This is a genomic window from Xanthobacter dioxanivorans (assembly GCF_016807805.1).
GTDB classification, from domain to species: domain Bacteria; phylum Pseudomonadota; class Alphaproteobacteria; order Rhizobiales; family Xanthobacteraceae; genus Xanthobacter; species Xanthobacter dioxanivorans.
In genome coordinates this window covers 5,780,197-6,005,578 of sequence record NZ_CP063362.1, presented here as the reverse complement: position 1 = coordinate 6,005,578, position 225,382 = coordinate 5,780,197, and the positions used below count along the sequence as shown (strand labels likewise).

202 protein-coding genes, 1 tRNA gene and 16 pseudogenes (2 of these 219 running past the window's edge) are annotated in these 225,382 nt (G+C 69.0%); 110 read left to right on the top strand and 109 right to left on the bottom strand.

Annotation, left to right across the window (positions count from 1 at the left end; genetic code table 11):
* From EZH22_RS27990 to EZH22_RS27965, 6 genes are all read right to left on the bottom strand, one after another.
* Window positions 1–385, bottom strand: the 5' portion of a protein-coding gene (locus EZH22_RS27990) for an ABC transporter ATP-binding protein (protein ID WP_203193595.1). Its footprint begins 335 nt before the window's first position; only the first 385 of its 720 coding nucleotides appear in the window; it begins with the start codon at window positions 383–385; the stop codon falls past the left edge of the window.
* A gap of 1 nt (window position 386) precedes the next feature.
* Window positions 387–1,166 (bottom strand): ABC transporter ATP-binding protein, encoded by a 780-nt coding sequence (locus EZH22_RS27985; RefSeq protein WP_203193594.1) that lies wholly within the window; start codon window positions 1,164–1,166, stop codon window positions 387–389.
* 27 nt (window positions 1,167–1,193) lie between these two features.
* Entirely contained in the window at window positions 1,194–2,399 is a 1,206-nt protein-coding gene (pcaF, locus tag EZH22_RS27980; protein WP_203193593.1) for a 3-oxoadipyl-CoA thiolase, read from the bottom strand.
* A gap of 281 nt (window positions 2,400–2,680) precedes the next feature.
* Window positions 2,681–4,414 (bottom strand): FAD-dependent oxidoreductase, encoded by a 1,734-nt coding sequence (locus EZH22_RS27975; RefSeq protein ID WP_203193592.1) that lies wholly within the window; start codon window positions 4,412–4,414, stop codon window positions 2,681–2,683.
* 90 nt (window positions 4,415–4,504) lie between these two features.
* A complete protein-coding gene (locus EZH22_RS27970; protein ID WP_203193591.1) occupies window positions 4,505–6,610 on the bottom strand; it encodes a 3-hydroxyacyl-CoA dehydrogenase NAD-binding domain-containing protein in 2,106 nt (701 codons plus the stop codon).
* A complete protein-coding gene (locus EZH22_RS27965; protein ID WP_203193590.1) occupies window positions 6,607–8,724 on the bottom strand; it encodes an acetate--CoA ligase family protein in 2,118 nt (705 codons plus the stop codon). Before EZH22_RS27965 ends, EZH22_RS27970 begins: the two co-directional genes overlap by 4 nt.
* A 229-nt stretch (window positions 8,725–8,953) precedes the next feature.
* Between EZH22_RS27965 and gcvA the strand changes: the two genes are divergently transcribed.
* The 10 genes and pseudogenes from gcvA (at window position 8,954) to EZH22_RS27920 (ending at window position 20,798) form a co-directional block, all read left to right on the top strand.
* Window positions 8,954–9,847: a transcriptional regulator GcvA gene (gene gcvA / locus EZH22_RS27960; protein ID WP_203193589.1), complete on the top strand. Its 894-nt coding sequence runs from the start codon at window positions 8,954–8,956 to the stop codon at window positions 9,845–9,847.
* A 491-nt stretch (window positions 9,848–10,338) separates the two neighbouring features.
* Window positions 10,339–10,628: pseudogene (locus EZH22_RS33030) on the top strand (acyl-CoA dehydrogenase family protein); the annotation flags it as partial.
* A 39-nt stretch (window positions 10,629–10,667) separates the two neighbouring features.
* Window positions 10,668–11,507 carry an acyl-CoA dehydrogenase gene (locus EZH22_RS27955; protein ID WP_408647753.1) on the top strand — a complete coding sequence of 280 codons (840 nt, stop codon included), beginning with the start codon at window positions 10,668–10,670 and terminating at the stop codon, window positions 11,505–11,507.
* A gap of 106 nt (window positions 11,508–11,613) precedes the next feature.
* Window positions 11,614–12,834, top strand: a complete 1,221-nt coding sequence (locus tag EZH22_RS27950) for an ABC transporter substrate-binding protein (protein ID WP_203193588.1) — start codon at window positions 11,614–11,616, stop codon at window positions 12,832–12,834.
* Between the two features lie 410 nt (window positions 12,835–13,244).
* On the top strand, window positions 13,245–14,135 hold the full coding sequence (locus EZH22_RS27945) for an NAD(P)-dependent oxidoreductase (RefSeq protein WP_203193587.1): 891 nt from the start codon (window positions 13,245–13,247) through the stop codon (window positions 14,133–14,135).
* A gap of 29 nt (window positions 14,136–14,164) precedes the next feature.
* Complete coding sequence (locus EZH22_RS27940) at window positions 14,165–15,547, top strand: MmgE/PrpD family protein (RefSeq protein WP_203193586.1); 1,383 nt, start codon at window positions 14,165–14,167, stop codon at window positions 15,545–15,547.
* Between the two features lie 184 nt (window positions 15,548–15,731).
* A complete protein-coding gene (locus EZH22_RS27935) occupies window positions 15,732–17,183 on the top strand; it encodes an NAD-dependent succinate-semialdehyde dehydrogenase (RefSeq protein ID WP_203193585.1) in 1,452 nt (483 codons plus the stop codon).
* Window positions 17,184–17,236: 53 nt separating this feature from the next.
* The gene (locus EZH22_RS27930; RefSeq protein ID WP_203193584.1) at window positions 17,237–19,012 is read left to right on the top strand and encodes a flavin-containing monooxygenase; all 1,776 of its coding nucleotides are present in this window, start codon (window positions 17,237–17,239) and stop codon (window positions 19,010–19,012) included.
* A gap of 243 nt (window positions 19,013–19,255) precedes the next feature.
* Window positions 19,256–20,191 carry an SMP-30/gluconolactonase/LRE family protein gene (locus EZH22_RS27925; RefSeq protein WP_203193583.1) on the top strand — a complete coding sequence of 312 codons (936 nt, stop codon included), beginning with the start codon at window positions 19,256–19,258 and terminating at the stop codon, window positions 20,189–20,191.
* A gap of 145 nt (window positions 20,192–20,336) precedes the next feature.
* Window positions 20,337–20,798, top strand: a complete 462-nt coding sequence (locus EZH22_RS27920) for a DUF3237 domain-containing protein (protein WP_203193582.1) — start codon at window positions 20,337–20,339, stop codon at window positions 20,796–20,798.
* A 215-nt stretch (window positions 20,799–21,013) separates the two neighbouring features.
* On the opposite strand, the pseudogene EZH22_RS32115 reads toward EZH22_RS27920, so the two are convergent.
* Window positions 21,014–21,301 (bottom strand): annotated as a pseudogene (locus tag EZH22_RS32115) (IS110 family transposase); the annotation flags it as partial.
* Window positions 21,302–21,313: 12 nt separating this feature from the next.
* Window positions 21,314–21,448: pseudogene (locus tag EZH22_RS33175) on the bottom strand (transposase domain-containing protein); the annotation flags it as partial.
* A gap of 106 nt (window positions 21,449–21,554) precedes the next feature.
* Here EZH22_RS33175 and tnpA (EZH22_RS27910) point away from each other — a divergent pair.
* The 4 genes from tnpA (EZH22_RS27910) (at window position 21,555) to EZH22_RS27895 (ending at window position 24,145) form a co-directional block, all read left to right on the top strand.
* Window positions 21,555–21,944 carry an IS66-like element accessory protein TnpA gene (gene tnpA, locus EZH22_RS27910; protein ID WP_203193581.1) on the top strand — a complete coding sequence of 130 codons (390 nt, stop codon included), beginning with the start codon at window positions 21,555–21,557 and terminating at the stop codon, window positions 21,942–21,944.
* On the top strand, window positions 21,941–22,288 hold the full coding sequence (tnpB, locus tag EZH22_RS27905) for an IS66 family insertion sequence element accessory protein TnpB (RefSeq protein ID WP_054207034.1): 348 nt from the start codon (window positions 21,941–21,943) through the stop codon (window positions 22,286–22,288). Before tnpA (EZH22_RS27910) ends, tnpB (EZH22_RS27905) begins: the two co-directional genes overlap by 4 nt.
* 27 nt (window positions 22,289–22,315) lie before the next feature.
* A protein-coding gene (gene tnpC, locus EZH22_RS27900; RefSeq protein WP_203193580.1) for an IS66 family transposase occupies window positions 22,316–23,984 on the top strand; the annotation gives its coding sequence in 2 pieces (ribosomal slippage) (window positions 22,316–22,533 and window positions 22,532–23,984; 1,671 coding nt in all).
* Window positions 23,942–24,145, top strand: a complete 204-nt coding sequence (locus EZH22_RS27895) for a hypothetical protein (RefSeq protein WP_203193579.1) — start codon at window positions 23,942–23,944, stop codon at window positions 24,143–24,145. The genes tnpC (EZH22_RS27900) and EZH22_RS27895 overlap by 43 nt, the downstream gene beginning before the upstream one ends.
* A gap of 42 nt (window positions 24,146–24,187) precedes the next feature.
* Here EZH22_RS27895 and tnpC (EZH22_RS27890) read toward each other — a convergent pair whose 3' ends face one another.
* The 3 genes from tnpC (EZH22_RS27890) to tnpA (EZH22_RS27880) are packed head-to-tail and all read right to left on the bottom strand — an operon-like array spanning window position 24,188 to window position 26,592.
* Window positions 24,188–25,804: an IS66 family transposase gene (gene tnpC / locus EZH22_RS27890; protein ID WP_203193578.1), complete on the bottom strand. Its 1,617-nt coding sequence runs from the start codon at window positions 25,802–25,804 to the stop codon at window positions 24,188–24,190.
* A 45-nt stretch (window positions 25,805–25,849) separates the two neighbouring features.
* Window positions 25,850–26,197 carry an IS66 family insertion sequence element accessory protein TnpB gene (tnpB, locus tag EZH22_RS27885; RefSeq protein WP_173295666.1) on the bottom strand — a complete coding sequence of 116 codons (348 nt, stop codon included), beginning with the start codon at window positions 26,195–26,197 and terminating at the stop codon, window positions 25,850–25,852.
* On the bottom strand, window positions 26,194–26,592 hold the full coding sequence (tnpA, locus tag EZH22_RS27880; RefSeq protein ID WP_203193577.1) for an IS66-like element accessory protein TnpA: 399 nt from the start codon (window positions 26,590–26,592) through the stop codon (window positions 26,194–26,196). Before tnpA (EZH22_RS27880) ends, tnpB (EZH22_RS27885) begins: the two co-directional genes overlap by 4 nt.
* 407 nt (window positions 26,593–26,999) lie before the next feature.
* Between tnpA (EZH22_RS27880) and EZH22_RS27875 the strand changes: the two genes are divergently transcribed.
* From EZH22_RS27875 to EZH22_RS27860, 4 genes and pseudogenes are all read left to right on the top strand, one after another.
* Window positions 27,000–27,365 (top strand): type II toxin-antitoxin system RelE/ParE family toxin, encoded by a 366-nt coding sequence (locus tag EZH22_RS27875; protein ID WP_203193576.1) that lies wholly within the window; start codon window positions 27,000–27,002, stop codon window positions 27,363–27,365.
* On the top strand, window positions 27,355–27,687 hold the full coding sequence (locus EZH22_RS27870) for an XRE family transcriptional regulator (protein WP_203193575.1): 333 nt from the start codon (window positions 27,355–27,357) through the stop codon (window positions 27,685–27,687). Before EZH22_RS27875 ends, EZH22_RS27870 begins: the two co-directional genes overlap by 11 nt.
* Before the next feature lie 130 nt (window positions 27,688–27,817).
* Window positions 27,818–28,048 (top strand): hypothetical protein, encoded by a 231-nt coding sequence (locus tag EZH22_RS27865; RefSeq protein ID WP_203193574.1) that lies wholly within the window; start codon window positions 27,818–27,820, stop codon window positions 28,046–28,048.
* 13 nt (window positions 28,049–28,061) lie between these two features.
* Window positions 28,062–28,365, top strand: a pseudogene (locus EZH22_RS27860) (recombinase family protein); the annotation flags it as partial.
* A 225-nt stretch (window positions 28,366–28,590) separates the two neighbouring features.
* On the opposite strand, the pseudogene tnpC (EZH22_RS27855) reads toward EZH22_RS27860, so the two are convergent.
* The 5 genes and pseudogenes from tnpC (EZH22_RS27855) to EZH22_RS27840 all read right to left on the bottom strand — a co-directional run.
* Window positions 28,591–29,346, bottom strand: a pseudogene (tnpC, locus tag EZH22_RS27855) (IS66 family transposase); the annotation flags it as partial.
* A 29-nt stretch (window positions 29,347–29,375) separates the two neighbouring features.
* Window positions 29,376–29,462 (bottom strand): annotated as a pseudogene (locus EZH22_RS33025) (IS66 family transposase); the annotation flags it as partial.
* A 159-nt stretch (window positions 29,463–29,621) separates the two neighbouring features.
* On the bottom strand, window positions 29,622–29,969 hold the full coding sequence (tnpB, locus tag EZH22_RS27850) for an IS66 family insertion sequence element accessory protein TnpB (RefSeq protein WP_173295666.1): 348 nt from the start codon (window positions 29,967–29,969) through the stop codon (window positions 29,622–29,624).
* Window positions 29,966–30,364, bottom strand: a complete 399-nt coding sequence (gene tnpA / locus EZH22_RS27845) for an IS66-like element accessory protein TnpA (protein ID WP_203193573.1) — start codon at window positions 30,362–30,364, stop codon at window positions 29,966–29,968. The genes tnpB (EZH22_RS27850) and tnpA (EZH22_RS27845) overlap by 4 nt, the downstream gene beginning before the upstream one ends.
* Window positions 30,365–30,414: 50 nt before the next feature.
* Window positions 30,415–30,685, bottom strand: a pseudogene (locus EZH22_RS27840) (transposase); the annotation flags it as partial.
* An 11-nt stretch (window positions 30,686–30,696) separates the two neighbouring features.
* On the opposite strand from EZH22_RS27840, the gene EZH22_RS32105 reads away from it, so the two are divergent.
* Genes EZH22_RS32105 through EZH22_RS27830 form a run of 3 tightly spaced genes read left to right on the top strand, consistent with a single transcriptional unit; the run spans window position 30,697 to window position 33,435 of the window.
* Window positions 30,697–30,852 (top strand): hypothetical protein, encoded by a 156-nt coding sequence (locus EZH22_RS32105; protein ID WP_231711186.1) that lies wholly within the window; start codon window positions 30,697–30,699, stop codon window positions 30,850–30,852.
* Window positions 30,804–30,989, top strand: a complete 186-nt coding sequence (locus tag EZH22_RS32705; RefSeq protein WP_333473741.1) for a hypothetical protein — start codon at window positions 30,804–30,806, stop codon at window positions 30,987–30,989. The genes EZH22_RS32105 and EZH22_RS32705 overlap by 49 nt, the downstream gene beginning before the upstream one ends.
* 49 nt (window positions 30,990–31,038) lie before the next feature.
* Complete coding sequence (locus EZH22_RS27830; protein ID WP_269902896.1) at window positions 31,039–33,435, top strand: copper-transporting P-type ATPase; 2,397 nt, start codon at window positions 31,039–31,041, stop codon at window positions 33,433–33,435.
* Between the two features lie 334 nt (window positions 33,436–33,769).
* Here EZH22_RS27830 and EZH22_RS27825 read toward each other — a convergent pair.
* The 4 genes and pseudogenes from EZH22_RS27825 to EZH22_RS27810 form a co-directional block, all read right to left on the bottom strand.
* Window positions 33,770–35,028 (bottom strand): annotated as a pseudogene (locus tag EZH22_RS27825) (MFS transporter).
* A 43-nt stretch (window positions 35,029–35,071) separates the two neighbouring features.
* Window positions 35,072–35,410 carry a multicopper oxidase domain-containing protein gene (locus EZH22_RS27820; RefSeq protein WP_203193572.1) on the bottom strand — a complete coding sequence of 113 codons (339 nt, stop codon included), beginning with the start codon at window positions 35,408–35,410 and terminating at the stop codon, window positions 35,072–35,074.
* Window positions 35,411–35,517: 107 nt separating this feature from the next.
* Entirely contained in the window at window positions 35,518–36,438 is a 921-nt protein-coding gene (locus tag EZH22_RS27815; protein WP_203193571.1) for a sulfurtransferase, read from the bottom strand.
* A gap of 47 nt (window positions 36,439–36,485) precedes the next feature.
* A complete protein-coding gene (locus tag EZH22_RS27810) occupies window positions 36,486–37,151 on the bottom strand; it encodes an ArsR/SmtB family transcription factor (protein ID WP_203193570.1) in 666 nt (221 codons plus the stop codon).
* Window positions 37,152–37,244: 93 nt separating this feature from the next.
* Here EZH22_RS27810 and EZH22_RS27805 point away from each other — a divergent pair, with 93 nt between their 5' ends.
* Both EZH22_RS27805 and EZH22_RS27800 read left to right on the top strand, forming a co-directional pair.
* The gene (locus EZH22_RS27805; protein WP_203193569.1) at window positions 37,245–37,598 is read left to right on the top strand and encodes a DsrE/DsrF/TusD sulfur relay family protein; all 354 of its coding nucleotides are present in this window, start codon (window positions 37,245–37,247) and stop codon (window positions 37,596–37,598) included.
* A 41-nt stretch (window positions 37,599–37,639) separates the two neighbouring features.
* Complete coding sequence (locus tag EZH22_RS27800) at window positions 37,640–38,719, top strand: MFS transporter (RefSeq protein ID WP_231711185.1); 1,080 nt, start codon at window positions 37,640–37,642, stop codon at window positions 38,717–38,719.
* An 80-nt stretch (window positions 38,720–38,799) separates the two neighbouring features.
* Here EZH22_RS27800 and EZH22_RS27795 read toward each other — a convergent pair whose 3' ends face one another.
* Window positions 38,800–39,282: a sensor histidine kinase gene (locus tag EZH22_RS27795; RefSeq protein ID WP_231711184.1), complete on the bottom strand. Its 483-nt coding sequence runs from the start codon at window positions 39,280–39,282 to the stop codon at window positions 38,800–38,802.
* 644 nt (window positions 39,283–39,926) lie between these two features.
* Here EZH22_RS27795 and EZH22_RS27790 point away from each other — a divergent pair.
* Together EZH22_RS27790 and EZH22_RS33020 are read left to right on the top strand one after the other, a co-directional pair.
* Window positions 39,927–40,730: a PDC sensor domain-containing protein gene (locus EZH22_RS27790; protein ID WP_203193567.1), complete on the top strand. Its 804-nt coding sequence runs from the start codon at window positions 39,927–39,929 to the stop codon at window positions 40,728–40,730.
* A gap of 15 nt (window positions 40,731–40,745) precedes the next feature.
* A complete protein-coding gene (locus tag EZH22_RS33020; protein WP_408647752.1) occupies window positions 40,746–41,243 on the top strand; it encodes a diguanylate cyclase in 498 nt (165 codons plus the stop codon).
* On the opposite strand, the pseudogene EZH22_RS27780 reads toward EZH22_RS33020, so the two are convergent.
* Together EZH22_RS27780 and alr (EZH22_RS27775) are read right to left on the bottom strand one after the other, a co-directional pair.
* A pseudogene (locus EZH22_RS27780) lies at window positions 41,161–41,906 on the bottom strand (FAD-dependent oxidoreductase); the annotation flags it as partial. The gene EZH22_RS33020 and the pseudogene EZH22_RS27780 overlap by 83 nt on opposite strands.
* Window positions 41,907–41,918: 12 nt before the next feature.
* Window positions 41,919–43,044: pseudogene (gene alr, locus EZH22_RS27775) on the bottom strand (alanine racemase).
* A gap of 205 nt (window positions 43,045–43,249) precedes the next feature.
* Between alr (EZH22_RS27775) and EZH22_RS27770 the strand changes: the two are divergent.
* The gene (locus EZH22_RS27770) at window positions 43,250–43,651 is read left to right on the top strand and encodes an Lrp/AsnC family transcriptional regulator (RefSeq protein ID WP_231711591.1); all 402 of its coding nucleotides are present in this window, start codon (window positions 43,250–43,252) and stop codon (window positions 43,649–43,651) included.
* A 123-nt stretch (window positions 43,652–43,774) separates the two neighbouring features.
* On the opposite strand, the gene EZH22_RS27765 is transcribed toward EZH22_RS27770, so the two are convergent.
* Entirely contained in the window at window positions 43,775–44,062 is a 288-nt protein-coding gene (locus EZH22_RS27765) for a hypothetical protein (protein WP_203193564.1), read from the bottom strand.
* Between the two features lie 199 nt (window positions 44,063–44,261).
* Complete coding sequence (locus EZH22_RS27760) at window positions 44,262–44,687, bottom strand: OsmC family protein (protein ID WP_269902895.1); 426 nt, start codon at window positions 44,685–44,687, stop codon at window positions 44,262–44,264.
* 279 nt (window positions 44,688–44,966) lie between these two features.
* Here EZH22_RS27760 and EZH22_RS27755 point away from each other — a divergent pair, with 279 nt between their 5' ends.
* The 4 genes from EZH22_RS27755 (at window position 44,967) to EZH22_RS27740 (ending at window position 49,962) form a co-directional block, all read left to right on the top strand.
* The gene (locus tag EZH22_RS27755; RefSeq protein WP_203193563.1) at window positions 44,967–46,088 is read left to right on the top strand and encodes an alkene reductase; all 1,122 of its coding nucleotides are present in this window, start codon (window positions 44,967–44,969) and stop codon (window positions 46,086–46,088) included.
* A 240-nt stretch (window positions 46,089–46,328) separates the two neighbouring features.
* Window positions 46,329–47,093, top strand: a complete 765-nt coding sequence (locus EZH22_RS27750) for an SDR family NAD(P)-dependent oxidoreductase (RefSeq protein ID WP_203193562.1) — start codon at window positions 46,329–46,331, stop codon at window positions 47,091–47,093.
* Between the two features lie 85 nt (window positions 47,094–47,178).
* Window positions 47,179–48,735, top strand: a complete 1,557-nt coding sequence (locus EZH22_RS27745; protein ID WP_203193561.1) for a class I adenylate-forming enzyme family protein — start codon at window positions 47,179–47,181, stop codon at window positions 48,733–48,735.
* Between the two features lie 213 nt (window positions 48,736–48,948).
* Window positions 48,949–49,962 carry an LLM class flavin-dependent oxidoreductase gene (locus tag EZH22_RS27740; protein WP_203193560.1) on the top strand — a complete coding sequence of 338 codons (1,014 nt, stop codon included), beginning with the start codon at window positions 48,949–48,951 and terminating at the stop codon, window positions 49,960–49,962.
* Window positions 49,963–49,983: 21 nt separating this feature from the next.
* Here EZH22_RS27740 and EZH22_RS27735 read toward each other — a convergent pair whose 3' ends face one another.
* Genes EZH22_RS27735 through EZH22_RS27725 form a run of 3 tightly spaced genes read right to left on the bottom strand, consistent with a single transcriptional unit; the run spans window position 49,984 to window position 52,801 of the window.
* Window positions 49,984–51,003: a peptidoglycan -binding protein gene (locus EZH22_RS27735; protein WP_203193559.1), complete on the bottom strand. Its 1,020-nt coding sequence runs from the start codon at window positions 51,001–51,003 to the stop codon at window positions 49,984–49,986.
* Between the two features lie 15 nt (window positions 51,004–51,018).
* Window positions 51,019–52,095, bottom strand: coding sequence for a flagellar motor protein MotA (locus EZH22_RS27730; RefSeq protein ID WP_203193558.1), 1,077 nt, complete (start codon window positions 52,093–52,095; stop codon window positions 51,019–51,021).
* A gap of 58 nt (window positions 52,096–52,153) precedes the next feature.
* Window positions 52,154–52,801, bottom strand: a complete 648-nt coding sequence (locus tag EZH22_RS27725; RefSeq protein ID WP_231711182.1) for a DUF938 domain-containing protein — start codon at window positions 52,799–52,801, stop codon at window positions 52,154–52,156.
* 476 nt (window positions 52,802–53,277) lie between these two features.
* Between EZH22_RS27725 and EZH22_RS27720 the strand changes: the two genes are divergently transcribed.
* From EZH22_RS27720 to EZH22_RS27690, 7 genes are all read left to right on the top strand, one after another.
* Entirely contained in the window at window positions 53,278–54,198 is a 921-nt protein-coding gene (locus EZH22_RS27720; RefSeq protein WP_203196808.1) for an AAA family ATPase, read from the top strand.
* Between the two features lie 14 nt (window positions 54,199–54,212).
* On the top strand, window positions 54,213–55,151 hold the full coding sequence (locus EZH22_RS27715; protein ID WP_203193556.1) for a DUF58 domain-containing protein: 939 nt from the start codon (window positions 54,213–54,215) through the stop codon (window positions 55,149–55,151).
* Window positions 55,148–55,663 (top strand): DUF4381 family protein, encoded by a 516-nt coding sequence (locus EZH22_RS27710; protein WP_203193555.1) that lies wholly within the window; start codon window positions 55,148–55,150, stop codon window positions 55,661–55,663. Before EZH22_RS27715 ends, EZH22_RS27710 begins: the two co-directional genes overlap by 4 nt.
* Window positions 55,660–56,691 carry a VWA domain-containing protein gene (locus tag EZH22_RS27705; protein ID WP_203193554.1) on the top strand — a complete coding sequence of 344 codons (1,032 nt, stop codon included), beginning with the start codon at window positions 55,660–55,662 and terminating at the stop codon, window positions 56,689–56,691. Before EZH22_RS27710 ends, EZH22_RS27705 begins: the two co-directional genes overlap by 4 nt.
* Window positions 56,688–58,562 (top strand): VWA domain-containing protein, encoded by a 1,875-nt coding sequence (locus EZH22_RS27700; protein ID WP_203193553.1) that lies wholly within the window; start codon window positions 56,688–56,690, stop codon window positions 58,560–58,562. The genes EZH22_RS27705 and EZH22_RS27700 overlap by 4 nt, the downstream gene beginning before the upstream one ends.
* 4 nt (window positions 58,563–58,566) lie before the next feature.
* Window positions 58,567–60,435 carry a BatD family protein gene (locus EZH22_RS27695; protein WP_203193552.1) on the top strand — a complete coding sequence of 623 codons (1,869 nt, stop codon included), beginning with the start codon at window positions 58,567–58,569 and terminating at the stop codon, window positions 60,433–60,435.
* Window positions 60,436–60,503: 68 nt separating this feature from the next.
* Entirely contained in the window at window positions 60,504–62,048 is a 1,545-nt protein-coding gene (locus EZH22_RS27690; RefSeq protein ID WP_203193551.1) for a PAS domain-containing sensor histidine kinase, read from the top strand.
* A gap of 57 nt (window positions 62,049–62,105) precedes the next feature.
* Here EZH22_RS27690 and EZH22_RS27685 read toward each other — a convergent pair whose 3' ends face one another.
* The 13 genes and pseudogenes from EZH22_RS27685 to EZH22_RS27625 all read right to left on the bottom strand — a co-directional run.
* Entirely contained in the window at window positions 62,106–62,669 is a 564-nt protein-coding gene (locus tag EZH22_RS27685) for an NADPH-dependent FMN reductase (protein WP_203193550.1), read from the bottom strand.
* Between the two features lie 50 nt (window positions 62,670–62,719).
* Window positions 62,720–63,007: a YciI family protein gene (locus tag EZH22_RS27680; RefSeq protein ID WP_203193549.1), complete on the bottom strand. Its 288-nt coding sequence runs from the start codon at window positions 63,005–63,007 to the stop codon at window positions 62,720–62,722.
* Between the two features lie 9 nt (window positions 63,008–63,016).
* The gene (locus tag EZH22_RS27675; RefSeq protein ID WP_231711590.1) at window positions 63,017–63,583 is read right to left on the bottom strand and encodes a VOC family protein; all 567 of its coding nucleotides are present in this window, start codon (window positions 63,581–63,583) and stop codon (window positions 63,017–63,019) included.
* A gap of 18 nt (window positions 63,584–63,601) precedes the next feature.
* On the bottom strand, window positions 63,602–64,591 hold the full coding sequence (locus EZH22_RS27670; RefSeq protein ID WP_203193547.1) for a sugar ABC transporter substrate-binding protein: 990 nt from the start codon (window positions 64,589–64,591) through the stop codon (window positions 63,602–63,604).
* Between the two features lie 47 nt (window positions 64,592–64,638).
* Window positions 64,639–65,613 (bottom strand): ABC transporter permease, encoded by a 975-nt coding sequence (locus tag EZH22_RS27665; RefSeq protein ID WP_203193546.1) that lies wholly within the window; start codon window positions 65,611–65,613, stop codon window positions 64,639–64,641.
* A complete protein-coding gene (locus EZH22_RS27660) occupies window positions 65,610–66,569 on the bottom strand; it encodes an ABC transporter permease (RefSeq protein WP_203193545.1) in 960 nt (319 codons plus the stop codon). The genes EZH22_RS27665 and EZH22_RS27660 overlap by 4 nt, the downstream gene beginning before the upstream one ends.
* Window positions 66,562–68,109 (bottom strand): sugar ABC transporter ATP-binding protein, encoded by a 1,548-nt coding sequence (locus EZH22_RS27655; protein ID WP_408647653.1) that lies wholly within the window; start codon window positions 68,107–68,109, stop codon window positions 66,562–66,564. Before EZH22_RS27655 ends, EZH22_RS27660 begins: the two co-directional genes overlap by 8 nt.
* On the bottom strand, window positions 68,106–69,545 hold the full coding sequence (locus EZH22_RS27650) for an FAD-linked oxidase C-terminal domain-containing protein (protein WP_203193544.1): 1,440 nt from the start codon (window positions 69,543–69,545) through the stop codon (window positions 68,106–68,108). The genes EZH22_RS27655 and EZH22_RS27650 overlap by 4 nt, the downstream gene beginning before the upstream one ends.
* Before the next feature lie 62 nt (window positions 69,546–69,607).
* Window positions 69,608–70,495, bottom strand: a complete 888-nt coding sequence (locus EZH22_RS27645; protein WP_203193543.1) for an intradiol ring-cleavage dioxygenase — start codon at window positions 70,493–70,495, stop codon at window positions 69,608–69,610.
* On the bottom strand, window positions 70,492–71,409 hold the full coding sequence (locus EZH22_RS27640) for an NAD(P)-dependent oxidoreductase (protein WP_203193542.1): 918 nt from the start codon (window positions 71,407–71,409) through the stop codon (window positions 70,492–70,494). The genes EZH22_RS27645 and EZH22_RS27640 overlap by 4 nt, the downstream gene beginning before the upstream one ends.
* Window positions 71,410–71,419: 10 nt before the next feature.
* Entirely contained in the window at window positions 71,420–72,784 is a 1,365-nt protein-coding gene (locus EZH22_RS27635) for an amidohydrolase family protein (RefSeq protein ID WP_203193541.1), read from the bottom strand.
* A 3-nt stretch (window positions 72,785–72,787) separates the two neighbouring features.
* Window positions 72,788–73,876, bottom strand: coding sequence for a maleylacetate reductase (locus EZH22_RS27630; protein ID WP_203193540.1), 1,089 nt, complete (start codon window positions 73,874–73,876; stop codon window positions 72,788–72,790).
* A gap of 111 nt (window positions 73,877–73,987) precedes the next feature.
* Window positions 73,988–74,302, bottom strand: a pseudogene (locus EZH22_RS27625) (Dabb family protein); the annotation flags it as partial.
* A gap of 108 nt (window positions 74,303–74,410) precedes the next feature.
* Between EZH22_RS27625 and EZH22_RS27620 the strand changes: the two are divergent.
* Window positions 74,411–75,325, top strand: coding sequence for a LysR family transcriptional regulator (locus EZH22_RS27620; protein ID WP_203193538.1), 915 nt, complete (start codon window positions 74,411–74,413; stop codon window positions 75,323–75,325).
* Between the two features lie 88 nt (window positions 75,326–75,413).
* Here EZH22_RS27620 and EZH22_RS27615 read toward each other — a convergent pair whose 3' ends face one another.
* Entirely contained in the window at window positions 75,414–76,397 is a 984-nt protein-coding gene (locus EZH22_RS27615; RefSeq protein WP_203193537.1) for a DUF3592 domain-containing protein, read from the bottom strand.
* A 288-nt stretch (window positions 76,398–76,685) separates the two neighbouring features.
* On the opposite strand from EZH22_RS27615, the gene EZH22_RS27610 reads away from it, so the two are divergent.
* The 8 genes from EZH22_RS27610 (at window position 76,686) to EZH22_RS27575 (ending at window position 84,324) form a co-directional block, all read left to right on the top strand.
* Window positions 76,686–77,186 carry a Na+/H+ antiporter subunit E gene (locus EZH22_RS27610; RefSeq protein ID WP_203193536.1) on the top strand — a complete coding sequence of 167 codons (501 nt, stop codon included), beginning with the start codon at window positions 76,686–76,688 and terminating at the stop codon, window positions 77,184–77,186.
* Window positions 77,179–77,487: a monovalent cation/H+ antiporter complex subunit F gene (locus tag EZH22_RS27605; RefSeq protein ID WP_203193535.1), complete on the top strand. Its 309-nt coding sequence runs from the start codon at window positions 77,179–77,181 to the stop codon at window positions 77,485–77,487. The genes EZH22_RS27610 and EZH22_RS27605 overlap by 8 nt, the downstream gene beginning before the upstream one ends.
* The gene (locus EZH22_RS27600) at window positions 77,484–77,825 is read left to right on the top strand and encodes a monovalent cation/H(+) antiporter subunit G (protein ID WP_203193534.1); all 342 of its coding nucleotides are present in this window, start codon (window positions 77,484–77,486) and stop codon (window positions 77,823–77,825) included. The genes EZH22_RS27605 and EZH22_RS27600 overlap by 4 nt, the downstream gene beginning before the upstream one ends.
* Window positions 77,822–78,739 carry an MnhB domain-containing protein gene (locus EZH22_RS27595; protein ID WP_203193533.1) on the top strand — a complete coding sequence of 306 codons (918 nt, stop codon included), beginning with the start codon at window positions 77,822–77,824 and terminating at the stop codon, window positions 78,737–78,739. Before EZH22_RS27600 ends, EZH22_RS27595 begins: the two co-directional genes overlap by 4 nt.
* A complete protein-coding gene (locus tag EZH22_RS27590) occupies window positions 78,736–79,059 on the top strand; it encodes an NADH-quinone oxidoreductase subunit K (protein ID WP_203193532.1) in 324 nt (107 codons plus the stop codon). Before EZH22_RS27595 ends, EZH22_RS27590 begins: the two co-directional genes overlap by 4 nt.
* Window positions 79,056–80,549, top strand: coding sequence for a complex I subunit 5 family protein (locus EZH22_RS27585; RefSeq protein ID WP_203193531.1), 1,494 nt, complete (start codon window positions 79,056–79,058; stop codon window positions 80,547–80,549). Before EZH22_RS27590 ends, EZH22_RS27585 begins: the two co-directional genes overlap by 4 nt.
* Window positions 80,546–82,228 (top strand): complex I subunit 5 family protein, encoded by a 1,683-nt coding sequence (locus tag EZH22_RS27580; protein WP_203193530.1) that lies wholly within the window; start codon window positions 80,546–80,548, stop codon window positions 82,226–82,228. The genes EZH22_RS27585 and EZH22_RS27580 overlap by 4 nt, the downstream gene beginning before the upstream one ends.
* 137 nt (window positions 82,229–82,365) lie before the next feature.
* Window positions 82,366–84,324: a CHASE2 domain-containing protein gene (locus EZH22_RS27575; RefSeq protein WP_203193529.1), complete on the top strand. Its 1,959-nt coding sequence runs from the start codon at window positions 82,366–82,368 to the stop codon at window positions 84,322–84,324.
* A 9-nt stretch (window positions 84,325–84,333) separates the two neighbouring features.
* On the opposite strand, the gene EZH22_RS27570 is transcribed toward EZH22_RS27575, so the two are convergent.
* From EZH22_RS27570 to EZH22_RS27545, 7 genes and pseudogenes are all read right to left on the bottom strand, one after another.
* Window positions 84,334–84,933: a FecR family protein gene (locus EZH22_RS27570; RefSeq protein ID WP_203193528.1), complete on the bottom strand. Its 600-nt coding sequence runs from the start codon at window positions 84,931–84,933 to the stop codon at window positions 84,334–84,336.
* Window positions 84,934–85,016: 83 nt separating this feature from the next.
* Window positions 85,017–86,555 carry a diguanylate cyclase gene (locus EZH22_RS27565; protein WP_203193527.1) on the bottom strand — a complete coding sequence of 513 codons (1,539 nt, stop codon included), beginning with the start codon at window positions 86,553–86,555 and terminating at the stop codon, window positions 85,017–85,019.
* A gap of 898 nt (window positions 86,556–87,453) precedes the next feature.
* Window positions 87,454–88,524, bottom strand: coding sequence for a class I adenylate-forming enzyme family protein (locus tag EZH22_RS27560; RefSeq protein WP_203193526.1), 1,071 nt, complete (start codon window positions 88,522–88,524; stop codon window positions 87,454–87,456).
* 92 nt (window positions 88,525–88,616) lie between these two features.
* Window positions 88,617–88,847, bottom strand: a pseudogene (locus EZH22_RS33015) (AMP-binding protein); the annotation flags it as partial.
* 19 nt (window positions 88,848–88,866) lie between these two features.
* Complete coding sequence (locus EZH22_RS27555) at window positions 88,867–89,688, bottom strand: enoyl-CoA hydratase/isomerase family protein (protein WP_203193525.1); 822 nt, start codon at window positions 89,686–89,688, stop codon at window positions 88,867–88,869.
* Between the two features lie 20 nt (window positions 89,689–89,708).
* The gene (locus EZH22_RS27550; RefSeq protein ID WP_231711181.1) at window positions 89,709–90,941 is read right to left on the bottom strand and encodes an MFS transporter; all 1,233 of its coding nucleotides are present in this window, start codon (window positions 90,939–90,941) and stop codon (window positions 89,709–89,711) included.
* 1 nt (window position 90,942) lies between these two features.
* Window positions 90,943–92,154 carry an ABC transporter substrate-binding protein gene (locus EZH22_RS27545; RefSeq protein WP_203193524.1) on the bottom strand — a complete coding sequence of 404 codons (1,212 nt, stop codon included), beginning with the start codon at window positions 92,152–92,154 and terminating at the stop codon, window positions 90,943–90,945.
* Window positions 92,155–92,282: 128 nt separating this feature from the next.
* Between EZH22_RS27545 and EZH22_RS27540 the strand changes: the two genes are divergently transcribed.
* The 6 genes from EZH22_RS27540 (at window position 92,283) to EZH22_RS27520 (ending at window position 96,797) form a co-directional block, all read left to right on the top strand.
* The gene (locus EZH22_RS27540; RefSeq protein ID WP_231711180.1) at window positions 92,283–93,053 is read left to right on the top strand and encodes a FadR/GntR family transcriptional regulator; all 771 of its coding nucleotides are present in this window, start codon (window positions 92,283–92,285) and stop codon (window positions 93,051–93,053) included.
* Between the two features lie 123 nt (window positions 93,054–93,176).
* Window positions 93,177–94,166, top strand: coding sequence for an acrylyl-CoA reductase (NADPH) (gene acuI / locus EZH22_RS27535; protein WP_203193523.1), 990 nt, complete (start codon window positions 93,177–93,179; stop codon window positions 94,164–94,166).
* 221 nt (window positions 94,167–94,387) lie between these two features.
* Entirely contained in the window at window positions 94,388–94,918 is a 531-nt protein-coding gene (locus EZH22_RS27530) for a hypothetical protein (protein WP_333473638.1), read from the top strand.
* A 15-nt stretch (window positions 94,919–94,933) separates the two neighbouring features.
* Complete coding sequence (locus EZH22_RS32700) at window positions 94,934–95,107, top strand: hypothetical protein (protein WP_333473637.1); 174 nt, start codon at window positions 94,934–94,936, stop codon at window positions 95,105–95,107.
* A gap of 153 nt (window positions 95,108–95,260) precedes the next feature.
* Entirely contained in the window at window positions 95,261–96,292 is a 1,032-nt protein-coding gene (locus tag EZH22_RS27525; RefSeq protein WP_203193522.1) for a zinc-binding alcohol dehydrogenase family protein, read from the top strand.
* 91 nt (window positions 96,293–96,383) lie between these two features.
* Complete coding sequence (locus EZH22_RS27520; protein ID WP_231711179.1) at window positions 96,384–96,797, top strand: DUF302 domain-containing protein; 414 nt, start codon at window positions 96,384–96,386, stop codon at window positions 96,795–96,797.
* Here the strand turns inward: EZH22_RS27520 and EZH22_RS27515 are convergent.
* Both EZH22_RS27515 and EZH22_RS27510 read right to left on the bottom strand, forming a co-directional pair.
* Window positions 96,794–96,961: pseudogene (locus tag EZH22_RS27515) on the bottom strand (helix-turn-helix domain-containing protein); the annotation flags it as partial. The gene EZH22_RS27520 and the pseudogene EZH22_RS27515 sit on opposite strands and share 4 nt — an antisense overlap.
* Before the next feature lie 568 nt (window positions 96,962–97,529).
* A tRNA-Ala gene (locus EZH22_RS27510) sits at window positions 97,530–97,605 on the bottom strand.
* 372 nt (window positions 97,606–97,977) lie between these two features.
* On the opposite strand from EZH22_RS27510, the gene EZH22_RS27505 reads away from it, so the two are divergent.
* Complete coding sequence (locus EZH22_RS27505) at window positions 97,978–98,271, top strand: ArsR/SmtB family transcription factor (protein ID WP_231711178.1); 294 nt, start codon at window positions 97,978–97,980, stop codon at window positions 98,269–98,271.
* Window positions 98,272–98,345: 74 nt separating this feature from the next.
* Here the strand turns inward: EZH22_RS27505 and EZH22_RS27500 are convergent, their stop codons facing one another.
* The 3 genes from EZH22_RS27500 to acnA all read right to left on the bottom strand — a co-directional run bounded on the left by EZH22_RS27500 (window position 98,346) and on the right by acnA (window position 102,910).
* Complete coding sequence (locus EZH22_RS27500) at window positions 98,346–98,717, bottom strand: DUF2794 domain-containing protein (protein ID WP_203193520.1); 372 nt, start codon at window positions 98,715–98,717, stop codon at window positions 98,346–98,348.
* A gap of 565 nt (window positions 98,718–99,282) precedes the next feature.
* Complete coding sequence (locus tag EZH22_RS27495; protein WP_231711177.1) at window positions 99,283–100,017, bottom strand: DUF1223 domain-containing protein; 735 nt, start codon at window positions 100,015–100,017, stop codon at window positions 99,283–99,285.
* A 196-nt stretch (window positions 100,018–100,213) separates the two neighbouring features.
* Window positions 100,214–102,910 carry an aconitate hydratase AcnA gene (acnA, locus tag EZH22_RS27490; RefSeq protein ID WP_203193519.1) on the bottom strand — a complete coding sequence of 899 codons (2,697 nt, stop codon included), beginning with the start codon at window positions 102,908–102,910 and terminating at the stop codon, window positions 100,214–100,216.
* A gap of 177 nt (window positions 102,911–103,087) precedes the next feature.
* Here acnA and ccmA point away from each other — a divergent pair, with 177 nt between their 5' ends.
* Together ccmA and ccmB are read left to right on the top strand one after the other, a co-directional pair.
* On the top strand, window positions 103,088–103,708 hold the full coding sequence (gene ccmA, locus EZH22_RS27485) for a heme ABC exporter ATP-binding protein CcmA (RefSeq protein WP_203193518.1): 621 nt from the start codon (window positions 103,088–103,090) through the stop codon (window positions 103,706–103,708).
* A complete protein-coding gene (ccmB, locus tag EZH22_RS27480) occupies window positions 103,705–104,370 on the top strand; it encodes a heme exporter protein CcmB (RefSeq protein ID WP_408647652.1) in 666 nt (221 codons plus the stop codon). Before ccmA ends, ccmB begins: the two co-directional genes overlap by 4 nt.
* A gap of 2 nt (window positions 104,371–104,372) precedes the next feature.
* Here ccmB and EZH22_RS27475 read toward each other — a convergent pair whose 3' ends face one another.
* A complete protein-coding gene (locus EZH22_RS27475; protein WP_203193517.1) occupies window positions 104,373–104,729 on the bottom strand; it encodes a winged helix-turn-helix domain-containing protein in 357 nt (118 codons plus the stop codon).
* A 279-nt stretch (window positions 104,730–105,008) separates the two neighbouring features.
* Entirely contained in the window at window positions 105,009–105,404 is a 396-nt protein-coding gene (locus tag EZH22_RS27470; protein WP_203193516.1) for a hypothetical protein, read from the bottom strand.
* A 197-nt stretch (window positions 105,405–105,601) separates the two neighbouring features.
* Between EZH22_RS27470 and EZH22_RS27465 the strand changes: the two genes are divergently transcribed.
* The 4 genes from EZH22_RS27465 to EZH22_RS27450 are packed head-to-tail and all read left to right on the top strand — an operon-like array spanning window position 105,602 to window position 108,050.
* Window positions 105,602–106,333: a heme ABC transporter permease gene (locus EZH22_RS27465; RefSeq protein WP_203193515.1), complete on the top strand. Its 732-nt coding sequence runs from the start codon at window positions 105,602–105,604 to the stop codon at window positions 106,331–106,333.
* Between the two features lie 15 nt (window positions 106,334–106,348).
* Window positions 106,349–106,519 (top strand): heme exporter protein CcmD, encoded by a 171-nt coding sequence (gene ccmD, locus EZH22_RS27460; protein ID WP_203193514.1) that lies wholly within the window; start codon window positions 106,349–106,351, stop codon window positions 106,517–106,519.
* On the top strand, window positions 106,516–107,175 hold the full coding sequence (locus EZH22_RS27455; RefSeq protein ID WP_203193513.1) for a DsbE family thiol:disulfide interchange protein: 660 nt from the start codon (window positions 106,516–106,518) through the stop codon (window positions 107,173–107,175). The genes ccmD and EZH22_RS27455 overlap by 4 nt, the downstream gene beginning before the upstream one ends.
* A gap of 56 nt (window positions 107,176–107,231) precedes the next feature.
* A complete protein-coding gene (locus EZH22_RS27450; protein WP_203193512.1) occupies window positions 107,232–108,050 on the top strand; it encodes a HesA/MoeB/ThiF family protein in 819 nt (272 codons plus the stop codon).
* Between the two features lie 148 nt (window positions 108,051–108,198).
* On the opposite strand, the gene EZH22_RS27445 is transcribed toward EZH22_RS27450, so the two are convergent.
* Window positions 108,199–109,200: a 2-hydroxyacid dehydrogenase gene (locus EZH22_RS27445; protein ID WP_203193511.1), complete on the bottom strand. Its 1,002-nt coding sequence runs from the start codon at window positions 109,198–109,200 to the stop codon at window positions 108,199–108,201.
* Between the two features lie 251 nt (window positions 109,201–109,451).
* On the opposite strand from EZH22_RS27445, the gene EZH22_RS27440 reads away from it, so the two are divergent.
* Window positions 109,452–110,003 (top strand): SH3 domain-containing protein, encoded by a 552-nt coding sequence (locus EZH22_RS27440; RefSeq protein ID WP_203193510.1) that lies wholly within the window; start codon window positions 109,452–109,454, stop codon window positions 110,001–110,003.
* Window positions 110,004–110,047: 44 nt separating this feature from the next.
* On the opposite strand, the gene EZH22_RS27435 is transcribed toward EZH22_RS27440, so the two are convergent.
* Both EZH22_RS27435 and EZH22_RS27430 read right to left on the bottom strand, forming a co-directional pair.
* Window positions 110,048–110,869, bottom strand: coding sequence for an alkaline phosphatase family protein (locus EZH22_RS27435; protein WP_203193509.1), 822 nt, complete (start codon window positions 110,867–110,869; stop codon window positions 110,048–110,050).
* A 60-nt stretch (window positions 110,870–110,929) separates the two neighbouring features.
* Window positions 110,930–111,349, bottom strand: a complete 420-nt coding sequence (locus tag EZH22_RS27430) for a hypothetical protein (RefSeq protein ID WP_203193508.1) — start codon at window positions 111,347–111,349, stop codon at window positions 110,930–110,932.
* A gap of 216 nt (window positions 111,350–111,565) precedes the next feature.
* Here EZH22_RS27430 and EZH22_RS27425 point away from each other — a divergent pair, with 216 nt between their 5' ends.
* A complete protein-coding gene (locus EZH22_RS27425) occupies window positions 111,566–113,047 on the top strand; it encodes a replicative DNA helicase (RefSeq protein WP_203196802.1) in 1,482 nt (493 codons plus the stop codon).
* Window positions 113,048–113,115: 68 nt separating this feature from the next.
* On the top strand, window positions 113,116–114,210 hold the full coding sequence (gene alr / locus EZH22_RS27420; RefSeq protein WP_203196801.1) for an alanine racemase: 1,095 nt from the start codon (window positions 113,116–113,118) through the stop codon (window positions 114,208–114,210).
* On the opposite strand, the gene EZH22_RS27415 is transcribed toward alr (EZH22_RS27420), so the two are convergent.
* On the bottom strand, window positions 114,180–115,388 hold the full coding sequence (locus EZH22_RS27415; RefSeq protein WP_203193507.1) for a Rieske 2Fe-2S domain-containing protein: 1,209 nt from the start codon (window positions 115,386–115,388) through the stop codon (window positions 114,180–114,182). The genes alr (EZH22_RS27420) and EZH22_RS27415 overlap by 31 nt on opposite strands.
* A gap of 299 nt (window positions 115,389–115,687) precedes the next feature.
* Between EZH22_RS27415 and radA the strand changes: the two genes are divergently transcribed.
* The 3 genes and pseudogenes from radA (at window position 115,688) to purF (ending at window position 119,492) form a co-directional block, all read left to right on the top strand.
* Window positions 115,688–117,157, top strand: a complete 1,470-nt coding sequence (gene radA / locus EZH22_RS27410) for a DNA repair protein RadA (RefSeq protein WP_203193506.1) — start codon at window positions 115,688–115,690, stop codon at window positions 117,155–117,157.
* Window positions 117,126–117,659 (top strand): annotated as a pseudogene (locus EZH22_RS32695) (CvpA family protein); the annotation flags it as partial. The gene radA and the pseudogene EZH22_RS32695, both read left to right, overlap by 32 nt.
* Window positions 117,660–117,998: 339 nt before the next feature.
* The gene (gene purF, locus EZH22_RS27405) at window positions 117,999–119,492 is read left to right on the top strand and encodes an amidophosphoribosyltransferase (RefSeq protein ID WP_408647750.1); all 1,494 of its coding nucleotides are present in this window, start codon (window positions 117,999–118,001) and stop codon (window positions 119,490–119,492) included.
* A gap of 62 nt (window positions 119,493–119,554) precedes the next feature.
* On the opposite strand, the gene thrS is transcribed toward purF, so the two are convergent.
* Window positions 119,555–121,537, bottom strand: coding sequence for a threonine--tRNA ligase (gene thrS, locus EZH22_RS27400; RefSeq protein WP_203193504.1), 1,983 nt, complete (start codon window positions 121,535–121,537; stop codon window positions 119,555–119,557).
* A gap of 434 nt (window positions 121,538–121,971) precedes the next feature.
* Between thrS and EZH22_RS27395 the strand changes: the two genes are divergently transcribed.
* The 3 genes from EZH22_RS27395 (at window position 121,972) to EZH22_RS27385 (ending at window position 124,953) form a co-directional block, all read left to right on the top strand.
* Window positions 121,972–122,604 (top strand): L,D-transpeptidase, encoded by a 633-nt coding sequence (locus EZH22_RS27395; RefSeq protein ID WP_203193503.1) that lies wholly within the window; start codon window positions 121,972–121,974, stop codon window positions 122,602–122,604.
* A gap of 40 nt (window positions 122,605–122,644) precedes the next feature.
* Window positions 122,645–123,658 carry an amino acid ABC transporter substrate-binding protein gene (locus EZH22_RS27390; RefSeq protein ID WP_203193502.1) on the top strand — a complete coding sequence of 338 codons (1,014 nt, stop codon included), beginning with the start codon at window positions 122,645–122,647 and terminating at the stop codon, window positions 123,656–123,658.
* Window positions 123,659–123,933: 275 nt separating this feature from the next.
* Complete coding sequence (locus EZH22_RS27385; RefSeq protein ID WP_408647749.1) at window positions 123,934–124,953, top strand: MBL fold metallo-hydrolase; 1,020 nt, start codon at window positions 123,934–123,936, stop codon at window positions 124,951–124,953.
* A gap of 4 nt (window positions 124,954–124,957) precedes the next feature.
* On the opposite strand, the gene cutA is transcribed toward EZH22_RS27385, so the two are convergent.
* Complete coding sequence (gene cutA / locus EZH22_RS27380) at window positions 124,958–125,287, bottom strand: divalent-cation tolerance protein CutA (RefSeq protein WP_203193501.1); 330 nt, start codon at window positions 125,285–125,287, stop codon at window positions 124,958–124,960.
* 217 nt (window positions 125,288–125,504) lie between these two features.
* On the opposite strand from cutA, the gene EZH22_RS27375 reads away from it, so the two are divergent.
* The 3 genes from EZH22_RS27375 to EZH22_RS27365 are packed head-to-tail and all read left to right on the top strand — an operon-like array spanning window position 125,505 to window position 128,889.
* Complete coding sequence (locus tag EZH22_RS27375) at window positions 125,505–126,287, top strand: NAD kinase (protein WP_203193500.1); 783 nt, start codon at window positions 125,505–125,507, stop codon at window positions 126,285–126,287.
* Window positions 126,288–126,338: 51 nt separating this feature from the next.
* Entirely contained in the window at window positions 126,339–127,757 is a 1,419-nt protein-coding gene (locus tag EZH22_RS27370; RefSeq protein WP_203193499.1) for an MBOAT family O-acyltransferase, read from the top strand.
* A 10-nt stretch (window positions 127,758–127,767) separates the two neighbouring features.
* Window positions 127,768–128,889, top strand: a complete 1,122-nt coding sequence (locus tag EZH22_RS27365; protein ID WP_203193498.1) for an alginate O-acetyltransferase AlgX-related protein — start codon at window positions 127,768–127,770, stop codon at window positions 128,887–128,889.
* Between the two features lie 19 nt (window positions 128,890–128,908).
* Here the strand turns inward: EZH22_RS27365 and EZH22_RS27360 are convergent, their stop codons facing one another.
* From EZH22_RS27360 to folE, 4 genes are all read right to left on the bottom strand, one after another.
* Window positions 128,909–129,547, bottom strand: a complete 639-nt coding sequence (locus EZH22_RS27360) for a flavin reductase family protein (RefSeq protein ID WP_203193497.1) — start codon at window positions 129,545–129,547, stop codon at window positions 128,909–128,911.
* Between the two features lie 78 nt (window positions 129,548–129,625).
* Window positions 129,626–130,699, bottom strand: coding sequence for a patatin-like phospholipase family protein (locus EZH22_RS27355; protein WP_203193496.1), 1,074 nt, complete (start codon window positions 130,697–130,699; stop codon window positions 129,626–129,628).
* 215 nt (window positions 130,700–130,914) lie between these two features.
* Window positions 130,915–131,397 carry a phosphoribosyl-AMP cyclohydrolase gene (hisI, locus tag EZH22_RS27350; protein ID WP_203193495.1) on the bottom strand — a complete coding sequence of 161 codons (483 nt, stop codon included), beginning with the start codon at window positions 131,395–131,397 and terminating at the stop codon, window positions 130,915–130,917.
* 81 nt (window positions 131,398–131,478) lie between these two features.
* Window positions 131,479–132,270: a GTP cyclohydrolase I FolE gene (folE, locus tag EZH22_RS27345; protein ID WP_203193494.1), complete on the bottom strand. Its 792-nt coding sequence runs from the start codon at window positions 132,268–132,270 to the stop codon at window positions 131,479–131,481.
* A 438-nt stretch (window positions 132,271–132,708) separates the two neighbouring features.
* Here folE and EZH22_RS27340 point away from each other — a divergent pair, with 438 nt between their 5' ends.
* A complete protein-coding gene (locus EZH22_RS27340) occupies window positions 132,709–133,182 on the top strand; it encodes an iron-sulfur cluster assembly scaffold protein (protein WP_203193493.1) in 474 nt (157 codons plus the stop codon).
* A gap of 10 nt (window positions 133,183–133,192) precedes the next feature.
* Here EZH22_RS27340 and EZH22_RS27335 read toward each other — a convergent pair whose 3' ends face one another.
* Window positions 133,193–133,801 carry an HD domain-containing protein gene (locus tag EZH22_RS27335; protein ID WP_203193492.1) on the bottom strand — a complete coding sequence of 203 codons (609 nt, stop codon included), beginning with the start codon at window positions 133,799–133,801 and terminating at the stop codon, window positions 133,193–133,195.
* 133 nt (window positions 133,802–133,934) lie between these two features.
* On the opposite strand from EZH22_RS27335, the gene yidD reads away from it, so the two are divergent.
* The 3 genes from yidD (at window position 133,935) to trpS (ending at window position 137,232) form a co-directional block, all read left to right on the top strand.
* Window positions 133,935–134,330, top strand: coding sequence for a membrane protein insertion efficiency factor YidD (yidD, locus tag EZH22_RS32690; protein ID WP_203193491.1), 396 nt, complete (start codon window positions 133,935–133,937; stop codon window positions 134,328–134,330).
* Window positions 134,331–134,457: 127 nt separating this feature from the next.
* Entirely contained in the window at window positions 134,458–135,987 is a 1,530-nt protein-coding gene (murJ, locus tag EZH22_RS27325) for a murein biosynthesis integral membrane protein MurJ (protein ID WP_203193490.1), read from the top strand.
* A 207-nt stretch (window positions 135,988–136,194) separates the two neighbouring features.
* Entirely contained in the window at window positions 136,195–137,232 is a 1,038-nt protein-coding gene (trpS, locus tag EZH22_RS27320) for a tryptophan--tRNA ligase (protein WP_203193489.1), read from the top strand.
* A gap of 329 nt (window positions 137,233–137,561) precedes the next feature.
* Here the strand turns inward: trpS and EZH22_RS27315 are convergent, their stop codons facing one another.
* Window positions 137,562–137,837 (bottom strand): metal-sensitive transcriptional regulator, encoded by a 276-nt coding sequence (locus EZH22_RS27315; RefSeq protein WP_203193488.1) that lies wholly within the window; start codon window positions 137,835–137,837, stop codon window positions 137,562–137,564.
* Between the two features lie 142 nt (window positions 137,838–137,979).
* Here EZH22_RS27315 and EZH22_RS27310 point away from each other — a divergent pair, with 142 nt between their 5' ends.
* From EZH22_RS27310 to EZH22_RS27290, 5 genes are all read left to right on the top strand, one after another.
* Window positions 137,980–140,541: a heavy metal translocating P-type ATPase gene (locus tag EZH22_RS27310; protein WP_203193487.1), complete on the top strand. Its 2,562-nt coding sequence runs from the start codon at window positions 137,980–137,982 to the stop codon at window positions 140,539–140,541.
* Window positions 140,542–140,633: 92 nt separating this feature from the next.
* Window positions 140,634–141,401: a ComF family protein gene (locus tag EZH22_RS27305; protein WP_203193486.1), complete on the top strand. Its 768-nt coding sequence runs from the start codon at window positions 140,634–140,636 to the stop codon at window positions 141,399–141,401.
* Window positions 141,402–141,466: 65 nt separating this feature from the next.
* Window positions 141,467–141,721, top strand: a complete 255-nt coding sequence (gene grxC / locus EZH22_RS27300; RefSeq protein WP_203193485.1) for a glutaredoxin 3 — start codon at window positions 141,467–141,469, stop codon at window positions 141,719–141,721.
* Window positions 141,722–141,848: 127 nt separating this feature from the next.
* Window positions 141,849–142,733: a carbon-nitrogen hydrolase family protein gene (locus tag EZH22_RS27295; protein WP_203193484.1), complete on the top strand. Its 885-nt coding sequence runs from the start codon at window positions 141,849–141,851 to the stop codon at window positions 142,731–142,733.
* Window positions 142,730–143,203 carry a DUF1178 family protein gene (locus EZH22_RS27290; RefSeq protein WP_203193483.1) on the top strand — a complete coding sequence of 158 codons (474 nt, stop codon included), beginning with the start codon at window positions 142,730–142,732 and terminating at the stop codon, window positions 143,201–143,203. Before EZH22_RS27295 ends, EZH22_RS27290 begins: the two co-directional genes overlap by 4 nt.
* 40 nt (window positions 143,204–143,243) lie before the next feature.
* On the opposite strand, the gene EZH22_RS27285 is transcribed toward EZH22_RS27290, so the two are convergent.
* The 8 genes and pseudogenes from EZH22_RS27285 to EZH22_RS27245 all read right to left on the bottom strand — a co-directional run bounded on the left by EZH22_RS27285 (window position 143,244) and on the right by EZH22_RS27245 (window position 151,361).
* Window positions 143,244–143,885, bottom strand: coding sequence for a UbiX family flavin prenyltransferase (locus EZH22_RS27285; RefSeq protein ID WP_203193482.1), 642 nt, complete (start codon window positions 143,883–143,885; stop codon window positions 143,244–143,246).
* Window positions 143,886–143,937: 52 nt separating this feature from the next.
* Window positions 143,938–144,498 carry a TIGR02444 family protein gene (locus tag EZH22_RS27280; protein ID WP_203193481.1) on the bottom strand — a complete coding sequence of 187 codons (561 nt, stop codon included), beginning with the start codon at window positions 144,496–144,498 and terminating at the stop codon, window positions 143,938–143,940.
* A 31-nt stretch (window positions 144,499–144,529) separates the two neighbouring features.
* Entirely contained in the window at window positions 144,530–146,014 is a 1,485-nt protein-coding gene (locus EZH22_RS27275; RefSeq protein WP_203193480.1) for a UbiD family decarboxylase, read from the bottom strand.
* Between the two features lie 53 nt (window positions 146,015–146,067).
* Window positions 146,068–146,835, bottom strand: coding sequence for an ABC transporter permease (locus tag EZH22_RS27270; RefSeq protein WP_203193479.1), 768 nt, complete (start codon window positions 146,833–146,835; stop codon window positions 146,068–146,070).
* A complete protein-coding gene (locus EZH22_RS27265; RefSeq protein WP_203196799.1) occupies window positions 146,835–147,626 on the bottom strand; it encodes an ABC transporter ATP-binding protein in 792 nt (263 codons plus the stop codon). The genes EZH22_RS27270 and EZH22_RS27265 overlap by 1 nt, the downstream gene beginning before the upstream one ends.
* Window positions 147,627–147,720: 94 nt before the next feature.
* The gene (locus EZH22_RS27260; protein ID WP_203193478.1) at window positions 147,721–148,770 is read right to left on the bottom strand and encodes an ABC transporter substrate-binding protein; all 1,050 of its coding nucleotides are present in this window, start codon (window positions 148,768–148,770) and stop codon (window positions 147,721–147,723) included.
* Between the two features lie 352 nt (window positions 148,771–149,122).
* A pseudogene (locus tag EZH22_RS27250) lies at window positions 149,123–150,233 on the bottom strand (NADH:flavin oxidoreductase/NADH oxidase).
* A 186-nt stretch (window positions 150,234–150,419) separates the two neighbouring features.
* Entirely contained in the window at window positions 150,420–151,361 is a 942-nt protein-coding gene (locus EZH22_RS27245; RefSeq protein WP_203193476.1) for a LysR family transcriptional regulator, read from the bottom strand.
* A gap of 158 nt (window positions 151,362–151,519) precedes the next feature.
* Here EZH22_RS27245 and EZH22_RS27240 point away from each other — a divergent pair, with 158 nt between their 5' ends.
* The 9 genes from EZH22_RS27240 (at window position 151,520) to atzD (ending at window position 161,047) form a co-directional block, all read left to right on the top strand.
* Window positions 151,520–152,287: a cysteine hydrolase family protein gene (locus EZH22_RS27240; RefSeq protein WP_203193475.1), complete on the top strand. Its 768-nt coding sequence runs from the start codon at window positions 151,520–151,522 to the stop codon at window positions 152,285–152,287.
* Window positions 152,288–152,308: 21 nt separating this feature from the next.
* Window positions 152,309–153,349, top strand: a complete 1,041-nt coding sequence (locus tag EZH22_RS27235) for an ABC transporter substrate-binding protein (RefSeq protein WP_203193474.1) — start codon at window positions 152,309–152,311, stop codon at window positions 153,347–153,349.
* Window positions 153,350–153,523: 174 nt separating this feature from the next.
* Complete coding sequence (locus EZH22_RS27230; RefSeq protein WP_203193473.1) at window positions 153,524–154,315, top strand: SDR family NAD(P)-dependent oxidoreductase; 792 nt, start codon at window positions 153,524–153,526, stop codon at window positions 154,313–154,315.
* A 10-nt stretch (window positions 154,316–154,325) separates the two neighbouring features.
* Window positions 154,326–155,780: an allantoinase AllB gene (gene allB / locus EZH22_RS27225; RefSeq protein ID WP_203193472.1), complete on the top strand. Its 1,455-nt coding sequence runs from the start codon at window positions 154,326–154,328 to the stop codon at window positions 155,778–155,780.
* Complete coding sequence (locus tag EZH22_RS27220) at window positions 155,777–156,595, top strand: ABC transporter ATP-binding protein (RefSeq protein WP_203193471.1); 819 nt, start codon at window positions 155,777–155,779, stop codon at window positions 156,593–156,595. Before allB ends, EZH22_RS27220 begins: the two co-directional genes overlap by 4 nt.
* Window positions 156,592–157,395: an ABC transporter permease gene (locus EZH22_RS27215; protein WP_231711175.1), complete on the top strand. Its 804-nt coding sequence runs from the start codon at window positions 156,592–156,594 to the stop codon at window positions 157,393–157,395. Before EZH22_RS27220 ends, EZH22_RS27215 begins: the two co-directional genes overlap by 4 nt.
* A gap of 54 nt (window positions 157,396–157,449) precedes the next feature.
* Entirely contained in the window at window positions 157,450–158,490 is a 1,041-nt protein-coding gene (locus tag EZH22_RS27210) for an ABC transporter substrate-binding protein (RefSeq protein WP_203193470.1), read from the top strand.
* Window positions 158,487–159,938 carry an amidohydrolase family protein gene (locus EZH22_RS27205; protein ID WP_203193469.1) on the top strand — a complete coding sequence of 484 codons (1,452 nt, stop codon included), beginning with the start codon at window positions 158,487–158,489 and terminating at the stop codon, window positions 159,936–159,938. The genes EZH22_RS27210 and EZH22_RS27205 overlap by 4 nt, the downstream gene beginning before the upstream one ends.
* Before the next feature lie 2 nt (window positions 159,939–159,940).
* Window positions 159,941–161,047 carry a cyanuric acid amidohydrolase gene (gene atzD, locus EZH22_RS27200; RefSeq protein ID WP_203196797.1) on the top strand — a complete coding sequence of 369 codons (1,107 nt, stop codon included), beginning with the start codon at window positions 159,941–159,943 and terminating at the stop codon, window positions 161,045–161,047.
* A gap of 19 nt (window positions 161,048–161,066) precedes the next feature.
* Here the strand turns inward: atzD and EZH22_RS27195 are convergent, their stop codons facing one another.
* The gene (locus tag EZH22_RS27195) at window positions 161,067–162,713 is read right to left on the bottom strand and encodes a dihydroxyacetone kinase subunit DhaK (protein ID WP_203193468.1); all 1,647 of its coding nucleotides are present in this window, start codon (window positions 162,711–162,713) and stop codon (window positions 161,067–161,069) included.
* 205 nt (window positions 162,714–162,918) lie between these two features.
* On the opposite strand from EZH22_RS27195, the gene EZH22_RS27190 reads away from it, so the two are divergent.
* From EZH22_RS27190 to serA, 11 genes are all read left to right on the top strand, one after another.
* Window positions 162,919–163,740, top strand: a complete 822-nt coding sequence (locus tag EZH22_RS27190) for a GntR family transcriptional regulator (protein ID WP_203193467.1) — start codon at window positions 162,919–162,921, stop codon at window positions 163,738–163,740.
* A gap of 100 nt (window positions 163,741–163,840) precedes the next feature.
* Window positions 163,841–165,019 (top strand): ABC transporter substrate-binding protein, encoded by a 1,179-nt coding sequence (locus tag EZH22_RS27185; protein WP_203193466.1) that lies wholly within the window; start codon window positions 163,841–163,843, stop codon window positions 165,017–165,019.
* Window positions 165,020–165,046: 27 nt separating this feature from the next.
* On the top strand, window positions 165,047–166,000 hold the full coding sequence (locus EZH22_RS27180) for a ferritin-like domain-containing protein (RefSeq protein WP_203193465.1): 954 nt from the start codon (window positions 165,047–165,049) through the stop codon (window positions 165,998–166,000).
* 1 nt (window position 166,001) lies between these two features.
* Window positions 166,002–166,937: a hypothetical protein gene (locus tag EZH22_RS27175; RefSeq protein WP_203193464.1), complete on the top strand. Its 936-nt coding sequence runs from the start codon at window positions 166,002–166,004 to the stop codon at window positions 166,935–166,937.
* Window positions 166,938–167,148: 211 nt separating this feature from the next.
* A complete protein-coding gene (locus EZH22_RS27170) occupies window positions 167,149–168,030 on the top strand; it encodes a branched-chain amino acid ABC transporter permease (protein WP_203193463.1) in 882 nt (293 codons plus the stop codon).
* Between the two features lie 4 nt (window positions 168,031–168,034).
* On the top strand, window positions 168,035–169,033 hold the full coding sequence (locus EZH22_RS27165) for a branched-chain amino acid ABC transporter permease (protein ID WP_203193462.1): 999 nt from the start codon (window positions 168,035–168,037) through the stop codon (window positions 169,031–169,033).
* Entirely contained in the window at window positions 169,030–169,806 is a 777-nt protein-coding gene (locus EZH22_RS27160) for an ABC transporter ATP-binding protein (RefSeq protein ID WP_203193461.1), read from the top strand. The genes EZH22_RS27165 and EZH22_RS27160 overlap by 4 nt, the downstream gene beginning before the upstream one ends.
* A complete protein-coding gene (locus tag EZH22_RS27155) occupies window positions 169,799–170,512 on the top strand; it encodes an ABC transporter ATP-binding protein (RefSeq protein WP_203193460.1) in 714 nt (237 codons plus the stop codon). Before EZH22_RS27160 ends, EZH22_RS27155 begins: the two co-directional genes overlap by 8 nt.
* Window positions 170,513–170,521: 9 nt before the next feature.
* Window positions 170,522–171,421 (top strand): alpha/beta hydrolase, encoded by a 900-nt coding sequence (locus tag EZH22_RS27150; protein ID WP_203193459.1) that lies wholly within the window; start codon window positions 170,522–170,524, stop codon window positions 171,419–171,421.
* Window positions 171,372–171,761 (top strand): RidA family protein, encoded by a 390-nt coding sequence (locus tag EZH22_RS27145; protein WP_203193458.1) that lies wholly within the window; start codon window positions 171,372–171,374, stop codon window positions 171,759–171,761. Before EZH22_RS27150 ends, EZH22_RS27145 begins: the two co-directional genes overlap by 50 nt.
* 285 nt (window positions 171,762–172,046) lie before the next feature.
* Complete coding sequence (serA, locus tag EZH22_RS27140; protein WP_231711174.1) at window positions 172,047–173,324, top strand: phosphoglycerate dehydrogenase; 1,278 nt, start codon at window positions 172,047–172,049, stop codon at window positions 173,322–173,324.
* 63 nt (window positions 173,325–173,387) lie between these two features.
* Here serA and EZH22_RS27135 read toward each other — a convergent pair whose 3' ends face one another.
* Window positions 173,388–173,579 (bottom strand): hypothetical protein, encoded by a 192-nt coding sequence (locus tag EZH22_RS27135; protein ID WP_203193457.1) that lies wholly within the window; start codon window positions 173,577–173,579, stop codon window positions 173,388–173,390.
* Between the two features lie 169 nt (window positions 173,580–173,748).
* The gene (locus EZH22_RS27130) at window positions 173,749–178,893 is read right to left on the bottom strand and encodes a trifunctional serine/threonine-protein kinase/ATP-binding protein/sensor histidine kinase (RefSeq protein ID WP_203193456.1); all 5,145 of its coding nucleotides are present in this window, start codon (window positions 178,891–178,893) and stop codon (window positions 173,749–173,751) included.
* Between the two features lie 396 nt (window positions 178,894–179,289).
* Between EZH22_RS27130 and EZH22_RS27125 the strand changes: the two genes are divergently transcribed.
* The gene (locus tag EZH22_RS27125; protein ID WP_203193455.1) at window positions 179,290–180,183 is read left to right on the top strand and encodes a LysR family transcriptional regulator; all 894 of its coding nucleotides are present in this window, start codon (window positions 179,290–179,292) and stop codon (window positions 180,181–180,183) included.
* A 67-nt stretch (window positions 180,184–180,250) separates the two neighbouring features.
* Here the strand turns inward: EZH22_RS27125 and EZH22_RS27120 are convergent, their stop codons facing one another.
* The 6 genes from EZH22_RS27120 to EZH22_RS27095 all read right to left on the bottom strand — a co-directional run bounded on the left by EZH22_RS27120 (window position 180,251) and on the right by EZH22_RS27095 (window position 189,073).
* A complete protein-coding gene (locus tag EZH22_RS27120; RefSeq protein ID WP_203193454.1) occupies window positions 180,251–181,303 on the bottom strand; it encodes a cytochrome d ubiquinol oxidase subunit II in 1,053 nt (350 codons plus the stop codon).
* 3 nt (window positions 181,304–181,306) lie between these two features.
* Window positions 181,307–182,704 carry a cytochrome ubiquinol oxidase subunit I gene (locus EZH22_RS27115; RefSeq protein ID WP_203193453.1) on the bottom strand — a complete coding sequence of 466 codons (1,398 nt, stop codon included), beginning with the start codon at window positions 182,702–182,704 and terminating at the stop codon, window positions 181,307–181,309.
* Window position 182,705: 1 nt separating this feature from the next.
* Entirely contained in the window at window positions 182,706–185,006 is a 2,301-nt protein-coding gene (locus EZH22_RS27110; RefSeq protein ID WP_203193452.1) for an FdhF/YdeP family oxidoreductase, read from the bottom strand.
* A 48-nt stretch (window positions 185,007–185,054) separates the two neighbouring features.
* Window positions 185,055–185,942, bottom strand: a complete 888-nt coding sequence (locus tag EZH22_RS27105) for an AraC family transcriptional regulator (RefSeq protein WP_203193451.1) — start codon at window positions 185,940–185,942, stop codon at window positions 185,055–185,057.
* Between the two features lie 411 nt (window positions 185,943–186,353).
* Window positions 186,354–187,940, bottom strand: coding sequence for an MFS transporter (locus tag EZH22_RS27100; protein ID WP_203193450.1), 1,587 nt, complete (start codon window positions 187,938–187,940; stop codon window positions 186,354–186,356).
* A complete protein-coding gene (locus EZH22_RS27095; protein ID WP_203193449.1) occupies window positions 187,940–189,073 on the bottom strand; it encodes an HlyD family secretion protein in 1,134 nt (377 codons plus the stop codon). The genes EZH22_RS27100 and EZH22_RS27095 overlap by 1 nt, the downstream gene beginning before the upstream one ends.
* 371 nt (window positions 189,074–189,444) lie before the next feature.
* Here EZH22_RS27095 and EZH22_RS27090 point away from each other — a divergent pair, with 371 nt between their 5' ends.
* Window positions 189,445–190,287 (top strand): alpha/beta fold hydrolase, encoded by an 843-nt coding sequence (locus tag EZH22_RS27090; RefSeq protein ID WP_203193448.1) that lies wholly within the window; start codon window positions 189,445–189,447, stop codon window positions 190,285–190,287.
* 716 nt (window positions 190,288–191,003) lie between these two features.
* Here EZH22_RS27090 and EZH22_RS27085 read toward each other — a convergent pair.
* From EZH22_RS27085 to EZH22_RS27065, 5 genes are all read right to left on the bottom strand, one after another.
* A complete protein-coding gene (locus tag EZH22_RS27085) occupies window positions 191,004–191,534 on the bottom strand; it encodes a DsbA family protein (RefSeq protein WP_203193447.1) in 531 nt (176 codons plus the stop codon).
* Window positions 191,531–192,049, bottom strand: coding sequence for a redoxin domain-containing protein (locus tag EZH22_RS27080; protein ID WP_231711173.1), 519 nt, complete (start codon window positions 192,047–192,049; stop codon window positions 191,531–191,533). The genes EZH22_RS27085 and EZH22_RS27080 overlap by 4 nt, the downstream gene beginning before the upstream one ends.
* A 62-nt stretch (window positions 192,050–192,111) precedes the next feature.
* A complete protein-coding gene (locus EZH22_RS27075) occupies window positions 192,112–192,630 on the bottom strand; it encodes a Dps family protein (RefSeq protein WP_203193446.1) in 519 nt (172 codons plus the stop codon).
* Window positions 192,631–192,920: 290 nt separating this feature from the next.
* Window positions 192,921–193,280 carry a response regulator transcription factor gene (locus EZH22_RS27070; RefSeq protein WP_203193445.1) on the bottom strand — a complete coding sequence of 120 codons (360 nt, stop codon included), beginning with the start codon at window positions 193,278–193,280 and terminating at the stop codon, window positions 192,921–192,923.
* 173 nt (window positions 193,281–193,453) lie between these two features.
* Entirely contained in the window at window positions 193,454–195,109 is a 1,656-nt protein-coding gene (locus EZH22_RS27065) for a Na+/H+ antiporter (protein ID WP_203193444.1), read from the bottom strand.
* 444 nt (window positions 195,110–195,553) lie between these two features.
* On the opposite strand from EZH22_RS27065, the gene EZH22_RS27060 reads away from it, so the two are divergent.
* A complete protein-coding gene (locus EZH22_RS27060; RefSeq protein ID WP_203193443.1) occupies window positions 195,554–196,660 on the top strand; it encodes an FAD binding domain-containing protein in 1,107 nt (368 codons plus the stop codon).
* Between the two features lie 21 nt (window positions 196,661–196,681).
* Here the strand turns inward: EZH22_RS27060 and EZH22_RS27055 are convergent, their stop codons facing one another.
* Complete coding sequence (locus EZH22_RS27055) at window positions 196,682–198,883, bottom strand: amylo-alpha-1,6-glucosidase (protein WP_203193442.1); 2,202 nt, start codon at window positions 198,881–198,883, stop codon at window positions 196,682–196,684.
* Complete coding sequence (locus EZH22_RS27050; RefSeq protein WP_203193441.1) at window positions 198,870–199,952, bottom strand: glycosyltransferase family 4 protein; 1,083 nt, start codon at window positions 199,950–199,952, stop codon at window positions 198,870–198,872. The genes EZH22_RS27055 and EZH22_RS27050 overlap by 14 nt, the downstream gene beginning before the upstream one ends.
* Before the next feature lie 322 nt (window positions 199,953–200,274).
* On the opposite strand from EZH22_RS27050, the gene EZH22_RS27045 reads away from it, so the two are divergent.
* Both EZH22_RS27045 and EZH22_RS27040 read left to right on the top strand, forming a co-directional pair.
* Window positions 200,275–200,562 carry an acyl carrier protein gene (locus tag EZH22_RS27045; RefSeq protein ID WP_203193440.1) on the top strand — a complete coding sequence of 96 codons (288 nt, stop codon included), beginning with the start codon at window positions 200,275–200,277 and terminating at the stop codon, window positions 200,560–200,562.
* Window positions 200,559–201,767 (top strand): beta-ketoacyl-[acyl-carrier-protein] synthase family protein, encoded by a 1,209-nt coding sequence (locus tag EZH22_RS27040; protein ID WP_203193439.1) that lies wholly within the window; start codon window positions 200,559–200,561, stop codon window positions 201,765–201,767. Before EZH22_RS27045 ends, EZH22_RS27040 begins: the two co-directional genes overlap by 4 nt.
* Window positions 201,768–201,788: 21 nt before the next feature.
* On the opposite strand, the gene EZH22_RS27035 is transcribed toward EZH22_RS27040, so the two are convergent.
* From EZH22_RS27035 to EZH22_RS27025, 3 genes are all read right to left on the bottom strand, one after another.
* On the bottom strand, window positions 201,789–202,478 hold the full coding sequence (locus EZH22_RS27035) for a fumarylacetoacetate hydrolase family protein (protein ID WP_203193438.1): 690 nt from the start codon (window positions 202,476–202,478) through the stop codon (window positions 201,789–201,791).
* Window positions 202,479–202,666: 188 nt separating this feature from the next.
* Window positions 202,667–203,323 (bottom strand): peptide-methionine (S)-S-oxide reductase MsrA, encoded by a 657-nt coding sequence (msrA, locus tag EZH22_RS27030; protein WP_203193437.1) that lies wholly within the window; start codon window positions 203,321–203,323, stop codon window positions 202,667–202,669.
* A 137-nt stretch (window positions 203,324–203,460) separates the two neighbouring features.
* The gene (locus tag EZH22_RS27025; RefSeq protein ID WP_203193436.1) at window positions 203,461–203,775 is read right to left on the bottom strand and encodes a hypothetical protein; all 315 of its coding nucleotides are present in this window, start codon (window positions 203,773–203,775) and stop codon (window positions 203,461–203,463) included.
* 162 nt (window positions 203,776–203,937) lie between these two features.
* Here EZH22_RS27025 and EZH22_RS27020 point away from each other — a divergent pair, with 162 nt between their 5' ends.
* Complete coding sequence (locus EZH22_RS27020; protein WP_203193435.1) at window positions 203,938–204,447, top strand: GNAT family N-acetyltransferase; 510 nt, start codon at window positions 203,938–203,940, stop codon at window positions 204,445–204,447.
* Window positions 204,448–204,545: 98 nt separating this feature from the next.
* On the top strand, window positions 204,546–205,088 hold the full coding sequence (gene ppa / locus EZH22_RS27015; protein WP_203193434.1) for an inorganic diphosphatase: 543 nt from the start codon (window positions 204,546–204,548) through the stop codon (window positions 205,086–205,088).
* Window positions 205,089–205,271: 183 nt separating this feature from the next.
* Here ppa and EZH22_RS27010 read toward each other — a convergent pair whose 3' ends face one another.
* From EZH22_RS27010 to EZH22_RS26965, 10 genes and pseudogenes are all read right to left on the bottom strand, one after another.
* On the bottom strand, window positions 205,272–207,947 hold the full coding sequence (locus EZH22_RS27010) for a nitrate reductase (protein ID WP_203193433.1): 2,676 nt from the start codon (window positions 207,945–207,947) through the stop codon (window positions 205,272–205,274).
* Between the two features lie 41 nt (window positions 207,948–207,988).
* Window positions 207,989–209,614, bottom strand: a complete 1,626-nt coding sequence (locus EZH22_RS27005) for a sulfite reductase subunit alpha (RefSeq protein WP_203193432.1) — start codon at window positions 209,612–209,614, stop codon at window positions 207,989–207,991.
* A gap of 206 nt (window positions 209,615–209,820) precedes the next feature.
* A pseudogene (locus tag EZH22_RS27000) lies at window positions 209,821–211,595 on the bottom strand (NirA family protein).
* An 11-nt stretch (window positions 211,596–211,606) separates the two neighbouring features.
* Window positions 211,607–212,824, bottom strand: a complete 1,218-nt coding sequence (locus tag EZH22_RS26995; RefSeq protein ID WP_203193431.1) for an NAD(P)/FAD-dependent oxidoreductase — start codon at window positions 212,822–212,824, stop codon at window positions 211,607–211,609.
* 11 nt (window positions 212,825–212,835) lie between these two features.
* Window positions 212,836–213,258: a globin family protein gene (locus EZH22_RS26990; RefSeq protein ID WP_203193430.1), complete on the bottom strand. Its 423-nt coding sequence runs from the start codon at window positions 213,256–213,258 to the stop codon at window positions 212,836–212,838.
* Between the two features lie 67 nt (window positions 213,259–213,325).
* A complete protein-coding gene (locus tag EZH22_RS26985) occupies window positions 213,326–214,120 on the bottom strand; it encodes an ABC transporter ATP-binding protein (protein ID WP_203193429.1) in 795 nt (264 codons plus the stop codon).
* A gap of 22 nt (window positions 214,121–214,142) precedes the next feature.
* Window positions 214,143–215,033, bottom strand: coding sequence for a nitrate ABC transporter permease (ntrB, locus tag EZH22_RS26980; protein ID WP_203193428.1), 891 nt, complete (start codon window positions 215,031–215,033; stop codon window positions 214,143–214,145).
* A gap of 79 nt (window positions 215,034–215,112) precedes the next feature.
* Window positions 215,113–216,483 carry a CmpA/NrtA family ABC transporter substrate-binding protein gene (locus EZH22_RS26975; RefSeq protein ID WP_231711172.1) on the bottom strand — a complete coding sequence of 457 codons (1,371 nt, stop codon included), beginning with the start codon at window positions 216,481–216,483 and terminating at the stop codon, window positions 215,113–215,115.
* 456 nt (window positions 216,484–216,939) lie between these two features.
* On the bottom strand, window positions 216,940–218,079 hold the full coding sequence (locus tag EZH22_RS26970) for a CmpA/NrtA family ABC transporter substrate-binding protein (RefSeq protein WP_203193427.1): 1,140 nt from the start codon (window positions 218,077–218,079) through the stop codon (window positions 216,940–216,942).
* On the bottom strand, window positions 218,076–218,666 hold the full coding sequence (locus EZH22_RS26965) for an ANTAR domain-containing response regulator (RefSeq protein ID WP_203193426.1): 591 nt from the start codon (window positions 218,664–218,666) through the stop codon (window positions 218,076–218,078). Before EZH22_RS26965 ends, EZH22_RS26970 begins: the two co-directional genes overlap by 4 nt.
* 179 nt (window positions 218,667–218,845) lie before the next feature.
* Here EZH22_RS26965 and EZH22_RS26960 point away from each other — a divergent pair, with 179 nt between their 5' ends.
* Window positions 218,846–220,429: a hypothetical protein gene (locus tag EZH22_RS26960; protein ID WP_203193425.1), complete on the top strand. Its 1,584-nt coding sequence runs from the start codon at window positions 218,846–218,848 to the stop codon at window positions 220,427–220,429.
* 8 nt (window positions 220,430–220,437) lie between these two features.
* Window positions 220,438–221,337, top strand: coding sequence for a hypothetical protein (locus tag EZH22_RS26955; protein ID WP_203193424.1), 900 nt, complete (start codon window positions 220,438–220,440; stop codon window positions 221,335–221,337).
* 37 nt (window positions 221,338–221,374) lie between these two features.
* On the opposite strand, the gene nth is transcribed toward EZH22_RS26955, so the two are convergent.
* Window positions 221,375–222,148 (bottom strand): endonuclease III, encoded by a 774-nt coding sequence (gene nth / locus EZH22_RS26950; protein ID WP_408647651.1) that lies wholly within the window; start codon window positions 222,146–222,148, stop codon window positions 221,375–221,377.
* Window positions 222,149–222,395: 247 nt separating this feature from the next.
* On the opposite strand from nth, the gene EZH22_RS26945 reads away from it, so the two are divergent.
* A complete protein-coding gene (locus EZH22_RS26945; RefSeq protein WP_231711171.1) occupies window positions 222,396–222,872 on the top strand; it encodes a DUF2244 domain-containing protein in 477 nt (158 codons plus the stop codon).
* Window positions 222,873–222,882: 10 nt separating this feature from the next.
* On the opposite strand, the gene EZH22_RS26940 is transcribed toward EZH22_RS26945, so the two are convergent.
* The 3 genes from EZH22_RS26940 to aroB all read right to left on the bottom strand — a co-directional run.
* Window positions 222,883–223,545, bottom strand: a complete 663-nt coding sequence (locus tag EZH22_RS26940; protein ID WP_203193421.1) for a ChrR family anti-sigma-E factor — start codon at window positions 223,543–223,545, stop codon at window positions 222,883–222,885.
* Window positions 223,542–224,120 (bottom strand): sigma-70 family RNA polymerase sigma factor, encoded by a 579-nt coding sequence (locus EZH22_RS26935; RefSeq protein ID WP_231711170.1) that lies wholly within the window; start codon window positions 224,118–224,120, stop codon window positions 223,542–223,544. The genes EZH22_RS26940 and EZH22_RS26935 overlap by 4 nt, the downstream gene beginning before the upstream one ends.
* Window positions 224,121–224,320: 200 nt before the next feature.
* Window positions 224,321–225,382, bottom strand: the 3' portion of a protein-coding gene (gene aroB, locus EZH22_RS26930; protein ID WP_203196792.1) for a 3-dehydroquinate synthase. 645 nt of this gene lie beyond the right edge of the window; 1,062 of the gene's 1,707 nt are visible here — the last part of the coding sequence; its start codon lies off the right edge, out of view; it ends in the stop codon at window positions 224,321–224,323.

Below are 225,382 nucleotides of genomic sequence, written 5' to 3'. Positions count from 1 at the left end.
GCCGTGGAAACAGCTCGTGCACCTCGTCCACGCTGAGGCCGCCGGGCAGCACCACCGGCGGCAGCAGCAGGTTCTCGCGCACCGAGAGCGAGGCGAAGATGCCGCGCTCTTCGGGGCAGATGGCGATGCCGAGCCGGGCGATCTTGTTGGGCGCGAGCCCGACCGTCTCGGTCCCCTCGTAGCGGATCGAGCCGGCGCGCTTGCGCAAAAGGCCCATGATGGCGCGCATGGTGGTGGTCTTGCCGGCGCCGTTGCGGCCGAGCAAGGTCACCACCTCGCCGGGATGGACGTCGAAGGTCATGCCGTGCAGCGCATGGCTTTCGCCATAGTGGCCGTGCAGGTCCTTCACCGACAGAAGAGGCGCGGTCCCGTTCAATGCGGCCATCTCAATGTGCTCCACCGGTGCCCATATAGGCCTCGATCACCTGCGGGTTCTTCGACACGTCCGAATAGGGCCCCTCGGTGAGGATCTCGCCCCGCGCCAGCACGGTGATCGTGTCTGAGAGGTCGGCCACCACGGACAGGTTGTGCTCCACCATCAGGATGGTGCGATTGGCCGATACCCGGCGGATCAGGTCGGCGGTGCGGGCGATGTCCTCGCGGCCCATGCCGGAGGTGGGCTCGTCGAGCAGCAGCATCTCCGGCTCGAGCGCCAGGGTGGTGGCGATCTCCAGGGCGCGCTTGCGACCGTAGGGCAGCTCGACCGCCAGATGCCGGGCGTAGGATGTGAGATCAACGTCGGCGAGCAATTGCATGGCGCGGTCGTTGAGGACGTCGAGCGACGTCTCCGCGCTCCAGAAATGGAACGAATTGCCCACCGGACGCTGCAGGGCGATGCGCACGTTCTCAAGCACCGTGAGATGGGGGAACGTCGCCGAAATCTGGAACGATCTCACCATCCCGAGGCGGGCGACGTCGGCCGGCTTGGTGCGGGTGATGTCGTGCCCGTTCAGGTGGATCGAGCCGCGTGTGGGCTCCAGAAACTTGGTGATGAGGTTGAAACATGTGGTCTTGCCGGCACCGTTCGGCCCGATCAGGGCGTGGATCGTGTGCCGGCGAATCCTCAGATCCACGTCCTTGACCGCAGCAAACCCCTTGAATTCCTTCGTAAGGCCGCGGGCGTCGACAATGTCGTCGCCTTTGGTCTGACTTGGTGGAGCGTTCATCAATTCCTCCCCGGATCTCTTCTTGCTTCACACGCGTTCGATGATTGTAGCGATGCCCTGGCCGACGCCGATGCACATAGTGGCGAGGGCGTAGCGGCCACCGGTCTCCTCCAGCTGGTTGAGCGCGGTGGTGATGAGCCGGGCGCCGGACATGCCGAGGGGATGGCCGAGCGCGATGGCGCCGCCGTTGGGGTTCACGTGGTCGGCATCGTCCGGCAGGCCGAGCTCGCGCAGCACGGCGAGCCCCTGCGAGGCGAACGCCTCGTTGAGCTCGATCACGTCCATGTCGGCGAGGCTGAGGCCGGTGAGGCCCAGCACCTTGCGGGTGGCGGGCGCGGGGCCCATGCCCATGATGCGCGGCGGCACGCCAGCCGTGGCCATGCCAATGACCCGCGCCCGGGGCGTGAGGCCATAGGCGCGGGCCGCGGTTTCCGAGGCGATGAGCAGCGCGCAGGCGCCGTCATTGACGCCCGAGGCGTTGCCGGCGGTCACGGTGCCGTCGGGGCGCACCACGCCCTTCAGCTTCGCCAGCTGTTCCAGGGTGGTTTCGGGACGCAGATGCTCGTCCGCCGAGACAATCTTCGGGTCGCCCTTCTTCTGGGCGATGGAGACGGGCACGATCTCGCGGACGAAGCGGCCCTCCGCCTGGGCGCGACCGGCGCGCTGCTGGCTGCGCAGGGCGAAGGCGTCCTGGTCGGCGCGCGAGACCTGGAAGTCGTCGGCCACGTTCTCCGCCGTCTCCGGCATGGAATCGACACCGTGCGTCGCCTTCATGGCCGGGTTCACGAAGCGCCAGCCGATGGTGGTGTCCTCGATCTTCGCGGCGCGGGAGAAGGCGCTGTCCGCCTTGCCCATCACGAAGGGGGCGCGAGACATGCTTTCCACGCCGCCTGCGATCATGAGCTGGGTCGCGCCGGCCTTGATGGCGCGGGCGGCGGTGCCGATGGCGTCCATGCCCGAGCCGCAGAGGCGGTTGACGGTCGAGCCCGGCACCTCCACCGGCAGCTTGGCGAGCAGCGCCGCCATGCGGGCGACGTTGCGGTTGTCCTCGCCGGCCTGGTTGGCGCAGCCGAAGATCACGTCGTCGATGGCGGCCCAGTCCACCGAGGGGTTGCGGGCCATCAGGGCCGTGATCGGCACGGCGGCGAGGTCGTCCGCACGGACGGAGGACAAGGCGCCGGCATAGCGCCCCACGGGGGTGCGGACGGCATCGCAGATGAAGGCTTCAGTCATGGCATCAGGCCGCGCGCGGCCCCTCCTTGTCGACCTGGAGGCCGAGATCAGTGTGCGGGCGCCCTGGCGTCCGTCTGGGCGAGCGCCTGTCCCAACGCAACACACCGCGGCGTAGCAGATGGGACGCGCGGTAGCGGTCATCGCCCAAAAGCCGACCGAAGGGCGTTCAGGGCGGCGACCATAGGAAGCCTTCGAGAGCCAGCTTTGAAAGCTGACGGGATCATCCCCCATGAGCCGATTAAGCCTTGCGTTGGCGGTTGGCGGTGAGACGTCGAGGGCGTTTAATGCGCGTTAGGCGCATTGTCGGCAATATGACGCGCGGCGATAAAACCAAACGTCATGGCTGGTCCGATCAGTGCTCCGCCGCCTGGGTAGCGGCCGCAGAAGATGCTGGCCCTGTCGTTGCCGACGGCATAGAGCCCGGACACCACGCAGCCGTCCGGCGTCAGGACACGTGAATACTGATCGGCCTTCAGGCCGGCAAAGTTTCCGATGTCGCCAGCATAAACCCACACCGCGTAGAAAGGCGCTTTGGTGAGGGGCGCCACATTCGGATTGTAGGGATTGCTCGCATCGCCGAGGTAATATCCGTAGGTCGTCGTGCCTTTGCCGCACTCCGGATCCTTCCCGCTCATGGCGTTCTGGTTGTAGTTTGCGACCGTTTTGCCGAGTTCGTCCGGATCAACCCCGATCTGCGATGCGATCGCTGCAATCGACTCCGCCTTGTAGAGGTAGCCGGCGTCGATCAATGCTTTGGTCGACAGGAAGGGCTTCGCATAGCCGAGGCCATATTTCGAGAAGGCATTGTGGTCGCAGATCAGGAAGGCACCGGTGGGGCGGCCGCTCTCCGGAGAGGCAATCATGTGCGCGACCAGATCATGGTAAGACATGCTCTCGTCGGCAAACCGGCGTCCATTCCGTAGCACGGCGATTACTCCGGGCTTGCCCTGATTGACCGAGTGGATGATAGCTCCGACCGTCCCATCCGGGTGGGGAACGCGGGAAATCGGCATCCAAGCGCCGGCATTTGGAATGTCCGATGTGACATAGCCCCCCGCCGACTCCGCCATGCGCGCGCCGTCGCCCACATTGCCGGGCGCGGTCAGCGAGATGTGCTCATCCTCCAGCGCAGGATGGGAATAGATCTTCGACCGGCGTTCCGTATTCTGGGCGAAGCCGCCACTGGAAAGCACCACGGCCCGCCGCGTCCTGACCCGGACAAGGCGTCCGTTGCGATTGACGATCGCCCCCGTGACCCGGCCGTTTTCGAGAATGAGCTCGGTGGCGGGTGCGAACGTCCACAGGGGCGTGCGCAGGCGAAACAGGGCGCTGGCAAGGCGGGCCACCAGGGCATTGCCGTTGACGAGCGTTTGCCCCCTGCCGTAGCGAACGGTGTCGTAACCGTATTTGAGCAGCAGGCTTGCGACCCGGATGGTCGAGCGAACCGATCGGCCAACCTTGTAGAAGTGGCTCAGGTCCGATCCTGACGAGATACCCATGCCGAAGAGGGAGAGCTCGCGTGGCAGTGGCCGCAGGCGCCGCAGCTCGGCACCGAGGATCCGAGCATTGACCGGCTCGACTTGCAGCGAGCGCCCATATGTCAAGGCACCCGGTTGATTCGAATGGTAGTCTGGCATTTTTGTGCTGATAAAGGGGATGCCGACCTCGTTCATGAAGAAGTCGATCATCTCCGGTCCGCGCGCGAGATATGTCTCGATCAACGCCTCATCATAGGCATTGCCCAGCTCGGCTTGCAGATAGCGACGGCAATTGTCGATATCATCTTCAACACCCGCCTTCGCCGCCAATGAGTTGCCCGGAACCCAGACATAGCCGCCCGAGACGGCCGTCGTGCCGCCAAAGACCGGCGCCTTCTCCACCACGAGGACATCCAGGCCGGCCATCCGTGCGGTGATGGCTGTGGCCAGTCCGCCGGCACCGGAACCGACAATCAGGACATCGCACCAATGGTCGTCGCCACAGTCAACGCGGTCGTTGGCGTGTTTATTGATCATGGGACGTTTCTCTCGCTCTGAAGATATGATTTTTCTTGAGATATCGTTGCAGCAGCCGCGCGGCGGGGCCTCGCTTCGAATGGCGGCCCCCTAGCCTCTGGCCCGGACGTGCCCCCGGCCAGAGGGCGGCCTGAGGAGAAGGGACAGGTCCCCGCGACGGGTGCCGGGGCCGGCGAGGGTCACGAGCGAATCGCAGTCGCTGATGAGCTGCCCGGGGTCCTCGTTCCGCGCCCAATGAACCGGGCCACCCGCCCAGCGCGGAAAGCCGTAGCCGTTCACCAGAACCACGTCGATGTCGTCTGCATTCATCGCGGCGCCATCGGCAAGGACAACGGCCGCCTCGTTGGCCAGAGCGAGCAGCGCCCGGCGAACGATTTCCTCGGCGGTGAAGGAATGGCGCGTGCGCCCAGCGTCCGCCGAGGCGGCCAGAATGATGGCTTCCACCTCCGGATCGGGCGCACCGCGCGCGGGGCCATCCTTATAGCGATAATAGCCGGCTCCGGTCTTGCGACCGAGCCGTCCCATTTCGCACAGCCGGTCGGGGATGGTGACGTAACGCGCGGCCGGGTCGCGGGTGGAGGCCTGCTGTAGGCGCATGCGCCAGGCAATGTCGAGGCCGGAGAGATCGGCCACGGCGAACGGCCCCATGGCGAAGCCGAAGGCTTCCAGGGCCTTGTCCACGTCCTGCGGAAGGGTCCCCTCCTCGAGCATGAACTCGCAGTGGAGACGATAGGCGGCATAAAGGCGGTTGCCGATGAAGCCGAACCGATTGCCGGCCACCACCGGTTGCTTGCCGAGCCGGTTCGCCAGGGCAAGACCCGTGGCGAGGGCGTCTTCGGCGCTGTCCTTGCCGCGCACTACTTCCAGCAGACGCATCACATGGGCGGGGCTGAAGAAATGCAGGCCGATCACGTCCTGCGGCCGACCCGTCGCGGCGGCGATGGCGTCCAGATTGAGATAGGAGGTGTTGGAGGCCAAGACCGCGCCGGGCCTGGCGAGGCCATCAAGGGTGCGGAACACCGCTGTCTTCACGGCGAGGTCTTCGACCACGGCCTCTGCGATGAGGTCACAGTCTGCAAGGGCGCCGAGGTCGAGGCCCGCCGTCAGGCGGACGCTCATAGCGTTCACATCCGCTTCGGTTAGGCGTCCGGTTTCCACCCGCCGGGCGATTTGGGCTTTGATGGTGGTAAGACCCCGTTGGAGCGCCGCCGGGTCTCGCTCGACCAGCACCACGGATAGATCCGTCTGGAGGGCGGCCAGCGCGATGCCCGCGCCCATGGTGCCCGCGCCCACCACACCGAAACGGGCGAGGGGACGCGGCGGCACTTTGTTGAGGCCACCGCCGCGGGCGGCTTCGCGCTCTGCGAAGAAGAGGTGGCGGATCGCCTTTGCCTCGGGTGAAACCCTCAAGCGTTGAAAGTCGGCCCGCTCGTCGGCCAATGCCCGTGCGGCTGGCACGCTGCGGGCGGCGCGCACGTGCCGGATCGCAGCAGCAATGTGGGGACGGTTGCGGCCGGCCTTAAGGGCCGCTGCGGCGGCCACCTCCTCGTCGGCGCCGTCGTCGGGTACGGCACGCTCAATCACCAGGCTCTTGCGACCGGCGAGGGTAAGTGCAAGGGCCGTGGCGGCCGCGCGCAGGTTGCCCTTCGCCACCTGATCGATCATGCCGTAGCGCAAAGCCTCTTCGGCTTCAACGCGGCGGCCGGAGCACACGAGATCGATGGCGAGGGTGGTGCCGACCATGCGGGGCAGGCGCTGGGTGCCGCCAGCGCCGGGGATCATGCCCAGCGTTGCCTCGGGCAGGGCCACCACCGTGGCGGTGGTGGCGATGCGAGCGTCGCAGCCGAGGGCTAGCTCGAAACCACCGCCTAGCGCTGCACCGTGCAACGCTGCCACCACCGTCTTCGGGCAGTCCTCGACGGCGCGGATTACCGCCGGCAACTGAGGCTCGGCCAGTGGCAGGTCGAACTCCTTTAGATCGGAGCCGGAAATGAAGGAGCGGCCGTCACCCATGATCACAACGGCCGCAACCGAGGGGTCAGACGCTGCCGCGGTCAAGGCTGCAAGTAGCCCTTCACGCACCGCCAGGGAGCCGGCATTCACCGGTGGATTGTCGATGAGAATGACGGCGACGGCCCCCTCCCGCTCGGTGCGGACCGCGGGGCGGGGCTCGGCGGCAGGCGCTGAAGAGGTCATCGGGCGTACTCCGCGACACGCACGAGTGCGTCCACGGCGACCACGCCCTCGCCCTCAGGCAGTATGAGGACGGGGTTGATCTCGGCGTCCAGTACCACTTGGTCCCTCAGAGCGGCAAGGCGGGAGACCGCGACAATGGCGTCCGTCAGAGCGTCCAGGTCACCCCTGGGCTTGCCTCGATAGCCCGCGAAGATCTTCATCGCCCGCACCTCCTGGATCATGGCGCGAGCACCGTCACGATCCACCGGGGCGAGCCGGAGGGCGCGGTCGTGGTAGAGTTCGGTGAAGACACCGCCCGCTGCGAGAATCACGATCGGCCCCACCTGCGGGTCCCGCCGCAGGCCGATCAACGCCTCACCTAGGCCTCGCTGCATGGGCTGCACCAGGATGCGCGAAACGCTCGTGTCGGGGCGGCGTGCCTCCACCGTTCGGCGGATGTCTTCGATGGCGCGGGCAAGGGCCGCCTGGTCCTGGATGCCGAGCACGACACCGCCGACGTCTGTCTTGTGCGCAATGTTGGCGTCGAGCACCTTCGCCACGACGGGATAGGGGAAGGGCAGCTCCGGAATGTCGGTGCCCGGTGCCACGAGCGCGACCGGCGCGTGGGTGATGCCGACGGAACGAAAGAGATCGTAGGCCTCCGCCTCATCGAGCATGCGCGCGGGACCAGAAGTGGCGTAAGACGGCTCCAGCAAAGGCAGGTCCGGCCGAGGAGGGCGGCGGGAGAAGGCGGCGGCGATGACATCCCCGCAGGTTTCCGGCGACCGGAAATTCGGGATGCCGGCCGCGGCGAGGTGCAGGAGGGCATTCGGCGCGTCGGGTACGACGAAGGCGGCGAAGGGGCGTTCGTGCGTGCGAGCGGTATCCACCAGTGGCTTGACCGCCAGATCTGGCTGAAAGCGGGCGGAGGAGCCCACCGTCGCCAGCACCAGGTCGAACTCCGGCGCCTTGAGCATCACGTCAAGGGTCGCTTTCATGACGTCGTAACGGGTGCCCGCGAGAGTCAAGTCGACGATGCGGCCGTGCCCGCCATCCACGCCCGCCGCAGCGAGCCGCTCCCGGGTCGCGTCCGAAGGTGCGACCACGGACACGCCACGGATTGCAAGCTGGTCCACGACCATGGCGGCGCCTCCGCCTGTGGTGGTCACCACCCCGACGGTCGGCGCGCGGTGGCGAGGGCTGGACGGTAATCGCTGGAGCAGGGGCAAGATGTCGATGAGCCCCTCGAAGGACTCGACCCGGGCGATGCCGCATTCGCGCAGGAAGGTGTCGGCAATGTCGTCTGCACCGGCGAGGGCGCCGGTGTGGGACACGGCAAGTTCCGCCGCCTCTGGCGAACGACCTAGCTTGTACGCGGCGACCGGCTTGCCCCGCTGCGCCGCCTGGAGAGCAAAGGCCTGCAACGTGTCAGCATGGCGCATGGTCTCGATGAAAAGCAGGTAGCCGGTAATCTCGGGATCATCGAGGGTCGCGGCGCAGATCTCGCCCATGGAGAGGTCGCTTTCCGCCCCAACCGAGACCAATCCCGCGAAGCCAACACCGCGTGCCTTGCCACGCGAGAGGAGCGCGCCGATGAGGCTGCCGGAGTGTGACCCGACAAAGACGGAGCCCACGGGCAGGTCGGGTTCGGAGAAGGCAGCGTTGGCGGTGAGAATCAGCTTTTCCTTCAGGTTGGCGACGCCGATGCTGGAGGGGCCGAGTACCCGCACGCCGTGGCGCCGCGCCACCTCCTTCAGCCACATCTCGTTGACAGCGCCTTCCGGCCCCGCTTCCGAGAAACCGCCGGCCAGGATCGTCGCCACCGGAATTCCGAGCCGCCCGCATTCCTCTACGGTGGTTATGGCCGCCTGCGTGCCGGTGAGGATGAAGGCGTGGTCCGGCACCTCCGGCAATGCCGACAATGAGGGAAAGGCGGGTTCGCCCTGCACCGTTGCGCGAGAGGGGTTCACCGGATAGATGCGGCCGGCGAAACCCGCCCGGCGCAGAAAGGCGAGCGGGCGCGCCGCCGTCTTCGTCATATCGTCCGAGATGCCGACGAGGGCGACGGAGCGCGGATGCAGAAGGGCCTGGGCCCAATGGGGCGCTGAAGTGGAGATGGCGGGCAGGGAGATCATGATACACACTGCTTGGGTGACGGATGCGGGGGCGCCCGAGACCGGGTTTTATGGAAAGCGGCCAAGCCGCCGGTTCTTCTGCCTTGGCGACCCTGCCGAAGGCGTCATGTTCGCAGAAGGTGACGGGCATGCCGATGCCAGCTTGAGTGTTCCCGTCTTTTTTCGGTCTTGCCGGGCGAGAGCAACTTCCTACTTGTCGGCCCATCATGAGATTTAGTAATGTAGTTACATGAGCGCCCGTTTACCGCCCTTGAATCCGCTGCATGTATTTGTGTGTGCGGCGCGGCATTGCAGTTTCACCCGGGCGGCAGAGGAACTCAGCGTCAGCCAATCCGCCGTGAGCCGGCAGGTTGCTGTCTTGGAGCATTTTCTGGGGTTGCGCCTTTTTTTGCGCGAGCGCCCGGGTTTGAGGCTCACTCCGGACGGGGTGCAGTATCTGGCCGAGGTGGGACCTGCTTTCCAGGCCATCGTGGACGCCACCGACCGACTCACCCAAACCTCCGAGCGCGAACCGCTGCGTCTCCAAGTTTACCAGACCTTCATGGCCAAGTGGCTGATGCGCCGCCTCCCAGAGTTCCAGGCGCTCCATCCCGAGGTGCAGATCCGAATCAATTCCAGCGTGGTTCCGGTGGACTTCACCCGCCACCGGGTGGATGCCGCCATCCAATTGGGCAACGGTGACTGGCCAGGTACGCAAGTAACGCTCCTGTTCGGAGATTCATTCGAGCCCGTGTGCAGCCCGAAGCTCCTGGAAACCGGGCCGCCCATCGAGAGACCGCTGGATCTCCTGCGGTATCCGGTCCTGCATTCCCATTATCGCCGCCGCGACTGGGATCATTGGTTCGCCTCCCTCGGCCTCGTCATTCCGAAGGAGGAGCAGCCGACGATCTTCCCGAGTTCGCTGCTCACCTATCAGGCGGCCGTGGACGGGCTCGGCATTGCCATGGGCCAGCCAACCATGCTGAAGACGGAACTCGACAACCGCAGCCTTGTTTGCCCCTATCCCCACTCGGTCAAGCGAGACCTCGCCTATTATTTCGTGATCCCGGAGGCCATGGGCAACCGCCGTCGCCTGCGCAATTTCCGCAACTGGCTGGTCAAGGAGGCCGGCAAGGATCGCTGATGTCCGCTCCAAAGAGGGCTGGCCGGCGCACTCGCGAAAAGTTTTGTTCAACCCGGAGACCTGCCTGAGCGGGCGATAGACGCAATTGCCCTCCGGTGATGGACCTCAGCCGCAGCTCTACCGATTTGGAAAGCTCTGCTGCAAACATGATAAAAAGTCATGCTTCTATGATATCTTTGAAGTGTTAAGTCCTTTCACTGCGGGGCAACCTTCCCCGTGACGCAGCCCGGCGAGCCCCAGCAACACGCTGATCCGGAGCGGGTCGCAGGGAGGATTGAGCTAAGCCGCAACGGTGGAGTGCTTTCGCGCCGTTCCAAGCTTATCAGTGCACCGACTCCATTCCGCGCTGGCGACCCGGCATCCCCGCCGGAACGCCCCCGGCAACGTTGGCGGCAACGGGAATGTTGCGTGATCGATCCGTCGTGCGTTGTTGGTGCGGCAAACCCTCCGCGGAATGTTCCTGGACAGATTGAGACATTGGATACACCTAGATGAAATTCGCAATGACCGAAGAGCAGCAGTTGTTTGCCGATTCTGTGCGGCGGTTCGCGGAAAACAACCTGCGTGAGGGGGCTCTCAAGCGTGCCCATGACCCGCGCTTTCCCTTGGATGTGGCTCGGGAACTGGCTGGACTGGGCTTGCTCGGTATCACCATTCCGCAGGGGGACGGCGGCCAGGGGGTACCCTCATGGACGCGGTCATCGCCATTGAGCAGATCGCAGCCGTATGCCCGCGCAGCGCCGACGTGGTGCAGGCTGGAAATTTCGGCCCGATCCGCACCTTCGCAGAATATGCCAGCGCTGAGCAGAAGCGCCGCTTCATGCCCGATCTCTTGGAGGGGCGCAAGGTCATCAGCCTCGGCATGACGGAGCCAGACGCCGGCTCCGCCCTGACTGAGTTGCGCACCACGGCGCGCGAGGATGGCGACAGCTATATCGTCAACGGCACGAAGGTGTTCTCCACTCACAGCCCCGATGCCGACCTGTTCCTCGTGTATGTGCGCTTCGGGCCCGGCGTGAAGGGCATTGGCTCGGTTCTCCTGGAGCGCGGCATGCCGGGCTTCTCCATCGGCCAGCCCTCGCCCTTCATGAGCGGGGAGGAGTGGTGTCAGCTCTATCTCGAGGACTGCCGCGTCCCCAAAGCCAATCTGCTGCTCGGCCCCGGTGGGTTCAAGAAGCAAATCTCTGGCTTCAATGTGGAGCGCCTCGGCAATTCCTCTCGTGCCCTCGCCCTTGGTCGCTACGCCTTCAACCTCGCCCGTGACCATGCGATGACGCGGCGCCAGTTCGGTCGCGCCCTGTGTGAATTCCAGGGGCTCCAGTGGAAGTTCGCGGACATGGCGTTGAAGCTCGAGAGTGCACAACTTCTGCTTTATCGCGCCGCTACCAATGCAGGAGAGGATGGCCTTCCGGACCCATACGAGACCGCCATCGCCAAGGCAGCCTGCAATCTTGCCGGCTTCGATGTGGCGAACGAGGCGGTGCAGATCATGGGCGGAATCGGTTACAGCCAGGAGGCTTTGGCCGAATACTGCATGCGCCGCACCCGTGGCTGGATGATTGCCGGCGGCTCGGTCGAGATCCTGAAAAACCGTATCGCGGAGCATGTCTTCGACCGCCGCTTCGACCAGCGGGCGCAACAGGCAGTGGCTGCCGAATAGCAAATGCCGCGCATTCACGCGCCTTTCAAACTCATGTAATCATAACTTTGGTCTAGCGTTGCATTGAGATATGTCCTGTACAAAATCATAAACTCCGGAGGAAAGAATGCGTAAGATGCATTGCGTTGTCGCCATATCAGCTCTGTTCATGGCATCACCACTTAGGGCGGCAGAGCAAGATACAAAGCCAATTCGCATTGCTGTGCTGAACGATCAGAGCGGCATCTACTCTGAAGTCGGAGGGCTAGGCTCCGTTGTCGCGGCTCGTCTCGCCGTTGAGGAGTTCGGAGGAGAGATCAACGGCCGCAAGATCGAAGTGGTTGGCATCGATCATCAGAACAAGCCCGACATTGCCGCGGCAGCAGCCCGCAAGGGCATCGCGGTGGACGGGTTCAATGTCATCGCCGATGGAGCCTCGTCCGCAGCGGGCCTTGCGATCAACGAAGTGACCAAAGCCAATGACACGATCTTCATAGCGTCCGGTGTTGCGTCGACCGAGCTCACCGGAAAGGGTTGTGGCCTGACAACCTTCCAATTTACCTACGACACCTACGCGCTGGCAAACGGAACGGCAAACGCTGTCGTAAAACAGGGAGGTGATACATGGTTCTTTATCACTGCTGACTACGTCTTCGGCCATGCCCTTCAGAAGGAGGCGACCAAGTTCATCGAGAAGGCTGGAGGCAAGGTGGTTGGCTCGGTCAAGCATCCGACGGGAACGCAGGACTTTTCCTCGTTCCTTCTGCAGGCGCAAGCCTCACGGGCAAAGATCATCGGCCTTGCAAATGCAGGCGCGGATACCGTCAATGCCGTGAAGCAGGGCCAGGAGTTCGGCCTCCTTGTTGGGGGGCAAAATTTTGCTGGCCTTCTTATCTTCCTGTCTGATGTGCATGCGATGGGTCTGGAAAATGCCAAGGGCCTCCTGCTGACGACGTCATTCTATTGGGACCTGACGGATGAGACCCGCAAGTTCTCGTCGCGGTTTGGTGCGCAAATGAGCGGACGGATGCCCACCATGATTCATGCAGGCGTCTATAGCGGCGTGAAGCACTATCTGAATGCAGTGAAGGCGAGCGGATCCGTCGATCCACGCGTGGTGGCCCGCAAGATGCGGCAGACGCCAGTCAACGACGCATACAATGCCAATGTGGAAATTCGGCCCGATGGTCGCGTTTTGCATGACATGTATCTCATGCGGGTGAAGTCGCCGGCCGAATCCAAGGGGCCTTACGATTACTACAAGGTGGTCGAGAAGATTCCCGGCACGGATGCCTTCAGACCGCTGTCCGAAAGCGAGTGCCCGCTGGTCCAGCATACCCAGAATTGACGGACTATCTCCCGGTGCCGAGCTTGGGCTCTCTTGTTCCATCCATGGGAACGTACTCCCGATGGAACAAGAAGGATGATGCATCGGGATGCGGGACGAAGACCGGGCATCGCCATTCTTCGAACCTCGGAGCGGGGCCAGAGCGCCACGGCGCGGGCGTCGTTGAATTTCGGGGTGTTTCCCGACAGGGCGTTGATGAAGCGCTTTTAGATCGACGGGATGGCGGTTCGTGGCTTTTTGGCCCGAGCATTCAGCAGAACTCAGTATTGGTCGGCGGTCTAGCTAATGTTCAACAATAATGTTGAATAAGGTGGTTTGCTCGAGTGGCGGCCTCTCGGAGGCGTGGCCCGTGGATTTCGCCGCATTGATCGATCGCCAGGGTCCCAATAATTTGCCAAGGAGTACGTGATATGAAGGCGATCGGGAGCCTCGGCTTCATCGGCCTCGGCGTCATGGGTGAGCCCATGTGCGCCAACCTCGTCCGCAAGAGCCCACTGCCCGTCACCGGCACTGATTTGAAGCGCGAACCGATGGAGCGCTTGACTGCCATCGGTCTCAAACCGGCCGACACCATCGCTGGCGTGGCGCGGGCGGCGGACGTGATTTTTCTTTCCCTGCCCAGCGGCGCGCAGGTGGAGGAGGTGTGTTTCGGCCTCGGCGGCATCGTCGCCGCCAAGGGCCGGGTGCACACCGTGGTAGACATGAGCACCAGCCCGGTGAAGCTGACCCGCGAGCTCGCCGAGCGCATGGCAGCCCATGGCATTACTTTCGTGGATGCTCCCGTCGCCCGTATGCGGCAGGCGGCGAAGGACGGCACGCTCTCCATCATGGTCGGCGGCACGCCGGAGGTATTCGGGGCGGTGCGCCCGTTCCTCGCCACCATGGGCACGGACATCACCCATTGCGGCGGTATCGGCAGCGGTCAAGTGGTGAAGGTTCTCAACAATATGGTGGTCTTCATGACCGTCAACGCGCTGGCCGAGGCCCTCGCCATAGGCCGCGCCGCCGGGGTCGATGGCGCGCTGTTGTTCGACGTGATGTCCAAGGGCTCCGCCGACAGCTTCGCCCTGCGTACGCCGGGCCTCAAATCGCTGGTACCTGATACGTTCCCAGAGCAGACATTCCCGACCGACTACGCCATCAAGGACATAAAGCTGGCCCTCGAGCTGGCGAGCGAGGGAAGTATCGATGCACAGGCGGCGAAGCACACCCGGGAGATGCTGGAGGCCACCAGCAAGGCCGGGTACGGGCGTGCCTACTATCCCGCCATGATCCGTCTCATCGAAGCCACCAAGGTCTGAACCGCGCCATGGTGGATGCTGCCCCCACGATGCCTCCCACTGGTGAGACGCGCGCCCTTCTCTCCTTTGTCGCCGGCCTGTCGTGGCACGACCTCGACGACGAGGTGAGACACGCAGCGTGCCGGCACCTGCTCGATACCGTCGGCGTCATGGTGGCGGGCTGCGCCGGCGACGTGGCGGCACGGCTCGACGGCGTGCTGGCTGCGGTGAGGCCGGCTGGTGCTGTTCCCGTCCCCGGCCGAACGCGTCGGGTAGATGCACTTGACGCGGCTCATCTGGGCGGCACGGGTGCCCATGGCATCGAACTTGATGACGGCTATCGCCAGGGCTCAGTGCATCCTGGCGTTGCCGTGGTGCCTGCGTTGCTCGTCCAGGCCCATGGCCGGCAAGTATCCGGCGTGCGCCTGCTGGAAGCGCTGGTGGCTGGCTACGAGACGGTGACGGCGGTGGCCCGGACCTGCCATCCGGACCTCCGGCAGCGCGGCTTCCACCCGACCGGCTGTGTAGGGCCGCTGGGAGCCGCGATGGCTGTCGGCCGCCTCGCAGGCCTGGACGAGGCTGGTCTCGGCCACGCCCTCGGTCTCGCCGCCAGCGGCGCCGGCGGCCTGTTTGCCTTTCTCGGCGGGGGTGGGGACGTGAAGCGCCTGCACGCTGGCCACGCCGCCCGCGAGGGGCTGATCGCGACACTGCTCGCGGCCGGGGGCGTTGGCGGGCCACCGGATGTGCTCGAGGCAGCGGACGGCTTTTTCCAGGCCTTCGCCTTCGGTCGCGACGCGCGGGCGCCGCGGCTCACGCTTCCTCCCGCCGCGCCATTCGGTATCACCGACTGCTACATCAAGCCCTACGCCTGCTGCCGTCATATCCAGCCGGCCGTGGAGGCACTGATGGGCCTCGTCGCCGAGCACGGCTTGAATGCGGATATAGTGGAGGCCATTGAGGTCGAGACCTACGCCATCGCCGCCAAGCACGGCGATACCGGCTGGAGCGATTTCGCCAGCGCCCAGCTCTCCTTTCCCTTCATCATGGCGCTGGGCCTCGCCCGCGGTGCTATCACCTTGTCCGATTTCACGCCGCAGGTGCGGCAGAGCCCGGCGCTGGCCGCAATCGGCGCGAGGGTCTCTGTCCGGGTCGATCCGGATCTTGACAGGCTTTATCCCGACTTCCGTCCGGCCCGGGTGACGGTGCGCGCGCTGGGCGGTACCTTCGTGCGAGAGGCAAAAGAAGCGCTCGGCTCGCGCCTCGTGCCCTTCGATGATGCGGGGCTGCACGGCAAGTTCCGCAGTCTCGTCGCGCCCGTGCTCGGGACGGAGGCGGCGGAGCGCCTCCTTGCGGAACTGCTTGCCGTGGAGGAGAGCGCGGATGTCTCTTCTCTTTTGGAACTGGCCGCGCTACCAGCGGACGCGGTTCAGTGAGCCCGTCTGCCCATGAGGTTCCGGCCCTGCGCCACGCCTCCCTCCACTGGCGCAAAGTGCATTACCTGCTGCTCGTGGTCTGCACTCGGCGGGTACGTGCGCTCCGTCACCCCGCCTGTGCCGATATCGCCAACGTGCTTCTGCCGCCTGCGGCTTTCCTCGACTGTGACTAGGACGTCTCGCCATGGCTTTCGCCTATCCCGAACTGCATCTCGTTGTCGCCGGCCGCCAAGTCAAAGGAGGCGGGCGGACGACCGAGCCGGTGCTGAACCCGGCCACGGGTGCGCGCCTCGCGGACTTGCCTCTCGCGACCGAAGCCGACCTGGACGAGGCGCTGGCCGCTGCCGACGTGGGCTTTTCCGTCTGGCGGCGGGTTTCCGCAGTGGATCGGGCCAAGGTGCTGAAGTGCACCGCCGACCTCATGCGCGAACGGCGAGAGTACCTTGCCTTTCTCGTCACCAGCGAGTTGGGCAAGCCCCTCGCTCAAGCGCGTCTTGAGGTGGAACAGGCCGCCGGCATGTTCGAGTGGTATGCAGAAGAGGGCAAGCGCTCTTACGGGCGGATCATCCCGTCGCGGGCGGAGGGCTCGCGCCAGATGAGCCTGCGGGAGCCCGTCGGTCCCATTGCCGCCTTCTCCCCCTGGAACGCACCCGCCATCACTCCGTCGCGCAAGATCGGCGGGGCGCTGGCGGCGGGCTGTTCGGTCATCGTCAAACCCTCGGAGGAGACCCCCGCCACCGCGCTCGCCATCGCGGGCATGCTGGAGGAGGCGGGCCTGCCGGCGGGCGTGCTCAGCATGGTGTTCGGCCATCCCGCCATGATCTCCGGCAAGCTCCTGTCGTCGCCGGTGATTCGCGGCATCACATTCACCGGTTCCACCGCCATCGGCAAGCTGCTCGCCAGTCAGGCGGTGCAGAGCATGAAGCGCATGACCCTGGAGCTTGGCGGCCACGCACCAGTGATCGTGTTCGACGACGTGGACGCGGAGAAGGTCGGCGTAGCCGCCGCAACCGCCAAGTACCGCAATGCCGGACAGGTCTGTACCTCGCCCACCCGATTCTACGTGCAGGCCGGCATCTATGAGCGCTTCGCCCGCGCATTCGAGGAAACGGCGAAGGCCATCACGGTGGGCGATGGTTTCGATCCGGCAACGGGTATGGGGCCGCTCGCCAATGCGCGCCGCGTGGAAGCTATGGAGGAGTTCGTGGCGGATGCGCGCCACCGCGGAATCCGCCTTTCCGCCGGAGGTGAGCGTTGCTGCAATGCCGGCTTCTTCTACCGGCCGACCTTGCTCACCGATTTCAGCGACGACTGCATGGCCGCGAATGTGGAGCCCTTCGGCCCGCTCGCCATCGCCCGGCCGTTCGAGACCTTCGACGAAGCAATTTTGAGCGCCAACCGCCTGCCGTTCGGCCTCGCCGCCTATGCGATGACAAACGATGTGCGCCGCGCTCATGCGGTCGCTGAAGCGATAGAGGCCGGAAACGTGATCCTCAACCACTGGACGGTCTCCTTGCCCGAAACGCCATTCGGCGGTGTGAAGGAGAGCGGCTTCGGTAGCGAGGGCGGGCTGGAGGGGCTCCAGGCATTCCAGAACACAAAATTTATCAGCACCCTTACGCTGCAAGGATTCTGATGTTCATCAGAATCCAGGCTTCCTGGCCACGCAGCTAAAAGAACGGAGGAAACATGAATAACCTCTACACGCCGTCATTGGACCGAGCACCAGAGCAGATCGTTCAGGCCTGGCTCACCGGGCTGAACTCAGCGCTGCGATCCGGCGATCTCGACGCGGTACGGATACTGTTCCGTCACGATGCTCATTGGCGTGATATCGTAGCGTTGCGATGGACCCTGGGCACGATCAGCGAGAAAGATGCGATCGCGCCTGCTTTGCTCGATGCTGCCCGCGAAAGTGGTGCCCGGGATTTCCGGATCGACGAGGAGCGTGCGGCCCCGACATTTGCCGAGCGGGCGGGTGACGCGGTGGTCGAAGCGATCTTGCGTTTCGAGACGGCTGTGGGGCACGGTGAGGGGGTGGTGCGCATCAAGCGCGCCGACGCGGTGGATTCCGTCCCCCGGGCCTGGACCCTGCTGACTGCGCTGCAGAGCATCGGTGGGCATGATGAGGAAACCGTTCGCCTGAGTCGGGAGGAACCGCCTTTCGAGCGGGATTGGCATGGTCCGAACTGGCTTGACAGACGAGAGGAGGAACGGCGGTTTGCCGACCGCGATCCCGTTGTCCTGATCGTTGGAGGAGGGCACTCCGGCCTGAGCGCAGCTGCCGCACTCAAGGCGCAGGGGATTGATGCGCTGGTGGTGGATCGCATGGCGCGCATAGGCGACAACTGGCGCAATCGCTACCACTCGCTGAAGCTGCACAACAAGACGCCCAGCAATCATCTGGCATATCTGCCGTTTCCTTCGACCTGGCCGAACTACATCGCCAAAGACAAGATCGCCAATTGGCTGGAACTTTACGTCGAAGCGTTGGACATAAATTTTTGGACGCGCACCCAGTTCGAAGGCGCGACCTATGACGAGGCGGCCGCCCACTGGTCGGCTCGCTTGCGTCTGGATGACGGCTCGCAGAGGGTGATGCGCCCGCGCCACATCATCATGGCCACCAGCGTCAGCGGCACGCCCAACATTCCAAAAATTCCGACGCTAGAGAATTTCAGCGGGGCCGTCGTGCATTCCAGCGCCTTTAGGAATGGGGCTGAGTACAAAGACAGGAATGTCTTCGTCTTTGGCACAGGCACCAGCGCGCACGACATTACGCAGGATCTGCACGGCCATGGCGCCTATGTCACCATGGTGCAGCGCAGCCCGACGGAAGTCATCAATATTGAGCCGAGCGCTCAGCTGTATGACGGCATCTTTTACGGCAAGGGGCCTTCGATCATCGACCGGGATCTGCTCAGCGCCTCCATTCCGCTGGAAGTAATGAAGCAGTCACACCGGCTATTGACGGTGAAGGCGCGCGAGTACGATGCGCCTCTGCACAAGAGATTGCAGGAGGCAGGCTTCCGACTGGACTTTGACGAGTTCGGTTGGCCGCTGAAATTCCGGACCCGTGGTGGCGGTTATTACTTCAACGTGGGCGGCTCCGACCTCATCGCCAACAAGGAGGTTGGGCTGCTGCAGTACTACGACATCGAGGGGTTTGAAGCCTCCGGTGTGCGCATGCGGGATGGAGGGCTCGTACCAGGCGAGCTTGTGGTTCTGGCGACCGGCTACAAAGGGTTGGATCACGTCGTGCGCACGCTGTTCGGGGAGGATGTATCCAAGCGCGTCGGCAGCATCTGGGGATTCGACGAATCCCAGGAGCTCCGCAGCATGTGGATGCGGACTGGCCAGCCTGGCCTGTGGTTCACAGGCGGCGCATTCTCCCAGTGCCGCATCTATTCAAAGTATCTCGCTCTGCAGATCAAGGCTGCCGAGTTGGGGCTTCTCCCGGCCTAGGCCAAATCCGTCGTATCGGCGGCAGACATCGTTAGGTCCTCCGGGGCATGACTCAACGGCACGGAAGCTATTGGATTCGAGAGCATTTCCCGATGCCTGAATCTTCGGAGAATGTTTTTCATCTCGGTTGGATGGTCTAGTGTTGAGTTTTGGCTTTGGTGGCCGCATCGCTCTAGGACCAAATGCGATGTCGTCGGCCATGCGGCGTTTCATTCCGACTTCGGAGGTTGTGAAGGAATCGTGATGGATTCTCCTGAACTACACATCCTTGCCCATGGACTGCTCTTCCCGGAGGGCCCGGTATTTTGTGCAGACGGCTCCATCGTGCTGGTGGAGATCGCGCGCGCCACTGTCACCCGCATCTACCCTGACGGTACTGTCGCCGTTGTAGCCGAGACGGGCGGCGGGCCAAACGGAGCAGCGCTTGGTCCGGACGGCGCTCTTTATGTCTGCAATAATGGTGGCTTTGAGTGGCTGGAGACGCAGGATTTGCTCCGGCCGACGCTGCAAGCGTCCAATTATTCCGGTGGACGCATCGAGAGACTCGATCTCGTCACGGGAGCAATCCGGGTCCTCTATACGTCCTGTGAGGGGCAACCGCTGCGCGGGCCCAACGATATCGTGTTCGATACCCACGGGGGCTTCTATTTTTCGGATATGGGCAAGGTCCGAATGCATGAACGTGACCATGGCGCATTGTACTATGCGTCCATTGATGGCACCCACATCACAACCGTTGCAGCACCGTTGCTGGCGCCAAACGGGGTTGGCCTGTCTCCCGATGGCCGGATCCTGTATGTAGCGGAAACAGATACGGCACGGCTTTGGGCGTTTGATATCCAGGCTCCGGGGGTGGTGCGCAAGCTGCCGTGGCCTTCACCGCACGGCGGCCGGCTTGTGGCCGGGCTGGGAGGCTACCAGCGGTTCGACAGCCTTGCCGTGGATGAGGCCGGCGTGATCTGTGTCGCCACCCTCGTATCGGGTGTCATCAGCGAGATCAGTCCCGAGGGGACGTTGTTACGGCAATTGTCAATGCCCGATCCGTACCCCACCAACATCTGCTTTGGGGGAGATGACCTGCGCACCGCCTATATTACGCTGTCCGGCAGCGGCAAGCTTGCCGCCATGCGCTGGCCTTCAGCGGGGTTGCCGTTGAATTTTGCTGGGCGCGCGGTGTGAGCTTGTCTTCTGATTCAGGCCGACCCGGGGATAATGGCCGTTAATGTTCCTGACTATACCGTCTCGCGCGAGCGCAGCAATTTTGAGAACGAAATATCCGATGCAATCTGCAAAGCTCGCGCTGTCAGTCCCAATGGAGGTCACCTTGAGCAGTGCAATTTCCTTGAAACCTCTGTTCGACCTTAAGCTTCGTGTTGGTGCGCATCATGATGTTGGCGCGACTCCACGGGGTTATCGACGAGTTGCCCCCGTTTCCGGCGGTCGATTCGAAGGGCGCATGTCGGGGGAGGTTCTCCCGGGTGGAACCGACTGGATCACGCTCAATGAAGATCAGTCCTGCATGTACATTGATGTACGCTTGCCACTCAAGACCGATGAGGGCAGCTTTGTCATCCTGCACTACGCCGGCATACGTGCTGGACATCCCGAGATACTGGCGCGCGTCACAAGGGGGGAAGACGTTGAGCCTCACAGCTATTATTACTATGTATCAGGAAGTTTTGAGGCATCAGAGCCAAATATGGATTGGCTAAACAGGTTAGTTTGCATCGGAAAAGGCTCAAGAAGTGCAACAGGGCCAGAATACAGCTTCTGGGAGGTCGCGTAAGCTGTCAAGAGATTCGGCGAGGCTGAGCGAGTCCGTGTCCTGCGGAGAGATATCGATGCCGTCAACAACACCATCGAACTGCCCTGGAGCAGTGATGTGATCGACAAGAGCTTTCTATTCCGATCTGCGATATTCTCCTCTCGCGTGCGGGTGACCGCGTGGTGAAGAGCAGGGCGTGGGAGCCCTGCCGCGCAGCCTCTATCGCCGCACCTCGTTGCGGCGCCCGTGCGCACCCTTTTCGGTCCTCGCGGGTTCCAGCCGGCCACGAAGCGCGCGTAGGCCAGCTCGGCTTGCTCGACCCAGCGCCGCTCCTCCTCGCGGTGGCTCTTGATATTGTAGGCATGCGCGGCGCCATTCTGACCGCGTGCCGCCTTGTGCCCGGCTTTGAGCTCGAGATCGCGCAGCTTCTTGGCGTGCAGCGAGGGTCGCGCCCAGACGTAGCTCTCGCCTTTGGCTAGCAGGTGCCAGATCACGACGGCGAGCTTGCGCGCAGTCGTAAGCGCCTCGCCGATCGCCTACGGATTTGGGCTTGACGTTTTCCGGAATCGCCAGGGCATGAGTTCCTCGATCCGGCTCTGCGGATAGCCGTTGATGATGGCGTCGAGGGTTTCGGCGAGGTAGGCAACTGGATTGACCTCGTTGAGCTTGCAGGGTAAGCATGCGCCGTAGGCCGCCTTGTTGAGAAGCATTTCGGCGTTCAGCTTTTCCCGCTCCTGGTCCGGCAGCAGTGCCGGCAGTGTTGCTGGAGAGCTTTGCATGGATGATGAGACGTATGTCCGGCGCCGCCGCTGGAGCGTGGAGGAGAAGCGCGCAGTCGTGAGCGAGGCGCTGTCGAGCGGGAACGTGATCGCGACGGCGAAGCGGCATGGCATTCAGGCGCAGCAGATCTACCGATGGCGCGAGCGGCTCGATGAGCGGCAAAGTCCTGCGGCGTTTCTGCCGGTGTCGATTGCGCCGGATTCCGTGCTTCTCAATCCGACACCGGTGCTGGATCAGGGCAGCCAGGATCATAATCCAGCAGCGATGCTTGATCGCTCGCTGCGGGTCGAGATCGTGTTGTCCGCTGGTCGGCGCGTCATTGCCGAGGGCGGCGTCGATATCGATGCGATGCTCAAGCTGGCGCGGGGCCTCGAGGCACTTCGGTGATCCCGGTTCCGGTGGGCGTGAAGGTGTGGCTGGCGACCGGCCACACGGATATGAGGAAGGGGTTCGCCTCGCTGGCGCTGGTGGCGCAGGAGGTCTTGAAGCGTGATCCGCTCGGTGGCCACATCTTCTGCTTCCGCGGGCGTCGCGGTGATCTTTTGAAGGTGATCTGGCACGACGGGCAGGCGGCGAGCCTCTACGTACGGCGACTGGAGAAGGGCCGCTTCCTGTGGCCGTCGCCGGCCGACGGCGTCGTCGCGATCACACCCGCGCAGATGGGCTACCTGCTCTCCGGCATCGACTGGCGCAACCCGGTAGAGACCTGGCGTCCCACGGCGATCGGATAGAGCTTCGAGCCTTGTTTTTGCCGGCGGATGTGGTTCCCTTTCGTTGTGAACACGCCCGCTGAATCGCCCCTGTCGCCGACCCTGCCGACCGATCTGGCGGCGGCGCATGCGATGATCTTGGCGGAGCGCCAGGCGAGGGTAGAGGCGCAAGCCGAAGCCCTCGCCGCGAAGGCTGCAGCCTCATCGACCGAGGTGACGATCGCGCATCTGAAGCTGATGATCGAGAAGCTCAAGCGCGAGCTCTAGTCAGCGTTCCGAGCGCACGGCGCGGTTTATCGACCAGATGGAGCTCCAGCTCGCGGAGTTGGAGGAAGCTGCTACGGAAGACGAGATCGCGGCGGAGGCAACGGCGCGCCAGGCGTCGCTGCCCGCTCCGGCCCTGCGCCGCCGTCCCGTGCGCAAGCCCTTCCCGGAGCATCTGCCGCGCGAGCGTGTCGTGATTGCAGTGCCGACGTCGTGCCCCTGCTGCGGGTCCATGAAGCTGTCAAAGCTCGGCGAGGACGTGACAGAGACCTTGGAGGTTGTGCCTCGGTCCTGGAAGGTGATCCAGACTGTGCGGGAGAAGTTCACGTGCCGCGCTTGCGAGGCGATCACGCAGCCGCCGGCGCCCTTCCACGTCACCCCGCGCGGCTTTGCCGGTCCGAACCTGCTGGCGACGATCCTCTATGAGAAGTTCGGCCAACATCAGCCCTTGAACCGGCAGAGCGAGCGCTACGCGAGGGAAGGGATCGACCTCTCCGTGTCCACGCTCGCCGACCAGGTTGGCGCGGCGACTGTGGCGCTTGCGCCGTTGCACGAGTTGATCGCCCGGCACGTCATGACGGCCGAGAGACTGCACGCCGACGACACGACTGTGCCTATCCTGGCCAAAGGCAAGACCGACACGGGCCGGATCTGGACCTATGTCCGCGACGACCGGCCCTTTGGCGGCGCCGATCCGCCGGCGGCGCTCTACTTCGCTTCGCGCGACCGCCGGCAGGAGCATCCAGACGCGCACCTCGCTGCTTGGCGCGGCATCCTGCAGGCCGACGCCTATGGCGGCTACAACGGGCTATATGATCCCGCACGTCCGGGCGGCCCGGTCACGTCGGCGCTCTGTTGGTCCCATGCCCGTCGCGGCTTCTTTGAACTCGCCGACATTGCCGCGAGCGCACGGCGCGGGCCCGGCGCCGCGCCCGTGTCGCCGATCGCCTTGGAGGCGGTGAAGCGCATTGACGCGCTCTTTTCTATCGAGCGCGAGATCAACAGTCTGAGCGCCGATGAGCGCCGCCAGGTCCGGCAGGAGCGCAGCCGCCCGCTGGTCGACGACTTGCGCTCTTGGCTCGGCGAGCAGCGCGTCAAGCTCTCGCGCTCGGCGACCGTCGCCAAGCCAATCGACTACATGCTCAGACGCTGGGACAGCTTTGCCTCGTTCGTCGACGACGGGCGAGCCTGCCTGTCGAACAATGCCGCCGAGCGAGCGCTCAGAGGTTTTGCCCTCGGTCGAAAAGCGTGGCTGTTTGCGGGCTCTAGCCGCGGCGCCGAGCGGGCCGCCGCCATGGCGACGCTGATCCAGACCGCGAAGATGAACGACGTCGATCCACAGGCTTGGGTAGCCGATGTTCTGGCCCGCATCGCAGGATTACCCCAGGGCCGGCTCGACGAACTACTGCCGTGGAACTGGCGCCCCCTGCCAACCACCGCAATCGCGGCCTGACGATGCAGGTCAACAAGGTCCATTCCGTCCGGACCTTGGCGCTCGTTGCACGGGATCTCGGCGAGGACGCGGACTGGCTCGCCGATATTGCCATCGACATGGAGCCGGAGGACGGCCTGATCTGGGTCCACGGTACGCATACGACGATGGCCGCGGGATAGGTGCCCGCGCGAGCGATGTTGGCGCTATGATAATGTTTGGGGTCAGGCGGCCTGCTGATCGGCGGGCTTGTCGGCCTCTTGCAGATGCTTCCATTCCCAGGGCAGCAGTTCGTGCAGACGCGATGCGGGAAGATCGGCGATGCGGGCCAGGACATCGGCGAGCCAGGCTTTCGGATCGACGTCGTTGAGGCGAGCCGTGGCGGTGGCGATGAGGGTGAGGATGACGGCGGCGCGATCGGCGCCACGCTGGGAGCCGGCGAAGGTCCAGTTCCGCCGTCCCAGAGCGATGCCCCGCAGCGCTCTTTCGGCGGCGTTGTTGCTGAGGCAGATCCTGCCATCCTCGAGGAAGCGGGCGAAGTCGGCCCAGCGCCTGAGCATGTAGTTGATCGGCTTCAGGACCTCGGCGGAGCGCGAGAGGGTTTCGCGTTCGCGGAGCAACCAGGCCTGCATGTCGTCGAGAAGCGGTTTGCTCTTCTCCTGGCGCAGAGCCCTCCGCTCGTCGGCACTGCGCCCGTTGATGGCGCGCTCGATCTCGAACAGCGCGTCGAGACGCCTGACCGCCTCCAGGGCGATCGGGGAGACCGGCTTGCCCTTCTTGCCGTCACGGGTCTTTTTCGCGATGTCGGCCAGCTCGAAGAAGCCGCGCCGCGCATGAGCGAAGCAAAAGGCCGGCGTGATAGGCTGTTCCTTCCGCTGCGGGTCGAACAACGGCTCGAAGCCACCGTAACAGTCGCACTGAAGGATGCCGGCGAACCCGGCCAGGTGCTTCTGCGGGTGTTCGCCACGCCGGTCGCCCGAGGCGTAATAGACCGCCGCCGGCGGTGCGGGCCCGGCGAAGGGGCCGTCATCGCGCACATAGGTCCATATGCGCCCGGTCGCGCATTTGCCCTTCGCCAGGATCGGGACCGTCGTGTCGTCGCCATGCAGGCGCTCGGCGGCGAGCACATGGCTCTCGATCAGGTCGAAGACCGGCTTCAGGGCGAAGGTTCCATGGCCGACCTGGTCGGCCAGCGTTGTAACCGGCATGTCGATGCCCTCGGCCTTGAAGCGCGTGCTCTGGCGGTTGAGCGGAGCGTGCATGCCGAACTTGTCGAACAGGATCGTCGCCAGCAGCGTTGGGCCGATGAAGCCGCGCGGCGTGGCGTGGAACGGCGCCGGCGACTGGGAGATCGTCCCGCAATCGCGGCAGGTGAACTTCTCTCTCACCGTCTCGATCAGCTTGAACCGGCGCGGGATTTCCTCAAGCGTCCCGGTCACGTCCTCGCCCAGCTTCGACAGCCGCGCCCCGCCGCAACAGGTGCAGGTGGTGGGAGGATCAATGACGACCCGCTCGCGCTCGATATCCTCCGGCCAGGGCTTGCGCACCGGTCGCTTGCGCGTGAAGGCGCGCGCGTTCCCGCTTTCCGTGGCCGCGACGGCTGCGGCAAGCTCGTCCTCGCTCGCCGCGGTCACGAGTTCATCGAGCTGAAGTTCCATCTGCTCGATCAGCCGTGCCGTGCGTTCGGAACGCTGGCCATATTTCTCGCGCTTCAGCTTCTCGATCATCAGCTGCAGATGAGCGATCAACGCCTCGGCTTGCAGCCGCGCCTCACGCTCAGCCCGCAGCGCCGCCAAGGCACTTGCAAGGTCCGAAGGAAGATCGTCCGGTGTCAACGTCACGAAGCCAGTGAATCAGATTTTGCCCGCAATTTCAAAAGGTAAATGCTATCCGACCCGGGTCGGCCGCCACGTTTCCTGAGGATTGCGCCAGTCGATTCCGGACAGAAGATAGCCGAGCTGTGCCGTCGAGATCGTGACCGCCCCGTCCGCCGGGCTCGGCCACAGGAACCGGCCCCGTTCCAGCCGCTTCGTGAACAGGCAGGCACCCTGGCCGTCATGCCAGATCACCTTCAAAAGATCGCCACGGCGCCCCCGAAAGCAGAACAGATGCCCGCTCAGCGGATCCCGGCGAAGCACTTCCTGCACCTGCAGGGACAGGCCCGGGAAGCCTCGGCGCATATCCGTGTAGCCCGTCGCAAGCCAGACCCGCACGCCTGTCGGGACCGGGATCACGTAAGCCGCTCCAGTGCCTGCACGACCCGGATCAGAGCCTCGACGTCGACATCGCGATCTACAAGCACCCGCCGCCCGTTCGCCGTCACGATCTCGATCCGGCCGCTGCCGTTCGCCATCAGCGGGCCGGTTGCCGCCGCGACCTCCGGCACGATCACAGCCGGAACAAATCCTGCTCTCGAAGCCGGACCAAACCGCCCGGCCCGCGCCGCATCACGCCACTCGTTCAATTGCGAGCGCGTGATCCCGTACTTGCGCGCCGTCGCCGAGCCCAGGCGCCGACCCGAATAGCTCTCCTCGACGATCCGCAGCTTCGCTTCATCGCTGAAGCGCCGCCGGCCGCCGCTCTCAACGATCTCAAGCCGACTGATCGGTGTGTCTGTATAGACGTCCATACAGACGAATTCTCACCACCAGGCCTCAATTCGCAAGACGGCCGCCGTCGGAGGGATACGGTCCACGATCCACAGCACGAAGAGGGGATTATCGACGACGATGATCTGCTCGTCCGGCAAGCCGTAGGCGACAGCACGCCCACGAAGCGCACCTCGCCGCCTTGCTCGCCATCCGTCACGGCGATGGCGTTCCGCAACTTCGATCGATGCCCACGAATATCTCGCTACAATACTCCATAGCTCGTCCTCCTGCGGTGCGGATCGGCTCCGGCAAGGGCTCATCAAGCAGACAAGGCAGGATGGGAGCACAGGCGCTCCACTCCTGACGAAGGCCGAGCGCGGCCGACGCTGTCTCGCGGCGTTCAAAGCTCTTGCAGGAATTCACTATAAGGAATAGTATCGCCAAAATGGAATGGCCGGTCGAATACACCGACGAGTTCGGCGACTGGTGGGACACCCTCACCGAAGCCGAGCAGATCAGCCTCGACGCCCATGTCCGCAAGCTGGAGCAGCGCGGCCCCGACCTGCCATTCCCCTATTCGAGCGGCATCAGTGGATCGCGCCATGCCCATATGCGGGAATTGCGCGTGCAGAGCGGGGGCAAGCCCTTGCGGGTGTTCTATGCCTTCGATCCGCGCCGCATGGCGATCCTGCTGATCGGCGGCGACAAGACCGGCGACAAGAGGTTCTACGACCGGATGACCCCGATCGCCGACAGGCTTTACGACGAGCATCTGGCCGAGTTGGAGAAGGAGAAGAACGATGGCCGGTAGGCGTTCCTTCGCGGAGCTCCGCGCCCGCATGTCGCCCGAGGCACAGACCAAGGCAGCGGCCGAGGCGCAGCGGCTCGGCGAGGAGATGGACCTTGCGGAGGTGCGCCGTGCCTTGAAGTTGTCGCAGGAGGAGATCGGGCAGACACTCCAGATCAACCAGGGATCGGTCGCCAAGATCGAAAAGCGGGCGGATATGTATGTCAGCACGCTTCGTCGCTTCATCGAAGCAATGGGCGGCGAGTTGGAGATCGTCGCGCGATTCCCCGATCACGTCGTCAAGATCAAGAATTTTTCTGAGCTCAACGAGAAGGAAGGTGTCTGACGCCTACGCCAGAGCCGCCGTTCGCAAGTATTTTTACGCCACAGTACGATGAAGGGATTTTCCGTCTTCTCATCCTGATTTTGCCGTCGCTTGATGCCTGTTTGACCTTGGCAAGACAGCGAGCAACGGCATGGCGGATGACACGAATTCCGGGTCGGATGACATCACTCCGGCCAATGACAATCAAGGCCCGGAGGACGGACCGGAACGCGAAGCACCGGAGCAAGTGGACCGCGTGGCGATCAGGCTGGCCCGCATCGGCCGTCGCATGGCGCGGGAAGATTTCGAGCGGCTGACCGCCGCAAACGACAACCGGCCCAGGACCGCCGACAGCGCGGACGACGAGGCCGACAGCGACTGAAAGAAAGCCGTCCATGACCCGCGTTGCGCTCTATGCCCGCTATTCGTCCGACAACCAGCGCGACGCTTCGATCGAAGACCAGTTGCGCCAGCCCTCGCGGGCGTGCCGCCCGCGAGGGCTGGACCATCGTGGAGAGCTATTCCGACCGCGCCATCTCCGGCGCTTCGCTCATCTGTTCGGGCATCCAGTCGCTGCTGGCCGATGCGCAGGCCGGTCGCTTCGACATGGTGCTGTCCAAAGCGCTGGATTGCCTCAGCCGCGATCAGGAGGATGTTGCCGGCGTTTTCAAGCGCCCGCGCTTCGCGGGCGTCAGCATACGGCATCCTCAATTGCGAGCTCTATATCGGTGTTATCCGCTGGAACCGGCAGAAGAAACTCAAGAACCCCGACACCGGCCGCTCCGTCTATCGGCTAAGAGCACCTAACAAAACCTGCTGGTGGTTCTGAAGCATATGATTGCTGCGGCGAGGAGTACGCATACGACGATGGCCGCGGGATAGGTGCCCGCGCGAGCGATGTTGGCGCTATGATAATGTTTGGGGTCAGGCGGCCTGCTGATCGGCGGGCTTGTCGGCCTCTTGCAGATGCTTCCATTCCCAGGGCAGCAGTTCGTGCAGACGCGATGCGGGAAGATCGGCGATGCGGGCCAGGACATCGGCGAGCCAGGCTTTCGGATCGACGTCGTTGAGGCGAGCCGTGGCGGTGGCGATGAGGGTGAGGATGACGGCGGCGCGATCGGCGCCACGCTGGGAGCCGGCGAAGGTCCAGTTCCGCCGTCCCAGAGCGATGCCCCGCAGCGCTCTTTCGGCGGCGTTGTTGCTGAGGCAGATCCTGCCATCCTCGAGGAAGCGGGCGAAGTCGGCCCAGCGCCTGAGCATGTAGTTGATCGGCTTCAGGACCTCGGCGGAGCGCGAGAGGGTTTCGCGTTCGCGGAGCAACCAGGCCTGCATGTCGTCGAGAAGCGGTTTGCTCTTCTCCTGGCGCAGAGCCCTCCGCTCGTCGGCACTGCGCCCGTTGATGGCGCGCTCGATCTCGAACAGCGCGTCGAGACGCCTGACCGCCTCCAGGGCGATCGGGGAGACCGGCTTGCCCTTCTTGCCGTCACGGGTCTTTTTCGCGATGTCGGCCAGCTCGAAGAAGCCGCGCCGCGCATGAGCGAAGCAAAAGGCCGGCGTGATAGGCTGTTCCTTCCGCTGCGGGTCGAACAACGGCTCGAAGCCACCGTAACAGTCGCACTGAAGGATGCCGGCGAACCCGGCCAGGTGCTTCTGCGGGTGGCCGCGACGGCTGCGGCAAGCTCGTCCTCGCTCGCCGCGGTCACGAGTTCGTCGAGCTGAAGTTCCATCTGCTCGATCAGCCGTGCCGTGCGTTCGGAACGCTGGCCATATTTCTCGCGCTTCAGCTTCTCGATCATCAGCTGCAGATGAGCGATCAACGCCTCGGCTTGCAGCCGCGCCTCACGCTCAGCCCGCAGCGCCGCCAAGGCACTTGCAAGGTCCGAAGGAAGATCGTCCGGTGTCAACGTCACGAAGCCAGTGAATCAGATTTTGCCCGCAATTTCAAAAGGTAAATGCTATCCGACCCGGGTCGGCCGCCACGTTTCCTGAGGATTGCGCCAGTCGATTCCGGACAGAAGATAGCCGAGCTGTGCCGTCGAGATCGTGACCGCCCCGTCCGCCGGGCTCGGCCACAGGAACCGGCCCCGTTCCAGCCGCTTCGTGAACAGGCAGGCACCCTGGCCGTCATGCCAGATCACCTTCAAAAGATCGCCACGGCGCCCCCGAAAGCAGAACAGATGCCCGCTCAGCGGATCCCGGCGAAGCACTTCCTGCACCTGCAGGGACAGGCCCGGGAAGCCTCGGCGCATATCCGTGTAGCCCGTCGCAAGCCAGACCCGCACGCCTGTCGGGACCGGGATCACGTAAGCCGCTCCAGTGCCTGCACGACCCGGATCAGAGCCTCGACGTCGACATCGCGATCTACAAGCACCCGCCGCCCGTTCGCCGTCACGATCTCGATCCGGCCGCTGCCGTTCGCCATCAGCGGGCCGGTTGCCGCCGCGACCTCCGGCACGATCACAGCCGGAACAAATCCTGCTCTCGAAGCCGGACCAAACCGCCCGGCCCGCGCCGCATCACGCCACTCGTTCAATTGCGAGCGCGTGATCCCGTACTTGCGCGCCGTCGCCGAGCCCAGGCGCCGACCCGAATAGCTCTCCTCGACGATCCGCAGCTTCGCTTCATCGCTGAAGCGCCGCCGGCCGCCGCTCTCAACGATCTCAAGCCGACTGATCGGTGTGCCTGTATAGACGTCCATACAGACGAATTCTCACCATCAGGCCTCAATTCGCAAGACGGCCGCCGTCGGAGGGATACGGCGAGGACGAGGAAGGCGCGGTAGAGGTCGGCGTGGCGCTCGTAACGGATGGCGAGGCGCCGGAACTGGTTGATCCAGGCGAAGGTGCGTTCCACCCAGCGGTGCTTGCCCAGATGCGCGCTGCTGTCGATGCCGCGACGGGCGATGCGGGGCGTGATGGAGCGCTTGCGCAGGTCCTTGCGGCAACGGTCGAAGTCGTAGGAGCTTGTCGGGCCGTCTACGGGGACGACCGCGTCGCTGGCGGACGGGCTGGACGGCATCGGATCAGTACCGTGGCGCTGCCGGCGCTGCCGTTCGGCGGGCCGGTGATCTCCTCCACCGAGGCGCTCGCCCTCGATGCCCTGCCGGCCCGGCTCGCCGTGGTGGGGGCGCGGGCTATATCGGCCTGGAGCTGGGCATCGCCTTCCGAAAGCTGGGCGTGGAGGTGACGGTGTGGAGGCGCGTGAGCGCATCCTGCCGCTCTATTACGGCAAGCTCACCGATCCGGTGCGCCGCCGGCTGGGCGAGCTCGGCATCGCGCTCCATCTCGGCGCCAGGGCGGAGGGCTATGCCGGCGGCGCCCTGAAGGTGCGGACGCAGGACGGCGGCGCCCTCTCTTTGCTCGCCGATGCGGTGTGCCGGTCACCGTGGGCCGTCGGCCTCGCCTCGACGGCTTCGGCCTTGAGAATCTGGCGTTGGACGTCCACGCCGGCGCCGTGGTGGTGGACGGGCATTGCCGCACCGCCATGCGCCATGTCTTCGCCCTCGGCGACCTGGTGGGCGAGCCCATGCTGGCCCACAAGACCACCGCCCAGGGCGAGATGGTGGCGGAGATCATCGACAAGTTCAAGGCGAATCCCTCGGCCTATGTGGCCACCGATGCCACGGCGCCTGTTCCCGCGAAGGCGCAGCCCGAAGGCGTCATATACACCTGCCCCATGCACCCGCAGATCCGGCAGGTCGGGCCCGGCAACTGCCCGATCTGCGGCATGACGCTCGAACCGGAGGTGACGACAGGCGAGACCGGCCCCAGCGCCGAGCTTCTCGACATGACGCGGCGCTTCTGGGTCGGCCTCGTCCTTGCCGTGCCGGTCCTGGCTCTGGAGATGGGCGGGCACCTCACCAACCTCCACATGCTGCTCGGGGCGCAGGCGTCCAACTGGATCCAGTTCCTGCTGGCAACGCCGGTGGTGCTCTGGGCGGGATGGCCGTTCTTCACCCGCGCGTGGCAATCTCTGGTCACGCGCCGCCTCAACATGTTCACGCTGATCGCCATGGGCACGGGCGTCGCCTGGGCCTACAGCGTGGTGGCGACCTTCGCGCCGCAGATCTTCCCCGCCACCTTCCGCGCCACCGACGGCTCGGTGGCCATCTATTTCGAGGCCGCCGCCGTCATCACCGTGCTGGTGCTGCTGGGGCAGGTGCTGGAACTGCGCGCCCGCGAGCAGACCGGCGGCGCCATCCGCGCGCTGCTCGACCTCGCGCCCAAGACGGCGCGGCGCATGCGCAGCGACGGCACGGACGAGGACGTGGCGCTGGAACAGGTCGTGGTCGGCGACCGCCTGCGGGTGCGCCCCGGCGAGAAGGTGCCGGTGGACGGCGAGCTGGTCGAGGGGCGCTCCTCGGTGGACGAATCCATGATCACCGGCGAGTCCATGCCGGTCACCAAGGACGTCGGCGCGAAGGTCATCGGCGGCACGCTCAACCAGAGCGGCGGCTTCGTCATGCGCGCCGGCAAGGTGGGGCGGGACACCATGCTGGCGCAGATCGTCCACATGGTGGCGGAGGCACAACGCTCGCGCGCGCCGATCCAGCGCCTCGCCGACGAGGTCTCCGGCTGGTTCGTGCCGGTGGTGATCGCCATCGCGGTCCTCGCCTTCGCGGCGTGGGGCGTCTTCGGACCGGAGCCGCGCTTCGCCCACGGGCTGATCGCCGCCGTGGCGGTGCTCATCATCGCCTGTCCCTGCGCGCTCGGGCTGGCGACGCCCATGTCCATCATGGTGGGCGTCGGCCGGGGCGCATCCATGGGCGTGCTCATCAAGAATGCCGAGGCGCTGGAGCGGTTCGAGAAGGTGGACACGCTGGTGGTGGACAAGACCGGCACCCTCACCGAAGGCAAGCCGAAGGTCACGGCCCTGAAGGCCGTGGACGGCCTGGGCGAGACCGAGCTGTTACGGCTCGCCGCGAGCCTGGAGCGGGCGAGCGAGCATCCGCTCGCCGCCGCCTTCGTCGCCGCGGCGGCGGAACGGGGCCTTTCGCTCGACGAGGCGCAGGATTTCAACAGCCCGGTGGGCAAGGGTGTCACCGGAACGGTGGACGGCCGCAAGCTCGTCATCGGCAGCCACCGCATCATGGCGGAGGAAGGCGTGGACCTCTCCGCCCTCGTGGGGGAAGCGGAGGCCCTGCGCGGGGAAGGCGCCACCGTGATCTTCGTCGCCATCGACGGGCGCCTCGACGGCCTCATCGCCATCGCCGACCCGATCAAGGCCACCACCCCCGCCGCGGTTCAGACGCTCAAGGCGGCAGGCGTCCGCGTCGTCATGCTCACCGGCGACAACAAGACCACCGCGCAGGCGGTCGCGCGCAGGCTCGGCCTCGACGAGATGGAGGCCGAGATCCTGCCCGAAGACAAGGCGAAGGTGGTGGCCCGGCTGCGGAAGGAAGGACGCATCGTCGCCATGGCCGGCGACGGCGTGAACGATGCGCCCGCGCTCGCCGCGGCCGACGTGGGCGTCGCCATGGGAACGGGCACGGACGTCGCCATCGAGAGCGCGGGCGTGACCCTGCTCAAGGGCGATCTCCAGGGAATCGTGCGGGCGCGCCAGCTGAGCCACGCCACCATGAGCAACATCCGCCAGAACCTCTTCTTCGCTTTCATCTACAATGCGGCCGGCGTGCCGATCGCCGCGGGTGTGCTCTATCCGGCGTTCGGCCTCCTGCTATCGCCGATCATCGCCGCTACCGCCATGGCGCTCTCCTCGGTGAGCGTCATCGCCAATGCCCTGCGCCTGCGCAGCGCATCGCTCGGATGAGGAGGACACGATGATGAACTACGATGGCATGATGGACGGCGGCATGTGGGGGATGGGGCTGGCCGGGCTCCTGATCCTCGTCCTTGTCGTGCTCGGGATCGCCGCGCTCATCAAATACCTGTGGCGTTAGCCCTGTGGTTGCATGGCCATCCTGTGAAAGACCGGCTGTTCCCGGCTGGGGGCATCACGCGTGCTGACGCCATCAGGCCAAGTCGGCTGGTATCGGTGAGACGGTCGGAATGATGCAAACAGGTATCCTCCTCGCCTTGGCCTCGGCGGGCCTGTTCGGCGCAAGCACGCCGTTCGCCAAACGCCTTCCGGGCGCCGGGGCGTCTCAGGGGAGGCGCATGCCGCCAGGAGAAGGGTCGTCGCGCCCGGCCCGGCGCGTCAGGGCGGACACCGTCACCAGCAGGGCTGCGAGGACCGCGAAACCAGCCCCTGCGGCAAAGGTCGCCGCAGAGCCGATCCGCTCCCACAGCACCCCCGCGACGACGCTCGCCACCAGCATGGCGATGCCGGTGGCGAGATTGAACAGGCCGAAGGCGGAGCCCCGCAGCGTCGCGGGCGCGTGCTGGGCAACCAGCTTGGCGAGCAGGCCCTGCGTGAGCGCCATATGCGCGCCCCACAAGGCGATGCCGAGAAAGGCGCCCCACAGCCCCGGCGCGAAGGCCAGCATCAGGTCCGCGCCGATGAGGACCGCCAGCCCCACCAGCAGCAGGCGCGTGGGCGAGGCCTGGTCGGACCAGGCACCGGCGGGATAGGCGCCGAGCGAATAGACGACGTTCATGGCCACGAGAACAAGCGGCGCGAAGGCCAGCGGCAGGCCCTCGTCGTGCGCCTTCAGCACGAGGAAGGCTTCGCTGAATCGCGCAAGGGTGAACACCACGCCGATGGCGACGACGCCCCAGAATGCGCCGTCGAACTGCCGGAGATCGGCGAGGCGCACCGGCGGCGGACGGCCGATGGCGCCCTCCTCCCCGATGGCGCGATCCTCGACCCCCAGATCCTCGACCCCCAGGATGACGCACGCCACCGCGAGCGCGCCGGGGATGAGGGCGAACCAGAACACCGTTCGCATGTCGTCGGCGAACAGCGCCATCAGCGCGATGGCGAGGAGCGGGCCGAGGAACCCCCGACCGTATCGAGCGCCTGGCGTACCCCGTAGGCGCGCCCGCGGATGGAAGGCGGCGTGACATCCGCCACCAGCGCGTCCCGCGGCGCGCCGCGGATCCCCTTGCCGATGCGGTCGGCGAAGCGCGCGGCGAACACCATGGCCGGCGCGCCGGCGAGGGCGAAGAACGGCTTCGACGCGGCGCCCAATCCATAGCCGATGAGGATCAGCGGCTTGCGCCGGCCGATGCGGTCGGACAGGTAGCCGGAAAAGACCTTCACGATGGCGGCGGTGGATTCGCCCGCCCCCTCGATGAGGCCCACCACGGCCACGCTGGCCCCAAGCGTGGCCGTGAGAAAGAGGGGCAGCAGCGCATGGATCATCTCCGAGGAGATATCCATGAACATGCTCACGAACCCGAGCGCCCAGACGGTTCTCGGGATCGACGGGCGCTTATCGGTGTCCTGAGCACGAGCATGCATCATGGCTCTCACCTTGACGAACCCGACCGGCGCCCACAAGGGCTCATGCGCCCTCGCCCCGATACGCTGCGCGCCCCAGCGTCATATGGCAGAGGTGGCAGTGGAGGAACCACGGCCTTTTCTGGCCCGCGTCGAAGGCGATGGTCACCGGCGCATGGGCGGGGACGATCACCGTATCGCCCACAGGCCCGGAAAAGCGCTGTCCGCCGATGCCCACCACCTGGAAATGATGCCCGTGCAGGTGCATCGGGTGCATCATGGATGTGGGGTTCATGAAGGTCATCTCCGCCCGCTCACCCTGGCGCACGTCGAAGGGCCGGTGCCCGCCGCGGATATGGCCGTCAATGACCCAGCGAGAGCCGGGCTCTTCGCCGAACATCATCGTATAGCGCGTGTCAGATTGCCGTGGCGCGACGGGCTTTGCACCGGGTCGCTTCAGTTCGAGGGTGAGGTCGGCAAGCTCCAGGGGTATCGGCTCCGTCCGCCTTGTTATCTGAGCTGCGTCTCGACCGGCAGGCCGTGCTTGCTCCAGGCCAGCATGGAGCCGTCATAGAGCATGACGTCCCTGTAGCCGAGCAGTTCGTGCATCACGAACCACGAGATGGCGGAGACATGGGCCGTATTGCAATAGGCCGCCACCGCCTGCTGCGGGCCAAGGCCGACGGCGGCATAGGCGCGGGCGAGTTCCTCCTTCGGGCGATAGGTGCCGTTGGCGGCGAAGTTCGCATCGAAGGGAAACAGGGTCGCGCCGGGAATGTGGCCCGCCTTCGCGATGTTCGGGCGCTTCTCCAGGCCCACATAGAAGCTGAAGAACCGGGCGTCGAGGATGCCCGCATCCTTGCGCGTCTGGAGCGCCTCCATCTGGGCCGTGTCGGCAAGGAATTCACGCCGCGCGGGCCGGGCCTTGAAATTCCCCATCTGCGCCGCCTCGTCCTCGCCCCACACTTCGCGGTTCTCGGCCACCCATTTCGTCGTGCCGCCGTCCAAGATGGCCACCTTGTCGTGGCCATAATATTTGAGCTGCCAATAGACGTAGGCGGCATAACCCGCATCGTCCGGTCCCCGTCCGCGGTGGGTGAGCACGACCGCGGTGTCGTCGTTCACCCCGGCCGATCGCATGAGCGCCGAGAACGCCTCGGGCGGGAGGTTCATGTCGGTGATTTCCACGCCGCGTTCGGTGGTGGTGCCACGGACCTTGCGGAAGTCGAGAGGCACCGCGCCGATGAGGTGGCCGCCTTCCTTGTAGCTGGTGTCGTCATTGCGCACGTCGAGGACGAGAACCTCGTCCTGGTGGGCTGCGAGCCATTCGCTCGACACCAGCGGGCCGGGAAGGTCCAGGGCGGCTGCCGGCGCCGCAGGCACGGCCGCGAGGAGCCCCAAGGCAAGCACGCCCGATAGCATTTTGAACATTGGCGTTTCTCCCATTTTTGGTTTGGACTTCGGGCGATGGCGTCGCGTCAGCCCGCCGCGACCGGCAGTCCCGCGGCGCGCCATTCCGGCATGCCGTCTTCCATGCGGCGGGCCGAGAAGCCTTTGGCGCGCAGGCGTGCGACAGCCTCCACCGCGAGCAGGCAATAGGCGCCGCGACAATAAGCGACGATCTCCGTCGCCGGATCGAGCTCGGCGAGACGCGCGTCCAGCTCCTCAAGCGGGACGCTGAGGGCTCCGGGCACGTGACCGAGGTCGAACTCCTCGCGAGGCCGCACGTCGACCACCGTGACGAGGCCCGCCTGCGCGCGTTCCACAAGGTCGGCGCGGCCGATGGGCTCAAGCCCGTCCCGCCCGTCGAAATAACGCGCAAGCAAAGCGCCGACCGTCGCGATGTTGCGTTCCGCCGTCTGCCGCAGCACCGACATGAGCTGGACGATCCCGTCGTCCGCCAGCCGGTAGAGGACGAACTTGCCGTCGCGGCGGGCCTCCAGCAGGCCCGCGCGGCGCAGCTGCTGCAGGTGCTGGGAGGCATTGGCCATGGAGAGCCCGGTCAGCCGCGCCAGCGCCTCCACGCTGCGCTCGCCCTGGGCGAGGTGCTCCAGCAATTCCACGCGGTGCTCGTGGCCGAGGGCGCGCGCTACCGCGGCCAACTCAGCGAACAGAGCGCGTTTGGGGTCCGTTGACTTGCACATGGCGGTAACGATACATCATTCAAGAGATAACTTGAACGTATAATGATCCTGCCCATGCCGCAAGGGCATCGTGGGGAACCGCCGGAGTCGGACATGCACGTGCTGTTCATTCTCAACGATCCGCCCTACGGCACGGAACGCGTCTATAACGGCCTGCGCCTCGCCGCCGGCATTCTCAAGCAGGATGCGGAAAACCGGGTCACCGTGTTCCTCATGGCGGATGCCGTCGCCGCCGCGAAGGCGGGCCAGAAGACGCCGGACGGCTATTACAATGCGGAGCGCATGCTGAAGCGGGTCCTCGCCGGCAAGGGCGAGGTGCTTTTGTGCGGCACCTGCATGGACGCCCGGGGCCTCTGCGATGCTGATGTGACGCCGGGCTCCCGGCGCAGCACCATGGATGAACTCTCGGCCGTCACCGTCTCTGCCGACAAGGTTCTGGTGTTCTGATGACGGCACCCGCCATTGCGCAGGCGATGCCGCGAAGCCGCATGATCCGGCAGGTCGCGCTGCTATCCGCCGCCCAGGCGCTGTTCCAGACGGCGTCCGTCATGGTGATGACGGTCGCCGGCCTCGCCGGGGCCGCCATCACCCCCGCGCCGGAACTCGCCACGCTGCCGGTTGCGGCCATGTTCCTCGGGACGGCGATCGGCATCGCCCCGGCATCCCTGTGGATGGCCCGCGTGGGGCGAAGGATCGGCTTCGTGGCGGGCGCCGTTCTGGGAACCCTCGGCGGCCTCCTGGGGGCGCTCGGGATCTTTTATGCGTCGCTGCCGCTGCTCTGCCTCGGGACCGGCCTCGTCGGCGCCTATCAGGCCTTCGCGCAATTCTATCGCTTCGCCGCGGCGGAGGTGGCCACCGACGCCTTCCGCCCCCGCGCCATCTCCTTCGTTCTTGCGGGCGGGGTGGTGGCCGCCATTGCCGGACCGATCCTCGGGCGCTTCGGCGGCCCCTTGCTGTCGGCGGGCTATGCCGGCTCGTTCCTGATCCTCGCCGTCATTTCGCTGCTGGCGGCGGGTCTCCTGCAGGGCGTGGACGTACCGCGGCCCGCGCGGAGCGCATCGGGCGGCGGGCGCCCCTTAGGCGCGATCATCCGGCAGCCCGCTTATCTCGTCGCCTTGTTCGGCGCGGCCACGGGCTATGGCGTGATGATCCTCGCCATGACGGCGACCCCGCTCGCCATGCTGCACCATCAGCACGACCTCTCGGCCGCGGCGACGGTGATCCAGCTGCATGTGCTGGGCATGTTCCTGCCGTCCTTCTTCACCGGCGCTCTGATCTCCCGCTTCGGGGTGCTCAAGGTGATGCTGGCCGGGGCGTTCCTGCTGGCGGGTCATGTTCTGATCGCCCTGTCGGGCACGCAATTCCTCGCCTTCGCCTCTGCGCTCGTTCTGCTGGGCGTGGGCTGGAACTTCCTGTTCATCGGCGGCACCACGCTGCTCACGCGATGCTACGCGCCGGAAGAGCGCGCGCAGGCGCAGGCGGCCAACGACCTCGTGATCTTCATCGTCGGGTGGCGACCTCGCTCGGCGCCGGCGCCATGCTGCACCTGCTCGGCTGGCAGATCATGAACGCGGTGCTCCTGCCCTGGCTCGCCCTCGCGGTCCTCGCCCTCGTTTGGCTTGGCTGGCGCGAGCGGCGGGGCTAGACCTTACGCGACGCGTTCACCCGAGCTTTTGGCCCCTTGGTTCGCTGCCGGCAGGCGGACCGTTGCCCGCAGCCCGCCTTCCGGTCGGTTGGACAGGCTCACCTCGCCCCCATGGGCGCGCAGGATGGCGCGGGCGATGGGAAGGCCGAGGCCTGCGCCGCCGGTCTCGCGCGAGCGGGAGGTCTCCAGCCGCTCGAAGGGGTCGAACACCCGCTCCAGATCCGCCTCCGGGATGCCCGGTCCGGCATCGTCGATGATGATGAAGGTCTCTGTCCCGGCAGGGCTGATCCCGACCGTCGCGCCCGCTCCATAGCGCTGGGCGTTCTCCAGGAGGTTGCGCAGCGCGCGGTGCAGCGCCATCCGGCGGAGCGGGAGGATGTGCGGCGGCGACACAATGAGGGTGACGGGTGGGCCCGATGCGGAAAGCTCCGCCGCAAGATCGGCCAGCAGGCCGTTCAGGTTCACCGGCTCCAGGGGCTCCGCCACCGACTGAGCGCCGACGTGATGCGCTTTCCCGGCCAGATGATGGTGCGGATGCAGGCGTGGAGCGCCTGGCACCAAGCTGGGGAACTGATCCGGAGCCGGGGGCGGCCCAGCGCCGCGGGGCGCCGACGCGGGAAGGCAATGAGATGACCGTCGCCAACTGCATATCCACGGCAGAAGATGTCGACGGCTGAGGCCTACTTGCGGCGATCCTGCAGATGTGGCGTGGATCATGCCATCGAAGTCAAGAGGAGGGCGGGGTGATCCTGACGGTCGTCGTTATTCCATTACGACGCGGCGCTGGAGGCAGAGTGAACAAGCCGGACGCCGCTGATGACAGTGGCGCCCGGCTCTTGTCCGCCCCGGTCAGGGCTTCGGGTGGACAACCTCATTATAGGCCATGACGCAGAGGCGAGGCTGATGCGGAAGCACAAAAACGGAAAAACGAGGATAGGCATTTCGGTCGCAGCTGCAGGATCCACAACATCAAATAATGAAATGGACGCGATTTATTTTCTATAGGCCATCCAGTTGCCAAGTCAAAATTTTAGGATGCATGATCGTTGCAGTCAAGGCACAGCTGAAGCCGGAAGGTGGGGTGGAAGGATATGCGGCGGCTTGTTACGGGTCGATACGTGCCTTTGGTCGTGGCAACGCTCATTGTCATCATCATCACTGTACAGGGGCTGACGCTCTGGCGCTCCTATCAGGAAACATGGCTGTTGGCGCTTCGCTCGGCCGAGAACGTGCTAAACACGATTTCATCGAGCATCAGTCGAAACCTCAGCGTGCTCGACCTCTCCCTGCGTGGGGCGCAGGAGGCTGTCGCAACATCTGGTTTGAGCGACCTCAGTCCTGAGCTTCGCCAAATGGTCCTCTTTGATCGGGCAACTGGCGCGCAGTTCCTCGGGTCCATGCTCGTGCTCGATCGAGAGGGAGCATCGATCGTTTACGATTCTGGGTCGGTGCAGCCACGGAAGGGCAATTTTTCCGATCGGGACTATTTTGAAGCGCAGGTCCGAGGCCGGGGCGATACGTATGTCAGTGCTCCCTTCGAAAGCAGGCTGCGGGCGGGTGACCCGAGCATTGCCCTGAGCCGGAGGTTAACCGGCCCAAATGGACGGTTCGAAGGTGTGGTCATCGCAGCGCTGCGTATCGCCTTCTTCCAGTCGCTGCTGGACCATGTGGATCTCGGCCCAAGGAGTGTCGTCGCTCTGACACGCATCGATGGCACGGTCATTTTTCGACATCCATCGACGGACGGAAAGGGCAACACGGGTGTGAGCCTTGCCACATCGCCCGTGTTCCAACGCATGGTAAGATGGGCCCGAGAAGCCTTTGCTGACCGCTCCGTCTTCGATGGGGTGAGCCGATATTACCTTCACACCAGAATTGAGGGATACCCCCTCATCCTGTCGGTCGGGATTTCCACCGAAGCGGCCTTGAGCTAATGGATCGTGAGCGCGATGATCTTGTCGGCGCTCACCATCGCCGTGTGCGTGCTTCTCATTCTGCTGATCCGGACCCTACATCTCGCGTTGTTGCACAGCCAGGAAGTGGAGGAGCAACTCGAAGTGCTCGCCGTCACGGATCAATTGACCGGTTTGCCCAATCGCCGCGCCTTCGACCTTGCTCTCGCCTCCGAGATGCAGCGGGCGGCGCGGCACCGGACGCCTCTCGCGGTCCTGCTGATCGACGTGGATCACTTCAAGCGCATCAATGATCGGCATGGGCACGGTGTCGGCGATGTGGTGCTAACCCGGGTCGCTAGGCAGCTCGCTCGCTCGATTCGCCGACCCGGTGACTTTGCCGCTCGATATGGTGGAGAGGAGTTTGTTGCCATCTGCCTGCCACCGATGTGGCCGGGGCCACCTTCATCGCTGAGTCGGCGCTCACCACCTCGCCGCCCTTCAGCGCCACGCCGGAGATGCGGCCGGCCTCGTGGTGGAGCGCCTCCACCGTGACCCCGTAGCGGAAGGTGACGCCCTGCCTCGCGCAGATCTGCGCGAGGCGCCGGGTGAAGATGTGGGCATCGCCGGTCTCGTCGCCGGGCAGGCGCAGGCCGCCCGCGATCTTCTCCCGCACGGGGCCAGAGCCGGCTCGGCGCGGATGCAGCCGGCCGGGTCCAGCACCTCGTAGCGCACGCCGTGGGTGTCAAGCACCTCGGTGTCGGAATGCACATGGTCGAGCTGCTTCTGGGTGCGGAACAGCTGCAGGGTGCCGAGGGTGCGCTCGTCATAGGCGATGCCGGTCTCGGTGCGCAGCGAATCGAGGGCGTCGCGGCTGTACTCGGCGAGACGCACCATGCGCGCCTTGTTGCGGCGATAGGCGTCCTCGGTGCAGTTGGCCAGCATGCGGGCGAGCCAGAGATAGAGCTTGGGATCGAGGCTCGGCCACAGCACCAGCGGACGGTGGTGCATGAGCAGCCACTTGATGGCCTTCACCGGGATGCCGGGCCCGGCCCACGGAGCGGAATAGCCGGGGGACACCTGCCCGGCATTGGCGAAGGAGGTTTCCATGCCGGCGGCATCCTGGCGGTCCAGCACGGTCACCTCGTGGCCGGCCTTCGACAGGTAATAGGCCGACGTCGTGCCGACGACCCCGCTGCCAAGAATGAGGATGCGCATGGGCTTGCTCCGTCAATGGCCGATGTAGCGGCGCAGGTAGCGCGCGCCGACGCTGGCAAGGATCTCATAGGCGATGGTACCGGCGGCGCCGGCGAGCGCGTCGAGGTCCTGGTCCGGGCCGATGAGGTCCACGCCGTCGCCGGGGCGAGCGCGCCGTCCGGGAGCGCGCTCACGTCGAGGACGACGCTGTCCATGGAGATGCGGCCGACGATGGGCAGCCGCACGCCGTCGCGCCACGCGGCGCCGGCATTGGAGAGGCTGCGCAGGAAGCCGTCCGCATAGCCCACGCCCACGGTGGCGAGGCGGGTCCGCGCTCCCGTCCGCGCCGTATGGCCATAGCCGATGGCGGTGGCGGCGGGAACCTCGCGCAGCTGCACCACCCGGCCTTCGAGGCGCACCGCGAGACGCAGGGGATTGGGCGCGCCGGCCTGCGGCGCGATGCCGTAGAGAGCCGCGCCCGGCCGCACGAGATCGAAATGATAGTCGGGCCGAGAAAGATGCCCGACGAGGCGGAAAGGCTCGCCGGCACGCCGGGCAGGCGGGCGCAGGCCGCCAGGAAGGCCGTCCGCTGCGCGCTGTTGGCCGGGTGGGCGGGCTCGTCCGCGCAGGCGAGATGGCTCATGTGGAGCACGAGGTCGATGCCGGCGAGGGCGCCCGTGTGCAGGAGACGGTCGAGGTCCGGCCGGGACAGGCCGAACCGCGACATGCCGGTGTCGCTCTGCACGATCGCCGGGTATCGCCGGCCCGCAGCCGCCGCGAGGCGCGCGAAGCCCTCCACCTGCTCGGCGCTGTTCAGCACGGGCAGCAGCCGGTGCGCCGGGAATTCCGCTTCCGTGCCGGGCATGGGCCCGTGCAGCACGCCGATGCGCGCGCCATCGGGCAGGATGCGCCGCAGCGCGATGCCTTCCTCAAGATGGGCGACGAAAAAGGTTCGGCATCCGGCCGCCGCCAGGGCGGGCGCGACCCGGTCCATGCCGAGGCCGTAGGCGTCCGCCTTGAGCACGGCGGCGCATTCGGCCGCACCGGAACGCCGCGCCAGCGCCCGCCAGTTTCCGGTGATGGCGCGCAGGTCGATGGTAAGGACCGCGCCGGCCCGGGCGAATGCGGGATCCTCGCGGGCCGGGGGAAAAATCGGCATGACCGTCATGGAGGCACTTCGGGTGGCGGCAATAGGCAATATCCTAGGCGCATAACATGCGAAATGTCCTGTGATTTGCTATTAGGGTATGCGGTTTGGAAAGAGTTGGTTGAAATAATCTGCAAACCATTCGCACAAGGTTCGAACGGTGACCCTGGACGACATCGACGCCCATATCGTCAGGCTGCTGCGCGCCGACGGCCGCATGTCCAATGCGGACCTGGCCGAGGCGGTGGGGCTTTCCGCTTCCGCCTGCCTGCGGCGCGTGCGGCTGCTGGAGCGCGGCGGCGTGATCCGGGGCTATACCGCCATCGTCGAGACGCCGGGGCCGGCGGAACGCCTCGTGGTGCTGACGCAGATCACCCTCGATCGCCAGACGGAGGAGTTCCTCAACCGCTTCGAGGCGGCGGTGCGCCGGTGCCCGGAGATCATCGACTGCTATTTGATGACGGGCCTCTCCGACTATGTGCTCAAGATCGAGGTCCGCAATGCCGCCGAGTATGAGCGCCTGCACAAGGAAGTGCTCTCGCGCCTGCCCGGGGTGGCGCGCATCCAGTCGTCCTTTGCCATCCGCACGGTGGTGAGCGGCCGGCCCGGCCCTCTCTGATCTCGCTCTCGCGCGGCGGCGGGGCTGAGCCGGCGATGCGGCGGCCGCCGGGCGGGACAAGGAAAACGGGGCCGCGCCGCGACCCCGCTTCTTTCAAACTCTATCTGTCTCGATGTGCCGGGATCAGTTGTCGTCCGCATCCCGGGCGGCGCCCCAGTGGGGATCGGCCGAGCTGAACGGGCCTTCGTTGGTGTAGTACGGCCCCGGCGTGCCAAAGGCGCTGGGCCGGCCGAGCCTGGCGGCTTCACGGGCGGCCGCGGCGCTGGAGGTGGGCACCAGCGATTCCTGCGCGGAGACAGCGTACTGCTCGCGATTCTCGGGACCGATCATCGGATCGGCGAAGGCCGCGCCGGCGGCGGAGAGCACGGTGGAGGCAAGGCCGATGGCAAGGATGGTGGACTTGATGGACATGGCAAACACTCCTTTCTGAGTGAAGCCATCCTAGCGCCCGACCCGCCTGAGCCTCAATTTTACTGTTGTCTATCAATAGCCTATGAAGATATGGCCTGCTCATACGGAAGTATCGAGCCCGCGCCGCGCCATCGCGCGGCGCCGCGAGCCGCCTCAGGTCCGGCAAGGAACCCGAGGCGCGTTCGCGACCCGCGTCGCGTCACGCCTCCAGCGTGGCGTCGAGGGTGATCGTCGCCTTGAGCAGCTTCGAGACCGGGCAATTGGCCTTCGCCTTCGCCGCCAGCTCCTCGAATGTCGCCTTGTCGGCGCCGGGAATGCGCGCCTTGAGGGTGAGGTGAACGGCGGTGATCGAAAATCCGTCGGCGAGCTTCTCGAGCGTCACGTCCGCCCGCGTCTCCATCTTCTCGGCCACCAGCTTCGCCTCGCCGAGAATGAGCGACAGGGCCATGGTGAAGCAGCCGGCGTGGGCGGCGCCGACCAGCTCCTCCGGATTGGTGCCCGGCTGCCCTTCGAAGCGGCTGGCGAAGCCATACGGATAGTCCGAAAGTGCTCCGCTCTCGGTGGAGATGGCACCCTTGCCGTCCTTGATCCCGCCCTGCCAGACGGCCTTTCCGAACTTGTTCATGTGCAGGCTCCTATGGTGACACGGATTGCGATCGACCGCGGCGGAGTAAACTCGGCCGGGGCCGTTGGTGTTCCCTCCGGCGCGAGCGTGAACCATCGTTCGCGGGCGGGGCACCGGCATGCGCCGTCCCGGACCATGCTCCGTCCCCTCACCTCATCCGGCTTCTGCGGGCCGTCGCGGTTCTCGGTGCTCTCCGGGCTCCCGAGCATGCATCGCCTTTGCGCGGCCCGCCCGCGGGACGGTAAGATGGGACTTCCGGTTCAACGAGGAGAATTGCCGATGACGACTGCTCTTTTCGAGCCCCTGCAGGTGGGGGCGATCAGCCTTGAGCATCGGGTCGTGATGGCGCCGCTGACCCGCTCGCGTGCGGTGGTGCCCGGCCACGTGCCCGGCCCGCTCACCGTGGACTATTACGCGCAGCGCGCCACCCGAGGCGGCCTGATCGTCTCGGAGGCCTCGCCCATCTCGGCCACCGCGCAGGGCTTCCCGACCACGCCGGGCATCTATTCCGGCGCGCAGGTCGCCGGCTGGCGCGAGGTGGTGCGCGCGGTCCACGACAAGGGGGGGCGGATCGTGCTCCAGCTCTGGCATGTGGGCCGCATCTCCCACCGCCTGCTCCAGCCGGAGGGGCAACTGCCGGTGGCGCCCTCGGCGATCGCGCCGCAGGGCAACGCCCTGGGTCCCGATTTCACCCCGGTGCCCTATGAGACGCCGCGCGCGCTCAAGACCGAGGAGATTTCGGGCATCATCGACGATTACGTGCAGGCGACGCGCAATGCGCGGGAAGCCGGGTTCGACGGGGTCGAGATCCACGGCGCCAACGGCTACCTGCTGGAGCAGTTCCTTCAGTCCCGCACCAACCACCGCGCCGACCGTTACGGCGGCTCCATGGAGAACCGCGCGCGGCTGATGCTGGAGGTGGCGCAGGCCGTGGTGGCCGCCTGGAGCGCGGAACGGGTCGGCATCCGGCTGTCCCCGTTCGGCGTGGCCAATGACAGCGGCGAGGCCGAGCCGCTGCCGCTCTACACCTATGTCGTCGGCGAGCTGGCCCGGCTGGGACTTGCCTACCTGCATCTCATCGAGCCCCGCGCCAGCGGCGCCGGGCGGGCGGATGTGGACCACAAGGGCGTCCCCGCGGCGGCGGAACTGTTCCGTCCGCTCTGGCCCGGCGTGCTGATCACAGCGGGCAACTTCCGTCCCGAGACCGCGGAAGCCTGCGTCGCGGCCGGCCATGCCGACGCCATCGCCTTCGGCCGCTACTTCATCTCCAATCCGGATCTGGTGGAGCGCATCCGCCGCGGCGCGCCGCTGACCCCCTATGACCGGGCGACCTTCTATGGCGGCGGGGCGAAGGGCTACACCGACTATCCGAAGCTGGCGGACGACCGCAGCGCGGCATGACCGAAGCGGGGAGGCGGGGCGGGCCGAAGCCGGCGGAGCCGGCCCGTCCCACTGCCGTGGCCATGGGAGCATGGTCCGGGAACACGGCCCGGGAACATGGCCCCGCCCGCGAGACTCTGCCTGTCGCTGGCCAATCGGCGCGCCCCCTGTTGAATTTGGCGCCGGTTTCCCCGATCAGGGCACGAGCCGAGCGCGCCGGTGAACGGGTCGCGCGGGACACCACGGGGAGGGTGCGGGCAGATGGCGGCGGATCTCGATCTTTCGGGCAAGGTGGCGCTGGTGACCGGCGCGGCGAGCGGCATCGGCCTGGCGGTGTGTCGCTCCCTTGCGGCCAAGGGCGCGCATGTGGTGCTCGCCGATCGCGACGGGACGGCGGCCCAAGCGGCGGCGCTGGCCCTGTCGGAGGCCGGCGGCAGCGCCTCCCCCCTCACGCTCGACGTGACCGACGAGGCCGGCGTGGCCGATGGTATCGCCTCGGCGGCGGCGGCGCAGGGCCGGCTCGACATCCTCGTCAACAATGCCGGCCTGTCCATCCGCAAGGGGGTGAGCGAGCTGTCCCTGGGCGAATGGGAACGCGTGTTCGCCGTCAACGTCACCGGTGCCTTCCTGTGCACCCGCGCGGCGGTGCCGGCGCTGAAGGCGCAGGGCGGCGCCATCGTGAACATCTCGTCGATCATGGGCCTGTCCGGCGGCGGGCCCTATCCCAACCCCGCCTACCAGGCGAGCAAGGGCGCGGTGGTGAACTTCACCCGCGCCCTCGCGGTGGAGCTCGCGCCGGCGCGGATCCGGGTGAACGCGGTGGCGCCCACCTGGGTGCGCACCCCCTTCATCGCGCCGCTGATGCAGGATCCCGAGCGCCTTGCCCAGATCGAGGCGCTGATGCCCCTCGGCCGCATCGCCGAGCCGGAGGAGGTGGCGGACGCGGTCCTGTTCCTCGCGAGCGGCATGGCGTCCATGATCACCGGCCATATCCTGCCGGTGGACGGCGGCTTCCTCTGCCGGTGACCAAGGACCCCCGCCGGGCGGCGCCGCGCGCTTTTTCCCCGCCGCCGTCTGGTGCGGGACGCCGGCGCCGGTCCATGATCGCCCCATGACCGACGCGCGCCCTTCCGCCCCCGCCCCGGCCGAAGCCGGGGTCCGCCCCGCCGTGCCTTTCAATCTCGCCCGCTACTGCCTCGCCGGCGGCGCCGATCCCCGGAAGCCGGCGCTGCTCGTGGCGGAAGGGCCGGACGGCCGCATCGTCGAAACCTGGACCTATGGCGAGATCATCGACGCGGTCGCGCGGGTGGCCGGCGGCTTCGGCGGCTACGGCCTTGCGCGGGGCGAACGGGTGCTGCTGCGGGTGGGCAACACTTCCACCTTTCCGCTGCTGTTCTTCGGAGCGATCGCGGCGGGCCTCGCCCCCATCCCCACCTCCACCATGCTCACCGACCGCGAGGTGGATCTCATCCTCGCCGATTCGGGCGCGCGCCTGGTGGTGGGCGACGGCTCCTGCGCCATGCCGACCGAGGCCGGGGAGGCCATCGTCCTCGGTCCGGTGGAGATCGGACGCCTGCGCGCCGCCTCGCCGGCGGACTTCGCCCATACGGATGCGGACGACCTCGCCTTCCTGGTCTACACCTCCGGCACCAGCGGCCGGCCGAAGGGGGTGGCCCACGCCCAGCGCGTCGCCCTCGGCCGCAGGCCCATGCGCGAGGGCTGGTACGGCCTTCGCCCGGACGACCGCCTGTTCCATGCCGGCGCCTTCAACTGGACCTATACCCTCGGCGCCGGCCTGATGGACCCCTGGTCCGTGGGCGCCACCAGCATCGTCCATCTCGGCGAGCGCCCGCCACAGGCCTGGCCCGACCTGCTGGAGGTGACCGGCGCCACCTTGTTCGCGGCGGTGCCGAGCCTCTATCGCCGCATCCTGAAATACGGGCAGGTCGCGCCCGGCCGCTTTCCGGCCCTGCGCCACGGCCTCACCGCCGGGGAGGCGCTCAAGCCGGCGCTCCATCGCGAATGGGTGGAGGCCACCGGCCGGCCCCTCTACGAGGCGCTCGGCATGAGCGAGATCTCCACCTATGTCTCCTCCGGCCCCCATGTGCCGACCCGCCCGGGAAGTCCCGGCCGGCCGCAGGCGGGCCGGCGCATCGCGGTGCTGCCGGTGGCGGGGGAGGGCCCCGATGCCGGCCAGCCGCTGCCGGCCGGGGAGAGCGGCGTCATCGCGGTCCACCGTTCCGACCCCGGCCTGATGCTCGGCTATTGGCGCCTGCCGCAGGAGACCGCCGCCGTCCTGCGCGGGGACTGGTTCCTCACCGGCGACGTGGCGCATTTCGATGCCGACGGCTACCTCTGGTACGAGGGCCGCGCCGACGACCAGATGAACGCCTTCGGCTATCGCGTCGCACCGGAGGAAGTGGAGCGCGCCATCGCCGAGCACGCCTCGGTGGCCGAGGTGGCCGTGAAGGAAGCCGTCTCGGGGGATGTCAGCGTGGTCACCGCCTTCGTCGTGCTCAATGCAGGGGCGGTGGCCGACGTGCCCGCTCTGGAGCAGCATGCGGCGGCCCACCTCGCCGACTACAAGCGTCCGCGCGCCTGGGTCTTCGTCGAGGCCCTGCCCCATACCGGCTCGGGCAAGGTGCTGCGCCGCGCGCTCCGGCCCTGAGAGGCCGATGGGGAGCGGAACGCTGCCCTGTCGGGCCGCCCGCCGCCAGCGTCCTGGTCGCGCCCGCCTGCGGCGTCTGCGCCGGCAAGATGGACGATGCCCCGCCGATGATGGGAGGCGGGGTGGTTTCCATCGGCCACCCGCATACCTATCTCCATGGCCTGATCCGCCCGGGCTCGTCGGCCGCGGGCCCCGTCCAGCTGAAGGCCCGTCATGGCATTTCGTTCCATCCTCGATCTCGTCCGCGTGCGGCAGGGTGCCGATGCGCGCCAAGCCCTCGACCAGGCCCGCGACCTCGCCGCCCATGCGGAAGACTGGGGCTATCGCCGCATCTGGGTCGCCGAGCACCACAACATGCAGGGCATCGCCAGCGCCGCGACCGCGGTGGTGGTGGCGCACATCGCCGCCGGCTCGCAGCGCATCCGGGTGGGGGCGGGGGGCATCATGCTGCCCAACCACGCGCCCATGGTGATCGCCGAGCAGTTCGGCACCCTGGCGCATCTTTTTCCCGGCCGCATCGACCTCGGCCTCGGGCGGGCGCCGGGCACCGACCAGACCACCATGCGGGCGCTGCGCCGCTCGCTCGCCAACGCCGACAATTTCCCCAACGACGTGCTGGAGCTGCAGGCCTATTTCCGGCCCGCGGGCGAGGGCCAGACGCTGCACGCCGTGCCGGCCACGGGGACGCAGGTGCCCCTGTGGATCCTCGGCTCCAGCACCTACGGCGCGCAGCTGGCGGCGGCCCTCGGCCTGCCCTACGCCTTCGCCTCGCACTTCGCGCCGGAGCAGCTGCTGCCGGCCCTCGACGTCTATCGCAGCCGCTTCCAGCCGTCGGAGCAGCTGGACCGGCCCTATGCCATGGCCGGCATCAACGTGGTCGCCGCCGACACGGACGCGCAGGCGCGCCGCCTCGCCACCACGCAGCAGATGTCGGTGACCGGCATCTTCCGCGGCGAGCGCGGCCTGAGCCAGCCGCCCGTCGACGACATCGACACCTACTGGTCGCCCCTGGAGAAGGCGCAGGCCCAGCGCTTCCTCGCCCGCTCGGTGGTGGGCGGGCCGCAGGCGGTGAAGGCGGGCCTGGAGGCCTTCATCGCCGAGACCGGCGTGGACGAGGTGATGATCGTCTCCGACGTGTTCGACCACGCCGCCCGCCTGCGCTCCTACGAGATCATCGCCGAGGTGATGCCCGTGGGCGAGGTGCCGCTCGACCGTTCGGCGCCGTGACGCCGGGGGCGGGCGGCACCGTCAGCGCTCGGTGAGCTTCAGCTCGATGCGGCGGTTGCGGGCGCGGGCCTCGTCGGTGCTGGCGGTGTCGATGGGCTGGTACTCGCCGAAGCCCGCGGCGATGAGATGCTGCGGGCTCACCCCCTTGCCGATGAGATATTGCACCACCGCGATGGCGCGCGCCGCCGACAGTTCCCAGTTGGTGGGAAACTGCGCCGTGGCGATGGGCCGGTTGTCCGTATGCCCGTCGATGCGCAGGGCCCAGGAAACGTCGGACGGGATGCTCTTCTCGAGCTCGAGGATGGCGCCGGCGAGCTTGTCCAGCTCCGCCCGCGCCTCGGGGCGCGGGGTGGCCGAGCCGGGATCGAAGAACACCTCCGACTGGAACACGAAGCGATCCCCCACCACCCGCACGTCCGGCCGGTTGCCGAGGATCTCGCGCAGGCGGCCGAAGAACTCCGAGCGGAACCGCGTCAGCTCCTGCACCCTTTGGGCGAGGGCCACGTTGAGCCTGCGGCCGAGGTCGGAAATCTTGGTCTGGCTTTCCACGTCGCGCTTCTCGGCGACGTTGAGCGCTTCCTCCAGCGCCGCCATCTGCCGGCGCAGCGCCGAGATCTGCTGGTTGAGCAGCTCGATCTGGGCGGCGGCGCGGGCGGCCACGTCCTTCTGCAGGTCGACCTCGCGGGAGAGGGCCCGGGCGCGGCCTTCGTCCGGCGCGGCGGGGACGGAGGAGAGCTGGCCGCGCAGGTGGTCGCGCTCGGCGTCGCTCGCCTCCAGCGACGCGCGCACGCCGGCGAGCTCGGTTTCCGTCGTCTGGCTGGCGGAGCGCTCGAGCGAGAGCAGCTCGGTCAGCTGGCGGATCTGCGACTGCAGGCGCTGGAGCACGTCGTCCTTGCCCGACATTTCCTGCGTCAGGAAGAACTGGGTGAGCATGAACACCGACAGCAGGAAGGTGAAGACCAGCAGCAGCGTGGACAGGGCATCCACGAATCCCGGCCAATAGTCGATGTGACGGTCGCGGCTGCGTCTGCCGAGGGCCATGGCTCAGCTCCCCCTTCAGCCCTTGCCCGGACCACGGGCGCCGGCGTCGGAAGGACCCTGCTCCAGGCGCCGGACGAGACGGTTCAATTCTTCCTGCTGGGCGCCCTGGGCGTCGATCATCTGCTTGAGCAGCGCCTGTTCCGACCGCATGTGGGTGACGAGGCCCTGAAGGCTCTCGGCCAGTTGCGCCATCGCGGTGGTGACGCGCTGCGAGCCGGCTTCCGCCACCGATTTCTCCAGCCGGCCGATGGCGGTGACGAGAGGGTCGATATCGATGACGGGCGGCGGCAAAGCGAGGGCCGGCGCCGCGGGTGCGGCGGCCACCGCCGAGGCGTAGCGCGGGGGCGGCGCGTCGCGCTCCCGCGCCGGCTCGTCGAGGTCGCGCACGGTGGTGGAAAGCCAGTCCTCGAGGTCGGTGTAGAAGCGGGTCTGGGCCTGCCCGGCCTGGAGGTCGAGGAAGCCCAGCACGAGGGACCCCGAAAGGCCGAACAGCGAGGACGAGAAGGCCGTGCCCATGCCGCCCAGGGGGGCGGAGAGGCCGGTCTTCATGTCCTCGAAGGTGGAGGCGGCGTCGGGCCCCACCTGCAGCGCGCCGATGACCGAGCCGATGGAGGAGACCGTCTCCAGGAGGCCCCAGAAGGTGCCGAGCAGGCCGAGGAAAACCAGGAGGCCGGTGAGGTAGCGCCCCATGTCGCGGCTCTCGTCGAGCCGGGTGCCGATGGAATCGAGGATGGAGCGCATGGTCGACTGGGAGATGGCCATGCGGCCGATCCGGTCCCCGAGCAGCGCCGCCATGGGCGCCAGCAGCGTCGGCGGGCGCGCCACGGCCAGGCCCGGATCGGAGAGGCGGAAGGAATTCACCCAGTCCACCTCCGGAAACAGCCGGGCCGCCTGCCGGATGGAGAGGATGATGCCCACCGCGAGCACGCCGAAGATGACGCCGTTGAGCCCCGGATTGTTGAGGAAGGCGCTGAAGATCTGCCGGTGCAGCACCGCCGCGAGTGCCACGCACAAGGCGAGGAAGACGATCATCCGCACCAGGAAGATACGGGGGGACGATACCTTGATGAAGGGATCGACGACGCGCGCCATGTTCGCTCCTGAGGCGGTGCTTCCGCTGTCCGTTCCGGCTTCCGTGCTGTCGCCGGGACTATGGCACAGCGCCGGTATCCGGCGAAACCGTCATGCCCTTGCGGAAGATGAGAGAAAGATTGTTGGCCGGCATCTGTTCCACCCGCACGAGCGTCAGGCCCTGGCCGGCGGCGCAGGCCTCCACGTCGGCGAGGTGGCGCAGGCCCCAGCGCGAATCGTTGCGCTTGAGGTCCTGGTCGAAGGCCTCGTTGCTGGCGGCCGTGGGCACCCCGGTCTGGCGGAAGGCACCGTAGATGAAGAGCAGTCCGCCCGGCGGCAGGCGCCGGCCGGCGCCGTGCATCAGGCCCTGCGTGGCCTCCCACGGGCTGATGTGCAGCATGTTGACGCATACGATCGCATCCACCGGACCCACCGGCCAGTCGCCCGCGGCGGCGTCGAGGGCGAGGGGCGGGCGGAGGTTGGGCAACCTCTCCGAGGCGAGCCAGGCGGCGATCGATTCGCGCGCCTGCGGCGAGGGGTCGGATGGCTGCCAGGTCAGGTGCGGCAGCCGCCGGGCGAAATGGACCGCGTGCTCGCCGGTGCCGCTGGCGATCTCCAGCACCACGCCGGACGGGGGCAGGAGCGGCAGCAGCAGGTCGCCGATGGGGCCGCGGTTGCGGGCGACGGCGGGCGCGGAGCGCCGGGCGTCGGAAGGTGCGGAAGACACGAAGGGGACCTTTCCGGCAGGGGAGGGCGATCCTGCACCCGCCATGGCGCGGGCTCAACCGGTCCCCGGTTGCCGCCCGGCCGATGTCTCATCCGGACAGGCGGTGGCCACGGCCGGACGCGGCGGACATTCCCGCTCCCGCGAGCGGGAATGATGATTTCCGCAGTGCCTTTCTGTCAAATAAGCCCGCGCACCGGACCCGGTTGCCGCTCCGCGCGGCTTGACAGCGCGAAAAATCGGCGCAGGCACAAGTTTGGCTTGCTGCAGTGCGACGTTCGCACCGCTATAAGGAGCCGGTACAGCCGAGACCGGACAAGGCCTTCATGACATCGAAACGCGACGCCGCCTTCGCCCCCGGGGTCCTTGCCACGGGCGCCCCCGCACCAGGCGCCTTTGCGCCGGGCGCCTTCGCGAAGGCGCGGCCGGCGTTGGACCGCGTGAGCCTCCACCAGGCCTTCGACGAGCTCGCGGCCTATATGAATGCGTGCATCCTCGGCCAGCCCGCCTTCGTGGAGCTGCTGCTGATCGCGGTGCTGGCGGACGGGCACCTCCTGGCGGAAGGCGCGCCGGGGCTGGCCAAGACCAAGGCCATCAAGGCCCTCGCCCGGGCCATCGACTGCACCGACCAGCGCATCCAGTTCACGCCGGATCTCCTGCCCTCCGACCTCACCGGCACCGACATCTACCGGCCGGAGGACGGCTCGTTCCGCTTCCAGCGCGGGCCGGTGTTCAACAATTTCGTCCTCGCCGACGAGATCAACCGCGCGCCGGCCAAGGTCCAGTCGGCGCTGCTGGAGGCCATGGCGGAGCGGCAGGTCACCGTGGGCGGGGTCACCTATCCGCTGCCCGACCTGTTCCTGGTGATGGCGACGCAGAACCCCATCGAGCAGGAGGGCACCTATCCGCTGCCCGAGGCCCAGCTCGACCGCTTCCTCCTGCATGTGAAGATCGACTTCCCCGACGTGGCCGCCGAGCGGGAGATCCTCCGGCTGGTGCGCGGCGAGGCGCAGGGGGAGGCCATCGAGTTCGGCGACCCGCTGGCGCAGGAGGTGGTGTTCGCCGCCCGGCGGGAGGTGCTCGCCACCCACATGGCCGAGCCGGTGGAGGAATACCTGCTGCAGCTGGTGCAGGCGACCCGCCGCCCCGAGCTCTACGGCGAGGACCTCATCGGCCTCGTCACCTATGGCGCGAGCCCGCGCGGCACCATCGCCCTCGACCGCTGCGCCCGCGCCCATGCCTGGCGGCGCAAGCGCGCCTATGTGGTGCCGGAGGACGTGCAGGTGATCGCCAGGTCGGTGCTCCGACACCGGGTGGTCATGACCTTCGAGGCGGAGGCGGACGGGGTGACCAGCGACGACTTCATCGAGACGCTGCTCGCCCGGGTGCCGGTGGGCTGAGCGGGGCACAGGTCATGGCCGTCCCCGATCCCCTCTTCGGCGTCGTCGCGTCCCTCGGCGAGCTGGTGGCGACGCGCCCGCGCGTATCGGGTGGATTTGCCTCGGGTGGAAAGGTGCGGGCCTACCAGTATGGCGGCCATCGCTCCGCCTATCGCGGCCGCGGCATGGAGTTCGAGGAGGTCCGTGCCTACCACCCCGGCGACGATATCCGCACCATCGACTGGCGCGTGACCGCCCGCACCGGGCGCACCCATACCAAGCTGTTCCAGGAGGAGCGCGAGCGGCCGGTGCTGATCCTGGTGGATGCGCGCGGCGCCATGCGCTTCGGCACGCGCGCCTGCTTCAAGTCGGTGCTGGCGGCGCGGGCGGCGGCGCTGCTCGCCTGGGTGGGCATCGCCGGCGGCGACCGGGTCGGCGGGCTGGTGCTGGCGCCGTCCGGAATCACCGCCTTCAAGCCGGAGCGCAGCCGGCGGCGCATCCTCGGCTTCGTGAAGCGGGTGGCCGAGGCCACCGCCGAGCCGGCGGGCGGGGCGGAGCCGCGCTTCTCCGAAGCGCTCCTGCGCCTGCGCCCCATGGTGCGGCCGGGGACGCTGGTGTTCCTCATCAGCGATTTCTCGGACCTCGACGCCGCCGCCGTGCGCGAGGTCGAGCACCTGTCCCTGCGGGGGGAGGTGAAGGCGCTTCTCGTCTTCGACACCTTGGAGACGTCGCTGCCGACATCGGGTGTCTACCCGGTGTCGGACGGCGTGTCGGTCGCCCGTCTGGAGGTGGGGCGGCCCCGGGCGCGCGCCGCCTACGCCGCGCTGTTCGCCCAGCGCCGGGAGAAGGTGGAGAGCCTGTGCCGCGAGCGCGGCATGGCCTTCCTCGCCCTCGATACCGCCGAGGACCCGGCCGATATCCTCCACCCCGGCCGGCTGCGGGCGCGGGCGGCCGGGACGCGGCCGGCGGCATGACCTCTCCCGTTCCATCCGCGCCGGTTCCGGCGCCATCCGCGACCCCCGCCGCCACCGGGGCCTTGCCGGGCCTGCGGGACATCCATCCCCCGCCCGACGTGCCGTTCTGGCCGCCGGCGCCGGGATGGATCGGCCTTGCGGCCCTTCTGGTCCTGGTGCTGCTGGTGCTCGCCGTGCGGGAATGGCGGTTTCGCCGGACGCTCGCCTACCAGGCCCTCAGGGAGTTCGACGCCCGCGCCGGCTCGGCCCCGGCGGGGGACGCGCGCGCGCTCGCCGCTGCCGCCTCCGGCGTGATGAAGCGCCTCGCCCAGGCGGGGGAGGGCAAGGCGATGGTGCAGACCGGCGACGACTGGGCCGCGTATCTGTGCGCCGGCAAGGCCGGTTTCGATGCCGAGACCGCCGCCTTCCTGGCGCTGGCCCCCTACCTGCCGCCCGATGCCGGCGCCGCGCCGCCCATCGATCCGGCGCGCCTGTCCTCCGCCGTGCGGCGCTGGATCCGGGCGCGCGCATGATTTCCCTGCAATGGCCCTGGATGCTGGCGCTGCTGCCGCTGCCGCTGCTCGCGCGCCTCCTGCTGCCGCGCGCGCCGCTGCGCCGCGACGGGGCCCTGCGGGTGCCCTTCTTCGCGGCGCTGGCCGGAGCGGGCGTCGCCGATGCGGGGAGCGGGGCCTGGCGCGGCGTGCGCCTCGCCGTGCTGGCGCTCATCTTTGGGCTGCTCGTGGTCGCTGCCGCGCGTCCGGTGGTGCTCGGCGCGCCGGTCCCCCTCGAGACGGACGGGCGCGACGTGATGCTCGTGCTCGATGTCTCCCTCGCCATGGGGGCCAACGATCTTCCGCGCGACGGCCTGCCGAGGGAGCGGCTGCGCGTGGCTAAGGCCGCGCTCGAGACCTTCATCGCCGCGCGCGGCGGCGACCGCATCGGCCTCGTGGTGTTCGGCAACCGCGCCGCGCTCCAGGCGCCGCTCACGCTCGACCATGGCGCCCTGCGTGACCTCGTCAACGAGGCGACGGTGGGCATGGCGAACGATCCGAGCGTGCCCGGCACCAGCGCGCTGGGCGACGGGGTCGGCCTTGCCGTCAGGCGGCTCCAGGGGCACCAGGCCGAGGAGCGGATCCTGGTGGTGCTGTCGGGCAGCCCCGGCGATGCCGGCTCGCTCTCGCCTCTGCTGGCGGCGGAGATCGCCCGTTCCGAGGGCATGAGGATCCACGCCGTCGGGATCGCATCCGACGCCCTCATGCCGGGCGCCTCGCCGCCTCAGATGATCCCGGTCTACCTCGACGAAAAGCTGCTGGAGGGCGTGGCGACCTCGTCCGGCGGTCGGTACTTCCGCGCCCGCTCGGCCGAGGATGCCACCAACGCCCTGGCGGAGATCGACAAGCTGGAGCCGGTGAAGGGCGCGTCGCAGTATTTCACCCCCGTCACCTCGCTCTATTATTGGCCGCTGGGCGCGGCCATCGGGCTCAGCCTGCTGTTCGCCTTCGTCCTGCTGCTGCCCGGCCTGGGCCGCAGGCCGCTCGCGGCGGCCGGAGGCGAACCATGAGCGGCGCGGATTTTCACTTCCTGCGCCCGCTGTGGCTGATCGCGCTCGTGCCGGCGGCGCTTCTGGCGGTGTTGGTCTGGCGGCGCATGAGCGCGGGGCGATCGGACTGGGCGCGCGTCGTCGATGCCCATCTCCTCGTGCATCTGGGCGCCGAGGGCGCGGGGGCCATGGCCCGCTGGCCGGTGCTCCTGCTTCTCGCCGGCTGGGCGGCCGCGATCCTCGCGGCGGCGGGGCCGGCCTGGGAGCGGGTGCCGGCCCCCGCCCCGGACCGCATCGAGCCCCTGGTCCTGGCCATCAGCCTGTCCTCCACCATGAAGACGGCGGACGAGAGCCCCACGCGCCTCGGCGCGGCCCGCTACAAGGCCGTCGACGCGGTGGGCCGCATGCGCGGGGGCGAGGTGGGGCTCATCGCCTATGCGGACGTCCCGTTCGTGGCGGCGCCGCTCACGGTGGACCTCAAGACGGTGACGAGCCTGCTCCCGGATCTCGACGCCAGCGCCATCCGGGCCCTGTCGGTGCGCCCCGACCGGGCCATCGAGAAGGCGGTGGCGCTGCTGAAGGGGGCGGGGGCCCGCGGCGGCCGCATCCTCCTGTTCGCCGACACGGCCGGGGACGAGCCAGACAAGACCCTTGCCGCGGCCCGCGCCGCCGCGGCGGGCGGCTACGAGGTGAGCGCGATCGGCCTCGGAGCGGGGCAGGGGGCGTCCGGCGCCCTGTCGCCGGCCGGCGAGGGCCTTGCCGCCGTGGCCACCGCCGGCGGTGGCCTGTTCTCGCCGCTCACGGTGGACGATCGGGACCTCGACGCGCTGCTCGGGGCCGATGGTCCCACGGTGCCGAGCCTTGCGGGCTCCGGGGCGCAGGGCGGCGATGCCTGGGTGGAAATGGGGCCGTTCCTGCTGCTGCTCGCTCTGCTTTTCGCACCGTTCGCCTTCCGCCGCGGGTGGGTCGCGGTGGTGCTCCTGGCGCTGCTGCCGGCGCTTTTCGCACCCCGGGCCGAGGCTGCTCCCCTCGATGCGCCGCAGAGCTGGGACGACCTGTGGTCGCGCCGGGACCAGCAGGCGGCCGCCGCGTATGGCCGGCAGGACTATGGCGAGGCTGCGCGCCTCTCCACCGATCCGGCCCTGCGCGGCGCCGCGCTCTACAAAGCGGGCGACTATGAAGGGGCGGCCGCCGCCTTCGCCGAAGTGCCCGGCGGCAGTTATAATCGCGGCAACGCGCTGGCCCGCGCCGGCCGCCTCGCAGAGGCGGTGGCCGCCTATGATGCGGCCCTGGCCGCCGATCCCGCCAATGCCGACGCCCGGACCAACCGGGAGGTGGTGGAAAAGGAGATCGAGCTGCGCAAGCCCCTGCCGCCCCCGCCGGAGCCGCCGCCGGAGAAGGGCAACGGCAAGGGCGGTTCGCCGCCGTCCGGCGGCGGTGCCGATGGCGGGGACCCGCAGCAGGACAAGCCGGCGGATGGCCAGCCGCCGCCGCGCGCGCAGGCTCCGCCCGACGCTCCGCTGCCGCCGCCGGCGCCCCTTCCGCCGCGCCGTCCGCCCGAGCTCGCGAGGGGCGCCCCACCCGCTCCTCCGCCGGCGGCTCCCCCGCCGCCGGCCGCGCCCGCTTCCGCCCCGCCGCCCGCGGACCGGCCGCCGGAACCGTCTTCCGAGCAGAAGGACACGACGTCCGCGCAGGTCGCGCCCACGTCGGACGGGCGCCAGACGGTGGTGCGGCCGCCGGACCCGCTGAAGCCGCCGGCGTCCCTTGCGGAAGACCGGATGCTGCGCGAGCAATTGCTGCGCATAATCTCCGACGATCCCGGCCAACTGCTGTCGGCGCGGATCAAGTCACATTATTCGGGGGTCCCGCTCCGCATGTATGATGGGAAGTGAGGCCGTGCGCCGCCCGCCCCGCCGCGCCATGGTCCAGGCGCTCCTGCTGCTGCCCCTGCTGCTGCTGGCGGCCCCGTGCGCCGCGGCCGCTGCCCTGAAGGCCGAGGTGATCAACCCGCCGGTCAATCTCGGCGATACGTTCGAGCTTCTGGTCAGCCTGCTGGGGAGGGACAGCCTGGAGCCCCCCAACACGGCGCCGCTCGCCCGGGATTTCGACATCCTCGACCGGGTCAAGGCCGGGCGCAGCGCCATGGTGGACGGACGGGAGACGCCGGTCACGCTCTGGCTCATGACGCTGGCGCCCAAGCGCGCGGGCCGCCTGACCATTCCCGCCCTCAGCGTGGGGAGCGAGACCACCGCGCCGATCCAGATCGTGGTCGCCCCCGGCCCCGTCGCCGGGCCGCCGGACGACGGGCCGGTCTCCATCCGGGTGGATGTGGCCGGCACGCCTCCCTATTTCGCGCTGAGCGACATCCCGGTCCGCGTGCGGGTGTTCGATCGCGTGGGCGCGGCGACCTCCGAGCCGCCGCCGCCGCCGATCGCGGATGGCATGCCGCTCGCCTTCGAGGGGGCATGGCGCAGCTATTCCCGCACCTTCGGCAGCCAGCGCTACCGGATCATTGAGCGCCGCTACGTGCTGCGCCCACAGCGCGAGGGCGTCGTCACCATCCTGCCGGTGCCCATCGTCGTGTCGCTCCCGCCCGCATCGGCGACGGATGCCCCGCGACGGGTGGAGCTGCGCTCCAGTCCCGTGGAGGTCACGGTCGAGCCGCGCCCGGACGGCGTCGCCGGATGGTTCCTCCCCGCCCGCGCGGTGATGCTCACGCGGGTCTGGTCGAGCCCCCTGGCCCAGGCCAGGGTGGGGGGCGCGCTCACCTCCACCATCACGCTGGCGGCCCTCGGGGCGAGCGCCAACCAGCTGCCGTCCCTCGCCATCCCCGAGGTGGAGGATGTGCGCCAGTATGCGGAGGAAACGAAGCGCGAGCCGGCCATGGTCGACGGCGCGCCCGGCGCGATGATGGAGATGCGGGTGTCCGTGGTGCCGACGCAGGCGGGCACGGTGACGCTTCCCGCCCTCTCGGTGCCCTGGTGGAACACGCAGGCCGGCCGGGTGGAGATGGCGGTGCTGCCCGAGCAGACCTTCACCGTGGCGCCTTCCGCCGCCCGCCCGGGCCCGGCCGCCGCGAGCCGCTTCGCGGGGTCCGCCGCGACACGCGCGGTTCCCCCCATGGCCGCCGCGCCGGCCGCCGGGGGCCCGCCCGTCCGCGCCGGCTCGGACACCGGGGCCGTCGCCGCGGAAGCCCCGGACATGGGGACCGGCATCGGGCTGCGGGCCTCGCGGTTCCTGCAGTCGCTGGTCGCCGGCGGCATGCGCGAGGGGCTGATGGCGGCCGGCGGCGCCGTCGTGATCGCCATGGGCGTGTTCATCGCGCTCCGGCTCCGCCGTCCTGGCACCGGCCCGGCGGCGGCGCCCGCCGTCGCCGCCCGTGGGCGGCCGGAGCGGCGCCCGGCGGCGCGTCCGGTGGTTCGTTCGGGCGGCGGCCTTTCACCGGGCGCAACGGCGGTGCCGGGCGATGCCGCCGTGCGCGCGCTCGAGGCGGCCTGCCGCGCGGGGGACGCGGCCGGCGCGCATCGCGCCTATCTCGCGTGGCGGCGGAGCCTGTCCGGGGCGGCCCCCGGCGCGGCGCCGCTCACGCCGGAGATGACGCGCGCGCTCCAGGAGGTCAGCCGGCACCTTTACGGCAGCGCCGCCGGCGGCTGGGAGGCGCGCGACTTCCGCAAGGCCTTCGCCGTCGAGCGGCGCGCAGCGCGCCGGGGCCACGCGCGCGCATCCGCCCCGCGCCTCGCTCCGCTCTATCCCGGAGCGCGCTGAGGCGGGGCGTGGGCGGAACGCATTTCCTTCCGCAGCGTTTTCTGCTGTTGACAGCCGCGGAGGTGGACGTGAACGCACATATGGGTTCGTGGCTCGACGAGAACGAGCGCTACCGGATCCTGATCGACGCGATCACCGACTACGCCATCTACATGCTGGACCGCGACGGCCACGTCGCCAGCTGGAACGCCGGCGCCGAGCGGTTCAAGGGCTATCGCAGCGAGGAGATCATCGGCCAGCACTTCTCCCGCTTCTACACGCCGGAGGACCAGGCCGCGCAGCTGCCGCTCCGCGCGCTCACCCTCGCCACCACCGAGGGGCGGTTCGAGAACGAGGGCTGGCGCGTGCGCAAGGACGGCAGCCGCTTCTGGGCGCAGGTGGTGATCGACCCCATCCGCGCCGCCGATGGCGAACTCCTCGGCTTTGCCAAGGTCACGCGGGACCTCACCGAGCGCATGGAGGCCCAGGCGGCGCTCGAGCACGCCCGCGACGCCCTCTTCCAGTCGCAGAAGATCGAGGCCATCGGCCAGCTCACCGGCGGCATCGCCCACGATTTCAACAACCTCCTGATGGTGGTGCTGAATTCCATGGAGCTTCTGGCCCGGCGCATTCCGTTCGATCCGCGGGTGACGCCGCTCATCGAGAATGCCCGGCAGGCGGCCCTGCGCGGGTCGTCCCTCACCCAGCGCCTGCTCGCGTTCGCGCGGCGTCAGGAGCTGAAGCTTGAGGCCATCGATCCGGCCGAGACGGTCCACGGCATGCTCCAGCTGCTCCAGCATTCGCTGGACCCGCGGATCCAGATCAGGCTGGATCTGGCCTCGCCGCTGCCCTTCGTGAAGTCGGACGCCAATCAGCTGGAGACGGCGCTGCTCAATCTCGCGGTGAACGCCCGCGATGCCATGCCCGACGGCGGCACGCTCCTCATCCGGGCGCACACGATGCATCTGCCGTCCGCCCCGGAGCAAAGCCTGCCCGTGGCGGAATATGTGTGCATCACCGTGGCCGACACCGGCATCGGCATGGACCCGGCGACCCTGTCCCGGGCGCGGGAGCCCTTCTTCACCACCAAGGGCATCGGCAAGGGCACCGGGCTCGGCCTTTCCATGGTGCAGGGCCTGATCGGGCAGTCCGGAGGGGAACTGAAGATCGCCAGCACGCCCGGGGTGGGCACGCAGGTGACGTTGTGGCTCCCCTCCACCACCGAGGCCCGGACCGACGCCGACAGGTTCGACCATGTGGCCGCCGAACACGGGACGAGGACCTCGGCCCGCGTCCTCCTCGTCGACGACGACGAGCTGGTGCTGGTGACGGCGAAGGCCATGCTCGAAGACCTTGGGCACGTGGTCTGCGCCGTGGGCTCGGCGGCGCAGGCGCTCGAGCTGCTGCGGCGGGGCGAGACCTTCGACCTCGTCATCTCGGACCATGCCATGCCCGAGATGACCGGCTTGCAGCTGGCGCGTGAAGTCCATGCCGCCTGGCCCCGCCAGCCGTTCGTGCTGGCCACGGGCTACGCCGAATTCGCCAGGGACGACACGAGGAACCTGCGCACCCTGATGAAGCCGTTCAACCTGGCCGGCCTGCGCGCCCTCGTCGCGGAGGTGCGCGGCGGCTGAGGCCGGCGCGTCGCGGCATGGCGCGCCGTTTGGTCCGCCACCCCCGCCGGACCAGTCTCAGCGCAGCCGAGCGGTCCAGGCGGCCAGGGACTTCAGCAGCTCGCGGATGAAGTCCTTCGTCGGCTCGTCGGTGAGGACGCCGGCGGCGTCGAACTTGGTCTGGGCGGCGCCGATCATGACCTCCGGCTTGTTGACCGGGAAGGCGTTGAGGAAGACCAGCATCTGTCGCAGCTGATATTGCGCCCGGGCGGTGCCCAGCACCCCCATGCTGGCGCCCATGATCGCCACCGGCTTGTTGTCGAACGGCGGGCTCGGCGGGCGGGAGGCCCAGTCGATGGCGTTCTTGAGCACGCCGGGGATGGAATAATTGTATTCCGGCGTCACGAACAAAATCGCGTCGGCGGCCGAGAGCTGGTCGCGGAAGCGCTGCACCTGCGGCGGATAGCCGGCGAGGCGGACATCGTCGTTATAGTGCGGCAGGTCGCCGATCTCGGCGGTTTCGATGGTCATGCCCTCGGGGGCGAGGGCGATGGCCGCCTTCAGCGCGGCGGTGTTGTAGGAGGCGGCCCTGAGGCTGCCGGAAATTCCGACGACGCGCACCGGGCGTATTTCGCTGGTCATGGGTCTTGAGATCCGCGGATGTGAGGGAAGGCGAAGGTGTCAGGACGGCGTCAGCCCTGGCGCCGGAGGAAGCCGGTGATGGTCACGCGGTCCCAGATTCCGGCCTTGTGGAACGGGTCGGCGGCGTTGAACCGCTCCACGGCGGCGCGGTCAGGGGCCTCCACGAGGAAGAGGCTGCCGATCATGGTCGCGCCGTCGTCGGCCACCAGCGGGCCGGACATGACGATGGCGATGCCGAAGGTCGAGGTATCGGACAGGAAGGCCTTGTGCGCCTCGTAGTGGGCGAGGCGTGTGTCGAGCGCGCCGTCGCGGTCGAGGGCGTGGATGGCGAACAGCATGTGTCTTCCTCAGGCTGGTTCTGGATGCGGTGCGGGGTGCGGGTCCGCCGGACGCGCGACGAAGACCGGCGGCTCGGTCATGCCGGGCTGGGGCCAGTTGGCGAAGATCTCGGCGTAGCTGTGCGAGATGATCTCGATGACATTGCCCCAGGGGTCCTCGCAATAGACGAGCTGCCAGGGGCGGCCCGGAACGAACACGGTGGGGGCGATGCGCTGGCGCCCCCCGGCCGCGACGATGCGCTCCGCCATGAATGGCACGTCGGGATGGGTGAAGCACAGATGCCAGGGCCCCGGCCGCCAGTACGCCATTTCGCCATCGCGATCGGCCACCGGCGGCTCGATGAACTGGAACAGCTCGATGCCGGTGCCGTTGGCGGTGAGCAGATGCGCCTGGTAGGCCCGCGCGAAGCGCGGGCCGAAGATGGAGGGCGTCTCGTGCGTCGCCGCCGAATGCGCCTCCAGCAGGCGCGGCCCCATGATGTGGGTGAGGCCGAGCACGCCGCCATACCAGTCGATGGCGGCGAAGATGTCGGGCACCGTGACACCCGCATGGTTGAAGGCGAGGGGTGCGAGCATCACGGCGGTCCCGTCCGGTCAGTTGGTCTTGGTGGGGGTCTTGGTGGCCATGGCGGCGGCCTCCTCCCAGGTGGGGCAGGTGCGGGCGTCCAGCGGCACGTCGTAGGGCTTGTAGTTGGAGGCGTTGACCACGGTGGGCTTCAGCACCACCTCGCCGACGATGGCCTCGTTGCGCAGCGCCCGGATGGCCACCATGGTGCCGATGCAGCCCTGCACGAAGCCGTTGTAGTCGCCCGAGGCGAGCAGCTTGCCGGACTTGATGGCGTCCACCGCCTCCTTGGTGCCGTTGATGCCGATGACCTGCGCCTTGCGGTTGGCGCCGTCCAGCGCCTCGATGGCGCCGATGGCCATGGCGTCGTTGGCCGCCAGCACGCCGTCGATCTGCGGGTGCGACTGCATCAGGTTCTCCATCACCTGCAGGCCCTGCAGGCGCTGGTAGTTGCCCGGCTGGCTGGCGAGCAGCTTCACGTCCTTGAATTCCTTGATGGCGTCGTTGAAGCCGCGCACCCGGTCGATGTTGGTGAGCGAGCCCTTGACGCCCTCGAGGATCACCACATTGCCCTTTCCGCCCATGGTCTTCAGCAGATAGCGGGCGGTCTCCAGGCCGAGGCTGTAGTCGTCGGCGCCGACGAAGGCGAGGAACTTGCCGCCGGCGCTGCGGTCGGTGACGTTGACGACGGGGATCTTCGCATCGTTGATCTGCTCGACGCCCGGCACCATCGCCTTGTAGTCCACCGGCACGAAGACGATGGCGCTCGGCTTCTTGACGATCACGTCCTCGATCTGGCTGAGCTGCTCGGGAATGGAGTCCGGCTTGGTGGGAATGTAGTGCACCACCTTGGCGCCGAGGGACTTGGCGGCCACGTCGGCGCCCACGCGCACGGTCTGGAAATAGGGGTTGGTCTGGTTCTTGGTGAAGACTGCGATGGTCTCGCCGTCGGCGAGGGCGGCGGTGGACAAGAGGGCGGCCGGCAGGGCCGTCGCGAGCATCTTCGTCAGCTTGAGCATGTGTTTTCTCCCGGGTTGTCGATTTTTATGCTTCAGATGCCTTTGTCTCAGCTTCGCCTGCGCCCGACCATGTCGAGCCACACGGCGAAGATGACGATCACGCCCGTCACCAGCGGTTGCCAGCTCGCATTGACCGCGAGCAGGTTCATGCCGTTCAGCACCAGAGTGAGGATCAGCGCGCCGACGAAGGTGCCGAACACGCTGCCCACCCCGCCGAACAGGGAGGCGCCGCCGATGAGCACCGCCGCGATGGCCGGCAGCGTCATGGCCTCGCCGATGTCGCCTTCCGCCGAGTTCAGCCGGGCGAGGAAGACGATGGAGGCCACCCCGGCCATGGCGCCCGAGAAGGCGTAGACGAGGATCAGGCGGCGATCGACCGGGATGCCGGTGAGCCGCGCCGCCACGGGGTTGGCGCCGATGGCGTAGATCTGCTGCCCCCACACCGTGCGCTGGGCGAAGAGGGTGCCGGCCACGAGGAAGCCGACCATCAGGTAGACCGGGATCGGGATGCCGAGGAAATAGCCCGAGCCGATCTGCCGGAAGCCGGGGGGGAAGCCGTGGATGGTCTCCCCCGCCATGTAGTAATAGGTGATGCCGTGCAGCACCCAGAGCATGCCGTAGGTGGCGATGAAGGAGGGGATCCTCAGCTTCGCCACCATGAGGCCGTTGCAGATGCCCACGGCGCAGCCCGCGGTGAGGCCGGTGAGCGTGCCGAGCACCGGCGAGCCGGTGGCCTTGATGACGGTGGCGGCGAGGCAGGCGGACAGCCCGATATTGGCGCCCACCGACAGGTCCAGCCCGCCGGTGAGGATCACCAGCGTCAGCCCCGAGGCGAGGAAGAACAGGAGGCTCGCCTGCCTGAGCACGTTGAGGATGTTGTTGGTGGTGAAGAAGGCATCGGTGGCGATGCTCAGCGCCACGCACAGAAGGCCCGCCGCCAGCAGCCGGTAGAGGAGCTGCTGCATGTCCTGCGAGAGGTGGAGGCGCGGCGCGCCCGTGGAGATGTCGCCGGCGACGCTCATGACTTGTGGCTCCTCATGCCGTCGAGGAAGAGGGCGAAGATGACGAGGGCGCCGATGCAGGCCACCTGCACCGAGGAGGGCACGGCCAAGAGGTTGAGGCCGTTGCGCAGCACGCCCACCGTCAGCACCCCCATGAGGGTGCCGAAGATCCAGCCGTTGCCCTTCTCGAAGGAGGTTCCGCCCAGCGCCACGGCGGCGATGGCGTCGAACTCCATGCCGATGGCGGCGGTGGGGTGGCCGGAATTCATGCGGGCGGTCATCAGCAGGGCAGCGACCCCGGCCATGGCCCCGCCCAGCATGTAGGCGGCGATGAGCAGGCGCTTCCACTTCACCCCGGCCAGCGTCAGCGCGTCCCGGTTGCCGCCCAGCGCGCAGATGTAGGTGCCGAAGCGGGTGTGGTAGAGCAGCACGTGGAACAGGGCATAGAAGCCGGCGCCGATGAGGATGGGGGTCGGTATGCCCGCCACCTCGCCCGAATAGACCTGCCGGATGAAGCGCGGGATACCCACCACGCTCTGCCCGTCGGAGACGATGAGCGCCAGCCCCTGCGCCGCCCCCATGGTCCCGAGCGTGGCGACGAAGGGCGGGATGGAGAGGACGGAGACCAGCCAGCCGTTCACCAGCCCGAAGGCGAGGCCGACGCCGAGCGCCCCGGCAAGGCCCAGCACCAGCGACTGGGTGGAGACCACGATCAGCGCCAGCACCAGCGAGGCCAGGGTGAGCACCGCCCCCATGGAGAGGTCGAGGCCCTCGGTCATGATGATCAGCGTCATCGGCAGGGCGAGGAGCAGCAGGATCACCGACTGCACCAGGATGTTGGAGAGGTTGCCGGCGGTGAGGAAGCCGGGGCTCAGGGCCGAGAACAGCACGGCGAGGCCGGCGAGCGCCACGGCGACGCCCGGCACCGCCGGGATGCGCAGCCGCGCCGGCGCGGAGGAAAGGGCCTGGTCACTCATCGTGCATCCCCATTCGAACGATGTTTTCCTCGGACAGGTCGGCGCGGCCGAGCTCGCCGACGATGCGCTTGGCGCGCATCACGTAGGCGCGGTCGCAGACATGGACGATCTCCGCCTGCTCGGAGGAGATCATGAGCACCGCCGCCCCATCCGCGACCAGCTGGTCGATGAGGGCGAAGATCTCGGACTTGGCGCCCACATCGATGCCGCGGGTGGGCTCGTCGAAGATGAACAGGCGGGTGCCGGCGGCGAGCCACTTGCCGATCACCACCTTCTGCTGGTTGCCGCCGGACAGGACGGCGACGCTCTGGTTCGGCGAGGGCGTGGCGATGCGCAGGCGCTTGATCAGCTCCTCCGCCGAGCGCCGTGCCTTGCCGGGCGAGAACATCATGTTGGGGAACAGCTTCGGCAGGCCGGCGACGGCGAGGTTGTCGCTCACCGTGCGGATGAGGGCGAGGCCCTCCGTCTTGCGGCTTTCCGGGATGAGGCCGACGCCGGCGAAGGCGGCCACGTCCGGGCCGCCGGTCTTCGGCTTGCCGAACAGCCGGATCTCGCCGGCGGTCACCTCGTCGGCGCCGAAGATGGCGCGGGCCACCTCGGTGCGGCCGGAGCCCACGAGGCCGCACAGCCCCACGATCTCCCCCGCGCGCAGCTTGAGGGTGATGTCGGCGATGCCGTTCTTGGCGCAAAGGCCCGTCACCTCCAGCACCACCTCGCCGGGTTCGGTGGCGAAGCGGCGCGGGTAGGTCATGTCCACGTTGCGGCCGACCATCATCCGCACCAGTTCGTCCGGCGTGGTCTCGCCGGGCAAGGCGCGGCCCACCAGCTTGCCGTCGCGCAGCACGGTGATGCGGTCGCCCAAAGCGAACACCTCGGCCATGCGGTGGGAGATGTAGACGATGGCGACGCCCTTCGCCTGAAGCTGGCGCATCACCTCGAACAGGCGCTCGGTCTCACGGTCGGACAGCGCGGCGGTGGGCTCGTCCATGACCAGGATGCGGGCGTCCTGGGACAGGGCCTTGGCGATCTCCACCATCTGCTGCTGGGCGACGCCCAGCGTGTGCACCTTGGTGCGCGGGTCCACGTCGAGGCCGATGCGATCGAGCACCGCCTTGGCCTCGCGGTAGAGGCGGCGGCGGTCCACGAGGCCGGGGATCTTCGAGGGGAATTCCCGGCCGAGGAAGATGTTCTGCGCCACGTCCAGATACGGGACGAGGGAGAATTCCTGGAAGATCACCGCGATGCCGAGGCGGCGCGCATCGGCCGGCGAGCGGATCTCCACCGGCGCGCCCGCGTGGAAGTATTCGCCGGCGTCCGCCTGGTAGGCGCCGCAAAGGACCTTCATGAGCGAGGACTTGCCGGCGCCGTTCTCGCCCAGCAGCATGTGCACCTCGCCCGGCCAGACGGCGAAGGACACGTCGTCCAGCGCCTTCACCCCGGGAAAGGTCTTCGAGATGCCCTTCAGCTCCAGCAGCGGCGTGCCCGGTATGGCCGGGGCCGCCAGTTCGAGGCGTGGCGTCTTCGCCATCACCGCCCTCATGGCTGTTCTCCGTGGTTGGGGCCGGCGGGCCGGAAGATCTTGCCGGGGTTCATGATGCCGAGCGGGTCGAGGGCGCCCTTCACGAGGCGCATGGCGTCCACCGCCTCGCCCAGCTCCAGTTCGAGGAAATCCATCTTCCCGAGGCCGATGCCGTGCTCGCCGGTGCAGGTGCCGTCGAGCGCGATGGCGCGGCGCACGAGGCGCTCGTTGAACGCCTTGGCGCGGGACAGTTCCGCCGGGCTCTCCGGATCGAGCAGCACGAGCAGGTGGAAGTTGCCGTCGCCCACATGGCCGACCACGGGCGCGATGATGCCGCTCTCCGCGATGTCCTTAGCGGTGGCGACCAGGCACTCGGCGAGGCGCGATATGGGCACGCACACGTCGGTGATCATGGCCCGGGCGCCAGGGCGCAAAGCGAGGCCGGCATAAAGCGTGTTGTCGCGGGCCTGCCAGAGGCGGCTGCGCTCCTCCGGTGTCGTCGCCCACTGGAAGCCGAGGCCGCCGAACTCGCCGGCCAGCGCCGCGGCCGTCCCGGCCTGCTCGGCCACATAGGCCTTGGAGCCGTGGAACTCGAAGAACAGGTGCGGCACCTCGGGCAGGCCGAGCTTCGCATGCAGGTTCATGCCGCGCATCATCACGTCGTCGAGCAGCTCGATGCGTGCCACCGGCACGCCGGACTGGATGACGGCGATGGCCGTGTCCACCGCCGCCTTCAGGTCGGGGAAGGCACAGACGGCGGAGGAGATGGCCTCCGGCTGGGGATGCAGCTTCAGGGTCACCTCGGTGATGACGCCGAGCGTGCCTTCCGCTCCCACGAACAGGCGGGTGAGATCGTATCCGGCGGCCGACTTGCGCGCCCTCTGCGCGGTGCGGATGAGGCGGCCGTCGGGCAGGACGACCTCCAAGGCAAGCACGTTGTCCTTCATGGTGCCGTAGCGCACCGCCATGGTGCCCGAGGCGCGGGTGGAGGCCATGCCGCCGATGGAGGCATCCGCCCCCGGATCGATGGGGAAGAACAGGCCGGAGTCGCGCAGCTGCGCGTTCAGCTGCTTGCGGGTGATGCCGGGCTGGACGCGCACGTCCATGTCCTCCGCATGCACCGCGAGCACCTGGTTCATGCGTCCCATGTCCAGGCAGACCCCGCCCTGGAGCGCGGCGGTGTTGCCCTCCAAGGAGGTGCCGGCGCCGAAGGGCACGAGAGGCACGCGCAGGTCGCGGCACGCGCCGACGATGGCCTGCACTTCCTCCCGCGTCTCGGGGAAGACCACCACGTCCGGTGGGCGCGCGGCGTGGTAGGCCTCGCTGTGGCCGTGGCCGGCGCGGATGCCGGCGGCCACGGTGGCACGCGGCCCGACGATCTCGACGAGCCGCGCCAGGATCGGCGGGACCTGTTCGCCGGCGATCGGCAGGCCGCCTGTGGGTTGGTGGGCAGACATCTGTTCCTCCCTCCGCGCCGGGCCCGTTTTTCGGGTTCTCCGTCTCGCGAAAATCTGTGTGCTCAGGCCGCCTGCGATGCTGCTTCCGACACCGGGTTGAGGCGGAAATCGTAGGTGAGCGCGCAATAGGGGCGATCCATCGCCCGCCCGTCCGGCGCCGTGCCGGCGGGATGGGCGGTGAAGTCGCGGATGAGCGAATCCTTCACGCCGAACACCGCGTCCGAGTCGAGGTAGCGGTCGCCGGCAACGAAGACGTGGGTGACGAGCTTTTCGTGTCCCGGCGCCGCGATCATGAAATGCACGTGGGCGGGCCGCCACGGATGGCGCCCCTGCGCCTCCAGCATCTTGCCCACCGGCCCGTCATGCGGGATCGGATAGGCCGCCGGCCGGATGGACCAGAAATGGAACCGGCCCTGGTCGTCGCTGCGCAGGCGGGCGCGGGCCACGAGGCCGGCCTCCTCGCCGGTGTGCTGCACGTCGTAATAGCCGTCCTCGTCGGAGTGCCACACGTCGACGATGGCATTGGCCAGCGGCGTGCCGTCGGCGGTGGCGACGGTGCCCGAGACGTACATGGGCTCGCCGGCGAGATCGCCGGAGATGTCGGTGCCGCAGGCGACTTCCGGCGGCCCTTCCACATAGAAGGGGCCGAGCACGGTGCTCTCGGTGACGGCGGTCTGGTGGTCGTGATTGATGGCGTCCACCAGCATGGACACGCCGAGCGTATCCGAGAGCAGGATGAATTCCTGCCGCGTGTCCGAGCACATGTGGCCGGTGTCGGTGAGGAAGGCGATGCCCTTTTCCCATTCGGCCTGGGTGGGGCGCACCTCGCGGATGAAGTCGTGCAGGTGGCGCACCAGCGCCTCGCTGATCTGGCGCACGCGCGGGTCGCTCGCGCCGGCGACGCGTTCCAGCACGGCCTGCGTGATGGAGTTCTGGTCGAAATTCCTCATGCGAGCCTCCCGTCGTTGGTGTCGAGGTCCGGCTCGCCGAGGCCGGCGAGCCATTCGGCGAGGCGGACCGTGGCGATGAAGTCCGTCTCGCCTTCGCCGCGCCCGATGAGCGCGCCGTAGATCTCCCGCGTGAGCGTGGCGAGGGGCAGGGCCATTTCGGCGGCGTGGCCGGCCCCGACGATGAGGTCGAGGTCCTTGGCCATCTGCCGGCAGGAGAAAGTGGAGTTGAAGTCGCGCGTCTCCAGGCTCTTGGCCTTGTAGTGGACCATGGGCGAGCCCACCGCGCTGTTGGTCAGGACGTCGAGGATGTCCTGCCAGCCCAGGTTGCCCTTGCGGGCCAGCACGATGCTCTCGCCCATCATGGCGGCGCTGACCGCGATCATCAGGTTGACCGAAAGCTTGGCGTAGCGGGCTTCCTCGGCCTCGCCGAGATACTTCTGGGCGCGGGTGAAATCCTGCGCCACCGGCAGCAGCGTCTCGAAGGCGGCGCGCGGGCCGGAGACGAAGCAGGTGAGGTTGCCGGTGTGGGCGATGGCCGCGTTGCCGGAGACCGGGGCCCGCAGGTAGGCGACTCCGTGGCCGTCCGCCGCCCGGGCCACCTCGGCGGAGATGCCGGGGCTCACGGTGGAGGTCTCCACCAGGATCGCGCCCTTGCGCATGGCGGCGAACAGGTCGCCATCGAGGGCGACGGCCTTGAGCGCCCTGTCGTCCGGCAGGGAGGTGAAGACCATGTCGCGCCCGGCGGCTTCCGCCAGGGTCGCCGCCGGCTTCACGCCGCCGCTCGCGGCTTGCGCGATGCGCTCCTGGTCGCGGTCGTAACCGGCGATGTCGCGGCCGACGGCGGCGATGCGGCTGGAGATGGGGAGCCCCATCTTGCCGAGCCCGATCCAGCCGATGGTGGGTGTTTCAGCCATCCGTCTCTCCCTAGGCCGCCGACCGGTTGAGGCCGAGCTCGTCCACGATGCGCGCCCCGGAGGCCGCGAGCCGCGCCAGCTTCGTCTCGATCCCCGGCGCGTCGAGCGTCTTGTTCTGCTTGCGGAACCGACCGGCGATCATCACCGCCTCCACGTCGCCGCGGCCGGCCTGCATGACCACGGTGGCCACCGGATCATGCACCGGCTGGAGGTGGAGCGCGCGGGCGTCGATGAGGGTGAGGTCGGCCTGCTTGCCGGGGGCGAGCGAGCCGATGCGGTGGTCGAGCCCCAGCATCCGCGCCCCCTCGATGGTGATCCACGCCAGCGCCTGCCGCACCCGCACGGTGGAGGTGGCCGGAATCGCGCCGCTCTCCCGCCGGCTCTCGGCATTGTCGAGGGCGCGCTGCATGCCGAGGGCGATGCGGGCGACGCCCATCATGTCGCCGGCCAGCACGGATTCGAGGTCCACGCCCACGCAGGGGGCCGCGCCGCGCTTCAGCAGCCGGCCGGTGACCGGGAAGCCGTGGCCCTGCGTCATCTCGTTCTCCGGCGTCACGCAGAAGGAGGCGCCGAGGTCCACGAGGCGGGAGAACAGCTCGTCGGAAAGATCATTGCCGTGCACCACGTTGATGCCGGGGCCGACGAGGCCGTCCTCGATCAGCCGTTCCCAGCCACCCGGCGTCTTCGGCGCGCCGCCGCCCTGGTGCATGGAGGCGACGAGGCCGAACTCGCGGGCGAGCCGGAAGTCGGCGCGTGCCACCTCCAGGGTGGAATAATGCGGGCCGAGGATGGCGAGGCCCAGGGTCATCAGCCCGTCAGTGCTGGAAAAACGGCCGCGCCGCAGCCGATCCACCTCGGCGCGCGGGTGCGGCACCTCGGAGAAGTGCGGCTGGCCCGGCTGGGGATCGGGCTTGGGCGAGCCATGGAAGAAGGCGGCGCGGATGCCGCTCTCGGCGAGCGCCTCCACCGCCGCGTCGGTGTGGGCGGGGGTGGGATTGTTGTGGCACCAGTCCACCAGGGTGGTGGTGCCCGCATCGATCTGGCCGAGGGCGCCCACCAGGGTGGCGATGGCGATGTCGTCGGGGGTGAAGCGGGTGGCGAGGCCCGCATGCACCCAGCGGAAATATTCCAGCAGCGTCCAGTCGGCGGCGAGGCTGCGCAGCCCGGTCTGCCAGGTGTGCATGTGGGCGTTGACGAAGCCGGGCACGCAGATGCGCCCCGTGGCGTCCACCACCTCCGCATCGTCCGCCGCGAGGGCAGGGGCGATGGCGGCGATGCGATCGCCCTCCACCAGGATGTCGCCGGTGGGAAGGTCGCCCACCGCCTCGTCCATGGAGAGGAGGGTCGCGCCACGAATGAGGATGCGCCGGGCCATGGCTCAGGCCGCCTCTTCGGCGCGGCTGGCCGCGCTCGGCCGCTCGCCGGCATAGGCGCGGGCGATGAGGTCGCGGATGCCGTCGCGGGTCACCGGGCGGGGGTTCCAGTAGGGGTTCTCCACCGCGATGTCCGCCGCCGCCTCGATGCCGGAGGCCGGCATGCCGATCTCCGACAGGGCGCGCGGCACCCGCAGCGCCCGCACCAGGTCGAACAGGCCCTGCGCCGCGTCCGGCGCGCCCAGGGCGCGGGTGATCGCCGCCATGGCCTCCGGTGCCGCCGGCGCGTTGTAGGCCACCGCGTGCGGCAGCACGATGGTGTGGGTCTCGGCGTGGGGCAGGTTGAAGGTGCCGCCGAGGGTGTGGCAGAGCTTGTGGTGCAGCGCCATGCCCACCGCCCCGAGGCAGCAGCCGCAGAGCCATGCGCCGTAGAGCGCCTTGGTGCGGGCCTCCATGTTGGCCGGCTCGTGGATGAGGATGGGCAGGGCCGAGGACAGGGTGCGGATGCCGTCCTCCGCCATCAGCGAGATCACCGGGTTGCGGTCCCGCGCATAGAGCGCCTCCACCGCGTGGGCGATGGCGTTGACCCCCGATGTGGCGGAAAGGGCCGGGGGCAGGCCCACCGTGAGGTCCACGTCGTAGATCACCGCCTCGGGCAGCACGTCGAGGGAGCGGATGGTGGTCTTGCGCCCCTCCCGCGTCTCGCCGAGGATCGGCGTCATCTCCGAGCCGGCATAGGTGGTGGGGATGACGAGCTGCGGCAGTCCGGTGCGCAGGGCCAGCGCCTTGCCGAGGCCGGTGGTGGAGCCGCCGCCGAGGGCGACGATGCAGTCGGCGCCGGCGTCCTTCAGGGCCGAAAGAGCCGCTTCCGTCACCTCCACCGGCGTGTGCATGGTGGCGCCGGGGAACAGCCCGGAGAAGGCCGGGCCGAGAAGGGCGCGCAGGCGCTCGCCCTCGGCCGCCTGCTGCGGCGTGGTGAGGACGAGGGCACGCCCGGCGCCGAGCCGCGCCACCTCGGCGCCGGCCTCGGCGATGGTGCCGCGGCCGAAGCGGACGCGGATGGGCAGGGCCTCGTAGGTGAAGGTCTCGATCATGGCGCGGTGTCCCTTGAGGGGGCCGAATAGGGCGGTCGCGGGCTATTCGCCGGCGAGGGCGTCGCTGTGCAGGCGCGGCGCGGCGATCTCGGCGGTTGCGGTTTCGCCCGCGCTCTCGTCGGGCGCGTAGTCCACCTGGAACCGGGCGATGCGCAGGTCTGCGAGCTCGCGCCGCACCCGCAGGTGCTCGGGGTGGCTCGCATAGGCCTCGAGGTCGGCGGGGGTGGCGAATTCGGTGACGAGGACCACGTCGCAGGCATAGTCCACGGCGCTGACGTCGAGGCCGATCTCGATGTGGGTCATGCCCTCGATGCGGCCGCGCAGGCCCTCGAACGCCGCTTTCACCTTCAGCCGGGCCGCGGTGCGTTCCTGCGGCGTGTCCCCGCTCACGCGCCACATCACGATGTGTCGGATCGGACCGATCATTTGGCGTTTCCTCGACCGTATTGGTCTTTCGTTGGATATGAGTTTTGACTTGCGCAGCGCGGAAATAAACCCGAATTTTCGGAACGGTCTTTTGCGGAGAGCGGAAATATGGATCGCCTCACCCAGATCGAGGTGTTCGTGAAGACGGCGGAGCTGCACAGCCTGTCGCGGGCGGCGGAAGTGCTCGGCATGTCCAATGCGGCGGCGAGCCGCCACCTGAGCGCGCTGGAGGAGCGCCTCTCGGCCCGGCTGATCGAGCGCAACACCCGCCGGCTGTGGCTGACCGAGGCGGGGCAGGAGTTCTTCCAGCGCAGCGGCATCCTGCTCAGCGAGCTGGCCGAGGCCGAGGAGGCGGTCAACGAGCACACGCTCTCGCCCCAGGGCCTGCTGCGGGTGACCAGCTCCCTGTCGTTCGCGACGATCTATCTGGCGCCCATGCTGCCGGAGTTCCGCCGGCTCTACCCCAAGCTCAACGTCCATATCGCCGTGGCGAACCGCTACCTGGACTTCATCGAGGCCGGCATCGACGTCGCCGTCCGCACCCGCCTGCACGAGCCCGACACCAACATCATCGTGCGTCGGCTCGGGCGCATGCGGCGGGTGCTGGCGGCCGCGCCCGGCTATCTGGAGGGGCGCGGCCGGCCCAAGGAGCCCGCCGACCTCACCCACCACGACATGCTGGTCTACAATCTCGCCGCCGATCCCTTCTCCCTGCGCCTGACGAAGGGCGACGTGGAGCGGACCGTGCGCATCACCGGCGCGCTCGATTGCAATGACGGGCAGGTGATCCGCCAGGCGGCGCTGGCGGGCCTCGGCATCCTCATCCAGCCGCTCTACATCGTCCAGGACGACATCAAGGCCGGGCGCCTCGTGCCCGTGCTGCTCGACTGGCAACTGCCGACCCTCACCATGAACATCGCCTACCAAAACCGCGAGCGCCTGCCGGCCAAGATCCGGGTCTTCGCCGATTTCCTGGTGAATTACGTGCGCAAGGCCTCCAACAGCGAGATCTGGTCCGTCTGATCCCCACCCCTCCGGGGCGGCGGCCTCGCCGCAAATCGGCGCCGCCACCGATCGCGGAGCGCCGCATGAAAAGGATCGCGGCCCGGGTTCAGACCAGGCCGGCCAGCCCCGCCGCGATGGCGAACAGCCCGGCCGCGGCCAGCCAGACCACGAACAGTCCCGGCGCGCCGCGGATCAGCACCGCCTGCTCCGGCCTGGCGGGATCATAGAACACCGCGACCGGCTGGCCCGGCTCGAAGCGGGCGGCGCCGCGATCGGCGAGCAGGCGGAAACTGGCATAGCTCTGCGCGCCGAAGCTGGTCCGGTCGCTTTCATACGCCACCCCGGCCACGCGGTAGGTGTAGATGGTGCGCGGCCGGAACACCCGTCCCGCGCCGAAATATCGGAACGGGTTGAAGGTGAAGCGGATCCTGACGCCCTCGACGGCGGAGGACATGATTTCGCCGGTTGTTGCCGGCCATGCGCGGGTCGCCGCGCCGCGGCGATGGAGAGCGAAGCCGATCCAGGCGGCGCACAGGCCGAGCGCGGCGGCGAAGAGGGCTGCGGGGGCGTGGTCCCTCTTCGGCGCAAGCCGGCCCGGGCCCGAGACCACACCGCCGCTGACGAGGGCGAACAGCACGCCGCAAATGCCGACGAGGACGCCGGCGAGGATGGCGACCTCGAACGCGCGCCCCGGCATGTCGCGTTCGAGCACGCAGGCATCCGGCCGGTCGCGGTCATGGAACACGGTGACGCTGGCCCCGACCGGATAGCGGCGCAGCTTCTCGGCGACCTGATGGTTCCCGAGGTCGTCGGCGAGACTGATCCGGCTGCCGCTGAACGTGCGGCCGTTGGCGCGGAATTCGTAGCGCACGGCGGCAAAGTTCCGGATCTCGCTGTCCTCGATGACCGGCCGGCCGCTTCCCGATGCGCGCTTGACCCGCCGTGCCTGCGACGCCGACGCCTTTATGGTGCCGGGGGTCGCGATCCAAAGGCGTGCGCGCCGGGTTTCGCGATATTTGGCGATGACCGCCGCGAGGAACAGTCCGTCGAAGGCCAACAGGATGGCGAGCAGAAACCACTTCAACGGCATGATCTTTGGTCCCCGTGCCGGCGCCGCGGGCGATCACGGACGGTTCCGGACCAGGGACGGGCATGGCGCACCGGCGCCGCCAGATCTACGCCCATTCCCGTGGGCTGTGCAGGCGCGCCCGAAGGGAATCGACCGGGCCGCCATCTGCCGTCCGCAGGCCCGGTCACCAGCTCGGGCGGCGCCTTGCCGCGATGGCCGTCCCTTTCGTGCGCTCCGCCCGCGGGCTATCATTCCGTCCATTGTTCGAAGCAGCATCCACGGCGGGTGTCGCGGGCGGGGAAGGCGGGGATGGGGGAAGTCTTCAGCGGGCGCGGCCTGGCACGATGGCTGGCGTTTTTCGCCGGCTGGGTCGTGCTCGGCCCGGTTCATGCGGCGGACCTCGCGGCCGGCGTGATCGTGTCCGGGCTTGCGGCGGCGGCGAGCCTGCGCCTCCTGCCGCAGGGACCGGGGCGCCTGCGCCTGTCGAACCTTCTCTCCTTTGCCGCCGGTTTCATGACGGGGTCGTTCCGCGCGGGCTGGGACGTGGCGCGGCGCGTCGCGGTGGTTCCGCCGCGGGTCCGCCCCGGGATCGTGACCGTGCCATGCGCCGTGCCCGAGGGCCTGGCGCGGGACACCTTCCGGGCCATCACGAGCCTCCAGCCGGGCATGCTCCCCTTGTCCGGCCATGGCCCGGAGCTGAGGGTCCACTGCCTTGACCTCACCTCCCCGGTCGCCGCCTCGCTCTCGGCGGATGCGGCGGCGTTTCTCGCGCTCGCCGATGCGCCGGGCCATGGCACGCCGCATGGCTGATCTTCTCTTCGCGGCGGGAACGGTGCTGCTGCTCGTGACCGCCGCCGGTCTCGCGGCGCTGTGGCGGGCCGGGGGCCGGGACGCGGATCGCATGCTCGCCATCCAGCTGCTGGGTTCCGCCGGCATCGCGGTGCTGCTGCTGCTTGCCCCGGCCATGGGGGACGCGGCGATCCTCGATGCCGCGCTGCTGCTCGCGCTGCTCGCGGCGCTCGCCGCCTGCGCCTATCGCGCATCCCTCGGCGCATCCGCCGGGGCGGCGCGCCCGGCCCGCGGCGCGCCGCCGGAGCTGCGGCGGCCATGAGCGCTCTCGTCAACGCCTTCACCCTGCTCTGCGTCGCCGCCGGCATCGCCTTCTACGCCGCCGGAACGCTCGGCCTGGTGCGGCTGTCCGATACGTTGTCGCGCATCCACGCGCTCACCAAGGCGGACAATCTCGGCCTCGCCCTCATCGTGCTCGGCCTGCTGCCGCAGGCGGCCAGCCTGCTCGACGGCGCGAAGATGGTGGCGGTCTGGCTGCTGGCCCAGCTCGCGTCCGGCGCGGTGGCGCAAGTGATGGCTGAGGCTGTGATGGCTGAGGCTGTGATGGCCGAGGCGGTGGAGGTGGGGGAGGCGTCCGCGCCCGGGGACGGACCGACGTGAGCCTGCTGTTCGACGCCGCCCTCTGCCTGCTCCTCGTCGCCGGCGCGCTCGGCGTGGTCACCGCCCGCGGGGCGCGGCGGGCGGTGCTCGCCTTCATCGGCTACGGCCTGCTGCTGGGCCTCGCCTGGGTGCGCCTCGACGGGCTGGACGTGGCCCTGACCGAGATCGCCATCGGCAGCGGGATTTCGGGCGTGGTGCTCCTGCGCGCCGTCCGCGCCGTGCCCGAGGCGCCCCGCCCGGGCGCCAGGCCGCTCACCGCACTCCTCTCGGTCGGGGTGGCGGCGGCCCTCTCGGTCATGGTGCTGGCCCTGCCGGAGCCGGCGCCGACGCGCGCCCACGATGTGGCGGCGGCGCTGCCCGCCACCGATCTCGGCAATCCGGTCACCGGAGTGCTCCTGGTGTTTCGCGCCCTCGATACCCTGCTGGAGAAGGTGGTGCTGCTGCTGGCGCTGGTCGGCGTCTGGGCCCTGTCGCGCGATCCCTCCTGGAGCGGACGCCCGGCGCCCCTGTCGTCCGAACCCGCCTCCGCGCCCTCCGCCTTCCTCGCCCGCGTGCTGGCACCCATCGGGCTGCTCGTGGGCCTCTATCTGCTGTGGGTGGGGGCCGACGCGCCCGGCGGCGCCTTCCAGAGCGGCGCGGTGCTCGCGGCCATGGGGCTTCTGCTGCTCATGGGCGGCCAGATCCGGCCACCGCGGACCTCCAGCCCGCGCCTGCGCCTGCTGCTGCTCGCCGGGCCGTTGGGCTTCCTCGCGGTGGGCTTTTCCGGCTGGGCGACGGCGGGCGTCTTCCTGGGCTATCCGCCGGGCTGGGAGAAGCCGGTGATCATCGCCGTCGAGGTGGCGATCACCATCTCCATCGCCGTCACGCTCTGCCTCATCGTGCTCGGGCCGCCCTCGGCGGAGGAGGGGACATGACCGGGGCCACCCTCTTTGGTCTCGCCGGGGCGATCCTTGCCGGGTGCGGCGTCTACGGGCTGCTCACGGCGGGCGGCGGGCTCGGCCGCATTCTCGGCTTCAACGTGCTGGGCGGCGGGGTCTTCCTGATCTTCGGCGCCGTGGCGCGGCGCGGCGCGGCGGCGGGGTTTCACGCCGATCCGGTGCCGCAGGCCCTGGTGATCACCGGCATCGTCGTCGCCTTCTGCGCCACGGCCCTCGCCCTGGCCCTGCTGGTGCGGCTGCGCGAGGTCGAGGCGGGCCCGGCGCCCGACGACGGCAAGCGGGAAACCGAAAGGTGAGCGCGCTACTGGTCCTTGCGGTGACCGTGCCCCTGCTCGGGCTCGCTCCCCTTTTCCTCCTCCGCCCCGGCGCCGGCGCGCGCATCGCCGTCGCGGTTCTCGGCCTCGGCTGCGCCATCACCGGCGCCATCGCCGTCCAGGTGGTGCGGACCGGGCAGGCGCTGCACTATTTCGTCGGCGGCTTTCCCCCGCCTCTGGGGGTGGCGCTGCGGGCCGACGGGTTCTCGGCCGCCATGCTGTGCATGTCCGCCATGGTCCTCCTGCTCACCGGCCTGTTCGCCATCGCGGGAGGAGGAGGGAAGGCGCCGCGCATGCCGGCCGCCTTCTTCACGCTGCTCCTGGCGCTTTCGAGCGCGCTCAACCTCGCTTTCCTGGCGCAGGACCTGTTCACCCTCTACGTGGCGCTGGAGCTCCTCACCTTCGCCGCGGTGCCCCTCGTCTGCCTGGAGGGCAAGGCGGGGCAACTCTCCGCGGCGCTCACCTACCTGCTCTTCGCCCTGTTCGGCTCGGTGCTCTATCTGCTCGGCGTCGTGCTGGTGTACGGCCTGTTCGGTACCCTCGACCTCGCGCTGCTGGCGCGACGGCTCGCCCAGGCGCCGCCGTCGGGAACCTTCATCGCGGCGCTGGCGCTGATGAGCGCGGGCCTGATGGCCAAGGCGGCCCTGTTTCCCCTGCACCTGTGGCTGCCGCCGGCGCACTCGGGGGCGCCCCCGGCCGCCAGCGCGGTGCTCTCGGCGGTGGTCATCAAGGCGCCGCTCTTCCTCCTGGTGCGCCTGTGGTCGGACCTCGCGCCCCTGCCGCTGGCCCAGGCGGGCGCGCCGGTGCTCGCCGCCTTCGGCGCGCTGGCCATCCTGTTCTGCGGGGTGGTGGCGCTGGCGCAGGACCGGCTGAAGCTCCTCATCGCCTATTCCACGGCGGCGCAGATCGGCTACCTCTGCCTCATGTTCCCCCTCGCCGCCGCGGCCGACGGGCAATGGAGCGCGCTGGCCTGGACCGGCGGCACGCTGCACCTCGTCTCGCACGCCTTCTCCAAGGCCGCCATGTTCCTGGCCGCGGGCCTCATCGCCGAGGCCATGGGCCATGACCGCCTGTCCGGCCTCGCCGGCGCCGGGCGGGTGGCGCCAGTGAGCGTCGCGGCGTTCGGCATCGGCGGCCTCTCGCTGATGGGGCTGCCGCCGTCCGGCGGCTTCATCGCCAAGGTGATGCTGCTCACGTCCGCCATCCACCAGGACGCGTGGTGGATCGCCCTGGTGATTCTGGCCGGCGGCCTGCTGGCCGGCGCCTACGTGCTGCGGGTGGTGGTGATCGCCCTCCAGCGGCCGGAGCCGGCGGGGGCCGGACGCGTGCCGCCGGCGCGGGAATGCGGCGCGCGGGCCGGCATCGCCCTGGCGCTGGCGTTCGCGGCGGTGCTGCTGGGCTTCCTCCCGCTCGCGCCGTTCGCGTTCCTGTCCATCGGCCGTCCCCTGTCCTGGACGGGGCTGCTGCCATGACCGGCGCGCCGCTTCTGCTTCCCCTCCGGCTCGTGTCCGATGTGGCGGGCTTTCCTGAGGCGCTGCTGGTGACGGCCATCGCCCTGCCGGTCGTCCTCGCGCTGGCGCTGCTGGTGCCGGCCTTGCGCCGGGCGGCACCCCGCCTCCTGTTCCTGGCGCCGCTGCCGGCGCTGGTCGCCGCCCTCGTGGTCCCGCGCGGCGTGACGCTCCTCGTCGCGCCCTATCCCTTCCGTTTCACCCTCGCGCTCGACGCGCCGGGGGCGCTGCTGCTCGGCGGGGCGGCCCTCCTGTGGATGACGGCGGGCGCCTTCGCCACCGCCTACCTGCGGAAGGACCCGGCGCGCCTCGCCTTCGCTGTCTGGTGGCTGTGCACCATGGCGGGCTCGTTCGCGGTGTTCCTGGTGGCGGACGTGGCGAGCTTCTATCTGGCTTATGCCCTCGTCAGCTTTTCCGCCTTCGGCCTCGCCGTGCACGACGACACGCCGCAGGCACGGCGGGCGGGCACGCTTTACCTCGCCTTGACCGTGGTCGGCGAGGGCTGCCTGATCGCCGCCTTCGTGATGCTGGCCTCCGGCGCGCCTGAGGCCAACCCGCTGATCCGCGATGCGGTGGCGGCGCTGCCTTCCTCGCCATGGAAGACACCGATCATCGCTTTGCTGCTCCTGGGCTTCACCATGAAGATGGGCGTGTTCCCGCTCCATGTGTGGATGCCGCTCGCCCATTCGGTGGCGCCGGTGCCGGGGTCGGCGGCGCTCTCGGGGGTGGTGGTGAAGGCGGGCGTCATCGGCCTGCTGCGCTTCCTGCCGGAAGGCGTGCCGCTGCCCGGCTGGGGCATGGCGCTGTGCGGCGCGGGTCTGTTCACCGCCTATTACGGTGTCGCCGTGGGCGTCACCCAGCGCCATCCCAAGCGTGCGCTCGCCTATTCCACGGTGAGCCAGATGGGGGTGGTCGCCGCCGTGCTCGGGGCGGGGATCGCCTCGGGGACGGCCGGCGCCTTCACCCTCGCCGCCTTCTATGCGGTGAACCACATGCTGCTGAAGGGCGCCATGTTCCTCGCCGTCGGCGTCGCCATGGCCTCGACACCGGGACGGGCGCGGAGCGTGGCGGTGGTGGCCGGGCTCCTCGGCCTCAGCCTCGCCGGGCTGCCGCTGACCGGCGGCGCGCTGGCGAAATACGCCATCAAGATCGTGGTGCCCGACGGCATCACGGGGGGGCTGCTCACCCTCTCGGCGGCGGGCAGCACGCTGCTCATGGCGCGCTACGCCCTGCTCGTGGCCCGCTGCGGCACGCCGGGAGCGCGGCCGCGCGGCCTCCTGTTCCCCGCCATCGCGCTTGCCGTGCTGGCGCTCGCGGCGCCATTCGTCCTGTTCACGCCGGTCACCGGCCTGCCGGTCTCGGTGGCCTTCGCGCCCGCCGCCGTGGCGCAGGGGCTTTGGCCGGTGGCGCTCGGCCTGGGAGCGGCGGCGCTCCTGGCCCGGCTGGCCCCGTCCCTTCCGGAGGTGCCGGCCGGCGATATCCTGTTCGCCTTCGCGCGGCTGGGAGGAGCGGGCAGGGCGGTCCTGGCGCGGGCGGTCACGGCCGATGAGTGGCTGCGCCGCTGGCCGGTCGCCACGGTCGCCCTGCTTGGGGTTGCCCTGGTGCTCGCGGCTGCGTTGCAGTCCTCCGCCGCCTTCAGGTGACGCCTCCCCGCCGCGCGCGGCCATGAGCCGGTGCCGGGGGGCAAGCCGATGCGCGAAGCCATGCGCGTCCGATCCATGCTATCCAGCGCGAGGTGCCGGACCCGACACGTCCGGACCAGGGCGCAGGGGTGATCGCAATGGCCATGCCGGCGGCGGTCGGTTCGTTGCAGGTCCGCGTCGGCGCGGCGGTGCTCCTCGCGGCCCTGGCCGTCTGGGCGTGGGATGGCTTCGGCTTGCGCGGCGCCCTGCGCGAGACCGCCATCGATGCCGTGCTCGCCCTTGCCCCGCCCAAGCCCGCGCCGCTGCTCACGGTGGTGGACATCGACAGCGACACCCTCGCCCGATACGGCGACTGGCCATGGAACCGCGCCCAGATGGCCCGGCTGGTGGCGCAGGTGGCCGGCGGCGAGCCCGCCGCCGTCGCCATCGACATTCTCTTTGCCGGGCCGGACCGTCATTCGCCCGCCGCGGCGGCGCGCCGGATCGCCGCCGAGACCGGCCGCGCCGACATCGCCGACCTCGTGCCATCCCTGCCGGATGGCGACGCATTGCTCGCCGTGGCCCTCGCCCGTCGCCCCGTCGCCCTGGGCGCGGTGCTGGAGACGGTGCCCACGCCGGATTTCGAGCCCCTGACCCCGGTGCTGGCCAGCACCGCGCCGGCCCCGACCGAACTCTGGCGCACCGCCGGCGCGTCGGGACCGCCGCCGATGCTGCGGAATGCGGCGCAGGGCCTCGGCATCATCGCCATCGCGCCCGACGGCGACGGCGTGGTGCGGCGGGTGCCGTTGCTGGCGCTGGCGGGCGATGCGCCCGTGCCCGGCCTTGCGGTGGAGGCGGTGCGGCTGGCGGAGGGCGCCGGCGCCCTCATCCTCGACGGGGCGCAGAACGTCCTGCGCATCGGCGGGCGCGTGGTTCCGCTCGGCACCGATGGGCAGCTTCGCCTCGGCCCCGCCTTGCCCGCGGCGTGGGCGGCGCGGACGGTGCCGGCGCATCGGCTTCTCTCCGGGTCCGCCGATGCCGCGTCCCTGTCCGGGCGCGTGGTGCTCATCGGCAGCAGCGCGGTGGAGGTGGGGGCGCTGCGGCGCACCGCGGGCAACCCGGCGGCTCCGTCGCTGCAGATCCAGGCCGACGCGGCCGCGGCGCTTCTGGCAGGTGATGTTGCGCACCGCCCCGGCTGGCTCGCGCAGGGGGAGACGGCGGGCGCGCTCCTCCTCGGCCTCGCGGCCCTCGCCGCCGTCGCCGCGCTGCGGCCGCTGGGCGGCCTTTGCGCCGGGCTCGGCGCCGGGCTGCTCTGGATGGCGGCCGCCGTGGCGCTCGTGCTCGCCCGCGGGCTCCTGGTGGATCCGCTGGGGCCGCCCGTCGTCGGCGCCGTCACCCTCGCCGTGGCGCTGGCGATGGGCTTCATCGAGACCGAGTGGCGCGAGCGCCGGCTCCGCAGCCGCTTCGAGCAGCATCTGGCGCCGGCCGTGGTCGCACGCATCGCCGCCGATCCGTCGGCCCTCAAGCTCCGCGGCGAGCTGCGGGTGATCACCGCCTTGTTCACCGATGTGGAGGGCTTCACCTCCATGACCGAGCGGGCACAGCCGGAGGCGCTGGTGGCGGTGCTGGATCGCTATTTCGACCGGCTCAGCGAGGTGGTCGTCGCCCATGGCGGCATGGCCGACAGGTTCGTCGGCGATGCCATGCTCGCCTTCTTCAACATGCCGCTCGATCTGCCCGACCACGCCGGCCGCGCGCTCGCCTGCGCCCTGGCGTTGCGCGCCGAGACGGAGAAGCTGCGCCGGGAGCCGGCCTTCGCCGCCCTCGGCTTCGGGCGCACCCGCATCGGCATGGAGACCGGTCCCGCCGTGGTGGGCGACGTGGGCGGGCGCCGCAAGCTCGACTATACCGCCCACGGCATGGCGGTGAGCATGGCGGCGCGGCTCGAGGCCGCCAACAAGGACCTCGGCACCTCCATCTGCATCGGCCCCGGCGCCGCGGCGCTGCTGCCGCCGGGCGCGGCGCGCAGCATCGGCCCCATCGCCGTGCGCGGGCGCGCCGCGAAGCTGGAGGTGTTCATCCCCGCCGGGGATCGCGAGCCGCCGGGGCCGGGCTGAGCCGCTCGGCTATTCCACCAGGGCCAGAGCTGTGCGGATGCGCGCCTCGCCCCAGCGCCGCGGGGGCGTCGGCGGCGCCCCGGCGGCCTCGAAGTCCGTGCCCTCGCCGGGGCCGAGATCGACGATGGCGTCGCCGGCGGAAACCCGCACCGCGCCGCGGGCGACGAAAACGGAGAAGCGGCTGTCGCTGGGGCCGGCAAAGAAGCGGGTGCCGCGCACGGCGAGGCGGCCGAAGGGCGTCGTCACCTCGCCGCCCGGTCCGCCTTGCGGCCCGTCGAAGAGCATGGCGCCGTCCCCGAGCGCGAACACGCCGCCCTGGCTCACCAGGAAGCGATCGATGCGCAGGCGCGTCCGGCTGCCGAGGAGGATGCGCGCGGCGCCGAAGCGCATGGCCAGCCTGGCTTCCGCCGCCGTGGACACCGCATCGCCGACGAGGACGGCATCGCCCACTGCAAGGTCGAGGCTCCGGCCGCCGCGCTCGGCCCGGCTCTCGCCCGAGACGGCGATCACCGCGCCGGCGTCCCCGGCGGCGCCGGCGTGGCGCGGCAGCAACGATGGCATGACGGCGGCGGCGGCAAGCGAAAGCATGGAACGGCGCGAGACGGTCATGGCGGCAGGCTCCGACCCGAAGGGCATCCGCGGCGAGGATAGCCCGGCGCGCCGCATTCGGCCATCTCGCGCTCCGCCGATGCCTACCGCGCCGCTTCCGTCGCCGGGCGCAGCACGACGCGATTTCGGCCTTCCGCCTTGGCCTGGTAAAGGGCCTTGTCGGCATCCTCCTGGAACTGCCGCAGGGACCCGTCCGGCTTCGGGTGGATGGTCGCCACGCCGATGCTCACGGTGAAGGGCGGGAGGCCGGTATCGCTGCTTTCGGATTTCGCCCGGATCGTCTCGGCGACCAATGCCGCGCCGCTGGCGTCGGTATCCGGCAGGATGACCGCGAATTCCTCCCCGCCGTAGCGGGCAGCCGTATCCCCCGGTCGGCGGATGCTCTCGCCGATTACGCGCGCGAGGAGCTTGAGGACCTCGTCGCCCCGGGCGTGGCCGTATTTGTCGTTCAACAGCTTGAAGCGGTCGACATCGATCATCAGCAGGGCGAGGGCCGCGCCGGTGCGGCTGGTCCGCCGCCACTCCCTCTGGATCATTTCGTCGTAGCGTCTTCGGTTCACGAGCCCGGTCAGGCCGTCCGTGATGGACAGGAACGCCAGCTCCGACTCCGCGATGGCGCGGCGACGGAGCTCGCGGCGCAGGACCGTCGCCAGCACGATGATGACGATGCAGGTGAGGAGCGTGATGAGGCAGATCAGCGCCGACCGCCGCCACCAATCCTCGAAGATGTCCCGGGTGGCGAAGGCGACATTCAATATCAGGGGCTGATCGGGAATGCGCGCGAAGGTATAATAGCGCTCGACGCCGTCGGTGGCGGCGCGGGCGATGAAGGCTCCGGCCTGTTCCTCGAGCATTCTCTTGAAGACGGGGGTTTGCGACAGGTCGGTGCCGACCGCGCCTTGCCCTGCCCGGGGCGGTTGCCGCGCGAGGATCCGTCCTTGTGTGCTTTCGAGAAGCAGGGCGCCGTTCGGCCCCATATCGATGCTCGAGAAGAAGGCCTGGATGTAGGCGAGCCGGACCACGATGACGATCACGCCGGCGAAGCTGCCATCGGGGGCGGTGAGGCGTCGGCTGAAGGAAATGCTGGCGTCCCCGTCGCGGGATCGGCTGCGAAAGGGCTGGCTGACGGAGACGCCGGGATGCGGATTGTCGCGCTGGTCGGTGAAGAAATCGCGGTCGGCGAGGTTGGCGATTTCCGCGCTGATCGGACGCGCGCTGCGGACGACGTCGCCCTTGGCATTGAGTTCCAGCACGTTCCCCACATAGTCGGTGCTCGCCGCGATCGTATTCAGCACGCGCTGCTTGGCCTGATCCGACAGCCCCACGAACTCCGAATCACGGAGCGATTCCGCGACCATATCGAGGGCAAGGGTGTAAAGCCGCATGTGCCGGTCCACATAGCCGGTCACGCTGTGCACCAGGTTCTCGGACGTGCGCTGGGCCCGTTCCCAGGTGTCCTGGCGGGTCTGCCAGAGCGAGAGGGCGGCGAGCATGATGACCAGAGCCACCGCGAGCAGGCTGCCGAGGACGAGGAAATGCGCGATCTTCGGCGCACCCGGCCGGCCGGGTGCATCCGTCCTCTCAGCGCAGGCGTGGAGGTCCTCCGGTCTTGCGCCCGACATGTGACCCGGACCCCTTCGGCTCGGTGCTGGATTGGGAGCGCTTGAGCCGCCTTCGAGCGGTCGCGTGTTGATGGTTGCCCTCGAACAAAAACCAATTTGAAACGAGGCAGTTCCAGGCGGGCAAGCCGCTTGAGCAGGTGGCCTGAGCAGGTGGCCCGTCCATCCCTCGGTCGTCCCGGCCGGTCTGCGGGGCCGTCGACGGTTGACGCCGCTCCACGCCGAGGGGTCTGCCACCGACCACCGGGATCACCGACCACAGGGATCACCGACCTGCGCGATCCCGCGCATCGGCCGCTGGTGGATCGAAGACCTGGGGTTCGACCCGACCTGGGGTTCGACCTGACTAGGGGTTCAACCCGACTTGGGGTTCGACCTGCTCGCGGCAGATGGAACCCTTCTGTCGCGAGCAGGTCGAACCACGAAGCTCGGACCAGACGAGGCAGAAAATCGATGAAAATTAAAATAAAATTGGAAACTTAAATTGGTAGAGCCGAGGTCTGCCGAACTAACGTTCAGCGTCCTTCACGTACCACCGCATTCATTCTCAAAATACTTGCTTTCTCATTGGCTTGTCAATCCCGCGTGTTGCTGGGATCCGTCCGTGCGCGCCGCAATCCGTAAAATGTTGGGCAGATGTTGGGGCCGCAGGCGCATGGCGCGGGGCATCCCCACGCCGTCACACGCTTGCTCGCGGCCATTCGAAGCCCGGCCCTCACTCCGGCAGGCCTGCGGCGCTTGATCCGCTGGTCGTCTTCCAATGGGGTGAACCGGAACTTGCTGCGGAGGTGTTCCGTCACCATCGCCCATCGATGGCAGCGCGACGGGGGCATCGTGATCGCATGTCCGCGACCATCTCCAACTGCGGCTTCGGCGTCACCGGAGCATAACTCCACAAATACTACATCCGCGCCTGCGCCAGATCCCGGACCCCCGCCCGCAGGGCCTTGCCGGTCGGACCCGTGGGAAGAGCATCGACGACATGGATCGCGTCCGGCACCTTGAAGCGTTCCGTCTGCCCCTTGCACCAGTTCCGCAGCTCGTCGGGGGACGCGCTGCACCCCGGCTTGAGCACCACGGCGACGTGCAGGGCCTCGCCCAGCCTCGGGTCCGGGACGCCCGCGCAAAGCACTTGCGCCACGGCGGGGTGCGCCGACAGCATCATCTCGATCTCGGCTGGCGCGATCTTGTTGCCGCCGCGCGAGATGATCTCCTTGATGCGGCCGACGATCTCGACGAACCCGTCGGGGCGCTGGCGCGCCACGTCGCCGGTGCGGAAATAGCCGTCGCGGAGGGCCTCCGCGGTGAGCTCGGGGTTATCCAGATAGCCGAGCATGCCGAAGGGCGAGCGCACCAGCAGTTCGCCCGCCCCCGCGCCGGGCACGCCCGCCGTGTCGGCCGCGATCCTGTAGTGGACGCCGGGCGTCGTCCGCCCGATGGAGCCGCGGCCGGCGGTGCCATCGCCTGGTTGCAGGCAGAAGTCGCAGGAGCCGGTCTCGGTCAGGCCATAGAGGTCGAAAACGCCGGCGCCGGGCAAGCGGCGGGCGATCTCGCCCGACAGCTGCGCCCCCAATCCCTCGCCGCCGGTGAGGATGGCGCGCAGGGCGGATGCTTGCGTCTCTCCATCGGTGAACAGGGTCCGCAGCATCGAGGGCACCGTGGCGAGCACCGTCGCGTCGCCCAGCCGCGCGCGCAGCGTCGCGGGCGAGAATTTGCCCACGAGCGCGAGCCGCGCCCCCGCCCGGAGCGACAGCAGCGCCACCCACAGGCCGAAGATGAAGATGAGCTGCAACGGCAGCACCACGGTGTCGGATGGCGAGAGGCGCAGAAGCTCCTGCAGCGCATCGAGCTTCGCCGCGAAGCGATCGTGGCCCAGCACCACGCCCTTCGGCCTGCCGGTGGAGCCGGAGGTGAAGACCACCAGCGCCGCGCCGCGCAGCAGCGGACGTTCCGGCGGCGGAGCATCGGCCACGGTGAGGAGCTCGCCATCGGCCAGGAGGAAACGGGGCGGACCTGCTCGATCACCGCCGCGCGTGTCGTCTCCGCTGCTGCGGCATGGAGGGGCACCACCACGCCGCCCGCCTGCCAGACGCCGAACAAGGCGGCAATGTCCGCCGGGCGGTTGGCGACCGTCACCACCACCGGCTCGTCAGGCCGAAGTCCGGCTTCGGTGAGGCGTACGGCAAGGGCGGATGCCGCCACGGCAACGGTGTGCGCGCGCAATGTGGCGCCGTCGGCCTCGATCTCGCCGGTGGCCGTCGCGAGGATGCCGCAGAGCGCGCCTTGCCGTGTCATGGGGGTCATCGTCGCCACCTCAGGCCTCGCGGGCGGGGAAGCGGGCGTCGCGCCAGGCGATGGCGGCCCTGAGCCCCTCGCGCCGCGCCACGTCGAAGAAAGCGATCTTGTCGGGCGAGCCGGCGCCCTCGATGGCGAGGTCGATCTCCAGCGCGCTTTCCAGCGCCTGGAGCAGGCCCTGGGTCTCCAGCGCGCGGTTGAGCGCGCGCTTCGTCTCCTTCACCAGCCCCGGATCGATGGCGGCGATGTGCCGGGCGATGCGCAGGGCCTCGTGGTCGAGGGCATCGCCCTCCACCACGCGGTTGATCATGCCGATCTCGGCGGCGCGCCGGGCCGGCACCCGGTCCTCGCCGAGCAGGATGATCTCCTTGGCGACCTTGGGACCGACGATCCACGGCAGCAGCATGACCACGATGCCGGCGCCGAATTTCAGCTCCGGCTCGCCGAAGAAGGCGTCCTCGGTGGCGATGGTCATGTCGCAGGCCAGGGCCAGTTCGCAGGCGCCGGCAAGGCAGGGGCCGCGCACCGCCGCGATGGTGGGCTTGGGGCAATGCCAGAACCGCATCACCGTGTCGAAGTCCTTGCGCAGCAGCGGACGCCAGGCGTCCACGCCCACCGGGCGCGCCTCCATCTGCGCCTTCAGGTCGAAGCCGGAGGAGAAGGCGGCGCCCGCTCCGCGCACGATCACCGCCTTCACGCCGGCATCCGCCTCGGCCAAGTCCATGGCGGCATTGATCTCGCCCAGCATCTCCTGGTCGAGGGCATTGGTGCGCTCGGGCCGGTTGAGGGTGATGCGGGCGACGCCGTCGAGCGTCTCGTAGAGGATCTTGGAGAAGGTCATGGGGGCCTCGTCGGGAAACGTCAGCGGCGGCCGCCCGCCATGGTGGCCGCCTCGGGCCGGAGCCGCAGGCGCGCCATGGCGAGAACGCCGAGAAAGGGGCCGATGGCGAGCATCAGGAAGGCGTGGCGCCAGCCGAGCAGGTCCACCGCATAGGGCAGCAGGTGGATGCTCACCAGGGTGATGAGGAAGCCCACGCAGGTCTGCACCGTCAGCATGGTGCCCACCAGGGAGCGGTCGGACAGCTCCGTCACCGCGGCGGAGAACTGGGCGGAATCGGACACCACGCTCACCCCCCACACCAGCGCCACCGGCAGCAGCACCAGAGGCGAGGCGCCGAACAGTAGGCCGATGCCCGCCGCGCACAGCCCGCTTATCGCCATGGAGAGCGCGGTGACAAAGGTGCGCCCCATTCGGTCCGCCATGAAGCCGCCGCCGAGGGCGCCCACCGCCCCCACCGCCACCACGGCGAAGGTGGCGAGGCGCGGGTCGAAGGGCGGCGCTTCGCCGTAGCGCAGCCGGAAGCTCGCGGCGAGGAAGGCGCCGATCCACGCCCACATGGCGTAGAGCTCCCACATGTGGCCGAAATAGCCGAGGTTGGCGAGGCGCAGCGCCGGCCGGCGGAAGGCGTCGAGGGCATTGGACAGGCGCAAGGGCGGCGCCTTGGCATGGTTGGGGCCCACCTGGGCGAAGCGGATGAGGAGGGCGGCGACGAGCGCGCTCGCGGCCGCGCCGGCGACCGGAGCCCGCCAGTCGAGCCCGCCGAGGGCGGCCATGGCGTGGGGCGAGGCGGAGCCCAGCGTGAGGGCCGCCACCAGCATGCCGATGAGCAGGCCAAGATCCCCCTTCGCCCAGGTGGCCGCGAGCTTCATGCCCACGGGATAGACCCCCGCCATGCACATGCCGGTTATGAACCGCAGGACCGCCACCGCCGGGTGGGTGGGCTCGAACAGCAGGATCGCCCCGTTGGCCAGCGCCGCGACCAAAGCGGACGCCGAGAACAGGGTTCTCAGGTCCGCCCGGTCGGCGAGGGAGAGCAGGGCGCTGGCGAGCGTGCCGACGACGAAGCCCGCCTGGACGGAGCTGGTGAGCAGGGCCTCCTGGAACGGCGACAGGCTCCAGTGCGCCCGGATGGCGCCGAGGGAGGCGGTCGTGGCGAACCAGGTCGCCATGGCGGCGACCTCGGCGATCACGAGGATCGCCAGGGAAAAGGCCTTGCCCTCCATCCGGGCCGCGGGCACCGCCGGATCGGGCACCTCAGCCAGCCTTCTTCAGCATGGGGCAGGTCTCGGGCGACATGGGGCGGAAAGCCTCGTTGCCGGGGATGGTGGCGATGAGCTTCAGATAGTCGTAAGGGCCCTTGGAGTCTGCCGGCGCCTTCACCTGCCACAGATACATGTCATGGATGGTGCGGCCGTCGGCGCGGATCTGGCCCTTGCCGAACAGCGGGTCGTCCGTGGGCATGGCCTTCATCTGCGCCACCACCGCCGTGCCGTCGCGGGCCTTGGCCTTGTCCATGGCGGCGATGGCCTTCATCCAGTGCAGGGTGGAGGCATAGGTGCCGGCCTGGTTCATGGTCGGCATGCGGCCGTTGTTGCGGGCCCCGAACGCCTTGCCGAAGGCACGGGTCCCGTCGTTCAGGTCCCAGTAGAAGGCGTTGGTCAGCATCAGCCCCTGGGCGGTCTTGAGGCCGAGGGAGTGGATGTCCGACAGGAAGATGAGGAGGCTGACCAGGCTCTGCTTCTGGGAGAGGCCGAACTCGGCCGCCTGCTTCACGGAATTGATGGTATCGCCGCCGGAATTGGCCAGCGCCACCACCTTCGCCCCGGAGCCCTGCGCCTGCAGGATGAAGGAGGAGAAGTCGGAGGTCTGGAACGGCGCCAGCGCATGGCCGAGCACCTGCCCGCCATTGGCCTTCACCACCTCCGCGGCGTCACGCTCCAAAGCGTGGCCGAAGGCGTAGTCGGCGGTGAGGAAGTACCAGGACGTGCCGCCCTGCCTGATCATGGCGCGGGCGGTGCCATTGGCCAGCGCCCAGGTGTCGTAGGTCCAGTGGACCGTATTGGGCGTGCAGGCCTTGCCGGTGAGATCGGAGCTGCCGGCGCTGGCCACCAGGAACACCTTGTTCTTGTCGCGGGTGATGTCGGCGACCGCCAGCGCGACCGAGGATGTGGGAACGTCGACGATGGCGTCCACCCTGTCGAGGTCGTACCAGCGCCGGGCGATGGAGGAGCCCACGTCCGCCTTGTTCTGGTGGTCGGCGGAGACGACCTCCACCTTGAAGCCGTGCTTCTCCGGATTGAAGTCCGCGACCGCCATCTGCGCCGCGGTGACGGAGCCGGGGCCGGCAATGTCCGAATAGAGGCTGGACTGGTCGTTCAGGACGCCGATGCGGAACGTGGGAAGCTCGTCCGCATGGGCGGCGACGACGCACGACAGCACGGTCGCCGCGGCAAGGGCAGCGCGCATTTCTTGTCTCCTGGCGTTTCCCGTCGCGGTGTCTTCGTCCGCGATCCCCTCGACCAAAATCCGCAAACCTCTATTTGTCAAACAAATAATTTTTAGGTTGATTTGACACACAACTTCTGAGACCAAGGATGCTGTACGCGCAGCCCGGACCCGAGAGCATGGAACCCACCTACGGCCAGATCGTCACCACCAGCGCAGCCAGCCAGATCGCGGACCAGCTCCAGCAGGCGATCATGGATGGACGGCTGAAGGTGGATGAGCGCCTGCCCACCGAAGAGGAGCTCGCCGCCCAGTTCGGCGTGTCCCGGCCCACCGTCCGGGAGGCCCTGAAGCGGCTCGCCGCGCGCCACCTCATCCGCTCGCGGCGCGGCCCATCGGGCGGCACCTTCGTCACCGGGCCTTCGCCGGACGAACTCGCCGCCAGCCTCGGCACCTCGGTCACCCTCCTGGTGGCGGGCGGCGGCGTCACCCTCGACGAGATGGCGACCGCCCGGCTGGAGATGGAGGCCGTGTGCTGTCGGCTCGCGGCGCAGAACCGCACTGCGGCGCACCTCGCCGCGCTGGAGGCGGAGATTGCCCTGCAGAAGACCGCCGCCATCTCCGACCAGGATTTCTGCGCGTCCGACGTGCGTTTCCACCGCGCCGTCGTGGATGCCGCCGGCAACGCGCTGCTGCGCTTCCTGATGAATGCCGTGGTGGAAGCGCTCATGCCGGTGAGCAACATGATCATCTTCCGCGTCCGCGACCGGAAGGAGATCGTCGCCCATCACGAGCGCATGCTCGTGGCCCTCGCGGGGCGCGACGGCGCCGCCGCGGTGGAGGCCCTCGGCGGCCTCGTGCACTACATCCGCGCCCAGTACGCCAGGGCCGAGGAGGCCCGCAAGGCGCCCCGGCCTTGAGGCCGGGCCCGCGCGCCGCCTGAGCCTCAAGGTGCCGAAGGCCTCCGCGCCCCGCACCCTGGCATGAGACCTTGCCCGCCCTTCGGCGCGGGCGTCCACCGACACCGAAAGACGAGGAAACGCATGAGCACCGACACCTTCCGTGCCCTCGTGGCGCGCAAGACCGAGGGCGGCCAGGCCGTCGCGCTGGAGACCATCACCGAGGCGGACCTGCCCGCGGCGGACGTGACGGTGGACGTGGAGTTTTCCTCCTTCAACTACAAGGACGGGCTCGCGCTGAAGGGCCAGAGCCGCATCCTGCGCACCTTCCCCATGGTGCCGGGCATCGACTTCGCCGGCACCGTCCGCACCAGCGACAACCCGGCTTTCGCGCCCGGCGACAAGGTGGTGCTCACCGGCTGGGGCGTGGGCGAAAGCTGGTCCGGCGGCTTTGCCGAGCGGGCGCGGGTGAAGGGCGAGTGGCTGGTGAAGTTGCCCGAGGGCCTGACCACCCACCAAGCCATGGCCATCGGCACCGCCGGGCTCACCGCCATGCTGTGCGTGGATGCGCTGGAGCGCTACGGCATCACCCCCGGCGGCGACGTGCTGGTGACCGGGGCGGCAGGCGGTGTCGGCAGCGTCGCGGTGCGCCTGCTCTCGCGGCTCGGCTACAAGGTCAGCGCCCTCACCGGCCGGCGCAGCGAGGAAGACTTCCTGAAGAGCATCGGTGCCTGCGAGATCGTCGACCGCGACACCTACGCGGCGGCGGGCAAGCCGCTCGCCAGCGAGCGCTGGCACGGAGCGGTGGACACGGTGGGAGGCCAGATTCTCGCCAACGTGCTCGCCTCCACCGCCTATGGGGGCGCGGTGGCCGCCTGCGGCCTCGCCGCGGCGACGGACCTGCCGACGACGGTCTTTCCCTTCATCCTGCGCAACGTGGCGCTGCTGGGCGTTGATTCCGTGAACTGCCCCACCGCCCGGCGGGCGCGGGCATGGGCGCGCCTTTCGGACGTGCTTGAGCCGAACGACCTGGATCAGGTGACGCGGGACGTCGGCCTCGATGACCTGCCCCGGCTCGCCGACGACATCATTGCCGGGCGCGTCCGTGGCAGGACGGTGGTTCGGACTCGATAGCGGTTTCGAGCGAAGTGGAGACCGGCTCGCGGGAAAAAACACATCTGCGCAATAGCTTATATCGTTTTCCCGATTCCGTGAAACGGGGAAATGAGGGGCTTCGCCAGTTCGAAGACCGTGGCCTGAATCAAGGCATCTAAGACGTTCAGCAGCCGTAGCCGACCGCCTAGCCTCCAGCGACAGAAGCCTCGCCACCGCGCGGTCCCGCTGGGGAGCAGATCATGACACGCCTCAAGGAACTTGCCATCGAAGCGCATGGAGGCTTCCAGCGTTGGCAGCAGTTCGAGCAGGTCTCTGCCGATCTCCTGCAGGGAGGCGTCTTGTGGCCGCTGAAGGGCCCGCCACGGACGCTCGAGCGCACGAGAGTCACGGTCGGGCTCTGGAAGGAGTGGGCTTCGCACGCTCCCTTCGGCGCCGGCGGTCGACGCTCCCGCTTCGAGCCGGGCCGCGTCGCCCTGGAAGCGGAGGATGGGGCGGTTCTTGAAGAACTGCTTGCGCCGCGGGCAAGCTTCGCCGGCCACACGCTGCAAACGCCGTGGACGCAGCTGCGGCTCGCCTGTTTCGCCGGCTGCGCCATGTGGACCTATCTGAACATGCCGTTCGTGCTCGCCTGGCCGGGCGTCGAGACGGAGGAACTGGAGCCCTGGCCGACCGATGGAGGCGACTGGCGCCGCCTGGCGGTACGATTCCCGCCGGTATCGCGACACACAGCACCGTGCAGACGCTCTATTTCGACGCAGAGGGACTGCTGAAGCGCCAGGACTACGATGTCGAGATCGCCGGCAAACACCCCCGGCGCGCGCATCATCGAGGACTACACGGACGTCTCGGGGATCAAATTCCCCACGAAGCGCAGGATCTTTGCCCGCCAGTCGGACGGCAGCTTCAGCATCGACCCGCTCGTCGTCTCGATCGACCTCTCCAACATTCGCCTCAGCTAGCCATCGGCTCCCAGTGGGCTGGGCACCCTGGACGGTCCACCATGGCCGTAATGATGGCATCTACGTCCTGTCCGCCCTGGCCGCGGCTTGATACATGAGAGGCTCCTGACGGGTCGCCCCCGTGCGCGCCCCTGCCATCGAGGTGATGACACCATGAAGGCCATCGGCTTCCGCTCCCCTCTTCCGATCAGCGATCCGGCATCCCTCGTGGACATTGATCTGCCGCGGCCGGAGCCTGCCGGCCGAGACATCCTCGTGCGGATCGAAGCCGTGTCCGTGAACCCCGTAGATACCAAGGTGAGGAGGCGGCCTCCGGCGGAACCGGGGTCCTGGAAGGTGCTCGGCTGGGACGCCGCCGGCACCGTCGAGGCGGTCGGGCCGGAAGCGAGCCTGTTCGCGCCGGGCGACACCGTGTTCTACGCCGGGGCGCTCGGCCGCGCGGGAACGAACGCCGAGCTCCACCTGGTGGATGAGCGGATCGTCGGCAAAAAGCCTTCCTCGCTCAGCTTCGTGGAGGCCGCGGCCCTGCCGCTGACCGCCATCACGGCTTGGGAGACCCTGTTCGACCGGCTCGACATCCGCAAGGCCGTGCCGGGTGCCGCGAGTTCGCTCCTGATTATCGGCGGTGCCGGCGGGGTCGGATCGATCACGACGCAGCTCGCCCGCAAGCTCACCGATATCACGGTGATCACGACGGCTTCGCGCCCGGAGACCGTTGAGTGGAGCCGCAGCCTCGGCGCACACCATGTGATCGACCATTCGAAGCCGCTCTCGGCGGAGATCGAACGGCTTGGGATCGGACAACCGGCTTTCGTGTTCTCGACCACCAACACCGATCAACACCTTGCCGAGATCGCCAAGCTCATCGCGCCGCAAGGCCGTTTCGCGCTGATCGATGACCCGGCGTCGCTCGACGTGTCGCCCTTCAAGGTGAAGAGCGTGTCGACGCACTGGGAGTTCATGTTCACCCGTTCGATGTTCGCTACGGCCGACGTCATGGAGCAAGGGGCATTGCTCAACGAGGTGTCGAGGCTGGTCGATGCCGGAACGCTGAGGACCACCCTGGCTGAGGTTTTCGGGACCATATCGGCCGAAAACCTGCGCCGCGCCCATGCCCTGATCGAAAGCGGGCGTGCGAAGGGCAAGATCGTGCTCGCGGGCTGGCCGGCAGCAGGCGAGGGCTGACTGTAAAGGTGCAGATGATGGCTAAGGCTGCGGTCACGGCCCAACCGATCACCGTCGATCACGTCAAACGTGCGAACGCCCCTTCGACCAGGTGCGAACTGCTCTTGCAGCCGAGCTGCCCAAGCTCGATGAGAGGATCATCCCCCTATTAAGCAACGGAGATCAGGCGGCCATCGCGGAATACGAGAAAAGCGGACCGAAGCTCTTCATGTTTCTCGAGCGCGATCATGGCACGCTTCTCAGGATCGTCGGTGGCGCGAAGAATGCCGTTCAATACGAGATCGGCAACCCGATCACGGCGTCGAAGATAACCCGTCATCACCTCGGCGCCGCGCTCTATGCGCCGCTCCGTGTCGCGTTGTTCGAGACCGAGAGCGGAATAGCTGTCTTCGAATATGACCGCCCCTCATCGCTATTCGGCCAGTTCGGCGACGCGCATGTCCGCGAGGTGGGGCTCACTCTCGACCGGGAATTGGAAGCGGTACTCCTCAAGGCGGCTGGCTAGAGGGCGGCGAGCGGCCCGGCGTCATTGCGGATCGCCCTCGGAACTTCGCCATGCACCCGCGCAAACGCCAGACGCATCCGCTCCCGATTGGCAAATCCCACCTCGCGGGCGATGACCTCGATCGGCAACCGGCTCTACTCCAGCATCAGCTTCGCGGCCTCGAGCCAGCTACGAGCGGCGGCCTCGTGAGCAAGGACTTGCCTGGGCGCTTTTGCGATCAGGCCCGAACCACGGGGAGGGGGCGCTACCAAGCGTCTTCCCTCGCCAACCAGGTGCGGTGGGTCGGAGTGGCGCTATAATAAATCGGTTTCAGGGATGCGCGGCACGTCAGTTCACGGTTGTGGAAACGGCCCCATCGGCCGGTCGTGCGGGGTCACGGTAATTCTGGGGTTCGAGAGCTGACATCCGCCGACAGCCGCTAGCATTGCGGCCATGATCACTACTCGCCCGATCCTGCCCATTCTCACCCCCAACCTTCCCCTGCAACCATAGCGTTACAGCCGTCGCGGAACATGCGACGAAGTAGCATGACGCAGTAGCGCAGATCCTCAACCGGGTGTGGGAGGCGGCGTGGGGGTGTGGGGGCCGCTCAATCCCGGCTGATCCTGGCAAATCCCGTTTGTGTCCACCAGGGACCACCACGAGCTAACGCCCGTGCAAGGGCAGATGCTGGGGCAGAAATTCTCGACGCCGAGAACTTTCTTTAAATTTCTGATGTTTATGGAATTTAACTGGTGGAGCCGAGGGGAATCGAACCCCTGACCTCTGCAGTGCGATTGCAGCGCTCTCCCATCTGAGCTACGGCCCCGAACCGTGGGAGGCGCCATTTATGATTTGGGCCCCCATGCTGTCAAGCGTGGAAGCAGGCTAAATCGGCTGCCGCGTCCGCTGTCCACCGGCTGGCGCCATTCCCTCGCGCCGTGGACCTCGCTCCCGCTGCGAGGGGCCTGGAAAGGGCGGGGATCATCCGCCCGGCATCCCCTCTCGACATCAACCTGCCGGGGTCACCTGCACCGCGAGCGCCTGCGAGGGGGCGCACCAGGATTTTCGCAAACCGCGTGACGGCGTGGCCGACGGCCATTATCCTGACCGCCGAGGGCCCGCCGCCCCTAAGCCGACACGGCCCGAATTGCATTTAACATTCAATTATTATAAATTAAATACTATGAATGTAGTGGACATGATGCCCGCATCGGAGCGGGCCGCCGACCTGATGCGCAGCCTCTCCCATCCGCAGCGGCTCCTGGCGCTGTGCGCGCTGGGCAAGGAGGAGAAATCGGTGGCGCAGCTGCGGGAGGAGCTGGGCGTCGATCAGGTGCCCATGTCGCAGCAGCTCATGCGCCTCAGGGCGGATGGGCTGGTGGAGGCACGGCGCGAGGGCACCAGCGTGTTCTACCGCATCGCCAGCGCGGAAGTGCTGCTGGTGATCGAGGCGCTGCACACCGCCTTCTGCGGCAAGGCGCGCGAGCGCTGAACTGCGGGAGAGCACACGAGCGCTGTGCACGGATGGCCGACGCCCCCTAAAGCCGCGGCGCTTCCGCCTTCGCCTCAGACGGTGCGCAGCGGTTTTTCCAGCACCGCGAGCACGCGTGGCAGCTCATGGCCGCGCTTCAGGATCAGCCCGGTCTGCGACACCACGCAATACATGCCCTGCCGGCGGGCAAGGCTCGGGTCCTTTTCGATGCGATAGAGCGGCACGTCCATGGCGCGGCGGAAGATGGCGAACACCGCCTTGTCACGCTGGAAGCCGATGGCGTAGTCCCGCCACTCGCCCAGCGCCACCATGCGCCCGTAGAGGTCGAGGATGCGATCGAGCTCCCGCCGGTCGAAGGTGACCTTGACGGGGACCGGAGCGGACGCCGCAGGCTGGGGCGACGGCGCGCCCCAGCGCGGCTGGGATATGGGTTCGATGTCTCCCATCGGGCCTCCCTGCGGCATGGTCCCGGCGGCGCCGGGAACGGTCTGGCCACACGATGCGACCAGCGGATGCGGAGCCGGGCCGATGCGGATTAAGCGTGATCCCGCCGGCGTGCGATGAGCCCCGACGGGCCGCACGTCTTCCCTGCTCCCCGCCCATGATCGCCGTGGCCGCGCAGGCTTTCAAGGGCATTCCGTAGCCGGCTGCGCCGGAGGGGCAAGTGGTCTTATAATACCCATCACGCCAACGTCACCGGAATCACAGTCTCGCCGAAATTCCGTCAATCGCGCGCCGCGGCCGGAGGCGATCTTCATTCGCGTAGCAGGGCCGGTTCGCGAGGCGCTCCGGTTATCCCAGCCCCCCAGCCCCCCGGGGTGCGCGCGGACCGGCCACTGCTGCGCACCGACTTCAGACCCCCAAAGCAGGCCACCTTCCCGGTGGCCTTTTTTTTCGTCGGCCTGCCCGGCGCACGGGCGACCGGCGCGATGATCCGCGCGATCGGCAGGCCGTCTCCGGCCGTGTGTCGGGAGGCGAAGGGTCGGGAGGCGCAGGCTCGGGAGGCGCAGGTCAGTCGAGCGACAGCAGGCTGGCGCCGATGATGCGGCCGGGGGCGGCGGCGGAGCCCTCCTGAAGCAGCAGCGCCACTGAATCCGCGCCGTTGCGGCTGAGGTCCTTGACCGGGATGCGCAAGTGCGCGGCGCGTCCGCTCCAGGGGCCGACGCGCACCCAGCCGCGCACCACGTTGGAATAGGTGACGTTGCGCCCGCCGTTCTCGCCCCGGCCGATGGAAACGGTCTGGGTGCGGGCCACCGGGCAGGCCCAGAGCTCGGCCACCGCGCCGTCGAGATCGCCCTCGGGCAGCGCCACCTCGATGGCGTCGCCGACCCGCTTTGCCTGCAGGACCACGCCCGGCGTCCTCGCGCTGCGGGCGGTGAGGAGCGCGCGCTGCACCGCCGCCCGATCGCTGCCCTTCGCGACAAGGCTGCCATCCACCACCATCTGCGGGGTGAACACCTTCCGGTCCGGCCGCAGGTCGGCATAGGCCTTCTGGCGCAGGGAATGGCCATGCAGGGCGAGGGTGTCCTTCCAGCCCACATAGTCCCAGTAGTCCACCGCCAGCGTCAGCGCGATGACCTGGGGATCCTTCGCCAGCTCGTTCAGAAGCGCATCGGCCGGCGGGCAGGAAGCGCAGCCCTGGCTGGTGAAGAGTTCCACCACCACCGGCTTCGGCTGGCTCTGCCCCGAGGCCGGAACGGCGGCGAAGGCCAAGGCGAGCGCGAGGGCGGAGCGGAGGAACATCATCGAGAGCAATGGCTGTTGTGGAAACGAATGCGGCCCACGAATAACCGACGCCCTGCGGCGGCACCAGTCACAAAGGGGTGTCGGGGCGGTATTGAAATAGCTCCAAAAGGTACAAATGCAGATGCCGGCTCGAAGATTCGGGCCGGCATCGCGTGAAGGTGAGGGGGGCGGCGCGCGCCGCCCGCCGATGGGTGCCTCAGGCCGCGAGCGAGCGCAGCACGTAGGGCAGGATGCCGCCGTTGCGGAAGTAGTCGAGCTCATCCAGCGTATCGATGCGGCAGATGAGGTCGACGTTCTTCACCGTGCCGTCGGCGAACTTGACCTCGGCGGTCAGGATCTGGCGGGGCTTGAGGTCGCCCTCGATGCCCTTGAGGGTGACGATCTCGTCGCCCTTGATGCCGAGGCTCTGCCAGCTCTCGCCGTCCTTGAACACCAGCGGCACGATGCCCATGCCCACCAGGTTGGAGCGGTGGATGCGCTCGAAGGACTGGGCCACCACGGCGCGCACGCCGAGCAGCTTGGTGCCCTTGGCCGCCCAGTCGCGCGAGGAGCCGGTGCCGTATTCCTTGCCGGCGAACACCACCAGCGGCACGCCCTCGGCCTTGTACTGCATGGCCGCGTCGTAGATCGGCAGCTCGGCGCCATCCGGATAGTGGATGGTCACGCCGCCTTCCACGCCCGGCACCATCTGGTTCTTGATGCGGATGTTGGCGAACGTGCCGCGCATCATCACTTCATGGTTGCCGCGGCGGGTGCCGTACTGGTTGAAGTCCACCGGGCGCACCTGGTGCTCGATCAGGTACTTGCCCGCCGGGGACGCCTGCTTGATGGAGCCGGCCGGCGAGATGTGGTCGGTGGTGATTGAATCGAGGAACAGGCCCATGATCCGGGCATCGATGATGTCGGTGACCGGGACCGGATCCTTCGTCATGCCGACGAAGTAGGGCGGGTTCTGCACATAGGTGGAGGCATCCTGCCAGGCATAGGTCTGGCCGGTGGGAATGGCGATCTTCTGCCAGTTCTCGTCGCCCTTGAAGACGTCGGAATACTTTTCCTTGAACATCTTCTTGGTGACGTTCTCGCGGATATACTCGGCGACCTCCTTGTTGGAGGGCCAGATGTCCTTGAGGTAGACCGGCTTGCCGTCCTTGTCGGTGCCCAGCGGCTCGGTGGTGAGGTCCACCTGCAGCGAGCCGGCCAGCGCATAGGCCACCACCAGCGGCGGGGAGGCGAGGTAGTTCGCCTTCACGTCCGGGTTCACGCGGCCCTCGAAATTGCGATTGCCGGAGATGACGGCGCCGGCGACGAGGTCGTTCTTGTTGATCGCCTCGGAAATGGCCTCCGGCAGCGGGCCGGAATTGCCGATGCAGGTTGTGCAGCCGAAGCCCACCAGGTTGAAGCCGAGCTTGTCGAGGTCGTCCTGCAGGCCGGAGGCGGTCAGATAGCCCTCGACCACCTGCGAGCCGGGCGCCAGCGAGGTCTTCACCCACGGCTTGGACTTCAGGCCCTTCTTCACCGCCGCCTTGGCGAGGAGGCCCGCGGCGATGAGCACGCTCGGGTTGGAGGTGTTGGTGCAGGAGGTGATGGCGGCGATCACCACGTCGCCATGGCCGACGGAATAGTCGGTGCCGGCGACGGGGACGCGCCGGGAGGCTTCACCCGGCTTCTTGAACTCGCCCTCCAGCGCGGCGAGGAAGCCGGCCTTGGATTCGGAGAGCAGCACGCGGTCCTGCGGGCGCTTGGGGCCGGCCATCGAAGGCAGCACGGTGTCGAGGTCGAGCTCGAGCGTGTCGGTGAAGACCGGGTCGGGCGTGTCCTTCTTGCGCCACATGCCCTGGGCCTTGGAATATTTTTCCACCAGCTCGACGCGGCTGTCCTTGCGGCCGGTCTCGTCCAGATAGTCGATGGTCTCGCGGTCCACCGGGAAGAAGCCGCAGGTGGCGCCGTATTCCGGGGCCATGTTGGCGATGGTGGCGCGGTCGGCGAGGGAGAGGTGCTCCAGGCCCGAGCCGTAGAATTCCACGAACTTGCCCACCACGCCCTTCTTGCGCAGCATCTGGGTGACCGTGAGCACCAGGTCGGTGGCGGTGATGCCTTCCTTCAGCTTGCCGGAGAGCTTGAAGCCGACGACCTCGGGAATCAGCATGGAGATGGGCTGGCCGAGCATGGCCGCCTCGGCCTCGATGCCGCCGACGCCCCAGCCGAGCACGCCCAGGCCGTTCACCATGGTGGTGTGGGAATCGGTGCCGACCAGCGTGTCCGGATAGGCGACGGTAACCGTCTTGCCATCCAGCTCTTCCTTGCGGGTCCACACGGTCTGGGCGAGGTATTCGAGGTTCACCTGGTGGCAGATGCCGGTGCCGGGGGGCACGACGCGGAAGTTGTCGAACGCGCTCTGGCCCCATTTCAGGAAGCGATAACGCTCCTGGTTCTGCTTGTATTCCTCGTCCACGTTCTTCTTCAGCGCGTTGTCCGTGCCGAAATAGTTCACGATCACCGAATGGTCGATGACGAGATCGACCGGTACCAGCGGATTGATTCGGGCCGGATCGCCGCCGAGCGCCACCATGGCGTCGCGCATGGCGGCAAGATCCACCACCGCCGGGACGCCGGTGAAGTCCTGCATCAGCACGCGGGCGGGGCGATAGGCGATCTCGCGCTCGGCCTTGCCGCGGTTGTTCACCCAGTCGGCGACCGCGAGCACGTCGTCCTTGGTGACCGAGCGACCATCCTCGAAGCGCAGCATGTTCTCGAGCAGCACCTTCATGGAGAAGGGCAGGCTCGTGACGCCCGGAAGGCCATTTTTCTCCGCCAGCTCAAGGCTGTAGTAGATGTAGTCCTTGTCATCCACCGTCAAGGTGGTGCGGCACTTGAAGCTGTCGAGGGAAGTCACGGCGCAGTCACTCCGGTTCGATGATCGACCGAGGCAGCACCGGCCAAAACGGCGGAGCGAAAGGCACTTCGCCACCTTGGACGGCGCGGTTCGGGGCTTTATAGAGCCATTTCAAAGCGCGGTCATGCGATAACAGCATTGAATGTGCAATGCACCATAAGCAGGGGGCGCGGGGCAATGGCGGTGGCGGCTCTGGTGGGGGAAAAGCTGGCCTGCCGAAGGGGGTTCAAACTCCTGTTCGAGCAGCTGGACGTGACCGCCCGGGCCGGCCGCGCGCTGCTGGTGGTGGGGCCGAACGGGGCCGGCAAGTCCTCGCTCCTGCGCATTCTCTCCGGCCTGCTCGGCGCGACGGAAGGTCAGGTGCGCCTCGACGGGGACGGCGGCGCGGAGGCGTCGGCGGGTGAACACATCCATTATCTCGGCCACGAGGATGCGGTGAAGGGGGCGCTCACCGTGTCGGCCAACCTCGCATTCTGGCGTACCGTGCTCGGACCCACGGGCCTGGGCGTGGAGGAGGCGCTGGAGGAGGTGGGCCTCGGCGGCCTCGGCCGGCTGCGCGCGCAGGTGCTCTCCGCCGGGCAGAAGCGGCGCCTCGCCATCGCCCGGCTCCTGGCTTCCCGCCGGCCGGTCTGGGTGCTGGACGAGCCGACCACGGCCCTCGACGCGAGGGCGCAGGCGCGTTTTGCCGCCTTCGGCCGGGCGCACCTCGCGCAAGGCGGCATCCTGATCGCCGCCACCCATGCGCCCCTCGACCTCGGCGAGACCGACGAGCTCAGGCTCGGAGGCGCGGGCGCATGATCCCGGCGTTCCTCGCCATCGTGCGGCGCGACCTCGCCTTGTCCCTCGGCTCCGGGGCCGGGCTCGGCGTCGTCTTCTTCCTGAGCGTGGTCACCGTGATGCCGTTCGCGGTGGGGCCGGACCTCGTGCTGCTCGCCCGCATCGGGCCCGCCATCCTGTGGATCGGCGCCCTGCTGGCGAGCCTCATCGGGCTGGAACGCCTGTTCGCCGCCGATGCGGAGGACGGCTCGCTCGACGCGCTGACCCTTTCGGTCCTGCCCCTGGAACTCACCGCCGCCGCCAAGGGCCTCGCCCACTGGCTCGCCACCGGCCTGCCGCTGGTGATCGCCGCGCCGGTCCTCGCACTGATGCTGAATCTGGAGCCTGCCGCCATCGGCGCCGTGGTGCTCACGCTGCTGGTGGGGACCCCGGCTGTCACCTTCCTCGGCCTCATCGGCGCGGCCTTCGCCGGCGCCTTCCGGCGGGGCGGGCTGCTGATCGCGGTGCTGGTCATCCCGCTGGCCATCCCGGTACTGATCTTCGCCGTCTCGGCGACGCAGGCGGCGGTGACCGGGCCGGTGCCCTTCGGCACGCCCTTCCGCGTGCTGGCGGGCCTTGCCTTGTTCGCGCTGGTGCTCGGCCCGGTGGCGGCGGCAGCGGCGCTGCGGGCGGCGCGGGCCTGAGCCTATTGCGCGGCCGAGGCGGCGGGGGTGAGCTCGGCTTCCAGCTCGGAAATCTGCAGGCGCACGGCTTCTCCGGCGGTCTGCTCGATGGCCCGATAATTGGCCACCACGGCATGGCCCAGCGGCGTGAGCGCCGTGCCGCCGCCCTGCCGCCCGCCGGTGCGGGCGGAGACGAGGGGAGCGTTGAACAGCCCGTTCATCTCCTCCACCAGTTCCCAGGCCCGGCGGTAGGACATGTTCATGGCGCGCCCGGCGGCGGAAATGGAACCGGACGAGTCGATCTTTTCGAGCAACTCGATCTTGCCGGGTCCGATCCGGTTGCCGGCGCCCAGGTCGATTCTCACGCTCAGAGACGCCATCGGGACAACTCGCATTCCCCAGGCCGCTCCGGCCCGGCCCCGGCGCGGGCCGTCCTGCTTGCCGGGCTCACTGGTTCGTCAGGCCTCCCGGCACGCCGCGGCAGCGCAGGCTGATGCTCCTGTATTCGAACCAGTCTAGCAAATCGTTCCGCGCCTTGTCGTCATCAATCCCGCGGCGGGCCGGCGCGGTGGCGATGCGCGGCACTGAAATGGCACCGGGGGCCTTGTGGGCTCCCGGTGCCTCCGGTTCGAGATGCCAGACGAGAGCTCGAAAGGGGATCAGTTGAAGCAGGCGCCGGCCGGGCCGGACCCCTGCCCGAGGCGGGCCTGCGCCGCGGCCAGCGTCCGCAGGTGGCTTCCGCCCAGGGCGAAGGACACTTCGAAGCCGTCGGGCGTGGCCAGGGTAAGGATCAGGGTCGAGGGGTCCGAGGCCTGCTCGACCCGCACCATGTGGGCGGGATAGACGAGGCGCAGCGTCTCGTCCTTGTGCCGGGCGCGCAGCACCTCGGTCATCATCTTGGGCAGGGTCATCACCAGCGCCTGCAGGCAGCCGGCCGGAAGGCTGAGCGCCGTGGCCGTGCCGTCCACGCGGCTGAAGATCATGCGGAAGCGGCTGCCGTCCACCGCCACGTCGAAGGAGAGAAGATCCTGCCCGATGATGTCGTCCCGTTCCATCGCGCATCTCCGACGCCGAACCGGGTTAAGCTATATTCAATGAGATATAGTGTAAGTCAAGCCGGCTTCGCTGCGCCGCAGCGGGCGCCGCTTTTCCGGGCCGCGTAGGCCCCGGGAGCCCTGCGACACAGATACCGCAGAGGTAGCCGAGGGGGAGGGCGCTTCCCTCCGGCGCCCCGCCGCACTAGAACGCCTCCATGGCCATCATCGACCTTGCCAACCCGGTGCGCTTCCTCCGCTTCTCCGCGCGGCTCCTGCCGTGGATCGCGGCTGCGGCGGCGGTGACGCTCGCCATCGGCTTCTACCTCGCCTTTCGCGCTCCTGCCGATTACCAGCAGGGCGAGACGGTGCGGATCATGTACATCCACGTGCCCTTCGCCTGGCTCGGCCTGTTCGGCTACACCCTGATGGCCGCCTCCTCCATCGGCATCCTGGTCTGGCGCCACCCCCTCGCCGACGTGGCCCACAAGGCCGCCGCGCCCGTGGGCGCCACCTTCACGGCCCTGTGCCTCGTCACCGGCGCCCTGTGGGGCCGGCCCATGTGGGGCACCTACTGGGTGTGGGATGCGCGGCTCACCTCCATGCTGGTGCTGCTGCTGCTCTATCTCGGCCTCATGGCGCTGCGCGCCGCCATCGAGGAGCCGAACCGCGCCGGCCGCGCCGCGGCGGTGCTCACGCTGGTGGGCTTCATCAACGTGCCCATCGTGAAGTTTTCGGTGGACTGGTGGAACACCCTGCACCAGCCGGCCTCCGTGTTCCGCATGGGCGGGTCGTCCATCGACGCCAGCCTGCTCTGGCCGCTGCTCGTCTGCGCCATCGGCTTCACGCTTCTTTTCGTGGCGCTGCACATGCTGGGCATGCGAACAGAGATCCTGCGTCGGCGCGTCCAGGCCCTCGAGGCCCGGGCGGCGGCCGAGGCGACGGCCTGAAGCGCGGGCGCGCCCATGACTCATTTCCTTTACATCTCCGCTTCCTACGGCATCGCGCTCCTCGGCCTCGGCGGCCTCGCCGCCTGGCTGCTGGCTGATTACGCGCAGCAGCGCCGGGCCCTCACGGAGCTCGAGGCGCGAGGCATCGGCCGGCGCCCGACCAGCGTCGGGGGAGGGGAGGCATGAGCCCGCAGGGCGGCTCCGCGCCGCAGCCCGGCGCCGAGGGGGGGCCCGCGGCGGAAACCGGAGCTCAGGCTTCGGCCCCGCCGGAGCGCCCGCGGCGGCGGCTGTGGCTGGTGGCGCTGCCGCTGGTCCTGTTCCTGGCCCTCGCCGGCCTGTTCTTCTCGCGCCTCGAAACCGGCGGTGATCCCTCGCGCATTCCCTCGGCCCTCGTCGGCCGGCCGGCCCCGGTGGTCGCCTTGCCGGCGCTGGACGGGCTGAAGCGGGCGGACGGCACCTCCGTGCCCGGCATCGACATCGCCGCGCTGGCCGGCAAGCCGACCCTGGTCAACGTCTGGGCCTCCTGGTGCGGGCCCTGCCGCGAGGAGCATCCCCTCCTCATGCAGCTGGCCAAGGATGGTCGCATCAACCTGGTGGGCATCAACTACAAGGATGCGCCGGAGAACGCCCGCCGCTTCCTCGGCCAGTATGGCCTGCCCTACCAGGCGGTGGGGGTGGACCCGAAGGGCCGCGCCGCCATCGAGTGGGGCGTCTATGGCGTGCCCGAGACTTTCCTTCTGTCGAAGGACGGCACCATCATGCACAAGTTCGTGGGCCCGCTGACCCCCGACGCGGTGGCGAACACGCTGCTGCCGCTGCTGGCGCGCCTCACGGCCAATTGAGGTGGCGCGCCAGCCGGAGGGTGACGCCGGCCGCGCGCGGCATTATGGATTCGTCCATGGCCTTCTCACCCGAAGAAATCGAACGCTACGCCCGCCACATCGTGCTGCATGACGTGGGCGGGCCCGGCCAGCAGAAGCTCAAGGCGGCGACCGTCCTGGTGGTGGGCGCCGGCGGGCTGGGCGCCCCGGTGCTGCTCTATCTCGCCGCGGCGGGGGTGGGGCGGCTGATCCTCGTCGAGGACGACGTGGTCTCCCTCTCCAACCTCCAGCGGCAGGTGATCCATCGCACCCAGGATGTGGGGCGGCCCAAGACCGAGAGCGCGCGCGACGCCGTCCACGCCCTCAACCCGCACGTGGAGCTGATCACCCACGCGGTGCGGCTCGACGCGGGCAATGCCCTCGATCTCATCGCCCAGGCGGACGTGGTGGTGGACGGCTCGGACAATTTCTCGACGCGCTATCTGGTGTCCGATGCCTGCGTGCTGGCGCGCAAGCCGCTGGTGACGGCGGCCCTCGGCGCCTTCGATGCCACCATCACCACCATCCGCGCCCACGAGACCGGGCCGGACGGGACCCCCAACCCCACCTATCGGTGCCTCTTTCCCGAGCCGCCGCCCGCCGGCACCGTGCCGGCCTGCGCCGAGGCGGGCGTGCTCGGCGCGCTGGCGGGGCTGGCCGGCGCGCTGGCCGCGCTGGAGGCGATCCGCGCCATCGTCGATTTCGGTGAGGGGCTGGTGGGCCGGCTGCTGATGATCGACGCGCGCTCCATGCGCTTCGAGACGCTCAGCTACGGCTGGGACCCGGAGAACCCGCTGACGGGGGAGGGCACGCGCATCACTGATCTGTCCGCCCATCGCAGGGGCGCGGCGGCGTAAGCGTCGCGGCCCGGCTGGCACGTGGCGCGACACCGACCCCAGGGGGAGAAACGGTGCGTGCGCCTTCGCGGCGTCATGTTCGCGGCGTGATGCGCGGTCGATCCCCTCGCATGCGGGCCTGCGCCAAACTGCGGCGCAGGCTGTTGCCTCACAGCATGGCGGGCAGGACGCGGTCCGGGGGACGGTGGCCGTCCATGAAGGTCTTGATGTTGACGATCACCTTCTCGCCCATGTCGACGCGGCCTTCCAGCGTCGCCGAGCCCAGGTGCGGCAGCAGCACCACCTTGCCCTGCCGGGCGAGGCGGATGAGCTTGGGGTTCACCGCCGGCTCGTGCTCGAACACGTCGAGGCCGGCGCCGGCGATCTCGCCGGCTTCCAGCTGGCGGGTGAGGGCGTTCTCGTCGATCACCTCGCCGCGGGCGGTGTTCACCACGTAGGCGTCGGGCTTGAGCAGCTTGAGGCGGCGGGCGGAGAGCAAATGGTAGGTGGCCGGCGTGTGCGGGCAATTGACCGACACGATGTCCATGCGCGCCAGCATCTGGTCGAGGCTGTCCCAGTAGGTGGCGTCCAGCATCTCCTCGATGCCGGGGGCGAGGCGGCGGCGGTTGTGATAGTGGATCTGCAGGCCGAAGGCCTTGGCGCGGCGCGCCACCGCCTGGCCGATGCGGCCCATGCCGATGATGCCGAGGCGCTTGCCCCAGATCCGCCGGCCGAGCATCCAGGTGGGCGACCAGCCGGGCCATTCTTCCTTGTCGGCGATCATCACCTGCGCGCCCTCGGCGAGGCGGCGCGGCACGGCGAGGATGAGGGCCATGGTCATGTCCGCGGTGTCCTCGGTGAGGACGCCGGGAGTGTTGGTGACGGTGATGCCGCGGTTGAGCGCGCTCGACACGTCGATATGGTCGACGCCGTTGGAGAAGGAGGCGATGAGCCGCAGGTTCTCGCCGGCCTGGGAAAGCACCGCCGAATCGATCCGGTCGGTGACGGTGGGCACCAGCACGTCGGCCGTCTTCACCGCTTCCACGAGGGCGGCCTGGTCCATGGGCACGTCGTCGATGTTCAGCTTCGCGTCGAACAGCTCACGCATGCGCGTCTCGACCGAGTCGGGCAGCTTGCGGGTGACGACGACGAGGGGTTTGCGACGCACCATCGTTACTCCCCATTCCCCAGTTGTACAGCAATCGGTCCCCTCTAGCAGACAGGCGGCGAAACACAAGGCGCGAGGCGCAAGGCGCCTTGACGGCGGCGGCGGGGCGGGGCACTTCCTGCCCCGTCCGGGCGGCCCGACAACCCCCTCCTAACCTTTTGGTGAGACACCAAGGGGAACTTCCGGCTCCAGGGCGACGCGACGCCGCCGGATTTTCCACCGATTTAGGTGCGATGCGAAAGGACGTTCCCGTCATGCCGAAGATGCGACCTCACCGGATGCCGAGCCTCGTGGCCGCGGCCTTGGCGCTGGCGGTTTCGGCGGCATCGGTGCTCGCTGGCGGCGCGGCCGCGCCGGCGCGGGCGGCGGAGGACGGGACGTCCGGCCTGCCGGTGCCCCGCTTCGTCTCGCTCAAGGCCGATACCGTCAATGTGCGCAACGGTCCCAACAAGGACCATGACGTGTCCTGGGTGTTCACCCGCGCCGGCCTGCCGGTGGAGGTGACCGCCGAATACGGCACCTGGCGGCGGATCCGCGATTCCGACGGCTCGGAGGGATGGGTCTACCATTCCATGGTGTCGCTGCGCCGCACCGCCCTCGTGGCGCCGTGGCTGAAGGGCGAGACCGTGCCCCTGCGCGCCGGGCCGGATGCCGAGGCCCGCGTCGTCGCGCAGCTGGAGCCGAAGGTGCTCGGCGTGGTGAAGTCCTGCGACGGCAAGTTCTGCCGCCTCTCCGGCGACGGCTTCGACGGCTATGTGCAGCAGGCGCAGCTCTTCGGCGTCTATCCCAACGAGAAGGTGGAATAGGCCGGGCCGTCCCGTCCGGCGCCGCGGCGCGCGCCAGCCGGGCGTCAGCCGGCGGCGGCCTCGTCCACCGGGCGGCCGCGATAGCGGATGAGCAGCGGCACGGTGAGCGTCATGGGGTGGGAAATGCCGTGCTCCCACAGCCCGTCCTCGCCCCAGCAGTCGCCGTGGTCGCCGCACACGACGATGGTGGCGTCGGCGAAGCGCTCCAGCAGCGGGGCGATCATGCGGTCCACATATTCGCAGCACAGGCGCTGGCGCTCGCGGCAGGTCTCGGCCCGGTTGACCTTCTGGAAGGGCAGGCAGGGATTGTCCGCCCGGTCCCACGGCGCGCCTTCGTGGTAATAAGGTACGTGCGTCTCGCCGATGTTCATGAAGATGAACAGGTTGCGCCGCGTCTCCCGGGCCAGCGCCTTCTCGATGAAGGCGAGCTGGGCGGCGACCCCCTTGTCGCCGGTGAAGAGAAACTGCTCGAAGCTGCCGGTGAGCTTCTTCGAGACCGGCGTCTTCGGATCGAACCAGCCCATGGCCGCGGTGCCCACCGTGGCGTAGCGGGCGTTGCGGAAGCCGGAGACAATGTCGTCGCCGCTCACCGAGAAGCCCGGCCGGGCATGCCCCGGCGCGCCGGCGCGGTCGAGGCGGAAGAGGCGGGCGAACTTGGGGTTGAGGAACGGTGTCTCGAGCTCGGCCACGCCCGGGGTGAAGCCGGCGAACATGGCCATGTGCGACGCATAGGTGAAATGCGCCGGCGCCTGCGCCCGGTAGAGGGGCGAGATGGCTTTCATCGCCGGTGCGTTGGCCGCGACGAAGGTGTCGAAGCGGCACGAGTCGATGGTGATGAAGAGGACGCTGTCGGGGGTCACGCGCATCGGGCGGCTGCCAGGAACGAGAAGCAGGGGGAAAGCGGGCGCGCGGCGGGCCGCCGCGCCTTAGTTCCCGCCGTCATTGTTGGCCGTGCCGCAGGTGTAGCCGACGAAGCAGCGCGGATTGTCCGCCGTGGGAAGCCAGGCCGGGCTGGTGGTCTGGCCCTCGGCGCAATAGCGCTCGTCGCGGACGTAGCGCTGGGCGTTGCCACCGCCGGTGGGGACCAGGATGAAGCCCTGGGTGCGCACGACGGACGAGAGGCCGCTGCAGGTGGAGGGCGGTACCGGAATGGCCATCATGCCCTCCGGCGGCGGCGTGCCCTGGCCATAGATGGCGGTGCCGTCGATGGGCACCGGCACGCCGGCGGCGCCGAGGTCCGGCGGCGGCGTCAGGGGATCCGACTGTCCGAGCGCGGCGGAGGACAGGGACACGACCGTCGCCGCCAGCACGGCGATGCGAATCGACCCGGCATGAAACGCCCGCATGAACCACCCCCTGCATTCTGCCGCCGGGGAACGGCTCTACCTCACCTTGCGGGGCGTGCAAAGGGAAAGTGCGGCCCCGGCGACCGGCGCGGGCCCATGGCGGCTCAACGCTTCGGTGGGTTTTTCCCGCTATCCTCACGCCGCGCGGCCAGATGGTTCGTGCCGATCGATGCGGAACTTGGTAAGGAAATCACCCTCCAGCGGATCCCGGCTTCCATGCTCGACCTCCCCAACAAGGGCGACCTCGACCCGTCCTATCGTCAGGCCCCGCACAATGTGGAGGCGGAACAGGCGCTGCTCGGCGCCATCCTGGTGAACAACGAGGCGTTCTATCGCGTCTCCGACTTCCTCGAGCCGTCCCATTTCTACGAGCCCATCCACGCGCGCATCTACGAGCTGTCGTCCGCCCTGGTGCGCGCCGGCAAGCTGGCCACGCCGGTCACGCTCAAGACGTTCCTGCCCGCCGACCTCGACGTGGCCGGGCTGACCGGCCCGCAATACCTCGCCCGCCTCGCCGCCGAGGCCACCACCATCATCAATGCCGAGGACTACGGCCGTACCATCTACGACCTCTCGGTGCGGCGCGAGCTCATCCGCATCGGCGAGGAGATCGTCAACGAGGCGTATGACGCCCCGGTGGACGCCACGCCGCAGAACCAGATCGAGCAGGCGGAAAAGCGCCTCTACGAGATCGCCGAGACGGGCCGCTACGACGGCGGCTTCCTCAGGTTCGGCGAGGCCCTGCGCGAATCGGTGGACATGGCCTCCAAGGCCTTCCAGCGCGACGGGCACCTGTCGGGCATCGCCACCGCGCTCGACGACCTCGACCACCAGATGGGCGGGCTCCAGCCGTCCGACCTGGTCATCCTTGCCGGGCGCCCCGCCATGGGCAAGACCTCGCTTGCCACCAACATCGCCTTCAACATCGCCGCCGCCTATCGCGGCGAGCAGCGGCCGGACGGGGCGCTGGAAACGCTGTCCGGCGGCATCGTCGGGTTCTTCTCCCTCGAAATGTCGGCGGAACAGCTGGCCACGCGTATCCTCGCCGAGCAGGCGGAGATCGCCTCCTACAAGATCCGCCGCGGCGACATCTCCGAGAGCGAGTTCGCCAAGCTCGCCGCCGCCGCCCAGACCATGCAGACCATCCCGCTCTACATCGACGACACGGGCGGCCTCTCCATCGCCCAGCTCGTCGCCCGGGCGCGCCGGCTGAAGCGCCAGCGCGGGCTTGATTTCATGGTGGTGGACTATCTCCAGCTGCTGTCGGGCACGTCCAAGAGCTCGTCCCAGGGGCGCGTGCAGGAGATCACCGAGATCACCACCGGCCTAAAAGCCTTGGCGAAGGAGCTGCAAGTGCCCATCATGGCCCTGTCCCAGCTCTCGCGACAGGTGGAGTCGCGGGACGACAAGAGGCCGCAACTGTCGGACCTGCGCGAATCCGGCTCCATCGAGCAGGACGCCGACGTGGTCATGTTCGTGTTCCGGGAGGAATATTATCTGAAGAGCAAGGAGCCGAAACCGGGCACAGAGGAGTGGTTCAAGTGGGAGATCGAGATGAAGGCGGCCGAGAACACGGCCGAAATCATCATCGGAAAGCAGCGCCACGGTCCGACGGGGACGGTAAAGGTGCATTTCGAGCCCCAGTTCACCCGCTTCTCCAACCTGGCGCGGGAGGACCACCTGCCGGACCGCCGCTAGCGGTCCCGCCGGCCGATCCGGTCCGCGTCGAGGCCCTCGCCCGCGAGGAGCGCGAGGCGGGCGCGGTCCTGACCATCGATCTCGACGCCATCGCCGACAACTGGCGCACCCTGTCCGCCCTTGCCGCGCCCGCCGAATGCGCCGCCGTGGTGAAGGCCGATGCCTACGGCCTCGGCATCGAGCCCGTCGCCCCCGCTTTGTGGCGCGCCGGGGCCCGGACCTTCTTCGTCGCGCATTTCAAGGAAGCGGTGGCCCTGCGCGCGCTGCTGCCGGACGCGGTCATCTACGTCCTCAACGGCCTCCTGCCCGACACCGCCCCGGACTTCGCCGCGGCGCAGGTGCGGCCGGTGCTCGGCTCGGTGGCGGAAGTCTCCGAATGGAGCGATTTCTGCCGCGACCGCTCGGCCGACATCCCGGCGGCGATCCATGTGGATACCGGCATGCACCGGCTCGGCCTGTCCCTCGAGGAGGCGGTGCAGCTCTCCGGCACGTTCCGCCTGCTCGGCTTCAAGCCGAGCCTGATCATGAGCCATCTCGCCTGCGCCGACCTGCCGGGCCATGTGCTCACCGCGCGCCAGCGCCTCGTTTTCGCTGACGTGGCGCGGCGCTTTCCCGGCGTTCCCGCCTCCCTCGCCAACTCGGCCGGAACCCTGCTCGGCCGGGATTTCCGCTTCGACCTGGTGCGGCCGGGCATCTTCCTCTATGGCGGCGTCGCCATCGCCGGCGTGCCGCCGCTGCGCCCCGTGGTGCGGCTCGAGGTGAAGGTGGTGCAGGTGTCCACGGCGCCGGCCGGGGAGACGGTGGGCTACGGTGCCGCCGAGCGCCTGAAGCGGCCGAGCCGGCTCGCCACCGTCTCCATCGGCTATGCGGACGGGCTGTTCCGCGCCGGCGGCTCCTCGGACGCGGCCAAGGGGGTGGAGGCCATCCTCGCCGGCAAGCGCTGCCATCTCGTGGGTCGGGTCTCCATGGACCTCGCCACCCTCGACATCACCGACCTGCCGGAAGGCTCGGTCCAGCGCGGCGATACGGCGGTGTTCCTTGGCGACGGCATCTCGGTGGACGACCTCGCCGTCCGTTCCGGCACCATCGGCTACGAGGTGCTCGCCTCCCTCGGCACGCGCTATGCGCGGCGCTACGTGGGCGGGGGATCGGGCGGCGGCTGAGGCTCCGCGCCGGCCGGTGCCGAGGCGCCGCGGAGCGCCGCCGCGCAGGCCTCCTCGAACCAGCCGATCCGCGCCTCGAAGGCCGGGCTCAGGCGCTGCGGCGCGTCCATCTGCCGGGCCATGGTCTGGAGCCGCTCGCAGACCGCGTTGTCCTCGCCCATCACGCGCCGCACGTGGAACGGCACGATGCGGGACACCGCGGCCGCGGCGATGCGGTCGATGACGCCGCGCACGCCGCGCCGGGCCGCCGGCTCCGGGGCCGGCAGGAGCCAGCCGTCGAGCCGGGAGAGGCCGGGGGCGAGCGGCGCGTAGCGGTAGGCCAGCACGCGGTAATGGGCGCGGCCGAACAGGTCGACGGCGTGGAACTGGGACAGGCCGAGGCTCGGAAACACGTTCAGGATCACGTAGTCACGCGGCAGGTAGGTGCCGGCCCGACAGGCCGCGAGGATGCGCCCGGCCGGGTCGTCGCCGGCCTCGGTGGTGTAGAGGCTGTGCCGGCCGAACCGGGCATAGGTGACGTCCGCGGCCTTCAGGTAGCCGTTGCGCCCGAAGGTGGTCGGGTGCACGGCGACGAGGTGGTAGTCGTCGAGGCCGATATGGGTGAGGAACTTCCAGTTGGCCCGGATCTCGCCGCCGATCCGGCGGGCCTGCCCGCGCGCCGGGCACAGGGTTTCCATGAGCGGCGCCGTGTCGCCGAGGAAATCGGCGAGGCTTTCGCTGTGGCCCGGCGACGGGAAGCGGCCGAAGAGGAGCCCGCCGCACACCCCGAGCTCCACCGGCGCGAGCCGTGCGTCGAGGGCCTTGGGACTGGTGCCGAAGGCCTCGTCGCAGACCGGGATGCCGAGGGCGAGCCCGTCCTTGTTGTAGCGCCAGTGGTGGAAGGCGCAGACCACCGGGCCACGCCCGCGATCGCCGGTGCGCAGGGGATGCAGGCGGTGGGCGCAGCGGTTCTCGAAGCCGCGGATCTCCTCCCCGAAGCGCTGCACGAAGATGGAGCGGCCGCCGAGCACGGTGCGGAACCATTGGCCGTCCTCGGCCACGTCCGCGACCATGCCGAGAAAGGTCCACAGCCGCCCGAGGGCGGCCTGCTCGCGGGCGAAGGCCGCCTCGTCCCAGGCCCCCCGCGCCCAGTCGCCGGAGAGGGTTTCCTCGGCCGAGCCGGCCGGGACCGGGGGCATGCCGGGATCCGGTCGCGTGACGCTTTCGCCGGACACGCACGTCCTCCCCGACCCGGCGCCCGCGGGCGCTTCGTGTTTCCAGATTGAGGTACCCCTTAGCAGATGGGCCCGGCGCCTGCCATCGCGGCGCGCCACATCCACGCGCTGCAACCCGACGCCGGGCCTCCCGTGGGCGGAGCCGGGCGGGGTGGGCCATGGGGCGAGGCGAAACGTGGTGTAATGGGAAACATGCGGCCGCGGATTCGGCCCCTCGTTCCCACATCGTGCCGGGCGGCTCGGCGGCACCTCAGGAAGGCTCCATGGCGCGGCGCGATCATTCCTTCATCTGCCAGTCCTGCGGCGCCGTCTACACGCGCTGGCAGGGCAAGTGCGAGGCGTGCGGCGGCTGGAACACCATCGCGGAGGAAGTGGCGGTCGCCGCCAGCGTGCCGGCGGCCCAGCGCTCCAGCCGGAAGGGGCGGGCGGTGGCGCTGGAAACCCTGCAGGGCACGGCCAAGCCCGCGCCGCGCCTCATCTGCGGCATCGGCGAGCTCGACCGGGTGGCGGGGGGTGGTTTCGTGCCCGGCTCCGTCCTCCTCATCGGCGGCGACCCGGGCATCGGCAAGTCGACGCTGCTGGTGCAGGCCTCGGCCGCGCTGGCGGAGCGCGGGCAACGGGTGGTCTATGTCTCGGGCGAGGAGGCGGTGGACCAGGTGCGCCTGCGCGCCCAGCGGCTCGGCCTCGACCGGGCGGAGGTGGGCCTCGCCGCCGAGACCAACGCCGAGAACATCATCGCCACCCTTTCAGGCGGCCCGCCCGTTCACATGGTCGTGATCGATTCCATCCAGACCATGTGGTCCGACAGCGTCGAATCCGCCCCCGGCACGGTGACGCAGGTGCGCACGTCCGCCCAGCTCCTGGTGCGCTATGCCAAGCAGACCGGGGCCTGCGTCATCCTCGTGGGCCACGTCACCAAGGACGGGCAGATCGCCGGCCCGCGGGTGGTGGAGCACATGGTGGACGCGGTGTTCTCGTTCGAGGGCGACGGCGGCCACCAGTTCCGCATCCTGCGGGCGCAGAAGAACCGCTTCGGACCCACCGACGAGATCGGCGTGTTCGAGATGACAGGGCGCGGCCTCGCCGAGGTGGCGAACCCCTCCGAGCTGTTCCTGTCCAACCGTGACGCCGGTGCTCCCGGGACCGCCGTCTTCGCCGGCATGGAAGGCACGCGGCCGGTGCTGGTGGAGATCCAGGCGCTGGTGGCCCCGTCCTCCCTCGGGACGCCGCGCCGCGCCGTGGTGGGCTGGGATCCCAACCGCCTGTCCATGGTGCTGGCGGTGCTCGATGCCCGCTGCGGCGTGCGGCTCGGCGGCCATGATGTCTATCTCAACGTGGCCGGGGGGCTGAGGATCGGCGAGCCGGCGGCCGACCTTGCGGTGGCGGCGGCCCTCGTCTCCTCCCTCACCGGGGCGCCCCTGCCGGCGGACGCGGTCTATTTCGGCGAGGCGAGCCTCACCGGCGCGGTGCGGCAGGTTTCGCAGGCGCCGGCCCGCCTGAAGGAGGCGGCGAAGCTGGGCTTCGCCCGCGCCGTGGTCCCCGCCGGCGGGCTCGACGGAATCGAGGCGCCGGTGGCGGTCACGCCCGTGGCCTCCCTGGCCGAGCTGGTGGCCGGCGTCGCCGCCCGCGCACCGCGCCGGCCAGCCATGCGCGAATCGCGGAGCCTCGAGCCCCGTGACGCCGTGCCACGGTCCGCGGAACATGCGCAATGGAGCGAGGAGGGGGGAAGGTGACGCGGACGGCGGTGCAAGCTATATCAGCCGCGCGGCGGGTCCCCGGGGCGAGTGCCCGGGGGCGGCTGGCCGCGCGCATCAGCGCATCGCGATGCGCCCAGAACGGATCAACGCGCCGATGCCTGTGACCCTGCTCGACATCATTGTTCTGTCGGTCATGCTGATTTCGGGGTTGCTTGCGATGGTTCGCGGCTTCCTGCGCGAAATCTTCTCCATCATGTCCTGGATCATTGCCGCCGGCGTGACCGTTTATTTCCATAAGCAGGCCCTGCCTTACGTGAAGCAGTACATCCAGCAGGACACCGCGGCACTTGCCACAACTGTCGCTCTGCTTTTCCTCGGCACCCTGCTGATCACCTCCATCATCACGGCCCGGGTCTCCGACGTGGTGCTCGACAGCCGAATCGGCGCCCTCGACCGCACCATGGGCTTCCTGTTCGGCATCGCCCGCGGGCTGCTGCTCATGGTGATCGCGCTGCTCTTCTTCAACTGGCTGGTGCCGCCGGAGAAGCTCCCGCCGTGGGTTGCAAACGCGAAAACGCTCCCGGCGCTCACGAATATGGGGGACTGGCTCAAGGCCCAGTTGCCGGATAACCCTGGAAACACCATTCTTGAACAGCTAAAGAAACGCCCCTCCGGTGAGGAGGGCGACGCGCCCGCCACTCCGGCCTCCCCGACGGGGGGACCGCGTACGGATCTGGGGGCACCACAATCGCGGCCGCACTGGCCCCGTCATCCGGTCCCGGCGCTGGCGCGTATCGCCGCCTGGGGCGGGAAGGACTGGACCAGCTGGTCGAAAGCGCGCGCGGCACCGGCCTCTAGGCCGCCCGGGCGGAGGTGCATGATGGGCTTCGAGATCGAGGGTGGGCAAGGCGCCGGAGCGTCGCGGGATTTCGATCTCGACGGCGACACCTTGCGCGAGGAATGCGGCGTCTTCGGCATCTACAATCATCCGGAAGCCGCGGCGATCACGGCCATCGGTCTGCATGCGCTCCAGCATCGCGGGCAGGAGGCGGCGGGCATCGTCAGCTATGACGGCCGGCGCTTCCATTCCGAGCGGCGCCTCGGCCTCGTGGGGGATGCCTTCTCCGACGCCGGCGTCATCGCCCGCCTGCCCGGCGACATGGCGGTGGGCCATGTGCGCTACTCCACCACCGGCGAGACGCTGCTGCGCAACGTGCAGCCCTTGTTCGCCGAGCTCGACGCCGGCGGCTTCGCCGTGGGCCACAACGGCAACCTCACCAACGGTTTGACCCTGCGCAAGCAATTGGTGCGCGAGGGGGCCATCACCCAGTCCACCACCGACACCGAGGTGATCCTTCACCTCGTGGCGCGCTCCCGCAAGCCGCGCTTCATCGACCGCTTCGTCGACGCCATCCGGGCGCTGGAAGGCGCCTATTCGCTGGTCGCCCTCACCAACAAGAAGCTGATCGGCGCCCGCGACCCGCTCGGCATCCGGCCGCTGGTGCTGGGCTCGCTGGACGGCTCGCCGATCCTGGCGTCCGAGACCTGCGCCCTCGACATCATCGGCGCGCGCTACGTGCGCGACGTGGAGAACGGCGAGGTCGTCGTCATCGACGAGGACGGGATCCAGTCGTTCAAGCCCTTCCCGGAGATGGCGCCGCGCCCCTGCATCTTCGAGTACATCTATTTCGCCCGGCCCGATTCCGTGGTCGGCGGACGCTCCGTCTACCAGGTGCGCAAGAAGATGGGGCAGGTGCTGGCGCAGGAAAGCCCGGCCAATGCCGACGTCATCGTGCCGGTGCCGGATTCCGGCGTGCCGGCGGCCATCGGCTTCTCCCAGCACTCGGGCATCCCCTACGAGCTCGGCATCATCCGCAACCACTATGTGGGCCGCACCTTCATCCAGCCCACCCAGTCCATCCGCGACCAGGGCGTGCGCATGAAGCACTCCGCCAACCGCTCGGTGGTGGAAGGCCGCTCCATCGTGCTGGTGGACGACAGCCTGGTGCGCGGCACCACCTCGGTGAAGATCGTGCAGATGATGCGCGACGCCGGCGCCAAGGAGGTGCATTTCCGCATCGCCTCCCCGCCCATCACCCATCCCGATTATTACGGCATCGACACGCCCGACCGGGACAAGCTGCTCGCCGCCACCCACGACCTCGAAGGCATGCGCCGCTATATCGGCGCGGACAGCCTCGCTTTCCTCTCGGTGGACGGCGTCTACCGGGCCATGGGCTATGAGGGGCGCGATCCGGCGAAGCCGCAATTCACCGACCACTGCTTCACCGGCGACTATCCCACCCCGCTCACCGACCGCGCCGGCGCGGTGGGCCAGCAGCAGCTCTCGCTCCTCGCCGAGGCGAGCTGACCTGACCCTGCCCGCAGACGGCCGGAACGAGAACGGGGCGCCGAAGCGCCCCGTTTTTTGTTTCACGCCGCCTTGCTGGCGGCACCGAGGGCCTTGCGCTTCAGGTCCGGGGGCACCGCCTCGTCGGCGAGCGCGGCCGCCACCTCGTCGAGGCTGCCGCTGGCCTGGGCGTTGGAGCCGAGGCGGCGAATGGAGAGGGTGCGCTCGGCCGCTTCCTTCTTGCCCGCCACGAGAAGCACCGGAACCTTGGCCAGCGAGTGCTCGCGGACCTTCAGGTTGATCTTCTCGTTGCGCAGGTCGAGCTCGACCCTGAGGCCCGCCGCCTTCAGCCTGTCCACCACCTCGGCGGCATAATCGTCCGCATCCGAGGTGATGGTGGCCACCACGATCTGGACCGGGGCGAGCCACAGCGGGAAGTGCCCGGCGAAGTGCTCGATGAGGATGCCGGTGAAGCGCTCCATGGAGCCGCAGATGGCGCGGTGGATCATCACCGGCGTCTTCTTCTGCCCGTCCGCGTCCACATAGAAGGCGCCGAACCGCTCCGGCAGGTTGAAGTCCACCTGGGTGGTGCCGCACTGCCATTCGCGGCCGATGGCGTCCTTCAGCGTGTACTCGAACTTGGGGCCATAGAAGGCGCCCTCGCCGGGCAGGATGCCGGTCTTGATCTTGCCGCCCGAGGCATCCTCGATCTGCTTGAGGACGGCCGTCATCACCTCCTCGGCGTGATCCCACACCGCATCCGAGCCGACGCGCTTGTCCGGCCGGGTGGAGAGCTTCACCACGATCTCCTCGAAGCCGAAGTCGGCATAGGTGGAGAGGATGAGGTCGTTGATCTTCAGGCACTCGGCCGCCATCTGCTCCTCGGTGCAGAAGATGTGGGCGTCGTCCTGGGTGAAGCCGCGCACGCGCATCAGCCCGTGCAGGGCGCCGGAGGGCTCGTAGCGGTGCACCGCGCCGAACTCGGCGAGGCGCAGCGGCAGGTCGCGATAGCTCTTCAGCCCGTGCTTGAAGATCTGCACATGGCCCGGGCAGTTCATGGGCTTCAGCGCGAACACGCGCTCGTCCTTGGTCTCGTCGCCCGCCGACTGGACCTTGAACATGTTCTCCTTGTACCAGCCCCAGTGGCCGGAGGTCTCCCACAGGGAATGGTCCAGCACCTGCGGGGCGTTCACCTCCTGGTAGTCGGCCTTCAGCCGGCGGCGCATGTAGGCCACCAACTCCTGGAACAGGGTCCAGCCGTTCGGGTGCCAGAACACCGTGCCGGGGCCTTCCTCCTGGAAATGGAAGAGGTCCATCTCCCGACCGAGGCGGCGATGGTCGCGCTTCTCGGCTTCCTCCAGGCGGTGGAGGTAGGCGGCAAGCTCCTTCTCGTCATGCCAGGCGGTGCCGTAGATGCGGGTGAGCATGGGGTTGTTCGAATCGCCGCGCCAATAGGCGCCGGCCACCTTCATCAGCTTGAAGGCGCCGCCGATCTTGCCGGTGGAGGGCATGTGCGGGCCGCGGCAGAGGTCGAACCATTCGCCCTGCCTGTAGATCTTCAGGTCCTGGCCCGCGGGGATGGCGTCCACCAGCTCCACCTTGTAGGCCTCGCCCTTGGCGGCGAAGACGCGCTTGGCCTCCTCGCGGGTCCAGACCTCGCGGGTGAAGGGGCGGTCCTTGGCGATGATCTCGCGCATCTTCGCCTCGATCACCGGCAGGTCTTCCGGCGTGAACGGGGCGTTGCGGGCGAAGTCGTAATAGAAGCCGTTCTCGATCACCGGGCCGATGGTCACCTGGGTGCCCGGCCACAGCTCCTGCACCGCCTCGGCCAGCACGTGGGCGCAGTCGTGGCGGATCAGCTCCAGCGCGCGCGGGTCGTCGCGGGTGACGATCTCGATCTTCGCGTCGCGGCCGATGGGCTCGGCAAGGTCCGCGAGCTGGCCATCCAGGGTGACGGCCACGGCCTTCTTGGCGAGGGACTTGGAGATGGCGGCGGCGATGTCGGCGCCGGACGTCCCCTCGGCATAGTCGCGCTGCGCGCCGTCGGGGAAGGTCAAGGCAATCATGCGGAAACTCCTTATGCCCACTCCTGCGGACCACGCAGGTAGGCGTCTTCACGTGTCACGGCGCCCTTTTAGGCAGGCCGGCGCCGCTCGTCCAGAACGGGAATGGGGGCCGCTTGCGGTGCGTTTCGTGCGGGTTTGACCGTGCATGATACCATTCCGCAACGCCTGGGCCTGAAAATGACACCCCGGCCGGGGCGCGTTCCCCCTTTTCCTCGCGCGCTGCCTCGGCTAATCCCAGTGTGGGGTCGTGAGTGTTCGCCGTGCCGGCGTTCTTCGCGGGGCCGCGGAATGCGGTTTCGCAAGTCAAGGCAGGGCGGGTCACGCGGGGAGGGAAGCCGGATCGGGCGTGGCGCGGCTGTTCGCGCGGCGGGCGACCGGTTCGATCACCGCTTCCGGCGGGCTGTTCCGCCCGGGACGCGAAAGAAGAGGCCGGCATGATGCCAACGACGTTCAAGACCTTGACCTTCGCCGCCCTGCTTCAGGTCGGCCTGTTCGCCTTCGCTTCCGCCGCCAGCGCCCAGATGGGCCCGCGCGGCGCGCCGGGCGCCGTGATGGATATCGACGACCAGCCGGGCCTGGAAGCACCCCAGGACGACGTGGCGCAGATGGACCCTGCCTTCCGCCGCCAGCCGGTCTATTTCCGCACCACGGAGAAGCCGGGCACCATCGTCATCCACACCAACGAGCGCTTCCTGTATCTTGTGCAGGGCGACAACCGCGCCATCCGCTACGGCATCGGCGTCGGCCGCGACGGCTTCCAGTGGTCGGGCCTCAAGAGCATCGAGCGCAAGGCCGAGTGGCCCGACTGGACGCCACCGGCCGAGATGATCCAGCGCCAGCCCTATCTGCCGCGCTTCATGGCCGGCGGCCCCGGCAATCCCATGGGCGCCCGGGCGCTCTACATCAGCGGCACCGTCTACCGCATCCACGGCACCAACCAGCCGCAGACCATCGGCTATGCGGTGTCCTCGGGCTGCTTCCGGCTGGTGAACACCGACATTATCGACCTGTACGGCCGCGTGCCCGTGGGCACCAAGGTGGTCGTGCGCCAGCAGGCCGCCCTCTGAGGGCGGCCCTTTTCCACCAAATTCCTCACTGGGGGCATTCATGAAGACGATCCTGGCCATCCTGGCCGGCGCCACCCTTGCGCTTGCCGCCACGGCGGCCCCGGCACAGACCCTCAAGAGCGTCAAGGACCGCGGCGAGCTGCTCTGCGGCGTGTCCAAGGGCCTCCAGGGCTTCTCCGCCCCCGACGCTTCGGGCAAGTGGACCGGTTTCGACGTGGACGTGTGCCGCGCGCTCGCGGCCGCGATCTTCAACGATCCGAACAAGGTGTCGTTCGTTCCCCTCACGGCGGACGAGCGCTTCCCGGCGCTGAAGGACGGCAAGATCGACGTGCTGTCGCGCAACTCCACCTGGACGCTGGAGCGCGAGGCCAAGCTCGGCCTGTTGTTCACCGCCATCAACTATTATGACGGCCAGGGCTTCCTGGTGCGCGACGCGCGCAAGGTGACCTCGGCCCTGGAGCTCGACAAGTCCAAGGTCTGCGTGCAGGCGGGCACCACCGCCGAGAGCACCACCAAGGATTATTTCGCCGCCAACAGCATGGCGCTGGAGCTGGTCACCCTGCCCACCAGCGGCGACCTGGTGAAGGCCTATGAAGACGGCAAGTGCGACACCATCACCACCGACGTGTCGCAGCTCTATGCGCTGCGCCTCACCATGGCGAAGCCGGCCGACCACATCGTGCTGCCCGACGTCATCTCCAAGGAGCCTCTCGGCCCGGTGGTGCGGCAGGGCGACGACCAGTGGTTCAACCTGGTGAAGTGGACCATCTTCGCCATGATCAACGCCGAGGAGCTGGGGGTGGCCACCAACACCCTTGACGCCGCCGTGAAGTCGCAGAAGCCGGAGGTCAAGCGCCTCGTCGGCACCGAGGGCAATTACGGCGAGCAGCTCGGGGTGTCGAACGATTTCGTCGTGCGCATCGTCAAGGCGGTGGGCAATTACGGCGAGAGCTTCGAGCGCAACGTGGGCGCCGCCTCCAAGCTGGGCATTCCGCGCGGCATCAACCAGCTCTGGAGCATGGGCGGCATCCTGTACGCCCCGCCGGTGCGCTGATCGCCGATTTGTCGAGCGGCCTGCACGCCGCCTGCCGGGCCGCGCGTCGCGCGTGCCCGGCGTGGCCGGCGGGCAGGACCGTCCGCCGGGCGCGGACGGACGTTTGAAGCCTCCCCGGCGCCACGCTTCCGGTCAGGACAGGAGGTCCGGCGAGGCGATCGCTCCGCTTCAAAGCTGCGCGAGGGCGTGCCCCAAGCGCCTCTTCCGCATGGTAAGCGGCCACGGTATCGGCCTATGGTACGCCTCCTCGCCCCATCGAAGAGGTCTGCCCCTTGATTGATTTCACGCGACGTTCGCTCATCGCCGGCGGCGCCGGCGCCATGGTCGCCGGCCTCGCCGCGCCGCAACTGGCCTCCGCCCAATCCCCCGCCGCCAGCCCTTCTGCCGCCAGCCCTGCCGCGACCAAGCCCCCGGTGACCGCCGCGGCGGCGCAGGTGCCGAGCGCCTATCGCTACAAGGTGGGCGACGTGGTGGTCACCGCCGTCTCCGACGGCATGCGCACCATTCCCCTCTCCGACACGTTCGTGCGCAACCAGCCCAAGGATGCGGTGAATGCCGCGCTCAAGGCGGCGTTCCTGCCGGAGAATCAGGTGCCCATCTCCTTCACCGTGCTGCTGCTCGACATCGGCGGGCGGAAGGTGCTCGTGGACACCGGCAATGGCGGCCAGCCCGGCCCGGTGGGGCTTGTGCGCGGCACGCTCGGGGACCTGGGCGTGGATCCGGCCTCGGTGGATCAGGTGGTGATCTCCCATTTCCACGCCGACCACATCAACGGCCTGCTCACCGCCGAGGGCACGCCCGCCTTTCCCAAGGCGCAGCTGCTGGTGCCCGAGCGCGAATGGGCCTTCTGGATGGACGACGGCCAGATGAGCCGGGCGCCCGACGCCCAGAAGGGCGGCTTCCAGAACGCGCGGCGCGTGTTCAAGCCGTTCGAGGGCAAGGTCGAGCGCTACGCCTGGGACAAGGAGCTCGCGCCCGGCCTCACGGCGGTGGGCACGCCCGGCCACACGCCGGGGCACACCTCCTTCACCCTCGCCTCGGGCAGCGACGCGCTGTTCATCCAGTCCGACCTCACCAACCTGCCGGCGCTGTTCGTGCGCAACCCCTCCTGGCAGGTGATGTTCGACATGGACCCGGCCATGGCGGCGGAGGTCCGGCGCAAGACCTACGACCGGCTTTCGTCCGAGCGGACGCAGGTGGCCGGCTATCACTTCCCGTTCCCGGGCGCGGCGCACCTGGAGAAGGCCGGCGAGGGCTTCCGCTACGTGCCGGTGCTCTGGCGTCCGGTGCTGTGAGGCCTCAGGCGGACGGCTCCTCCACCTCGGCGGCGATCCAGCCGAGGAAGGCCGGGGAGCCGCCGTCCACGGGCAGCACGAGGATGGCCGGCACCTCGTAGGGATGCCGCGCGCGGATGGCCTCGACGACCTCGCCGGCGCGGGCGGCGCTGGTCTTCAGCAGCAGCACCACCTCGTCGGCGCGCGCGATGGCTCCCTCCCAACGATAGAGGGAGACCATGCCCGGCAGGATGTTGGCGCAGGCGACGAGCCGCGCGTCCAGCAGCGCGCGGGCCACCTCCTCCGCGGCCTCGCGGGAGGGGAAGGTGCTGTAGACAAGGCGGATCGGGGGCATGTCGGGGCTTCCGGAGGGGCTCGTCCCCTTCATAGCCCAGATCGGCGGCGCTGCCCGGGGGCGATGGCGTCGGGCCGCGCATGCGCATTCCGGAGGCGGCGGGCACCGGGCCGCCGACTTCGCCTCGACAGGTGCGGCCGGGACCGCTAGACCGGTCGCAGCGATCGCCGTTCCGCTCCTTGCCCGCCAACCGGACGCCTCCCAGACCGCCGCACCGATGAGCGACCAAGCCCGCAGCTTCCACAAGATCGCCTTCGTCTCCAGCCAGACGCCGGAGGCCGAGGCCGCGCGGGCGCGGCTTGTCGTCCGCTACGGCGACGTCTCGGAGGATGACGCGGATGTGATCGTCGCCCTCGGCGGCGACGGCCTGATGCTGCAGACGCTGCACCGCTTCCGCGACCGCGGCCTGCCCATCTACGGCATGCACCGTGGCACCGTCGGTTTCCTCATGAACACGTTCCGCGAGGACGGCCTGCCGGAGCGCCTCGCCGCAGCGCTGCCGGTCACCATCCATCCGCTGCTGATGGAGGTGGTGGATGCGCAGGGCGTGCGCCACCGGGCGCCGGCGATCAACGAGGTGTCGCTCTGGCGCCAGTCCTACCAGGCGGCGAAGCTGCGTATCTCCATCGACGGCCGGGTGCGCCTGGAGGAGCTGATCTGCGATGGCATCATCGTGGCGACGCCGGCCGGCTCCACCGCCTACAACCTCTCCGCCCACGGGCCGATCCTGCCGCTGGGCACGGCGCTGCTCGCGCTCACGCCCATCTCGCCCTTCCGCCCCCGCCGCTGGCGCGGCGCCCTGGTGCCGGACAAGGCGCGCATCGACATCGCCGTGCTGGAGGCCGACAAGCGGCCGGTGAGCGCGGCGGCCGACCATTTCGAGGTACGCGACATCATCGCGGTCACCACCCGGCTCGACACCTCCTCCTCCATCGACATGCTGTTCGATCCGGACCACGGGCTCGACGAGCGTATCCTGCGCGAGCAATTCGTGTATTAGAGGCGCGTTGCGCGTCGGCGCTGAGAGGGGCGATCCGGTTCACGGCATTCCATGGTCTTTTCCTCCGTCACCTTCCTCTTCTATTTCCTGCCGGCCTTCCTGCTGTGCTACTTCGCGACGCCGGGCGTGCGGGCGCGGAACCTGGTCCTGCTCGCCTTCTCCCTCGTCTTCTATGCCTGGGGCGGGCTCGCCAACGTCGCGGTTCTGGCCGTCTCCATCGTCGCCAACTACCTCTTCGCGCTGTTCATCGATGGCCGCAGCGAACGCTGGCGGCTCAGGGCGCTCGGGCTGGCGGTGGCGGCGAACCTTTGCGGCCTCATCGCCTTCAAATATGCCGGCTTCCTCGCCGAGAACCTCAACCTGCTGCTCGCCCCCGCGGGGCTGAAGCTGCCGGTGGTGCATCCGGCGCTGCCGCTGGGCATCTCCTTTTTCACCTTCCACGCCATCTCCTACCTGGTCGACGTCTACCGGCGCAAAGCCGCGGCCAACGGGCGGTTCGAGGAGATCGCGGTCTACATCACCATGTTCCCGCAACTGGTGGCGGGGCCGATCGTGCGCTACTCCACCATCGCCCGGCGCATCCGCGCGCGGCGCACCACGCTCGGGCGCGTCTCGGCGGGCCTGCGCATCTTCATCATCGGCCTGTCGTGGAAGGTGCTGATCGCCGACGAGGTGGCACCCATCGTCGCGGCGGTGTTCGACAACACCCAGGCGCCCAATCTCGGCGAGGCGTGGGTCGGCGTCACCGCCTACGCGCTGCAGATCTATTTCGACTTCGGCGGCTATTCCAACATGGCCATCGGCCTCGCCATCGCCATGGGGCTGAAGTTCCCGCGCAACTTCAACCTGCCCTATGGCGCGCGGTCCATCACCGACTTCTGGCGGCGCTGGCACATGAGCCTGTCGAGCTGGTTCCGCGACTATGTCTACATCCCCCTCGGCGGCAACCGGCACGGCCACCTGCACACGGCGATGAACCTGTGGAGCGTGTTCCTGCTCTGCGGCCTGTGGCACGGGGCGAGCTGGACCTTCGTCATCTGGGGCGTCCATCACGGCACCTTCCTGGTGCTGGAGCGCACCGGCTTCGGCGCGGCGCTGAAGCGGGCGCCGCGCATCCTGTCCCACGCCTACGTGCTGCTGGTGGTGCTTTCCGGCTGGGTCTGGTTCCGCGCCGACAGCCTGCCCGCCGCGTTCGAGCTGTTCCAGGGGCTGGCCGGGCTCAACGGGGCGGGCTACCTGTCGGCCCAGCTGGAAGTCGAGCTGAAGCCGGTCACCATCGCCATCATGGTGCTGGCCTGGCCGCTCGCCATGTTCGGCCTGCCCCGGCCACGCGGGCGCGCGCTCGCGCCGCGGGTGAGGCTCGCCATCTTCGGCGCGACGGATACGCTGGTGGTGTGGGGCCTGTTCGTGCTCTGCGTGCTTTCGGTGGGAGCGGCGACCTATTCGCCGTTCCTCTATTTCCGGTTCTGAGGAGGGGGCGATGCCGCTTCTCATGTCCTTCCGGCGCTGGTGGGCTGCCATCTTCGTGGCCATCCTCCTCCTGCCCACCATCGGCCTCGTCGCCCCCGACGTGCCGGCGCCGCTGCGGACGGTGCTGGAGCCGGAGGGGCGCTGGTGGGAGGAGGCCGCCAGGCGCGCCGATCCCTACATCAACAACGCCTTCGGCTTCCGCGGCGCGGTCCTCGCCGCGCACCGCTCCTATGTGCGCTTCCTGGGCGACACCCAGGGCGACCTCGCCTTGAAGGGCGAGCACGGCGCCCTGTTCCTCAAGGACGAGCACGCGCTCGAGCAGTCCCTCGGCCAATTGGTGCGACCGGAGGCGGTCAGCGGCTTCGTCGCCTTCGCCGCGCGCATGGACGCCTACATGAAGGCCCATGGCGGGCGGTTCGTGGTCCTGGTGCCGCCCAACGGGCACACCACGAATTTCGAGTACCTGCCGGCCTATGCCCGGCGGCTGAAGAAGGAGCCGACCGAATACGACCTGGTGGCCCGGCAGATGAAGGCGGCGGGCATCACCTTCGTGGACATGCGCCCCATCCTCGCCGCGGCGAAGAAGGACGGCCCGGTCCACTGGCGCTACGACACGCACTGGAACCAGCGCGGCATGCTGCTCGGCTTCAACGCGGCCATGGCGGCGGCCGGCCGGCCGGACCTGGAGGTGAAGCCGCAGGACGCCCTCGGCCCGCCCGAGCCACGCCTCACCGGCGACCTGCTGCGGGCCACCGGCGCGCGGGTGCCCAACCCGCCGGACGTGCAGTTCCCGCCCAAGGGGCCCATGGTCAAGCCGCGGAACCCGAACCTCATTCCCGGCATCGTGAAGCCGGTGCCGGCGAACGACCCGTTCGTGCCCTATGCCATCGATACCGGCCATCCCGGCCCGCGCATCATGGTGATCGGCGACAGCTTCAGCCAGGGCTCATGGCAGGGCCTGGGCGTGTCGCAGGCCTCGGCCTATGCCTGGATGCACCACCGCTATTGTCGCTTCGACATGGGGGCGGTGGAGCGCTTCCGTCCGGACATCCTCATCTATGTCCCCACCGAGCGGGCCATGCCCTGCCGGGGCGAGCCGACCGACTGGCCGCCGGCGCCGGGGGCGGGCTGAGGCCGGCCCCCGCGCACCCTCAGACCGCCGGGGCGCGTGCCTTCAGGTCCATGCCGCCGCCGGGCGGGCGCTCGCGCTCCATCAGCCGGTCGACCGCCGAATAGTCGAGATAGCCGCACCGGGCGAGGGACTTCATGACCGTCATGTCGACCCGGCCGTCGACGATGGCGGCGTCGTTGACATAGACCCCCACCACCTCGCCGATGATCATGTGCTGGTCGGGGACCTTCCCGTCCTTTCCCTTCGGCCGGAAGGTCTCCACATAGACGCATTCGAGGGCGCAGGGGCTGGCGGCGACCCGCGGCGGCTTCACCAGCTGCGAGGGGGCGGGGGCGAGCCCGGCGATCTCGAACTCGCTCTTGTCCCGCGGGGCCGGGGTGGAGGTGAGGTTCACCGCGTCGATCAGATCGAGGGTGGCGAGGTTGCAGACGAACTCGCCGGTCGCCTCGATGTTGGTGGCGCTGTCCTTGTGGCCGGCCGACGAGAACATCACCAGCGGTGGAAACTCGCAGATCAGGTTGAAGAAGGAGTAGGGCGCAAGGTTGGCCACCCCCTCGGGCGTAAGCGAGGAGATCCAGCCGATGGGCCGGGGCGCGACGATGGCCTTCAGGGGCGAGAAGGGCAGGCCGTGGTTGCGCTTGGCAGGCTCGTAGAACATGTCTGTGCTTTCGGGAATGGGAATGCGTCGCAGATTAGCCGCGGCCCGGGCCGGCCGGAAGGCCCTCCGGCGCAGGGCTCATCCCAGCGCCACCATTCCGGCCTGGATATCGTCCAGGGCGCGCTCCGCCGCCTCCATGCCGGCCGCGATGGCCTCCTTCGCCCGCTGGAACTCGAACAGGCCGATGCGGCCGAGCTTCGGGGACAGCATCAGGTCCGGCGGGTCGCCGGCGAGGCGCGAGCGGGCGATGCGGTCCTGGGTGATGTTGAAGGCATCGATCATCACCGTGGACAGGCCGCGCGGCCCGTCGCTCACGTGGCCGCCGGCGAAGAATTGCCGCCGCAGCCGGTCCGGGCTCAGCATGCCGGCGATGCCCGCCTTCTTGTCCGTCAGCGCCACCTCGGCCACCCGTTCCACCACGCCGCCATGGTCCTGGATGACGGTGCCACGGCCGAACACGTCGGCGTTCAGGTTGACCGCGATCACCATGCGCGCGCCCATGGCCCGGGCGGCGGAGACGGGAACCGGGTTCACCAGCGCCCCGTCCATCAGCCAGCGTCCGCCCACCTTCACCGGGGTGAAGATGCCGGGCAGGGCATAGGAAGCGCGGATCGCCTCCACGAAGTCGCCGCGGGTCAGCCAGATCTCGTGGCCGGTGCCGAGCTCGGTGGCGATGGCGGCGAAGACGAGGGGCAGGTCCTCGATGCTGAGGTCGCCCACCTCGCGCCGCATGAGCTCCACCAGGCGCCGGCCGCCGATGAGCCCGGCGCCGCCGAGGGCGAAATCGAGAAGCCCGAGCACGTTGCGCTTGGTGAGGCTGAGCGCCCACGCCTCCAGCATGTCGAGCTTGCCTGCCGCCCAGATGCCGCCGACCACCGCGCCGATGGAGGTGCCGGCGATGACGGACGGGCGGATGCGGTTCTTCTCCAGCACCTTCAGCACGCCGATATGCGCGAAGCCCCGCGCCGCGCCGCCGCCGAGGGCAAGCCCGATGGCCGGCCGCCCGTCATCCTCGCCTCCGGTGGCCGGATGGGCGGGGGTGCCGAGATCGGGCGGCTCGGTGCCGGGCTCGCCGTCGGTGGCGAGGGGCCCGATGGTCGCCGGGCGCGGGCCTGCGAAGGGGCCGGAACGCCAATGGAGGGACTGAAACATGCGCGCCTCCCGATGCCGCCAGGGGGGATGCCCCGGACTCCGGCACTCGATCTGCCAATGCCCCCCAGGCCGCGCCGGTTCCGACGCGGACTCGAACCTTATGCGTCTCGTACTAATTTCTGGTGTCGGAAGCGTGTCGGTGCCGGGATGTTGCGCGCATCTCCCCGCGTCAGGGCGCGTCGCGCCCGTTCGAGTCGGCTTGGCCGGCGCGTGCCCTAATGGTCGTGGCCGTGCTGGCCGCCATAGACCGTGGCGGGGTCGAAGCGCGGGGCGTCGCCGGTGAAGGCGAGCCTGGTGCCGGCCGAGGGCGCCGCGCCGACGGGCACCGTGCGGTAGAAGCACGAGCGCCGGCCGGTGTGGCAGGCCGCGCCCGTGCCGCCCATCTCCACCTTGATGACGACCGCGTCCTGGTCGCAGTCGATGCGCATCTCCAGCACCTTCTGGGTGTGGCCGGAGGTCTCGCCCTTCTTCCAGAGCCGGCCGCGGGAGCGGCTGAAATAATGCGCCTCGCCGGTGGCCATGGTGAGGGCGAGGGCTTCCGCATTCATGTGGGCGAGCATCAGCACCTCGCCGGTCTGCGCGTCCTGGGCGACGCAGGTGACGAGCCCGCCGGCGTCGAAGCGGGGGGAGAGGATGGTGTCCTCTTCCAGCGCCGCGCCCTTGCCGGCAGGGGGGAAGGAGAAGGCCTCGGTGCTCATCTCTCGGTGCTCATGGGAGGGGTCCGGACGCATGCGGGCGCAGCGGCGCCTGAAGGGCGCCGGCTTGGGCGGCGCGGGGCTTCAGGACCGGGAGCGCACCAGGGTGATGAAGCGCACCTGCTCGGCCGGGTCGTCCCGGAACGCGCCGGTGAACTGGGTGGTGAGGGTGGAGACGCCCTGCTTGGTGATGCCGCGCATGGACATGCACATGTGCTCGGCCTCGATCATCACCGCCACGCCGCGGGGGCGCAGGCTTTCGTCGAGGGCGTTGATGATCTGCGAGGTGAGATGCTCCTGCGTCTGCAGGCGGCGGGCGAAGATGTCCACCACCCGCGCGATCTTGGACAGTCCCACCACCCGCTCCACCGGGAAATAGGCGATGTGCGCCTTGCCCACGAACGGCACCATGTGGTGCTCGCAATGGGAGTGGAAGGGAATGTCGCGCAGCAGCACGAAATCGTCGAACGTCCCGATCTCGCCGAAGGTGCGGTCGAGCAGTTCGTCCGCATCCTCGCCATAGCCCGAGAACAGCTCGTCATAGGCCTTCACCACGCGCTTCGGCGTGTCGAGGAGGCCTTCGCGGGCGGGGTCCTCGCCGATATAGGCCAGCAGCGTCTTCACCGCCGCTTCCGCCTGCTCGCGGCTGGGGCGCGGCGTGCCGTCGGCGAGCGGAGGAAAGCTCTTGCGCTCGGCAGGGGCGCCATCGGCGCGCGCCTTCGAGGCGGCGTCCGACCTGTCCTTGCCGTCGCGGGCTTTCCCCTCGCGCGCCTTGCTGTCGCGCGCCTTGCCTTCGCTGGCCTGGCTCTCGCGGGCCTTGCGCTCGCGCTCCTCGTGGTCGGCCTGCGCCTTGAACAATTTCACCACCGCGTCCATCACCAACTCCGTTCGACCCGCACCCATTACGAAGCGGGAGTGTCACCGGTCGTCGGGCTGCGCATGCGCGGTGTCGCTCAAACCGCGCCCCGCCGGATTGCCGGCGGCGGCCTTGCCGTCCGTTCCTTGCCGCGAGCGCACCATCGTGCTCAAGTTCCATCATGGGGGCGAGGGGCCGTTTTCGCAAGGGCGACGCCCGGCGGCTGGTCTGAAGATACCGTTCCGACGCCCATGTGCGACCGTTTGGCCGGCCCTGTGGCGGAGCGATGGAGGCGAGGGGATGCGCCGGGCGCGCGCGCATTTCCGCTTCGCCCGCCGGGGCGGTGCCCCGCACCCTTCCGCCCGTTGCTCCCCACGCTATATAAGACCGTGAAGCCGGCGCGGGAGAGGCCCGCGCCGCAGCATCCCGTCGCCTTCGGGCGGCGTTCGGAGCTGCCCATGATCAACGACGTCTACAACGCCCGCATCCTCGCCCTCGCCGCCGACATTCCACGGATCGGCCGGCTCGCCGCGCCGCAGGCGAGCGCGCGGGCGCATTCGCGCCTGTGCGGCTCCACCGTGACGGTGGACCTCGCCATGGACGGGGACACGGTGACCGATTTCGCCCATGAGGTGCGGGCCTGCGCCCTCGGGCAGGCCTCGTCCTCGCTCATGGCGCGCCACGTCGTCGGCGCGAAGGCGGACGAATTGCGCGCCGTGCGCGAGGCCATGTGGCGCATGCTCCGCGAGAACGGCGCGCCGCCGGAGGGGCGCTGGGCGGACCTGAAGGTCCTGGAGCCGGTGCGCGACTACAAGGCGCGCCACGCCTCCACCATGCTCACCTTCGACGCCGTGGTGGATGCCATCGGGCAGATCGAGGCCGCGCGCGCAGCCGCGGCGGCGGACGGGGAGCCGGCCGCCGCCGCAGGGTAGAGCAGGGGGCTCAGCCTGCCGCCTCCGCGCTCACGCGGGCATCGATGGCGGCCATGGCTTCCTCCGCCGCCGCATCGAACGCGGCTTCCAGCGCCGGTGAACGCCCGCGCAGGCCCTGGACCACGGCGCGCGACCATTCCACATAGGCGCGCATGCGGGTGACGCCCCAGTCCTCGGGCGGATCTTCCGACAGCGAGCGCAGGTTGGCGGTCTTGTCCGCCAGCTTGAGCAGCTTCGCCCGCTCGGTAAGGTGCGGGGCGTGCGCCACCTGCAGCCGCTTGCGCTCGGCGGGCTCCAGCGCCTTGTCGTCGGTCACCTCCATGACGAGGCCGGCGACGTCCGCGCCGAAGGTGGCTTCGATCTCCGCGGCGGTGACCGCCTGGTCCTCCACCACGTCGTGCAGCAGCGCGGCCGCGACGAGGGCGCCATCGGCGCCGCCGGTGGCCTCGCTCACCAGAAGGGCGACCTCGGCGAGGTGGTTCACGTACGGCTGGGCGCGCCGGCCCTTGCGCCGCTGGTCCGTGTGGCGCAGCGTCGCGAAGGCCAGCGCGCGCACCACCAGCGCCAGGGGGCCGGCGCCGGCATCGCCGGACGGGGCAGGGGGAAAAGCGTGCGTCATGGATCACCTCCGGAAGGGAGGAGCCGCGCGGGTCGCCGGGACCGACGGCCCCGACCTTGAATGGAAGGAAGAGTAATCCCATCTGCGGCGGCGAGCATGGCAAATGTGAGGCACCCATGGAGGGTGCAATGCGATGGCGGGACGTGAGACGGCGGACCGGGAGAAAGCGGGGCGGGGCGAGGCGGGGCAAGGCGGGGCTGCGGCCGGCGGGCTGATCGCCGGCGCGCGCCGGCTGCCGCGCCAGGCGCTGCGCGTTCTCATTCTCGGCTACCGCTACACCCTCTCCTCCATCATGGGCCGGCAGTGCCGCTATCTGCCCACCTGCTCGGAATATGCCGAGGAGGCGGTGATGCGACACGGCGCGCTCGCCGGCGGCGTCATGGCCACGGCGCGCATCTGCCGCTGCCATCCGTGGGGCGGGCACGGCTACGACCCCGTGCCCCGGTGCCTGCCCGCCGATGCGCGGTGGTTCCGCCCGTGGCGCTACGGCGTCTGGCGCATGCCGGGGGCGCCGGAGGGCGAGGGGTAGAGCGGCGGGGGCGGATCCCCGATCCCGCATCGCCGACGCGTTCCCGCCAAACTCCGCGCGGCCATCGACAGCGCTGCGACGGCAGGGCATAGGCTGGGTCCAGATCCCTCGCCGCCAGATCCCGCCCATGTCCCTTCTCGCCCGCACCTCCATCGTCTCGGCGGCGACGCTCGGTTCCCGGGTGCTCGGCTTCGTGCGCGACGCGGCCACCGCCGCCGTGCTCGGCGCAGGTCCTGCCGCGGATGCGCTGGTGGCGGCGCTCGCCCTGCCGCTGCTCGCGCGGCGCCTCCTGGCCGAGGGCGCGTTCAACCTCGCCTTCATTCCGGCCCTGGTCCGCGCCGAGGCGGACGGCGCCGACGCGCCCGGCCGCCTCGCCGGCGCCACCCTGCTCCTGCTCTCCGGCGCGCTGCTCGCCTTCGCCCTTCTCGCGGCGGCGTTCATGCCGCAGGTGATCGGCCTGCTCGCCCCCGGTTTCGAGCCGGGCGGGCAGCGGGCCGATGTGGCGGTGCTGTGCGGGCGGGTGGCGGTGCTCTACCTGCCGCTGGCGGGGCTCGCCGCCATCTTCGGCGGCGTGGCCAACGGCGCCCACCGCGTGCTCCTGCCGGCGCTGGCGCCGGTGGTGGCCAACCTCACGGTGCTTGCGGTCATCGCCGTGCTGCTGCTCGACGGGCTGATGGAGAGCGATGCCGCCGCCTTCGCCATCGCCCTCGCCACGGTGGCGGCGGGGGGCGCGCAGCTTGTGCTCATGGGGATCGCGGCGCGGGGCTGCCCGGCCGCGCCATCGGCCGGCGCCGGGCTCGGGAACTGGCCGTGGCGCCGGGCACTCGGCGTCCTGCGCGCGGCGTCGCCGGCGCTGCTGTTCGCCGGGCTGAGCCAGTTCCGGCTCATCATCGTCGCCGCGGCGGTCTCCGCCAGCCCCGGCGCGGTGGCGGCGATGAACTATGCCCAGCGGCTCATGGACCTGCCCCTCGGCCTCGTCGGCGCCAGCGCGGGCGCGGTCCTGGTGCCGGCGCTGCTGCGGGGGGCGCAGGGCGAGGCGCCCGAGGCGGCCGGCCGCGCCGTGCTCGCCGCTCTCGCCTTCGCCCTGCCGGCGGCCATGGGCCTCGCGGTGCTGGCGCATCCCATCGTCACCACCCTGTTCCAGCGCGGCAGCTTCGACGCGCAGGACGCCGAGCTGACCGGCGCCCTTCTCGGCGTGCTGGCGCTCTCGCTGCCGGCGCAGGGGCTGGAGCGCATCCTCTCCGCCACCGCCGCCACGTCCGGCCTGGTGATCGTGGCCGAGCGCGTGGCCCTTGCCTCCCTCGCCCTGTGCCTCGGCGCGGCGCTGCCGCTGGCCGCCGCCTTCGGGCCGCAGGCGGCGGCTGGCGCCGTGGCGCTGTCCGCCCTCGGCTCGATTCTCGTGCTCGGCGGGGTGCTGCTGCGGCGTGGCGCCCTGCGCTTTTCCCCGGCGGTGCTGGCCTTCGGGGCCGGCCTTCTGGCCGCCAGCCTCGCCATGGGCGTCGGCGTCGCGGCGCTGGCGGCCGCCTGGCCGGTGCCGGAGGGCCCGCTCGCCGGGGCGCTGCGCCTCGCGGGGCTCGTCGGCTGCGGTCTTGCTCTCTATGGGAGCGCCGCCCTGCTGCTGAAGCGGCTGCTACCGAAGATCGCGCCCGCCGGGTGAAGGGGCGGGTCTGCGCCCCGCCTCCGCCTCCCCTTGCGCCGGCCCGCCGCGGGTGGCATGACGCGGCGCATCGTTTCCCCGCTTCGGCCGCGGCGCGGCCCCGGGGTCCATCCATGCGGCAGGTGACGCGGGGGCGGGGCAACCCGGCCGCGCCCGCTGGCGCCGCAAGGCATTTCGAGCGGCGCGCCGCTCTTGTTGGAGGTCGCCATGGCGGCGGTCGCAGAACGCGTGTTTTCCGGCGTGCAGCCCACGGGCAACCTGCACCTCGGCAATTATCTCGGTGCCATCAAGCGCTTCGTGGCGCTGCAGGAGAGCCATGACTGCATCTATTGCGTGGTGGACCTGCACGCCATCACCGTCTGGCAGGACCCCGAGGAGCTGAGGCGCCACACCCGCGAGGTGACGGCCGCCTTCATCGCCTGCGGCATCGACCCGAGCGCCCACATCGTCTTCAACCAGAGCCAGGTGTCGGGCCATGCCGAGCTCGCCTGGGTCTTCAACTGCGTCGCCCGCATGGGCTGGCTCAACCGCATGACGCAGTTCAAGGAGAAGGCCGGCAAGGACCGCGAGAATGTCTCGGTGGGCCTGTTCGCCTATCCCGACCTCATGGCCGCCGACATCCTGCTCTACCGCGCCACCCACGTGCCGGTGGGCGAGGACCAGAAGCAGCACCTGGAGCTGACGCGCGACATCGCGCAGAAGTTCAACACGGACTTTGCGCCGTCCATCGCCGCCTATGGGCACGGGGAGGGCTATTTCCCGCTCACCGAGCCGCTCATCGCCGGTCCGGCGACGCGGGTGATGAGCCTGCGCGACGGCTCCAAGAAGATGTCGAAGTCGGACGCCTCCGACTTCTCCCGCATCAACCTGACCGATGACCGCGACGCCATCGCCACCAAGGTGCGCAAGGCCAAGACCGATCCCGAGCCGTTGCCGTCCGAGGAGGAGGGCCTGAAGGGCCGGCCCGAGGCGGACAATCTCGTGGGCATCTTCGCCGCGCTCTCCGACCGCACCAAGGCGGACGTGCTGAAGGACTACGGCAGCGCCCAGTTCTCCGCCTTCAAGGGCGCGCTGGTGGACCTCGCGGTGGACAAGCTCGGCCCCATCGGCGGCGAGATGCAGCGCCTGATGGCCGATCCCGCCGCCATCGACGCCATCCTCATCGACGGCGCCGACCGGGCGCGGGTCATCGCGGACCAGACCATCCGCGAGGTGAAGGACATCGTGGGCATGGTGCGCGGCTGAGGCATCGCGCCGGGGGCTACAGCAGCGCAAGGGTACGCCGAAGGCGGTTCTGGCGGAGACCCCGGCAGGTATTGCCCGTTGCGCGGACGTCTCCCCTGGGCCCCGGATCGGCGCTCAGGCTGCGCCTTCGCTGGTCCGGGGAGCCGGGCGCTCTCGGCGCCTCCCCGTGCCCCGGCCGACTGGAGCGCCAGCGGAAGGAGAGCCGGGGCCCAGCGCGCGGGTACGCCGAAGGCGGCTCCTCCCCATACGGTCGGTGCTTTCGCCTGCCCCGCAGACACTTAAGGCCCGGCCCTGCTCCTGTCCCCTCGCATGCCCGGGGCGCAACGCGCTCAGCGCTCGGAGCGGACGATCACGTCCATCAGCTCGGCCACCTTGCGCCGCTGGTCCTCCGCGTCGCCGGAGCTTATGGCGTGCTCCACGCAGTGCGCCACGTGGTCGCGCAGCACCTCCTCCTCCACCCGCCGCAGGGCGGCGCGCGCCGCCGACAGCTGGGTGATGACGTCGATGCAGTAGCGGTCCTCCTCCACCATGCGGGAGAGGCCGCGCACCTGGCCCTCGATGCGGCTGAGGCGCTTGAGGACCTGTTCTTTCGTGGGGCTGCGCATGGCTTGCCATATACCCCCTCAGGGTATACTTAACAAGCGACATACCCCCCAGGGGTTATTTCAGGCGTTGAATATGAGCCAGCGCAAGGCCGCCGAGCCGGAAATGGCCTCCTAGCTGGCGCCGAGATTTCTGGAGCCGTCCATGGCACACGATCATTCCCACGATCATTCCGCCGCGCCCGGCGATCACGATTGCTGCGGCGGCAAGGCTCCGCCCGCGCTCGATCTCACCGCCGCCGCCAAGCCCGCGGGCGCGGCGCCGGTCACGGTGAAGGATCCCGTCTGCGGCATGGACGTGAAGACGGACCCGGCGGCCGGCAAGCCCACCTCGGCCTACAAGGGCCAGACCTTCCATTTCTGCTCCGACGGCTGCAAGACCAAGTTCGAGGCGGAGCCGGAAAAGTACCTCGCCCCGGTCAAGGACCCGGTCTGCGGCATGAGCGTGGAGCCGGGCAAGGCGAAGTATTCCGCCCGCCACGAGAAGAAGCCGTATTTCTTCTGCTCCTCGTCCTGCGAGACCAAGTTCAAGGCCGATCCCGTGCGCTACGTGGGCGGCGCCGCGCCGCCGCCGCCGCCGGCGGACGTGCCGGAAGGCACCATCTACACCTGCCCCATGGACCCGCAGATCCGGCAGATCGGCCCCGGCATCTGCCCCATCTGCGGCATGGCGCTGGAGCCGGAGATCGTGACCCTCGACGAGGGGCCGAACGAAGAGCTGGTGGACATGACCCGGCGCTTCTGGATCGGCCTCGTGCTCACCCTCCCGGTGTTCGTGCTGGAGATGGGCCAGCACCTCATCGGCCTGCATCTGTTGCCGCAGCAGACCTCCAACTACGTGCAGTTCCTGCTGGCGACGCCGGTGGTGCTGTGGGTGGGCAAGCCGTTTTTCGAGCGCGGCTGGCTGTCGCTGAAGACGCGCAACCTCAACATGTTCACCCTGATCGCCCTGGGCACCGGGGTGGCCTATCTCTATTCGCTGGTGGGCACGTTCGCCCCCGATCTGTTCCCGCACGATTTCCACGCCCATGACGGAGGCGTTCCGGTCTATTTCGAGGCCGCCGCCGTCATCACGGTGCTGGTGGCGCTCGGCCAGGTGCTGGAGCTGCGCGCCCGTGAGCAGACCTCGGGCGCCATCAAGGCGCTGCTCTCGCTGGCGCCGAAGACCGCGCTGCGGGTGAAGCCCGACGGCACCGACGAGGAGATCGACCTCGCCCTCGTGGCGCCCGGCGACATCCTGCGCGTGCGCCCCGGCGAGAAGGTGCCGGTGGATGGCATCGTCGCCGAGGGGCGCGCCGTGGTGGACGAGAGCCTCGTCACCGGCGAATCCCTGCCGGTGAGCAAGGAAAAGGGCGAGAAGGTCATCGGCGGTACGCTCAATTCCTCGGGCGCCTTCACCATGCGCGCCGACAAGGTGGGCCGCGACACGCTGCTCTCGCAGATCGTGCAGATGGTGGCGCAGGCGCAGCGGTCCCGCGCGCCGATCCAGCGGCTGGCCGACCAGGTGTCGGGCTGGTTCGTGCCCCTCGTCTTCGCCGCCGCCGTCGTCGCCTTCGCGGTGTGGATGACGGTGGGGCCGGAGCCGCGCCTGACCTTCGCGCTGATGGCGGCGGTGTCCGTGCTCATCATCGCCTGCCCCTGCGCCCTCGGCCTCGCCACGCCCATGTCGGTGATGGTGGGCGTGGGGCGCGGCGCCCAGCTCGGGGTGCTGGTGCGCAACGCCGAGGCGCTGGAGCGCATGGAGAAGGTGGACGTGGTGGTGGTGGACAAGACCGGCACCCTCACCGTGGGCAAGCCCAAGGTGGTGGCGGTGAAGGCGTTCAACGGCCTCGGGGAGAACGAGGTCCTGCGCCTCGCCGCGAGCCTCGAGCGGGCGAGCGAGCATCCGCTTGCCGCCGCCATGGTGCAGGAAGCGGCGGCGCGGGATCTCGCGCTCGCCGAGCCGACCGGCGTGGAGAGCCCCGCCGGCAAGGGCATCACCGGCACCGTGGACGGGCACCGGGTCGCCGTCGGCCATGCCGCCTTCATGAGCGAGAACGGCATTCACACCGACCACCACACCGCCACCGCCGAAGCCTTCCGGCGCGAGGGGGCGACGGCGGTCTTCATCGCCGTGGACGGCCGTGCGGAGGGCCTCGTCGCCATCGCCGACCCGGTGAAGGACACCACCGAGGCGGCCCTGAAGGCCCTGGCGCGCGAGGGCGTGCGCGTGGTGATGCTCACCGGCGACAACCGCACCACGGCGCTGGCCGTCGCCAAGCGCCTCGGCATCGCCGAGGTGGAGGCGGAGGTGCTTCCCGCCCACAAGGCCGACGTGGTGCAGCGCCTGCGCCGGGAAGGCCATGTGGTGGCCATGGCCGGCGACGGCGTGAACGACGCGCCCGCCCTCGCGGTGGCGGACGTGGGCATCGCCATGGGCACCGGCACCGACATCGCCATGGAGAGCGCCGGCATCACCCTGCTCAAGGGCGACCTCGCCGGCATCGCCCATGCGCGGGCCCTGTCGCGGGCGACCATGGCCAACATCCGCCGCAACCTGCTGTTCGCCTTCGCCTACAACGCGGCCGGCGTGCCCATCGCGGCGGGCGTGCTCTATCCGAGCCTCGGCCTTTTGCTCTCGCCCATGGTGGCGGCGGCGGCCATGGCGCTCTCGTCGGTGAGCGTCATCACCAATGCCCTGCTCCTGCGCGGCTGGCGGCCGCGCTGAAGGGGCCTCGGCGGCATTCGGGCCTCGGGTGATCGCGCGGTCTTTACACCTGCCCGCCGCGCCGACGATCATGCGCCGGCGGGGGTATGGAGATGGCGGGCTTCTCGTTTCGGCTGGCGCAGGCAGGCGGGGCGTTCCGGGCGTTCGGCTCCGGGCTGCTCGGCCTCGCCTTGCCGCCCACCTGCATCGGGTGCGGCGCCATCACCGCCGTGGCGGGCGGGCTGTGCGGCGCCTGCTGGAGTCGCCTGTCGTTCATTTCCAGGCCCTATTGCGAGCGCACCGGCGCGCCCTTCGTCCATGAACCCGTGGGTCCGCGGATCTCGCCGGAGGCGCTCGCCGATCCGCCGGCCTTCGATCGCGCCCGCGCCGCCGTCACCTTCGAGGGCGTGGCGCAGGACCTGGTGCACAAGCTGAAATATGCCGACCGCCTCGACCTTGCCGTGCCCATGGCCCGGCTGATGGTGCAGGCGGGGGCGGACGTGATCGCCGGGGCCGACCTCGTGGTGCCGGTGCCGCTGCATCCGCTGCGGCTGTGGCGGCGTCGCTTCAACCAGGCGGCCCTGCTCGGACGGCACGTGGCGGCCGCGCGCGGCGTGCCGCATCGCGCCGATCTTCTGAAGCGCAGGCGCGTCACATCCTCGCAGACCCGCCTGGGCCGGAGCGAGCGGCGCGCCAACGTGGCGGGGGCCTTCGCGCTTTGCGGCAATGCAGCATCGGTGCTGGCCGGACGGCGGGTGCTGCTGGTGGATGACGTCTACACGACGGGGGCCACGCTGGACGCCTGCGCCCGCGCGCTGCGGCGGGCCGGCGTCTCGGGCGTGGACGCCCTGACCTTTGCGCGGGTTGTCGATTTCGCCTGAGGCCTTATGATACGTCACTTTCGTGACGGTGCCCCACCGTCTCAGGCTCACTCCCTAGTGACATCATGAAGCCCATCGAGATCTATACCAAGAGCTGGTGCCCCTATTGCCATTCCGCCAAGGCATTGCTGCGGCGCAAAGGCTGGACCTTCACCGAGATCGACGTGACCACCGACAAGGAGGGCCAGCTGGAGATGACCCGCCGCGCCGGCGGGCGCACCTCCGTTCCACAGATCTTCATCGGCGACACCCACGTGGGTGGCAGCGATGACCTCTACGCCCTGGAAGAGGCCGGCCGCCTCGACGCCCTGGCCGCCTGAGCTTTTCGTTCCGCGGTGCGCGAACCCGTGCAAAACTGAAGAAGACTTCCCATCTGTCCGGGGAAACGCCCCGGGCGGGGCGTGCCACGGGCCGGGACGGGTCAGCATCGAGGAAAGAGCGCGCCGAATGACCGCTTCCCACACATCCGGGATCCTCCGCATCGCGCTCGTGCAGTTGCGCAGCGGGCGCGATCCGGCCGCCAATCTCGATGCCGTCGCCGCTTTGGTGCGGGAGGCGGCCCGGGACGGCGCGCGCTACGTGCAGACGCCGGAGGTGACCAACCTCATGGAGCTCGACCGGCAGGTGCTGTTCGGCAAGCTGGTGGCGGAGGAGGCGGACCCGACGCTGGCGGCGCTGCGGCAGCTGGCGCGCGAGCTCGGCATCTACCTGCACATCGGATCTCTGGCCCTGAAGGTGTCGGACAACCGGGCGGTGAACCGCGCCTTCGTGATCGCGCCGGATGGCGAGGTCGTCGGCAGGTACGACAAGATCCACATGTTCGACGTGGACCTCGGCAATGGCGAGAGCTACCGCGAATCCACCGCCTACCGGCCCGGCGAGCGCGCGGTGCTGACCGACGTGGACGGCATCCGCTTCGGCCTCACCATCTGCTACGACCTGCGCTTTCCCTCCCTCTACCGCGCTTTGGCGGAGGGTGGCGCCCAGGTGCTCACGGTGCCGGCGGCCTTCACCCGGCCGACCGGGGAGGCCCACTGGCACGTATTGCTGCGGGCGCGGGCGATCGAGAACGGCGCCTATGTCCTCGCCGCCGCCCAGGGCGGCCGGCACGAGAACGGCCGGGACACCTACGGCCACTCGCTGGTGGTGGACCCCTGGGGCCGGGTGATCGCCGAGGGCGGCACCGACCCGGGCGTCATCCTGGCGGAGATCGACCTCAAGGAGGTGGCCTCCGCCCGCGCGCGCATCCCTTCCCTGTCCAACGGGCGCCGGTTCGAGGTGGCGGAGCCGGGGCAGATCGGCCACCTGAGCGTGGTCAGGGCGTCCTCATGATCCGCTACACCCTCAATTGCGCCGCCGGGCACCAGTTCGAGAGCTGGTTCCCGTCCTCCGGCAGCTTCGATGCCCAGCAGGCGCGCGGCCTCGTCGCCTGCCCCAGCTGCGGCTCGGTGCAGGTGGAGAAGGCGATGATGGCGCCCTCCGTCGCCCGCACCGACCGCCCCGACACACCGGCCCCGGCCACCGATGCCCCTCCGGCGGATGCGCCCGCCGACCCTCAGGTGCCCATGATGACGCGCCCGGACGGCGAGCTGCGCGCCCTGCTGCGCCAATTGCGCGAGCACATCGTGAAGACCTCCGACTATGTGGGCGACGACTTCGCCGACCTTGCCCGCAAGATGCACGACGGCGAGATCGAGCACCGCTCCATCTATGGCGAGGCCACAAGGGACGAGGTCAAGGCCCTGCACGAGGACGAGGTGGATGTGTTCCCCCTGCCGGTGCTGCCGGACGACCGGAACTAGAGCATTTTCGAGCGAAGTGAAGAGCGATTGGCATCCGCGCCTACGGGTCGGGACAATCGCCGTCCGGCGCTCCGCCATCGTCGGTTCCGGCGGTGTCGGATGCGTCCCCGACCTCTTCCGTCCATCGCTTGACCACCGGCAGGTGGATGCCGAACAGGTCGAGGCTGCGGCCCACCGTCTGCGTGACCATGTCGTCGAGGGAGGCCGGCCGGGAATAGAAAGCCGGGACCGGCGGCATGACGATGGCGCCGTTGCGGTCCGCCTTGGCCATGAGATCGATATGGCCGGCGTGCAGCGGCGTCTCGCGGAACAGCAGCACCACCCGGCGCCGCTCCTTGAGGCAGACATCGGCGGCGCGGACCACGAGATCGGTGTTGTAGCAATTGGCGATGCCGCTCAGCGTCTTCACCGAGCAGGGGGCCACCAGCATGCCGATGGTGGCGTAGGATCCGGAGGAGATGGACGCGCCGATGTCGCGGTGACTGTAGTGCCGGTCGGCGAGGGCGCGGATGGCGCCGAGGTCCATGTCCAGCTCCGCCAGCGCCGTGCGCGCCGCCGCCGGCGAGATGATGACATGGGTCTCCACGTCGTCCACCGCCCGCAGCAGCTGGAGCGCCTTGACGCCGTAGACGATGCCGGACGCGCCGGTGAGCGCGACGATCAGCCTGCGTTTGCCAGCCAAACTGTCCTCCTTCCCGCATCGCCGGGCGCGCGGCGCGGCCGCATGCTCGTGCTCACGTTCGACCACGCACGGCCGCGATGAGGCGCGCCATGGCCTCGGCGGCCCAGGGCTGGCCCGCCGTTGCCGCGGCGGGCATCGCACGCAGCATCACCTGGAGATTGTGCTCCGCCGCCTCCGCCGAGGGCGCGGTCGTCGCCGTCCATCGCCCGTCGGCGGCCAGCCGGGCGAGGGTGTCCAGCTCGATCCGCTCGGCGGAAAGCTCAATCGCCTTGACCGTCTCGCGCAGGGCCTCGGTCGCGGCGGTGGGCGCCGGATACGGCCCGGCCTTCAGGCGGCGGCGCACCGTGCGCAGGGCGCCGACGACCTCGCCGTGCCAGTCGCCGACGAGATCGGAGGCGCGCTCCATCTCCTGCGCCGACAACAGCACGCCGCGTTCCGCGCCGAGCCAGAGCACGAAGAGCAGCAGCGGGATGTTGGCGCGGGCGCGGTCCTGCAGCGCGAGGCAGGCCTCGCTTGCGCCCGGCCCGGCATAGACCGCCAGCGCGAAGGCCCACAGGGCGTCGGCGAGGCCCGGGCCGGGCTCCGGCGATATCGGCAAGGCATCCTCGCCCATGGACTCCTCCGGCGCGGGCCGCGACGCGCGGTCAGTCGAGGCCGTACTCGGCCCAGCGGTCGATCACAAGCTGCTCGTCGGCGGCGGATGGTTCCACCGTGGGCGGGAAGCGCTCGTTGTTCCATTCCGGCCGCCGCTGGAACTTCCAGCTGCGCGTGGCGTCCACCAGCACGCGGTTCCAGGTGCCGGAGCCGAGCTGCTCCACGTTGCGCTCCTCCAGCGGCGTGCTCGGATCGAGCGCGTGGCCGAAGGTTTCGGGAAAGATGGTGATGCCGCCGTGGCCCGCATTCACGCGGTAGGCGATGGCCCAGTCCATCTGCTGGTAATTGGTCACGTCGATGTCGTGCTCGAACACGAAGACATGCTTGTAGCGGCCCTGTCCGGCGCTGTTGCCCCACAGGGCGTTGGCGACCTGCTTGGCGTGGCCCTGGAACTGCTTCTTGATCTTGATGTAGATGTTGATGCCGCAGGTGACCGGATCGGCATAGACGTCAAGCACCCCGGGCACGCCGTTGGAACGCAGGATGTTCCAGGCGATGCCGGCGCGCTGGGCGGAGGAGATCACCGCATTCTCGCTGTAGGAGCCCGGCATGTTGCCCTCTTGCGTGCCGCGCAGGATGGGATCGTCGCGGTGGGTCACGCAGGTGACGGCGATGGTGGGGCGGGGCGTCGGCAGGTCCGAGACGTAGCCGGTGAACTCCGCGAACGGCCCCTCGGTCTCGTAGCTCGCCGGATCGGGATCGATGAAGCCCTCGATGACCATCTCGGCGCTGGCCGGGACCTCCAGGTCCACGGTCTCGCACTTCACCACCGGCACCGCCGCGTCGCGATAGGCGCCGAGCACGTCGAACTCGCAGACCCCGGCGGGCAGGGGGCTGCCGGCGAGAAAGCCCATGATCGGGTCCCAGCCGATGACGCAGGCCACCGGCATCTTCTCGCCGCGGTCGGCATATTTCGCGAAGTGCTGGCCCCAGTGCTGGCCGCCCTTGATGAGCAGGGTGGGAATGGAATTCTTCTTGCCCACCATGCCGCGATAGATGCCCACGTTCTGGACGCGGGTGTCAGGATCGCGCGTGACGATGCAGGCATAGGTGTTGATGTAGCGGCCACCTTCCAGATAGTGCCATTTCGGCACCGGGAATTCGAGCAGGTCGACCGCGTCGCCGAGCACGATGTTCTCCTTCACCGGCCCGGTGGGGACCAGAACCGGGGGGATCTGCTCCTGGTTCTTCTTCATCACGTACTGGACGATCTCGGCATTGGTCGCGTCCTTCGGGAAGCCGAGGGCGAGCGCCAGCCGCTTGCGCGTGCCGATGCCGCCGGAGAACACCTTGCGGCCGCGGGCGTTGCCGTAGTCCTTGATGTTCTCGAACAGCAGCGCCGGCCCCTCGCGCTCAAGGACCTTGCGCGAGATGGTGCCGATCTCCCGGTCCCAGTCCACCTGGGCGGTGATGCGGCGCACCTCGCCCTCGCGCTCGAGCAGCTCAATCCACTGGCGCAGATCCATACAGCCCATTTCGATCCGCCTTCCGCATTGCCAATTGTGATCAGGTGAAACGGCGGACCGCGTCAGGCGGGGCGCCAGGGAAGCAGCCAGCGTTCGGCCTCGTCGAGCAGGAGCGTGAACGCGAAGCCGAGGAAGGCGATGATGAACAGGCCCACATACATGGTCTCCACGTCCATCAGCTGCCACGCGTTCCAGATCATGTAGCCGAGTCCGCTGGTGGCCCCGACCATCTCGGCGATGGAGATCAGGATCAGGCCCATGCCGACGCCGAGTTTGATGCCGGTGAGGATGAACGGGGCCGCCCCGGGCACGGCGATGGTCTTGAACGTCTGCCATCGGCTCGCGCCGAAGTTGTTGCCGACGTCGAAGTAGATCTTCGGGATCTGCTGCACGCCGGTCACGGAATTCATCAGGACCGGATAAAAGACCCCCATCGCCACCATGGCGATCTTGGAATTCTCCTCCAGCCCGAAGATCAGCAGCACCAGCGGCAGCAGGGCGCTCTTGGGGATCGGATAGGTGGAGGCGACGAGCGGGTTGAAGAAGAGCCGGAAGGGCTTCGACAGGCCCATGACGATGCCCAGCACCAGCGCCGGCAGGCCGCCGATGACGAAGCCCCAGAACAGGCGCCTGAGGCTCACGCCGATATTGGTCCACAATTCCCCGGTCCCGGCGAGTCGCATGAACGTCGCCAGGATGCTGGTCGGCGCCGGGAAGAACATGCCGCTGATGAAATGGAACCGGACCAGCCCCTCCCAGACCAGCAGCAGGAGAAGCGGCGAGAGAATGCCGATGACCCGGTCGCCGTGACGCTCCAGCAGCGAGGGCATCAGTGCGACGCCTTGCGCGCGAGGTCCACTTCGGCCCGCAGGTAGCCCCAGATGGTGAAGACCAGCTCGCCGAACTTCGGGTCCCGCCGCAATTCCAGGATGTTGCGCGGCCGCGGGAAGTCGATGTCGACGATCGCCTTGATGCGTCCGGGGTGCGCGGTCATGACGACGATCTGGTCGCCGAGGGTCACCGCCTCGTCGACGCTGTGGGTGATGAAGATGACGGTCTTCTTGTGCTCTTCCCAGATCCGCAGCAGCTCTTCCTGCAACAGGACCTTGTTCTGCTCGTCGAGCGCCGAGAACGGCTCGTCCATGAACAGGACTTCCGGATCGTTGGCGAAGGCCCGCGCGATGGACACGCGCTGGCGCATGCCGCCGGAGAGCTGGTGCGGATAGTAATCGGCGAAGCGGCGCAGCCCCGTCCGGTCGAGATAGTGGGAGACGACGTCCTTTATCTCGGCCCTGCCGGCCCCGCGCATCTTCAGGCCATAGGCGGCATTGTCCCAGACCGTCATCCAGGGAAAGATGGAGTCCCCCTGAAACACCATGGAATTGAGCGGTTTGCGCGGGTCCTGCCGGGCAATGTGGAAATTGCCGGAGGACTGCTGCTCCAGGCCGGCCACGATGCGCAGCAAGGTGGTCTTGCCGCAGCCGGAGGGCCCCACCACCACGCAGAACGTGCCCGGCGCGATCCGGAGGGACACGCTGTCGAGGGCCGTGACGGTTCCCGACCGGGACGAAAACACCTTGCTGAGGCCGTCAATGGAAATCTTTGGCGCGTCCGTCCGCATCGGGGTCACGGTGTCCTTGCTTGGCGGCCTCGCTCGGGGGCCCAGGCGACAGGTTCACTCGACGGCTTGCGCGGCGGCGGGCCCCGCCGGGCCGCTATTTGGCCGGGACGTAGGGGCCGAGGGCCTTGACCGCCGCTTCCATGAACGAGGTGTCGAGGGCGTCCTCGACCTTCACCTCGGCGGCGACGAGCTTCATCTCCTTGTAGAAGGCGAGGTCCTTGTTCAGGCTGTCCATGTTCAGCCGGCCGTTGGGGTCCACCCCGTTGGGCGTGGCCTCGCGATAGATCTGCGGATCCTTGACCTCGGAGCTGGTGACCATCATCTGGATCAGCTCTTCGGCATTGGGCCCGGCGAGCCGGCCGTCCTTGCAGGCGTCGTTGTAGAAGCGCACGCCCTTCAGGTAGGCGATCATGAAGCGCTGGGCCACCTCCTTGCGCTCCTTCAGGAACTTGCCGCTGCACAGGAGCGGCGCGACGTTCTGGATCGGGTAGAACAAATCGGAGGGAATGCGCACGGCGACGCCCATCTTGCGGGCGCGGGTTGAGGACGGCTCGGTGACGATGGCGGCGTCGATCGCCTTGTTCTGGAGCGCGGCGGCCATGTCCGGATAGGGCATGTTGTAGACGTGGGTGGCGTCGTCGTACTTCAGCCCGCCCTTTTTCATCGCCTCGTTCAGGGTCGAGCCCGGCGCGCCGGCCTTGCCCGCCTCGGCGACGCGGAAGCCCTTCAGGTCCTCGAACGACTTGTAGCGGCCGGAATCCACATGGTCCTGGCGGACGAGGAGCGCCATGTAGCAATAGCCGGGCATGTTGGAGGACTTGTCGGCGGCGATCTTGATGTCGATGCCGCGCGCCACCGCATTGTAGAGCCCGGCGGAGGTCGCGCCCGCCGCAGCGTCCACCTGGCCCGCCCCGAGCGGCGCGACCAGCTGCGAGCCCGCCTGGAACGCCGCGGGGACGATGTTGATGCCCTGGTCCTTGAAATAGCCCTTGTGAATGGCGGCGAAGAAGGACCCGTCGCTCACCGATCCCGGGATCCCGAGGGTGACGCTGTCCAGGCCCTGCGCGCGGGCGGAGGAGATCACGGCGGGGGATGCGATGAGGCCGGCACCCAGCAACTTCAAGGCGGTACGTCGCGTCTGCATGAGCCCCTCTGGGTTCGCGGGCGAGCAGCCTTTTGGCAGGCATTTGATGTTATTGAAAAATTATACCGCGCGGGAGCAGCGGATTTAGAGCCAGCAGATTTAAAAAGTGTGGGGCCAGTAGGCTTATGCGCCCGTGCGGCCAGTACGGGCGATCACGCCGGGGCGCCGGCCGGCGCAAAATACTAGTCAAATACGTGAAATAATGAAAGATTTTCTTGGCCGCGCCGGCGCCTCCATCGCCGGACGACGGGCCGGCGCGCCTGTATCCGTTCGCGCCGGCGCCGATTGTCTCGGCCGGCGCATGCGCGGGGGGCGGAAGACCGTCCCCTGCGCCAGCCGGCGCCGGCCCTGGTCAGCGGCCGCCGCTTATCGTCTCGCCGAACAGCGCGCGGTGGCCGGAGGGCTGGCAGCGCCAGTATTGCCGCGGGGCGTCCACGCTCGCGCCGAGCTCGGCGGCGGCGTGCCAGGGCCAGCGCGGGTCATAGAGGATGCCGCGCGCCAGGGCCACGAGGTCGGCCTGGCCGGCGGCGACGATCTCCTCCGCCTGCGCCGCCCGGGTGATGAGGCCGACGGCCATGGTGGGCAGCCCCGTCGCCGCCTTCACCGCCGCGGCGAAGGGCACCTGGTAGCCGGGGCCCAGGGGGATCTTCTGGTGGGGGAAACCCCGCCGGAGGAGACGTCGATGAAGTCCGCGCCGCGGGCCTTCAGCGCGTGCGCGAGGGTCAGGGTCTGGTCGAGGTCCCAGCCCCCGTCCACCCAGTCCGTGGCCGAGACGCGCATGCCCACCGGCCGATCGTCCGGGAAGGCCGCGCGCACCGCGTCGAAGACCTCCAGCGGAAAGCGCATGCGGTTCTCCAGCGAGCCGCCATAGGCGTCCGTCCGCCGGTTGGCGAGGGGGAGAGGAATTGGTGCAGCAGATAGCCGTGCGCCCCGTGGATCTCGATCACGTCGATGCCGAGCCGCGCCGCGCGTCGCGCCGCGTCGGCGAAGGCGGTGCGGATGCGGTCGAGCCCGGCCGCGTCGAGTTCCTGCGGCGCCGCCTCGCCGTCCTTGTGCGGGACGGCGGAGGGCGCGAAGGGCGGCCATCCGCCGTCGGCGGGCGATAGCAGCGCGCCGCCCTCCCAGGGGGCGCGGCTCGAGGCCTTGCGGCCGGCATGCGACAATTGCATGCCCAGGGCGATCGGCGAATGGGCCCGCACGGCGGCGAGAACCGGCGCGAGGGCGGCCTGCGTGCGCTCGTCCCACAATCCGAGATCGTTCGGGGTGATGCGCCCCTCCGGCACCACCGCCGTCGCCTCGGTGAACAGCAGCGCGGCGCCGGAAAGGGCGAGGTGCCCGAGATGGATCATGTGCCAGTCCGAGGCCGCGCCCGCGTCCGCCGAATACTGGCACATGGGCGAGACGACGATGCGGTTGCGCAGCCGGGTGCCGCGCAGCTCGAACGGGGAGAACAAGGCGCTCATGGAGGTCTGCCTGTGGGTTGAAGGACATGGCCATCGTGCAGGCGCGCAGGATAGATCGGATCGCGCCCCGGGCGATACGCCGTCCCGGTCCGCATCATCCCGCCCGGATCGGGCCTCCCGAACGGATCGGGAACGCCGTCGCCCGGCCGACGGGGATGCCCCCGTGCCCGCCGCGGCGGCCGGAAATCAGGCCTTCCGGTCGCCCCGCTCCGCCGCCGCGACCGGCGATCCTCCCAGGGCCCGGAGGGCCGCCGCCAGGTGCTCGACGAACTGGGCGCCGGCGAGGGGCAGGTTGCGGTCCCGCAATTGCCCGAGCAGCAGGTCCGCCGGGTTGAGGTCCCGGCTGTCGATCCGGCGGACCACGACGCCCGCGGGCACCGCCTGCGGCAGGGCGCCGATCTCGATCTGGAACGAGATCATCCCGCCATGGGCGACGAGGCCGCGCAGCAGCTCGAAGGAATTAGCCTCCGCCGCCACGGAAAAGCGCAGCCCCGAACGCGCGATGGATTCCTCGATGAGCTGCCGGCCCCCCAGCGTGCGCTCGGGCAAGGCGAGGGGATAGCCGGTGCAGTCGGCGAGCCGGAGCTGCTCGCGGGCGGCCAGCGGATGGCCCGCGGGCAGAAGCGCCACCAGGCGCTGCGGCACGCTCATGAGGGGCCGCAGCCGGGCGATGAAAGGAGCGCGGAAGACCAGCACCAGGTCCACCTCGTAGCTCGCCAGCAGCTGGATGGCGCGCTCGTGATCGGCGACGGTCACCTGAAAGCCGATGAGGGGATAGCGGGCGCGGAAAAGGCCGATCTGGCGCGGCATGAAATCGTGGGCGAGGGCCTGGCTGCAGGCGATCTTCACCGTGCCGCGCTTCAGGCCGCGCAGGTCCTCCAGCTGCTCGCGCATGCGCTCGGCATCGCCGAGCTGCTCGCGGATGTAGCGCACGAACACCTCGCCGGCCGTGGTGAGGTGCACGCCCCGGGGCCGCCGCTCCAGGAGCTTGGCGTCGAGCTCGTCCTCGAGGTCCATGATCCGCCGGTTGAGGGCGGACGGCGTGACGTTGAGCTTCTGCGCCGCGCCGCGGATGGAGCCGCAACGCGCCACCTCGTCGAGATATCGCAGGACTCTCAGGTGCCGCACGCCGCCAAGCCCTCCGCTCACCCGCCCGTTGTAGCTTTTTAGGCTACGATCCGCACGGAAATTGGCAATAGATCTCTTCACTCGTCCGTCATAGCCTTGGGTCTCGAAGGGGGCTGGCGCATTGTGACGATGCCGCCAGGATCCCGGCGAGAGCCTCCATGACCGCACCTTCCCGCCCGCCGCAGTCCGCACCCGCCGGGCCGGTCCTCAGCCTTGCACGGAAGGTTCCCGCGCCCCGGCCGGCCACCTTCGCGGCCATGCCCGCCCCGGTGGAGCTCGACCTGGCGCAGACCGCCCTGGTGGTGGTCGACATGCAGAACGATTTTCTCCATCCCGACGGCTGGTTCCCTCAGGCCGGGGTGGATGCGGCGCCGCTCACCGCCATCATCCCGCAGGTGCGTGCGCTGGCGGATGCGGCGCGCGCCGCCGCGGTGCCGGTGATCTGGGTCAACTGGGGCGTGCGCGCCGACCGGGCGGAGTTGCCCGACCCGGTGCTGCTGAAGGCGGCGGCCGGCGGCACGCGGCCGGTCTATGCCGATCCGTCCCCCAGCGGGCGCGGGCGCATCGTGGTGGCGGGGGAGTGGGGCGCGCAGGTGGTGGACGAGCTCGGCGCGCGGCCGGACGACCTCCTCGTCTACAAGCATCGGCTCTCGGGCTTCTTCGACAGCGAGCTGGATTCGGTGCTGCGCAACCGCGGCATCCACACGCTGGTGTTCGCCGGCATCAACATCGACCGCTGCGTGTTCTCCACCCTCTGCGACGCCGCCTTCCTCGGCTATGGCGTGGTGCTGGCGGAAGACGCCACGGCAACCCCGTCCCCCGACTTCGTGCGCGAGGCGATCCTCTATCTCGTCCGCCTGCTCTACGGCGCCACCTGCCGGAGCGCGGACCTCATGGCCGTGCTCACCAAAAAAGAACCTGCCTGACCTCAGAAGGGACCCCTGACGATGACGTGGACCGCCTTCCTCCGACGCACCGCCGCCGGGCTTGCCACCGGCCTCGCCCTCGGCGCCCTCGCCACCGCCCCGGCGCTGGCCGAGACCAAGCTCAAGATGGTGCTCAACTGGAAGTATCAGGGCCCGCAGGCCATGTTCTTCCTCGCCCAGGACAACGGATACTTCAAGGCCGAGGGCCTCGACGTCACCATCGACCAGGGCAACGGCTCCGGCGCCGCCGTGCCGCTGGTGGCCAACGGCACCTATGACGTGGGCTTCGGCGACATCAATGCGCTCATCGAGCTGGTCGCCAAGAAGCCGGAAGACGCGCCCATCGGCGTCTACATGGTGTTCAACCAGCCGCCCTTCACCATCGCGGTCAAGGCGGACGGCCCGTTGAAGACGCCGCAGGACCTGGTGGGCAAGACGCTCGGCGGCGCGGCCAATGACGGGGCGCTGAAGCTGTTTCCCGCCTTCTGCAAGCTCGCCAAGATCGACTGCTCGGGCATCAAGATCACCAACATGCAGCCCAACCTGCGCGAGCAGATGCTGATGCAGGGGCAGGTGGACGGCGTGTTCGGCTACGTGAACACCATCCGCTTCTCGGCCAAGCTCATCGGCGTGGACGACGACAAGCTCCGCTACATCAATTACGGCGACTACGGCATGGATCTTTATTCCAACGCCATCATCGTCTCGGCCAAGCTGGCGAAGGAGAATCCGGAGGCGGTGAAGGGCCTGGTGCGGGCCATCAACAAGGGCCTCGCCGACATGATCAAGGACCCCAAGACCAGCATCGCCTCGGTGCAGAAGCGCGAGCCGCTGATCAAGCCGCAGGTGGAGCTGGAGCGCCTGGAGGCCACCGTCCGCGCCGAGATGAACCATCCCGAGATCGCCAAGATCGGCCTTGGCGCCATCGATCCCGAGCGGATGAAACAGGCCATCGACATCCTGGTGGATGCCAACAAGCTGCCGACCACGCCGAAGGTGGACCAGGTGTTCACCCCGGCCTTCCTGCCGCCCCTCGCCGATCGCCTCACCAAGCTGTTCTGAGCCACCCGCCCTCTCGCGTCCTCCCCCCTCCCCTTGTGGGGGAGGGGCCGGGGGTGGGGACCCTCTCACCCCGACCCTCTCCCGCGAGGAGAGAGGGAGATCCTCTTCCTCCCGCTCCTCGCGCAGGGCCGCAGGCAGACCGACATCCCGCGAAGACCGCACCGGAAAACACCCATGGACCTCAACCTCAAGGATCGCGTCGCCTTCATCACCGGCCCCGCCAAGGGCATGGGCGCGGCGGTGACCCGCGCGTTCGCGGCGGAAGGCGCCCGCGTCGCTCTGGTCGGCCGCGACACCGGCGCCATCGCCCCCATCGCCGACGAGCTGCGGGCCCAGGGGACCGACCTCCTCGTCGTCGCCTGCGACCTCACCGACGCGGCTGCCTGCGAGAAGGCCGCCGAAGCCACCGTCGCGGCGTTCGGCACCATCGACATCCTGGTCAACATCGCCGGCGGCTCCGGCCCCATCGGCAAGACCGGGGTCGAGACCACGCCGGAGGAGTTCGACGACATCGTCACCCTCAACATGAACGGCTGCTTCCACACCATGCGCGCCTGCCTGCCGGTGATGATGGAGAAGCGCTACGGCAAGGTGGTGAACGTGGGCGGCACCTTCGGCATGCGCGGGCGGGCCGGGCGCATGGCCTACTCGGCCTCCAAATGGGGCCTGCGCGGCATCACCAAGAGCTTCGCGCTGGAGGTGGGCCAGCACAACATCAACGTGAACTGCGTCGCCCCCGGCATGGTGGACGGCCCGCGCTTCCGCGAGAAGGTGTGCGCCGACATGGCGCAGAAGCTCGGCATCACGGTGGAGGAAGCCATGCAGCGCCACGCCGCCGACTATGCCCTGCGGCGCGTGACCACCGACGAGGACGTGGCCAATGCCTGCCTGTTCCTCGCCAGCGACGTCTCCCGCCAGCTCACCGGCGTCGACATGCCCGTCGACGGCGGCTGGGCCATGCTCTGAGGAGGATGAGATGACACACGCCGACCAGGTGCCCGTCGCCGACCTCGTCATCCATGGCGGCCGCATCGTCACCGCCGACACCATCTTTCCCGCCTCCATCGCGGTGCGCGACGGGCGGATCATCGCGGTGGGCACCGCCGAGGCCATGCCGCCGGCGCGCGAGACCTTCGATGCGCAAGGCCTGCACATCCTGCCCGGCGCCATCGACGTGCACGTGCATTTCCGCGATCCCGGCTACACCCACAAGGAAGACTTCGAGAGCGGCACGGCCTCGGCCGCCTTCGGCGGCGTCACCACCGTGTTCGACATGCCGAACACCCTCCCCACCGTGGCGGATGCCGCCTCCCTGTCCGCCAAGCACGCCATCGCATCCGCCAAGGCCCATGTGGACTACGGCCTTTATGCGGTGCTGGGCGAGGACAGCATCGGCAAGGTGCCGGAGCTGATCGAGGCCGGAATCATCGGCTTCAAGCTCTACATGGGCAACACCTTCGGCCGCATTCCCTCGCCCTCCACCGGGGCCATGCTGGAGGCGTTCGAGGTGGTGGCGCCCACCGGCAAGCGGGTGTCCCTGCATGCCGAGACCAATTCCATCATGGAGCGGCGGCAGGCCCAGCTCACCGCCGCCGGGCGCACCGACGCCCTCGCCCATCTCGCCTCCCGCCCGGCCGTGGTGGCGGTGGAGGCGGTGGCCCGCGCCGCCATCCTCGCCGAATGGACCGGCGCGCGCATCCACATCCTGCACATCTCCTCCGCCGCCGAGCTTGGCCCCCTGCGCGACGCCAAGGCCCGCGGCGTGGACATCACCGGCGAGACCTGCCCGCATTATTTGATGCTGGGGGCGGAGGATTATGCGCGCTGGGGCGGCATCATCCGCGTCAACCCGCCGGTGCGCGAGGCGGCGAACCAGGGGCCGCTCTGGGCGGCGCTCGCCGACGGCACCATCGACATGATCGCCACCGACCACGCCCCCCACACGCCGGAAGAAAAGACCCGCGCCGACATCTGGAGCGTGGATTGCGGCTTCCCGGGCGTGGAGACCCAGATGCCGCTGATGCTCACCGAGGTGGCGAACGGGCGCTATTGCCTCACCGATTACGTGCGCTGGAGCGCGGTGAACCCGGCCAAGGTCTGGGGCCTTTATCCCCGCAAGGGCGTGATCCAGGTGGGGGCGGACGCGGACCTCGCCTTCGTCGACCTGGAGCGCGCCTGGACCCTCCGCGACGGCGAGCTGCACTCGCGCTCCAAGGTCTCGCCCTGGGACGGGCGGGCGGTGAAGGGCCTGCCGGTGCACACCATGGTGCGCGGCCGCTTCGTGGTGAAGGACCGCGCGCTGATGGCCGACACGAAGGGCTTCGGCCGCTCGGTGCACGCCCTCCAGCAGATGCCGGTGCCGCAGCCGAGGCACCTGGACGAAACCATCGCCGCCGCGGTCGCGGCCTCGCCTCCGGGGGTGGCGGCATGACCACGCGCGCCGAAGCCTTCGTCGAGCTGCACGACGTCACCCTCAGCTACGGGCGCGGCGCTTCCCGCGTCGATGCCCTCGCCACCACCGCGCTGCGGGTCGGATCGGGGGATTTCGTCGCCCTGGTTGGTCCGTCCGGCTGCGGCAAGTCCACCATCCTGAAGCTGGTGACGGGCCTCATCCGCGCCTCCACCGGCTATGTCTACGTGGCCGGGCGCGAGGTGGGCGCCGAGCCGGTGCGGGTGGGCATGGCGTTCCAGAACCCCACCCTCCTGCCGTGGCTCACCATCCGCGACAACGTGATGCTGCCGCTGAAGATCGTCCCGCCGTTCCGGGCCGAATACCGCGCCAAGCGCAAGACCGAGTTCCGCGACCGCGCCGACGCGCTTTTGGAGCAGGTGGGGCTGAAGGGCTTCGCCGACCGCTTTCCCTGGCAGCTCTCCGGCGGCATGCTCCAGCGCGCCTCCCTGTGCCGCGCCCTGGTGCACGATCCCCAATTGCTGATGCTGGACGAGCCGTTCGGCGCGCTGGACCAGTTCACCCGCGAGGAGCTGTGGGCGATCCTCCAGGACCTCTGGCTCACCCGCAAGCCCACGGTGCTGCTCGTCACGCACGACCTGAAGGAGGCGGGATACCTGGCCAACCGGGTCTGCGTGATGCGGGCGCGTCCCGGCGAGATCATCGAGGATTGCCCGGTGGACTTCGCCCGCCCGCGCACCATCGACATGACCTACACCCCCGATTTCGTCTCTCTCACCCAGCGCCTGCGCGAGCTCATCGTCTCCGCGCGCGGCGGCACGGAGCTGGCCTCATGAGCGCGCAGGACGAACCCGAGAGCCGCTTCAGCCCGCGCATGCGCCGCCGCATCGCCTCGGTCTCCGTCATCGTCGGCTTCTTCGTGGTGTGGGAGGTGGCGTGCATTCTCTTCCATGTGAAGGAGATCGTGCTGCCGCGCCCGACCCAGGTGGTGGGCGCCCTCATCACCTACGCCCCGGCCATCTGGCCGCATGCGATCCAGACGCTCTCCACCACGCTGGCCGGCTTCGGGCTCGGCATCCTCGCCGGGGTGTTCCTCGGCGCGCTCATCGGCTCCTCGCGCCTGGCCTATGATGCGGGCTACCCGCTGCTCATCGGCTTCTCGTCCATCCCGAAGGTGGCGCTGGTGCCCATCTTCGTCCTGTGGTTCGGCGCGGGCACCGTTCCGGCCATCCTCACCGCCATGATCATGAGCATGTTCCCCATCGTGGTGAACGTGGCGGCAGGCCTTGCCACCACCGAGCCGGAGCTGGAGGACGTGATGCGCGCCTGGCGGGCGAGCAAGCTCGACATCCTCATGAATGTCGGCCTGCCGCGCACCATGCCTTACTTCTTCGCCTCGCTGAAGGTGTCGGTGACGCTGGCCTTCGTCGGCGTGGTGATCGCCGAGACGGTGGCCTCCAACCGGGGCATCGGCAACCTCATGATGATCGCCTCCTCCTCCTTCGACGTGCCTTTGGTGTTCGCCGGCCTGCTCATCCTCGCGGTGATGGGGGTGAGCCTGTACGCCATCTTCTCGGTCATCGAGGGGCGGGTGACCGGCTGGGCCAAGCGCAAGGACGAGCTGGCCCTGGGCTGAGCCCGGCTCCGCCCGCCACACCTGATCAAAAACCAGAACCTCCGGAGTAGGACCATGAAACGATTGGTTGTAAGCGCCTTGGCCCTGCTCCTGGCGGGCGGCGCGGCGCTGGCCCAGCAGCCGGCGAAGGCGGAGCCCACGAAGATCCGCTTCACCCTCGACTGGAAGCTCCAGGGCATCCACGCCTGGTACTTCTGGGCCAAGGAGAAAGGCTATTTCGCCGCCGAGAACCTGGACGTCACCATCGACCAGGGCGAAGGCTCCGCCACCACGGTCACGCGCATCATGTCGGGGGTGTACGACGCCGGCTTCGGCGACATGAACGCCATCATCCAGAACGCGGCGACCCGGCCGGCCGAGACGCCGGTCATGGTCTACATGCTCTACAACAAGGCGCCGTTCGCTCTGCTCACCAAGGCGGACAGCAAGATCACCGCCGTGAAGGACCTTGCCGGCACAAGGCTCGGCACGCCGCCCGGCGGCGCCTCGTTCAAGCTTCTGCCGCTGCTGGCGAAGGCCAACGGCGTCGATTATGCGAAGATCGCCATCACCAACGTGGCGCCGAACCTGCAGGAGCAGATGCTGCTGCAGGGGCAGGTGGACACCATCGCCATCTTCACCGCCACCAGCTACATGAACCTCGTGGCGCTCAAGCTCGATCCGGACAAGGACTTCCGCTGGATCTTCTATTCCGACGCGGGGGTCGACCTCTATTCCAACGGCATCATGGTTTCCCCCAAGCTCGCCAAGGAGAAGCCGGACGCCGTGAAGGGCCTGCTCAAGGCCATCAACCGCGCCATCAAGGAGGCGGTGGCCGATCCCGACGCCGCCATCGCCCTGCTCGCCGCGCGGGAGCCGCTGATCAACAAGGACATCGAGAAGCGCCGGCTGATCTATGTCTATTCCTCGCTCATCGACACGCCGGAGGCGCGCGAACTGGGGCTCGGCGACATCAGCGACGCGCGGCTCGCCGCCGCCATCACTTTGATCGCCGACGCCTTCGAGCTGCCGCGCAAGCCGGCGCCGGCCGAGGTGTTCGACCGCGCCTTCCTGCCGCCCAAGGCCGACCGCATGCCGCCGCAGGTGGGCAAATGAGCGATACCCGCGTTCTCGCCTGCGCCCATCTCCTCGCCGATCCCCGCGGCGCGGCGGCGGGGGCCTCGCGGATCACCATCGCCGACGGGCGCATCGCCGCCGTCACCCCCGATGCGGCGCCGAGCGAGGGCGACCGGCTGCTGGTGATGCCGGCGCTGGTCAACGCCCACGACCACGGCCGCTCGGTGCGCTCCAGCTCCATCGGCGCCGCCGGCCAGCCGCTGGAGGCGTGGCTGCATTATCTCGCGCTGTTCCCCTCGGTGGATCCCTATCTCGGGGCCGCCGTCGCCCTCGGCCGCAGCGCTTTGGGCGGGGCCGGGGTGGTGATGATGCACTACACCCGCGCCCAGGGCTTCACCGACCTGCCCGGCGAGGCGCGGGAGGTGGCGCGCGCCGCCCGCGACGTGGGCGTGCGCGTCGGCTTCGCCGTCTCCATGAAGGACCGGAACCCGCTGGTCTACGGGCCGAGCGAGCCGCTGCTGGCGGAGATCCCGGAGCCGGCCCGCGACGCGCTTGCCCGCCAGTTCCTGCGCACGCCGCTGGAGCCGAAGGCCTTCATCGAGCTCGCCGACGCGGTGGCCGAGGCGGCGGGCGGCCCCGGCTTCGACGTGCAGTACGGCCCCAACGCGCCGCAATGGTGCAGCGATGCGCTGCTGGAGGCGGTGGCCGAGGCGTCCGCCCGCACCGGCCGGCGCGTGCATATGCACCTTCTGGAAACCCGCTACCAGCGGGCGTGGGCCGATGCCACCTATCCCGAAGGCGTCGTGAAGCATCTCGATGCCATCGGCCTGCTCTCCGACCGCCTCACCTTGGCGCATTGCGTGTGGGCGCGCCCGGACGAACTGGCGCTGCTGGCGGAACGCGGCGTGACCATCGTCAGCAACGCCTCGTCCAACCTGCATCTGCGCTCGGGCATGGGACCGGTGGCGCAGATGAAGGCCAAGGGCTGCCGGGTGGCGCTGGGCGTGGACGGCAAGGCGCTGGATGAGGATGACGACGCCCTGCGCGAGCTGCGCCTCGCCCATCTCCTGCACCTGGGCACCGGCTTCAAGGCCTCGGTGACCCGCGCGGACATCCTGGAGATGGCGCTGGTCAACGGCCGCCGGTCCGTCACCGGGAGCGGGGAGGGCGGCACCGTTTCGCCCGGCGCGCCGGCGGATCTGCTGGTGCTCGACTGGGATCGGCTGGAGGACGACCGGCTCCGGGACGATCTCGATCCCATCGAGCTCCTGCTCACCCGCGCCACCGCCCATCACATCCGCGAACTCATGGTCGGCGGCCGCACCGTGGTGCGGAACGGCGCCCTCATGGGCCTCGATTTCCCCGCCGCCCGCGCCGACGTGCTCGCCCAGATGCGCGCCGGCATGGCCGCAAAGGCCGGCCTCTCCGCCGCCATGCCGGCCCTCGACGCCGCCATGGCCCGCCACTTCGAGCCGGGATGCTGCTGACCATGCCCGTGGCCAAGGTTCATCGCATCAGCGCGGCGGCGCCGGACGACGTGTCCGGCATCGAGGCCGCCATCGCTTCCGGCGCCATCGCGCCCGCCGGCATCCGCGCCATCTTCGGCAAGACCGAGGGCAATGGCTGCGTCAACGACTTCTCCCGCGGCTTCGCCGTCCAGTCGCTCCAGCTGCTGCTGCGCCGGCACCTGGATGACGCGGCGGCGGATGCGGTGTGCCTGGTCATGTCCGGCGGCACCGAGGGCGGCATGGCGCCCCACTGGCTGGTGTTCGAGCGGGCCGAAGGGCCGGAGGCGTCCGCCCCGGGCGCCGCGGCCCTTGCCATCGGCAGCGCCCATACGGCGGATCTGCCGGCCGATCAGCTCGGCCGCATGGGGCAGGTGGCGCAGGTGGCGCAGGCCGTGGGCCGCGCCATGGCGGACGCCGGGATCACCCGTCCCGAGGACGTGCACTTCGTGCAGGTGAAGTGCCCGCTCCTCACCCTGCCGCGCATCGCGCAGGCGCGGGCGGGCGGGGCCGAGGTCGCCACCACCGACACGCTGAAATCCATGGGCCTGTCGCGCGGGGCGAGCGCGCTCGGCATCGCCGTGGCCCTGGGCGAGATCGGCATGGACCGGATCACCGACGCGGCGGTCTGCGCCGACCTCGATCTGTGGTCCGGCCGGGCGAGCTGTTCCAGTGGTATCGAGTTGGTGGGTCACGAGGTGGTGGTGCTGGGCATGTCGGCGGCATGGTCCGGCCCGCTTGCCATCGACCATGCGGTCATGGGTGACGCCATCGACGTCGCCCCGGTGCGCGCCGCGCTGGCACGGCTCGGAGCCGACGCCGACACCCTGACGACACCGGCCGACACTCCCCTTGTCGCCTTGCTCGCCAAGGCCGAGGCGAGCCGCAGCGGCCGCATCCGCGGCCATCGCCATACCATGCTGGACGACAGCGACATCTCCTCCACCCGCCACGCCCGCGCCTTCGTGGCCGGGGCGCTGGCGGGCCTGGTGGGGCGCACGGAGATCTATGTCTCCGGCGGCGCGGAGCATCAGGGCCCCGATGGCGGCGGCCCGGTGGCGCTGGTGGTCCGGCGCGCCGAGCCGACCTGAGGCCGGCGGGGCTCAGCCATCAGGACGGCGCGGTGGAGCGCTTCGCCAGCGCCTCCATGACGCGAGCGACCGCCTCGGCGCCGGGGTCCACCACCCCCGCGAGGTCGGCCGCCGACAGGTAGCTCGATCGGCCGGCGCGGGCGGATGTCATCGCCGCAGTGGCGTTCGCACCGGCCCGCGCGGCGAGGGCGGCGGCGGCAAGGCCCGCACCGTCGGCGAGCGCGCGGACGGCCGGCAGCAGCGCGTCGATCATGGTGCGGTCGCCCGGCGCCGCGCCGCCATAATGCTGCATGCGCCCGGCGCCGGCGCGGAGCGCCATGGCAACGCTGTCGCCCCGCTTCAGCGCGACGCCGGCGGCCGCGGCGAAGATGGACAGAAGGACCCCGCTCGACCCGCCCATCACCCGCGAGAGCCGCTCGGCGACGGCCTCGCACAAGGCGGCCGGATCGGCGAGCGGGAGGAGGTCGAGGTCGGCCCCAACCTTGCGCGCGGCGGCGGCGAAGGTGGAGCCGGTGTCGCCGTCGCCGACCCGGGCGTCCAGGGCGTCGAGATCGTGCTGTGCGGCGATGAGCGTGTCGCAGATGGTTCGGATGAGCTTGCGCGCCGCCGGGTCGGCGGAGGCCGCGACCACCCGCGCCTGGAGCCGGCGCGAGGGCTCGATGACGGTGATCGCTCCGGGCGTCCGCGCCGCCGGCCACGCCGGCACGGCCACCGGCGCGGTGAGCCAGGCATGGCGTGAATCATCGAGTGGCATCAGGGAGATGGAGAAGCCGCGCATGTCGAGTGCGGTCACTGCTCCTGCGGGTCCGAGCACCAGCTCGATGCGTGGTCCGACGGGGCTCAGCAGGATCTCGCGCAGCACGATGGAAAGCTCCAGCGCCGGCGCGCCGCCGAGGTTGTTGAGGAGGAGGGCGAGCCGGGGGGCCTCCCGCACATCGGCGCCGAAGCGGCCGATCATGTCGGCCACCAGCCGGGCCGCGCCAGGCAGCACGATGCGCTCCAGCCCCGGCTCGCCATGGATGCCGAGGCCGAGCTCGGCATGGCCGTCCTCCATCCGCGCCTCGGCGGGCCGGCCGGGAATGGAGCAGGTCGCGGTGGCGACGCCGAGCGACTTCACCGCCCCCGCCGCATCCTTGGCCCTGCGGGTGACTTCGGCCAGCGGCAGGCCGGCGGCGGCGGCAAACCCCGCCGCCTTGTGCACGAAGACGGTGCCGGCGATGCCGCGCGGGCGGGGATTGTCGGGCAAGGCGATGTCATCGCCGACGATCACCATCTCGACATCAAGGCCGAGGGCGCGGGCGCGCTCGGCGGCGAGCCCGAAATTGAGCCGGTCGCCGCCATAGTTCTTGACGATGAGCAGGCACCCCGCCGGCCCGGTCACGGCGAGAATGGCGGCCAGCACCGCGTCCACCGTGGGTGAGGCGAAGACCTCGCCGCAGACGGCGGCATCGAGCAGGCCCTCGCCGACGAAGCCGGCATGGGCCGGCTCGTGCCCCGACCCGCCGCCCGAGATGACCGCGACCCGATCCGCCGGCCGGTCGGTGCGCACCACCACCTTGATTTCCGGATAACCGTCGAGCCGCGCGAGGCGTCCGCCCGAGCCGAGGATGAGGCCGTCGATGGCGTCGGAAACAAGGGTGTCGGCGGAATTGAAGAAGTGCTTCATCGCGGATTTCCGTCTTGGGCGTTCCGGCGACGACCTTATCCGGCCCCGCTGTCGCATCCCAGAGACGGAGCGCTCACGCGAGGGAGCGGCGGGGTGTCCCGTCGATCCGGCCCCGGAGGATTTGGTTGCTGAAAAACGCAGTTGTATAAATGTAGGAATGATCATACATTCCTATAAGCAGTCATTCAGAGGCAGGCTCCACGCCATGTCCGATCCCGCGACGAGCGTTCCGGTTCCCGACAGCGAGTGGTCTTTTCCGCCGCTCGACCGGGCTTCGCCCCTGCCGCTCTACGCGCAGATCAAGCAGCGGCTCATCGGCATCATCCTGAAATGGGAGCAGGCGGACCGGCGTTTCTATTCGGACGAGCAGCTCTGCACCATGTTCGGCGTCAGCCGCGACACCGCCCGCCAGGCGGTGGCGGAACTGGTGCAGGAGGGGCTTCTCACCCGCAGCCGCGGCCTTGGCACGTTCGTCGCCGTGCGCAAGCTGGAAGAGCGCTTCAATCCCGGCATGGACTTTCTCAATCAGTGGGCGGCCACCGGCATGCCCATGCAGGCGAGTGTGCTCGCCTTCGAGCGGGGGCCGGCGGACGAGGCCGTGGCGGCGACGCTGGAGGCCGAGGCCGGCCTGCCGGTGCTCTTCATCAAGCGCCTGCGCACCGCCGCGCGCGTGCCGCTGGCCGTGGATTATCGCTACGTCCCCGCCGACCTTGTCACCGACTGGACCGAGGAGGCGGTGCACGATTCGCCCCTTCACCGCCTCTGGCAGAAGGTGGACCTCAAGACCGGCGATTTCACCATCGAGGCCGGCATCGCCGGTCCCGAGGAGGTGGAATACCTGCATCTCACCCCCGGCGCGCCGGTGCTGATCCGCACGCTGCGCTATCGCGAAGCGGGCGGGCGCTTGGTCATGTGCGGCCATACCGTCCATCGCGCCGATCTGGTGCGCTACTCGCTCAGCGTGCCGCTATCCCGCGGCGGCAGTTCCGTTCCGGACATCGACCGCAGCGGCGTCCACGACGACTGACCGCCCATCGCGCTTTCCATCACGAGTTTCGGACGGGGCGCGGTGTCGCCCGATCATCGGTCAACAGGGCGCCGACGCGCCCTTCTGGAGGGGGCTTAAGATGCATTTCGGACGACGCAGCTTCCTGAAGATGGTGCCCGGCGCCGCCCTCGCGGTTTCGGGCGTGGGCGCAGCCGGCATGGCCCGGGCCGCCGAGGGGCCGATGCGCATCGGCTCCATCCTCTCCGTCACCGGGCCCGCGGCCTTCCTCGGCGAGGACATGAAGGCCGGCCTGGAACTGGCGATGGACGAGTTCAACGCCGCCGGCGGCCTCGGCGGCCGCAAGATCGAGTGGACCTACTACGATGCGGAAAGCCAGACCCAGAAGGGCATCTCCGCCACCCGCCGCCTGATCAGCCAGGACAAGGTGGACATGATCCTGTCCGGCGGCAACATGAGCGGCATCGCGCTGGCCATGGCGCCCATCGCCAACGGCGCCAAGGTGCCCTTCATCTCCTCCGAGGGGGCGCTGGCCATCGTCACCCCGGTCGCCGAGCGCCAGTACGTGTTCAAGGCCACGGTGGACGACGGCGACGTGCTGGAGCGCATCGCTGACTACCTGGACAAGAAGAACATCAAGAAGGTTGCCCTGCTGGCGGACACCTCCGGCTTCGGCCAGGGCGCGGTGGCGCAGATGAAGATCGTCGGCCCCAAGCGCGGCCTCGATGTCATCTACGAATCCTTCGCCCCCTCCGACACCGACATGATGCCCCAGCTCACCCGCATCCGCGACAGCGGCGCGGAAGCCATCATCGCCTGGACGGTGACCCCGGCCGGCGTGGTCTTCCTCAAGCAGGCGATGCAGCTCGGGCTCGACAACAAGACGCTGATCCACAGCTATGGCTTCGTTTCCGCCGACTACATGAAGCTCGCCGGCGAGGCGGCCAAGCCGCTGCTGCTGGCCTCCCTGAAGCTGCCGGTGGGCGACCAGCTGCCGGACAAGGACCCGCTCAAGCCCGGCATCCTCAAGCTGATGAAGGACTACGAGGCGCGCTTCAAGCGTCCGCCGAGCATCTATGCGGCCGAGTCCTATGATGCCGCGCTCCTCGCCCGCGAGGGGCTGAAGAACGTGGGCGGCGATCTTTCCAAGCTGCCGCAGGGCATCGAGCAGATCAAGAATTTCCCCGGCATCAGTGGCGTGTTCACCTTCTCGCCGGAGCGTCATTCGGGGCTGTCGAAGCAGGACATCGTGCTCGTCAACTGGCGTGATGGCCGCTTCAACCTCGTCGACTACGACTGATCGACATCCAGACCGGAGGAACAAGCCATGGCCCTTTCGCGTGACATGTCCGCCGAACAGGCGTTCGAGGTGGTCCAGACGCTGCTGGACGCGCCGGAAGACCGCTTTCCGCTGACCTTCAATTCCGACCTTCCGCGCATCCGCGAGCTGTTCCACGCCGCCACGCGGAACCAGTGGGATCCCAAGACTGACGTGGACTGGGACCAGCTCGACCCCTCCAGGTATACCGATGAGCAGCGCTACGCCGCCCGTCTCTACTGGAGCCGGCGGGCGTGGAGCGAGTATGGCGCCATCTCGGAGAGCCCGGCTTTGCAGGTGCGCTTCGGGGTGGAGAACCGCCCGTCCGACATGCAGCTGTTCTTCACCATCCGCTCGCAGGAGGAGGCGCGCCACGCCGAGGCCTGTCACGCCATGGCGGAGAAGCTCGGCGGCTACATCGACAAGCCGGTGCAGGAGCTGTTCGAGGGCTCGGTCTCCACCCATGGCGTGCGCCGCGCCGCGCTCAATGCCGAGGTGCCGCTGGAAGGCATCATCGCTGCCCTGGTGTGCACGGCGGAGGAGATCGCCTTCGACGTGTTCAAGCACCTGAACGACGTGACGCACGATCCGGTGGCCAAGCAGATCGTGCGCTACATCATGCGCGACGAAAGCCGGCACTGCGCCTTCGGCTGGTATTTCCTCGAGGCCATCTGCGACACCCTCTCGCCCGAGCAGAAAAAGATGATCGAGGACTCGGTCATCACCATGATGGAGAAGGTGGAACTCAACGGCTACCACAGCGCCTGGCTCGCGCCGGAGAACCCGGCCTCCCGCGCCGAGGTCGAGGCGGACCGCGTCACCTACGAGGCCGGCCTCGGCTCCACGGTGGAGGAGATGGAGAAGCCGGTCTTCATCGCCACCGTCCAGCGCATCCGCGACCAGATGCGCACGCTCGGCATCAACCTGCCGCCCTTCAGCCACCCGAAGCTCGGGACCATCTGAGATGCCGCTCCATGCCGTGAGGGCAGAGCCCTCCCTGCCGCCGCTGCGGCTGCTCGTCGAGCGGCGCTTTCCGCTCGAGATGAACGTCACCCTGCCGCAGATCCGCGACCTCTACGACACCGGCAAGGCCGGGCGCTGGAACCCGCATCGCGACGTGGACTGGGGCGCCCTCGCTCCGGAGGGCTATCCCGAGCCCGTCCGTGAAGCCGCGCGCCGCACCTGGAGCCGCCGGGTGTGGACCGAGTCCACCGGCCTTACCGAAACGCCGGCCCTCATCGTGCGCTTCTGCATGGAGGTGGGACGGGAGATCGATCCCAAATTCTACCTCACCACCCGCAACACCGAGGAAGCCTGGCACGTGGAGTGCTTCGACCGCCTCGCGGAAGGCTTCGGCGGGCGCATCGCGCGCCCGGCCGCGCCGGCTTACGAGGCGGTATTCAACCGGCACCTCCACCGTCGGGTGATGGGCGCCGGCCAGATGCTCGACGCCTATGTGGCCGCCCACGCGGCGTTCGAGGACGGGCTGGAGCTGGAGCTGGCGCGGGCGTGGCGGGCGCATGCGTCCAACCCCGCGGTCCAGGGCGTGCTCGACCATGTGATCGCCGACAAGGAACGCCATGCCGCCTTCGGCTGGCTCTACCTCGCCGCCCGGGCGGAAGGCTGGAGCAAGGACGAGCGCGAAACCATCGCATCGGAGCTTTGCGACTATGTGCGCGACGTGGTGCTGAAGGGCTACCACTGCCCCTGGCTCGCCCCGGAGCTGGCCCGGGCGGAAGCCGAGGCCGACGCGATCGTCGCGGACGCGGGGCTCGGCGGCGCGCCGCGCGCGGCGGAGGAAGACGCGCTGGCGACCTATGCCGGCAATGCGCGCACCCGGCTCGCCGAGCTCGGCATCACCCTGCCGGCGTTCGAGACCAACCGCATGCGCAGCTTCTGATCCGGCCAGAGGACCCGTTCGCGCGAACGGGCAGCAAGGGGGCATCACCCTTCACGGCCGGGACTGTCCCGGCCATCCGCGCGGCTCCGCCGGGGGCAGCCCTGATCCCTCCGGCGCAGGCAATGGGTGGATGGCCGGGACCCTTTCACACCGCCTCCCGCAGGGGAGGCGCCGCACAGCTCCAGAAAGAAGCCCGCGAGAGAGCCCCTTGATGCAGACCGGATCCGCACTCCTCCAGGTCCTCGTGTCCGGCATCGGCACGGGGGCCGTCTATGCCCTGGTGGCACTCGGCTTCAACGTGGTGTTCAAGAGCACCGGCGCCATGAACTTCGCCCAGGGCGAATGGGTGGTGATGGGCGGCATGATCACCGCGCTGCTCATCGGCACCTTCTCCGGCATCGGCCTCGCGGTGGTGGCGGCGGTGGTGCTGGTGGGCGTGGTGGGCCTGCTTTCCGAGCGGCTGGTGGTGCGCCCCCTGCGGCGGCCGGATGCGCTGGTGATCACCCTTGTCACCATCGGCCTCTCCATCCTCACCCGCAGCCTCATCATGCTGGTGCTGGGCAAGAAGCCGGTGGGCTATGCCGGCTTCTCCGGCAACACCACCCTCTCCCTCGGCGGGGTGAGCATCCAGGCGCAGACCCTGTGGATCATCGCCATCACGCTGGCCTTCCTCGCGGTGATGCACGCCTTCTTCGAGCGCTCCATGCTGGGCAAGGCCCTGCGCGCCGCGGCGGCGGACCGGGAGGCGGCCTCCATCGTCGGCGTGAACGTGCAGGGCACCATTCTCGTCTCCTTCGGCATCGCGGCGCTGGCCGGCGCGCTGGCGGGGGCCATCGTCACGCCGCTGACGTTGGCCTCCTACGACCAGGGCGCCATGTTCGGCTTCAAGGGTTTCAGCGCCGCCATGCTGGGCGGGGTCGGCAGCCTGCCGGGGGCGGTGGTGGGCGGGCTGGCGCTGGGGCTGCTGGAGGCGTTCGGCAGCTTCTACATCTCCTCCGACTTCAAGGACGCCATCGCCTTCGCCGTGCTGCTCCTCATCCTGTTCGCGCGGCCCTCCGGGCTGCTCGGGCGGGCCGACATCGTGAAGGTTTGAGGCGATGGCGACCTTCGACGTCCATCCCGCCGAGATGCAGTCCGCGGCGCCGGCCCGCCGCCTCTCGCAGCACGGCCGGCTGGTGCTGGTGTGGCTTGTGCTCGCGACGGCGCCGTTCCTGTTGCCCAACGCCTATTGGGTTTCCCTCGCCAACCTGGCGCTCATCAACCTCATCCTCATCGCCTCGCTCAACCTGCTCATGGGCTATGGCGGGCAGATCTCGCTCGCCCATGCCGGCTTCTTCGGCCTCGGCGCCTATGCGAGCGGCATCCTCAATGTGAAGTATGGCATCAGCCCCTGGATGGGCCTGCCGGCGGCGGCGCTGGTGGCAGGGCTGGGCGCGCTCCTCATCGGCATTCCGGCGCTGCGGCTACGCGGGCACTACCTCGCCATGGCGACGCTCGGTTGGAACGCCATCCTCGTCGTGTTCTTCACCCAGTTGGTGGATCTCACCGGCGGGCCGAACGGCCTGCTCGGGGTGGCCCCCTTCTCCCTCTTCGGCCACGCCCTCGACACCGAGATGAAGGTGTTCCCGCTGGTCTGGGCGGTGGCCTTCCTCGTCATGCTCGCCATCCTCCACCTGCTTCGCTCGCGGGTCGGCCGCGCGGTGCGGGCGGTGGCCACCAACGAGCTCGGCGCCGAAGCCGTGGGCATCGATAGTTTCCGCACCAAGCTCGTCGTCTTCGTGCTCAGCGCCGCCATGGCGGGGGTCGCCGGCAGCCTCTACGTGCACGTGAACCAGTATGCCTCGCCGGAGACCTTCGGCATCGCCCCCTCCATCATGCTGCTGGTGATGGTGGCCATCGGCGGGGCGGGCACCTTCTTCGGCCCGGTGCTCGGCGCCATCGTCTACACCGCGGTGCCGCAAGTCCTGCTCGACTACGAGGATGCGGAGCTGATGCTGTTCGGCCTGGGCATGCTGGTGGTGCTCATTCTCTTCCCGGGCGGCCTCGCGGGCATTCCCGCGGCAATCGCCCGCGCGCTGCGGAGGAAGGCGTCATGAGCGCGACACTGCTGGAGGTTACCGGCCTTACCTGCCGCTTTGCCGGCGTCACCGCCGTCGCCGACCTGTCCTTCCAGGTGAAGGCCGGGGAGATCAAGGCGGTGATCGGCCCCAACGGCGCCGGCAAGAGCACGCTCTTCAACATGATCGCCGGCGTGACCCGGCCGAGCGAGGGCGCCATCTTCCTCGACGGCGCGCGCATCGATCCCCTACCCACCTTTGAGCGGGCCCGGCGCGGCATCGCCCGCACCTTCCAGAACCTGCAGATCTTCCGCGAGATGACGGTGCTGGAGAACGTGATGGTCGGCCGTCACCTGGTCGGTCGGGCGACGACACTCACCGCCATGCTTCGCACCCCCGCCGTGCGGGCGGAGGAGCGGACCATGGCCGAGGCGGGCATGGCGCTGCTGGAGCGCTTCGGCCTCGCGGGCCGGGCGCACCAGCCGGCCGGGGCGCTCTCCTTCGGGCAGATGAAGGTGCTGGAGCTCGCCCGCGCGCTCGCCGGCGCGCCGCGCCTGCTGCTGCTCGACGAGCCCGCCGCCGGCCTGCCCCACGCCGAGGCGGACCGCATGGCGCAGACCATCCGCGGCCTCAACCGCGACGGCATGAGCGTGCTCCTGGTGGAGCACAACATGCGCATGGTCATGTCGCTCTCCCATGACATCCTAGTGCTCAACAACGGCCGGCGCATCGCCGAAGGCTCGGCGGACGAGGTCCGCAGCCATCCGGAGGTGCTCTCCGCCTATCTCGGCGAGGAGGTGGAGGATGCTTGAGGTCCGCAATCTGCGCTCCGGCTACGGCGCCACCGAGGTGCTGCACGCGGTCTCGCTCACGGTGAAGGCGGGCCAGTCCGTGTGCATCATCGGCGCCAACGGAGCGGGCAAGACCACGCTCCTGCGCACGCTCGCCGGCCTCATCCGCCCCACGGCGGGCCGCATCCTGCTGGCGGGGGAGGAAATCGTCGCCCTCTCCACCTCGGCGCGTCTCGCCCGGGGCCTCGCGCTGGTGCCGGAAGGCCGGCGCGTGTTCGCGCCCATGACGGTGGAGGAAAACCTGGAGATGGGTGCCTTCCGCCGCCTGTGGCCGCGTCGCGACCGAGGCGTGGCGCAGGATCTCGCCATGGTGTTCGAGCTGTTCCCCCGCCTGCAGGAACGGCGCCGGCAGGCGGCCGGGCTCCTGTCCGGTGGCGAGCAGCAGATGCTCGCCATCGGCCGCGCGCTGATGGGGCGGCCGCGCCTGCTGCTGCTGGACGAGCCGTCCATGGGCCTCGCCCCGCGCGTGGTGCAGGAGATCTTCGCCACCATCCGCCGCCTCAACGCGGAGGGCATGTCCATTCTCCTCGCCGAGCAGAACGCCAACATGGCCCTGCGCTCCGCCGCCCACGGCTACGTGCTCGCCGAGGGCGAGATCGTCCGCGCCGACGCCGGCGCCGTCCTCATGCGCGATGCCGGCGTCCGCGCCGCCTATCTCGGCCTGTGAAACCTCCCCATGTCCGAAACCCTCATCGATCCCGCCCTGGAAGCCGAGTTCGCCCTGCGCCGGCGGCATCCCGAGCGCGAGAGCATTTATGACGGCCACCGCCGCCTCAGCGCAGCCCTGCGCGATGCCGGCCATGGCCTCCTGAACCAGCGCTACGGCGCCGGGCCGCGCTGCCTGCTCGACGTCTTCCCGGCGGACCCGGGTGCGCCGGTTCTGTTCTTCATCCACGGCGGCTACTGGCGGGCGCTCGACAAGTCCGACGTTTCCTTCATCGCCGAACCCTATGTGAACGCCGGCATCACCGTGGTGACCCCCGGCTATGACCTCGTGCCCCACGTGCGCGTCGCCGACATTCTGGACGAGATGCGCGCGGCCCTCGCCTGGGTCATGGACCACCTCGCGCCGCCGCGCATCGTGGTGGGCGGGCACTCGGCCGGCGGGCAGCTCGCGGCCATGCTGGCGCTGGACCAGGTGGAGAGCGGCATCGGGCCCATCTGCGGCCTCGCCGGCATCTCGGGCGCCTTCGACCTGCGCCCGCTGCGCCGCACATCGATCAATGTGGACCTCGCCCTCTCCGAGGCGGAGGCCGCGGCGGCGAGCCCGCTGGTGCGCCTCGCCGCCTTGCCCGCTTCAGCCACGCTGATGCCGCTCCTTGCCGCTGTGGGCGCCGAGGAGACGGCGGGCTTCAAGACCTGGAGCCGGGATCTCGCCGCCCTCTGGCACGCGCGGGGCGGGGCGGTGCAGCTTCTGGAGCCGGCGCGCCGCAACCACTTCACCATCCTCGACCTGCTCGCGGATCGGGAGGCCGAGCTGACGCGCGGCATTCTCGCGCTGGCCGAAACCCGACTTGGAGGCTCCGATGCTCACCCCCGTCCTTCCCGCCCCCACCGATGCCCGCCTGCCGTATAGTCCCGGCGTGCTCGCCTGCGGGCTGGTGCGCACGCTCTACATTTCCGGGCAGGTGGGCATCGAGGCCTCGGGCGCGGTGCCGGCGAGCTTCGAAGCGCAGGTGCGTGCGGCCTTCCGCAACCTGGAGGCCGTGCTCGCCGCCGCCGGCATGGGCCTTGCCGACCTCGCCAAGGTCACCGCCTATCTCACCGATCCGGCCGACTATGCGGCCTACGGCGCCCTGCGCACCGAGCTGCTGAAGGGCTGCAAGCCGGCCTCCACGCTGATCGTCGCCGCCGCGCTCGCCCGCCCCGACTGGCGCTTCGAGATCGAGGCCGTCGCGGTCGCCGCAGATCACTGAGGGCCAACGCCGGCAGGCCGAGGCTCGCCTCGGGGCCCTCGACCTGAACCGGGACGCCGGCCTGCGCTGCACGCATGCCTTCTGGCCGGGAGACGCCGGCAAAACGGGCCGAGGCCAGCGCTGGCCCCTGTGCCGCAGGGGCGGGTACGGTGGCCTGCGGCAAAAAGCGGTCTTCCCCCAGGCCGGCGATCGCCGCCCAAGACTTCGGCAGCGTTGAGCCGGACCCCGCCTTCTGTTAGGCGGTCTTCGGCTCTGAGTTCATCCATTGCTGAAGGACGCCGGATCGTGCACGCCAGCCATTCTCATTCGCCGCATCTCTCGCTGTCCAAGGACAAGATCCGGGTGCTGCTCCTCGAAGGCGTGAACGACAGCGCCGTGGAGATGGTGCTGGCTGCCGGCTACACCAACGTGACGCGCCTGCCCAAGGCGCTGGATGGGGATGCGCTGAAGGAAGCCATCAAGGGGGTGCACCTGCTGGGCATCCGTTCGCGCACGCACATCACGGCGGACGTCCTGGAGGCGGCGGACCGGCTGATCGCGATCGGCTGCTTCAGCGTCGGCACCAACCAGGTGGATGTGGATGCCGTCCGCCAGCATGGAATTCCGGTCTTCAACGCGCCCTTCTCCAACACGCGAAGCGTGGCGGAACTGGTGATCGGCGAGATCGTGATGCTGCTTCGGCGGATCCCGGCGCGCTCGCACGCGGCGCACGAGGGCCGCTGGGACAAGTCCGCGACCAACAGCCACGAGGTGCGGGGCAAGACCCTGGGCATCGTCGGCTACGGCAACATCGGCTCGCAGCTCTCCAACCTCGCGGAAGCCATGGGGATGAGGGTGATCTTCTACGATCACACCGACAAGCTCCGCCACGGAAACACGGAATCGGTGGCGAGCCTGCACGAGCTGCTGGGGCAGAGCGATATCGTCAGCCTGCACGTGCCCGAAACGCCGGCCACGCACGGGATGATCGGCCGCGACGAGATCGCGGCGATGAAGCCGGGGGGCTATTTCATCAACAACAGCCGCGGCACGGTGGTGGACCTCGACGCGCTGGCCGACGCCCTGCGCGCGGGCCGGCTCCGCGGGGCCGCGGTCGACGTCTTCCCGGTCGAGCCGGGCTCGAACAACGAGCGCTTCGTGTCGCCGCTCCAGGGCCTCGACAACGTGATCCTGACACCGCACATCGGCGGGTCCACCGAGGAGGCGCAGGAGCGCATCGGCGCGGAAGTGGCCCGCAAGCTCGTGGATTATTCCGACACCGGCTCCACCATGGGCGCGGTCAACTTTCCCCAGGTGCAACTGCCGGCCCGGCCCCTGGGCACGCGCTTCATCCAGGTTCAACGCAACCTGCCGGGCATGCTCGGGCGGCTCAACGACGTGCTCGCCCGCCACTCCATCAACATTGCCGCCCAGTATTACGAGACCCATGCCGATGTCGGCTACGTGGTGCTGGACGCCGACGCCTCCACCGCGGACAGCCAGCGCGTTCTCGCCGACATCCGGGCGATCGAGGGAACCATCCGCGCCCGGCTGCTCTACGAGCACAAGATCCAGGCCGCGTAGAGGGGGGAAATCCCGCTCACGCGCCGGTCGGCAGGGCGCCGGGGCCGTGGGACCTGCGCCGGCTCAACGCACCAGCGCCTCGCGCTGCTTGATCAGATCGTCGAGCAGCGCCTGTTGCTCGGCGATGCGGTCGGCCGTGCGGGCTTCGTCGGCGGCGCCGGACGCGGCGGTGGCCTGTTCCATCAGCTCGGACAGGTTCTCCCGCGCGGCCGCGATGCGCTCGTCGATCTCACCGAGAGCGGTGACCTCTGGCATTCGGTTTCTCCTTCCTGATGCTCGAAATGGAATGAGCGGGCCCATACTGAACGCCGGACCCGTGCGGGATGTTCATTTTCCTGTGATCCGGGCGACGCCTTCTCCCTCAGGGTGAGAGGGCGCTTCACCCGCGCCGATGGATCCGATTGGCCCGGATCGCGCTCCAGGATCATTCGACGACGTTCAGGCGAAAGAAAAAGATGCTGCCTCGACCGGCCACGGACGTCGCCTGCAGCGTTCCGCCATGGGCTTCCACGATGGACCGGCAGATGGCCAGCCCCATGCCCATGCCACTGGCCTTGGTGGTGAAGAAGGGATCGAAGATGCGCTGCAGGGTTTCCGGCGCCATTCCGCTTCCCTTGTCGTGCACGCGGACCAGTATCGACCGGTCTTCGCGGACGGATTCCACGACGAGCTCCCGCTCATCGGGCGCGAGAGCGGACATGGCATCGGCCGCGTTGGTGACGAGGTTGAGCACGACCTGCTGAAGCTGTACCGGATCGGCGGGCACCGTGCCCAGGTCCGGGTCGAGGCGCGTTTCCACCCTGACGTGCTGCGCACCGAGTTCGACCGACGTCAGCCGCAGCACCTCGCATATGGTCTCGTTGAGGTCGACCGGAACGAAAGCGGTCGGAGCCTGCTTGGCAAGCGATCGAAGCGCCTTGACGATGCCCGCGGCGCGCAGGCCGCTGCCGCGGATGTTCTCCAATCCCGCGTTGACCTCGTCCAGGTCCGGCTGCGGGCGCCTCAGCCATCGCAGGCTCGCATCGGCGTTGGAGACGACGCTGGCGAGCGGCTGATTGATTTCGTGGGCGATGGAGGCGGCGAGCCCGCCCATGACCGTGAGATGCGAGGTGCGCGTGAGGTCGGCGCGGGCCTGCTGGAGGGCCGTCTCGGTTTGGGAGCGCCGGGTGTTTTCCTCCGCCAGCTCCTTGTAAAGCCGTGCCGCATCGAGCGAAATCGCCGCCTGAGGGGCGAGGATCTCCAGCATGGCCGTGCGGTTCGCGGTGAACACGCCCGGAGCCAGATTGTTCTCGAGATAAAGCACGCCGACCAGCGTGCCACGCTTGATCAATGGCAGGCAGATCAGGGATCGCACGGGACGATCCAGCGGTCCGCCCTGGCGCAGGTGCGGGGCCTCCACGAAGGCGTCGGCGAACCTTGCGGACTTCTTCGTCCGGATGACCGTATTGAGCACGGACAGGGGAATGGCCTGCGGCGTGGGAAGCGCCTGGGCGATATGGACGACCACATCGCGCCGCGTCACGCGCGCGGTGGCCTCTATCATCGGCTCTTCGTCGCGCATCAGAATGAGCAGCCCATATTGGGCGCCGGCGTGAACGACCATGTCGGTCATCAGCGTCTCGACGACGCGGTCGAGCAGGATCTCCTCTGACAGCGCCTGCGCCGCCTTCATGACGACCGCGAGATTGAGTTCCGCCTGCCCCAAGTCCGGCGGCGCCTGCCCGAAGTCCGGCGGCGCCGGGGTGAATGCCGGGGTGTCGTCGGAAAGTTCAGCGTGGGCGGCTTCGAGCTGGCGGGCCTTGCCGTGCGCGCCCCAGCGGCGATAGCAGGCGCGGGCCGCGCGGAAATGACCCTGCGCCGAGGTCGTCAGGCCGAGCGTGGCGCAGAAGGCGCAGGCCAGCTCGTGCGCCAGCGCCTGCTCATGCACGAAGCCCGCCGCCTCGGCGGCGCGGGCGGCCTGTTCATAGCCGTTCAATGCGGCAAGGTGTTCGCCCCGCAGCCGCGCCATCTCGGCGTCTATCAGCAACAGCTTGTTGCGAAATGTCGCGGGATTCAGGTCGGACCAGCGGGCGAAGCGGGCGCGGTGGACCCCGAGGCGATCAATGGCCGCATCGGGCGTTTTATCCGCGGATGCACGCCGCGCCAGCGCGAGCGCCGCGAAAAGATTGCTGTATGCGACGTCGATATGGGCCGGCGCAGACCAGGACAGCGCCATGGCGGTTTCCATGAAGCGCGTCGCACTTTCATGGTCGCCGAAGAAGTAGGCGGTCATCCCCTCGTATAAGGCGGCCCAGAATAAGGTCGGGATCGAGCGTATCGGCCGCGCCGAGACCGTGCGGGCTCCGAGATAGTGCCCGCTCTGGAGGGTCTCGACGAACAACATCTGTCCTTCAAGGATGTATTCCACATCCTTGTACTTGATTTGCTGCGTAAGGGAGATGCCCTGCTCGATCTCTCCCTGGACGACCGCCAGATGCGCGCCGAGGACGATCAGATCCGAGCCGATATGATTGCGCGCGTAGCAGGTCATGCCCAGATCGCCCGCGGCATATCCGACGGTGACGGCCTCGCGCGCCCGCTCCAGGGCGTAGTGCAAGGGCTGCGTCCAGGGGCTGACCTGATCGACCGCGACCAGCGTCGCCGTCCTTTGGGCTTCGTAGCCGTCTCGCTGCGCGATCTTCAGGGCCGCCAATCCGTAAGCGAAACCATCTTCGTAGGCCTCGTAGAGGCTTGCGCCGAAGACGCCGAACCAGGCCAGCCCATAGGCCGACTCCGGCGTCATGCCATGGTGCAGGGTGAGTTCCACGATCTTGGCGGTGTGCAGGAAGCTCAACCCGCCTTCGACGAAGAATGATGAGCTGAGCGTGGACAACAGGGCGACGGCCGACCGGGTCTCGCCGTCCAGCATCTCCGGCAGGTCGACGAAGCGCGCAAGCGTGCATTCCGCAAGGCTCCCGCGCACCATCTGGAACGCTGCATCACACTCGGCCGCCGTCGGCGAGCGCTGCAGGACGACGCCCAGCAGCGACAAGCCGGCCAGTGCGGCATCTATGGCCTCCTGGTAGTCGGACCGCACCGTGTGCGTGACCGCCTTCAACCGGTAGACGTCCGCCTTGTCGGCCGGCCGCCGCGCGAAGGCCAGGAGAGCCTCGATCGCCGCCGATGCCTCTTCGATGCGCGCGAGGGCGATGAGGCACTCGCAATGCAGGAATTCCATCTCGAAGACGAGGGCATATTGCTGCGACCTCAAGACCGGCCCGGCGAGCGTGCGCGCGGTCCGCAGATAGCCCGCGGCCTGTTCCACCGACACCGCATCGCGCGCGCGGCGGGCCGCCGCGAGGAGCACCTGCACGAAGGAGAGGCGGTCGGACTGCGACAGGTCATCCGTCGCCGCGCGCTCGATCTGGTGGGCAACCTCGAAGGCGGCCTTGGTCAGGTCGTCCCCATGGGCCTCGACCATGAGGCGGGCGATCCGGGCATGTTCCACGGGCCGGTCGTCTTCCGCGGTCAGGGCGTAGGCGGCCTCCAGCACGCGGTCATGCGCGATCGCGAAATTGGCGCCGCGCCGGAGCAGCAGGCCGGCATCGAGGAGCGGCAGGGCCACCTGTTCGAGCTCCGTCGGGCTCAGGCAGGCGATGCGGGCGAAGAGCCGTGTCTCGCATTGTCCGCCGGCACACGCCAGGAGCCGCAAGAAATCGCGGCGCGCAGGCGGCAGTGCGTCAAGACGACGGACCATGAATTCGGCGACGTCGTGGTGGTGAACGGTCCGCTCTTCATTCCAGACCCAGCGTTGGAGCGCGAGGTCGAAGGTCACCGTATGCTCGTCCACGAGCGTGCGAAGAAACTGGCTGATATAGAAGGCGTTGCCGCCCGTCTTGCGGTGAACCATCTCCGCCAGGGCGGCGACATCGTCCGGCGTATCGCCCAGGCTGCTCGCGACGAGCTGCGACGTGTCCTGCAGCGTCAGCTGCCGAACCGCGATGTCCGTGACCCGCGACGAGCCGGAGCGGGCGAAGCCGAGCAGCTCGGTGAATTCGTCCCCATGCCCCGCCTCTTCATCACGATAGGCGATGATCAGCAACGTACGGCCGGGAGCATGCTCGACAAACGCTTTCACCACCGCGAGGGTGGAGGCATCGGCCCATTGGAGATCGTCCAGGAACAGCGCCAGCGGCGCGCTCTCGGTCGCAAAGGCCGACAGCGTCTGGAGGATGACGCGGATCATCCGTGCCTGAGCGAGGGCGATCGGGACCTCCGGAAGGGACAGGCCAGGCCCGATGACGAACTCCGTTTCCGGGACAAGGTCGGCGAGGAGGCGGCCATAGCCGCCGAGGGCGGCCACCAGGTGTTCGCGCACGAGGTCCAGAGCGGCGCCGCTCTCGCTGAGCAGGCGTGCAACCAATGACTTCAGGATCTGCGCGAAGGGCGCGTAGGGAATGTCCTTCTGCAGCAGGTCGCTCTTTCCGGCGGCAAAGTGGACGCCGGATGGTTCGACAAGCCCGGGCAGCCGATCCACGAGCGCAGATTTTCCGGCGCCCGGCGCGCCGGTAACGAAGATGATCTCGGATTCCCCGGTCTGGCGCACCCGGCCGAACGTTTCCGCAAGCATGGCCAGCTCGGCCGAACGGCCGATCAGGTTCCGGGAGGGTGAGGCCTGCCGCGGCAGATCTGCCCGCCCCAGCACGAATGGCGCGATGGCGCCGCCCGCCGCCCACGCGTCCTGGCAGCGCAGGAGGTCGGCATGTAGTGCGAGCGCGCTCTGGTAGCGTGCCGCCGGGTCCTTGGCGATCAGCCTCAGGATGATCTCCTCGATCACCGTGGGGATGCCGCTGCGTAGGGTGCCCGGCCGCGCGGCCTCGATGGCAACATGGGCATGCAGCCATTGCGCGACCGAATCGGCCCTCAAGGGCAACTGGCCGGTGACGAGTTCATAGAGGACGACGCCGAGCGCATAGAGATCGCTCCTGCAATCGCTGCCGGGCTCGTCGCGGCGCGCCTGCTCGGGGGCGGCGTAGGCCATGGCTTCGAGGGTGGGGACGAAAGCCGAGGACGGCGCCGCCTCGTCAAGGCGCACCGCCAGGCCAAAGGAGGAAAACCGGACGCGGCCGTCTGCGTCCACGATCATGTTGGCGGGCTGGATGGCGCGATGAAGGAGGCCGCTGCGATGCATCTGCGACAATGCCGACGCGGCACCGGTGGCAATCTTCAGGAAGTCCGTTACCGATACGGGTTCCATGTCGCCCGCACCACCCAATGGCCGGCCCTCCCGTTCCGGAAACACCAGGGCCACGCGTCGATCCAGGTCAATCAGCGCAAGCGGGACTTCGGCCCAGCCGTCATTCAGCCGGGAAGCGACAAGATACTCGTTTCGCAGCGAAAGGGTCGCGTCGACGGCTTCCATCGAACTGCTTGATATCCGCCAGGTGACGCCAGTGGCGGCATCATGTCCCCTGTAATGATCGATGCCGTTGATGGATTGCGCTGCATGGAGGGCCAGCTGGCTGAACCAGGTGGCGTCATAGGCAAAATCAGATTGAGATGAGCTGTTCGTCTCGGAAACGTTTTTCATCCGGCGGGCGCTTCATATGCTGACTCCGCCGTGGGCAGGATCGCTGCCCGTGAGCGAGGAGAAGCCGTTGTTGAGACGTGAATTTTATTACTGCGAGATCCCAATAGGATATCATTCAGGCGGATGACTCGCCCCCCCCAATACAGAAATGATATCAATATCTCTTGCGAGAGGCGCTGGATGGCGTTCTTCCGTGACGGCACCCTGAGATATGAAGCGCGCCCTCCCGGGCATGTGTGGCGGGGTGTCCCGAAGGATCTGCGAGCATCGGCGTAGCCTTTGGCATGCCGCGGTCTCGCCCACCTTTTTTCACGACCAATTCCCACTACATTACGATGCCCGATGGCTGGCTGGGAACAGCTTTCTCAGGCCGTACGATACGGAAGAAAAATCCGCATGGACAGGCTCGACGGCGTTTCCGTCTTTGTGCAGGTGAACGATTCCGGCAACTATGCCGCGGCCGGGCGGGTTCTCGGACTATCGGCCTCGGCCGTGGGCAAGACGATCATCCGGCTCGAAGAGCGCGTCGGCGTGCGCCTGTTCCACCGGGACAATCGCAGCATCGGCCTGACGCCGGAAGGCGCGACCTTTCTCGTTCATTGCCGCGCCATCATGGCCGAGCTGGCCCTGGCGGAGGCGAGCCTGTCGCGAGCGCAGGAGAAGCCGACCGGAAGGCTGCGCGTCAGCGCTCCGATCGTCAGCGAATCGTGGAACCGGGTCTTCCTGGAATTCATGACGAGCTATCCGGAGATCGACCTGGAGGTCAGCTACACGAACCGCCTCGTGGATCTCATAGAAGAGGGGTTCGACGTGGTCCTGAGGATCGGGCCGCTGCGGGACTCCCGCCTGCGGACCCGGCGGCTGGGTTCCTTCAGCCTGCGGCTCGTGGCCTCTCCCGGCTATCTCGCGCGTCATGGCACGCCGAAGACGATCGACGACCTCGCGGGCCATGCCTGCCTACGCAACCGCAACGTCTCGAGCAGCCGCATCGACAGCTGGCCACTCGGGCCCCATCACATCCAGCTCAGCTCGCGCTTGTCCAACAAGTTCGTGGCCGACCACTATGCCGTCCTCCTCTCCGCGGTCCTGAGCGGCCTCGGCATCGCCTGCCTGCCGAGCTTCTGGGCGGATGAGCACATCGCCACCGGCGCCTTGCGCGTGCTGCTCGCGGATCTGACGCAGAATGAACGCGCCGTCTCCGCGCTCTGGCCGGCCGGTCGCGACCACCCGGCCCGACTGGCGACCTTCATCGATTTCATGGCGCGGCATCTCCCCACCGGGCTCCGCTGAAATCCGCTGCGCCGCGGGCCCTGCCCCAGGTGCGTGGCCCGCCGCGAAGCAGGGCGAGGCCGGGCCATCAGTGCAGGCCCTCCGTCGATCCGGCTTCGCCGCCGTAGCCGCCCGTCTGATGCACCGTCTTGCCGCGGAACACCCAGTAGGCGTGGGCCTGATAGGCGAGCACGATGGGCAGGATGATGGCGATGCCGACGCCGATGAACCTCAGCGATTGCGGATCGGAAATGCCGTCCCAGACCGTCACATGGCGGGGCACGACGTAGGGCCATAGGCTGACGACGAGGCCGACAAGGCCGAGCGCGAACAGAACCAGCGCCAGGAGGAAGGTCCGCACCTCGGCGCCATCCCACAGGCCGCGCCAGATTGTGACGATCACGCCGAGGGTCACCAGCGGGACCGGCGCGAGCAGGAAGAGGTTCGGCAGGGCGAACCAGCGGGCCGCGACCTCCGGCACGCTCCAGGCGCTCCATGCGCTGACCAGCGCCATCATCGCCGCGACGAGGATCAGCGCCGCGTGGGCGATCTCGCGGGCGAAGACCTGCGTCGGCCCGTCCGTCTTCCAGATCAGCCACCCGGCGCCGATCAGCCCATAGCCGCCGACGAGGCCGACGCCGCAGAGCACGCCCAGCAGGCTCAGGAAGCTGAACGGGCCGCCGGCGAACATGCCGTTCTCCACCGGCACGCCATTGATCAGCCCGCCGAGGATGAGGCCCTGACAGAAGGTGGCGAGGAACGAGCCGCCGGCGAAGGCGATGTCCCAGGCAAGGCGGAACCGCGTCGCCTGGAGGCGGAAGCCGAACGCCACGCCCCGGAAGATCAGCGCGAACAGCATGAACATGATCGGAAGGTAGAAGGCTGGCAGCAGTACGTAGTAGCCCGCCGGGAAGGCGGCGAGCAACAGCGTGCCGCCCATCACCAGCCAGGTTTCGTTGCCGTCCCACACCGGTTCGATGGAGGCCATCATCAGGTCCCGGTCCTGGTCTCGCGGCGCGGCCAGGAACAGGATGCCGACCCCGAGGTCCAGCCCGTCGGCGAGGACGTAGACGGTGACGCAGAACGTCACGACGGCGGCGAAGATGAGCGGAACGTGTTCCGCAAAGAGCTGCGCGATCATGGTTCAGATCCCCCCTTGCCCGGCGCTGGAGCCGGTTCCGAAGACATTGACGTTGGTCCGGTCGAGGCCGGGGTGCTCGTGCGCGGGCAGCGGGGCATCGGCCGGCCCCTTCAGCGCGACCCGCGCCGCGAACCAGAAGAAGGCCAGCAGGAGAAGGTTGTAGATGGCGAAGAAGATGAGCAGCGAGGCGGTGACCGCCCCGGCCGTCACCGGCGCCACCGCATCGGCGGTGCGCAGCGCCCCATAGATGATCCAGGGCTGGCGCCCGGTCTCGGTCACCGTCCAGCCGGCGATCACGGCGATGAAGCCGAGCGGCGTTGCCGCCATCGCCACCACCTGGAACCAGCGCGCGTCGTGGAGCCGGCCACGCAGGCGCAGGATCAGGCCGGTGATCGCGGTTGCCAGCAGCAGCACGCCGATCCCCACCATGATGCGGAAGGCGAAGAAGACGACCGGCACATACGGCCGGTCGGACGGCGGCACCGCCTTCAGTCCCTGCACCTCGCCATCCCAGCTGTGGGTCAAATAGAGGCTGGCGAGGTGCGGGATGTCGATGGCGTAGCGATTGCGCTGGGCTTCCATGTCCGGCCAGGCGATCACGGTCATGGCCGGTCCCTTGGTCGTGTCCCACAGCCCTTCCATCGCGGCGAGCTTCGTCGGCTGCTCCTTGAGGGTGTTGCGGCCGTGCAGGTCACCGATGAAGATCTGGGTCGGGGCGAGGATGAGCGCCATCCACATGGCCATGGAGAAGGCCGTGCGCGAGGCGGCGAGGTGCTGGCGCCGCCAGAGGTGGAAGGCCGAGACCCCGGCGACGACAAAGGAGCATGTGAGGAAGCTCGCGCAGACCATGTGGGCGAGGCGGTAGGGGAAGGACGAGGTGAAGATGACCGAGGCCCAGTCCGCCACGTGGTAGATGCCGTTGGCATCCGCCACCGCGCCCGCCGGCGTCTGCATCCAGCTGTTCGCGGCGATGATCCAGGTGGCGCTGAACATGGCGCCGGCCGACACCATCAGGCAGGCGAAGAAATGCGCCCCCTTGCTCACCCGGCCTTCGCCGAACAGCATGATGCCGATGAAGCCGGCCTCCAGGAAGAACGCGGTGAGCGTCTCGTACATGAAGAGCGGCCCCAGCACGTTCGCCACCGAGCGTGAGAAGCCGGCCCAGTTGGTGCCGATCTCGTAGCTCAGCACGATGCCGGTGATGACGCCCATGGCGAAGCCGAGGGAGAAGATGCGCGTCCAGAAGCGCATCAGGTCGCGATAGACCGGGTTCCCGGTCCGCCACCAAAGCCCGCTCAGCCAGGTGACGAACCAGGCGACGCCGATGGTGAAGGTCGGCCACAATATGTGGAAGCCGATGGTGAAGGCGAACTGCAACCGGGCGAGTTGGACCGCGTCCATGTCAGTGCGCTCCTTGTTCGGCGATGACCTTGGCGAGCCGCACCGGCACGCCCTTGGAGGAGGGGGTAAAGCTCTGCGGATCGTGCGCGTAGAGCGGCACCAGCGGGTTGGTCTCGGGGTAGTAGGCGGCGCAGCTCCCGTCCGGGAAGCTGTGGGGCACCACGCGGAAGCCGCGAACGGCGCGCTCGACCCCGTCGGTCGACAGGGTGATGATGTCGACCCGGTCGTCGGCCTCCAGGCCCCGCTTCTTCATTTCCTCTTCGTTGAGGAAGATCACGTCGCGCTGGCCATAGACGCCGCGATAGCGGTCGGAGAGCGAGTAGAGCGTGGTGTTGTACTGGTCGTGGCTGCGCACCGTCGTCAGCCACAGCATGTCCGCCTCGGCCTCGGCGGGATCCTCGCAGAGCCCCTGGATCACCAGGAAGTTCGCCTTCCCGGAGGGCGTCGCCCAGATGCGTTCGCGGGCGAGCGAGGTGAGGTGGAAGCCGCCGGGCTCCTTGATGCGGGCGTTGTAGCCCTGGAAGATCGGGAACACCGCCTCGATGTCCTCGCGGATGCGCGCATAGTCGCCGATCAGCTCCTCCCAGGCGACCTTGGAGCGCGCCCCGAGCGTCGCCCGGGCCATGCCGGCGATGATCGCGGGCTCGCTCTTCAGCGCCTCCGAGGCCGGAGCGTTGTGGCCGCGCGAGGCATGCACCATCGACATGGAATCCTCGACGGTGACCGACTGCGCGCCGCTGGCCTGCATGTCGATCTCGGTGCGGCCGAGGCAGGGCAGGATCAGCGCCTCGCGGCCATGCACGAGGTGGCTGCGGTTGAGCTTGGTGGCGATGTGCACCGTCAGGTCCAGCTTGCGCATGGCCGCCTGGGTGACCTGCCAGTCCGGGACGGCGGCGGAGAAGTTGCCGCCGAGGCCGATGAAGACGCGGGCCTCGCCGCGCACCATCGCCTCCAGGGCGGTGACCACGTTGTGGCCGAAGGCGCGCGGCGGCTCGAAGCCGAACCGGGCCTTGATGGCGTCGAGCAGCGCATCGCCCGGGACCTCGGTGATGCCGACCGTGCGGTCGCCCTGGACGTTCGAATGGCCGCGCACCGGGCAGATCCCCGCCCCCTCGCGCCCGATATTGCCGCGCAGCAGCGCGAGATTGGCCAGCTGCTGCACGTTCTGGGTGCCGTGGCGGTGCTGGGTGATGCCCATGCCGAAGACGAGGATCGCCCGCTCGGCCTTCATGTAGGCGGTGGCGGCTTCCACGATGTCGGCCTGGGCGATGCCGGATTTGCGCGTGATGTCGCGCCAGGACGTCGCCTTGAGATCGGCGATCAGAGCCTCGATGCCGACCGTATGGCCGCGGATGAAGTCCCAGTCGAGCACCGGCCCGCGTTCCTCGCGGCGGGCCAGGTCGTCGGCCTCCACGAGGTGCTTCATCATGCCCTTGATCAGGGCGACATCGCCTCCAACCTTGACCTGGTAAAGGCGCGAGGAGATCGGCGTCGAGGTGAGCGTCGCCATCTCCACCGGGTTCTGCGGCGCCTGGAAGCGCTCGAGCGCCCGTTCGCGGAACGGGTTGAATGACATGATGGTCGCCCCGCGCCGCGCGGCGTTGCGCAGGTCCGTCATCATGCGCGGACTGTTGGTGCCGGGATTCTGGCCGAAGATGAAGATCAGGTCGGCTTTCTCGAAGTCTTCAAGCAGCACCGTGCCCTTGCCGACGCCGAGCGACTGCGGCAGCCCCACGCTGGTGGCTTCGTGGCACATGTTCGAGCAGTCGGGGAAGTTGTTGGTACCGTATTCGCGGGCAAAAAGCTGGTAGAGGAAGGCGGCTTCGTTGGAGGCGCGGCCGGAGGTGTAGAAGTCGGCCATGTTCGGGTCGGGCAGTGCGTTGAGGTGCCGTGCCACGAGCGCGAACGCGTCCTCCCAGCTCACTGGCGCATATCGGTCGGTGAGGGCGTCGTAGCGCATCGGGTGGGTGAGGCGGCCCTGCATCTCCAGATCGAAGTCGCTGAAGCCTGCGAGCTCCGACACCGAATGGGCGGCGAAGAAGTCGGGCGTGCAACGCCTGGTCGTCGCCTCCCACGCCACCGCCTTGCCGCCGTTCTCGCAATATTCGAAGGGGGAGGTGTGCTTGGGGTCGGCCCAGCCGCATCCGGGGCAGTCGAAGCCGCCCGGCTGGTTCATGCGGGCGAGGGTCGCCATGCCGGAGACGGCGACATGCTGTTCCACCAGCGCGGAGCCCATGGCCTTCAGGGCGCCCCATCCGCCGGCGGGGCTGTGATACGGACGGATGGTCTTCACGATGCCCATGGCCGGGCTCCTGTCGCTCAACGATTGGGGGGCGGCGAAGCCGGAGTGTCAGTTGCCGGTGCGGTCGGCGCGGCGCCACTGATAGGGCGTCTGTCCGACGAAGCGGCGGAACACGGTGGTGAAATGCGACTGGGTCTGGAAGCCCACCGCAAGGGCGATCTCGACCAGGGTGTCGCGGGTCTCCTGCATCATCGCCTGGGCCCGCTCGATGCGGCGGCGGAGCAGGAATTCATGCGGGCGAAGTCCGGTCAGCACGCGGAACTGCGCGGCGAAGTGCATGCGGCTGAGGCCGGCGGCGGCGGCCATGTCCGCAAGGCTGATGGCCTCGCTGAGGTTTGCCTCGATATAGGCCTCCACGCGCTTGAACCGCCACCGCGGCAGGCCCGACCTCGACCGGGCCGGTTGCGGCGTCGGCGCGGACGGCGCCGCGGGCTCCGGCTCGATCCGCCCTTGGGCCGAGAGCAGGTGGGTGACGATGGCGAGGCGCAACGCATCGGCATAGAGGGCGCCATACTCCTCGGTGCTTTGCTCCGCGGCCGCCAGCGCGCGAGACAGGCGTTGCACCACCGGATCGGCGGCGACGTCCCGCTTGCGGGCGTGGGGCTCGCCTGCCGAAAAAATCTCGAACCACCCGGAGAGGTCCGGGCTCGCGACCTGAAGCTGGACCCTTCCGGCCGGGGCCGGACCCGATCCGGCAAGATGCATCGTGTGGACCGGAGCCTGACCGGACGCCGAGATGTCGATCACCACGCCCACATGGCCGAGGTTGACGGACAGCGTCTCTGGTCGGGAGGCCGGCGGGTTGATGGCCGCGCTCCCGCCGAGCATCTCGGCCGAGGCCGACTTGGGATGCCCGATCACATGGGAGGAGACCAGCTCCCCGGCGGGAATGCGCGCGACGCGACCTTCGGGGAAAGGCGAAACGTGGATCGACATGGCCTGAACTCCTGGGGCATGGGAGCTTTACATGGCTGGCTCGGGTCGACCGCAGATGTGAGTTCACAGCGAGCAGATTATAATTCTATATCTACTTACTGTAATCCGGCATTTCTGCGGTGCGTGGCGCTCAACCGCGGTCGGGCGTTGATCCAAGAATAGATGGGCCCAGGAATTGCTCCATTCTACGTGGGTTTGGCTGGCTATATGAAGCGTTTACGGGAGCCATACTTAGGTATGGCGAGGGCTCGCCGGCGCGTTTCCCGGCCGTCGGCCGAAGCGGCGCGATCGCGTGCAAAGCCCGGTGCGGCGCGGGTCGGCGAAGTCGCCCCGGCATGGGCGCCGCATCGGCGCGGGGATGAAGTCCGGCGGCTTTTCTCGCCGGGCCCCCGAGGTTCCTGGTCTCCGGCTTCAGTATCGCGGGCTCAGCGGCCCGTGCGGGGGCTGAGTGAGCAAGGCCACCATGAAAAGCCCGAGCAGCGCGCCCCAGTAGCTGATCTGGAACGCGTCGATATACGCGAGGATATTCGCCTCGCGGCCCACCACGTCCGCCAGCATCTTCACGCCGCGCGCATGAACGACCTGAAGCGATCCACCTGCACCGGCGAACGGCGCGGCGAAATTCTGGATGGCGGTGGTGACCACCTCGCTCGTGGACGGGACATGCAGGCCGAGCAGGTAGGAGTGAAGCTGCTCGCGGTGACGCAGCCATGTCGACATCAGGCTGACGGCGGTTTCCGCCCCTCCCAGCCGCAGCACCTGCACATAGGCGGCGGTGGCGGTCGCGAGCTTCGGATCGGAATTGGCGAGGATGAAAACCACCGCCGCAAGGAAGGTGAAGCCCTGGCCGACGGCCTGGATGAGCAGCATGGGCAGGAACGTCCAGGCGGACCATTCACCGGTGATGTAGGTGCCCATCTTCGCGGCGACGGCGAAGGCGAGAAAGCCGACGAGCAGGGCGATGCGCGCGTCGAACAGCCGGATCGTCAGCACCGCGAGCGGCATGATGAGCAGCAGCGGCGCGGCGGTGCCGAGGAAGATGGGCCAGCCCATCTGTTCCGGGCGCAGGCCGACCACGGTGGTGAGGAAGCCCGGCACCAGCATGCTGTTCGAGATGCTGGCGATGTCGAAGCACAGGATGCTGAGGAAAGCGATGATGATGTTGCGCTTGGCGATGACGCGATGGCTGGCCCAGGGGTCGCGGATGGCCATCTCGTTTATGAAGAAGCCGACGAGCAAGGCGCCCCCGGCGCACAGCAGGGTGAGGATGAGGCCCGATTGCATCCAGTCCAGCCGGTTGCCCTGGTCGAGCGCGACATAGAGAAGGGCCCAGCTGGTGCCGAGCAGCGCCATGCCGCCCCAGTCGGCGCGTTCCAGCAGGTTGAAATCGGTGTTCTCGCGGGGCGTGCCGAGACGAATCAGCAACCCGATGACGGGGGCAAGGAAGACATCCTGCCAATAGACCCATTGCCAGCCCAGGTGCTGCTCGTAGAAGCCGACGATGGCGACGCCGGCGCTTTGGGAGAAAGCGAGCCGGAAAGCATAGATCGCCAGTGCCGGAATCCACCATTTCACCGGCAGATTGCGGAAGATGATCATGATCGTCGCCGGGATGAAGACCCCGAGCAGAAGCCCCCGGATCACATGCAGCACGACCAGCGGTTCCCAGTCGCGGACAAACGGGATCACCAGGGAGATGGCGGCGTAGAAAAGGCTCGGCCAGAACAGCACCCGGCGCACGCCAAAGGTCGCGGCCAGCCAGGCGACGGCCGGCGCGACGAGAATCTGCGGCGCCGTCGCGAAGGTGTTGAGCCAGGCGCCCTGATCATAGCTGAGGCCGAATGCGCCGCGCAGGTCCGGCAGGCCGATGGAGAACAGGCGGGTGTCGAACCCGACGAGAAACGAGCCGAGAAGCACCGCTGCCGCGGCGAACACCGGCTGCGGCGCGATCTGCCCCTGGGCCTGATCGGCTGCGGCGCCGGAGCTGGCCGTCGCCATCACCGCGCGCCTTCGACGTGGATCCGGGCTTCGACCGACATGCCGGCGCGCAGCCGGTCCTGCAACGGCTGGTCGGGATCGATGGTGATCCGAACCGGGATGCGCTGAACCACCTTGGTGAAGTTGCCCGTCGCGTTGTCGGGCGGCAGCAAGGCGAACACCGAGCCGCTCGCCGGCGAAACACGCTCCACCTGCCCGCGCAGCGTCTGGTCCGGGAAGCTATCCACCGTGATCTCCACCGGCTGCCCGGGCCGCACGTGGGTGAGCTGTGTTTCCTTGAAGTTCGCGATCACGTAGACGTTGGGGATGGGCACTGCCGCCACAAGGTTGGTGCCGATGTTCACATAGTCGCCGACCTGCACCAGCCGCCTGCCGACGATGCCGTCGAACGGGGCGACGATGGTGGTGTAGCCGAGCTTGAGCTGGGCGGTCTTGAGCGCCGCCTTCGCCGCATCGAGGTTCGCGCGCAAGCTGCCTTCCTGGCCGATCAGCACGTCGAGCTGGCGTTTCTGCGCCTCGATGGCGGCCTGGCCCGAATGCACGTCGGCACCGGCCTTCGCGAAGTTGGCGGTGGCCTGCTGCAATCTCTGCTCGGTGCCGGCGATGCCGCCGGTTACCAGTGCCTGCTGGCGGTTGTATTCCTCGGTCATCTCCGTCAGCACCGCTTTGGCCGAGACGAGCTGGGCCTCCGCCTCGCGGATCAGGGCGCGTTGCAGGTCTTCCTGGTTCTGCAGGTTGGTCAATGCGGACTGCGCGCCGTTCACCGCCGCCTGCGCGCCATCGACCGCCGCCTGGTAGTCCGCCGGATCGATCTGGAAGAGCGTCTGGCCCGCCCTGACGTTTTGATAATCGTCGATCAGCACGTGCAGGACATTGCCGCCGACACGGGCGCTGAGCGTCGAGACGTCGGACTGGACATAGGCATCGTCGGTGTACTGGGATGGCCAGTTGCTGGCCCACCGGTCCCAATAGGCATTGCTGAAGATCAGCAGGGCGCCGATGCTCACGATCGCGGCGAGGGGGATGAGGAGCCGCTGCAGGCCGGAGCCGCTGCGCCCTCCATCGCCGGCGGGCGCAGAGGCCGGGGCGGCCTGGGCCTCTCGCGGAAGCGGGGGCGTCTCGGTGGCGGACATGACTTCGGCTTCCTTGGCGGGCGGAGCGGGCCAGGGCGGCACCGTCCGGTCGATTTATCGGCGCGCCGGGTGATGCGTCTTGCCGAATGCCACTTTTGCGAAGGCGGGCGTGCGCGCGAAAAACCGCTTCCGCGGCACCGCCGGTGAGCGGCAGGAACGTGCAAATCGCAAAGACGCCGTCGGGACGATCGTGCAGGGTTCACTCGGGCGACGATGGTGAGCCGGGCGACAGCGCATGAGCGGGAGCCGCCGGGAACTTGCTGCGTGCAACATGTGACCGCAGCTGTCCGTCCGAATGCGTGAACCCGCCCCGGGGCTCGGCCCTGGCGAAGCGTGTTTGCGGCATATCAACCCCTACTGGAGATACCACCATGAGCCACGGGTTCGTCACGACCAAGGACGGCGTCGAAATCTTCTTCAAGGACTGGGGCCCGAAGGACGCCCAGCCGATCGCCTTCCATCACGGCTGGCCGCTGTCGTCGGATGACTGGGATGCCCAGATGCTGTTCTTCCTCGGCAAGGGTTACCGCGTCGTCGCCCACGATCGCCGCGGCCATGGCCGCTCCACCCAGGTGAGCGACGGCCATGACATGGACCACTACGCCGCCGATGCCTCCGCCGTGGCCGAGCATCTCGACCTGCGGAACGCCGTCCATATCGGCCATTCGACCGGGGGCGGCGAAGTCGCCCGCTACGTGGCGAGGTTCGGCCAGCCCCAGGGACGCGTCGCCAAGGCCGTGCTGGTCAGCTCGGTTCCTCCGTTGATGGTGAAGACCGAGAGCAACCCGGGCGGCACGCCGATCGAAGTCTTCGACGGCTTCCGCGCCGCGCTCGCTGCCAACCGCGCCCAGTTCTTCGTCGACGTCGCCGCCGGCCCGTTCTACGGATTCAATCGGGCGGGCGCGAAAATCTCGCAGGGCGTGATCGACAATTGGTGGCGCCAGGGCATGATGGGGAGCGCCAAGGCCCATTACGAGGGCATCAAGGCATTCTCCGAGACCGACCAGACCGAAGACCTGAAGGCGATCACCGTTCCCACCCTGGTCACCCAGGGGGACGACGACCAGGTCGTTCCCTACACGGACGCCAGCCTGCTGCAGGCGAAGCTGCTGAAGAACGCCACGCTCAAGGTCTATGAGGGCTTCCCTCACGGCATGCTCACCACCCATGCCGACGTGATCAACCCGGATCTGCTCGCCTTCATCAAGGGCTGACCGGAGAGCCATGCCGCGGGGGCTGAACAGAGCCCGCGGCATGGTTCCGGATCTTGGGGTCCAATTGGAATTCCCCCGATTCGCACGAAATGGCGCCGGTTGAGCGTTTTCCCTGTCATGGCAGGGGCACGCCCGGCCATGACGTTGTGGTCGTGGATGCAGTCGTATCGAACACTTTGCGGGATTCATCTTGGAGTTGGAGAGCGATTCACCGATCAAATTGGTTCAACCTGATCGGATCGCGCTCCAAGAATATTTTGATGCCTTCAAACTGGGCTTGCCAAAAGAAAGTCAATGATGCCAGAACTTGCCTGGGCCACAATGGCGCAGAGGTGAGGGCGCAGAGGTTTGGAGCGACCATCACTGCCCATTCATGCATGGCTTGTTCACGCGAATTCCGCTCCGGCCCGGCCCGGCCCGGCCCGGGTTCCCGATCCCGCCGGCATGGGCACGTTGATGCTCCGGCGCATGGCGACACCGGGTCCCGGCCGCGGCCCTGGGGCGCACGGCGAGGACCCGGTGCGGTGTGGCGCCGGGCGAGACGGATTCACCGCCGCGGGCATGACGGCCGGTTGTCGAGGCTCATCTTGGTGATGAGTCGCCTGCCGGCGACCGCCCCCCTTCGGCAGGCTTATGCCGGCACCTCAAAATCCCGGGATGCGGGGCGGCCGGGGCACGTCATTCGACGCCCGTGCTCCGGCGATTGCTTTCGAGGATCAGGCGCCAGCCTTGGCCGCGGCCTGCAACGCCTCCACCAGGCTCCCCACATCGCGCGGGCCGTCATAACGCCGGCCGTTGATGAAGAGGCACGGCGTGCCGTTCACACCGCCGCGCAGGCCGCCGGTGAAGTCATGGCGGATCTTCTCGTCGAAGCGCCCCTCGAAGGCCGCGCGCATCACCGACCGCTCGATCCCCAGTTCCTGGCCGTAGGCAAGGAGGCTCTCGTCGTCGAGCCTGTCCTGGTGCTCGTAGAGCATGTCGTGCGCAGCCCAGAAGCGGCCGACGCTTGCCCCCGCCTCGGCAAACTCGGCCGCCCGGCCCGCATGGGGATGGGCCTCGGTGAGCGGAAAGTTGCGGAACACGAAGCGCAGCCTTGCGCCCATGGCGTGCTGCACCGCCTTGAGCACCGGATAGGCCTCGCCGCAATAGGGGCATTCGTAATCGCCGTACTCGATCAGGGTGACCGGCGCGTCGGCCGGGCCCTGGCTGTGGTCGTCGGCGCTCACGGGAGGAATGAGATGGGTCACGACGCAACTCCGGACGTGCGGGGCTGGCCGACCATCTCGTCCAGCGCAGAAAGGATGCCGTCGGCGCCGGGGTTGAGGCCGAGCGGCGAGACGTAGCTCCAGCGGATGGTGCCTTCGGGACCGATCACGAACAAAGCGCGCTCGGTGGTGCCTTCGTGCGCGCGGTACACGCCGTAGCGCCGGGCGATCTCACCCTTGGGCTCGAAATCGGCCAGAAGCGGGAAGTGCAGCTTGCGCTGCTCGGCAAAGGCGGCATGGCACCATACGCCGTCGGTGGAGATGCCGACGAGCTGCGCGCCGTAGCGGTGGAATTCGGGCAGGACCTGATTGTAGAGGCTCATCTGGTCGCCGCAGACCGGGCTCCAGTCGGCCGGGTAGAAAGCGAGGATGACGGCGTTGCCCTTGAGGTCGGAGAGCGACAGACGCTGGTCGGGGGTCGCGGGCAGGGTGAAGTCCGGAGCGGGCTGGCCCGCCTTCAGCACGGTGCTGGAAGCGGTCGTGGGCATGTCGGTCATGAGGAGGTCTCCGCATCGCGCATCGAGGAACCGGCGCCTGTGGCGGCGCCGGTTCGCGGGGGTCAGTGGTTCGAGCGGGTCGATTCGTAGAGGAACCAGGTGCGGCGTTCGGCTTCGTCGATCCACACCTCGATGAGGCTGGTGGTGGCGACGTCGTTGTACTCCTCGCACACGGCGTGGACGGAACGCAGGAAGCCGGTGAGCTGCTGATTGTCCTGCGCCAGCTCGGCGAGCATGTCCTGGGCGGTCACATAGTCCGCGTCGTTGTCGGCGATGCGCTGCAGGCGCTGGATGTGGCCGATCGAGCGCAGCGTGGTGCCTCCCACCTTGCGGGCGCGTTCGGCGATGGCGTCGGTGGTGGCGAAGATCTGGTCGCCATGCTCGTCAAGCATCAGGTGGTAGTCGCGGAAATGCGGGCCGGACATGTGCCAGTGGAAGTTCTTCGTCTTGAGGTAGAGCGCGAACATGTCGGCGAGCAGCCCGGTCAGGGCCGCGGAGATGTCGCGGGTGGCCTCGCTGCCGAGGTCGGTGGGGGTACGCAGCGGCGCAATCTGACGCGGTTTCGCGGGGTTGGTGGTCATGGCAAGCACTCCGTGCATGAATTGTTGGCTTCGATACGTCCCGGCACTTGGAAGCCGCATCGCGAAGCTCCGCTCCGCCCCGGGCACCCGGCCGCCGGCCCTCGACGTCCGACGAATGAAACCTAGACCTGGGCCCGCGCCGTCGAAATCGGCTGTTCGGTTGCCCGCATCATACTTGAGTGTGCTTCGGCCCCGGCGGGCGCCATGCGGAGGCGAAAAGGGCATCGGCGTGCCAAAGGCGCCGCTGCCGCAGCGCCCGCCGTCTGTCGGCATGCCGGTGGAAAGGGATGTCAGGCGTCGCGGTTCAACGCCCGGTCGATGCAGGCGATCATCTCGCCGCCTTCGAACGGCTTGGCGAGGAAACCGACCGCGCCGGCCGCGGTGACCTGACGGCGGATGCGCTCCTCGGCAAAGGCCGTGATGAAGATCAGCGGCGTGCGGCAGCCCTCCCGCAGGAGCCTTGCCTGCAGCTCCACGCCGCTCATGCCGGGCATCTGAACATCGGTGATGACGCAATCGGTTTCCTGCCGTCGGGGCGAAAGCAGGAAATCCTCCGCCGACGCAAACGTGCTGGTCGCGAAGCCGAGCGACCGCACGAGGCTGGCGGTGGCAATCCGAACCGATTCGTCGTCATCGATGATCGAGATCATCGCAGATTGGCGCACGTCGAAAATCCTTCCCCGGAGCCGATAAGCCTGGCGCGCCCCCAGGCACTCGCCTGTATATCGCCGGTCCCGCTGCCAACGAAATCATATCAAGGTTTGCACCGCTGATGTCCTTGGCGCCGTGATCCCCCGAATCTCAGCCATCCGGCGCACGTCGATCAGGGCGCATCCGGTAAAGGTTCGTAGGACGCCTCCATGAGGTCGGTCTCGCGCAGCAGCTTGCGCGCAAGATCCATGGATATCCGCCGGTCTCGTGCCATGCGGAGAATTGCGGAGCGCTCCGCATGGAGGGCGAGAAGGCGCAGGCGCCGCTCCTCTTGCAGCGCCGCCTGCGTGCCGAGTCTTGTTTCCTCCGAGGTCGTCACGTCCTCCGTGGACAAGCGATTTTGGCGACGCTGGTAATCGTCCGCCACCGCCGCCGCGGCCGAGAGAGGATCGCCCTGGCGGCCGGGATGCTGCTTTTCGGCCGTCGCCACCGCCGCGATGGCGGCCTTTACGGCTTCGAGGCGGGCCGCCTGCGCACGCCGGGTATCGGGCCGCGCGGCGGGCAGCCTTATGCCATCGAGCAGGCGTGGAAGTGTCAGATTGGCCAGGATGAGCGAGGCGACGATCACGCCTGCGGCGATGAGGATCGCCAGGTCGCGGGCCGGGAACGGCGAGCCGTCGGGCAGGGCCAGCGGGATGCTCAGCGCCCCGGCGAGCGTAACAGCTCCACGCACGCCCGCCGTCGACATGGCGGCGGTAAGCCGCCAGTTCGGCCGCCGGCTCGGGATCTCGCTTCGGTGCCGGCCAAGCCAAAGGGCGACCGTCACCCAGACCCAGACGAAGCGCAGCGCCGCCAACGCCAGGGTGACGGCTCCGACATAGACGCCGAGCCACCAGATGCTGCGATGGCCGTCTTCAGCCATGCTCGCGCCGACATGCGACAGCACGGCGGGAAGTTGCTCGCCGAGCAGCAGGAAGATCGCGCCGTTAAGGGCGAACTGGAGTGTTTCCCAGACGGTGCTCCGCTGCACGCGCGTGATCGGCAGAACAAGCCCCCTTATCTCCATGCGGCTCATGACCATGCCGGCCGCGACGGCGGCAAGGACCGCCGAGCAGCCAAGGCGATCGGCGATGAGATAGGCGCCGTAGGGGATGAGGAGGCTGATGATGATCTGCGAGGAGGTGATCTCGCCGATACGCGAGCTGACCCAGGACTTGGCGCCAGAGATCATCCAGGTTGATGCCATCCCGATGGCGATCCCTCCCGCGGCTGTCCAGATCAGGGTCCCCACCGCGTCCCAAGCCTGGAACGCGCCGGTCATGACCGCGGCGATGGCCAGGCGCAGGCAGACCAGGCCGGATGCGTCGTTGAACAGGGCCTCGCCCTGCAGGATGCGCAGCATGCGCTGGGGAACCGGCACATTGGCCATCATGGCGCCGGCCGCGACCACATCGGTCGGCGAAAGCACGGCGGCCAGGGCGAAGCAGACCGGAAGGGGCATCGGCGGCACCACGACGTGCAGCAGGAACCCGATGCCGAGCACGGTGAAGAAGACGAGGCCAAAGGCGAGGGACAGGATCGTGACGGCGTTGTCGGCGAGATCCTCCGTGGGAACCCGCCATCCGTCGAGAAACAGAAGCGGCGGCAGGAACAGGACGAAAAACAGCTCGGGTTCGAGCTTCACGCCGAATTCGGTGGTCATGCCGATGAGCGCGCCGAACGCAATCTGGATGATGGGGAGCGCGATGCGGCCGCGCAGCGCCTGGGCGATCCCGTTTGTCACGACGACGCCCAGCAGAAGAACCAGTATGACTTCCAGATTGCTCATGTGGGGACGCCCCTTCGCGCTGGGCGTCAGGTAAGGAGAATGGCCCCCCACCGTCTTTCGCGATGCCACGGGATCGCGCTTCAGGCCGGGGGGCGCGCGTGCTCCGGGCATGCGAACGCGACATCCGTCCGGCGCTCGCGAAAGAAGGCGCAGCGTCGGTCTCCTAGCCTGCCATCGTGGACCTGGCGCCGATTTCACCCGGGCCGATGTCACTGGGGCCCTTGTCACTGGCGCCCTTGTCACTGGGGCCCGTGTCAGGGGAGCCGACGATGATGTGCGACGTCAGCCAGCTCCCGCTCCGCTGCCGGCTTGAGCCGCGAAATCGGCGGGCCGGCGCAGGCGGCGTCACCCGGGGGGCCCGGTCCGCGGTCCCCTGCCGGGAAGGTACGCCCGGCGATCAGGACCTGCTTGCGGCGCGCACGGCCGCTCTACAAGGACATCATCATGAAACCCAGGCGCATCATCATCGTCGGCGGCTCCATTGGCGGGCTCTTCGCCGCGACCCTCCTCCATCGCGCCGGCTTCGACGTTACCGTCCATGAACGTTCGGTCCATGGGCTGGAGGGGCGTGGCGCCGGCCTGGTCGCCCAACGCGAGGTCTTCGCGATGCTGCGCGAAGTTGGGTTCGAGCATATTGCCCATATTGGCGTGGTTGCCCGCGAGCGCATCTATCTCGACCGGAGCGGCCAAGTCGTCCAGACCCAGCGCACGCCGCAGACGCAGCTCTCCTGGGATGTGCTGTTCCGCAGTTTCCGCGATCTGCTGCCGGATGAGCGCTATGTCGGCGGCAGACCCGTGGTCGGGGTGACGCAGGACGCCGCCGCCGCGCAGGTGCATTTCGCCGATGGGAGCGTGGAGACGGCCGATCTGGTGATCGGGGCCGACGGCATCGGCTCCGTCGTGCGCGGGGCGGTGGTCGGCGGGCAGGCGGGGCCGTCCTATGTCGGCTATGCCACCTGGCGCGGCCTGGTCCCCGAGGGGCAGGTGCCGCAGGTCGCGGCCACCCAGCTTTTTGATCGCTTCGCCTTCTGCGAGATGCCGGGTTCGCACATCCTCGGCTATCTCGTCGCCGGACCCGATGGATCCACCGCGGTCGGCCGACGCCGCTACAATTGGGTCTGGTACCGCCGCTATCAGCCGGACGAGCTCGACGACGTCCTGACGGATATCGACGGCCAGCGCCGGCCTTTTTCGCTCGCGCCGGGGCGTGTTCGGCCGGAGGTCGTCGATGCCATGCGCGCCGACGCGCAGGCGCTGCTGCCCCCGTCGTTCCGCGCGGCCGTGGAGGCGGAGCCACGGCCCTTCATCCACGCCATCTTCGATTACGCCGCGCCGCGAATGACCGCGGGCCGGATCGCGCTGATGGGGGATGCCGCCTTCGTCGCCCGCCCGCATACGGCCATGGGCGTCGCCAAGGCGGCGGGCGATGCCTTCGCGCTACGCGATGCGCTGGTCGCCGATGGAAATCTCGCCCGCTACGAGGAAGAACGCGCGCCGGCCGGCAGGGCCATCGTCGCCTACGGCCAGAGGCTCGGCCAGACGCTGGGTTGAGAAGCGGCCCGAGGCCGGTGCTCAGGCCACCACCTTCAGGCCCACATGCCCCTTTCGGCCGATGACCGAGAGCGCCGCCGACGCGCCGACGCGCTGGATCTTCACGTCGAGCGCGCCGTCGGCCACGGTCAGGCCGCGCAAAATGAGTTCGTCGAGGAACCGGGGCAATACCGGCCGCTCGAAGGTCACCTGGCCCTGGGCCACGTCGAAGTCGAGCCCGAGCGAAGCCTGGAGGAGGGCGAGGGGCGCCGCCGCCGCCCAGGCCTGCGGTGCGCAGGCGACCGGGTAGGACACCGGTCCCTGGCTGCGGGCGCGGGCAAAGCCGCAGAACAGCTCCGGCAGGCGCCGCAGGTCGAAATAGACCGAAGCGCGGAACAAGCCTTCGAAGATCCGCGCCACCTCGGTCCCGAAGCCGTAGCGGGCGAATCCCATGGCGATCATGGCATTGTCGTGCGGCCAGACCGAGCCGTTGTGGTAGCTCATGGGGTTGAACCGCGCCTCGCCGGCGGCCAGCGTGCGCACGCCCCAGCCGGAAAACGAGGCGTTGGCCATCAGCGTGGACACCACCGCCTCGGCGCGCTCCGTCAGCGCGATGCCGCTGAAGAGGGCGTGTCCGGCGTTGGAGCTGCGAACCCGGCAGGGGCGCTTCTCGCCATCGAGGGCGAGCACATAGGTGCCCAGCGCCGGATCGAAGAAGGCGGTGTCGAAGGCGGAGCGAAGGGCCTGCGCCCGCGCCGCGAAGAGGTCGGCGTCGCTTGCGTGGCCGAGGCTCCGCGCCAGATCGGCCGCGGCGCGCCAGGCGGCATAGACATAGCCCTGCACCTCCACGAGGGCGATGGGCCCGCGCGCCAGCCGGCCGTCCGCATGGAAGACGGAATCGTGGCTGTCCTTCCACCCCTGGTTGATCAGGCCGTCGCCGCTGCGGCGGCCATATTCGACGAAGCCGTCGCCGTCACGGTCGCCGTGGTCGGTGATCCAGCGCAGGGCGCTCTCCACCGCGGGCCACAGCAGGCGCGCCGTCGTCACGTCTCCCGTCCGCTTCAGATGGGCGCCGGCCAGCATTACGAAGAGCGGGGTGGAATCCACGCTGCCGTAATAGCGCCGGAACGGCACCTCGCCGAGCTCGGCCATTTCGCCGAAGCGCACCTCGTGCAGGATCTTCCCCGGCTCCGCGTCCGCCGCGGGATCGGACGTCTGCGCCTGGTTCGCGGCGAGGTGCAGGAGCACGCCGCGGGCGATGGCGGGGTCCATCCACAGCATCTCAAACGCGGTGATGAGGGCGTCGCGGCCGAACACGGTGCTGAACCACGGCACGCCGGCATAGGGATAGGCGCCTTCCGGCGTATCGGTGATGAGGATGTTGAGGTCGCTCACCGCACGTCGCAGGCCCTCGTTGAAGTGATGGTTCGAGGAGATCACCGATGCCGCCCGCGCCGCGCGGGCGCGCAGGTCCGCGCGGGCATTCTTCAGGGCGGAGCGGAAGGCGAGGCGCGCGCTGGGCGCTGCCGGCGCGCCGTCGCACCGGATCTCCACGTAGATCACCTGCGTCTCGCCCGGCTCGAGCGCGATGCGGAAGAGGGCCGTGTCGCCGGACAGTTCCGTGGGTGCCGGCTCGAAGCGCAGGGCGGTCTGGCGCGTGCGGCGGTCGAGGCCGGTATAGACGAGGCGCACCCCGTCGCGCTCGATGAGCGGCCGGGCGATGGTCCCGCGCCGGGTGCGCCGGGCGCCGCGCACCTCGAACAGGTCGGCGAAGTCGGCGGAAAAGGAGAGGGCGATCTCGAAGCGCCGCGGGACCACATCGAAATTGTGCACCGACAGGCATTCATGGCACGCCGAGCGGTAGAGAAACCGGGAGCGGCGCAGGTGGATCAGATCGTGCAGGAGCTCCGGCTCTCCACAGCGCGCCGGCAGATCGGGATTGGTGAGGTCGCAGCTGAGCGTTGCGTTGTCGTCGCGCACCGTGGAGCTCAGGAGCAGCGGACGGACTCCCTCCATGGTCAGGAAGAAATGGGAGAGATGGCGCGTATCCCGGTGGAAGATGCCGTGATTGCTGGCGAGCCCCGGCACGGCATCGCCGTGGGCATCAAACACCGCGAAGGTGTCGTCATGCTTCAGCGTCCGGGGCGTCGTCTCGATCTGCGAGGCGCTGGCGGCGATGACGTAATCGGGCTCGTCCGGGTTCGGGAGACCGGCCGTCAGCGCGGCGGCGTCAGAGTGCGGCATTGCGACTCCCGTTGACCATGTGCAGCCGGGACTTCAGCGCGGCGGGCGCGGCGAGACGCTGGTAGATGGCCACGTAGTCCCGTGCCATCCGCTCCGCGGAGAAGCGCTTCTCGAAGATGCGCCTGATCGCGGCACGATCAAGCCGCCCGACCTGCGCCACCCGTGCCACCGCCTCTTCCACGGAGGACACGAGATAGCCGGTAACGCCTTCCTCCAGCACTTCCGGCACCGAGCCACGGGAAAAGGCGATGACCGGCGTGCCGCAGGACATGGCTTCGATCATCACCAGTCCGAACGGCTCCGGCCAGTCGATGGGAAAGAGCAGGGCGCTGGCATTGCCCAGGAAGTCCGCCTTCTGCCGCTCGTCGATCTCGCCGATGAACTCGACGCCGGGCGTGGCCTCCACCATGGGCCGGATCACTTCCTCCCAATAGGCGATGTCGGCGTGGTCCACCTTGGCCGCGATCTTGAGCGGAAGTCCGGCGCGCGCGGCGATCTCGATGGCCCGGTCGGGCCGTTTTTCCGGCGAGATGCGGCCGAGGAAGGCCAGGTAGCCTTCGGGGTTGGGGCTGAACGGCAGAAGGTTCGCGGGAAGCCCGTGATGGACCGTCGCCGCCCAGTTCACCGCAGGCATGGGCCGGCGCTGATGATCGGAGATCGAGACCAGCGGAAAATCCGCGAAGGTGGAGTAGAGCCGGTGCACCGCGGAGAGGTCGAGCCGGCCGTGGAGGGTGGTGAGGCATCGCGCGCAATGGTCGCGCAGGACCGGATAATGCAGCAGATCGAGGTGGACGTGGATCACGTCGAACTCGTCGGCGCGCGCCCGCACCTCCTCAAGCATCAGAATATGGTGGATGAGCGGATCCACCGGACCCGGGGCAAGGCGCAGGCCCATCTCGCACATGGGCTCCAGGCGGGCCGAGGTGAGTGAATCCCCGCTCGCGAACAATGTGACGTCGTGGCCGGCGCGAACGAGCTCCTCGGTAAGATAGGAAACGATCCTTTCGGTGCCACCATACCGGCGTGGCGGCACGCTCTCGATGAGCGGCGCGATCTGGGCGATGCGCATGACAATCTCCTGGGCGCCGGCGCGGGCAATGCCGGGCTCTGGGGCGTGGGCAATAGGGGGGCCTGCCGAGACAACGTGGGCAGGCCGTCCAGGTTTCCCGCGGCGCGAAAAAAAGCGGGGAGGGGGCGCCATGGCCTGACGTCGATCTCCGAGGTGAACAGCCGGGTGAGGCGCATCAACAATCTGAAAATAAATCACTTTTCATCTTCGGGTATGCCCCTGGGACCGTGCGTCATCTAGACAGGGTGCATGCGCCTGTGCATGTTAGCCGCGTTCCCGAAGGGCGCCGTGCGCGTGTCGCGCCGGGCAAAGGGGGTGACGGGTGGTCGACGAAGCAGGGCGCAGAAACGAAATTCTCGCGGTGATCGCAGAGGAAGCCGCCGTCGATCCTGCCATCGTGGACAGGGAAACCAGCGTCGCCGATCTCGGCATCGGTTCCCTCGATCTCGTGGAGCTGATCTTCAAGATCGAAGAGAGATTCGGCATCGAGGTGCCCTCCAGCGGGCCCCTTGAAAACACGGACGTGAAGGTGTTCGAGCTGCTCGATTTCGTCGAAAAGCTCATCACGACGAAAAAGGGCACCTCCATACCGTCCCAGATGCCTTCATGACGCGGCGGGTCGCCGTCACCGGCCTTGGCGCCGTCTCTCCCCTCGGCATGGGTGTTGCGCAAAACCTGACCGCCCTGCACGCCGGGCAGGTGGGCCTTGCGCCGCTCACCCTTGTGCCGGCCGGCCAGGTGAAGACGCACCTCGCCGGGGAGGTGAAGGGCTACGCGCCCGAGGCCCATTTCGAGCCGCGGCAGATCAGCACCCTCGACCGCTCCAGCCAGTTCGCGCTCTTGGCCGCGCGGGAAGCCGTGACCGGTGCGGGGGACGTGCTCGCAGGGATCGCGCCCGAGCGCGCGGGCGCGATCTTCGGCGCCGCCGTGGGCTGCGAGACGCTGGAGGAGGGCTACCGGCGCATCTTCGTGGACGGCGCCCGCCCGCATCCCTTCACCGTGCCGCGGGTGATGCCGTCCTCGGCGGCGAGCCAGATCTCCATGGCCCACCACATCTTCGGGCCGAGCTTTTCCACCGCCTCCGCCTGCTCGTCCGCCTCCCACGCCATCGGGCTCGCCTTCCACATGGTGCGCTCGGGCCTGCTCGACGTGGCGGTGACCGGCGGCTGCGAGGCGCCCATCACCCTCGGCATGGTGAAGAGCTGGGAGGCCCTGCGCGTGCTCTCGGGGGATACCTGCCGCCCCTTCTCCAAGGACCGCTCCGGCCTCGTGCTGGGCGAGGGGGCGGGAGCCCTGGTGCTGGAGGACATGGAGCGCGCCCGCGCCCGTGGCGCGCCGATCCTCGGCGAGATCATCGGCTTCGGCATGAGCGCCGACGGGGCGGACCTCACCGCCCCGGACGCGCGGAGCGCCGCGCGCGCCATCTCGGCGGCGCTGGCCGATGCGGGGCTCGATGCCGGCGCGGTGGATTATGTGAGCGCCCACGGCACCGGAACGGTGCTGAACGACCGGACCGAGACGGCGGCCCTCAGGTCGGTGCTGGGAGACCGGCTCGCGCGCGTGCCCGTCTCCTCCATCAAGTCCATGACCGGGCATTGCCTGGGCGCCTCGGGGGCGCTCGGGGCGATCGCCACCCTTCTGGCCATGGCCCACGGCTTCCTGCCGCCCACCATGAACTTCCGCGAGGCGGACCCGGAGTGCGATCTCGACTGCGTGCCCAACGTCGCGCGGGCCGCGATGCCGGACGTGGCGCTGGTCAACGCCTTCGCCTTCGGCGGGCTCAACGCCGTGCTGGCGTTGCGGGCGGCGCGCTGACACCGCCCGCGAGGTCGCTTCTCAGGCGACGGTGAGGGTGATCTCGCCCACCCCTGCCACGCCCCCTTCCAGCCGGTCGCCCTTGGCGATGGGCCCCACGCCCGCCGGCGTGCCGGCGAAGATGAGATCGCCGGGCGCCAGCCGGAACAGGGTGGAGAGGGTGGCGATCATCTCCGGCACCTTCCAGATCATCTGGTTGAGGTCGCCCTGCTGCTTCGGCGCGCCGTTGATGTTGAGGAAGATGCGGCCGGAGGCGGGATGGCCGATCTTCTCCACCGGCACCAGGGCGGAGCACGGCGCGCCATCCTCGAAGGCCTTGCCCACTTCCCACGGGCGGCCGAGCTTCTTCGCCTCGCCCTGCAGGTCGCGCCGGGTGAGATCGAGGCCCACCCCATAGCCGAACACGAGGTCGAGGGCGCGTTCCACCGGAATGTCCTCGCCGCCGGCCTTCAGCGCCACCACCAGTTCCACCTCGTGGTGCAGGTCCGCCGTCATCTTCGGATAGGCGATGGTCGCGCCGGACGGCACGAGGGTGTCCGGATTCTTCTGGAAGAAGAAGGGCGGCTCCTTGTTCGGGTCGTGGCCCATCTCCACGGCGTGGTCGGCGAAGTTGCGGCCGACGCAATAGATGCGGTGGACGGGGAAGAGGTCCGCGCTGCCGGCCACAGGAAGGGCGGGGACGGACGCGGGCGGGAAGACGTAGCTCACCATGGGAGGCTCCGGACAAGGGTGCCTCTCCATAAAGCCGCGGGGCGCACGAGGAAAGGGCGGCTCCGACGCATCTGGCCACACCATCGCCCGCTTGCCGGAAGCGGCATGAGGTGTCGCCCCGGCCCGCGGCCCTGCGCATGCCCCACCCTGGGGGCATGCGGTCGTCCAGGAGCGGGTCGCCTGGGACGCTACTGAGCGGCCACGCCGGTGCCGATGGGGCACGTCACGCCGGTGCCGCCGAGGCCGCAATAGCCGTTCGGGTTCTTCGCCAGATACTGCTGGTGGTATCCCTCGGCGAAATAGAAGGGCCCGAGCTCGGCGATCTCGGTGGTGACGGCTCCGAAGCCCCGCGCCTTCAGCGCAGCCCCGTAGGCTGCCTTCGCCGCCTCCGCCGCCGCAAGCTGGGCCGGGCCGGTCACATAGATGCCGGAGCGGTACTGTGTTCCGACGTCGTTGCCCTGGCGCATGCCCTGGGTGGGGTCGTGCGATTCGAAGAACAGCTTCAGCAGCTCCTCGTAGGAAACCACCTTGGGGTCATACACCACCAGCACCGCCTCGGTGTGGCCGGTGCGGCCGGAGCACACCTCCTCGTAGGTGGGATTGGGGGTGAGGCCCGCCACGTAGCCGACTGCGGTCGCCCACACACCGTCCGTCTGCCAGAACTTGCGCTCGGCGCCCCAGAAGCAGCCGAGCGCGAACACGGCGGTCTCCAGGCCGGCGGGATAGGGCCCCTTCAGGGCATGGCCGTTCACGAAATGGGCATCGGCGGTGGGAACCGCCTCGCGCCGGCCCGGCAGGGCCTCGGCGGCGGTGGGCAGGTCGAGGGATTTCTTCAGCCAGAACATGGCGGGGCTCCTCGCAAGGCTCGGCGCCGGGCGTCGAGCCCGGCCGAAACCGATGGAATGTCTGGAAGGCGGCAGCCCGGAAGCTGCGCCGGACCCCCAATATGGGGGCGCGCCGGCCAATCCGCGAGGGGGAGCTGTCAGCCCACCTCGAACCGCGAGCGCTCGCGCACCCGCCCGAGGGTCATCAGCATCACGCCCACCACCACCAGCAGGACGAAGGCCGGCAGGGAGAGCAGGGGCAGGATGGCGTTGTTCCAGACCAGCGGCATCCCGGCGCGGCCGGACCGCTCCGCCTGCTCAAGGCTGCCCGGCGACAGCGCGAACCACGCGTCGCCCGTCGAGGTGAAGACGAGGGCGGAGGCGGCGATGGAGCGCGTGCCATCCACGATGAGGGCAACGAAGCCCCCGGCAAGAAGCCAGAATCCGATGAAGCGGAACAGGAAGCGGATCATGACCGGCGCTCGGCTCCTTGGCGGCCTCGGTGGGGATGCGTGCCTTGTTCCCATTTAGGCGGGATCGGCGCCAAATGCACGCCGCAACCCATGCGCCGGCCGCAGGGATTAATCGCGCGCTGCCCCCTTGAAGCGCGGCGCGGGGTTTGCTCTCATCAGGTCATGAGCACGGGCCTCATAGAAATCCGCAGGGCCAAGCCGGCCGATGCCACCTCCATCGCGGCGGTGCACGATGCGGCCTGGCGGACCTCGTATCGCGGGCTCATCCCGGGCGTGGAACTCGAGCGCATGGTGGAGCGGCGCGGCCCGCGCTGGTGGGATGCCGCGATCCGCCGTGGCAGCCGCCTCTCCGTGCTGCTGGTGGGCGACGACATCGCCGGCTATGTGAATTACGGCGGCAATCGCGCCAAGAGCCTGCCCTACGGCGGCGAGATCTACGAAATCTACCTCCACCCGCTCTACCAGGGCCTGGGATTCGGCCAGCGCCTGTTCTCCGCCGCGCGGCGGGACCTCAGCCTCGCCCGGCTCGATGGTCTCGTGGTATGGGCGCTCGCCGAAAACGAGAATGCGGTGGGCTTCTACAAGGCGCTGGGGGGGCAACCGGTCGCATCCTCGACCGAGCAGTTCGGATCGAAAACGCTGGACAAGACCGCCTTCGCTTGGCAGCGGTAGCGCCCGAGCGGGCATCCGCCCGCTTGGTCCCGAGTTCCGTGCGCCGCGCCTGCGCGGCGCGCGTCCCGCGCGGACCGCAGCCATCAAGCGAGTGTGACATGCGCATCGATGCGATCCCGATCGGCAAGAACCCGCCCCACGACGTGAACGTGCTGATCGAGGTCCCCATCGGCGGCGAGCCCATCAAGTACGAGCTGGACAAGGCCGCCGGCACGCTCTTCGTCGATCGCTTCCTTTATACCGCCATGCGGTATCCCGGGAACTACGGCTTCATCCCGCACACGTTGTCCGGCGACGGCGACCCCTGCGATGTGCTGGTGGCGAACACCCGCGCCATCGTGGCCGGCGCGGTGATCAGCGTGCGGCCGGTGGGCGTACTCCTGATGGAGGACGAGGCGGGGATGGACGAGAAGATCATCGCCGTTCCCTCCTCCAAGCTGACCAAGCGCTACGACAAGGTGCAGAGCTATTCCGACCTGCCCGAGATCACCCTCAAGCAGATCGAGCACTTCTTCGAGCACTACAAGGACCTTGAGCCCAACAAGTGGGTGAAGATCGTGGGCTGGCGCGATGCCGCCGAGGCGCACAAGCTCATCCTCGAAGGCATCGAGCGGGCGAAGGCCGAGGGCAAGGACGCCTGAGGCGAGAACGCCTTTCTACACCACCCTACATGCCCGGGCTTGTCCCGGGCATCTTAGTCGGGCCAGCCGTGGGCCGGTCCGCTGGAGCGTTTTCGAGCGAAGTGGCGGCCGGTTCGCGTGAAGAAAACGCGATCACGCAAAGACTTATGGCGTTTCCCCGATTCCGTGAAACGGGGAAACGCTCTAGACAGGTACCATCGTCTCCGCCAGCAGCCGGCGAATCTCGGGCAGGCAGGAGCCGCAATTGGTCCCGGCCTTGAGCGTCTCGCCCACCGCCGACGTATCGCAGGCACCGCCGCGGATGGCCGCGATGATGGAGTCCTTCGGCACGCCGAAGCAGGCGCACACCAGCGGGCCGCCCACCGCCGCCCCCGCCCGCCGTCCCGAGAGCACCCGGCGCCGGTCCGCGGCGGAAACCGTCTCTTCCGCCAGAAGCCCCTTGAGGGCATCCCACGCCACGCGCTGGCCCGCCGGGCCGATGAATACCGCGAAGTCGAGGCGGCCCTCCTGGTCGAACGCCGCGGCCCGATAGAGGCCGGAGGGCGCGTCCACCAGCTCCGCCACATCCGCCGGGGCCGCCGCCTTCACCCACCCCGCCCAATCCTCCGGCCCGAGGTCGCCCGCAAGGCGCCAGCCGAAGCCGCCCTCCAGCGCCGCCCGTGCCCACCACAGGCCCGGCGGCGGCTTGATCCTGCGGCGCGCCAGGATGAAGCCCTCGAAGCGCGCCTCATAAGGCGCGATGGCGGCCGGAGTCGCCTTGGAATCGGGCTGGCCGGAGACCGGATCGGTCACCGCATGCACGAGCGGCCCCACCCGTCCGTGGGAGGAGGTGGCTTCGCTCCAATGGATGGGGGCGAACAGGGTGCCGCGCTTCTGCCCCGCGTCGGTCTTCACCTCCAGCACCGCCGCGCCGTGGGCGCTGGAGATCCGGGCGAGGGCGCCCTCCCGAAGGCCCAGCGGCGCTGCATCCTCCGGGTGGATGGCGACGAACGGGGCGGGGATGTGCGAGCCCAGCCGGGGCGACAGGCCGGTGCGGGTCATGGTGTGCCACTGGTCGCGGATGCGGCCGGTGTTCAGGATGAAGGGGAAGGGCGGCTCCGCCCGCACCGCGGCCACCGGCCGGGGGGCGACGAAGCGGGCACGCCGGTCGGGCGTAAAATAGCCGCCCTCGGCGAACAGGCGCGCCGTGCCCTGCGCCCGCCCGCGGGGCGCCGGCCACTGCACCGGCGCGAAATCCTGGAAGGCGGCGTCGGCAATCTCGGCGTAGGCGGAGATGTCGAAATCGCGGGTGCCGGCATTCTCGAAGCCGGACAGCGCCGCATGCTCGCGGAAGATGTCCGCCGGGCCGCGCCACCGGAAGGCGTCGGCATGGCCGAGGCGGGCGGCGACCTGCGCCAGCGCCCACCAATTGGGCTTCACCTCGCCCGGCAGGGCGAGGAAGGGGCGCTGGCGGGAGATGCGCCGCTCGGAATTGGTGACGGTGCCGTCCTTCTCGCCCCAGGCGGCGGCGGGCAGCATCACATGGGGACTGCAGGCGGCGGTGTCGTTGTCGAGCACGTTCTCGGAGAGCACGAACAGGTCGAGGCCGGCCAGCGCCGTGCGCACGGTGTCCGCCTCGGGCAGGCTCACGGCGGGATTGGTGCCCATGACCCACAGCGCCTTGATCTCGCCGCGGCCGATGGCGGCGAACATGTCCACCGCCTTCAGTCCCTCGTGCGTCGCCATGTGCGGCGCGCCCCAGAAGCGGCGGACCCGGTCCACCTCCTCGGGCGAAAAGCCCATATGGGCGGCGAGCTGGTTCGCCAGCCCGCCCACCTCGCGTCCGCCCATGGCATTGGGCTGGCCGGTGAGCGAGAACGGCCCCATGCCCTCGCGCCCCATGCGGCCGGTGGCGAAGTGGCAGTTGAGGATGGCGTTGACCTTGTCGGTGCCGACGGCGGACTGGTTCACCCCCTGCGAATAGCAGGTCACCGTGCGCGCGGTGTCCGCGAACAAGGCGAAGAAGCGCGCCACGTCGGCCTCATCAAGGCCGCAGGCGCGGGCGGTGGCGGCGGCATCCGGCGTCGCGGCGCGGGCGCTCGCCAGCGCCGCCTCGAAGCCGGTGGTGTGGTCGCGCACATAGGCCGCGTCGAAGGCGGAACTCTCGGCCAGGTGCGCCAGGAGCCCCGAGAAGAGCAGCGCATCGGTGCCGTGGGCCAGCGGCAGGTGCAGGTCGGCTTCAGCCGCCGTCTCGGTGCCGCGTGGGTCGATGACCACGAACCTTGTGCCGCGCGCCTTGCGCGCCGCCTCCATGCGGCGGAACAGCACCGGATGGCACCAGGCGGCATTGGACCCGACCAGGACGATGAGGTCGGCGGCATCGAGATCCTCGTAGGAGCCCGGCACCGTGTCCGAGCCGAAGCCACGCTTGTGCCCGGCCACCGAGGACGACATGCACAGGCGGGAGTTCGTATCCACGTGGGATGTGCCGATAAAGCCCTTCGCCAGCTTGTTGGCGGCGTAATAGTCCTCGGTCAGCAACTGGCCGGAGAGGTAGAAGGCGACGGCCCCCGGCCCATGCGCGTCGATCACCTGCCGCAGGCCCGCGGCGATGCGGTCGAGGGCCTGATCCCACGGCGCGCGCGCCAAGGCGCCGTCGGCCCCGCGCACCAGGGGATGGAGCAGGCGGGTGGACAGGCCGATGGTCTCCCCCAGCGCCGCGCCCTTGGAGCACAGGCGCCCCTGGCTGGCCGGGTGATCGCGATCGCCCTCCACCAGGGCGCCGCCGAGGCCGTCCGGGGTCGCCTTCACCCCGCAGCCGACGCCGCAATAGGGGCAGGTGGTCTTCACCGACGGGGGCGAGGCGAGCGGGGCGTTCATCGCGGGGCGTTTCCTGCCTGAGGCTGGCGTTGGTGTGTGCGTCAGTAGACGTCGGCCTGATAGCGCCCGGCCGTCTTCAGGTCGGCCACGAAGCGTGCGGCCGCCTCGGCGGAGAGGCCGCCATGCTCGGCCGCGACGGCGGCCACCGCGCTCTCCACGTCCTTGGCCATGCGCTTGGCGTCGCCGCAGACGTAGAAATGGGCGCCGGCGTGAAGCCAGGCCCACAGCTCCGCCCCCGCCTCGCGGATCTTGTCCTGCACGTAGACCTTCCGGTCCCCGTCCCGCGACCAGGCGGTGTCGAGCCGGGTCAGGGTGCCCGTGGCCTGGAGGCCGGACAGCTCGTCCTCGTAGAAGAAATCCGTGTCGCGGCGCTGGTGGCCGAAGAACAGCCAGTTGCGGCCGGGGGCCTTGCTGGCGAGGCGATCGTGCAGGAAGGAGCGGAACGGCGCGATGCCGGTGCCCGGTCCCACCATGATCACGTCCTTCGACAGGTCTTGCGGCAGGCCGAAGCCGTGCGCCTTCTGGATGTAGGCCTTCATCCGGGTGCCGGGCGCAATGCGGCCGCCGAGGAAGGTGGAGGCGACGCCGAGCCGCGTGCGCCCGCCGGTCTCATAGCGCACGGCATCCACCGTGAGCGTGAGCCGGCCGGGCGTGGCGAGCGGGCTGGAGGAAATGGAATACAGGCGCGGCTGGAGCGGCTCCAGGCATTCCACGAAGGCTTCCGGGTCGGGTCGGATGCCGGGGAATTTCTCCAGCGCCGCCAGCACGTCGAGGGTGGCTGCATCCCCGTCGGGATCCTCGCCGGATGCGAGGGCCTGGGCCTTCGCCTTGCGCTCGCCGCCGACCAGGTAGGAGATGAGGGTGAAGAGGGCATCGGGGGCGGATTTCAGGCACACCTCGCGGGAGAGCACCTCGCCCAGCGTCTTGTCGGCGATGGGGAAGTCCGGCGGGGCGTGGAGGGCGGCGAGCACCGCCGCCACGTAGTCCGGATCGTTCACCGGGAACACGCCGAAGCTGTCGCCGGCCACGTAGTCGATGCCCGAGCCGGAAAGCTCGAACTCGATGTGCCAGGTCTCCTTCTCTGAGCCGTCCCTGTTGAGACGGGTGCGGCCGAGGAAGGTGACCTCGCCGGGATTTTCGCGGCTGCCGCGCGGCGCCGGCGCGTGGGCCTCGGCGGGCGCGGGGGCGGCGGCGGCCGCGGGAGCCGGGGCGGCGGGGGGAGCCGACGTTTCCTCGGAGAGCTGCTTGAGCATGCGCAGCGTCTCCTTGCCGCCGGGGGCGCAGAGGTTGAGCTTGCTCTCGGCGCCGGCGGCCAGCGCCCTGGCGTAGCTCTCGCAGACATAGCCGCACTGGCCGCAATCCTGCTGCGCCATGGCCGCCATCATGCGGCGGGGCAGGGGCTTGCCTTCCGCCAGCTTCATGCGCTCGGCCATGGGCATGGACGGGTCGTGCCAGGGCGCCCCGTCGTCCTCTTCCGCCGGGGCGGAGGCCGGCAGGTCCGGCATGAGGGCCGCGGCATCGCCGGCCGACAGGGCCATGGGCGCCGCAGACGGGCCGGCCGAGAGGATGGCGGCGAAGAAGCCGTTCAGCCAGGCACGCTGCTCGGCGGTGAAGGGGGCGCTCTCCGGCAGGACCGGGACGAGGGGGATGCGGGTCTGGAGGCTCATGGCTCAGGTCTCGGTGTTCAATGAAAGTGCCTGCGGCACTTGAGCTCTTGCGCTGGGTCCCGGCTCGCATTCCGCTGACGCTGCATGCGTCCGGGACACGAGGCCGGTTCGTGTTCCGGCCGACTGCAACGAAGCACAGCGCAGTGAAGGGAGAGCCGGGACCCGGCGCTCGACTTTTGCGCAGCGGACAATGCGAGGCGGCTCCCTCATGCCGCTTCCACCAGCGCCTTGAGGGCGTCCGGGTCCATGCGGCGGGTGAAATGGGCGAAGGGCTCGCCGTCCCGGCGGTTCGCGAGCCAGCCCTTCAGCAGCCCCTCCACCACGTGCGGCGCGTCTTCCGCCTTCACGTCGCGATAGAGCTCGCGGGCGATGGCGGCGTCCGTGCCGAAGCCGCCGCCGACGAAGAGGTGATAGCCATCGACGGTGTCGCCGTCGTCATTGACGGCGACACGCGCGCCGATGAGGCCGATGTCGCCGATATAATGCTGGGCGCAGGAATTGTGGCAGCCGGTGACATGGATGTTCACCGGCCCGTCCAGCGCGAGACCCGCAGCGTCGATGCGTTCCTCGCAATGGGCGAGGATCGCCCGCGCCGTGCCCTTGGTGTCCGCCGCGGCGAAGCGGCAGCCCTTCGATCCCGTGCAGGCGACGAGGCCGGCCTGCAGCGGCGTCGCCCGGGTGGTGAGGCCGAGCGCCGCGATGGCCGCGCAGGCCTCCTCCACCTTCGCGTCGGCGATGCCCGAGACGAGCAGGTTCTGCCAGACGGTAAGGCGGATGTCGCCGTCGCCGAGGCGCGCCGCTATGTCGGCGATGCCGTGCATCTGCGCTACGCTCATGCGTCCCGCCGGCAGGCCGACGCCGATATAGTTCAGTCCCGCCTGCCTCTGCGCGTGGACGCCGAGATGGGCGAGGCGGTCGGCCTCGGCGCGGGGGCCACCGCTTCCGCCGGCACGCGGGTGAGGGGATGGCCGAGCTTGTCCTCCACCCGCTTCAGGAAGCCGTCGAAGCCCATGGAATCGAGCACGTATTTCAACCGGGCCTTCTTGCGGTCGGTGCGGTCGCCGGTATCGATGAAGACGCGCACGATGGCGGCGGCGACATCGGTCGCCGCGTCGGGGCGCACGATCACGCCGGTGTCGCGGGCAAAGTCCTTGTGGCCGGTGATGCCGCCCAGGGCGAGGCGCAGCCAGACGCCGGCGTCGACGCCGAAGCCGCCCTTCACCTCAACCGCCTGGAAGCCGATGTCGTTGGTGTCCTCCAGCGCGCCGATCATGCCGGCGCCGTCGAAGGCCACATTGAACTTGCGCGGCAGGCCGTACATGTCGCGGCTGTTCAGGATGTAATGGTGCCATTCACGGGCCAGCGGGCGGGTGTCGAGGAGTTCCCGGGGGTCGATGCCGGCGGTGGGGGTGCCGGTCACGTTGCGGATGTTGTCCGCGCCGGAGCCCTTGGCGGTGAGGCCGAGGCCGACGAGGCCCTCCAGCACGGCGATGCCGTCGGCGGCGGGGATCTCGCGGATCTGCAGATTGGCCCGGGTGGTCACGTCCGTGTAGCCGCCGCCATGGTTGCGGGCGATGTCGGCGACGCCGCGGAACTGCCAGTGGGTGAGGATGCCGTTGGGAATGCGCAGGCGGCACATGAAGCTGTCCTGCGCCGGAGCCACATAGAACAGGCCGTGGAACTTCCATCGGAACACGTCGGGTCCCTTGGGGAACGTGCCCTCGTGCGCCGCCGCGCGCATGCGGTCGTAAGAATCGAGGCCCAGCTCCTCGCGCTTGCCCTTCTCCTCGGGGGTGAGCTTTTTCCCTTCCGCCTCGAAGCGCGCCATGGCCTTCAGGCCGGCCGCGTCCGGTCCCGCGGGCTCGGCGGCGGGCGCCGGCACAGCGGCCGGCCCGCCGCCGCGGGTGACCTGCACCGCTTTGGCGCCGGAGACGAAGCCTTCCAGATAGCGCTTCTGGTCCAGGGTGAAATCGCCGCCCATGGGTGTTCTCCTCAGGCCGCTGCGGCGATGGCGTCCCGCCCGAAGGCGAGATCGGCGCGCATGGCGGTGATGGGGGTGCGGTTGGTGATGAGGTCGAGATAGAACAGGCCATCCGCCGTGTCGCCGAACAGGACGGCGCCCGCGAGCAGGCCGTCCTTCACGATGAGCCGGCGGTAGACGCCGAGGCCCCGGTCGGTGAGCACGATGTCTTCCGTGCCCGCGCCGCCGGTGACGTCGCCCGCCGAGAAGACGGGCACCCCGGAAATCTTCAGGTTGGTGGCGACCACCGATCCTTCGTAGCGCGCATCCTCCCCGGCGAGGCCGCGGGCGAGGACGCGGGCCTGATCGTAGGCCGGAGCAACGAGGCCATAGGCGATGCCGCGATGCTCGGCGCATTCGCCGATGGCGAAGATGTGGGGATCGCTGGTGGCGAGGGTGTCGTCCACCAAGATGCCGCGCTTCGCCTCCAGCCCCGCCGCGCGGGCGAGGTCCGCGTTGGGGATGACGCCGCAGGCGACGACGAGGAGGTCGGCGGGAATGACGCGGCCGTCCTTCAGGCGCAGGCCGGTGACCTTGCCGGCATCGCCCTCGATGGCCTCGCTCGCCGCCGCGAGCAGCACCTCGACGCCGCGCGCCTCCACCGCCCGCTTCAGGAAGGCGGCCGCCGCGGCATCGAGCTGGCGCTCCATCAGCCGGTCCATGAGATGGACGAGGCTGGTCTTCACCCCTGCTCCGGCGAGGCCCACGGCGGCTTCGAGGCCGAGCAGCCCACCGCCGATGACCACCGCCCGTGTGCCCTTCACGGCGGCGGCGGCGAGGAGGGCCTCCACGTCCTTCAGGTCGCGGAAGGTGTGCACGCCTTCCAGGTCCATGCCCGGCAGCGGCAGGCGGATGGGGTGCGAGCCCGTGGCGAGCACGAGCTTCGCGTAAGGAAGGCGCCGGCCGTCGCTCAGCACCACCTGCCGGCGGTCCCGGTCGATGGCGGCGGCGGGCGTGCCGTATTGCAGGGTCACGCCCTTCTCGCGCCACCAGGCGGCGGGCTTCATCTGCGCGTCCTGCGCCTTCATGTGGCCGGCGAGCACTTCGGAGAGCAGCACGCGGTTGTAGGCGAGATGCGGCTCCGCCCCGACCACGGCGACCGCATAGCGGCCAAGGGCGCGGGCGGAAAGCTCCTCGCAGAGCTTCGCCGCGGCCATGCCGTTGCCGATGACGAGGAGGGGCTCGCTCATGGCCGCGTCCCTTATTCGGCCGCGATCCGCGCCTCGGCGGCGCTGATCATCACGGAGGAGAGAAGGCCGTAGGCTTCGGTCCAGGCCGCTTTCACCTCGGGCGTGAAATCGGCGCCGAGGCCCTGTTCCAGGGTCCACAGCAGGGCCGCGCCCACAGGCGCGTAGTGCTCGGTCTTCACGCCGTAATCCACGTGCTTGCGCGCCAGCGCCTCGGCAGCGGGAACGACCTTCGGCAGGTCCTTGAGGCCGGCCACCACCACGCCGAGGGTGGACATGAGCTTTGCGCCCTGCACGCTCATGTCGCCCTTGAACAGCGGCTTCACCTGCGGCGCGATCTCGAACAGCCGGCCGTAGAACAGCGCCGCCGCCTGGTCGGAGATGGGCAGCACCTTGCGGAAGGAATCCTGGATCAGGTCGATCTGGCTCGGAACCATGACAGCCTCCTCGGCTCTCGAACGGAAGGAGGGAGCGGGCGCATGGCGCGGCCCGCTCCCTTCGCGGTCAGGCGGCCTCGACGAAGCGATGGCGCTCGTGGAGGAACTTCAGCACCGCCTCGCGGGCCTTGAGGTAGGTGGGATTGGCCACCAGCTCGAGGCGCTTGCGCGGACGGGGCAGGCTGACGTCCAGCACCTCGCCGATTCGGGCGGAGGGGCCGTTGGTCATCATCACGATGCGGTCGGAGAGGAGCACCGCCTCGTCCACGTCGTGGGTGATCATGAGGATGGTGTTGCCCAGGCTCGCATGGATCTGCATGACGCTGTCCTGCAGGTGGGCGCGGGTGAGGGCGTCGAGCGCCCCGAAGGGCTCGTCCAGCAGCAGCACCTTGGGCTCCATGGCCAGCGCCCGGGCGATGCCGACGCGCTGCTTCATGCCGCCGGAGATTTCCGAGGGGCGCTTGTCCTTGGCATGGCCCATCTGCACGAGCTCGAGATTGTGCAGGGTCCAGGCATCCCGCTCGGCGCGCGAGCGGGTGCCGGAGAACACCTTGTCGACGGCGAGGCGCACATTGTCGTAGACGGTGAGCCACGGCAGCAGGGAATGGTTCTGGAACACGACGGCGCGGTCCGGGCCGGGGGCGTTGACCTCCTTGCCGTCGAGGATCACCCCGCCGGTGGTGACGCTGGTGAGGCCGGCGACGATGTTGAGCAAGGTGGACTTGCCGCAGCCGGAATGGCCGATGATGGAGATGTATTCGCCCTTGGCAATGTCGAGGGAGATCTCACGCAGGACTTCCGTGGTGGCGGAGCCGCGGGTGAAGGTCTTTCCGATCTGGCTGAGCTCGAGATAGGCGGACATGGGATGCTCCTCGAAAGTGCGATCAGGAAGCCTGGGTGCCGCGGGTGGCGATGGAGCCGACGCCGGCCACGAGCCGGTCGAGCACGAAGCCGACCACGCCGATGTAGGCGAGGGCGACGATGATGTCGGGCAGGCGCGAGGAGTTCCACGCATCCCAGATGAAAAAGCCGATGCCGACGCCGCCGGTGAGCATCTCCGCCGCCACGATGGCGAGCCAGGAGAGGCCGATGCCGATGCGCAGGCCGGTGAAGATGTAGGGCGCTGCGGACGGCAGCATGATTTTCCAGAAGAATTCGATGGGATTCAGCCGCAGCACCAGCGCCACGTTGCGGTAGTCCTGCGGGATGTTGCGGATGCCCACCGAGGTATTGATGATGATCGGCCAGATGGCGGTGATGAAGATCACGAAGATGGCCGAGGGATTGCTGTCGCGGAAGGCGGCCAGCGCCAGCGGCAGCCAGGCCAGCGGCGGCACGGTGCGCAGCATCTGGAACAGCGGGTCGAGGCCGCGCATGGCCCACACCGACTGGCCGATGACGGCGCCCATCAGCACGCCCACCACCGCGGCGAGGCCGAAGCCCACGGCCACGCGCTGGAGCGAGACGAGGACCCGGAGGCCGAGGCCGATGTCCTGCGGGCCGGCGACGAAGAAGGGATCGAGGATCAGGTCTTTCGAGTCCGCCCAGATCCGGCTCGGCGGGGGCAGGGTGGCGCCGGCGCCGGAGCACAGGATCTCCCACAGCAGGCCGAGCAGCAGCACCACCACCAGCGGCGGGATGACGGTTGCGGCGACCGACTTCGCATAGCCCGGCCAGCGGGATGGGCGGGCGGCGGCGGGTTTCAGGCGGACCACGTCAGCGCTGCCGGAGCGCCGGGCCTCGCGGGGCGGGTCTTTCAATGCGGTGACGGACATGAGGCGGGGCTCCGGTTCTGGTCGTCGGAAGTTCGGGCCCTCCCCCGCGGCCGGGGGAGGGGCTGCGGCCCTGGGCCGGTCAGGCGTCGACGCGCTTGATGCCGAGGCTCTTGAGGTAGGCCTGCGGGTCGGCGGGGTCGAAGACCTTGCCGTCGAAGAAGGTTTCCTTGCCCCGCGAGGTGCCGGCCGGAATGTCGGATGCGGGCAGGCCGAGCTCTTTGGCCGCCTCGCGCCAGATGTCCTCACGGTTCACCTTGTTGACGAGGGCATTGATGTCCGTCGAGGGGTCGAACTTGCCCCAGCGGATGTCTTCGGTGACGAACCAAGCGTCATGGCTCTTGAAGGGATAGGAGGCGTGGTCCTTCCAGAACTTCATGTACTGGTCGGAGCCCTTCACCACGCGGCCGTTGCCGTAATTGATGTCGCCCTTCAGGCGGCCGATGATGTCGGCGACGGGGACGTTGAACCACTGGCGCTTGCCGACGATCTCGGCGAGCTCCTGCTTGTTCTCCATCTTGTCGCACCATTGCTGGGCTTCCATCACCGCCTTGAGGATGGCGCGGGTGGTGTTGGGGTTCTTCTCCACGAAGTCGGCGCGCATGCCGAGCGCCTTCTCGGGATGGTTCTTCCAGATCTCGCCGGTGGTGCAGGCGGTGAAGCCGATGCCCTGGTTGACGAGCTGCTCGTTCCACGGCTCGCCCACGCAGAAGGCGTCCATGTTGCCGACCTTCATGTTGGCCACCATCTGCGGCGGCGGCACCACGATGGTGGAGACGTCCTTGTCCGGGTCGATGCCGGCGCTCGCCAGCCAGTAGCGGATCCACAGATCATGGGTGCCGCCCGGGAAGGTCATGGCGACTTTGACTTCCTTTCCGTCGGCCTTCTTCTTGGCGAAGGCTTCCTTCAGGGCCTTGGCGTCGGTGGTGACCTTGAGGTCCTTGTATTCGTTGGAGACCGAGACCGCCTGCGCATCCAGGTTGAGGCGCGCCAGCAGGTACATGGGGGTCGGCACGCTGTTCTGGGTCACCTTGCCGGTGGAGATGAGGTAGGGCATCGGGCTGAGAATGTGGGCGCCGTCGATGCCGTTCTTCTCGCCGCCGAGCACGAGGTTGTCGCGGGTGGCGCCCCAGGAGGCCTGCTTGGTCACCTCCACGTCGGGCACGCCGTGCTTGGCGAACAGGCCCTTCTCCTTGGCGATGACCAGCGGCGAGGCATCCATGAGCGCGATGTAGCCGAGGATGGCCTTGGTGGTTTCCGGCGCGGCGGCATAAGCAGACGGCACGCCGCCGGGGAACGCCATCCGCACGGCATCGAACAGGGCAGCCGTGCCGAGCGCGGCGGCGGAGCCCTTCAGGAGCGAACGGCGGGAGACGCCGGCGGCGGCGCCCTCCTGGCTGGCGGGGGATTGTGCGGAAGACTGTGCAGGCCTGGTCTTCGAAGCGTCGCTCATTCTCATTCCCTCTGGATCGGCGGACGGCTCAGAGGGGACCCGAAACAAAAAAAGCCGCAGGACATCTCGACCGGCCGGAAGGCCATCGGTGTCAGCGGCTCTGCTGCGGGTCCCGTCATTGGGACGAATTTTTGGAAGGCACGATCGTCGTTGACCGCGCTTGCCGATATCCATGCAAGCGGGGGGCCAACTGGGGCTGTTGGTTTAAGTATATGAAATTACACTATTTATAATCTGATGAAAATTAGGGCAGGCGCATTTCCTGCTGTCAGGGCGCGCAACGGGGCCATGCAGTTGCATCGATTTTGTGCGTTGCGATAGGCGCGGCGCGGCCTTTCGGCACGGGTTTCGCCTCGTGCAAGGCATCCCGCAGCCGGCATCTCACCCCGCGTCATGCCCGCCTCGTGCGGGGCATCCACGCCGGGCGGCAACGGTCCGCAAGGTGCCCATCCAGCTCTAGGCCACGGTCCTGCCCGCCAGAAACGCCTGCGCGTCGAACACCTCGCCGAATTGCGTCGCCACGCAGTCGGGCTCGGGATGCTTCACCGGAACCGGGCCGACGGCCTGGTCGAAGATGTCCGGCCGATACACCGACATGGCCTCCTGCGCCGCATCGGCGGCGAACTCGCCCTGTCCGGCGGCGACGATCTGGGCGTACATCCACAAGGCGTGGTCGCGCTCCGGCCGGTTGGCGCCGTCGCGGCTCAGCACCAGATAGTCGGGATCGGAGCGCAGCTTGCCGCCGGGCGCGGAATGGAGCCGGCCGTCCAGGGTGCGCCGGATCACGTCCGCCGGCAGGTTGAGGTGGCGCGGCTCGCTGAGAAGCCGCGCCAGGTCTTCATGATTGGTCGCGTCCTCGCACCAGTGGGCGGCGGCATAAAGCGCCCGCACCAGCCGGTAGAGCAGCTCGGGCTCCGCATTGGCGAAGCGGGCGTGCACCCCCAGCACCTTCTCCGGCACCCAGCCGAAGATCTCCGCCCCCAGCACCGCGATGCGCCCCACGTCCGCATCCACCGCCACCGAGTTCCACGGCGAACCCACGCAGAAGCCGTGGATCAGCCCGCCGCGCAGGCTCTCGGCCATGAACGGGGGCGGCACCACGACGAAGCGCACGTCCCGGTCCGGGTCGATCCCGCCACCTTTCAGGAAGTGGCGCAGGAGATAGGTGTGGGTGGAGAAGGCGTAGACCGACGCGAAGGTGAGCGGGTCACGCCCCTCCGCCCGGCGCTGGCGGACCACCTTGCCCAGCGCCTGCGCCGCGCCGGGAGCGGTGGAGAGATCCTCCCCCACCTCGCCCATGGCGGCATAGATGTGCTTGTCGATGGTGACGGCGCTGCCGTTGAGGTTGAGCGAGAACGGCACCACCAGCGGCACCCGCACGTGCCCGAGGCCCAGGGAGGAGGCGATCGCCAGCGGCCCCAGCATGTGGGCGCCGTCGAGCAGGCCCACATTCACCTTGTCGCGGATGTTGGCCCAGGAAACTTCCCGGTGCAGCTCGATCTCGATGCCTTCGGCCATGGCGAAGCCGCGCTCGGCGGCGGCGATCAGCACCGCCGCATCGGTGAGGGGGATGAACCCCATGGAGAGCCGTCTCATCGCAGGAGTTCCGCCGCGGTGATGATGGACTGGGCAATGTCCATGATGCGTTTCTTCTCGTTCATGGCGGTGCGCCTGAGGAGGCCGTAGGCGGTTTCCTCGTCGATGCCCTTCATCTTCATCAGCAGCATCTTGGCGCGGTCGATGACCTTGCGCTCTTCCAGCTGGGTCTTCGCCTCCTCCAGCTCCGCCTTGAGGCGGGCGAAGGCGCGGAAGCGGGAGATGGTGGTCTCCAGGATCGGCTTGACGCGGTCCTTTCGCAGCCCGTCCACCACATAGGAGGCCACGCCCGCCTCGATGGCGTCCTCGATGGTCTTGCTGTCGGTCTGGTCCACGAACATGGCCACCGGGCGCTTCACCTCGCGGCTCACCTGGAACATCTGCTCGATGGTGTCGCGGCTCGGATCCTCAAGGTCGATGAGAATCACGTCCGGGTCGATGGCGTAGATGCGCTCCAGCAGATTGTTGCGGCTCCCGATGCGCAGCACGTTCTCGAAGCCGGCCTCCTTGAGACCTTCCTCCAGAATCGCGGCGCGGACGGGGCTTTCGTCCACGATCACGATCCTGAGGGAGAGGTCGTTCGCCATGGGGCTCCGGTGCGGGTCCGTCTGGGGGCGGTGGAAGGAAAGGCAAGGGTCAGCTTCACCTCACCCGTCCGGATGCCCCGGGTCAAGCCTTGGCGGGCCGGTGGCGTGGACCTTGCCACATTCTCCTTCTAGAAGGCTTGCGACCAGCAGGGGCGCCCGCAGGGGCCGGTGGACCGAACATGACGGTGCGTGGCGAGACAGGCCGCAGGAGCTACGGCGCCATTGCGTTGCGAGTCCTTGCTTTCCTCGTGGTCGCCATGCTCGCCGCCACCGTCATCGTCGCCCAGCAGCGGGGATCGGGGGCCTACCTCGCTGAATTCTCCGTGGCCGATCCGGCCGAGGCGCGCCATTTCGTCACCGCCCTCATGCTGCGGGACTATGCGGCGGCGGGCCTGCCCGCGCCGTCGGCCTTCCAGGCGGAGTATGCGCTCCATTTTCCGGTGGTCGCCCCGCTCGGCGCCCTCTCGCTCCACCACTTCGTCGCGGCCGGCTGGCTGGCGCTGCTCGGCGCCTCGACCCCGGCAGCGCTGCTCCTCCCGGCGCTGCTCGCCGCCCTGCTCGTGGTGAGCGCGGGCTGGGCGACGACACGGAGCATCGGCCCGTTGCCGGGCATCGCGGTGGGATTCGTGCTGAGCGCGCTGGTGCTGCTGCGCGAGGCTTTCATCGTGGTCGGCCTCGACCTGCCGCTTGCGCTCCTGGCGCTGCTCGCCGCGCTCGCCTTCGCCCGCTGGCTCAGGCGCGGCGGCGGGGGCGATGCCGGGCTGTTCGCCCTCGCCGCCGTCGCGGCCGCCCTCATCGCCCCGAAGGGGGCCGCCCTGGTGCTCCTTCCGCCGCTCGGCGTGCTCCTGGCGGGGCGCCTGGGCCGTCTTGGCCGCGCGGGGTTCTGGCTGCCGCTCCTGGTCCTTGCTGCCATCGCCGCGGGCATGGCGCTGCCGGGTGTCGCCATGGCGCCGTCCTCGCCGGACAGGCTCGCCGCCCGTGCCATGACGGTGCAGGCCGTCTTCGGCACGCTGCCGCTCGCCTTGGCGGGCATCGGCGCGCTGTTTTCCATTTGGGCCGGCTGGCGGCGGGAGGACGGGGCGGAGATCATGGCGGCGGCGGCGGCGCTGGTGCTGGCGCTCTTGGTCGGCCTGGGGCTCGATGCGGACGGCGGCCGTCCCGGCGCCATGCTGCCGCTGCTGGCCCCGCTCACCATGCTGTCGGCCTTCGGCGCGCTGCGGCTGCTCGGTCTTCTCGTCTCGGGCTGGACCATCGTGTCCGGGCTCGTGGTGGCCTTCATCCTCCTGCTCGCGGCCATGCCCGCCTTGCTCGAACCGGCGCGCAAGGCCAGCATCGGCATGGATGACGCCGCCCAGGCCTTCCTCGCCCGCGAGGCGGGGGGCCCCGTGCTCGTGGTGGCGGCCGGTCCCAACGGCGAGGCGGCGCTGATGGCGGCGGTGGCGCAGCGCGATCCGGCGCGGCGCAGCTTCGTCGTGCCGGCGGCGCGGCTTCCGGCCGGCGACGCCGGCGCCCTTCGCGCGGCGCTCGACGGCATCGGCGCCTCGGCCCTCGTGGTGGAGACGACGCCGGCCGCGCGGGCGAATGCGGCGAACCGTGTCGCCGAAGCCCTCGTCGCCGCCTCACCCGACCGGTTCCGCCGCCTGGGCACCTTCCCGCGGGCGGATGGAACCGGGCAGGTGGAGCTTTATGCCGTCACGGGCGGCCCGGCCGCGCCGGCGGACCCCGCCGGCGTCCTTCGCCGCCTCCGCGCTCCCGCCTCCTGAGCCCCCCGATGCGCGATCTTTCACATTATACCTTCACCGAGTGGCTCGCCGCCGCGCCCCTCGCCCATCGGCTGCGGCGCGCGCGCAACCGGCTCGTGGACCGCGTCTACGGACAACGGCCCGCCGCAGGGCAGGAGGCGCTGGTGGAGCGGCTGCGCGGGGCGCCGGTCCTCGCCTTCACCGTCGCCTTCAACATGCCGGATGCGGTCGCGCTGCTGGCCGACGCCATGGGCCGCTTCCTGCCGGGGACGCCGCTCGTCGTGTGCGACAATTCCACGGATGACGCGGCCCGGACCGACATCGCGCGGCTGTGCGCCGGGCGGGATCTTCCGTATTGTCCGCTTCCGCCGTCGCCCTATCGCGGCAAGCGCAACGGATCACGCTCCCATGCGGTGGCGCTCAACTGGATCGTCGCCAATCTGGTGCGCCCGGCGGCACCCGGCGTCATCGCGCTCATCGACCACGATCTCATCCCGCTCGGACCCGAGGATTTTGTGCAGCGGGTCGCGGGCCAGCCCTGCTACGGGCTGGTGCGGCATGGCACGGGCAACGAGGCCTGGTATCTGTGGCCCGGCTACAGCGTGTTCGACTTTGGCAGGGTCGCCGGGACGCCGCTCGATTTCGGCACCGACACGCCGCTCACCCTCGATACCGGAGGGCAGAACTGGGACGTGCTCTACCGCACCCTCGACCTCCCCCGGCTGCGCATGGCGAGCCGCCGGCGGGTCTATCTGGCCGACGTGGAGACGGGCGAGAGCGAGCATTTCATGCTCACGGACAACTGGCTGCATGTGGGGGGCGCGGGTCACCGCGGCGGCGGCGCGGGAGCGCTGGCGCGGGTGCGCCGGGCCTATGACGCCGATCCGGACGGCCTCCTTGCGAGCCTTCTCGCCTCCGGTCCGCCTTAGGCTGAACGCCCGGCCGCTAGAGGGTCGCCGGCGTGCTCTAGAACTGCTTGTCCGGCCACCGGCACAGGTCGGCGATGATGCAGCGGCCGCAGGCGGGCTTCACCGCCTTGCAGATGTAGCGGCCGTGCAGGATCAGCCAGTGGTGGGCGTGGAGCTTGAAATGGTTGGGGATGCGGGCCTCCAGCCCCAGCTCCACTGCAAGGGGGGTGGCGCCGGGGGCGAGACCGGTGCGGTTGGCGACCCGGAACAGGTGCGTGTCCACCGCGATGGTGGGCGAGCCGAAGGCGATGTTCAGCACCACGTTCGCCGTCTTGCGTCCCACGCCCGGCAGCGCCTCCAGCGCCTCGCGGTCCTGCGGGACGATGCCCTTGTGGCGCTCCAGCAGCAGGCGGGAGAGCTCCACCACGTTCTTCGCCTTGTTGCGGTAGAGGCCGAGGGTGCGGATGTGTCGTGCCACCTCCTCCTCCCCCAGCGCCACCATGGCGGCCGGGGTCGCGGCGGCGGCGAACAGGCCGCGCGTCGCCTTGTTCACCCCGACGTCGGTGGCCTGGGCGGAAAGCACCACGGCGACGAGGAGGGTGAAGGCGTCGGTGTGCTCCAGCTCCCCCTTGGGCTCAGGGTCCTGCGCCTCGAAGCGGCTGAAGGCCTCGACGATCTCGTCCTCGGTCCAGGCCGTCAGCGTCTTGCCGTGGGCCGCCGCCGCCGCATTCGCCACCGCCTTGTTGCGCCGGGGCGGCGGGGCAGGGGGCAGCGGCGTCTTGCCTCGGCGCGGGGGCTTCGGTGCGGGGGCAGGCGTTGCGGCCTCGGCCACCGGCGCGCCGGCCTTCCCGGTGCTCCTGGCGGTCCGTTTCGGGCCTGTTTTCGAGCCGGCTTTGGTGGCCGGCTCTGCCGCCGCCCCGGGCGCGGCCGCTACGCGGCGGGCGGTTCGGGATTTCGGTGCGGAAGGTTCAGGGGGCTCGATCTTGCGCGGCATTTTTACGGTATACTGTTTCCCGATGCCCCAGGCCAACGACCGAGACACCGCACCCGAGGGGAACGCGGCGCTCCTTGAGGAGCCCGTGGTCTACGCGGTGACGCTTGCGCCGCACCGGTCCCTGTCGCAGCGCGGCTTCCTGCTGGTGATGCTGGGCGTCGGCGCGGTGAGCTTCGTCTCCGGCGCGGCCTTCCTGGCCATGGGGGCATGGCCCATCTTTGGTTTCTTCGGCCTCGACGTGCTGCTGGTCTACCTCGCCTTCCGCGCCAGCTTCCGCTCGGCGCGGGCGCGCGAGCATATCCTGGTGACGCCGAGCGTGGTGGAGGTGCGGCGCGAGCCGGCGCGGGGACGGCCGTCCACCACCCGCCTCAATCCCTTCTGGACCCGCCTGTGGCGGGAGGACGACGAGGATCACGGCACGCTGGACGTCGCCCTCGTCAGCGGCCCGCGGACAGTGCCGGTAGGCCGCTTCCTCGGCCCGGAGCAGAAGGCGGCGCTGGCGAGCGACCTCTCCCGCGCCCTTTCCATCGTGAAGAAGGGCGTCACCCGCAGCACCTTCTGAGCGGCGCGTCTCAGAAGAACGGCCGCAGCGCGACGCCGAGCAGGCCGGAAAACCGCAGCCGCCCCTCGAACGCTGCGATGCAGACGCAGTCTCCGGTTTCGTCAACGCGGGGCGTGTGCGCGATCTGCGCATCCGCTTCCACAAGGTCGCCGGGCCCGTAGCGGCCGGTCTGGTCGCTGAAGCTGCCGCAGAGGATGTGGGTGTATTCGAGCCCGTCATGGGTGTGCTCGGGAATGCTTCGGCCCGGCCCGATGTGGAACAGCAGCACGCGGGTGCCGGGGTCCTCCGGCACATGCACTTTTCCCATGCGCACCCCCGGCGCCACCGGGCGCAAGGCGCCGATGCGCCGCGCGGCGAGCTGGGAGGGCAAAGCGATGCCACCCGGCAGCACCAGGCCGCGGGGCACAGGCAGGGCCGGCGGCGGAACGATGGGTTTCCGCAGCTCCGGCAAGTCGGCCCGCGCCATCACCCGGGCGAAGGCGTCCGAGGCGAGGGGCACCTCGGCCATGCCCTCCAGGAGGGTGCCGCCGACGGCTTCGAGGTCGCGGATCATCTCCCGGCAGCGCGGGCACCCCGCCGCATGCAGGTCCACCACGAGCTTCGGTCCGGCCGGCAGCGTGCCCGCCGCATGGCGCAGCAGGGTTTCGTCGCTGGGATGGGACGAAACGCTCATTTCAGATCTTCCAGCAGGGTGCGCAGCCGGGCGAGGGCGAGGCGCACGCGGGATTTGGCGGTGCCGAGCGGGATGCCCAGCTCCTGCGCGATCTGGGAATGCGGCTTGTCCTGGAAGAAGGACAGCCGGACGATGGTGGCCTGATCTTCCGACAGCCGCGCCAGCGCCGCCCGCACCCGCGCTTCGCGCTCGGCGCCCATGAGGATGGTCTCGCCGGAGGCCTCGTCCACCCCTTCCTCCAGCATCTCGGCGCGGGAGGTCTGGCCATGGCGCTCGCGCCGCTTGAGGTCGATGGAGAGGTTTCGGGCGATGGTGAAGATCCAGGTGGACGCGGCGGCGCGCGCTGGATCGAAATAGGAGGCCTTGCGCCACACCGCCAGCATGGTCTCCTGCGCCAACTCCTCGGCGGCATTGGCGGGGAGCCCGCCGCGCATGAGGAATGCCTTCAGCCGTGGCGCAAAATGACGGAACAGGCGGGCGAAGGCGTCGCGATCCCCCCGTTCGGCAATGGCGCGGATGAGGGCGCTCATGTCGGCGCCCGCCGGCCCGGCAGTGCCCGGGTTCGGCGCGCTCATCGCCGGACATCCGATGGCGCGACCATCCGTGCGCGGCGCCGGGGGCGGCGCGCGGGGGCGAGGAGGAGGCGTGGCTCGACGGCATGCATGCACTCGATACGAAGCCCGGCCACCAGCGGATGACCCGTGCCGTCCGGCCCGTCGAACTTAGCCGAGCCCGGCCGCGTTTCCATCAACGTCGGCGTGACCGGGCTGGCGTCTCAGCGCATTTCGGAAAGAAAGGCGCGTACCGCGTCCGGATCGACGTCCTTGGCCACGAACGCTTCGCCGATGCCGCGCACCAGGATGAAGGTGAGCGCGCCGCGGCTGACCTTCTTGTCCTGGGCGATGAGGGCCATGAGGCCGTCCGTGTCCGGCAGCGCGCCGGGCACGTCGGAGATCCTGGTCGGCAGCCCGACGGCCTCCAGGTGCCGCACCACGCGCGTCACGTCCTGGCCGGGGCACAGGCCGAGCCTGGCCGAGAAGGCGAAGGCCAGCGCCATGCCGATGGCGACGCCCTCGCCGTGCAGCAGGCGGTCGGAATAGCCGGCGCCCGCCTCCAAAGCGTGGCCGAAGGTGTGGCCGAGATTGAGCAGCGCGCGGTCGCCGGTCTCCTTCTCGTCGCGGGCGACGATGGCGGCCTTGGCCATGCAGCTCGCCGCCACGGCGGCCATGCGCTCCGGCCCGCCGCCGATGACGCCGGCAAAGTCGCGCTCCAGCGTCTCGAACAGGGCGCGGTCGCCGAGCAGGCCGTATTTCACCACCTCCGCATAACCGGCGCGCACCTCGCGCACGGGCAGGGTGTCGAGGGCGGAGGTGTCGGCCAGCACCAGCACCGGCTGGTGGAAGGCGCCGACGAGGTTCTTGCCCTGGGGCGAGTTGATGCCGGTCTTGCCGCCGACGGAGGAGTCGACCTGCGACAGGAGGGTCGTGGGCGCCTGCACCACGTCCACGCCGCGCCGCAGCACGGACGCGGCGAAGCCCGCGAGGTCGCCCACCACCCCTCCGCCCAAGGCGAGGACGAGGTCGGCCCGTTCCACGCGCGCCGCGATGAGGCCTTCCACCACCTGTTCGAGCCCGGCCCAGCCCTTGGTCTTCTCGCCCGGCTCCACCACGATGGCGGTGTGGGCGATGCCGGCGGCGGAGAGGGACTCCTCCACCGTCTTCAGGTGGCGCGCGGCGACGTTGCGGTCGGTGACGATGGCGACGCGCGCGCCCTTGCGCAGCGCGGTCACGTGGGTGCCGGCCTCGGCGAGGAGGCCGGGGCCGATATAGATGTCGTA

Coding starts and splice junctions, on each gene's coding strand:
- EZH22_RS27120 (WP_203193454.1), bottom strand. CDS start 181,303: ATGATCGCGCAGCTCTTTGCGGAACACGTTCCGCTCATCTTCGCCGCC.
- EZH22_RS27430 (WP_203193508.1), bottom strand. CDS start 111,349: ATGCGGGCGTTTCATGCCGGGTCGATTCGCATCGCCGTGCTGGCGGCG.
- EZH22_RS27425 (WP_203196802.1), top strand. CDS start 111,566: ATGCTCGACCTCCCCAACAAGGGCGACCTCGACCCGTCCTATCGTCAG.
- EZH22_RS27230 (WP_203193473.1), top strand. CDS start 153,524: ATGGACCTCAACCTCAAGGATCGCGTCGCCTTCATCACCGGCCCCGCC.
- EZH22_RS27735 (WP_203193559.1), bottom strand. CDS start 51,003: ATGGCCCTCGGCAGACGCAGCCGCGACCGTCACATCGACTATTGGCCG.
- EZH22_RS27940 (WP_203193586.1), top strand. CDS start 14,165: ATGCCTCCCACTGGTGAGACGCGCGCCCTTCTCTCCTTTGTCGCCGGC.
- EZH22_RS27115 (WP_203193453.1), bottom strand. CDS start 182,704: ATGGACGCGGTCCAACTCGCCCGGTTGCAGTTCGCCTTCACCATCGGC.
- EZH22_RS27620 (WP_203193538.1), top strand. CDS start 74,411: ATGGATCGCCTCACCCAGATCGAGGTGTTCGTGAAGACGGCGGAGCTG.
- EZH22_RS27130 (WP_203193456.1), bottom strand. CDS start 178,893: ATGAAAAACGTTTCCGAGACGAACAGCTCATCTCAATCTGATTTTGCC.
- EZH22_RS27650 (WP_203193544.1), bottom strand. CDS start 69,545: ATGTCTGCCCACCAACCCACAGGCGGCCTGCCGATCGCCGGCGAACAG.
- EZH22_RS27545 (WP_203193524.1), bottom strand. CDS start 92,154: ATGCGCGCTGCCCTTGCCGCGGCGACCGTGCTGTCGTGCGTCGTCGCC.
- EZH22_RS27195 (WP_203193468.1), bottom strand. CDS start 162,713: ATGAAGCACTTCTTCAATTCCGCCGACACCCTTGTTTCCGACGCCATC.
- EZH22_RS27220 (WP_203193471.1), top strand. CDS start 155,777: ATGACCACGCGCGCCGAAGCCTTCGTCGAGCTGCACGACGTCACCCTC.
- EZH22_RS27820 (WP_203193572.1), bottom strand. CDS start 35,410: ATGATGTTCGGCGAAGAGCCCGGCTCTCGCTGGGTCATTGACGGCCAT.
- EZH22_RS26965 (WP_203193426.1), bottom strand. CDS start 218,666: ATGGCGAACGACCTCTCCCTCAGGATCGTGATCGTGGACGAAAGCCCC.
- EZH22_RS27185 (WP_203193466.1), top strand. CDS start 163,841: ATGCATTTCGGACGACGCAGCTTCCTGAAGATGGTGCCCGGCGCCGCC.
- EZH22_RS27355 (WP_203193496.1), bottom strand. CDS start 130,699: ATGTTTCAGTCCCTCCATTGGCGTTCCGGCCCCTTCGCAGGCCCGCGC.
- EZH22_RS27110 (WP_203193452.1), bottom strand. CDS start 185,006: ATGGGCATCGTGAAGACCATCCGTCCGTATCACAGCCCCGCCGGCGGA.
- EZH22_RS27660 (WP_203193545.1), bottom strand. CDS start 66,569: ATGAGTGACCAGGCCCTTTCCTCCGCGCCGGCGCGGCTGCGCATCCCG.
- EZH22_RS27450 (WP_203193512.1), top strand. CDS start 107,232: ATGGCCTTCTCACCCGAAGAAATCGAACGCTACGCCCGCCACATCGTG.
- EZH22_RS27945 (WP_203193587.1), top strand. CDS start 13,245: ATGAAGGCGATCGGGAGCCTCGGCTTCATCGGCCTCGGCGTCATGGGT.
- ccmB (WP_408647652.1), top strand. CDS start 103,705: ATGATCCCGGCGTTCCTCGCCATCGTGCGGCGCGACCTCGCCTTGTCC.
- EZH22_RS27580 (WP_203193530.1), top strand. CDS start 80,546: ATGACCGGCGCGCCGCTTCTGCTTCCCCTCCGGCTCGTGTCCGATGTG.
- EZH22_RS27730 (WP_203193558.1), bottom strand. CDS start 52,095: ATGGCGCGCGTCGTCGATCCCTTCATCAAGGTATCGTCCCCCCGTATC.
- yidD (WP_203193491.1), top strand. CDS start 133,935: ATGGCGGGACGTGAGACGGCGGACCGGGAGAAAGCGGGGCGGGGCGAG.
- EZH22_RS27640 (WP_203193542.1), bottom strand. CDS start 71,409: ATGGCTGAAACACCCACCATCGGCTGGATCGGGCTCGGCAAGATGGGG.
- EZH22_RS27765 (WP_203193564.1), bottom strand. CDS start 44,062: ATGTCCATCAAGTCCACCATCCTTGCCATCGGCCTTGCCTCCACCGTG.
- EZH22_RS27365 (WP_203193498.1), top strand. CDS start 127,768: ATGCCGCTTCTCATGTCCTTCCGGCGCTGGTGGGCTGCCATCTTCGTG.
- EZH22_RS27555 (WP_203193525.1), bottom strand. CDS start 89,688: ATGACCTTCTCCAAGATCCTCTACGAGACGCTCGACGGCGTCGCCCGC.
- EZH22_RS27105 (WP_203193451.1), bottom strand. CDS start 185,942: ATGTCGATCCACGTTTCGCCTTTCCCCGAAGGTCGCGTCGCGCGCATT.
- EZH22_RS26955 (WP_203193424.1), top strand. CDS start 220,438: ATGCGCGATCTTTCACATTATACCTTCACCGAGTGGCTCGCCGCCGCG.
- EZH22_RS27970 (WP_203193591.1), bottom strand. CDS start 6,610: ATGACCTCTTCAGCGCCTGCCGCCGAGCCCCGCCCCGCGGTCCGCACC.
- purF (WP_408647750.1), top strand. CDS start 117,999: ATGATGGGCTTCGAGATCGAGGGTGGGCAAGGCGCCGGAGCGTCGCGG.
- EZH22_RS27035 (WP_203193438.1), bottom strand. CDS start 202,478: ATGGTGAGCTACGTCTTCCCGCCCGCGTCCGTCCCCGCCCTTCCTGTG.
- EZH22_RS27975 (WP_203193592.1), bottom strand. CDS start 4,414: ATGATCAATAAACACGCCAACGACCGCGTTGACTGTGGCGACGACCAT.
- EZH22_RS27465 (WP_203193515.1), top strand. CDS start 105,602: ATGGCCATCATCGACCTTGCCAACCCGGTGCGCTTCCTCCGCTTCTCC.
- ccmD (WP_203193514.1), top strand. CDS start 106,349: ATGACTCATTTCCTTTACATCTCCGCTTCCTACGGCATCGCGCTCCTC.
- EZH22_RS27985 (WP_203193594.1), bottom strand. CDS start 1,166: ATGAACGCTCCACCAAGTCAGACCAAAGGCGACGACATTGTCGACGCC.
- EZH22_RS27335 (WP_203193492.1), bottom strand. CDS start 133,801: ATGACGCACGCTTTTCCCCCTGCCCCGTCCGGCGATGCCGGCGCCGGC.
- EZH22_RS27610 (WP_203193536.1), top strand. CDS start 76,686: ATGGGGGAAGTCTTCAGCGGGCGCGGCCTGGCACGATGGCTGGCGTTT.
- EZH22_RS27295 (WP_203193484.1), top strand. CDS start 141,849: ATGACCGCTTCCCACACATCCGGGATCCTCCGCATCGCGCTCGTGCAG.
- EZH22_RS27500 (WP_203193520.1), bottom strand. CDS start 98,717: ATGGGAGACATCGAACCCATATCCCAGCCGCGCTGGGGCGCGCCGTCG.
- EZH22_RS27655 (WP_408647653.1), bottom strand. CDS start 68,109: ATGAGGGCGGTGATGGCGAAGACGCCACGCCTCGAACTGGCGGCCCCG.
- EZH22_RS27935 (WP_203193585.1), top strand. CDS start 15,732: ATGGCTTTCGCCTATCCCGAACTGCATCTCGTTGTCGCCGGCCGCCAA.
- EZH22_RS27635 (WP_203193541.1), bottom strand. CDS start 72,784: ATGGCCCGGCGCATCCTCATTCGTGGCGCGACCCTCCTCTCCATGGAC.
- EZH22_RS27705 (WP_203193554.1), top strand. CDS start 55,660: ATGATTTCCCTGCAATGGCCCTGGATGCTGGCGCTGCTGCCGCTGCCG.
- EZH22_RS27395 (WP_203193503.1), top strand. CDS start 121,972: ATGATGCCAACGACGTTCAAGACCTTGACCTTCGCCGCCCTGCTTCAG.
- EZH22_RS27205 (WP_203193469.1), top strand. CDS start 158,487: ATGAGCGATACCCGCGTTCTCGCCTGCGCCCATCTCCTCGCCGATCCC.
- EZH22_RS27645 (WP_203193543.1), bottom strand. CDS start 70,495: ATGAGGAATTTCGACCAGAACTCCATCACGCAGGCCGTGCTGGAACGC.
- EZH22_RS27305 (WP_203193486.1), top strand. CDS start 140,634: ATGGCGGGCTTCTCGTTTCGGCTGGCGCAGGCAGGCGGGGCGTTCCGG.
- tnpA (WP_203193581.1), top strand. CDS start 21,555: ATGGATGATGAGACGTATGTCCGGCGCCGCCGCTGGAGCGTGGAGGAG.
- EZH22_RS27965 (WP_203193590.1), bottom strand. CDS start 8,724: ATGATCTCCCTGCCCGCCATCTCCACTTCAGCGCCCCATTGGGCCCAG.
- EZH22_RS27875 (WP_203193576.1), top strand. CDS start 27,000: ATGGAATGGCCGGTCGAATACACCGACGAGTTCGGCGACTGGTGGGAC.
- EZH22_RS26960 (WP_203193425.1), top strand. CDS start 218,846: ATGACGGTGCGTGGCGAGACAGGCCGCAGGAGCTACGGCGCCATTGCG.
- EZH22_RS27160 (WP_203193461.1), top strand. CDS start 169,030: ATGAGCGCGACACTGCTGGAGGTTACCGGCCTTACCTGCCGCTTTGCC.
- EZH22_RS27950 (WP_203193588.1), top strand. CDS start 11,614: ATGCGTAAGATGCATTGCGTTGTCGCCATATCAGCTCTGTTCATGGCA.
- EZH22_RS32700 (WP_333473637.1), top strand. CDS start 94,934: ATGTCGAGATCGCCGGCAAACACCCCCGGCGCGCGCATCATCGAGGAC.
- EZH22_RS27925 (WP_203193583.1), top strand. CDS start 19,256: ATGGATTCTCCTGAACTACACATCCTTGCCCATGGACTGCTCTTCCCG.
- EZH22_RS27090 (WP_203193448.1), top strand. CDS start 189,445: ATGAGCCACGGGTTCGTCACGACCAAGGACGGCGTCGAAATCTTCTTC.
- EZH22_RS27715 (WP_203193556.1), top strand. CDS start 54,213: ATGGCCGTCCCCGATCCCCTCTTCGGCGTCGTCGCGTCCCTCGGCGAG.
- EZH22_RS27390 (WP_203193502.1), top strand. CDS start 122,645: ATGAAGACGATCCTGGCCATCCTGGCCGGCGCCACCCTTGCGCTTGCC.
- thrS (WP_203193504.1), bottom strand. CDS start 121,537: ATGATTGCCTTGACCTTCCCCGACGGCGCGCAGCGCGACTATGCCGAG.
- EZH22_RS26990 (WP_203193430.1), bottom strand. CDS start 213,258: ATGGTTCCGAGCCAGATCGACCTGATCCAGGATTCCTTCCGCAAGGTG.
- EZH22_RS27360 (WP_203193497.1), bottom strand. CDS start 129,547: ATGTTCTACGAGCCTGCCAAGCGCAACCACGGCCTGCCCTTCTCGCCC.
- EZH22_RS27605 (WP_203193535.1), top strand. CDS start 77,179: ATGGCTGATCTTCTCTTCGCGGCGGGAACGGTGCTGCTGCTCGTGACC.
- EZH22_RS27025 (WP_203193436.1), bottom strand. CDS start 203,775: ATGATCCGCTTCCTGTTCCGCTTCATCGGATTCTGGCTTCTTGCCGGG.
- pcaF (WP_203193593.1), bottom strand. CDS start 2,399: ATGACTGAAGCCTTCATCTGCGATGCCGTCCGCACCCCCGTGGGGCGC.
- cutA (WP_203193501.1), bottom strand. CDS start 125,287: ATGCCCCCGATCCGCCTTGTCTACAGCACCTTCCCCTCCCGCGAGGCC.
- ppa (WP_203193434.1), top strand. CDS start 204,546: ATGCGCATCGATGCGATCCCGATCGGCAAGAACCCGCCCCACGACGTG.
- EZH22_RS27435 (WP_203193509.1), bottom strand. CDS start 110,869: ATGCGCGTGACCCCCGACAGCGTCCTCTTCATCACCATCGACTCGTGC.
- EZH22_RS27210 (WP_203193470.1), top strand. CDS start 157,450: ATGAAACGATTGGTTGTAAGCGCCTTGGCCCTGCTCCTGGCGGGCGGC.
- EZH22_RS27720 (WP_203196808.1), top strand. CDS start 53,278: ATGAATGCGTGCATCCTCGGCCAGCCCGCCTTCGTGGAGCTGCTGCTG.
- EZH22_RS27495 (WP_231711177.1), bottom strand. CDS start 100,017: ATGATGTTCCTCCGCTCCGCCCTCGCGCTCGCCTTGGCCTTCGCCGCC.
- EZH22_RS27235 (WP_203193474.1), top strand. CDS start 152,309: ATGACGTGGACCGCCTTCCTCCGACGCACCGCCGCCGGGCTTGCCACC.
- EZH22_RS27175 (WP_203193464.1), top strand. CDS start 166,002: ATGCCGCTCCATGCCGTGAGGGCAGAGCCCTCCCTGCCGCCGCTGCGG.
- EZH22_RS27170 (WP_203193463.1), top strand. CDS start 167,149: ATGCAGACCGGATCCGCACTCCTCCAGGTCCTCGTGTCCGGCATCGGC.
- EZH22_RS27315 (WP_203193488.1), bottom strand. CDS start 137,837: ATGCGCAGCCCCACGAAAGAACAGGTCCTCAAGCGCCTCAGCCGCATC.
- trpS (WP_203193489.1), top strand. CDS start 136,195: ATGGCGGCGGTCGCAGAACGCGTGTTTTCCGGCGTGCAGCCCACGGGC.
- EZH22_RS27065 (WP_203193444.1), bottom strand. CDS start 195,109: ATGAGCAATCTGGAAGTCATACTGGTTCTTCTGCTGGGCGTCGTCGTG.
- EZH22_RS27040 (WP_203193439.1), top strand. CDS start 200,559: ATGACGCGGCGGGTCGCCGTCACCGGCCTTGGCGCCGTCTCTCCCCTC.
- EZH22_RS27455 (WP_203193513.1), top strand. CDS start 106,516: ATGAGCCCGCAGGGCGGCTCCGCGCCGCAGCCCGGCGCCGAGGGGGGG.
- allB (WP_203193472.1), top strand. CDS start 154,326: ATGACACACGCCGACCAGGTGCCCGTCGCCGACCTCGTCATCCATGGC.
- EZH22_RS27260 (WP_203193478.1), bottom strand. CDS start 148,770: ATGCAGACGCGACGTACCGCCTTGAAGTTGCTGGGTGCCGGCCTCATC.
- EZH22_RS27745 (WP_203193561.1), top strand. CDS start 47,179: ATGACCGACGCGCGCCCTTCCGCCCCCGCCCCGGCCGAAGCCGGGGTC.
- EZH22_RS27050 (WP_203193441.1), bottom strand. CDS start 199,952: ATGCGCATCGCCCAGATCGCGCCGCTCATCGAGAGCGTGCCGCCACGC.
- EZH22_RS27290 (WP_203193483.1), top strand. CDS start 142,730: ATGATCCGCTACACCCTCAATTGCGCCGCCGGGCACCAGTTCGAGAGC.
- EZH22_RS27670 (WP_203193547.1), bottom strand. CDS start 64,591: ATGCTCAAGCTGACGAAGATGCTCGCGACGGCCCTGCCGGCCGCCCTC.
- EZH22_RS26995 (WP_203193431.1), bottom strand. CDS start 212,824: ATGAGCGAGCCCCTCCTCGTCATCGGCAACGGCATGGCCGCGGCGAAG.
- ccmA (WP_203193518.1), top strand. CDS start 103,088: ATGGCGGTGGCGGCTCTGGTGGGGGAAAAGCTGGCCTGCCGAAGGGGG.
- EZH22_RS27700 (WP_203193553.1), top strand. CDS start 56,688: ATGAGCGGCGCGGATTTTCACTTCCTGCGCCCGCTGTGGCTGATCGCG.
- EZH22_RS27615 (WP_203193537.1), bottom strand. CDS start 76,397: ATGCCGTTGAAGTGGTTTCTGCTCGCCATCCTGTTGGCCTTCGACGGA.
- EZH22_RS27590 (WP_203193532.1), top strand. CDS start 78,736: ATGACCGGGGCCACCCTCTTTGGTCTCGCCGGGGCGATCCTTGCCGGG.
- EZH22_RS26935 (WP_231711170.1), bottom strand. CDS start 224,120: ATGAGCGCGCCGAACCCGGGCACTGCCGGGCCGGCGGGCGCCGACATG.
- EZH22_RS27070 (WP_203193445.1), bottom strand. CDS start 193,280: ATGATCTCGATCATCGATGACGACGAATCGGTTCGGATTGCCACCGCC.
- hisI (WP_203193495.1), bottom strand. CDS start 131,397: ATGAGCACCGAGGCCTTCTCCTTCCCCCCTGCCGGCAAGGGCGCGGCG.
- EZH22_RS27275 (WP_203193480.1), bottom strand. CDS start 146,014: ATGGGCTGTATGGATCTGCGCCAGTGGATTGAGCTGCTCGAGCGCGAG.
- EZH22_RS27710 (WP_203193555.1), top strand. CDS start 55,148: ATGACCTCTCCCGTTCCATCCGCGCCGGTTCCGGCGCCATCCGCGACC.
- EZH22_RS27740 (WP_203193560.1), top strand. CDS start 48,949: ATGGCATTTCGTTCCATCCTCGATCTCGTCCGCGTGCGGCAGGGTGCC.
- EZH22_RS27005 (WP_203193432.1), bottom strand. CDS start 209,614: ATGAGCCTCCAGACCCGCATCCCCCTCGTCCCGGTCCTGCCGGAGAGC.
- EZH22_RS27815 (WP_203193571.1), bottom strand. CDS start 36,438: ATGTTCAAAATGCTATCGGGCGTGCTTGCCTTGGGGCTCCTCGCGGCC.
- EZH22_RS27155 (WP_203193460.1), top strand. CDS start 169,799: ATGCTTGAGGTCCGCAATCTGCGCTCCGGCTACGGCGCCACCGAGGTG.
- EZH22_RS27565 (WP_203193527.1), bottom strand. CDS start 86,555: ATGTCGGGCGCAAGACCGGAGGACCTCCACGCCTGCGCTGAGAGGACG.
- EZH22_RS27190 (WP_203193467.1), top strand. CDS start 162,919: ATGTCCGATCCCGCGACGAGCGTTCCGGTTCCCGACAGCGAGTGGTCT.
- EZH22_RS27525 (WP_203193522.1), top strand. CDS start 95,261: ATGAAGGCCATCGGCTTCCGCTCCCCTCTTCCGATCAGCGATCCGGCA.
- gcvA (WP_203193589.1), top strand. CDS start 8,954: ATGAGCGCCCGTTTACCGCCCTTGAATCCGCTGCATGTATTTGTGTGT.
- acuI (WP_203193523.1), top strand. CDS start 93,177: ATGAGCACCGACACCTTCCGTGCCCTCGTGGCGCGCAAGACCGAGGGC.
- EZH22_RS27125 (WP_203193455.1), top strand. CDS start 179,290: ATGGACAGGCTCGACGGCGTTTCCGTCTTTGTGCAGGTGAACGATTCC.
- EZH22_RS27080 (WP_231711173.1), bottom strand. CDS start 192,049: ATGACCGACATGCCCACGACCGCTTCCAGCACCGTGCTGAAGGCGGGC.
- atzD (WP_203196797.1), top strand. CDS start 159,941: ATGCCCGTGGCCAAGGTTCATCGCATCAGCGCGGCGGCGCCGGACGAC.
- EZH22_RS27095 (WP_203193449.1), bottom strand. CDS start 189,073: ATGTCCGCCACCGAGACGCCCCCGCTTCCGCGAGAGGCCCAGGCCGCC.
- EZH22_RS27165 (WP_203193462.1), top strand. CDS start 168,035: ATGGCGACCTTCGACGTCCATCCCGCCGAGATGCAGTCCGCGGCGCCG.
- EZH22_RS27265 (WP_203196799.1), bottom strand. CDS start 147,626: ATGCGGACGGACGCGCCAAAGATTTCCATTGACGGCCTCAGCAAGGTG.
- EZH22_RS27675 (WP_231711590.1), bottom strand. CDS start 63,583: ATGCTCGCACCCCTCGCCTTCAACCATGCGGGTGTCACGGTGCCCGAC.
- EZH22_RS27075 (WP_203193446.1), bottom strand. CDS start 192,630: ATGACCACCAACCCCGCGAAACCGCGTCAGATTGCGCCGCTGCGTACC.
- EZH22_RS27600 (WP_203193534.1), top strand. CDS start 77,484: ATGAGCGCTCTCGTCAACGCCTTCACCCTGCTCTGCGTCGCCGCCGGC.
- EZH22_RS27440 (WP_203193510.1), top strand. CDS start 109,452: ATGCCGAAGATGCGACCTCACCGGATGCCGAGCCTCGTGGCCGCGGCC.
- EZH22_RS27240 (WP_203193475.1), top strand. CDS start 151,520: ATGACCGCACCTTCCCGCCCGCCGCAGTCCGCACCCGCCGGGCCGGTC.
- EZH22_RS27100 (WP_203193450.1), bottom strand. CDS start 187,940: ATGGCGACGGCCAGCTCCGGCGCCGCAGCCGATCAGGCCCAGGGGCAG.
- EZH22_RS27060 (WP_203193443.1), top strand. CDS start 195,554: ATGAAACCCAGGCGCATCATCATCGTCGGCGGCTCCATTGGCGGGCTC.
- EZH22_RS27020 (WP_203193435.1), top strand. CDS start 203,938: ATGAGCACGGGCCTCATAGAAATCCGCAGGGCCAAGCCGGCCGATGCC.
- EZH22_RS26970 (WP_203193427.1), bottom strand. CDS start 218,079: ATGAGACGGCTCTCCATGGGGTTCATCCCCCTCACCGATGCGGCGGTG.
- EZH22_RS27800 (WP_231711185.1), top strand. CDS start 37,640: ATGATCCGGCAGGTCGCGCTGCTATCCGCCGCCCAGGCGCTGTTCCAG.
- EZH22_RS27530 (WP_333473638.1), top strand. CDS start 94,388: ATGACACGCCTCAAGGAACTTGCCATCGAAGCGCATGGAGGCTTCCAG.
- EZH22_RS33020 (WP_408647752.1), top strand. CDS start 40,746: ATGATCTTGTCGGCGCTCACCATCGCCGTGTGCGTGCTTCTCATTCTG.
- folE (WP_203193494.1), bottom strand. CDS start 132,270: ATGGACGCGGTGGTGAAATTGTTCAAGGCGCAGGCCGACCACGAGGAG.
- EZH22_RS27770 (WP_231711591.1), top strand. CDS start 43,250: ATGTCCAATGCGGACCTGGCCGAGGCGGTGGGGCTTTCCGCTTCCGCC.
- EZH22_RS27310 (WP_203193487.1), top strand. CDS start 137,980: ATGGCACACGATCATTCCCACGATCATTCCGCCGCGCCCGGCGATCAC.
- EZH22_RS27810 (WP_203193570.1), bottom strand. CDS start 37,151: ATGTGCAAGTCAACGGACCCCAAACGCGCTCTGTTCGCTGAGTTGGCC.
- EZH22_RS27270 (WP_203193479.1), bottom strand. CDS start 146,835: ATGCCCTCGCTGCTGGAGCGTCACGGCGACCGGGTCATCGGCATTCTC.
- ntrB (WP_203193428.1), bottom strand. CDS start 215,033: ATGTCCGTCACCGCATTGAAAGACCCGCCCCGCGAGGCCCGGCGCTCC.
- EZH22_RS27375 (WP_203193500.1), top strand. CDS start 125,505: ATGAGCGACCAAGCCCGCAGCTTCCACAAGATCGCCTTCGTCTCCAGC.
- EZH22_RS27370 (WP_203193499.1), top strand. CDS start 126,339: ATGGTCTTTTCCTCCGTCACCTTCCTCTTCTATTTCCTGCCGGCCTTC.
- EZH22_RS27805 (WP_203193569.1), top strand. CDS start 37,245: ATGCACGTGCTGTTCATTCTCAACGATCCGCCCTACGGCACGGAACGC.
- radA (WP_203193506.1), top strand. CDS start 115,688: ATGGCGCGGCGCGATCATTCCTTCATCTGCCAGTCCTGCGGCGCCGTC.
- EZH22_RS26975 (WP_231711172.1), bottom strand. CDS start 216,483: ATGAGCGACGCTTCGAAGACCAGGCCTGCACAGTCTTCCGCACAATCC.
- EZH22_RS27180 (WP_203193465.1), top strand. CDS start 165,047: ATGGCCCTTTCGCGTGACATGTCCGCCGAACAGGCGTTCGAGGTGGTC.
- EZH22_RS27630 (WP_203193540.1), bottom strand. CDS start 73,876: ATGATCGAGACCTTCACCTACGAGGCCCTGCCCATCCGCGTCCGCTTC.
- EZH22_RS27680 (WP_203193549.1), bottom strand. CDS start 63,007: ATGCTGTTCGCCATCCACGCCCTCGACCGCGACGGCGCGCTCGACACA.
- EZH22_RS27540 (WP_231711180.1), top strand. CDS start 92,283: ATGCTGTACGCGCAGCCCGGACCCGAGAGCATGGAACCCACCTACGGC.
- grxC (WP_203193485.1), top strand. CDS start 141,467: ATGAAGCCCATCGAGATCTATACCAAGAGCTGGTGCCCCTATTGCCAT.
- EZH22_RS27665 (WP_203193546.1), bottom strand. CDS start 65,613: ATGAGCGTCGCCGGCGACATCTCCACGGGCGCGCCGCGCCTCCACCTC.
- tnpA (WP_203193577.1), bottom strand. CDS start 26,592: ATGGACGTCTATACAGACACACCGATCAGTCGGCTTGAGATCGTTGAG.
- EZH22_RS27150 (WP_203193459.1), top strand. CDS start 170,522: ATGTCCGAAACCCTCATCGATCCCGCCCTGGAAGCCGAGTTCGCCCTG.
- EZH22_RS27010 (WP_203193433.1), bottom strand. CDS start 207,947: ATGAACGCCCCGCTCGCCTCGCCCCCGTCGGTGAAGACCACCTGCCCC.
- EZH22_RS27570 (WP_203193528.1), bottom strand. CDS start 84,933: ATGACCGTCTCGCGCCGTTCCATGCTTTCGCTTGCCGCCGCCGCCGTC.
- EZH22_RS27055 (WP_203193442.1), bottom strand. CDS start 198,883: ATGCCGCACTCTGACGCCGCCGCGCTGACGGCCGGTCTCCCGAACCCG.
- tnpA (WP_203193573.1), bottom strand. CDS start 30,364: ATGGACGTCTATACAGGCACACCGATCAGTCGGCTTGAGATCGTTGAG.
- EZH22_RS27685 (WP_203193550.1), bottom strand. CDS start 62,669: ATGACCAGCGAAATACGCCCGGTGCGCGTCGTCGGAATTTCCGGCAGC.
- EZH22_RS27575 (WP_203193529.1), top strand. CDS start 82,366: ATGGCCATGCCGGCGGCGGTCGGTTCGTTGCAGGTCCGCGTCGGCGCG.
- EZH22_RS27870 (WP_203193575.1), top strand. CDS start 27,355: ATGGCCGGTAGGCGTTCCTTCGCGGAGCTCCGCGCCCGCATGTCGCCC.
- EZH22_RS27865 (WP_203193574.1), top strand. CDS start 27,818: ATGGCGGATGACACGAATTCCGGGTCGGATGACATCACTCCGGCCAAT.
- EZH22_RS27475 (WP_203193517.1), bottom strand. CDS start 104,729: ATGGCGTCTCTGAGCGTGAGAATCGACCTGGGCGCCGGCAACCGGATC.
- EZH22_RS27470 (WP_203193516.1), bottom strand. CDS start 105,404: ATGGAACGGGACGACATCATCGGGCAGGATCTTCTCTCCTTCGACGTG.
- EZH22_RS27955 (WP_408647753.1), top strand. CDS start 10,668: ATGCCCGATCTCTTGGAGGGGCGCAAGGTCATCAGCCTCGGCATGACG.
- EZH22_RS27340 (WP_203193493.1), top strand. CDS start 132,709: ATGATCAACGACGTCTACAACGCCCGCATCCTCGCCCTCGCCGCCGAC.
- EZH22_RS27135 (WP_203193457.1), bottom strand. CDS start 173,579: ATGCCAGAGGTCACCGCTCTCGGTGAGATCGACGAGCGCATCGCGGCC.
- EZH22_RS27930 (WP_203193584.1), top strand. CDS start 17,237: ATGAATAACCTCTACACGCCGTCATTGGACCGAGCACCAGAGCAGATC.
- EZH22_RS27415 (WP_203193507.1), bottom strand. CDS start 115,388: ATGCCCCCGGTCCCGGCCGGCTCGGCCGAGGAAACCCTCTCCGGCGAC.
- EZH22_RS26985 (WP_203193429.1), bottom strand. CDS start 214,120: ATGTCCGCCTATCTCGAGCTCAGCCAGATCGGAAAGACCTTCACCCGC.
- EZH22_RS27760 (WP_269902895.1), bottom strand. CDS start 44,687: ATGAACAAGTTCGGAAAGGCCGTCTGGCAGGGCGGGATCAAGGACGGC.
- EZH22_RS27750 (WP_203193562.1), top strand. CDS start 46,329: ATGGCGGCGGATCTCGATCTTTCGGGCAAGGTGGCGCTGGTGACCGGC.
- EZH22_RS27280 (WP_203193481.1), bottom strand. CDS start 144,498: ATGGGCGAGGATGCCTTGCCGATATCGCCGGAGCCCGGCCCGGGCCTC.
- EZH22_RS27505 (WP_231711178.1), top strand. CDS start 97,978: ATGATGCCCGCATCGGAGCGGGCCGCCGACCTGATGCGCAGCCTCTCC.
- murJ (WP_203193490.1), top strand. CDS start 134,458: ATGTCCCTTCTCGCCCGCACCTCCATCGTCTCGGCGGCGACGCTCGGT.
- msrA (WP_203193437.1), bottom strand. CDS start 203,323: ATGTTCTGGCTGAAGAAATCCCTCGACCTGCCCACCGCCGCCGAGGCC.
- EZH22_RS27145 (WP_203193458.1), top strand. CDS start 171,372: ATGCTCACCCCCGTCCTTCCCGCCCCCACCGATGCCCGCCTGCCGTAT.
- EZH22_RS27755 (WP_203193563.1), top strand. CDS start 44,967: ATGACGACTGCTCTTTTCGAGCCCCTGCAGGTGGGGGCGATCAGCCTT.
- EZH22_RS26940 (WP_203193421.1), bottom strand. CDS start 223,545: ATGAGCGTTTCGTCCCATCCCAGCGACGAAACCCTGCTGCGCCATGCG.
- EZH22_RS27445 (WP_203193511.1), bottom strand. CDS start 109,200: ATGGTGCGTCGCAAACCCCTCGTCGTCGTCACCCGCAAGCTGCCCGAC.
- EZH22_RS27215 (WP_231711175.1), top strand. CDS start 156,592: ATGAGCGCGCAGGACGAACCCGAGAGCCGCTTCAGCCCGCGCATGCGC.